The organism is Pseudoalteromonas sp. T1lg24 (assembly GCF_002964745.1).
GTDB lineage: Bacteria > Pseudomonadota > Gammaproteobacteria > Enterobacterales > Alteromonadaceae > Pseudoalteromonas > Pseudoalteromonas spongiae.
Window position 1 is genome coordinate 423121 of the sequence record NZ_PQCB01000016.1, and the last position, 230686, is coordinate 653806.

200 protein-coding genes, 3 tRNA genes and 7 pseudogenes (2 of these 210 running past the window's edge) are annotated in these 230686 nt (G+C 41.2%); 108 read left to right on the forward strand and 102 right to left on the reverse strand.

The window, feature by feature from the left end; translation table 11 throughout:
* The 8 genes and pseudogenes from C2M30_RS09340 to lrp all read right to left on the reverse strand — a co-directional run.
* Window positions 1-166 carry the 5' portion of an ABC transporter ATP-binding protein gene (locus tag C2M30_RS09340; RefSeq protein WP_105171446.1) on the reverse strand. It extends 557 nt beyond the left edge of the window, so only the first 166 of its 723 coding nucleotides appear in the window; its start codon is at window positions 164-166; the stop codon falls past the left edge of the window.
* Between the two features lie 12 nt (window positions 167-178).
* A complete protein-coding gene (locus C2M30_RS09345; protein ID WP_105171447.1) occupies window positions 179-1429 on the reverse strand; it encodes an efflux RND transporter periplasmic adaptor subunit in 1251 nt (416 codons plus the stop codon).
* A 244-nt stretch (window positions 1430-1673) separates the two neighbouring features.
* Window positions 1674-2965 (reverse strand): annotated as a pseudogene (gene serS, locus C2M30_RS09350) (serine--tRNA ligase).
* Between the two features lie 6 nt (window positions 2966-2971).
* Window positions 2972-3358 (reverse strand): fluoride efflux transporter CrcB, encoded by a 387-nt coding sequence (gene crcB / locus C2M30_RS09355; RefSeq protein WP_010560173.1) that lies wholly within the window; start codon window positions 3356-3358, stop codon window positions 2972-2974.
* On the reverse strand, window positions 3345-4688 hold the full coding sequence (locus C2M30_RS09360; RefSeq protein WP_105171448.1) for a replication-associated recombination protein A: 1344 nt from the start codon (window positions 4686-4688) through the stop codon (window positions 3345-3347). Before C2M30_RS09360 ends, crcB begins: the two co-directional genes overlap by 14 nt.
* Entirely contained in the window at window positions 4681-5346 is a 666-nt protein-coding gene (lolA, locus tag C2M30_RS09365; RefSeq protein WP_158683362.1) for an outer membrane lipoprotein chaperone LolA, read from the reverse strand. Before lolA ends, C2M30_RS09360 begins: the two co-directional genes overlap by 8 nt.
* Window position 5347: 1 nt before the next feature.
* Window positions 5348-7954, reverse strand: a complete 2607-nt coding sequence (locus C2M30_RS09370; RefSeq protein WP_105171450.1) for a DNA translocase FtsK — start codon at window positions 7952-7954, stop codon at window positions 5348-5350.
* A gap of 96 nt (window positions 7955-8050) precedes the next feature.
* Entirely contained in the window at window positions 8051-8518 is a 468-nt protein-coding gene (gene lrp, locus C2M30_RS09375) for a leucine-responsive transcriptional regulator Lrp (RefSeq protein ID WP_010560177.1), read from the reverse strand.
* Window positions 8519-8664: 146 nt separating this feature from the next.
* On the opposite strand from lrp, the gene ald reads away from it, so the two are divergent.
* Window positions 8665-9783 carry an alanine dehydrogenase gene (ald, locus tag C2M30_RS09380; protein ID WP_100913306.1) on the forward strand — a complete coding sequence of 373 codons (1119 nt, stop codon included), beginning with the start codon at window positions 8665-8667 and terminating at the stop codon, window positions 9781-9783.
* Between the two features lie 76 nt (window positions 9784-9859).
* On the opposite strand, the gene pssA is transcribed toward ald, so the two are convergent.
* Window positions 9860-11185 carry a CDP-diacylglycerol--serine O-phosphatidyltransferase gene (gene pssA / locus C2M30_RS09385; RefSeq protein WP_105171652.1) on the reverse strand — a complete coding sequence of 442 codons (1326 nt, stop codon included), beginning with the start codon at window positions 11183-11185 and terminating at the stop codon, window positions 9860-9862.
* A gap of 245 nt (window positions 11186-11430) precedes the next feature.
* Here pssA and trxB point away from each other — a divergent pair, with 245 nt between their 5' ends.
* From trxB to infA, 4 genes are all read left to right on the forward strand, one after another.
* Window positions 11431-12384 carry a thioredoxin-disulfide reductase gene (gene trxB / locus C2M30_RS09390; RefSeq protein ID WP_010560180.1) on the forward strand — a complete coding sequence of 318 codons (954 nt, stop codon included), beginning with the start codon at window positions 11431-11433 and terminating at the stop codon, window positions 12382-12384.
* Window positions 12385-12425: 41 nt separating this feature from the next.
* On the forward strand, window positions 12426-13145 hold the full coding sequence (gene aat / locus C2M30_RS09395) for a leucyl/phenylalanyl-tRNA--protein transferase (RefSeq protein WP_105171451.1): 720 nt from the start codon (window positions 12426-12428) through the stop codon (window positions 13143-13145).
* Window positions 13138-13842, forward strand: a complete 705-nt coding sequence (locus C2M30_RS09400; protein WP_105171452.1) for an arginyltransferase — start codon at window positions 13138-13140, stop codon at window positions 13840-13842. Before aat ends, C2M30_RS09400 begins: the two co-directional genes overlap by 8 nt.
* A gap of 97 nt (window positions 13843-13939) precedes the next feature.
* Complete coding sequence (gene infA, locus C2M30_RS09405) at window positions 13940-14158, forward strand: translation initiation factor IF-1 (protein ID WP_010560183.1); 219 nt, start codon at window positions 13940-13942, stop codon at window positions 14156-14158.
* A gap of 65 nt (window positions 14159-14223) precedes the next feature.
* Here infA and clpA read toward each other — a convergent pair whose 3' ends face one another.
* Both clpA and clpS read right to left on the reverse strand, forming a co-directional pair.
* Window positions 14224-16494 (reverse strand): ATP-dependent Clp protease ATP-binding subunit ClpA, encoded by a 2271-nt coding sequence (gene clpA, locus C2M30_RS09410; RefSeq protein WP_105171453.1) that lies wholly within the window; start codon window positions 16492-16494, stop codon window positions 14224-14226.
* A gap of 23 nt (window positions 16495-16517) precedes the next feature.
* On the reverse strand, window positions 16518-16835 hold the full coding sequence (clpS, locus tag C2M30_RS09415) for an ATP-dependent Clp protease adapter ClpS (RefSeq protein ID WP_010560185.1): 318 nt from the start codon (window positions 16833-16835) through the stop codon (window positions 16518-16520).
* A 257-nt stretch (window positions 16836-17092) separates the two neighbouring features.
* Between clpS and cspD the strand changes: the two genes are divergently transcribed.
* From cspD to C2M30_RS09455, 8 genes are all read left to right on the forward strand, one after another.
* Window positions 17093-17308 carry a cold shock domain-containing protein CspD gene (gene cspD, locus C2M30_RS09420; protein ID WP_010560186.1) on the forward strand — a complete coding sequence of 72 codons (216 nt, stop codon included), beginning with the start codon at window positions 17093-17095 and terminating at the stop codon, window positions 17306-17308.
* A 274-nt stretch (window positions 17309-17582) separates the two neighbouring features.
* Window positions 17583-19811, forward strand: a complete 2229-nt coding sequence (locus C2M30_RS09425; RefSeq protein WP_158683364.1) for an NADP-dependent isocitrate dehydrogenase — start codon at window positions 17583-17585, stop codon at window positions 19809-19811.
* Window positions 19812-19900: 89 nt separating this feature from the next.
* Window positions 19901-20569, forward strand: a complete 669-nt coding sequence (locus C2M30_RS09430) for an rRNA large subunit pseudouridine synthase E (RefSeq protein WP_105171455.1) — start codon at window positions 19901-19903, stop codon at window positions 20567-20569.
* Window positions 20570-20656: 87 nt separating this feature from the next.
* Window positions 20657-21757, forward strand: a complete 1101-nt coding sequence (gene mnmA, locus C2M30_RS09435) for a tRNA 2-thiouridine(34) synthase MnmA (protein WP_010560189.1) — start codon at window positions 20657-20659, stop codon at window positions 21755-21757.
* Window positions 21757-22356 carry a high frequency lysogenization protein HflD gene (hflD, locus tag C2M30_RS09440; RefSeq protein WP_100913301.1) on the forward strand — a complete coding sequence of 200 codons (600 nt, stop codon included), beginning with the start codon at window positions 21757-21759 and terminating at the stop codon, window positions 22354-22356. The genes mnmA and hflD overlap by 1 nt, the downstream gene beginning before the upstream one ends.
* Before the next feature lie 28 nt (window positions 22357-22384).
* Window positions 22385-23755 carry an adenylosuccinate lyase gene (purB, locus tag C2M30_RS09445; protein WP_105171456.1) on the forward strand — a complete coding sequence of 457 codons (1371 nt, stop codon included), beginning with the start codon at window positions 22385-22387 and terminating at the stop codon, window positions 23753-23755.
* Between the two features lie 81 nt (window positions 23756-23836).
* A complete protein-coding gene (locus C2M30_RS09450) occupies window positions 23837-25006 on the forward strand; it encodes a cupin domain-containing protein (RefSeq protein WP_105171457.1) in 1170 nt (389 codons plus the stop codon).
* Between the two features lie 8 nt (window positions 25007-25014).
* Window positions 25015-25476, forward strand: coding sequence for a GNAT family N-acetyltransferase (locus C2M30_RS09455; RefSeq protein WP_084616533.1), 462 nt, complete (start codon window positions 25015-25017; stop codon window positions 25474-25476).
* On the opposite strand, the gene C2M30_RS09460 is transcribed toward C2M30_RS09455, so the two are convergent.
* The 6 genes from C2M30_RS09460 to C2M30_RS09485 all read right to left on the reverse strand — a co-directional run bounded on the left by C2M30_RS09460 (window position 25460) and on the right by C2M30_RS09485 (window position 30802).
* Window positions 25460-25900, reverse strand: a complete 441-nt coding sequence (locus C2M30_RS09460) for a DUF4826 family protein (protein WP_010560194.1) — start codon at window positions 25898-25900, stop codon at window positions 25460-25462. The genes C2M30_RS09455 and C2M30_RS09460 overlap by 17 nt on opposite strands.
* 68 nt (window positions 25901-25968) lie before the next feature.
* Window positions 25969-26499 (reverse strand): DUF924 family protein, encoded by a 531-nt coding sequence (locus C2M30_RS09465; RefSeq protein WP_105171458.1) that lies wholly within the window; start codon window positions 26497-26499, stop codon window positions 25969-25971.
* Window position 26500: 1 nt separating this feature from the next.
* A complete protein-coding gene (gltS, locus tag C2M30_RS09470; RefSeq protein ID WP_010560196.1) occupies window positions 26501-27706 on the reverse strand; it encodes a sodium/glutamate symporter in 1206 nt (401 codons plus the stop codon).
* Entirely contained in the window at window positions 27707-28933 is a 1227-nt protein-coding gene (locus C2M30_RS09475) for an FtsX-like permease family protein (protein ID WP_105171459.1), read from the reverse strand. It lies immediately after the preceding gene.
* Window positions 28930-29613: a lipoprotein-releasing ABC transporter ATP-binding protein LolD gene (gene lolD / locus C2M30_RS09480; RefSeq protein WP_105171460.1), complete on the reverse strand. Its 684-nt coding sequence runs from the start codon at window positions 29611-29613 to the stop codon at window positions 28930-28932. Before lolD ends, C2M30_RS09475 begins: the two co-directional genes overlap by 4 nt.
* Entirely contained in the window at window positions 29606-30802 is a 1197-nt protein-coding gene (locus C2M30_RS09485) for a lipoprotein-releasing ABC transporter permease subunit (RefSeq protein WP_105171461.1), read from the reverse strand. Before C2M30_RS09485 ends, lolD begins: the two co-directional genes overlap by 8 nt.
* 193 nt (window positions 30803-30995) lie before the next feature.
* Here C2M30_RS09485 and C2M30_RS09490 point away from each other — a divergent pair, with 193 nt between their 5' ends.
* The 9 genes and pseudogenes from C2M30_RS09490 (at window position 30996) to C2M30_RS09530 (ending at window position 41900) form a co-directional block, all read left to right on the forward strand.
* On the forward strand, window positions 30996-32657 hold the full coding sequence (locus C2M30_RS09490; protein WP_199775877.1) for a SulP family inorganic anion transporter: 1662 nt from the start codon (window positions 30996-30998) through the stop codon (window positions 32655-32657).
* 73 nt (window positions 32658-32730) lie between these two features.
* A complete protein-coding gene (locus tag C2M30_RS09495) occupies window positions 32731-33318 on the forward strand; it encodes a PilZ domain-containing protein (RefSeq protein ID WP_325050750.1) in 588 nt (195 codons plus the stop codon).
* A gap of 60 nt (window positions 33319-33378) precedes the next feature.
* On the forward strand, window positions 33379-34416 hold the full coding sequence (locus C2M30_RS09500; RefSeq protein ID WP_105171464.1) for an agmatine deiminase family protein: 1038 nt from the start codon (window positions 33379-33381) through the stop codon (window positions 34414-34416).
* 2 nt (window positions 34417-34418) lie between these two features.
* A complete protein-coding gene (locus tag C2M30_RS09505) occupies window positions 34419-35306 on the forward strand; it encodes a carbon-nitrogen hydrolase (protein WP_199775878.1) in 888 nt (295 codons plus the stop codon).
* Window positions 35307-35321: 15 nt separating this feature from the next.
* Window positions 35322-38788, forward strand: a pseudogene (gene mfd / locus C2M30_RS09510) (transcription-repair coupling factor).
* Entirely contained in the window at window positions 38788-39867 is a 1080-nt protein-coding gene (locus tag C2M30_RS09515) for a CsiV family protein (protein ID WP_105171466.1), read from the forward strand. The pseudogene mfd and the gene C2M30_RS09515 overlap by 1 nt, the downstream one beginning before the upstream one ends.
* A 12-nt stretch (window positions 39868-39879) precedes the next feature.
* A complete protein-coding gene (locus C2M30_RS09520) occupies window positions 39880-40128 on the forward strand; it encodes a hypothetical protein (protein ID WP_010560206.1) in 249 nt (82 codons plus the stop codon).
* A 237-nt stretch (window positions 40129-40365) separates the two neighbouring features.
* Window positions 40366-41310, forward strand: coding sequence for a LysR family transcriptional regulator (locus tag C2M30_RS09525; protein ID WP_105171467.1), 945 nt, complete (start codon window positions 40366-40368; stop codon window positions 41308-41310).
* 137 nt (window positions 41311-41447) lie between these two features.
* Window positions 41448-41900: a hypothetical protein gene (locus C2M30_RS09530; protein ID WP_105171468.1), complete on the forward strand. Its 453-nt coding sequence runs from the start codon at window positions 41448-41450 to the stop codon at window positions 41898-41900.
* Here C2M30_RS09530 and C2M30_RS09535 read toward each other — a convergent pair.
* From C2M30_RS09535 to C2M30_RS09550, 4 genes are all read right to left on the reverse strand, one after another.
* Window positions 41892-42998 carry an isocitrate/isopropylmalate family dehydrogenase gene (locus tag C2M30_RS09535; RefSeq protein ID WP_105171469.1) on the reverse strand — a complete coding sequence of 369 codons (1107 nt, stop codon included), beginning with the start codon at window positions 42996-42998 and terminating at the stop codon, window positions 41892-41894. The two genes, C2M30_RS09530 and C2M30_RS09535, sit on opposite strands and share 9 nt — an antisense overlap.
* 54 nt (window positions 42999-43052) lie before the next feature.
* Complete coding sequence (locus C2M30_RS09540) at window positions 43053-44162, reverse strand: DUF3083 family protein (protein ID WP_105171470.1); 1110 nt, start codon at window positions 44160-44162, stop codon at window positions 43053-43055.
* A 239-nt stretch (window positions 44163-44401) separates the two neighbouring features.
* Window positions 44402-46996, reverse strand: coding sequence for a TonB-dependent receptor (locus tag C2M30_RS09545; RefSeq protein ID WP_105171471.1), 2595 nt, complete (start codon window positions 46994-46996; stop codon window positions 44402-44404).
* 395 nt (window positions 46997-47391) lie between these two features.
* Window positions 47392-47787, reverse strand: coding sequence for a hypothetical protein (locus tag C2M30_RS09550; RefSeq protein WP_105171472.1), 396 nt, complete (start codon window positions 47785-47787; stop codon window positions 47392-47394).
* Window positions 47788-48122: 335 nt separating this feature from the next.
* On the opposite strand from C2M30_RS09550, the gene ccoN reads away from it, so the two are divergent.
* The 12 genes from ccoN (at window position 48123) to C2M30_RS09610 (ending at window position 59090) form a co-directional block, all read left to right on the forward strand.
* On the forward strand, window positions 48123-49553 hold the full coding sequence (gene ccoN / locus C2M30_RS09555; protein ID WP_054980100.1) for a cytochrome-c oxidase, cbb3-type subunit I: 1431 nt from the start codon (window positions 48123-48125) through the stop codon (window positions 49551-49553).
* Window positions 49554-49563: 10 nt separating this feature from the next.
* Entirely contained in the window at window positions 49564-50214 is a 651-nt protein-coding gene (gene ccoO / locus C2M30_RS09560) for a cytochrome-c oxidase, cbb3-type subunit II (RefSeq protein WP_100913281.1), read from the forward strand.
* A 6-nt stretch (window positions 50215-50220) separates the two neighbouring features.
* Window positions 50221-50409 (forward strand): cbb3-type cytochrome oxidase subunit 3, encoded by a 189-nt coding sequence (locus tag C2M30_RS09565; protein WP_010560215.1) that lies wholly within the window; start codon window positions 50221-50223, stop codon window positions 50407-50409.
* Complete coding sequence (gene ccoP, locus C2M30_RS09570) at window positions 50406-51353, forward strand: cytochrome-c oxidase, cbb3-type subunit III (RefSeq protein ID WP_100913280.1); 948 nt, start codon at window positions 50406-50408, stop codon at window positions 51351-51353. Before C2M30_RS09565 ends, ccoP begins: the two co-directional genes overlap by 4 nt.
* A 158-nt stretch (window positions 51354-51511) precedes the next feature.
* Window positions 51512-52003: a FixH family protein gene (locus tag C2M30_RS09575; RefSeq protein WP_100913279.1), complete on the forward strand. Its 492-nt coding sequence runs from the start codon at window positions 51512-51514 to the stop codon at window positions 52001-52003.
* A 3-nt stretch (window positions 52004-52006) separates the two neighbouring features.
* Window positions 52007-54376: a heavy metal translocating P-type ATPase gene (locus C2M30_RS09580; protein ID WP_105171473.1), complete on the forward strand. Its 2370-nt coding sequence runs from the start codon at window positions 52007-52009 to the stop codon at window positions 54374-54376.
* A gap of 14 nt (window positions 54377-54390) precedes the next feature.
* Window positions 54391-54561 carry a cbb3-type cytochrome oxidase assembly protein CcoS gene (gene ccoS, locus C2M30_RS09585; RefSeq protein WP_010560219.1) on the forward strand — a complete coding sequence of 57 codons (171 nt, stop codon included), beginning with the start codon at window positions 54391-54393 and terminating at the stop codon, window positions 54559-54561.
* The gene (locus C2M30_RS09590) at window positions 54551-55213 is read left to right on the forward strand and encodes a sulfite exporter TauE/SafE family protein (protein ID WP_105171474.1); all 663 of its coding nucleotides are present in this window, start codon (window positions 54551-54553) and stop codon (window positions 55211-55213) included. The genes ccoS and C2M30_RS09590 overlap by 11 nt, the downstream gene beginning before the upstream one ends.
* A 47-nt stretch (window positions 55214-55260) precedes the next feature.
* On the forward strand, window positions 55261-55992 hold the full coding sequence (locus C2M30_RS09595; RefSeq protein WP_105171475.1) for an FNR family transcription factor: 732 nt from the start codon (window positions 55261-55263) through the stop codon (window positions 55990-55992).
* An 80-nt stretch (window positions 55993-56072) separates the two neighbouring features.
* Complete coding sequence (uspE, locus tag C2M30_RS09600) at window positions 56073-57002, forward strand: universal stress protein UspE (RefSeq protein WP_105171476.1); 930 nt, start codon at window positions 56073-56075, stop codon at window positions 57000-57002.
* A 58-nt stretch (window positions 57003-57060) separates the two neighbouring features.
* Window positions 57061-57963 (forward strand): tRNA 2-thiocytidine(32) synthetase TtcA, encoded by a 903-nt coding sequence (gene ttcA / locus C2M30_RS09605; RefSeq protein ID WP_100913276.1) that lies wholly within the window; start codon window positions 57061-57063, stop codon window positions 57961-57963.
* Window positions 57964-58097: 134 nt separating this feature from the next.
* Window positions 58098-59090 (forward strand): ATP-dependent 6-phosphofructokinase, encoded by a 993-nt coding sequence (locus C2M30_RS09610; protein ID WP_105171653.1) that lies wholly within the window; start codon window positions 58098-58100, stop codon window positions 59088-59090.
* A gap of 79 nt (window positions 59091-59169) precedes the next feature.
* Here C2M30_RS09610 and C2M30_RS09615 read toward each other — a convergent pair whose 3' ends face one another.
* Window positions 59170-59730: a TetR/AcrR family transcriptional regulator gene (locus C2M30_RS09615; protein WP_105171477.1), complete on the reverse strand. Its 561-nt coding sequence runs from the start codon at window positions 59728-59730 to the stop codon at window positions 59170-59172.
* 113 nt (window positions 59731-59843) lie between these two features.
* Between C2M30_RS09615 and C2M30_RS09620 the strand changes: the two genes are divergently transcribed.
* On the forward strand, window positions 59844-60779 hold the full coding sequence (locus tag C2M30_RS09620) for an NAD(P)-dependent alcohol dehydrogenase (protein WP_105171478.1): 936 nt from the start codon (window positions 59844-59846) through the stop codon (window positions 60777-60779).
* Between the two features lie 139 nt (window positions 60780-60918).
* Here the strand turns inward: C2M30_RS09620 and C2M30_RS09625 are convergent, their stop codons facing one another.
* From C2M30_RS09625 to C2M30_RS09650, 6 genes and pseudogenes are all read right to left on the reverse strand, one after another.
* Window positions 60919-61743, reverse strand: a complete 825-nt coding sequence (locus tag C2M30_RS09625) for a LytR/AlgR family response regulator transcription factor (protein ID WP_010560227.1) — start codon at window positions 61741-61743, stop codon at window positions 60919-60921.
* Between the two features lie 2 nt (window positions 61744-61745).
* Window positions 61746-62809, reverse strand: a pseudogene (locus C2M30_RS09630) (sensor histidine kinase).
* A gap of 163 nt (window positions 62810-62972) precedes the next feature.
* Window positions 62973-64529 (reverse strand): SulP family inorganic anion transporter, encoded by a 1557-nt coding sequence (locus C2M30_RS09635; RefSeq protein ID WP_105171479.1) that lies wholly within the window; start codon window positions 64527-64529, stop codon window positions 62973-62975.
* Between the two features lie 198 nt (window positions 64530-64727).
* Entirely contained in the window at window positions 64728-65186 is a 459-nt protein-coding gene (locus C2M30_RS09640) for an Lrp/AsnC family transcriptional regulator (RefSeq protein ID WP_010560230.1), read from the reverse strand.
* 78 nt (window positions 65187-65264) lie between these two features.
* Window positions 65265-65909: an MBL fold metallo-hydrolase gene (locus C2M30_RS09645; RefSeq protein WP_105171654.1), complete on the reverse strand. Its 645-nt coding sequence runs from the start codon at window positions 65907-65909 to the stop codon at window positions 65265-65267.
* Window positions 65910-65911: 2 nt separating this feature from the next.
* Window positions 65912-67669: a M14 family metallopeptidase gene (locus C2M30_RS09650; protein ID WP_105171655.1), complete on the reverse strand. Its 1758-nt coding sequence runs from the start codon at window positions 67667-67669 to the stop codon at window positions 65912-65914.
* Window positions 67670-67775: 106 nt separating this feature from the next.
* On the opposite strand from C2M30_RS09650, the pseudogene C2M30_RS09655 reads away from it, so the two are divergent.
* Window positions 67776-68602: pseudogene (locus C2M30_RS09655) on the forward strand (SDR family oxidoreductase).
* Window positions 68603-68764: 162 nt separating this feature from the next.
* On the opposite strand, the gene rplT reads toward C2M30_RS09655, so the two are convergent.
* From rplT to thrS, 4 genes are all read right to left on the reverse strand, one after another.
* Window positions 68765-69124 carry a 50S ribosomal protein L20 gene (gene rplT, locus C2M30_RS09660; RefSeq protein ID WP_010387194.1) on the reverse strand — a complete coding sequence of 120 codons (360 nt, stop codon included), beginning with the start codon at window positions 69122-69124 and terminating at the stop codon, window positions 68765-68767.
* A 15-nt stretch (window positions 69125-69139) separates the two neighbouring features.
* Entirely contained in the window at window positions 69140-69340 is a 201-nt protein-coding gene (gene rpmI / locus C2M30_RS09665; protein WP_010560234.1) for a 50S ribosomal protein L35, read from the reverse strand.
* Window positions 69341-69510: 170 nt separating this feature from the next.
* Entirely contained in the window at window positions 69511-70068 is a 558-nt protein-coding gene (gene infC, locus C2M30_RS09670) for a translation initiation factor IF-3 (RefSeq protein ID WP_010560235.1), read from the reverse strand.
* Between the two features lie 62 nt (window positions 70069-70130).
* Entirely contained in the window at window positions 70131-72041 is a 1911-nt protein-coding gene (thrS, locus tag C2M30_RS09675; RefSeq protein WP_105171480.1) for a threonine--tRNA ligase, read from the reverse strand.
* 232 nt (window positions 72042-72273) lie between these two features.
* Between thrS and C2M30_RS09680 the strand changes: the two genes are divergently transcribed.
* Together C2M30_RS09680 and C2M30_RS09685 are read left to right on the forward strand one after the other, a co-directional pair.
* Window positions 72274-73194 (forward strand): endonuclease/exonuclease/phosphatase family protein, encoded by a 921-nt coding sequence (locus C2M30_RS09680; RefSeq protein WP_105171481.1) that lies wholly within the window; start codon window positions 72274-72276, stop codon window positions 73192-73194.
* Window positions 73195-73289: 95 nt separating this feature from the next.
* The gene (locus C2M30_RS09685; protein WP_105171482.1) at window positions 73290-73730 is read left to right on the forward strand and encodes a DUF3010 family protein; all 441 of its coding nucleotides are present in this window, start codon (window positions 73290-73292) and stop codon (window positions 73728-73730) included.
* A gap of 64 nt (window positions 73731-73794) precedes the next feature.
* On the opposite strand, the gene C2M30_RS09690 is transcribed toward C2M30_RS09685, so the two are convergent.
* The 4 genes from C2M30_RS09690 to cobU all read right to left on the reverse strand — a co-directional run bounded on the left by C2M30_RS09690 (window position 73795) and on the right by cobU (window position 77647).
* Window positions 73795-75042, reverse strand: coding sequence for an amidohydrolase family protein (locus C2M30_RS09690; protein WP_105171483.1), 1248 nt, complete (start codon window positions 75040-75042; stop codon window positions 73795-73797).
* 11 nt (window positions 75043-75053) lie between these two features.
* Window positions 75054-76436, reverse strand: a complete 1383-nt coding sequence (locus C2M30_RS09695; protein WP_105171484.1) for an amidohydrolase — start codon at window positions 76434-76436, stop codon at window positions 75054-75056.
* A gap of 106 nt (window positions 76437-76542) precedes the next feature.
* Window positions 76543-77142, reverse strand: a complete 600-nt coding sequence (locus tag C2M30_RS09700; protein WP_158683365.1) for a histidine phosphatase family protein — start codon at window positions 77140-77142, stop codon at window positions 76543-76545.
* Entirely contained in the window at window positions 77123-77647 is a 525-nt protein-coding gene (gene cobU / locus C2M30_RS09705) for a bifunctional adenosylcobinamide kinase/adenosylcobinamide-phosphate guanylyltransferase (RefSeq protein WP_105171486.1), read from the reverse strand. The genes C2M30_RS09700 and cobU overlap by 20 nt, the downstream gene beginning before the upstream one ends.
* A gap of 69 nt (window positions 77648-77716) precedes the next feature.
* On the opposite strand from cobU, the gene cobT reads away from it, so the two are divergent.
* The 4 genes from cobT (at window position 77717) to C2M30_RS09725 (ending at window position 80703) form a co-directional block, all read left to right on the forward strand.
* Window positions 77717-78730, forward strand: a complete 1014-nt coding sequence (gene cobT / locus C2M30_RS09710) for a nicotinate-nucleotide--dimethylbenzimidazole phosphoribosyltransferase (protein ID WP_105171487.1) — start codon at window positions 77717-77719, stop codon at window positions 78728-78730.
* Window positions 78730-79497 (forward strand): adenosylcobinamide-GDP ribazoletransferase, encoded by a 768-nt coding sequence (gene cobS, locus C2M30_RS09715; RefSeq protein ID WP_105171488.1) that lies wholly within the window; start codon window positions 78730-78732, stop codon window positions 79495-79497. The genes cobT and cobS overlap by 1 nt, the downstream gene beginning before the upstream one ends.
* 2 nt (window positions 79498-79499) lie before the next feature.
* A complete protein-coding gene (cobO, locus tag C2M30_RS09720) occupies window positions 79500-80096 on the forward strand; it encodes a cob(I)yrinic acid a,c-diamide adenosyltransferase (protein ID WP_054980124.1) in 597 nt (198 codons plus the stop codon).
* Window positions 80097-80352: 256 nt separating this feature from the next.
* Entirely contained in the window at window positions 80353-80703 is a 351-nt protein-coding gene (locus tag C2M30_RS09725; RefSeq protein ID WP_100913264.1) for a DUF3718 domain-containing protein, read from the forward strand.
* A 95-nt stretch (window positions 80704-80798) separates the two neighbouring features.
* On the opposite strand, the gene C2M30_RS09730 is transcribed toward C2M30_RS09725, so the two are convergent.
* Window positions 80799-81503 (reverse strand): DUF445 domain-containing protein, encoded by a 705-nt coding sequence (locus tag C2M30_RS09730; protein ID WP_105171489.1) that lies wholly within the window; start codon window positions 81501-81503, stop codon window positions 80799-80801.
* A gap of 211 nt (window positions 81504-81714) precedes the next feature.
* Between C2M30_RS09730 and C2M30_RS09735 the strand changes: the two genes are divergently transcribed.
* Window positions 81715-82590: a fructosamine kinase family protein gene (locus C2M30_RS09735; RefSeq protein WP_105171490.1), complete on the forward strand. Its 876-nt coding sequence runs from the start codon at window positions 81715-81717 to the stop codon at window positions 82588-82590.
* A gap of 60 nt (window positions 82591-82650) precedes the next feature.
* Window positions 82651-82854 (forward strand): CPXCG motif-containing cysteine-rich protein, encoded by a 204-nt coding sequence (locus tag C2M30_RS09740; RefSeq protein ID WP_054980128.1) that lies wholly within the window; start codon window positions 82651-82653, stop codon window positions 82852-82854.
* Between the two features lie 15 nt (window positions 82855-82869).
* On the opposite strand, the gene C2M30_RS09745 is transcribed toward C2M30_RS09740, so the two are convergent.
* On the reverse strand, window positions 82870-83499 hold the full coding sequence (locus tag C2M30_RS09745) for a riboflavin synthase subunit alpha (RefSeq protein ID WP_105171491.1): 630 nt from the start codon (window positions 83497-83499) through the stop codon (window positions 82870-82872).
* Window positions 83500-83565: 66 nt separating this feature from the next.
* On the opposite strand from C2M30_RS09745, the gene C2M30_RS09750 reads away from it, so the two are divergent.
* From C2M30_RS09750 to C2M30_RS09780, 7 genes are all read left to right on the forward strand, one after another.
* Window positions 83566-84921, forward strand: a complete 1356-nt coding sequence (locus tag C2M30_RS09750) for an MATE family efflux transporter (protein WP_105171492.1) — start codon at window positions 83566-83568, stop codon at window positions 84919-84921.
* A complete protein-coding gene (locus C2M30_RS09755) occupies window positions 84893-85906 on the forward strand; it encodes a DUF3080 family protein (RefSeq protein WP_105171493.1) in 1014 nt (337 codons plus the stop codon). Before C2M30_RS09750 ends, C2M30_RS09755 begins: the two co-directional genes overlap by 29 nt.
* 182 nt (window positions 85907-86088) lie before the next feature.
* Window positions 86089-86165: transfer RNA gene (locus C2M30_RS09760), tRNA-Val, on the forward strand.
* Window positions 86166-86329: 164 nt separating this feature from the next.
* Window positions 86330-87442 (forward strand): MltA domain-containing protein, encoded by a 1113-nt coding sequence (locus tag C2M30_RS09765; RefSeq protein ID WP_105171494.1) that lies wholly within the window; start codon window positions 86330-86332, stop codon window positions 87440-87442.
* A complete protein-coding gene (locus tag C2M30_RS09770) occupies window positions 87439-88080 on the forward strand; it encodes a TIGR00730 family Rossman fold protein (RefSeq protein ID WP_105171495.1) in 642 nt (213 codons plus the stop codon). The genes C2M30_RS09765 and C2M30_RS09770 overlap by 4 nt, the downstream gene beginning before the upstream one ends.
* 21 nt (window positions 88081-88101) lie before the next feature.
* Window positions 88102-89808 carry a bifunctional isocitrate dehydrogenase kinase/phosphatase gene (gene aceK / locus C2M30_RS09775; protein ID WP_010560255.1) on the forward strand — a complete coding sequence of 569 codons (1707 nt, stop codon included), beginning with the start codon at window positions 88102-88104 and terminating at the stop codon, window positions 89806-89808.
* A gap of 65 nt (window positions 89809-89873) precedes the next feature.
* Window positions 89874-90815 (forward strand): LysR family transcriptional regulator, encoded by a 942-nt coding sequence (locus tag C2M30_RS09780; RefSeq protein WP_010560256.1) that lies wholly within the window; start codon window positions 89874-89876, stop codon window positions 90813-90815.
* Between the two features lie 229 nt (window positions 90816-91044).
* On the opposite strand, the gene C2M30_RS09785 is transcribed toward C2M30_RS09780, so the two are convergent.
* From C2M30_RS09785 to glk, 7 genes are all read right to left on the reverse strand, one after another.
* Window positions 91045-91377 carry a membrane lipoprotein lipid attachment site-containing protein gene (locus C2M30_RS09785; RefSeq protein ID WP_105171496.1) on the reverse strand — a complete coding sequence of 111 codons (333 nt, stop codon included), beginning with the start codon at window positions 91375-91377 and terminating at the stop codon, window positions 91045-91047.
* A gap of 91 nt (window positions 91378-91468) precedes the next feature.
* The gene (locus C2M30_RS09790) at window positions 91469-91747 is read right to left on the reverse strand and encodes a hypothetical protein (protein WP_105171497.1); all 279 of its coding nucleotides are present in this window, start codon (window positions 91745-91747) and stop codon (window positions 91469-91471) included.
* A gap of 79 nt (window positions 91748-91826) precedes the next feature.
* On the reverse strand, window positions 91827-92831 hold the full coding sequence (gene gap, locus C2M30_RS09795) for a type I glyceraldehyde-3-phosphate dehydrogenase (RefSeq protein ID WP_105171498.1): 1005 nt from the start codon (window positions 92829-92831) through the stop codon (window positions 91827-91829).
* Between the two features lies 1 nt (window position 92832).
* Window positions 92833-93462, reverse strand: a complete 630-nt coding sequence (locus tag C2M30_RS09800; protein WP_105171499.1) for a bifunctional 4-hydroxy-2-oxoglutarate aldolase/2-dehydro-3-deoxy-phosphogluconate aldolase — start codon at window positions 93460-93462, stop codon at window positions 92833-92835.
* Window positions 93463-93474: 12 nt separating this feature from the next.
* A complete protein-coding gene (gene edd, locus C2M30_RS09805) occupies window positions 93475-95337 on the reverse strand; it encodes a phosphogluconate dehydratase (protein ID WP_010560261.1) in 1863 nt (620 codons plus the stop codon).
* Window positions 95338-95795: 458 nt separating this feature from the next.
* Complete coding sequence (locus tag C2M30_RS09810) at window positions 95796-96812, reverse strand: LacI family DNA-binding transcriptional regulator (protein WP_105171500.1); 1017 nt, start codon at window positions 96810-96812, stop codon at window positions 95796-95798.
* A 15-nt stretch (window positions 96813-96827) separates the two neighbouring features.
* Complete coding sequence (glk, locus tag C2M30_RS09815; RefSeq protein ID WP_105171501.1) at window positions 96828-97793, reverse strand: glucokinase; 966 nt, start codon at window positions 97791-97793, stop codon at window positions 96828-96830.
* Window positions 97794-98042: 249 nt separating this feature from the next.
* Between glk and C2M30_RS09820 the strand changes: the two genes are divergently transcribed.
* Entirely contained in the window at window positions 98043-99062 is a 1020-nt protein-coding gene (locus C2M30_RS09820) for a LacI family DNA-binding transcriptional regulator (protein WP_105171502.1), read from the forward strand.
* A gap of 23 nt (window positions 99063-99085) precedes the next feature.
* On the opposite strand, the pseudogene C2M30_RS09825 reads toward C2M30_RS09820, so the two are convergent.
* The 5 genes and pseudogenes from C2M30_RS09825 to C2M30_RS09845 all read right to left on the reverse strand — a co-directional run bounded on the left by C2M30_RS09825 (window position 99086) and on the right by C2M30_RS09845 (window position 109162).
* A pseudogene (locus C2M30_RS09825) lies at window positions 99086-101490 on the reverse strand (glycoside hydrolase family 15 protein).
* Window positions 101491-101514: 24 nt separating this feature from the next.
* Window positions 101515-103008, reverse strand: a complete 1494-nt coding sequence (locus C2M30_RS09830) for an MFS transporter (RefSeq protein ID WP_105171503.1) — start codon at window positions 103006-103008, stop codon at window positions 101515-101517.
* A 4-nt stretch (window positions 103009-103012) separates the two neighbouring features.
* Window positions 103013-104815, reverse strand: a complete 1803-nt coding sequence (locus tag C2M30_RS09835) for an alpha-amylase family glycosyl hydrolase (protein ID WP_105171504.1) — start codon at window positions 104813-104815, stop codon at window positions 103013-103015.
* Window positions 104816-106312 carry a tryptophan halogenase family protein gene (locus C2M30_RS09840; protein WP_105171505.1) on the reverse strand — a complete coding sequence of 499 codons (1497 nt, stop codon included), beginning with the start codon at window positions 106310-106312 and terminating at the stop codon, window positions 104816-104818.
* 54 nt (window positions 106313-106366) lie between these two features.
* On the reverse strand, window positions 106367-109162 hold the full coding sequence (locus tag C2M30_RS09845; protein WP_105171506.1) for a TonB-dependent receptor: 2796 nt from the start codon (window positions 109160-109162) through the stop codon (window positions 106367-106369).
* Between the two features lie 646 nt (window positions 109163-109808).
* Between C2M30_RS09845 and C2M30_RS09850 the strand changes: the two genes are divergently transcribed.
* Window positions 109809-111419: an alpha-glucosidase gene (locus tag C2M30_RS09850; RefSeq protein WP_105171507.1), complete on the forward strand. Its 1611-nt coding sequence runs from the start codon at window positions 109809-109811 to the stop codon at window positions 111417-111419.
* A 114-nt stretch (window positions 111420-111533) separates the two neighbouring features.
* Here C2M30_RS09850 and C2M30_RS09855 read toward each other — a convergent pair whose 3' ends face one another.
* The 5 genes from C2M30_RS09855 to C2M30_RS09875 all read right to left on the reverse strand — a co-directional run bounded on the left by C2M30_RS09855 (window position 111534) and on the right by C2M30_RS09875 (window position 116120).
* Window positions 111534-112154: an SDR family oxidoreductase gene (locus C2M30_RS09855; protein ID WP_105171508.1), complete on the reverse strand. Its 621-nt coding sequence runs from the start codon at window positions 112152-112154 to the stop codon at window positions 111534-111536.
* The gene (locus C2M30_RS09860) at window positions 112132-112575 is read right to left on the reverse strand and encodes an adenylyltransferase/cytidyltransferase family protein (RefSeq protein ID WP_105171509.1); all 444 of its coding nucleotides are present in this window, start codon (window positions 112573-112575) and stop codon (window positions 112132-112134) included. The genes C2M30_RS09855 and C2M30_RS09860 overlap by 23 nt, the downstream gene beginning before the upstream one ends.
* 21 nt (window positions 112576-112596) lie before the next feature.
* Entirely contained in the window at window positions 112597-113667 is a 1071-nt protein-coding gene (locus C2M30_RS09865; RefSeq protein WP_105171510.1) for a CDP-glycerol glycerophosphotransferase family protein, read from the reverse strand.
* 68 nt (window positions 113668-113735) lie between these two features.
* A complete protein-coding gene (locus tag C2M30_RS09870) occupies window positions 113736-114785 on the reverse strand; it encodes a CDP-glycerol glycerophosphotransferase family protein (protein ID WP_105171511.1) in 1050 nt (349 codons plus the stop codon).
* Window positions 114786-114830: 45 nt separating this feature from the next.
* Entirely contained in the window at window positions 114831-116120 is a 1290-nt protein-coding gene (locus C2M30_RS09875; RefSeq protein ID WP_199775879.1) for an NCS2 family permease, read from the reverse strand.
* Window positions 116121-116376: 256 nt separating this feature from the next.
* Here C2M30_RS09875 and C2M30_RS09880 point away from each other — a divergent pair, with 256 nt between their 5' ends.
* From C2M30_RS09880 to C2M30_RS09890, 3 genes are all read left to right on the forward strand, one after another.
* The gene (locus C2M30_RS09880) at window positions 116377-116847 is read left to right on the forward strand and encodes a tetratricopeptide repeat protein (RefSeq protein ID WP_105171512.1); all 471 of its coding nucleotides are present in this window, start codon (window positions 116377-116379) and stop codon (window positions 116845-116847) included.
* 83 nt (window positions 116848-116930) lie between these two features.
* Window positions 116931-117368, forward strand: coding sequence for a SulA-like leucine-rich domain-containing protein (locus tag C2M30_RS09885; protein ID WP_105171513.1), 438 nt, complete (start codon window positions 116931-116933; stop codon window positions 117366-117368).
* Between the two features lie 30 nt (window positions 117369-117398).
* On the forward strand, window positions 117399-117857 hold the full coding sequence (locus C2M30_RS09890) for a YchJ family protein (protein WP_105171514.1): 459 nt from the start codon (window positions 117399-117401) through the stop codon (window positions 117855-117857).
* Between the two features lie 483 nt (window positions 117858-118340).
* Here the strand turns inward: C2M30_RS09890 and C2M30_RS09895 are convergent, their stop codons facing one another.
* Window positions 118341-118850: a VC2046/SO_2500 family protein gene (locus C2M30_RS09895; RefSeq protein ID WP_105171515.1), complete on the reverse strand. Its 510-nt coding sequence runs from the start codon at window positions 118848-118850 to the stop codon at window positions 118341-118343.
* A 112-nt stretch (window positions 118851-118962) separates the two neighbouring features.
* Between C2M30_RS09895 and C2M30_RS09900 the strand changes: the two genes are divergently transcribed.
* Window positions 118963-119047 (forward strand) — tRNA-Tyr (locus C2M30_RS09900).
* Window positions 119048-119555: 508 nt separating this feature from the next.
* Window positions 119556-119640 (forward strand) — tRNA-Tyr (locus C2M30_RS09910).
* Between the two features lie 25 nt (window positions 119641-119665).
* Here C2M30_RS09910 and C2M30_RS09915 read toward each other — a convergent pair.
* On the reverse strand, window positions 119666-120358 hold the full coding sequence (locus tag C2M30_RS09915; RefSeq protein ID WP_105171516.1) for a M48 family metallopeptidase: 693 nt from the start codon (window positions 120356-120358) through the stop codon (window positions 119666-119668).
* Between the two features lie 60 nt (window positions 120359-120418).
* On the opposite strand from C2M30_RS09915, the gene C2M30_RS09920 reads away from it, so the two are divergent.
* Together C2M30_RS09920 and C2M30_RS09925 are read left to right on the forward strand one after the other, a co-directional pair.
* Window positions 120419-122065, forward strand: a complete 1647-nt coding sequence (locus tag C2M30_RS09920; protein ID WP_105171517.1) for a response regulator — start codon at window positions 120419-120421, stop codon at window positions 122063-122065.
* Between the two features lie 56 nt (window positions 122066-122121).
* Window positions 122122-123099, forward strand: a complete 978-nt coding sequence (locus tag C2M30_RS09925; protein WP_105171518.1) for a pentapeptide repeat-containing protein — start codon at window positions 122122-122124, stop codon at window positions 123097-123099.
* A 473-nt stretch (window positions 123100-123572) separates the two neighbouring features.
* On the opposite strand, the gene recD is transcribed toward C2M30_RS09925, so the two are convergent.
* From recD to recC, 3 genes are read right to left on the reverse strand one after another with little or no spacing between them, the layout of a single operon-like run.
* Window positions 123573-125387, reverse strand: coding sequence for an exodeoxyribonuclease V subunit alpha (gene recD / locus C2M30_RS09930; RefSeq protein WP_105171519.1), 1815 nt, complete (start codon window positions 125385-125387; stop codon window positions 123573-123575).
* Window positions 125380-128949, reverse strand: a complete 3570-nt coding sequence (gene recB, locus C2M30_RS09935) for an exodeoxyribonuclease V subunit beta (protein WP_105171520.1) — start codon at window positions 128947-128949, stop codon at window positions 125380-125382. Before recB ends, recD begins: the two co-directional genes overlap by 8 nt.
* Window positions 128936-132217 carry an exodeoxyribonuclease V subunit gamma gene (recC, locus tag C2M30_RS09940; protein ID WP_105171521.1) on the reverse strand — a complete coding sequence of 1094 codons (3282 nt, stop codon included), beginning with the start codon at window positions 132215-132217 and terminating at the stop codon, window positions 128936-128938. The genes recB and recC overlap by 14 nt, the downstream gene beginning before the upstream one ends.
* A gap of 146 nt (window positions 132218-132363) precedes the next feature.
* Here recC and xthA point away from each other — a divergent pair, with 146 nt between their 5' ends.
* The 3 genes from xthA to rlmA all read left to right on the forward strand — a co-directional run bounded on the left by xthA (window position 132364) and on the right by rlmA (window position 134754).
* On the forward strand, window positions 132364-133170 hold the full coding sequence (xthA, locus tag C2M30_RS09945) for an exodeoxyribonuclease III (RefSeq protein WP_105171522.1): 807 nt from the start codon (window positions 132364-132366) through the stop codon (window positions 133168-133170).
* 24 nt (window positions 133171-133194) lie between these two features.
* On the forward strand, window positions 133195-133806 hold the full coding sequence (locus C2M30_RS09950) for a hypothetical protein (RefSeq protein ID WP_234004709.1): 612 nt from the start codon (window positions 133195-133197) through the stop codon (window positions 133804-133806).
* 138 nt (window positions 133807-133944) lie between these two features.
* Window positions 133945-134754, forward strand: coding sequence for a 23S rRNA (guanine(745)-N(1))-methyltransferase (gene rlmA, locus C2M30_RS09955; RefSeq protein ID WP_105171523.1), 810 nt, complete (start codon window positions 133945-133947; stop codon window positions 134752-134754).
* A 71-nt stretch (window positions 134755-134825) separates the two neighbouring features.
* On the opposite strand, the gene yfbV is transcribed toward rlmA, so the two are convergent.
* Window positions 134826-135272, reverse strand: a complete 447-nt coding sequence (gene yfbV / locus C2M30_RS09960) for a terminus macrodomain insulation protein YfbV (protein WP_054979437.1) — start codon at window positions 135270-135272, stop codon at window positions 134826-134828.
* A 139-nt stretch (window positions 135273-135411) separates the two neighbouring features.
* On the opposite strand from yfbV, the gene C2M30_RS09965 reads away from it, so the two are divergent.
* The 7 genes from C2M30_RS09965 to C2M30_RS09995 all read left to right on the forward strand — a co-directional run bounded on the left by C2M30_RS09965 (window position 135412) and on the right by C2M30_RS09995 (window position 141871).
* Window positions 135412-136608, forward strand: a complete 1197-nt coding sequence (locus tag C2M30_RS09965; RefSeq protein WP_105171524.1) for an acetate kinase — start codon at window positions 135412-135414, stop codon at window positions 136606-136608.
* On the forward strand, window positions 136608-138755 hold the full coding sequence (gene pta, locus C2M30_RS09970) for a phosphate acetyltransferase (RefSeq protein ID WP_010560291.1): 2148 nt from the start codon (window positions 136608-136610) through the stop codon (window positions 138753-138755). The genes C2M30_RS09965 and pta overlap by 1 nt, the downstream gene beginning before the upstream one ends.
* Window positions 138756-138834: 79 nt before the next feature.
* Window positions 138835-139221: an ACT domain-containing protein gene (locus C2M30_RS09975; RefSeq protein ID WP_010560292.1), complete on the forward strand. Its 387-nt coding sequence runs from the start codon at window positions 138835-138837 to the stop codon at window positions 139219-139221.
* Complete coding sequence (locus C2M30_RS09980; protein ID WP_105171525.1) at window positions 139221-139733, forward strand: PTS glucose transporter subunit IIA; 513 nt, start codon at window positions 139221-139223, stop codon at window positions 139731-139733. The genes C2M30_RS09975 and C2M30_RS09980 overlap by 1 nt, the downstream gene beginning before the upstream one ends.
* A complete protein-coding gene (locus tag C2M30_RS09985; protein ID WP_105171526.1) occupies window positions 139726-140070 on the forward strand; it encodes an ArsC family reductase in 345 nt (114 codons plus the stop codon). The genes C2M30_RS09980 and C2M30_RS09985 overlap by 8 nt, the downstream gene beginning before the upstream one ends.
* Window positions 140067-141200, forward strand: coding sequence for a succinyl-diaminopimelate desuccinylase (gene dapE, locus C2M30_RS09990; protein ID WP_105171527.1), 1134 nt, complete (start codon window positions 140067-140069; stop codon window positions 141198-141200). Before C2M30_RS09985 ends, dapE begins: the two co-directional genes overlap by 4 nt.
* Window positions 141188-141871, forward strand: a complete 684-nt coding sequence (locus C2M30_RS09995; RefSeq protein WP_105171528.1) for a M15 family metallopeptidase — start codon at window positions 141188-141190, stop codon at window positions 141869-141871. The genes dapE and C2M30_RS09995 overlap by 13 nt, the downstream gene beginning before the upstream one ends.
* Here C2M30_RS09995 and C2M30_RS10000 read toward each other — a convergent pair.
* Window positions 141852-143069 carry a pyridoxal phosphate-dependent aminotransferase gene (locus C2M30_RS10000; RefSeq protein ID WP_199775880.1) on the reverse strand — a complete coding sequence of 406 codons (1218 nt, stop codon included), beginning with the start codon at window positions 143067-143069 and terminating at the stop codon, window positions 141852-141854. The genes C2M30_RS09995 and C2M30_RS10000 overlap by 20 nt on opposite strands.
* Before the next feature lie 194 nt (window positions 143070-143263).
* Entirely contained in the window at window positions 143264-143605 is a 342-nt protein-coding gene (locus C2M30_RS10005; protein ID WP_010560298.1) for an Hpt domain-containing protein, read from the reverse strand.
* A 196-nt stretch (window positions 143606-143801) separates the two neighbouring features.
* On the opposite strand from C2M30_RS10005, the gene C2M30_RS10010 reads away from it, so the two are divergent.
* Complete coding sequence (locus tag C2M30_RS10010; RefSeq protein ID WP_105171529.1) at window positions 143802-144395, forward strand: tRNA-uridine aminocarboxypropyltransferase; 594 nt, start codon at window positions 143802-143804, stop codon at window positions 144393-144395.
* Here C2M30_RS10010 and dcd read toward each other — a convergent pair.
* Entirely contained in the window at window positions 144392-144982 is a 591-nt protein-coding gene (dcd, locus tag C2M30_RS10015) for a dCTP deaminase (RefSeq protein ID WP_010560300.1), read from the reverse strand. The genes C2M30_RS10010 and dcd overlap by 4 nt on opposite strands.
* Window positions 144983-144984: 2 nt before the next feature.
* On the reverse strand, window positions 144985-146097 hold the full coding sequence (apbC, locus tag C2M30_RS10020) for an iron-sulfur cluster carrier protein ApbC (RefSeq protein ID WP_105171658.1): 1113 nt from the start codon (window positions 146095-146097) through the stop codon (window positions 144985-144987).
* A gap of 173 nt (window positions 146098-146270) precedes the next feature.
* Here apbC and metG point away from each other — a divergent pair, with 173 nt between their 5' ends.
* The gene (gene metG / locus C2M30_RS10025; RefSeq protein WP_105171530.1) at window positions 146271-148298 is read left to right on the forward strand and encodes a methionine--tRNA ligase; all 2028 of its coding nucleotides are present in this window, start codon (window positions 146271-146273) and stop codon (window positions 148296-148298) included.
* Between the two features lie 238 nt (window positions 148299-148536).
* Here metG and C2M30_RS10030 read toward each other — a convergent pair whose 3' ends face one another.
* From C2M30_RS10030 to C2M30_RS10045, 4 genes are all read right to left on the reverse strand, one after another.
* The gene (locus C2M30_RS10030; protein WP_105171531.1) at window positions 148537-151188 is read right to left on the reverse strand and encodes an ATP-binding protein; all 2652 of its coding nucleotides are present in this window, start codon (window positions 151186-151188) and stop codon (window positions 148537-148539) included.
* Between the two features lie 21 nt (window positions 151189-151209).
* The gene (locus C2M30_RS10035) at window positions 151210-153441 is read right to left on the reverse strand and encodes a TonB-dependent receptor (protein ID WP_105171659.1); all 2232 of its coding nucleotides are present in this window, start codon (window positions 153439-153441) and stop codon (window positions 151210-151212) included.
* A gap of 72 nt (window positions 153442-153513) precedes the next feature.
* On the reverse strand, window positions 153514-153786 hold the full coding sequence (locus tag C2M30_RS10040; RefSeq protein WP_010560305.1) for an acylphosphatase: 273 nt from the start codon (window positions 153784-153786) through the stop codon (window positions 153514-153516).
* 36 nt (window positions 153787-153822) lie between these two features.
* Window positions 153823-154434 carry a dienelactone hydrolase family protein gene (locus C2M30_RS10045; protein ID WP_105171532.1) on the reverse strand — a complete coding sequence of 204 codons (612 nt, stop codon included), beginning with the start codon at window positions 154432-154434 and terminating at the stop codon, window positions 153823-153825.
* Window positions 154435-154530: 96 nt separating this feature from the next.
* Between C2M30_RS10045 and C2M30_RS10050 the strand changes: the two genes are divergently transcribed.
* Window positions 154531-155721, forward strand: a complete 1191-nt coding sequence (locus tag C2M30_RS10050; protein WP_105171533.1) for a class I SAM-dependent methyltransferase — start codon at window positions 154531-154533, stop codon at window positions 155719-155721.
* 58 nt (window positions 155722-155779) lie between these two features.
* On the opposite strand, the gene C2M30_RS21485 is transcribed toward C2M30_RS10050, so the two are convergent.
* From C2M30_RS21485 to C2M30_RS10070, 4 genes are all read right to left on the reverse strand, one after another.
* Window positions 155780-156049 carry a hypothetical protein gene (locus C2M30_RS21485; RefSeq protein WP_158683366.1) on the reverse strand — a complete coding sequence of 90 codons (270 nt, stop codon included), beginning with the start codon at window positions 156047-156049 and terminating at the stop codon, window positions 155780-155782.
* Window positions 156050-156212: 163 nt separating this feature from the next.
* A complete protein-coding gene (locus tag C2M30_RS10055; protein WP_010560309.1) occupies window positions 156213-156509 on the reverse strand; it encodes a PilZ domain-containing protein in 297 nt (98 codons plus the stop codon).
* Between the two features lie 92 nt (window positions 156510-156601).
* The gene (gene hrpA, locus C2M30_RS10060; RefSeq protein WP_105171660.1) at window positions 156602-160495 is read right to left on the reverse strand and encodes an ATP-dependent RNA helicase HrpA; all 3894 of its coding nucleotides are present in this window, start codon (window positions 160493-160495) and stop codon (window positions 156602-156604) included.
* 377 nt (window positions 160496-160872) lie between these two features.
* On the reverse strand, window positions 160873-161889 hold the full coding sequence (locus C2M30_RS10070) for an isoaspartyl peptidase/L-asparaginase family protein (protein ID WP_105171534.1): 1017 nt from the start codon (window positions 161887-161889) through the stop codon (window positions 160873-160875).
* 418 nt (window positions 161890-162307) lie between these two features.
* Between C2M30_RS10070 and C2M30_RS10080 the strand changes: the two genes are divergently transcribed.
* Window positions 162308-162622: a TraR/DksA family transcriptional regulator gene (locus C2M30_RS10080; protein WP_105171536.1), complete on the forward strand. Its 315-nt coding sequence runs from the start codon at window positions 162308-162310 to the stop codon at window positions 162620-162622.
* Between the two features lie 12 nt (window positions 162623-162634).
* Window positions 162635-162883, forward strand: a complete 249-nt coding sequence (locus C2M30_RS10085) for a YdcH family protein (protein ID WP_010560313.1) — start codon at window positions 162635-162637, stop codon at window positions 162881-162883.
* 64 nt (window positions 162884-162947) lie between these two features.
* On the opposite strand, the gene C2M30_RS10090 is transcribed toward C2M30_RS10085, so the two are convergent.
* Window positions 162948-163658: a SapC family protein gene (locus tag C2M30_RS10090; protein ID WP_105171537.1), complete on the reverse strand. Its 711-nt coding sequence runs from the start codon at window positions 163656-163658 to the stop codon at window positions 162948-162950.
* Between the two features lie 249 nt (window positions 163659-163907).
* Here C2M30_RS10090 and C2M30_RS10095 point away from each other — a divergent pair, with 249 nt between their 5' ends.
* The 3 genes and pseudogenes from C2M30_RS10095 (at window position 163908) to C2M30_RS10110 (ending at window position 167701) form a co-directional block, all read left to right on the forward strand.
* Window positions 163908-165452 carry a tryptophan halogenase family protein gene (locus C2M30_RS10095; protein ID WP_105171538.1) on the forward strand — a complete coding sequence of 515 codons (1545 nt, stop codon included), beginning with the start codon at window positions 163908-163910 and terminating at the stop codon, window positions 165450-165452.
* A 58-nt stretch (window positions 165453-165510) separates the two neighbouring features.
* Window positions 165511-166958: pseudogene (locus C2M30_RS10100) on the forward strand (tryptophan halogenase family protein).
* Between the two features lie 59 nt (window positions 166959-167017).
* Complete coding sequence (locus tag C2M30_RS10110) at window positions 167018-167701, forward strand: DUF6445 family protein (RefSeq protein WP_105171541.1); 684 nt, start codon at window positions 167018-167020, stop codon at window positions 167699-167701.
* A gap of 102 nt (window positions 167702-167803) precedes the next feature.
* On the opposite strand, the gene C2M30_RS10115 is transcribed toward C2M30_RS10110, so the two are convergent.
* Complete coding sequence (locus C2M30_RS10115; protein WP_105171542.1) at window positions 167804-170404, reverse strand: TonB-dependent receptor; 2601 nt, start codon at window positions 170402-170404, stop codon at window positions 167804-167806.
* Between the two features lie 1162 nt (window positions 170405-171566).
* A complete protein-coding gene (locus tag C2M30_RS10120; protein WP_158683370.1) occupies window positions 171567-173948 on the reverse strand; it encodes a winged helix-turn-helix domain-containing protein in 2382 nt (793 codons plus the stop codon).
* Between the two features lie 206 nt (window positions 173949-174154).
* Between C2M30_RS10120 and C2M30_RS10125 the strand changes: the two genes are divergently transcribed.
* From C2M30_RS10125 to C2M30_RS10135, 3 genes are read left to right on the forward strand one after another with little or no spacing between them, the layout of a single operon-like run.
* Window positions 174155-174838: a cytochrome c biogenesis protein CcdA gene (locus C2M30_RS10125; protein WP_105171544.1), complete on the forward strand. Its 684-nt coding sequence runs from the start codon at window positions 174155-174157 to the stop codon at window positions 174836-174838.
* 10 nt (window positions 174839-174848) lie between these two features.
* Complete coding sequence (locus C2M30_RS10130) at window positions 174849-175334, forward strand: TlpA family protein disulfide reductase (protein ID WP_105171545.1); 486 nt, start codon at window positions 174849-174851, stop codon at window positions 175332-175334.
* 5 nt (window positions 175335-175339) lie between these two features.
* Window positions 175340-176233: a peroxiredoxin family protein gene (locus C2M30_RS10135; RefSeq protein WP_105171546.1), complete on the forward strand. Its 894-nt coding sequence runs from the start codon at window positions 175340-175342 to the stop codon at window positions 176231-176233.
* Between the two features lie 50 nt (window positions 176234-176283).
* Here C2M30_RS10135 and pgl read toward each other — a convergent pair whose 3' ends face one another.
* The 3 genes from pgl to pgi form a co-directional block, all read right to left on the reverse strand.
* Window positions 176284-176997 (reverse strand): 6-phosphogluconolactonase, encoded by a 714-nt coding sequence (gene pgl, locus C2M30_RS10140; RefSeq protein WP_105171547.1) that lies wholly within the window; start codon window positions 176995-176997, stop codon window positions 176284-176286.
* Window positions 176997-178466, reverse strand: a complete 1470-nt coding sequence (gene zwf, locus C2M30_RS10145) for a glucose-6-phosphate dehydrogenase (RefSeq protein WP_105171548.1) — start codon at window positions 178464-178466, stop codon at window positions 176997-176999. The genes pgl and zwf overlap by 1 nt, the downstream gene beginning before the upstream one ends.
* A 540-nt stretch (window positions 178467-179006) precedes the next feature.
* Complete coding sequence (pgi, locus tag C2M30_RS10150) at window positions 179007-180650, reverse strand: glucose-6-phosphate isomerase (protein WP_105171549.1); 1644 nt, start codon at window positions 180648-180650, stop codon at window positions 179007-179009.
* A 286-nt stretch (window positions 180651-180936) separates the two neighbouring features.
* Here pgi and C2M30_RS10155 point away from each other — a divergent pair, with 286 nt between their 5' ends.
* The gene (locus C2M30_RS10155) at window positions 180937-181965 is read left to right on the forward strand and encodes a LacI family DNA-binding transcriptional regulator (RefSeq protein WP_010560325.1); all 1029 of its coding nucleotides are present in this window, start codon (window positions 180937-180939) and stop codon (window positions 181963-181965) included.
* Between the two features lie 225 nt (window positions 181966-182190).
* Here the strand turns inward: C2M30_RS10155 and C2M30_RS10160 are convergent, their stop codons facing one another.
* Both C2M30_RS10160 and C2M30_RS10165 read right to left on the reverse strand, forming a co-directional pair.
* Window positions 182191-184038 (reverse strand): aminotransferase class V-fold PLP-dependent enzyme, encoded by a 1848-nt coding sequence (locus C2M30_RS10160; RefSeq protein ID WP_105171550.1) that lies wholly within the window; start codon window positions 184036-184038, stop codon window positions 182191-182193.
* 164 nt (window positions 184039-184202) lie between these two features.
* Complete coding sequence (locus tag C2M30_RS10165) at window positions 184203-185540, reverse strand: ankyrin repeat domain-containing protein (RefSeq protein WP_105171551.1); 1338 nt, start codon at window positions 185538-185540, stop codon at window positions 184203-184205.
* Window positions 185541-185674: 134 nt separating this feature from the next.
* Between C2M30_RS10165 and C2M30_RS10170 the strand changes: the two genes are divergently transcribed.
* Complete coding sequence (locus C2M30_RS10170; RefSeq protein ID WP_010560328.1) at window positions 185675-185854, forward strand: DUF2897 family protein; 180 nt, start codon at window positions 185675-185677, stop codon at window positions 185852-185854.
* Here the strand turns inward: C2M30_RS10170 and C2M30_RS10175 are convergent.
* Window positions 185851-187251 carry a YjiH family protein gene (locus C2M30_RS10175; protein WP_010560329.1) on the reverse strand — a complete coding sequence of 467 codons (1401 nt, stop codon included), beginning with the start codon at window positions 187249-187251 and terminating at the stop codon, window positions 185851-185853. The genes C2M30_RS10170 and C2M30_RS10175 overlap by 4 nt on opposite strands.
* A gap of 158 nt (window positions 187252-187409) precedes the next feature.
* Window positions 187410-188540 carry an outer membrane protein assembly factor BamC gene (gene bamC / locus C2M30_RS10180; protein WP_105171552.1) on the reverse strand — a complete coding sequence of 377 codons (1131 nt, stop codon included), beginning with the start codon at window positions 188538-188540 and terminating at the stop codon, window positions 187410-187412.
* 187 nt (window positions 188541-188727) lie between these two features.
* Here bamC and C2M30_RS10185 point away from each other — a divergent pair, with 187 nt between their 5' ends.
* Both C2M30_RS10185 and bcp read left to right on the forward strand, forming a co-directional pair.
* Entirely contained in the window at window positions 188728-189261 is a 534-nt protein-coding gene (locus C2M30_RS10185; RefSeq protein ID WP_010560331.1) for a glycine cleavage system protein R, read from the forward strand.
* An 11-nt stretch (window positions 189262-189272) separates the two neighbouring features.
* Window positions 189273-189746: a thioredoxin-dependent thiol peroxidase gene (bcp, locus tag C2M30_RS10190; protein ID WP_105171553.1), complete on the forward strand. Its 474-nt coding sequence runs from the start codon at window positions 189273-189275 to the stop codon at window positions 189744-189746.
* A gap of 75 nt (window positions 189747-189821) precedes the next feature.
* On the opposite strand, the gene rluB is transcribed toward bcp, so the two are convergent.
* Genes rluB through rnm form a run of 5 tightly spaced genes read right to left on the reverse strand, consistent with a single transcriptional unit; the run spans window position 189822 to window position 193650 of the window.
* Window positions 189822-190697: a 23S rRNA pseudouridine(2605) synthase RluB gene (gene rluB, locus C2M30_RS10195; protein WP_105171554.1), complete on the reverse strand. Its 876-nt coding sequence runs from the start codon at window positions 190695-190697 to the stop codon at window positions 189822-189824.
* A 53-nt stretch (window positions 190698-190750) separates the two neighbouring features.
* Window positions 190751-191329 carry an SMC-Scp complex subunit ScpB gene (gene scpB, locus C2M30_RS10200; RefSeq protein ID WP_442792805.1) on the reverse strand — a complete coding sequence of 193 codons (579 nt, stop codon included), beginning with the start codon at window positions 191327-191329 and terminating at the stop codon, window positions 190751-190753.
* Between the two features lie 17 nt (window positions 191330-191346).
* The gene (locus tag C2M30_RS10205) at window positions 191347-192141 is read right to left on the reverse strand and encodes a segregation and condensation protein A (protein WP_105171556.1); all 795 of its coding nucleotides are present in this window, start codon (window positions 192139-192141) and stop codon (window positions 191347-191349) included.
* Window positions 192142-192165: 24 nt separating this feature from the next.
* On the reverse strand, window positions 192166-192786 hold the full coding sequence (locus tag C2M30_RS10210; protein ID WP_010560336.1) for an L-threonylcarbamoyladenylate synthase: 621 nt from the start codon (window positions 192784-192786) through the stop codon (window positions 192166-192168).
* Window positions 192787-192795: 9 nt separating this feature from the next.
* Entirely contained in the window at window positions 192796-193650 is an 855-nt protein-coding gene (gene rnm / locus C2M30_RS10215; RefSeq protein WP_105171557.1) for an RNase RNM, read from the reverse strand.
* Window positions 193651-193806: 156 nt separating this feature from the next.
* Here rnm and C2M30_RS10220 point away from each other — a divergent pair, with 156 nt between their 5' ends.
* The 9 genes and pseudogenes from C2M30_RS10220 to C2M30_RS10260 all read left to right on the forward strand — a co-directional run bounded on the left by C2M30_RS10220 (window position 193807) and on the right by C2M30_RS10260 (window position 202933).
* Window positions 193807-194652, forward strand: a complete 846-nt coding sequence (locus C2M30_RS10220; RefSeq protein ID WP_105171558.1) for a DMT family transporter — start codon at window positions 193807-193809, stop codon at window positions 194650-194652.
* Between the two features lie 393 nt (window positions 194653-195045).
* Window positions 195046-196629: an anthranilate synthase component 1 gene (locus tag C2M30_RS10225; protein WP_105171559.1), complete on the forward strand. Its 1584-nt coding sequence runs from the start codon at window positions 195046-195048 to the stop codon at window positions 196627-196629.
* Window positions 196629-197228 carry an aminodeoxychorismate/anthranilate synthase component II gene (locus tag C2M30_RS10230; protein ID WP_105171560.1) on the forward strand — a complete coding sequence of 200 codons (600 nt, stop codon included), beginning with the start codon at window positions 196629-196631 and terminating at the stop codon, window positions 197226-197228. The genes C2M30_RS10225 and C2M30_RS10230 overlap by 1 nt, the downstream gene beginning before the upstream one ends.
* Complete coding sequence (gene trpD / locus C2M30_RS10235; RefSeq protein WP_105171561.1) at window positions 197228-198235, forward strand: anthranilate phosphoribosyltransferase; 1008 nt, start codon at window positions 197228-197230, stop codon at window positions 198233-198235. Before C2M30_RS10230 ends, trpD begins: the two co-directional genes overlap by 1 nt.
* A pseudogene (gene trpCF / locus C2M30_RS10240) lies at window positions 198228-199588 on the forward strand (bifunctional indole-3-glycerol-phosphate synthase TrpC/phosphoribosylanthranilate isomerase TrpF). Before trpD ends, trpCF begins: the two are co-directional and overlap by 8 nt.
* A gap of 1 nt (window position 199589) precedes the next feature.
* Window positions 199590-200780: a tryptophan synthase subunit beta gene (trpB, locus tag C2M30_RS10245; protein ID WP_105171562.1), complete on the forward strand. Its 1191-nt coding sequence runs from the start codon at window positions 199590-199592 to the stop codon at window positions 200778-200780.
* A complete protein-coding gene (trpA, locus tag C2M30_RS10250) occupies window positions 200777-201583 on the forward strand; it encodes a tryptophan synthase subunit alpha (RefSeq protein ID WP_105171563.1) in 807 nt (268 codons plus the stop codon). The genes trpB and trpA overlap by 4 nt, the downstream gene beginning before the upstream one ends.
* A 114-nt stretch (window positions 201584-201697) precedes the next feature.
* The gene (locus C2M30_RS10255; RefSeq protein WP_105171564.1) at window positions 201698-202276 is read left to right on the forward strand and encodes an inner membrane-spanning protein YciB; all 579 of its coding nucleotides are present in this window, start codon (window positions 201698-201700) and stop codon (window positions 202274-202276) included.
* Window positions 202277-202693: 417 nt separating this feature from the next.
* Window positions 202694-202933, forward strand: coding sequence for a hypothetical protein (locus tag C2M30_RS10260; RefSeq protein WP_105171565.1), 240 nt, complete (start codon window positions 202694-202696; stop codon window positions 202931-202933).
* 227 nt (window positions 202934-203160) lie between these two features.
* Here C2M30_RS10260 and C2M30_RS10265 read toward each other — a convergent pair whose 3' ends face one another.
* Together C2M30_RS10265 and C2M30_RS10270 are read right to left on the reverse strand one after the other, a co-directional pair.
* Window positions 203161-203718 (reverse strand): hypothetical protein, encoded by a 558-nt coding sequence (locus C2M30_RS10265; RefSeq protein ID WP_105171566.1) that lies wholly within the window; start codon window positions 203716-203718, stop codon window positions 203161-203163.
* 150 nt (window positions 203719-203868) lie between these two features.
* Entirely contained in the window at window positions 203869-205305 is a 1437-nt protein-coding gene (locus C2M30_RS10270; protein WP_105171567.1) for a sodium-dependent transporter, read from the reverse strand.
* Window positions 205306-205454: 149 nt separating this feature from the next.
* On the opposite strand from C2M30_RS10270, the gene C2M30_RS10275 reads away from it, so the two are divergent.
* The 5 genes from C2M30_RS10275 (at window position 205455) to C2M30_RS10295 (ending at window position 208509) form a co-directional block, all read left to right on the forward strand.
* Complete coding sequence (locus C2M30_RS10275) at window positions 205455-205754, forward strand: YciI family protein (RefSeq protein ID WP_054979493.1); 300 nt, start codon at window positions 205455-205457, stop codon at window positions 205752-205754.
* Between the two features lie 68 nt (window positions 205755-205822).
* Window positions 205823-206131: a PepSY domain-containing protein gene (locus C2M30_RS10280; protein WP_100913182.1), complete on the forward strand. Its 309-nt coding sequence runs from the start codon at window positions 205823-205825 to the stop codon at window positions 206129-206131.
* Between the two features lie 2 nt (window positions 206132-206133).
* Entirely contained in the window at window positions 206134-206808 is a 675-nt protein-coding gene (locus C2M30_RS10285; protein ID WP_010560353.1) for a response regulator transcription factor, read from the forward strand.
* 47 nt (window positions 206809-206855) lie between these two features.
* A complete protein-coding gene (locus C2M30_RS10290) occupies window positions 206856-208127 on the forward strand; it encodes an ATP-binding protein (RefSeq protein WP_100914507.1) in 1272 nt (423 codons plus the stop codon).
* Window positions 208120-208509, forward strand: a complete 390-nt coding sequence (locus tag C2M30_RS10295; RefSeq protein WP_105171568.1) for a hypothetical protein — start codon at window positions 208120-208122, stop codon at window positions 208507-208509. The genes C2M30_RS10290 and C2M30_RS10295 overlap by 8 nt, the downstream gene beginning before the upstream one ends.
* Window positions 208510-208597: 88 nt before the next feature.
* Here the strand turns inward: C2M30_RS10295 and C2M30_RS10300 are convergent, their stop codons facing one another.
* A complete protein-coding gene (locus C2M30_RS10300) occupies window positions 208598-209353 on the reverse strand; it encodes a Nif3-like dinuclear metal center hexameric protein (protein WP_105171569.1) in 756 nt (251 codons plus the stop codon).
* A gap of 152 nt (window positions 209354-209505) precedes the next feature.
* On the opposite strand from C2M30_RS10300, the gene C2M30_RS10305 reads away from it, so the two are divergent.
* On the forward strand, window positions 209506-209898 hold the full coding sequence (locus C2M30_RS10305; RefSeq protein WP_010560357.1) for a hypothetical protein: 393 nt from the start codon (window positions 209506-209508) through the stop codon (window positions 209896-209898).
* 76 nt (window positions 209899-209974) lie between these two features.
* On the opposite strand, the gene C2M30_RS10310 is transcribed toward C2M30_RS10305, so the two are convergent.
* Genes C2M30_RS10310 through C2M30_RS10320 form a run of 3 tightly spaced genes read right to left on the reverse strand, consistent with a single transcriptional unit; the run spans window position 209975 to window position 212130 of the window.
* Window positions 209975-210952, reverse strand: a complete 978-nt coding sequence (locus C2M30_RS10310) for a glutathione S-transferase family protein (RefSeq protein WP_105171570.1) — start codon at window positions 210950-210952, stop codon at window positions 209975-209977.
* Between the two features lie 10 nt (window positions 210953-210962).
* Window positions 210963-211661 (reverse strand): pirin family protein, encoded by a 699-nt coding sequence (locus C2M30_RS10315; protein WP_105171571.1) that lies wholly within the window; start codon window positions 211659-211661, stop codon window positions 210963-210965.
* A gap of 16 nt (window positions 211662-211677) precedes the next feature.
* On the reverse strand, window positions 211678-212130 hold the full coding sequence (locus tag C2M30_RS10320) for a DoxX family protein (protein WP_105171572.1): 453 nt from the start codon (window positions 212128-212130) through the stop codon (window positions 211678-211680).
* A 142-nt stretch (window positions 212131-212272) separates the two neighbouring features.
* Here C2M30_RS10320 and C2M30_RS10325 point away from each other — a divergent pair, with 142 nt between their 5' ends.
* Window positions 212273-213184: a LysR substrate-binding domain-containing protein gene (locus C2M30_RS10325; protein WP_105171573.1), complete on the forward strand. Its 912-nt coding sequence runs from the start codon at window positions 212273-212275 to the stop codon at window positions 213182-213184.
* Between the two features lie 141 nt (window positions 213185-213325).
* Here the strand turns inward: C2M30_RS10325 and C2M30_RS10330 are convergent, their stop codons facing one another.
* Together C2M30_RS10330 and C2M30_RS10335 are read right to left on the reverse strand one after the other, a co-directional pair.
* Window positions 213326-214147, reverse strand: a complete 822-nt coding sequence (locus C2M30_RS10330; RefSeq protein ID WP_105171574.1) for a M90 family metallopeptidase — start codon at window positions 214145-214147, stop codon at window positions 213326-213328.
* Between the two features lie 63 nt (window positions 214148-214210).
* The gene (locus tag C2M30_RS10335) at window positions 214211-215158 is read right to left on the reverse strand and encodes a TRM11 family SAM-dependent methyltransferase (protein ID WP_100913172.1); all 948 of its coding nucleotides are present in this window, start codon (window positions 215156-215158) and stop codon (window positions 214211-214213) included.
* A gap of 65 nt (window positions 215159-215223) precedes the next feature.
* On the opposite strand from C2M30_RS10335, the gene C2M30_RS10340 reads away from it, so the two are divergent.
* Window positions 215224-217590, forward strand: a complete 2367-nt coding sequence (locus C2M30_RS10340; protein ID WP_105171575.1) for a helicase-related protein — start codon at window positions 215224-215226, stop codon at window positions 217588-217590.
* Between the two features lies 1 nt (window position 217591).
* Here C2M30_RS10340 and C2M30_RS10345 read toward each other — a convergent pair whose 3' ends face one another.
* From C2M30_RS10345 to C2M30_RS10355, 3 genes are all read right to left on the reverse strand, one after another.
* A complete protein-coding gene (locus tag C2M30_RS10345; protein WP_105171576.1) occupies window positions 217592-218239 on the reverse strand; it encodes a CatA-like O-acetyltransferase in 648 nt (215 codons plus the stop codon).
* A 106-nt stretch (window positions 218240-218345) separates the two neighbouring features.
* On the reverse strand, window positions 218346-219386 hold the full coding sequence (locus C2M30_RS10350; RefSeq protein WP_105171577.1) for a Leu/Phe/Val dehydrogenase: 1041 nt from the start codon (window positions 219384-219386) through the stop codon (window positions 218346-218348).
* A 502-nt stretch (window positions 219387-219888) separates the two neighbouring features.
* Window positions 219889-221415, reverse strand: a complete 1527-nt coding sequence (locus C2M30_RS10355; RefSeq protein WP_105171578.1) for a fumarate hydratase — start codon at window positions 221413-221415, stop codon at window positions 219889-219891.
* 156 nt (window positions 221416-221571) lie between these two features.
* On the opposite strand from C2M30_RS10355, the gene pabB reads away from it, so the two are divergent.
* The 3 genes from pabB to C2M30_RS10370 all read left to right on the forward strand — a co-directional run bounded on the left by pabB (window position 221572) and on the right by C2M30_RS10370 (window position 224992).
* A complete protein-coding gene (gene pabB / locus C2M30_RS10360; protein ID WP_105171579.1) occupies window positions 221572-222927 on the forward strand; it encodes an aminodeoxychorismate synthase component I in 1356 nt (451 codons plus the stop codon).
* Between the two features lie 20 nt (window positions 222928-222947).
* Window positions 222948-223520, forward strand: a complete 573-nt coding sequence (locus tag C2M30_RS10365; RefSeq protein WP_105171580.1) for an NUDIX hydrolase — start codon at window positions 222948-222950, stop codon at window positions 223518-223520.
* Between the two features lie 95 nt (window positions 223521-223615).
* Complete coding sequence (locus C2M30_RS10370) at window positions 223616-224992, forward strand: L-serine ammonia-lyase (RefSeq protein WP_105171581.1); 1377 nt, start codon at window positions 223616-223618, stop codon at window positions 224990-224992.
* Window positions 224993-225055: 63 nt separating this feature from the next.
* Here the strand turns inward: C2M30_RS10370 and cysB are convergent, their stop codons facing one another.
* A complete protein-coding gene (cysB, locus tag C2M30_RS10375; protein WP_100913165.1) occupies window positions 225056-226033 on the reverse strand; it encodes an HTH-type transcriptional regulator CysB in 978 nt (325 codons plus the stop codon).
* Between the two features lie 177 nt (window positions 226034-226210).
* Between cysB and C2M30_RS10380 the strand changes: the two genes are divergently transcribed.
* The 3 genes from C2M30_RS10380 (at window position 226211) to C2M30_RS10390 (ending at window position 229357) form a co-directional block, all read left to right on the forward strand.
* Window positions 226211-227800 (forward strand): response regulator, encoded by a 1590-nt coding sequence (locus C2M30_RS10380; RefSeq protein WP_105171582.1) that lies wholly within the window; start codon window positions 226211-226213, stop codon window positions 227798-227800.
* A 2-nt stretch (window positions 227801-227802) separates the two neighbouring features.
* Entirely contained in the window at window positions 227803-228486 is a 684-nt protein-coding gene (locus C2M30_RS10385) for a sensor histidine kinase (RefSeq protein WP_105171583.1), read from the forward strand.
* A 109-nt stretch (window positions 228487-228595) separates the two neighbouring features.
* Window positions 228596-229357, forward strand: a complete 762-nt coding sequence (locus C2M30_RS10390) for a hypothetical protein (protein ID WP_100913162.1) — start codon at window positions 228596-228598, stop codon at window positions 229355-229357.
* Window positions 229358-229406: 49 nt separating this feature from the next.
* Here C2M30_RS10390 and C2M30_RS10395 read toward each other — a convergent pair whose 3' ends face one another.
* Entirely contained in the window at window positions 229407-230003 is a 597-nt protein-coding gene (locus C2M30_RS10395) for a CBS domain-containing protein (protein ID WP_100913161.1), read from the reverse strand.
* 88 nt (window positions 230004-230091) lie between these two features.
* A protein-coding gene (locus tag C2M30_RS10400) for a response regulator (protein ID WP_158683372.1) crosses the window boundary here: on the reverse strand, window positions 230092-230686 show its final stretch. Its footprint extends 1262 nt past the window's final position; 595 of the gene's 1857 nt are visible here — the last part of the coding sequence; its start codon lies off the right edge, out of view; it ends in the stop codon at window positions 230092-230094.

Here is a 230686-nt window from a genome sequence, read left to right on the forward strand (position 1 = left end):
GCCCTAACACAGAAAGTAACGTCGACTTACCGCAACCAGAAGGCCCTGTTATAGCCACAAACTCCCCAGGATTAACCACTAGATTAATGCCATTAAGTGCTTGCGTTGCAATTTCTTCGGTTTTGAATAATTTTTCTATGTTTTTTAAAGTAATAACTGGGTTCATTGTAATTCCCTTCTAGCGTACAAGCACTTGCGTGTCGTTGGTGTATTTTTCCATATCTGAAATAATAATTTCTTGGTCGATTGTTAGCCCTGCTACAACCTCAATATAATTCACGGAGCGTTTACCAAATGTTACCGCTTGTTTGGTTGCAAGATGCTTTTCCAACACAAATACATTGTTTGTGCTTTCGGCAATGGCGTTACGCGGTAGCGCAACAAATAGTGTGTGAGTTTTAAAGCTAGTGTTAATAATGCCTTCAATATTGAGTTTATCGCGCGCTTCTGACGGAATTGCATCAATTAATGAAAGCTCAACTTCAACATGGCCGTTGTTCACTTTTGGCGATACGCGAGTAACTTGTGCATCTAAGCGAGACGTATAGGTATCAATTGTAGCCTGCTGGCCTACTTTAACGTTGGGTGCATCAAGTTCTGCTACATTTATTTTGGCAATTAGTTTGGTTTGATCTGCAACTTCGGCAACTGAGCCAGTACTTGCCAGCTGCGTGCCTAGCTCAACAAACACATCTTGGATTTGGCCAGTAATTGGCGATTTCACATCTAACTGTGAAATATGTTGGCTAAGCAAATTGATTTCTGATTTTAGGCTTTGCTGCTCTGCTTGTTGCGCGTTTTGTTTTGCGGTGAGTATTTCTTTTTGCGTCGCCACTTTCGCTTTTTGTAACGCAAGTTGCTTTAAACTGCGCTTTACTGTGAATTCGCTGCGCTGATGTTCAAGTTTCGAAATGGTGCTATTGCCCTGTGCGATTAAGGTTGCCTGCGCTTGCCACTCCATTGTATTGGCTTTGTGCGCAAGGTCGGCATCATGGTAGGCGGTTTCAGCTTCTTGAAGATATGCTTTTTGCTGTGCCAACTCCGCTTTATGTTGCGCAACCATTTTAAGTAAAAGGCTATTTTTTTGAATGAGTGTCTCTTTGATTTGCGGGTTGTCTAAGCGCGCTATAATGTCGCCTCGCTCAACATATTCGCCCGGCTTTACCAACACTTCAACAACTTTTCCACCTGCATTAGTCGTTATCAAATGGCGTTTTTCAAGTGCTAGACTGCCTAGCCCTTTTACGTCTATCGCAAAATCGCCCTGTTTAACTTTTGCGACCAAGATTTCGTCTCGTTTAACTAAGTTTGACGCACCTTGGGTATAATGACGAATAAACATAACAGCGCTTATTAACAGACACGCAAAAATTGCGTAAGCTAATGGTCTTTTAAGCTTATTTGATTTTTTCTCTATTTTTATGTCCATACAGCATAATCCAATAATTGCATTACATGGTTAATTACAATTATCAGGCCAAGATAATTTTATATGTTTTTCAATCACTTATGAATTTCACATTAGAATGAATCCAGATAACTGTGCCACTTTCGATACAGTTTCTAACTTTAATGTGTGTCGATAGCGAAACACTATTTATCTACGTGATAGACAGGCTATTTAACAGGCATAAAAAAACCGGCATATCGCCGGTTTTTAATATTATTAACTATTATGCAGTAATAACTTCTAGGCCACCCATGTATGGACGAAGTACTTCTGGTACAACTACCGAGCCATCTGCTTGCTGGTAGTTCTCTAGAATCGCTACAAGTGTACGACCCACAGCTAAACCAGAACCATTTAGTGTGTGCAGTAACTCAGGCTTTTTCTCACCTTGACGACGAAAACGTGCTTGCATACGGCGTGCTTGGAAATCTTGCATATTTGAGCAGCTTGAAATTTCACGGTAGGTGTCTTGCGCCGGAAGCCATACTTCTAAGTCGTATGTTTTGCTTGCGCCAAAGCCCATATCACCAGTACATAAAATTACTTTACGGTACGGTAGTTCAAGTGCCTGTAAAATACCTTCGGCGTGGTTAGTCAGATCTTCTAACGCTTGCATTGAGTCTTCAGGCTTCACTAGCTGTACTAATTCAACTTTGTCGAACTGGTGCTGACGAATAAGACCACGCGTGTCACGGCCATAACTACCTGCTTCACTGCGGAAACACGGTGTATGTGCAGTCATTTTTAATGGTAATTCAGCTTCATCAAAAATAACATCGCGGCCAAGGTTAGTTAATGGTACTTCTGCGGTTGGAATTAGGCTAAACCCTTCATTGTGCTCGCTGATTGCTTCTGTGTGGAATAAATCTTCTGCGAACTTAGGTAACTGACCTGTGCCGTATAAACTGTCTTTGTTTACTAAATACGGTACATACATTTCGGTGTAACCGTTTGTGTCTGTGTGCGTATCAAGCATAAATTGCACAAGGGCACGGTGCATACGTGCTACTTTACCGCGCATTACAGTAAAGCGTGCGCCTGAAAGTTTAACACCCGCTTCAAAATCTAAGCCTTTTGATAAACCTTCACCTAAATCAACGTGATCTTTTACTTCAAAGTCATATTGCTTTGGCTCGCCCCATTTAACCACTTCAACGTTATCGTCTTCGTCGTTACCAAATGGTACTTCGCTATCTGGTAAGTTAGGGATGGTTGCAGCAATGGCATTTAATTCAGCAAGGATTTCGTCTTGTTCTTTTTTAGCAGAATCCAGCTCATCACCTAATGAACCTACAGCGCCAATAGAGGTGCAATGTCTTCACCTTTGGCTTTTGCTTGACCAATTGCTTTGGAGCGTGTGTTACGCTCATTTTGTAATTCTTGTGTTTTAACTTGTAGCGCTTTACGCTTTTCTTCAAGCGCTTGAATTTCTGCTACGTTTAATTCAAAACCTCGGCCTTTTAGGCGCTCTGCGGCTTCTTCGATATCCTGACGTAAAAATCGTGGGTCTAACATTCTTTTTTAACCTTTTTGCATTGCTAGCTGCATACCTAAATAGGCAACAAAAACACAACCAATTACATTTAAAAATACATTGAGTGTTGCTTTCAACCAGTGCCCTTGCTGTAACAGCAATAGCGTATCTATCGAGAAGGTTGAAAACGTTGTTAACGCCCCTAAAAAGCCAATTCCGATAAGTGATTTGGTGGGGTTAACAACAATTAATTCTTTTTCTAGTAGGCCGTATAAAACGCCTAACATTAATGAACCGAGAATATTAACTGTCAGGGTAGCAAAAGGGAATCCCTTTCCCAAAAGTTTTATCATTGATTCACTAATAAAATAACGAAGACACGCACCTGTTGCACCACCAAGAGCAACGTAAAAATAGAGCTTAATCCCTGTCATAACGTTTCCTAGTGGCTAAATTGTCTTGCTCGGTTAAATAATCGAGCTTTGCTTTTATCTTTTGCTCAAGACCGCGCTCTGTTGGTTGATAGTATTTTCTATCTGCGATTTCTTCCGGCAGATATTTCTCACCTGCAGCATAAGCACCTGGTTCGTCATGGGCATAGCGATACTCTGCTCCATACCCAAGGTCTTTCATTAAATTGGTTGGTGCATTACGCAGATGATGCGGCACTTCAAAACTTGGCTCATTGGCAATATCGTGTTTTGCTTGCTTAAACGCTGTGTAAACTGCGTTACTCTTTGGTGCGCTGGCTAAATATATCGCGGCTTGGGCGAGCGCCCTTTCACCTTCTGCAGGCCCTACACGATGATAAATATCCCAAGCATTAAGTGCGACTTGCATCGCACGAGGATCGGCATTGCCGATATCTTCGGTAGCAATCGCTAATAATCGTCTACCAACGTAAAGCGGGTCACCGCCACCTGCTAAAATACGGCAAAGCCAATAAAGCGCACCATCGGGACTAGAGCCGCGAACTGACTTATGAAACGCTGAAATAAGATCGTAAAATAAATCGCCGCCTTTATCGTATTTTGCAATATGTGCAGGCAGAACATTCGCCAACACATTTTCGCTCACAATCAGTTTATCATTTTGTTGATCGGCCATATCAATAGCTTGCTCAAGTAAATTAAGCGTGCGTCTAGCATCGCCATCTCCTGCAAGTGCTAGCTTTTCAATTGCAGCATTATCAATTTCAATATGTTTTTGCTGTAGCTGCTCATCGTTATTAAGCGCACTGTGTATGGCTTGCATTAAGTCCTGCTGTTCAAGCGCTTTTAATTGATACACGCGTGCACGCGATAAAATTGCATTATTCAGTGAAAACGAGGGATTCTCCGTTGTTGCACCAATAAAGATAAAAGTACCATCTTCGATATGGGGTAAAAACGCATCTTGCTGCGACTTGTTAAAGCGGTGCACTTCGTCAATAAATAACAGTGTACGCTGCCCTTGCATTGCTAAATGATCTTTTGCCGATGCAACGCTTTCTCGTATTTCTTTCACACCTGAGGTAACTGCTGATAAGCGGATCACGTTTGCATCTGCATGATGGGCGATGACTTCAGCTAACGTTGTTTTACCAACGCCAGGCGGTCCCCATAAAATTAAACTATGGCAACGACCGGCTAAAATAGCGTTATACAGTGGCGAACCTTCACTAAGCAGATGTTTTTGCCCTATGTATTGGCTTAAATTAGTTGGCCGCATGCGTGCTGCAAGCGGCCTAATTTCTGGGGCAAATGAAAAGCTTAAATTACTCACCTTGACTTTGATCGTCCACTAATACGTCAGCTGGAATGGTGAATTGAAAATACGCATCATCAATGGTTTGATTAACTTGCTGTTTTGAGAACACATAAACGGAAGTTTGACCTGTGTTATCAAACACTGTCATTGAGCGTAATGCATCTGCATCAAATTTAAGCTCTAAGCGCTCTACTTGGCTTTGACCTTGTTTGGTCGGTGTAATCACAAACGCATTATCTGAATGCGTTACTGCATAATTTTGCCATAAGCTTTCATCCGCTGATGTTAACAACGCAAACGGCGTATTATCGATTAGTTTTTTGCTATCTAAAATAGTGACTTGTTCCGCAAACTCATCGTAATAAAAAGTTTTAGTGCCATCAGAAACCAGCACCGTTTCATCTGGTGATGTTTGCTTCCAATAAAGCTTTTCTGGGCGTTTAATTTTTAATAAACCCGTACCTTGCATAATTTCGCTACCGGTATTGTCGATTACGGTTTGAGAAAAATCTGCTTGTAAGTTGTTTAGCTGCGTTAAACGCGTTTTTAATTCACTTTGCGCTTTGCTGTCTACAAGGTGTTGCGCTGTTTCTGTTTGCGCGCGCACGGCTGTTACACTTACCGTGCTGATCGCTAATACGCTCGCAACAATTAATGTGATTTTTTTTGTCATATTATCCTGCATTATTCGGAACAATTACTTCACGAGTGCCATTATGCCCCGGCGCTGATACGATACCGGACATTTCCATCTGCTCGACTAAGCGTGCTGCACGGTTGTAACCAACCCGCAATTTACGCTGAACACTCGATACAGACGCGCGACGACTTTCAATTACAAACGCAACCGCTTCATCGTAAAGCGGATCGCTTTCTTCGTCGCTTTCGGCAGTCTCACCTGGAAGTAAGACATCTTCAACGGCTTCTCCGTTCAATATCTCGTCGACATAATTTGGTTTACCGCGCGCTTTCCAATCATTTACCACCGCGTGAACTTCGTGGTCATCAACAAATGCGCCATGCACACGAATTGGTACGCTAGTACCTGGCGGTAAGTAAAGCATGTCACCCATGCCTAATAAATGCTCTGCGCCTTGCTGATCTAAGATCGTGCGCGAGTCAATTTTACTTGATACTTGGAATGCCATACGCGTGGGAATGTTCGCTTTAATCAAACCCGTAATTACATCTACTGACGGACGCTGAGTTGCTAGCACTAAATGAATACCCGCAGCACGTGCTTTTTGAGCAATACGGGCAATGAGCTCTTCAACTTTTTTACCAACAATCATCATCATGTCGGCAAATTCATCAATAACCACAACGATGGCTGGTAACTTGCCCAAATCAGGCGCTTGTGTTTCCATACCGTCAGTATCTTTCCAAAGCGGGTCTTTAATTGGGTCGCCTGCTTCAATGGCATCTAACACTTTTTGGTTGTAGCCCTTTAAGTTACGTACACCCAATGCAGACATGAGTTTGTATCGGCGTTCCATTTCACCAACACACCAACGCAGCGCATTAGCTGCTTCTTTCATATCTGTTACAACTTCACACAACAGGTGTGGAATGCCTTCATAAACCGATAATTCAAGCATTTTCGGGTCAATCATGATCATGCGAACATCATCAGGAGTCGACTTAAACAGTAACGATAAAATCATCACGTTTACACCCACAGATTTACCCGAGCCTGTGGTACCAGCAACTAGAAGGTGTGGCATTTTTGCAAGGTCAGCAACTACAGGTACGCCTGCAATGTCTTTACCTAACACCATTGCTAAGTCAGATGGGTTGTTAGCAAATTTTTTCGCACCAATAACTTCAGAGAGGCGCACAATTTCACGGTGCTGATTTGGAAGTTCTAAGCCAACATAGGTTTTGCCAGGGATCACTTCCACAACACGTACGCTTACTGCTGAAAGTGAACGCGCTAAATCTTTCGCGAGACCACTAATTTTCGCGACTTTAATACCCGGTGCTAAGTCCAGCTCAAAACGTGTAACGACAGGGCCTGGGTAAACTCCTACTACCTGCGCTTGCACACCAAAATCTAATAACTTGGTTTCAACTAAGCGAGAAACCGCATCCAGCTCTTCTTGTGTAATTGGGTTTTCTTTTTTATCCGGTCTATCGAGCAAATCTAACGTTGGCATTGGTGTTGCCGGCGGTGTCGCCTCAAGTAAGTCTTCAAACTGCTCTTTGGCTGTTTTTGGCTTAACATAAGTAGATTTACGCACTGGTTCTGTTGGGGTTTGATTTTCGCTTGGCTGCACAACGGGTGCCAACGTAGACTCTGCATCTGATTGTGGTTCTAGCGTGCTTAAAAAATCTTCCGAAACAGCCTTTGGCGCATTCGTTTGTTTATCGTCATCAAACGGAATATCGTCAAGCGCTGAAAAACTTAAATCATCACTAATTATCTCGTCGAATTCTTGTAGTGCCGGGTGCATTTCGCCTTTGCTGTTTGACTCAGGCTGTTTTGGTGTTTCAATGTCAGTATTTGCAATATCATCACCAAAAGTTGGTTCGATTGTGGTTTCAGGCTGAATATCGATTGTCGGCTCTTGTGGCTCAGCGCTTACTTCTTGCTCTGGTAATTCGTCAACATGATAAGTTACTTGTTTTGGTGCTTGAGTAACCGACTCATTAGTTACGGTTTTAATCGGTGCGTTATTCGCTACTTTTCGTTCAGCTAATCGCTGTGGTAACGCTTTTAACCATAGAAAAGCATGCATCGCAAAACGGCCAATTTGGTCGACAAACTGTACCCAAGAAACCCCTGTTAGCAAGGTTAAGCTTGAAAAGAAAAAACACAGTAAAATGATACTTGTGCCAGTAAAGTTAAAGGTAGGTAACATGGCGTTGGCAAACACATCGCCAATCACACCACCAGAAGAAAACTCATAGAAGTCATCAAAATTAATGCTGCTAATTGCCGTTGATGACACGACAAACAGCACCAAACCAACAACGCGTAATGACAAAGTGAGGTAGTCTAACTTAAATACTTGGTGTGTTTTTTTAAACAGTAAATAACCGATGACTTGAATAATAACGGGAACAAGTAACGCCAACCAACCAAAACTAAAGTACAGTAAATCGGCAGTCCACGCCCCTGCTGTACCTGTCATGTTTTTTACTTTGATATAGTCACCCGTTTGAGACCAAGACGGATCGATTGGGTCAAATGTTAATAAAGCAACTAACACAAACGCTGCAAATGCAGTCGTTAAAATAAGGCCTGCTTCTAATAATCTTTGAACACCATTAAGGCGCATTACAACTCCCCTTTTTATTATTCTTTACTTCCGACTACATCAGCGCAAATAACACTTTCTAAGATACAAATAGTATGTAGTGTGCTTATTCTATTACTATGGTGCTACTTTTAGAAGCGAAACATCATCACTTTTCACTTCTTCCATGACAACATAAGTACGACTTTCTGATACTGCCGGTAAACGCAGTAATATATCACCTAATAAGTCACGATACGCAGACATATCTGCTACACGGGTTTTTAATAGAAAGTCAAAGTTACCAGAAACAAGATGACATTCTAAAATCTCATCATGGGTTTTTACTGCGCTACTGAATTCTTCAAATACATCAGGTGAGGTTTTTGTAAGCGTAATTTCAACGTAAACTAATAATGCTGCGCCTACTTTTTTTGGGTCGATAATGGCTTTATAGCCTTTTATATACCCTTCCCTCTCGAGTTTTTTTACCCGTTCCAAACAAGGTGTTGCACTTAAACCTATACGGCGCGCAAGTTCCACATTCGAAATTCTGCCATCTTTTTGTAATTCGACTATTATCTTTTTATCAATGCGATCTAACACTAGCTAACCAAATTAGAATATTACTCTTTGTTTTTTGATTATATGGTTTTATTAACCAACATTTCAATTAAATAAAGTTACATCGACTAATTAAAGCTAGATAAAATAGTATTATCTATTACCACAGTTCAAAGTAAGGTGAATTTATGATTATCGGTGTACCTAAAGAGATTAAAAACCACGAATATCGTGTAGGTATGGTTCCGGCAAGTGTTCGTGAGTTAATCAACCACGGTCACAGTGTGTTTGTAGAAACGAATGCGGGTATTGGCATTGGTTTTACAAACGAAGATTATGAAGCCGCAGGTGCTGAAATTCTAAATACTGCTGAAGAAGTTTTCGCTAAAGCAGACATGATTGTTAAAGTGAAAGAGCCTCAAGCAGTTGAGCGTGCAATGCTACGCGAAGACCAAATTCTATTCACTTACTTACACTTAGCACCAGATCTTCCACAAACTGAAGACCTAATTAAGTCTAAGTCTATCTGTATCGCTTACGAAACAGTAACAGACGCACGCGGTGGTTTACCACTTCTTGCGCCTATGTCTGAAGTAGCGGGCCGTATGTCAATTCAAGCAGGCGCACAAGCACTTGAGAAATCAAATGCAGGTCGCGGTATGCTACTTGGTGGTGTGCCAGGTGTTGAGCCAGCAAAAGTTGTTGTTATTGGTGCAGGTATGGTTGGTAACAACGCAGCACAAATGGCGGTTGGCATGGGCGCTGATGTTGTTGTTCTTGATCGTAACGTTGATGTTTTACGTCGTATTGATGCACAATTCGGTAACCGCGTTAAAGCTGTTTATTCAACTGCTGATGCATTAGAAAAGCACGTACTAGAAGCTGATCTTGTAATTGGTGGCGTACTTATTCCAGGTGCTGCAGCACCAAAACTAGTAACAGCAGATCACATCAAACGTATGAAGCCAGGCGCAGCTATTGTTGACGTTGCAATCGACCAAGGTGGTTGTATTGAAACTTCTAAAGCAACAACGCACGCAGAGCCAACTTATATTGTTGATGACGTTGTTCACTACTGTGTTGCAAACATGCCAGGTGCAGTTCCTCGTACGTCAACGTTTGCACTTAACAATGCAACACTACCGTACATTATTAAGCTTGCTAACAAAGGCTACAAAGCTGCATTACTTGAAGACTCACACTTCATGAATGGCTTAAATGTATTTAAAGGCAAAGTAACATGTAAAGAAGTTGCTGAAGGCTTCAACATGGAATACGTAGCGCCAGCAGATGCTTTAAATAGCTAATCATTCTGCAAAGCATAAAAAAAAGCAGCGAAAGCTGCTTTTTTTATGTGTGTTTTTTAGTTTCAAACATTATTAATTAAATAAAGCGCTTAATAATAAAATCAACTTTAACACGCTTCGCTTGCCCTAAAAGTTTAGCAACCGGTTCTGGGTAATCATGCATTGTTTGCAGCTCTTTGTAGCTGTTTAACTTAGTACAATGCGTTAATATTTGTTGCTTTTCTTGCTCAAGTACGTCAGTTAATAAACCTTGGCTGTCATCAAATAAAATACCGTTTTCGATATCTAAACCCCACGCTCGAGGGTTTAAGTTGTGCCCTGTCATCATTTGATAACGGTTATCGACACTAATCCCCTTTAAGTGAAATGAGTTGCTGTCATGACGCCAAAGATGCACATTTAAAAGGCCATCTTGCACAAACTTATCATTAAGTTTTAAAAACTTAGCCAATATGGTTTCGTACAAATACGGCAACGCACCAATTTTACTAAACGGCTTATCGGGCGAAATATAAAAATCGTTCGCGGTTTTATCACCCACAACAATAGTCACTTTTAGCCCTTGCTTTAATTTCTTTCTAAGTACACGCAATAGTGGCGCCGGAAAATTAAAGTAAGGGGTATAAAGAACCAACTCTTTTTCACCGAGTTCAAACAGATTTTTAATCGCTCGGTTAAGCATATTGCCGCGACGACCAAAACCTAAAAATAAAAAGCTATCAATTGAGCCTTCGTCTGACGATGTAACATACGGATACTTCGCACGTTTTAGCGACTTCATCAGGGCTTTATGGTCAGATTTGCACTCTGCTAATTTTTTAATCGGACGTACATCAAGACGAATTACCGCACTTGACGCAATCAGGTAGTCATCAACAAACTGTGTGAAGGAGTCTGCTAGTGCTTGATTAGCAATTGTGAAATAACGGTCAAGGCGATAACGCTGTTCATATTGTAAATAAACATTGTTTAAGCTCGCGCCGCTGTAAAGCACGGTATCATCAATCACCATACCTTTTAGGTGCAACACACCAAATACTTCTTTACCTTTTACAGGAACACCAAAAACACGCACACGATTTTGATGGGCTTGTTGCAGTTTTAAGTATAGTGCCGCATTACCTTCACTTTGGGCTTCACCAATTAAGCCGCGCTGGGCACGGTGATAATCAACCAAAATGTCGACGCGTAGTTCAGGGTTCGCATTTGACGCTTGATGAAGTGCCTCTAAAATTTCACGGCCCGCTTCATCATCCTGTAAATAGAGCGCGGTAATAACAATGCGCTGTTTAGCATTTTTAATTAACGATAATAATTTTGCTCGATAAGACGACGCATCAAGCAATATTGATATTTGCTCGCTATCAAGTTTAAAACTTGGCTCTTTTTGCCAAAAATCCAAACGCACGCTGTTATCCTATAGCATCAGTTTTGTATAAAAGCGTCAACATAACAAATTATTAGATTAAACGCACAATTTTTGAGAGAAAGATTTGCTAAGTGGCTAAATTTACGACGGGTGTTACGTTAAATTGACGCTTACGCCAAGTTGGTAATATCAAATTCCGTAAAATAATTTACATCTGCCTTGTTTTTAATAGAATCAACCGCATTAATTAGCAAAAGCAGTATTAATTAGGAAATGCGATGAGCGCAAGCAAACACAGTAAATTACTTATTTTAGGCTCAGGCCCTGCAGGTTACACAGCTGCAGTATACGCAGCACGAGCAAACTTAAACCCTGTATTAATCACAGGTATGCAACAAGGTGGTCAGCTAACAACGACAACTGAAGTTGAAAACTGGCCTGGTGATGCGCACGGGTTAACCGGCCCTGCTCTTATGGAACGTATGAAAGAGCACGCTGAACGTTTTGAGACTGAGATCATTTTTGATCACATTCACACTGTTGATGTAAATAACCGTCCATTCACCCTAACAGGCGATTCAGGCACGTATACATGTGATGCACTTATTATTGCAACAGGTGCGTCTGCTCGTTACTTAGGCTTAGATTCAGAAGAAGCATTCAAAGGCCGTGGCGTTTCGGCATGTGCAACATGTGACGGTTTCTTCTACCGCAATCAAAAAGTAGCGGTTGTAGGTGGCGGTAACACAGCTGTTGAAGAAGCACTTTACCTATCTAACATCGCGTCTGAAGTACATTTAGTACACCGTCGTGACACTTTCCGCAGTGAAAAGATCTTAACCGATCGTTTAATGGATAAAGTTGAGAACGGTAACATTACCCTGCACCTTAACCAAACGCTTGATGAAGTACTTGGTGACGATATGGGTGTAACAGGTCTTCGTACTAAATCAACCACAGACGAAAGCACTAATGAGCTTGACGTTGCGGGTGTATTTATTGCTATCGGTCACTCGCCAAATACAGGTATGTTTGAAGGCCAGCTTGAAATGAAAGACGGCTACCTAGTTGTTGAGTCGGGCTTAAACGGCAATGCAACTCAAACCAGTGTTAAGGGTGTATTTGCAGCAGGTGACGTAAGCGACCACATTTATCGCCAAGCAATTACCTCAGCGGGTACAGGTTGTATGGCAGCACTTGATGCCGAGCGCTACCTAGACAATCTCAAGTAAAATTCGCTAAACTGAAGGCTGCAACTAACGCAGCCTTTTTTATGACAGCACAACTTACACTACTCGATTCATTATCAACTCAATTTCCTCCCGCAGATCTTGCTTTATCCGAGCCTGATGGTTTGCTTGCAATTGGTGGCGACTTATCAACGCCACGATTAATAACCGCCTATCAAAATGGTATTTTTCCTTGGTTTAATCAAGGTGAGCCAATTATGTGGTGGTGTCCAAGCAGCAGAGCGGTATTAAATATCGGCGACATCAACATCAGCCGCAGTTTGCGTAAACTAGCTCGCCAAGCTAAGTACACCATTACCGTTAATACTGATTTTTGTGGTGTTATAAATAATTGTATTAAGCAGCGAGAACAACTTGAAGGTACGTGGATAACCGATGATATGAAGGCAGCGTATATCGCACTTCACAATCAAGGATATGCGCATAGTATCGAAGTGTATAATCAAGACAACACTTTGGTTGGTGGACTGTATGGCATTATGGTTAACTATGTGTTTTGTGGTGAGTCGATGTTTCATTTTGAAAGTAACTGTTCAAAACTAGCATTTTGGGCACTACATAATCACTTGCGAAACCATAATATTAACTTGATTGATTGCCAAATCGAAAACCCGCATTTATCGTCATTAGGTGCTACTTGCATTACACGTGAAGAATTTTTGGCTAAACTTACTGTAAGAGATGATCAACCAATTCACCACACTATGTGGAATAAGGCACAATTGACGGATATTTATGACTGAGCATATGCCGGTAAAATTGGGGATAAGCCAACAATTCCCATGCAGTTATATCGATAAAGAGCAAGAGCGCTTACTGGTGGTGCTAGACCACGATTTTTATACCCAACAGCGTTTTGAACACCTTCTTGCACTTGGTTTTCGTCGTTCTAGCGACCAGATTTATCGTCCACATTGTGCTAACTGTGCTGCCTGTGAAGCTATCCGTCTTGATGTGCCACAGTTTTCACCAAGTAAATCACAAAAGCGCATCATTAATAAAAGTAAGCAGTTCGAACTTAAAGTAAGTAGTGTCAGCAAAGATATTTATTACACACTGTACGAAAAATACATCACGCTAAGACACCAAGATGGTGCTATGTTTCCACCATCTGTTGAACAATACGAAAGCTTTTTGACCTGTAGTTGGTTACCAATTAACTACCTTGAACTTTGGCACAACAACACCTTGATTGCAGTTGCGGTCACAGACACATTAAGTAATGCGCTTTCTGCTATTTACACTTTCTTCGACCCTGATTTTGAAGATTACAGTCTTGGCACCATGATGATTTTGAAACAAATCGAATTTGCTAATAGCATCAACAAGCAATATTTGTATTTGGGTTACCAAATCGATGAATGTCGCAAAATGAATTACAAAACTAAATTTAAACCTTACCAAAAGCTCAATAATAATGTTTGGCATCTGGAATTGTAAAAAGATGACTGTAAATGCCAATCATAGCTTTACATATGCATGGGTTTTCGGCAAAATCTGCAGCTTTAAAGAATACAACTGAGGTTATACGCTCAATATGGCGAAAGAAGACGTAATTGAAATGCAAGGCACTGTCCTTGACACACTCCCTAACACTATGTTCCGCGTTGAATTAGAAAACGGTCACGTGGTTGTTGCACACATTTCTGGTAAAATGCGCAAAAACTATATTCGTATTTTAACAGGCGACAAGGTTACGGTTGAGTTAACGCCATATGACCTTTCGAAAGGTCGCATTGTATTCCGTGCTCGCTAATTTTTAAGTAGTATCGAATATAAAAAAAAGCCCGCTAATTGCGGGCTTTTTTATTGACGTTTTGTTTATGCTTCAACGCTTTCATTTTCGTAACTAAAGGTGAGCTGCTTATCTTTCATGCTTACTTTTACGTTACCACCATCACTGAGTTCACCAAATAGAATTTCATTGGCTAATGGTTTTTTCAGCTTTTCTTGGATCAGGCGAGCCATTGGACGAGCGCCCATCGCTTTATCGTAGCCTTCTTTTGCAAGCCATTTACGTGCAGGCTCGGTCACTTCCAGTGACACTGATTTAGCATCGAGTTGCGATTCCAGCTCAACAATGAACTTATCAACCACTTGCAAGATCACTTTTTCATCTAAGTGATTAAACCAAATCGTGTTATCTAAGCGGTTTCTAAATTCAGGCGTAAACGTTTTATTAATCTCACTCATCGCATCGTGACTGTGATCTTGTTGCTTAAAGCCAATTGATTTACGAATTGTTTCTTGCACACCCGCATTCGTCGTCATCACAAGTACAACGTTTCTGAAATCTGCCTTGCGGCCGTTGTTATCCGTGAGCGTGCCGTGATCCATTACTTGTAATAATACATTGTAAATATCAGGATGCGCTTTTTCGATTTCATCGAGTAATACCACGCAATGAGGCTGTTTAATCACTGCATCGGTTAATAAGCCACCTTGTTCATAACCCACATAACCAGGAGGTGCACCAATTAAGCGACTTACCGCATGTTTTTCCATGTATTCAGACATATCAAAACGCACAAGTTCAACGCCTAAACATTTTGCAAGTTGCTTGGTGATCTCGGTTTTACCCACACCCGTTGGCCCTGCAAACAAGAACGAACCAATCGGTTTATCTTCGCTAGACAGACCTGAACGCGATAATCGAATTGCTGCACTAAGTGCATCAATGGCATCATCTTGACCGAACACCACCATTTTCAGATTACGATCAAGTAATTGCAGAACTTGCTTATCTGAGTTTGATACATTTTGCTCTGGAATGCGCGCGATTTTCGCAATAATGTGTTCAATATCCGATACCGTTACTGTTTTCTTACGACGCGATGCGGGTAACAAACGCTGACTTGCACCCGCTTCATCAATTACGTCTATCGCTTTATCTGGTAAGTGACGTTCATTGATATACTTAGCCGATAGCTCAGCAGCAGCTTTCAGTGCTGTTTGCGTATAGCGAATGCCATGGTGCTCTTCATAACGTTCTTTTAAGCCCATTAAAATCTTAGTAGTGTCGGCAACTGACGGCTCAACAATATCGATTTTTTGGAAACGACGTACTAAAGCGCGGTCTTTTTCAAAAATATTTTTAAATTCGTTGTACGTGGTCGAACCCATACAACGAAGCTTACCGCTTGATAGTAACGGTTTGATTAGGTTTGATGCATCCATCACACCACCAGAGGCTGCACCCGCGCCAATAATTGTGTGGATTTCATCAATAAACAAAATTGCGTTTTTGTGTTGCTGAAGTTGTTTTAGCAACGCCTTAAAACGTTTTTCAAAATCGCCGCGGTATTTTGTACCAGCAAGCAACGCGCCCATATCGAGTGAAAATACTGTCGCATCTGAAATAACTTCTGGCACTTGCTCGTTAACGATACGATAAGCAAGACCTTCTGCGATAGCCGTTTTACCAACGCCCGCCTCACCCACAAGCAATGGATTGTTCTTTTTACGACGGCATAACACCTGAATCGTGCGCTCAATTTCACTGTCGCGCCCAATCAGCGGGTCGATTAAACCAAGCTCTGCTTGCGTATTAAGGTTTGTGGTAAAGTTTTCTAGCTTAGATTTCTCATCTGCGCCCTGCTCGGCACTGTTTTCAATCTCTTGCTCTTCTTCACTTGGGTGGTGACTTTCTTCCTCGTCTAAACGCGAAATACCGTGTGAAATATAATTAACGATATCGAGGCGAGTAATGTCGCATTTTTTAAGTAAATAAACAGCTTGGCTTTCTTGCTCGCTAAAAATTGCAACAAGTACATTAGCACCGTTCACTTCACTTTTACCCGACGACTGCACATGAAATACAGCGCGTTGCAATACGCGTTGAAAACCAAGCGTTGGCTGTGTTTCGCGCTCTTCTTCTAAGTCGGGGATTATTGGTGTGGTTTCATCGATAAAATCTGACAACGCGATTTTAAGTGATTGTAAATCGGTGCCACAGCTCGACAACGCATCAATTGCCGATGGGTTATCTAATAGCGCTAACAGTAAGTGCTCCACAGTCATAAATTCATGCCTGCGACTACGCGCTTCTCTGAATGCGGAGTTTAAGGTAATTTCTAAGTCTTTATTAAGCATAATAAACTCCTCTAAATACTTCTTTATTCGGGCTCAAAACTACATAACAGTGGATGTTCATTATCACGCGCGTATTGGTTCACTTGCGCTACCTTGGTTTCAGCGACTTCCGCACTGTAAACGCCACAGACAGCCTTGCCGTCATAATGGACCTTTAACATAATTTCAGTCGCCCTGTCTGAATCCATATTAAAAAAACGTGCTAAAACCTCAACAACAAAGTCCATTGGCGTGTAATCGTCATTATTTAAAATGACTTTATACTTGCGCGGCGGCTTAATACTTTGTCGCTGTTTTTCCTTTTGGCTATCTACTAAATCTGAAAATTGTGTCCCACTCATAATTTAATATAGTCATCTCTTGTAAACTCAAGCAACTTTGAGTCTTAAAAATTAAAAAATTATTTAAATTGTTAAAAACAATTAAAAAAAACTTGACTGTTTGGTCAATTAAACTACAGTCAATATGTGATTATTTACTAAGCAATTTACGAACAAAAGCTTGTGTAATCCGCAGCACTGGTTCGTTTTAAGCTTGTTAAGTAATTTACCATGTAGAATAACATGATTTTAGTCAACTTATAGAAGGATGTTGAGGTATGGCTTGCGGAAAAGTCAAATGGTTCAATAACGCAAAAGGGTTTGGGTTTATCGTAGAAGAAGGCAGCACGGAGGATATCTTTGCGCATTTTTCAACCATTCAAATGGATGGATACAAAACACTTAAAGCCGGCCAAGATGTAACATTTGAGTTGCAACAAGGTCCGAAAGGCCTACACGCGACCAATATTGCGCCAACTGAAGGCGAAGTCTAAGTAGTACTGCTTAAGACATATTATAATAATAAAGAAGCGGATCGCCCGCTTTTTTTATGCCTAAAATTTACCCTCCCATGTCAATTGAACATTTTGTGATTGCTAATTCTTTTTATTTAAACTAGCCCTGCTATACTATCGGCCAATTGTCAGCACTATAAATAACGCTAGACTAAGTCAATTACATTCAGTTTTTGTGATTTTGCAAAATCACACCCCTTTCAATGTAAGTATTGAACGCCATAGTAACGGCATTTAAAAGTTAGGAATAATAATGACTAGTAAATCTAAGATAATTTATACAAAAACGGATGAAGCACCGGCACTTGCCACGTACTCGTTTTTACCAATCGTTAAAGCCTTCAGCGCTGTATCTGACGTAAACGTTGAAACACGTGACATCTCTCTTGCAGGTCGCGTTATCGCAAACTTCCCAGAGTACTTAACCGAAGAACAACGTATCGGTGACGCACTAGCTGAATTAGGTGAACTAGCAAAAACACCTGACGCAAACATCATTAAACTACCAAACATCAGTGCATCTATTCCTCAGCTACAAGCAGTAATCAAAGAATTACAAGCTCAAGGTTACGCACTTCCTGAGTACCCAGAAGAACCGAAAAACGAAGAAGAAGCGAAAGTTAAAGCAACTTACGACAAAATTAAAGGCAGTGCTGTAAACCCAGTACTACGTGAAGGTAACTCTGACCGTCGCGCACCTGGTTCTGTTAAAAACTATGCGAAAAATAACCCGCATTCAATGGGCGCATGGGCAAGCGATTCTAAATCACACGTTGCATCAATGAATGAAGGCGACTTCTTTGCATCTGAGCAATCAGTAACGGTTGATTCAGCTGATGATGTGCGTATTGAATTCGTAAACGAAAATGGCGATGTTGAAGTATTAAAAGCATCAGTTCCATTACTTGCAGGCGAAATCATCGACAGCTCTGTAATGAATGTTGCAGCGTTAAATTCATACTTAGAGCGTGAAATCAACGCAGCAAAAGACGAAGACGTATTACTTTCATTACATATGAAAGCAACCATGATGAAAGTTTCTGATCCAATCATCTTCGGTCACGCTGTAAAAGTATTCTACAAAGACGTATTTGCAAAACACGCAGCAACCTTTGAAAAGCTAGGTGTAGATGCTAACAACGGTATTGGCGATGTTTACGCTAAAATCGCGCAGTTAGATGACGCAACACGCGCTGAAATTGAAGCTGATTTACAAGCTGTTTATGCAAACCGCCCTGCACTTGCAATGGTTGATTCTGACCGTGGCATTACAAACTTACATGTACCAAGTGACATCATCATTGATGCTTCAATGCCAGCATGTATTCGTTCATCAGGCCAAATGTGGGGTCCAGATGGCAAACTAAAAGACACCAAAGCACTTATTCCAGACCGTTGTTATGCAAGTGTTTACCAAGCAACGATTGATTTCTGTAAAGAAAATGGCGCATTTGATCCAACAACTATGGGTAGCGTACCAAACGTTGGCCTTATGGCTCAAAAAGCGGAAGAATACGGTTCACACGACAAGACATTTGAAATTAAAGCAAAAGGTCAAGTTCGCGTAGTTAACCAAGCAGGTGTTGCTGTAATGTCTCACGACGTTGACGCGGGCGATATCTTCCGTATGTGTCAAGTTAAAGACTTACCAATCCAAGATTGGGTTAAGCTTGCAGTGAATCGTGCTCGTGCAACTGGCACGCCAGCGGTATTCTGGTTAGACGAAAACCGTGCTCACGATGCGCAGTTAATTAAGAAAGTTAACCAATACCTACAAGACCACGATACTAACGGCCTTGATATTCGCATTCTTGCACCATTTGAAGCAACGCAATTCTCATTAGCGCGCATCAAAGAAGGTCAAGATACTATTTCAGTAACAGGTAACGTACTACGTGACTACCTAACTGACTTATTCCCAATTCTTGAGCTTGGTACAAGTGCTAAAATGCTATCAATCGTTCCATTAATGAACGGTGGTGGTTTATTTGAAACAGGCGCTGGTGGTTCAGCACCTAAGCACGTTCAGCAGTTCGAAAAAGAAAACCACTTACGTTGGGATTCACTTGGTGAATTCTTAGCGTTAGCGGCTTCTTACGAGCACCTTGCAGTAAACGCAGGTAACACTAAGGCACAAGTATTAGCAGATACGCTTGACGCAGCAACAGCTAAATTCTTACTTGAGAACAAATCACCTTCTCGTAAGGTAAACGAATTAGATAACCGTGGTAGCCACTTCTATCTAACGATGTTCTGGGCACAAGAACTTGCTGCACAAGACAAAGACGCTGAACTTAAAGCGAAGTTTGCGCCTATTGCAGAGCAATTAACAGCAAATGAAGCGGTTATCGTTAAAGAGCTTAACGATGCACAAGGCGTTGCAGTTGACATTAAGGGCTACTTCCAGCCTAGCGAAGAGCTTGCATACAAAGCAATGCGTCCAAGCGAAACATTCAACAACATTATCGCGCAAATCGCATAATCGTACTGTTTGAATAAGAAAAAGGGCAACATGTTGTTGCCCTTTTTTATTTGCTACAATACCTACCTTGCTTGTAATTAATCAAAGTCATGACTCGATTATCTAAACCTAAATCTGCACAACTTACTAAAAAACCAACACGACCAAATAAACAACGTGTCGCCGCAGCTAAAAAACACATCAAAACGCGCGATGTAAAGCCACACCAAGGACCAACTCATATCGTGCTATTTAACAAGCCTTTTGATGTGCTAAGCCAATTTACCGATGAAGGTAATCGCAAAACACTGGCTGATTTTATCGACATTAAAGATGTGTATGCCGCAGGTCGTCTCGATAGAGACAGCGAGGGATTATTACTGCTTACCAACAACGGTAAGCTGCAACATAAAATTGCTTCACCTAAACATAAATCACCGAAAACCTACTGGGTGCAAGTAGAAGGTGATGTAACACAAGATGCCATAAACGCCCTATCGCAAGGCGTTGTGCTGAAAGATGGTAAAACCCTACCGGCAGACGTTAAGCGCATCAATGAGCCCAAAGTTTGGCCACGTAACCCACCTATTCGTGAACGCAAAGCAATTCCTACAACTTGGCTGTCAATCACCATCACCGAGGGTAAAAATCGCCAAGTAAGACGGATGACAGCACATGTTGGCTTTCCGACGTTACGCTTAATTCGTTACGCCATTGGTAAATACACCTTGGACGGTATTGAAAATGGCGAATATAGACTTATAACAGAGAATAAATAAGCGCCTTACTCGCGCATTTTAGAACATGTTTTATTAAAACAGCTATGATATAATTCGCGCCTCAAATTTTCGGAGTAATTCAATACCATGAGTGATAACAGTAACATCAAAGTCATCGTTGGCATGTCTGGCGGTGTAGACTCTTCCGTTTCAGCTTATTTACTTAAGCAACAAGGCTATCAGGTAGAAGGCTTGTTTATGAAAAACTGGGAAGAAGATGATACTGATGAATACTGTGCAGCTGCAGAAGATTTAAAAGATGCACAAGCTGTATGCGAAAAACTGGGTATTGAGTTACACACGGTAAACTTTGCCGCAGAATATTGGGATAACGTGTTTGAGTATTTCCTTGCTGAATACAAAGCAGGCCGTACGCCGAACCCCGATATTATGTGCAACAAAGAAATCAAGTTTAAAGCGTTTCTTGAATTTGCTGCTGAAGCGCTCGGTGCAGATTATATTGCAACTGGTCATTATGTTCGCCGCGCTGAAAAAGACGGTAAAGCAACCCTAGTACGTGGCCTTGATGACAATAAAGACCAAAGCTATTTCCTATACACCCTTGGTCATGAGCATGTTGCGCAAACCTTATTCCCAGTAGGCGAAATTGAAAAGCCAGAAGTACGCCGTATCGCGGAAGAACAAGGCCTGATTACCCATGATAAGAAAGACAGCACAGGTATTTGCTTTATTGGTGAACGCAAATTTAAAGACTTCTTACAAAAATTCTTACCAGCTCAACCTGGCAAAATTGAAGATTGCGAAGGCAACGATGTTGGCGAGCATGAAGGCTTGATGTATCACACTTTAGGTCAACGCAAAGGCCTACTCATTGGTGGTATGAAGGAAGGTTCGGGTGAGCCTTGGTATGTTGTAGATAAAGATATTGCGCGTAACGTACTTGTTGTTGGTCAAGGCAAAGATCACCCTCGCCTATATTCAAACGGCCTAATGGCAAATCAGCTGCACTGGGTTGACCGCGTAGGTCCGCAATCAACGCTACGTTGCACAGTGAAAACCCGTTATCGCCAAACTGATATTCCATGCACTTTACTGGTTGGTGAAGACGGTGTTGCACGCGTATTATTTGATGAGCCGCAAAAAGCCGTTACCCCAGGTCAATCTGCGGTATTTTACCTAGATGAAACATGTTTAGGTGGCGGTATTATTGATTCGGTGATCCGCTAATGGATAAAAATCAGGTTATGGCGCTTGCCGCCATGTGCCAAATTACCAAAGCAGTGCAAAAAGTTGCGCAAACCGGTTCAATTACCGATTATGAAATGCAGCAACTACTTTCGGGTATTTTAGTAACCAATCCAGATGCACCGTCAGATGTATTTCGTGATATGGATTTACGCCAAGGTTATCAATTAGTTGTTGAACAACTCGAATCAGGCCAAAATAAAAGCATTGAGCTTGTAAAGTACGTTGGCGGTTTAATTCAGTTAGAACGTGCTTTAAACGCAAACCCCAAAGCATTAAATGAACTTGGCTCGCGCATTAATTCAATCGACGCACGATTGGCACATTTATCAATTTCAGATGACGCCATTATTGCAAGCCTTGCGGATATTTATGCCGACGTAATTAGTCCGCTTGGACAACGTATTCAAGTATTTGGTAAACCAGCATTGCTACAACAAAAATCAGTGCAACATCGTATTCGCGCCCTGTTGTTAGCTGGTATACGCGCCGCAGTATTATGGCGCCAAGTTGGTGGTAAACGCCGCCACTTTTTCTTTGGCAAAGGTAAAATTGTCAAAATTGCAAAACAGTATTGTTAATCTCTAGTACAAATATTTAGGAGTGATTATGGAGCTTTCAGCGTTAACTGCTATTTCACCTGTTGATGGTCGTTACGGCAGCAAAACAACTGAGCTTAGAGAAATCTTTAGTGAGTATGGCCTAATTAAATACCGCGTTACTGTAGAAGTTCGCTGGTTACAAGCACTTGCTGCTGCCGAGGGTATCGACGAAGTACCATCACTAAGCGCTGAAGCAAATCAAATCTTAGATAACATCGTTGCAAACTTTAATGAAGAAGATGCAATGCGTGTTAAAGACATTGAGCGCACCACAAACCACGACGTGAAAGCGGTTGAATACCTACTAAAAGAAAAAGTAGCTGACAACGCCGAGCTTAATGCAATTAACGAATTTATTCACTTTGCATGTACCTCAGAAGACATCAATAACCTATCACACGGTTTAATGTTAAAAGAAGCACGTGAAAACGTTCTTTTACCATACTGCGATAAGCTACTTGATGCTGTTCACGCACTTGCAAAAGAATACCAAACAATTCCGATGATGTGTCGTACACACGGTCAGCCAGCTTCACCTTCAACTATGGGTAAAGAAATGGCAAACGTGTACATGCGCTTAAAGCGTCAACGCGACCAAATCGCTAATGTAGAATTACTTGGTAAAATCAACGGTGCAGTTGGTAACTACAACGCACACATTAGCGCTTACCCTAACTACGACTGGCATGCACATGCTGAAAAGTTTGTAACAAGTCTTGGTCTTGAGTGGAATGCGTTTACAACACAAATCGAGCCACACGATTACATCGCAGAACTTTACGATGCAATTGCACGTTTCAATACTATCTTAATTGACTTTGACCGTGACGTTTGGGGCTACATTGCGCTTAATCACTTCAAGCAAAAAACAATTGCAGGTGAAATTGGTTCATCAACTATGCCACACAAAGTTAACCCAATTGATTTTGAAAACTCTGAAGGTAACTTAGGTATTGCGAACGCTATTTTTGCTCACTTAGCACAAAAACTACCAGTATCTCGCTGGCAGCGTGACCTTACGGATTCAACCGTGTTACGTAACCTAGGTGTAGGTATGGGTTATGCGTTAATCGCTTACCAAGCAACACTTAAAGGTATTAGCAAATTAGAAGTTAACCAAGAGAAGCTACTTGCTGAACTTGACCAGAACTGGGAACTACTTGCTGAGCCAATCCAAACTGTAATGCGTAAATATGGCATTGAAAAGCCATATGAAAAACTTAAAGAGTTAACACGTGGTAAGCGCGTTAACAAAGAGATCATGGCTGATTTCATCGATAATCTTGATTTACCAGAAGCGGTAAAAGAAGAATTAAAACAACTTACACCGGCTAATTATATTGGCCGTGCAGTTCAATTTATCGACGACATCAAATAACCAGCAGTTTTAGCTTGAATAAAAAGCGAAAGGTATTTCTAATATCTTTCGCTTTTTTATTATCAATTTTTAGAGACGCCTATGTATCAACTCAGTTTCAATATCAAAACACCAGATGGTGTTAAAACCCTCTCTCAACAAGAATTTATTAATGAGTATTGGCAAAAAAAACCGGCGTTAATCAAGTCGGGGTTTGCTGACTTTGTTGATCCAATTTGTCCAGATGAACTTGCAGGCCTTGCGATGGAGGAATGCATTGAGTCGCGTCTTATTTCTAATCACAACAATGAATGGCAAGCACACCACGGCCCGTTTGAAGATTTCGAATTATTAACACCAAAAAACAGCACACTTCTTGTGCAAGCCGTTGACCACTGGCATCCTGAGGCTGCCGAGTTAATCGAACCGTTTCGCTTTATTCCAAACTGGCGTATTGATGATTTGATGATCAGCTTCTCAACGCCCGATGGCGGCGTTGGGCCTCACTTAGATCAATACGATGTATTTATTATTCAAGGCCAAGGTAAACGACATTGGCGCGTTGGCGAATCTAAGCAAAGCTTCAATGAAGTGATTCCGTGTAAAGATCTGCTGCAAATTGACGGGTTTGATGCCAGTATTGATGAAGTACTTGAACCAGGCGATATTTTATATATTCCACCTGGCTGCCCTCACGAAGGTTACGCAGTCGAAAACGCCATGAACTATTCAGTTGGCTTTAGAGCGCCAAATCAGCGCGAATTATTGTCGTCATTTTCAGATTATCTCATTGATAACGATTTGGGTAATACACGTTACAGCGATCCAACGCTTCAATTACGTAATAACCCCGGTGAGTTTTTAGCAAATGAAGTCGCAGATGTTAAACAACAAATGCTAGATGCACTTAATAACAATCAAGATTTTAATTTATGGTTGTTACAAAGTCTGAGTGAAGCAAAACACGATCTCGATTTAGCGCCGCTTGAAGATGAATACGAGCCAAGTTATGTACTTGAATTACTAAACCAAGATATCGAAATTCATCGCCTAGGAGGCCTTCGCTGCTTTTATTTATCAATAGAAAGCAACGTGTTGTTTGCGGTAAACGGTGATGTACTTACCCTACCACTCTCGTGCCTTTCATGGGTGGAAACACTTTGCCAAAACGTAACAGTGACATCCGATCAGATTAAAAGTTCCACAACTTGTTCACACTTTATGCAAAACTTTACTAATCTTTTAAATGAGGGCTATTGGTATTTCGATTAGTAGAGGAAATGATGAGCTTCACATTTAAACAGGTCACATGGCGAGAAAAGCGTAACGAACTCAAACAAGTGAGGGAAAAAGTATTTGTTTATGAATACCATATCCCAAAGGACGTTGAATTTGATAAGTGCGATTTAAGTTGTCAGCATCTGCTTGGGTTTGACCATCAAGGTAACAGCATAGCAACCGCAAGAATAACGCAACAAGGTGAAATTGGCCGCGTTGCTGTGCTGCAAGCTTACCGAACGCATGAGTTTTATAATTTAATGTTTGAGCAAATTGCGTTATGTGCGAAAGAATTAGGTGCCGAAGAACTAAGTTTCAATTGTAATATTGTTGAGAAAGAAAAGTTTAAGCGCTGCGGTTATGCCGAACAAGGCAATGTGTTTATGGAGGCTGGAATAGCGCGACAACGATTATCGTGTCCGTTATCGCGTTTTGACCCTAAACCCTTTACTTTGGTTCATTAGTCCAAAGTTTTTCATTGCTGTATAAGTCATACAGACCTTCAGCACGGTTCACAAGCAAGTTAGCAAAATCGATTTGAGCTTTGTCACCTGCACTGTTTTTAGCAAGCTGGTCTGCTTTTAATTGCCATTGAAACGAAAAATGGCGAAGTGCGTCACGGGCATTGGTTGCCGCAGTTACTTCAACGTGATCTGTCGGTAAATTGCCAGACACAACCCAATAAGTTTTGCCTTGTTGACTTTTGATTTTCCAAATTGCACACATAGGCGCAATATAACGGCTTTCTTTATCTAGAATCGTCTTTGGAATAACGCCTTTTTCTGCTAAATGTTTATTAGCGCGATCAAGTGTAGAGCGGATCCATTGATTTTGAGCAGCTTGAATTTCTGCTTGAGTTGGTTGTGGTTTTTGTTCTTGGTTTTCCATAATACATCTTTAGAAAATTTCAATTTTATCACTGTACTGTGTCACCCTTTGCAAAGCAAGATGTAACGTTAAAAAGATGAATTTGGTTGTGTCAAAAATGTTAACTCTTGCTCAGTCGATTTGCGCCCTAATATAGCATTACGGTGTGGATAACGCCCAAACTGGTCGATTATTGCCTTATGCGCCGCTTCAAATTCATAACTAGGATGATCTTTATACAGCATCATCGCCAATTCATGAATTTTCGCGCTTTCGCTGTGCATAAATGGTAAGTACATAAACCCGACTTCAGTTTCATTAAGTTGCTTATCAAAGCGCTTATCAATTGCTGTTTGTGCCAAAGATAGCGCCAACGGATCTTGGCGAAACGCCTGAGCTTGGCCTCGATAAATATTCCGTGAAAACTGATCGAGCACTATTATCTCACACAGCGAACCCATCGCAGTGTGTCGCCAATGATGTAATTCGCCTGCAATCGCTGCATCAAGAATAACCTTAAATTTATTGTTGATTGTTTTATCTAGCGCGTCATTAACAGAAAACCAATCATTAGGTGTTAATTCCGTAAACCAAAAGTCGTATATATCTTGATAATTCATATTATCCCAGCCAGCTAATAAATTGATTAATCACCAACGCATTTACAATATCAATAAAAAATGCGCCCACCAAAGGTACAACAATAAATGCTTTAGCTGATGGCGAATAATGTTGCGTTACCGCCGTCATATTAGCAATTGCTGTTGGTGTAGCGCCTAAGGTCAACCCAGCGTAGCCAGAGGCCATTACCGCTGCATCGTAATTCTTACCTAGACTAGGAAACACTACATAGGTGCTATAAAGTATTGTCGCCAAGACTTGAAAAACAAGTAACACAACAAATGGCATTGCTAAACTCGTCAAGGTCCAAATCTTAATACTCATTAACGACATTGCTAAAAATAGCCCTAAGCAAACATCAGAAATAAACGACAACGACGCGCTATTGGTAGGCCAAAGCTTAACTGATATTAAGCGTGGTACCGTGTTACTAATAATAATGCCGGCAAACAGACAACATACAAAAAATGGTAATTCAAAATCAAAATAAACTAATGCGGCTTCAATACGATTACCTAGTCCAATTGCCAGTAAAATAACAAAGATACTGATCAGAAACTGATCTATGTTAACACTTGCAAATTTCGCATTGTCATGGGAAACCCCAACTTTGAGTGGCTTAGCAGAATAAACCGTTTGTTTTAACTGGTGCTTCTCTATTATGAACTTGGCGATAGGACCACCAAGCACACCACCAAAAATTAAGCCAAATGTCGCGCACGCCAAAGCGAGTTCCAACGCCCCTTCAATCTGATACTGCTCACTAAAAAATGGCGACCAGGCGATTGCCGTGCCATGCCCACCGCTTAATGAAATCGAGCCACCTAGCAATCCGCTCACCGGTGGCATGCCAAACGAGGTAAATACACCAATCCCAACAAGGTTTTGTAAGATTAAAAAGCCGACTGCCAGTAGTAATAGAATCATTAAGCTTTTACCGCCTTTTATTAGGCTATCTAACTGTGCATTTAAGCCAATCGTGGTAAAGAAAATGATGAGTAGCACATCGCGCTGTTGAAGTGAGAAAGTGATTTCAGTATTGAAAACATAAAACGACAAAGCCGCTAAACTTGAGGCAACAATGCCGCCGGTAACGGCTTCTGGAATATTAAAACTTTGTAACGGCTTATAACGACGGTTTAACCATTTACCTAAAAAGTAAACCAGTATTGCCGCCATTAAGGTAAGCCGTTCATCTATCAGCATCTAATGTCCTAGTATTTTTGCAGGGTCCGTTTTGCTGGCTTTAACTGCTGGATAAATGCACGCAATTATCGCCATTGTAAACGTAATCACCGTGGTGATCAGTAAATCGTTTACGTTAAGCTGACTTGGTAGATAGTCTATAAAGTAAACTCCAGACAACACATTTTTGCCTAGCAATTCACTTATTAATAAATAAATATCGCTTACCGTCAGCGATAAAATAATGCCTAGAATCAAGCCAATACCTAACCCTATTGCCGCCTGATGAATACCTTGCAGTAAAAAGCAGCGCACAATTGTGCCATCGGTTGCACCCATGGTTTTTAAAATCGCAATACTCGCGCTCTTTTCTTTCACTTCCATAATCAAGGTAGAGACAATATTAAAGCTAGCAACAGCGACAATTAAAAACACCGTGATGTAAACAATTAAGCGCACCATTTGTATATCTTGATACAAATTACCCTGACTACGGTACCAGGTTTCGATATACACCAATTCATCTAATTTTTGACCTATCGCAAGGGCACTATTTCGCACATTAAATACATCACGTATCTTAACTTGCAGCCCATCAAACTGGGTATTGCTCACGTTTTTTAGCTGTTGCGCTTGGCTTAATGCAATTTGGCCAAAATTCATATCAAGTTGACCACCTAAATTAATGGTGCCAACTAAGCTTAAATTAATTCGCTTAATACTCGCGAGCGATTGAGTTCCCGGCTCTGGCAGTAACACAGACACCGTATCACCAATTTCCAGTTGTAACTTATTTGCCAGAGCCTTACCGAGAATAAGCTCACCTTTTTCAAGATTCACGCTGCTTTTAGGGGAAATGTACTTAGCGCTGTCTGACACGGTCGCGTCTAACTGAGGTTCAACGCCTTTTAATAGCACGCCATGCATTTTACCTTTGTGCGACACCATTGCATTTAGCTTAATATAAGGGGCAACTGCGACCGCTTCTGGGTGACTGAGTAGTTTTTCTTGATGAGAAGCGAAATTATCCAGCGGTTTTGCTGGCGCATAATACTCAATATGTGGAATAACGCTTAATAAGCGCTCTTTTAGTGCAACTTCAAAGCCGTTAATCACCGATAGCGCCAAAATAAGCACCGCCACACCAAGTGAAATACCAATTGTTGATGACTTACTAAAAAAGCCACTAACCGTGGTATCGCCTTTGCCGCGTCGAAAACCTTTAACTAAATAAACACTTAAACTCATTGGCTAACCAACTTTCCCTGTTTAATAAACATAGTTTTATCAAGCTTTGCGGCTAACTCTAAATCATGGGTCACCACAATAAACGCAGTATTGTGGGTAGTTTTTAACTGGTTAATCAGTTCGTATATGTTCTCGCCATTGTCTTTATCAAGGTTACCTGTCGGTTCATCAGCAAGCACTAATGCAGGTTTGGTGATAAGCGCACGGGCAATGGCAACACGCTGACGTTCACCACCCGAGAGTTGATCCGGTTTATGCGTAATTCGATGACTTAATCCCACGTTTTCGAGCATTTCACTTGCTTGAATTTTGGCGTCTGATTTTGCCATTCCCCCAATCAATAGCGGCAGCATTACATTTTCAAGCGCACTAAATTCCATCAGTAAATGGTGAAATTGATATATAAAGCCGATGTGCTTATTACGAAAATCGGCTTGCTGCTTGCGATTAAGCGTCGTTGTATCGACACCTTTTATTTCGATTTTACCGCTATTAGGCTTATCTAATGTGCCGAGCAAATGTAGTAGCGTACTTTTACCCGAACCTGAGCTGCCAACAATGGCAAGTGTTGTGCCCGCTTCGAGGGTTAAATTTAAATCATCTAAAATATCAACTTTAACATCGCCATCTTGATAAGACTTAGCGAGGTGTTCACATTTTACTACTAGGTGATTATTCATATCGTAAAACCTGTGCTGGTGCTAATTTCGCAGCGCGTCTAGCGGGATAAAAAGTGGCTAAATAGCTCATCGCAATACTTAACGTAAAGATCACACCTACTTGTAACCAAGATACATCGACCGGTAACTGCATACCTGCAATAATTTGAATGCCAATCAGTGCTAATATTTCATTAATGTTTAGTGCAACAGCTAGACCAAGTAATACCCCAAGTACACTGCCAACTAAGCCATTGTATAAACCTTGTACCATAAATACCTGTAACACACCGTTGGGTGTTAAGCCTAAGGTTTGTAAAATCGCAATTTCAGACTGTTTTTCAGATACCATCATGGTCAAAGCCGAGAGAATATTAAATACCGCAACTAAAATAATCAGTCCAAGTAATAAACTCATAATGCGCTTTTCCATTGCCACTGCAGAAAAGAGCGAACCTTGGGTATCTTTCCAATCTGCTACCTTCAGCGTTTTCAGCTCTGGCATGTCATTAATTAGGTCATCTAATTTAAATGGATCGGTTAAATACAGTGCAAATTCGTTAAAACTCGATGGTTTTATACGATTAAGTCTTAATAAGTTTGATGTACTCGTTAAAATTACCTGACTGTGAAACGCGCTGTTATCAAGCAGTACTGCAACGGTAAATAAACGTTGCGATGGCATACGTCCAACTGGGGTAAAGGTAGTGACACTCGGTAGCATTAAGCGAATTTTATCGCCGACAGAAACATTAAGCTCTGTTGCTAAGCGCCGCGTAATCGCTACCGAATATTTAGTGTTCGCCAATTGTTTAACGGTTTCACTGTTAAGCATGGCTGTCAAAGGCGTGTCTTGGCTATCATCTATGCCATAAATTTTTGCCGCTAATAATTTAGTATTTGACACAACTAACCCTTCACTGCTTTTAAAACGAGATATTGAAGTAACATCTGGATGTGTTGCCAAGGCTTGATATAAGGGGTGGTTTTGCTTGTCAGGTAGTGCAACAGATAAATGCGGCGTAATTTGCAGCATAGATTGCTTAAGTCGGTTCTCAAACCCGTTCATTACACTGGTCACACAAATTAGCGCAATGATACCGAGCGTAATACCCGCGATAGAGAAAAATGAAATAAAAGAGATAAAGCCGTTGCCCTTGGCTAATTTCGCATAGCGCATGCCAATAAACAAACTAACTGGCTGAAACATAGATTACTGATTGTTTAATAAGTGTAATTTTTTGGAAGTTTAACACTTATTAATAAGAAGTGTATTATTTTCTAGGCAATCTCAGAATAACAGATCTGATCAGTGAAATTTTTGCCATAATTCCAGCTAAGCTACTGTAACTATTTAAACAGTCTAGGTAGAATACCGCGTCTGCAATATAGGGGTATGCCTTTTGTTCGAGCGATTTAAGCACTTTCAACTCCGTGGTGACTTATTTGGTGGTGTCACTACTGCAATTATCTCACTACCACTTGCCCTAGCCTTTGGTGTGGCGTCAGGCGCAGGTGCCGAAGCCGGTATCTGGGGCGCTATTTTAGTGGGCTTATTCGCTGCACTGTTTGGTGGTTCAAACTCGCTCATTTCTGAGCCGACCGGTCCGATGACCGTGATAATGACAGCGGTACTCACTGCAATGATGGCCAAACACCCAGAGCAAGGCATGGCAATGGCCTTTACCGTGGTGATGATGGCCGGCGCATTTCAATTTTTACTTGGTTCATTAAAACTGGGGAAATACGTTACCTTAATGCCTTACAGTGTTATCTCCGGTTTTATGTCAGGCATTGGTGTTATTTTAATTATCTTACAATTAGCACCACTTTTAGGCCATCAAACGCCATCTGGTGGCGTAGTCGGCACGCTGACTGAACTCCCCAGTTTAATTTTCAATCTTCACTTTTCAGAATTATTTTTAGGTCTTGCAACGCTCGGTATCTTATTTTACTTCCCAAAGAAATACCGTAAGTATATCCCCGCTCAACTCGTTGCACTTATCGCAATTACGCTTGTTTCCGTTATTTTATTTAGCGATGAATCGATTCGCCGTATCGGTGAAATTCCAACCGGTTTACCTAATCTAGTATTCCCGACATTTACCGCCGACCAATTCGTTACCATGATCATTGAAGCCATGGTACTTGGCACACTTGGTTGTATTGATACCCTTTTAACTGCCGTAATCTCGGATTCATTAACGCGTCAAGAACACGATTCAAATAAAGAACTGAAAGGTCAAGGTATTGCTAACATGATCTCAGGTTTATTTGGCGCACTGCCGGGTGCAGGTGCAACCATGGGCACAGTTGTAAGTATTCAAGTGGGTTCTCGCTCTCCTGCCGCGGCAATTATTCGCGCCGTTATTTTGATGCTTGTGGTATTAGTTGCGGGCAGTTTAATTGAGCCAATTCCAATGGCGGTGCTTGCAGGTATCGCACTGTATGTTGGTATTTCGATTCTCGACTGGAGTTTTTTACAGCGCGCGCACAAAGCCAGCATGCAGCAAACCGCGATTATGTATGCAGTAATGCTATTAACTGTTTTTGTTGACTTACTTATTGCTGTTGGCTTGGGTGTATTTATCTCAAATATCATCGTGATTGAACGATTAAGTCGTGAACAGGCAAAACAAGTCAAAGCTATTAGTGATGCTGATGACGATGATGTACCGTTAAATAAACAAGAGCGCGCTATTTTAGACAAAGCAAAAGGCAATATTCTGTTCTTTTACTTGTCGGGTCCAATGATTTTCAGTGTATCTAAAGCGATTTCTCGTCAGCATTCTTCTGTACATAAGTACAAAGCGATGATCCTAGATTTAAGTGATGTACCAATGATCGATATGACCGTTGGCCTCGCCTTAGAAAATGCCATTAAAGATGCTATAGAAGCACACTGTGAAGTCTTTTTATATTGCCCAAATAATGATGCTAAACATCAACTTGAAAGGCTTGGCATCGATGAATTAATCGGTAAAGAACGTTTTGTAAATACACGACTTGACGCACTAAATCAGTCGTTAGAAGTTATCGAGAACGTGCCGTTCACCGGCAGCTAACTGAAAGTTAAATAAATTCTTTGCCTGAACTCCCCTGTTCGGGCTAAGATTATTTATTATTTAATGATTTACAATGCATATGTCCGACCTCATCGAACAATTTAATCAATACTTTCAAATCGAACACGCAATTAGCGTTAACTTAGAACAGGTTAACGAAGATAAATTGCCTAGCGATGACAGTGACATAGACAAAATAATCCCACCGCTATTTAAACTAGCCAATGAAGTAAACGTGCTAGAGCAAACCGCCCTTCGCCCACTCAGACAACTAGGTGATGTAGCAGATGATTTAGCGCAGTACCTTAAATTACAGTCACGTAAAATTGACCTTATTTTGTCGCATATATTAGCGACGGAAAATGAAGACGAAGCTCAGCTAGAAACGGTAAGTTTTGGTGGCAGCGGCTTTGTACTGCAAACCAGCACTTGCTATACCCCCAACAGTTTTTTTCGGAGCAAACTGTTTTTAGCGGATGAGGCGGCAGCAGTGTTTTGCTTTTCCCAAGTTGTGGATAGTGAACCGCACCAAGATGGATATAAGACACGATTTATATTCAGCCACATTCGAGAACAAGATCAAGAACTTATGGTTAGAGCAAGCCTGCATACACAAGCCAAAGTGTTAAAAAAGAAGCAATCAAAGAAAAACATCAATTAAACACTAATAAATAGTGTCGCCATTTGCTAATATTGGCCAAAATTACCCTTGTTAACTACTATGAACACTGTTTTTCCAGCTGAATGGGCATTGCAAGATGCCGTGCTTTTAACTTGGCCGCATAAAGATACTGATTGGGCCGATATTTTGCCTCAAGTTGAGCTCACCTACCTTGCTATCGCAAAAGAAATTCTGTCGCAGCAAGCACTTGTGATTGTTGCGCATAACGATGCGTTAAAACAACATATTAGTACGCTTTTTCATAACAACGACCTAACACTAGACAAGGTCCATTTTGTTGTATGCCCAACTAATGATACGTGGGCGCGTGATCATGGGCCAATTAGTACATATCGTGGTGACACTCTTCATGCCCTTGATTTTACCTTTAATGGCTGGGGTAATAAGTTTCAATCAGAACTTGATAATGCGATTAATCAGCAGCTATTTAACACAGTATTAGCCAATGGCGCATCATCACAAAAAGTGCCGCTGGCACTCGAAGGTGGTGGTATTGAAAGCGATGGTAACGGCACACTGTTAACAACCAGCGAATGCTTATTAAACGACAATCGTGAAAACAATTTAAACAAAGCACAGCTAGAAGCAAAGCTAACGGAATTATTAGGTGTTAATCACTTTCTTTGGCTTGATCACGGTTACCTTGCAGGAGACGATACCGACAGCCATATCGACACGTTAGTGCGTTTTGCGCCAAATGATGCCTTAGTTTACGTTTCATGCCCTGATCAAAACGATGAGCACTTCCAAGCGTTAGACGCAATGGCTAAGCAGTTACAGACATTCACTACAAAAAGTGGCGAGCCTTATACTTTGCACGCCTTACCTTGGCCACACGCGAAATACGATAACGATGGCGAGCGCCTTCCAGCAACCTATGCCAATTATTTAATTATCAATAACAAGGTATTGGTACCTACTTACCAAGATGCTAATGATCAAGCTGCACTTGATGTAATCGCAGCAGCCTACCCTCAACATCAAGTTGTTGGTATTGACTGTCTGCCATTAATTCACCAATTTGGCAGCTTACACTGTATTACCATGCAATTACCTAACGGTTTTTTACGGAGCTAATTATGTCTCAAACGATTAAAGTTGCGGCAATTCAACATTCAAATAGCGGTGATTTACAGCATAACCAAGACAAAACAGTACTTGGCATAAAAGAGGCCGCAAAAAATGGTGCCAAGTTAATTGTATTGCAAGAACTGCATCGCAGTCTTTACTTTTGCCAAGTAGAAAGTACCAATAACTTTGACTTAGCAGAATCGATTCCAGGCCCAAGTACCGCGCTTTACGGTGCGCTTGCCAAAGAGTTAAATGTCGTTATTGTTACCTCATTATTTGAAAAACGTGCAACGGGCTTGTATCACAATACCGCCGTTGTACTTGATACTGACGGGCAAATCGCGGGCACTTACCGTAAAATGCATATTCCTGATGACCCTGGCTTTTATGAAAAGTTTTACTTCACACCGGGCGATTTAGGTTTTCAACCAATCGAGACCTCAATTGGTAAACTTGGCGTGTTAGTATGCTGGGATCAATGGTTCCCTGAAGCTGCGCGTTTAATGGCAATGGCAGGTGCAGAGTTTTTAATTTACCCAACTGCCATTGGCTGGGATTTAGACGACGACAGTGCTGAACAACAACGTCAACTTGATGCTTGGGTTATTGCCCAGCGTGCTCACGCGGTATCAAATGGACTGCCTGTGATTGCCTGTAACCGCCAAGGCCATGAAGCCGATCCAAGCGAGCAAAGTAAGGGCATTCAGTTCTGGGGCAATAGTTTTATTACTGGTCCACAGGGCGAAATTTTGGCGCACGCGTCAAATAATGACGATGAAATCCTGTATGCCGATATCGATCGTGCACGCAGTGAATCCGTACGTCGTATTTGGCCGTATTTACGTGACCGTCGTATCGACCATTACCAAGATCTAACGAAATTATACCGAGATTAGTAAGGAGTGACATTAATGCAAAGTCAGTGGCTTAACTTACCCTGGATCAAAACCCAAAACGACAAAATTGCGTGGGGCAATTTAGCAGGTTCAGCCTTAAGTTTAGCAATTTCAGATGCGGTAAAAAGCCACGCTGGATTTAAATTAATTGTCACTCAAAACACGCAGCAGGCGCTTAAGCTTGAAGCTGAGCTAAATTACTATTGCCTAATATCCCAGTTAACTTATTTCCAGACTGGGAAACCTTGCCTTACGACCATTTTTCGCCGCACCAAGATATAATTTCCCAGCGCTTAAGCCTATTAAGTCAGCTTAGAAATCAGCATAACGGAGTGTTGATTGTGCCTATTGCGGGGCTTATGTTGCGCACCGCCCCGTGTGAATTTATTTACGGTAAGGCAATCAAATATAAAGTTGGTGACACGCTCGATAGCATGACGTTGCGCACCGCACTCGAGTCGGTTGGCTATATCAACGTACAACAAGTAATGGCCCATGGTGAATTTGCGATTCGTGGTTCCATCATCGATCTATTCCCGATGGGCAGTAATACGCCGCTGCGTATTGATTTATTTGATGATGAAATTGACTCAATTCGCCAATTTGATCCGGAAACCCAACGCTCACGGGACAACATTCAAGAAATTGACTTATTGCCCGCGCACGAATTTGGTACCGACGAAGACGACATAGAGCGTTTTCGTATTAACTATCGTGAAACCTTTGGCATGGCACATGAAAAAGGCTCTGTCTATTCACAAGTCAGCCAAGGTAGTTTGCCCGCAGGTATTGAATATTATTTACCATTGTTTTTTGATGACACCGCAACCCTGTTTGATTATTTACCAAGTGACAACGTTATTTTTACCTTGGGCGATATTGAACACAGCTGCCGTGAAACTTGGCAAGATATTGAAAAACGCTTCGAAAATCGTAAAGTCGATCCATTACGCCCACTGCTCGAACCGTCAAAGCTTTATCTTAATGTAGAAAACTTATTTTCTGCGCTAAATGGTTCCCCGCGCGTTGCGCTCTCTCAAGCAATGCTTGGTACGAAAGCAGGCAATAGCAATATCGCCCTTGATGCTGTACCTGATATCCGTGTAAACCATCAACTTAAGCAGCCGTTTGAACACGTCTTAAACTACATTAGCGCGTTAAAAAGTGATAACACGCGTATTTTATTTTCAGTAGAAAGTGACGGCCGCCGTGAATCATTATTAACCTTGCTGAAACCAACTGGGTTAAAGCTTTCAGAGTTCGAGTCTATTGATCAATTTACTGCAGCAAACAGTGATGTTGGCTTAATTGTTTCACCGCTTGAGCAAAGTATTCACCTTACTACGCAAAACTTATGCATTATCACTGAGCAAGAGCTGCTTGGTGTAAAAATATCTCAAAGACGCCGTCGCAAACATAAATACGAAGTCAGTCAAGATTCAATTATTCGTAACCTTGCTGAACTGCAAATTGGTCAACCCATAGTACATTTAGATCACGGTGTCGGCCGTTACCAAGGGCTAGAAACCATTGACGCCGGAGGTGTCAGTACTGAGTTTGTTACCATTCATTATTTAAACGAAGCAAAGCTTTATGTACCTGTGGCATCACTGCATTTATTATCGCGTTATTCAGGTGGCGACTTAGAAACTGCACCACTCAATAAACTGGGCTCCGAAGCGTGGGAAAAAGCCAAACGTCGTGCCGCCGAAAAAGTCCGCGATGTTGCCGCTGAATTACTTGATATTTATGCCCAGCGCGAAGTTAAGCCAGGTTACGCATTTAATCATGACAGCAGCGCTTATCGCCAATTTGCCGATAGCTTTCCGTTTGAAGAAACCGATGACCAACAAAATGCCATTGGTGCCGTACTGAATGATATGCAAAAAGCACAAGCAATGGATCGTTTGGTGTGCGGTGATGTTGGCTTTGGTAAAACTGAAGTTGCGATGCGCGCCGCGTTTGTCGCAGTAAACGACTCTAAGCAAGTCGCGGTTTTAGTGCCAACTACCCTGCTCGCTCAACAGCATTTTGAAAACTTTAAAGACCGTTTCGCCAACTCTGCCGTTGAAGTCGCCTTATTGTCGCGATTTAAAACGGCAAAAGAGCAAAAACAAACGCTTGAAGGCTTAGCTGAAGGTAAAATTGATATTGTTGTTGGAACACATAAGTTACTGCAGCAAGACATTAAATTTGATGATCTTGGCTTACTGATTGTGGATGAAGAACACCGTTTTGGCGTACGCCAAAAAGAAAAAATTAAGTCGTTACGTGCTGATGTTGATATTTTAACGCTCACCGCAACGCCAATTCCGCGTACGCTGAATATGGCAATGAGTGGCATGCGCGATTTATCAATTATTGCCACGCCACCGGCTAAACGTTTAGCAGTAAAAACCTTCGTTCGTCAAAACGACGATGAACTGATTAAAGAAGCAATTATTCGTGAAATTAAACGCGGTGGTCAGGTTTACTTCTTACATAACAATGTTGAAACCATCGACAGCTTTGCGAGCGATATTGCTGCATTAGTACCTGAAGCAAATGTTCATTACGCCCATGGGCAAATGCGCGAGAAAGAACTCGAATCATTAATGTCGGATTTTTATCACCAAAAGTTTAACGTGTTGGTGTGTACCACGATTATTGAAACTGGTATTGATATTCCAACCGCAAATACCATTTTGATTGATAGAGCCGACCGTTTTGGTCTTGCACAATTACACCAATTACGTGGTCGCGTTGGTCGTAGTCATCACCAAGCCTACGCTTATTTGCTGACACCACATGAAAAACTGATCAGTAAAGATGCGAAGAAACGTTTAGAAGCAATTTCATCACTGGAAGATCTTGGCGCTGGTTTTACCTTAGCAACGCACGATTTAGAAATTCGTGGTGCGGGTGAGCTATTAGGTGATGAGCAAAGCGGTCAGATTGAGAGCATAGGCTTTAGTTTGTATATGGAAATGCTCGACCAAGCTGTTGAAGCGTTAAAACAAGGCAAAGAACCAAGCCTTGAAAACTTGCTACGCAAACAAAGTGACGTTGATTTAAAAATTCCTGCGCTTATTCCAAACGACTACATTCATGATGTAAATACACGCTTAAGCATGTACAAACGTATTGCAAGTTGCACCGATAAAGGTGCAATGGATGAATTGTCTGTTGAATTAATTGACCGATTTGGTTTACTACCAGAAGCGTTGCAAAACCTATTTGCAATTCAACAACTCAAAATTACAGCCTCAAGCCTTGGTATAACTAAGATTGATGCCAATATCAAAGGCGGTTATTTTGAATTTGGCCAAGATACTAAAGTCGATCCAAGCTTTATTATTGGATTACTGCAATCCAATCCGCAATTTTATAAGATGGAAGGCGCCAGTAAATTGCGCTTTATGATTGAAGAAAAGAATAACCAAGAGCGCTTAAAGCTCGTTACTGCAATGCTAAGAGACTTTGCCCAAAAGGTTGTAAAATAATGATAATAAAATATGTTTTGCCGTTAAGCCTGCTTAGCGCAAGTTTTATGGCCAGCGCCAATTTACGTTGGTTTGATATTGAATTGATCTTTTTTGAAAGACCCACCGATAGCGAATTAAAAGAAGATCTTTCAGCCGAAGACTTCCCAGCGATTAACTACACTAACAGTAAAGACATTATCGCTGAAGCCTATCAAGAACTGCAAAATGTGAAATATAAAGAATGCATGGGCATCGAAGTCAATAATGAAAATGGCGACCAGATTGACGGCTTTGACCAGCCTGCCATTAGTAGCAATGACGTTATTGAAGCGTTTGAGACATCATCACAAATTAATAACGATGATGAACTTGATAACTTAGCGCAGCTTGAGTGCCAACGTTATAGCAATGTAGCCGAATTAGACGCGTTACCAGTTACACCTGACGCACTGACGTTCGAACACACAGATTACATTTACTTGTTATCAAAAGAGCAGCTAGAGCTTAACGAAACCGTAAGCCGCTTAAAACGACGTGGCTTAACGCCGTTACTGCACACGGGTTGGCGCCAACCTGAAAGTAATATTCGTAACGCGACACCTATGTATTTGTATGGTGGTAAGAATTTATCGGCAGTTATTAATAAATCAGAAAATGAGCAGTCACTTGAACAAATGCTTAATGAATATACGCAATTTGGACAAAGCGATGCAATTGATTTAAATGGCGTGCCGCAAAGTTCAGACATAGATGCGTTTCCAAGCGATATTGTTAACAACGTTGAACCGTTCGAAAACACGCCTAGTCCGCTTTTAACTGAACAAACATGGCAGCTACAAGGTAAATTTAAAGTATTTATTCGTCGCAATTATCTCAATATTGAAGCCGATTTTGATCTTAACGAGTTAGTGGAACAGACCGTTGACAACATCAACTTTACAGATGGTGACAATGGCTTAGCTTTGCAACAACTCACTGAAACTGTATTAAAAACCGAACGATTTTCACAATTCCGTCGTGTGATAAGCTCCGAAATACATTATTTCGACCATCCAAAGCTCGGCATTATTATGCAAATTCGTCGTTATAACCATTAAGGACTTTGTCTTATGAAAAAATTATTTATTACTGCTGCTGCACTACTTACGTTAACTGCATGTTCAAAAGTGACCTTAGAAAACTACGAAAAAATTAAAGTAGGTCAAGACAAGCAAGAAGTTGAAGCGATCCTTGGCAGCGCATCACAATGTGAAGAAAAAACCATGCACACAGACTGTACTTGGGGCAATGACAGCACAAACATTAAAGTAACCTTTGTAGGCGGTAAGGTAACCCTTTACTCAGAGAAAGGCCTTTAATCGCATATTGCCGATACCGTAAAAAAGCCGAGCTATCTCGGCTTTTTTTATTTTTAAAAACGCTAAGTTTAACTAATACTAAACCGTAATTACCGCACAAACATATTTATTATTAAGCTAAGTGCATTCACATCTAACTGTTCTAAATACATATTTTTATGTGCGAGAAGCATCGCATAAATATTCAAATTGGTATAAGTTGTACGTTGATTTAACGCAAAGCTTGTACCGAAAATTATGAATATTCGCAATATTGACCTAAATCTGCTGGTATATTTAAACGTCTTATTAGAAGAACGAAGTGTTTCACGCGCTGCAAACAAGCTTGCTTTAACACAGCCAACGGTCAGTGCTGCATTAAAACGACTACGTGAATATTTTTCTGATCCTTTATTGGTTCGCACCGCAGGTGGCATGCAACCGACTGAAAAAGCACTAGCACTAAAACCGCAGATCAACGAATTTATTCGCCTCAGTGAATCAATCACCCAATCCGACAGCCAATTTGACCCGGTTACTGCGCAACACACCTTTAAAATTTTAACCAACGATTATATTGAAAGCTGTTTACTGTTTCCGTTTATAGCCAAAACCGCTGACTGTTATCCGAATATTAGCTACAACATTACGTCCCCTGGCGACAGTTCACTTGGTGAATTGCAAGAAGGCAGTGTTGATATCGCAATTAACCGCTTTAAACAAGCGCCGACATCATTTCACCAAAAACGATTATGGCGCGATAATTTTAGGGTGATCTGTCATCAGGATAATCCGTTTGCACAAACGCCAGACCTTGATAGCTATTTAACACAGCCACATATTTGGGTGAGTCGCAGTGGTATTATCAGTGAAAACCGCATTTCAAAAGATAGTCATCCCAGCAAGCTTGGCGAGCTTGACGAAGCCCTTTGGCAAATGGAAAAAAAGCGTAATATTCAAGTCTTTACCCGCCATTTTCAGGCACAAGCGTTAATCAACGGAAGTAAAAGTTTACTGCTAACTATTCCTAACCGCTTGGCATTGGCGAGTTTTCAAAACGAACCATTGGTAACCCTGCCATTGCCATTTCAAATGGTGCCGCAAGAAATCAGCATGGTTTGGAGCCCAATAAAGCACTACGACCCAGCGCACAATTGGCTGCGCCAGCAACTCACAGAGTTTGCATCTACTTTACCGAGTTAAACTTAGATTTAGCACAGCTAATATAGACAACATCTATATCAATAATTGAATTATTCAATTTTTAAATTTTGATTAGGTTAGTTACTCTTTTTGTTAAGGCAAATGCCAATTTATCAACAAAAACGAGGAACATTACAATGAGCTCAGGTCAATTTCATAAACATCAATTCTTATACATTGAAGAAAACTTATTTAACCAGCTAACAACAACTTACCATTTAGATAACGCAGAATGTCAGGCGCAGTTTATCGAGAATTACATCAAACTATTGAAAGAATTTGGTGGCAAAATCAGAAAAGCGATTACTAAGCCGTGCGAACACACGATTAGCAATGAATCACTCTGTGAACTTGCAAGCGTTACAACACCAAGCATTACGGCTCGCCTGTTGGCTGGTGAAACCTTAGAAATTAAAGATAAATACAGCTGCCCCACGCCAACGTTAGTATTTGCAGCTTTTATTGCTGCCGCAGGTAATGCACAAGTCGTTGATGTTAAGAATATTGATGCCGAGCTGCTGTCGGTATATCAGCAATGCGTTGATTACTTGCGACCGCTTTATCAATCACAACTAAAACTATCAGCCTAAAGTAAAGGCTAATGTTTCTTGAAATTGCTTAAAGGATATCATGTTATCCTTTAAGCTTTTTTCCGCCTCAAATAAACCCTTAGTTAGACAGTTAGCCGCTTCTAAACAACCCAAATGATAAAACAGCGAAACAACCGCATTTATCAGTGCAACTGGGGTTATCTCATCACTACCCACTAAACTGTGCAACGGTCCGTGTTTTGGTTCAAAAATACAGATGTCATTGCCAAAATTAGTTTGGCTTACCTTGTTTAGTTGCCCTAAACTACCCGTAAAATATTCATTTAAAATGGTCGCTAAATAGTTCGCTGAAATGTAAATAGTATCGCCCTGCTCTGTGCGGTTTTGAGTGAAAAACTGCAGCAAAGAGCACACATCAATTGCAATATCATCAACATATTTTGGCAATGAATCGTCTGAGTTTTGACTGTAACGCTTGATTGAACTGAGCGCCCAACGCACAACACTGCCCTCAGAAATCGGTAAACTATTGGCATGGTGCACTATAGTGATGTTTTTAATATTGCGCGATTTTGCAAGCTCAATTGCAGAAGATAGCAACATATCTACGCCACTTTCTGAAATATACTTAAGTGCCATTACACTTTTTTCTGCCAGTGGCACCTTATTGACACCTAGCTCTTCTTTTAAAAATGTCGCAAGTAAATTGCCATCAAATGAATTCGTTTGCCATTCAAGCTTTATCGGCAAATCTTCACTGTTATCACGCAGGACATAAAGAGCATTACCGTTATGTGATACATATCGTGTATACGACGCGCGCAGTCCAAGTTCGTGGCGTAGCGCGACATTAAGGGATTTAAAACCATACCCTATCGGTGCGGTAATAGGCCCTATTAATGCGCATTTGTATTGTTCGATTACATTCAGTGTTTCTTCAGGAAACCAATCACCTTGATACTGCGCTGCGGCTTTCTCACCGCAAAGTACAGCTTTCCAAATAATTCTACGCTGCTCGCCATAGCACTTTTTAAGCACCTGCTCAGCTACTGTGCGGGCATAGCTCATTAACTCAGGGCCTACACCATCACCTTCAACGTAAGGTACACAAAATTCTTGATTGGGTTGGATTGTCATAGTGTGGTTGATTGATTTATTTTCCTACACTATGACAAATATGTAAGCTTAGATTCAAGCTTTATAACTAAAGTGTTGATAAAACCTTAGTAGCATGGCTTTGTCGTGTTCAGCTAGGTGCAACTTTTGGCCAAGTTTATCAATCAATTTAATCACCTTGTTAATGTAGGCAGCATACCCTGCTTTCACTACACAGTTTTCAGGCATGTAAAATACTAAATAGGCGTTACTATTGATGTAATCGTCGTCAATTAGTTGGATCACTTCATGTTCTGTGTTGCCAAAATTTAGACTCACTAGTTCACCGTTTTGATTAGCACTGCCTGAGACTAAGTTTGACTTAACAACCGGGTAGCGATTCGATGCAACATAAGCTAAGTGACTTATGCCAGCTTCTTGTGCAAGTTGAATAAGCAAGTGTGATACTTCACCATGCATTTGACTGACATCGTATTCATGATTCAGCACTTTTTCACTAAGCAGTTCACTAAAATTGGCTTTTACCACGATAAAGGCTTTACTGTTGCGCTCTTGCGGCAAGGTTAAACCAGAGCTTTCATAACGTTTTTCAATAACACGAAAACCATGAGCTTTCGATTGGGTAGCCGATGAGTGCTTTTCAAGTCCAAAACTAATGTGTTGGTGATCTTGTAATTTAATTGCATCAACAAAGCTAAACGCCGCTTTAATCTCATTTACCAACATCACAACTTTTTGATGAAATAACGCTGCATTTTCACGTAAATTTTCGCCGGTAGCGAAACACACTAAGCGAAAAGAGTGGATTGCGTTTGCATCGTCTGCACATACACCCACCACGCCTTTACTTTTTTCTGGGTTGTAGTAAACGATGTGCTGCTCATTAGTGGTGTTAATTTCATTATCAACACCATAACGTACTCGGATAAACTTGTTTGACGCAATCAAGGCAACAAAATCTATTTCATGGTTTGCGACAATACGTCTTACCTTGTTAAGCAATAACGAAAGTAATTCTTTTGGCGATGGGTTAAGTGTTTTGTCAGATAATTGTGCAACAAGCGCGTCATTTACCGCGAGCTCTGCAATAACATACTGATTGTCCCTTGAATCAGCCGGTACATAAACGCGATTATCTTGCTGCTTATTACGACTAATTAAACTTCTATTCCTGATGATTCCCATGTGCTTTCAACTCAATTGTGGATTTGCCGAGAGCTTAGGTGGGTTTAATTACAATTAGTTTGCAGTTTAGTGACAGGTAAATTAAATAGGCGAGAAATGCATTCTAGAAGTAGTTTACAACGCGTTTTATTCGATAATTAATGCTAAATATTACATTTGAATGGCATCGCAATGATCGTTTTGTGAATAAAAAAGCCGCAGGTTATTAACCTGCGGCTTTATCGCTAATTATTCTTAAATTAGAACTTAACGTTTACACCAGCGAAGAAACGACGACCAAGTACATCGTACGTGTACGGGTCAGTGTTAGAATCGTTGTTACCTGTGTAGTAAGGCGCTTGCTTATCAAATAAGTTGTTTACGCCAGCTTGTAATGACACAGTGTCATTAAGCATGTAAGAACCGCTGATGTCGTGGTAAACCACAGTACCAACACTTGGTACTAAACATTTTGCGTCTGCTTTTTGACACGAGTAGTCGTCAACACCATCGATCATACGCGCTTCGTACTGTGCATCCCAGTTGTCGCCAGACACTTTAAGGTTTAAGTTAGTTTTTAGCTCTGCGTAGCTACCTAGACCCGACGTGATTAGACCTGCGTAATCTACGCTGCCAGCACCTGCCGATTCAACTGTGTATTCGTCTAGAATTGTTACATCTAGACCTGTACGCCAAGCTAAACCAAGTGCGTCGAATGTATACTTGAAGTTTACATCGTAGCCTTTAGTGTGTTCAGTACCAATGTTTTTAAGTTGGTTGTTAAACGTTACACGACGTGTTTTGTCGTTATATTTAACAGATGCGAACTGACATAGTGCTAAATCGTTATTAACGTTTTGACCTGTCGCATCAAGACATGTTTCAACAATGTATTGCTCGTTTTCACGTGCGATTGCGTTTTCAATTTCGATATCGAAGTAATCAACCGTCATTGAGAAACCGTCTAACCAAGATGGTGCATATACAAAACCAGCGGTTAGTGTGTCAGCTTGTTCTGGTGTTAGGTTTTCGTTACCGCCAACCGTTACTTCAGCTTGCTTTTGAGCATATGGTAAATCAATTTGCTCGAATGACGGACCTTGACCTGCATATAGTTCGTTAACTGTTGGTGCACGGAAAGCGGTTGAGCGTACTGCACGAGCCATAAACTCATCATTTACACGCCATGTTAAACCTAGCTTCCACGTTTCGTCAGAACCGAATGTGCTGTAATCGAATGCACGTACTGCTGCACTTAAATCAACCATTTCTGCAAACGGTGCGTCAGCTAGAAGTGGTACTGCTAATTCAACGTAAGCTTCATTTACGTCAAAACGGCCGCCTGTAGGATCAACACGAGGGTCGTTAGCTAAACCTTGTGATGTAAGTGAATCTGGCACATACCATGCTTTTTCTTCACGGTGCTCGATACCTGCAGCAAAACCTACGTAACCTGCTGGTAATTCCATTACTTCGCCGTTTAAACCAGCTGAAAGAACTAATAACTGGCTACCACCTGAGTTGTTTTCAGTGTAGTTATAAGGCTTTAAGTTCTCTTTTGACCAGTCGCCTTGATCTAATGGGTTGAATTCTTGCTTGCTGATAGCGTCTTGAATTGAGCCCATGTTTAGTAAATTTGTAGCGCGGTCAACTGAGTCGTTACGACCGAATACAACTGACGTATCCCAACCCCAACCGTTATCGAATTCACCGTTTAAGCCAATTACTGCGCGAACTGTATCAACAACTTGCTCGTAACCACGAGGACCAACGTCAGTCATACGACGGCCGTAAGAGATCTCCTCACCATCAATTACACCGTGAGATAATAGTGAATCACCCATTGCGTCAGCATCGTATTTAAAATCAAACCATACTGGCTGTGGTGCCATTTGCTGATCTGACCAACGCTTTGAGTAAGTGAATTCAGTTACTAAACGTGTATCGTCAGTTAGGTCAAAGTTACCAACACCCGTTAGGTTTAAACGACGCATTGGCGTATATAAATAGCTCGCCTGAGAGAAATTATATGCATCGTTTTCAGTTACATAGTCATGCCAGCTGCCGTCTGCGTTACCTTGAAGGTCAGCAGTGTCACCCCATACGCGACCGAACGGTGAGTAAGGAGAACCACCACAGTAGAAGCTACCATTGTCGAAATCTTCTTCGATTGGACAATCAGAGAAATCACGGTCTGCTTGAGACGCATCGCCACGGTCTGTGTATTGTAAGCCAATTACCACGTTACCGCGGTCAAAGCTTGAACCCATTGTGATATCAAATGATGTTTCGTCTGCATCGCCCTCGCCGCTAATCGCGCCGTTAAGGTTCATATCTAGACCTTCGAAATCATCTTTTAAGATAATGTTTACAACACCCGCTACTGCGTCAGTACCGTATACTGCTGAAGCACCATCTTTTAGTACTTCAACCTGTTTGATCATTGACACTGGGATTGTGTTTAAATCAACGGTTGATGCAGCACCTGTACCTGAGTTGATCATACGACGACCATTAACAAGTACTAATGTACGTTGTGCACCTAAACCGCGTAAATCAACACGCGCATTACCACCAGAACCATTGTTTACTGCTGGGTTAGTCATTGCACCGCTTGCAGCAGTCATTTTTTGTAAAACGGCATCAATTGACGCTGCGCCAGAGGCACGAATTTCATCAGCACCAATCACTGTTACCGGGCTTGCTGTTTCCATATCAGTACGTTTGATGCGTGAACCTGTTACTTCGATACGTTCTACAGCACTTGCTGACGTTTCTTCAGCTGCTACAGCATTATGAGCAGAGAATAGTGGAACTGCTGCGGCAATCGCTAAGCCCAATTTAGTTTTATTCATAATAAACCTTTATTAGTTGTCTAACCCTTTAGTTGAAAGCACTTCAACTAAGTGAATAACTTGTTGCATTACCCACTTTCAGATACAGATTGTTGTTCCTAAATTGACGCTAGAAACATGGCTTCGGATATAAAACCAGGGAGAAATCTGAAAACGGATGCAGCAAACTAGGCTTGTGAAAATGAATGAAAACTGAATGCGAGTTCAGCTTTTGTTCAGACATAAAAAACGGCGCTTAGGATGCGCCGTTTGTTACGATTAGATTAACAGAAATAACATCTGTACCGTTTATTTATCAGTATGTTACACACTAATAACGTGCTTTTATTGATACTCGTTTTCGTGCGTTACCAGATGTAATCAATTGTAACCAAGCTACATCTGTAGACGCTCAGTTAAGCATTTGTTACGACAAAGTTGAGAGTTGCTGTTTTTTCACGCTGGCTTGAAACATCACGGTAACGTAGCTGAATTTGCCACACCATTTCGCGCTTACTACATACCCCAACCATGCCCATGGCGTGATAAGTTGAGTCATCTTTTTGCGAAAAAAATAATGGGATTTTTCCCATATACATATTTACCCCTTCAATATGCGCGTCGATGATTTCAATTTTATTACTCGGGGTAAAAACAATCTCAAACTCGGTTTCTGGTTTGACGGTTTGTTCATTAATTTTGAGCTCAGAAGAATTTATGTGCTGCTCTTTGCTCGATGCTTTTTGTGAACGACTAAACTCACCACAGCTTGTTAAAATTAGTGCTGTAAAAATGATGGTTAAAATGCGCATTAATTTCTCTTCAATAACGGGCGTTTGTAAGATGGCCGCGAATTTAGACTAAATTTGCACAAAAATAAATCACCCTCACCGAGAATATTTGATTGAGGTCATAATTTTGGGCAAATGCGCTATCTTTTTAAAAGCAAAAATTTTATTATTTCTCATGCAAAAAAAGAGTTTTACTGGGTTTGTTTTCTTGCCAGCTTAATCTTTGACTTTAGTCGTACAAAAAAGTTCGAGTTAGTAAGGTAACGAATTTGGTAAATATTTTAGAGGCCCCATTTCTTTAATTAGAACTGGGAAATTCATTTCTTATTGCAATTTATTGCAGCGGAAACCGGAAAATGAGCCAAACAACAGTAGCATCACAAACAGAATACAACTATAAAGTTGTACGCCAATTCGCCATTATGACGGTGATTTGGGGCATTGTTGGCATGGGTGCCGGGGTTTTCATCGCAGCTCAGCTAGTATGGCCTGCGTTAAACTTTGACATTCCATGGTTAACTTACTCTCGACTTCGTCCGTTACATACGAACGCAGTTATTTTCGCATTTGGTACAAGTGCACTATTTGCAACGTCTTACTACGTTGTACAACGTACCTGTCAAACGCGTTTATTCTCAGACAAGCTTGCATCATTTACCTTTTGGGGTTGGCAACTTGTTATTGTATTAGCAGCAATTACACTGCCTCTTGGTTTCACAAGTGGTAAAGAGTACGCTGAGCTAGAGTGGCCAATCGACATCCTAATTACGGTTGTTTGGGTTGCTTATGCGGTTGTATTCTTTGGTACTTTAATCAAGCGTAAAGTGTCGCATATTTATGTTGCTAACTGGTTCTATGGTGGTTTCATTATCACTGTTGCTGTTTTACACATTGTAAACAGCATGGCAATTCCAGTTTCTCTGACTAAGTCGTACTCAATCTACGCGGGCGCAGTAGATGCCATGGTGCAATGGTGGTACGGTCACAACGCAGTAGGTTTCCTACTGACAGCTGGTTTCCTAGGTATGATGTACTACTTCGTTCCTAAGCAAGCTGGTCGTCCAGTTTACTCTTACCGTTTATCGGTAGTTCACTTCTGGGCACTAATTTCTCTTTATATTTGGGCGGGTCCTCACCACCTACACTACACTGCTCTACCTGACTGGACTCAGTCTTTAGGTATGGTAATGTCAGTAATTCTATTTGTACCATCATGGGGTGGTATGATTAACGGTATCATGACGCTATCTGGCGCATGGCATAAACTTCGCCACGATCCAATTCTTCGTTTCTTAGTTGTTTCACTATCGTTCTACGGTATGTCAACGTTCGAAGGCCCAATGATGGCAATCAAATCTGTAAATGCACTATCTCACTACACTGACTGGACTGTTGGTCACGTACACTCAGGTGCATTAGGTTGGGTTGCAATGGTATCAATCGGTGCGGTTTATCACTTAATCCCTAACCTATTTGGTCAAGCTCGCATGTACAGCACTAAGCTTATCAATACACACTTCTGGTTACACACTGTAGGTGTTGTTCTGTACATCGTTGCAATGTGGATTTCAGGTGTAATGCAAGGTCTAATGTGGCGTGCGGTTAACTCTGACGGTACATTAATGTATAGCTTTGTTCAGTCACTTGAAGCATCGTATCCATTCTACTTCATGCGCTTTGTAGGCGGTGTATTCATCGTTGTTGGTATGCTAATCATGTTATACAACGTTGTTAAAACTGTTGCAGCTGAAAAAGGTGCATTGCAAGCTGAAGCTCAGCCTGCTTAAGGAGTAATGTATGAGCCAGAATAATTCACAAAACAAACACGAGATTGTTGAAAAGAACGTTGGCCTAATGGCTATCCTAACGGTTTTCGCAATCAGCTTTGGTGCACTTGTGGAAATTACACCACTAATGTTCCAAGAAGATACGACAAAACCTGTAGATGGCTTACGTCCGCTAACAGCGTTAGAAATGGAAGGTCGTGATATCTACGTGCGTGAAGGTTGTTACAACTGTCACTCACAAATGATCCGCCCATTCCGTGACGAAGTTGAGCGTTACGGCCACTACTCGGTAGCGGGTGAAAGCGTTTGGGATCACCCATTCCAGTGGGGTTCTAAGCGTACTGGTCCAGATCTAGCTCGCGTAGGTGGTCGTTACTCAGACGATTGGCACTATGCTCACTTGGTAAACCCACGTGATGTAGTTCCAGAGTCAAACATGCCAGGTTACCCTTGGTTAGCGACAAACAAAGTTGACACAACGCATACACTTAAGAAATTACAAGTGTTCCGTGACAACTTTGGTATTAACCAAGAAGCGTATCCAGGTCGTGGTTACGGCAGTGATGAAGAATTACAAGCTGATGTTAAATCTATTGAAGGTAAAACTGAAATGGAAGCGCTTATTGCGTATCTACAGCAGCTTGGTACTCACTTAAAGTAAACCACTATGGATTACGGCACATTCAGAGGCATATTTACTCTGGTATTATTAGTACTTTTTATTGCCATTGTATGGTGGGCTTACAGCAAACGTTCTAAAAAGAACTTTGATGAAGCAGCAAACGCGATTTTCGAAGACGAAAACGTACATAACAATACAGTTGGCGAAAAGGAAAAAAAGGAGTCTGAGAAATGACTACGTTTTGGAGCATTTGGGTTATTGTATTAACCATAGCATGCTTAGCAATCTGCTTCGGACTACTAGTTTGGAACTTAAAGAACTACGTAGGCGTTGAAGAAAATGAAACATGTGGCCACGAATTCGATGGTATCGAAGAGATAAACAACCCACTACCTAAGTGGTGGACAATTATGTTCTTCGCAACCTTCGTATGGGGCGTTGTATACCTTATCCTTTATCCGGGTATGGGTAACTTTAAAGGTGTTTTAGACTGGACGAGTTCAAACCAAGGTGTTTTGAACATCCAAGAGTCAAAAGACGCTGTAATAGCTAACGCAGACAAACGCGTACAGCTAGATAAAGAAATGGAAGCTGCAGAAGAACGTTTTGGTCCGGTATTCCAGCAATTCGCAAAACAAGATATTAAAGATCTTGCGACTAACGAAGAAGCACTAGAAATCGGTCAACGTTTATTCTCGCAAAACTGTGCACAGTGTCACGGCTCTGATGCACGTGGCGGCCAAGGCTTCCCTAACCTAACGGATAACGATTGGTTATACGGTGGTTCACCTGAAGCTATCAAACAAACACTTCTTCACGGTCGTGTTGCTGCAATGCCAGCGTGGATTGATGCACTTGGTGAAGATGGCGTTAAAGAAGTTACAGCCTATGTACTAAGCCTTTCAGGTCGTACTGTTAACCAAAAAGATGCAGCTGCAGGTCAAACTAAATTTGCAATGTGTGCTGCGTGTCACGGTATGGACGGTAAAGGTAACTACGCGTTTGGTGCACCTAACCTAACAGATAATGTTTGGTTATACGGTGGTTCACAACGTGCGGTTGAAGAAACGCTTCGCAATGGCCGTGCCGGTGTAATGCCAGCGTGGAAAGATATCCTAGGCGAAGATAAAGTACATATCTTAACAGCGTACGTATACAGCTTATCTCAAGATAAGTAATTGATTAGTTAAACTTAACGCGTTATTTAAACTAATTTTAAAATTGCGTTAAGAGTACGAACCTAGATCAAAAAAGCTCCCAATCGGGAGCTTTTTTTTACCCTTTTCACACCACATCAAGTAGAATAACGCCACATTTGATTTAACGATTATTCACTATGTCTACAACCCCTTGGTATAAACAATTTTGGCCTTGGTTTATCATCTTTGTACCAGCGAGTGCCGTTATCGCATGTATTACCCTGCTTTTTTATATGTCTGACAAAGGGCCTTCAATGGTTGTTGACGACTATTACAAAAAAGGCAAAGCAATTAACTTAGAACTCTCTAAGTTTGACCGTGCTAAAGCACTTTACTTGCACGCAGACCTAACCGTTAGTAACGGTGTTGTTACCGTTAATTTCACAAAGGGCGACTCACTTAAGCCTGCTGCACTAAAAGTATCGTTTTATCACACCACATTAAAAGATAAAGACGTTGACTTAATGCTAGCACCTAACGCCAACGGTGCGTATTCAGGCGTTAGCGAAAAATTGCTTGATGCACGCTACACGGTATTTATTGAACCGATTGGCGGCGAATGGAAATTAAAAGAAAACATAAAACTACCTTACGACAGCGCATTTAAGATTAAGCCAGAATATAAGTAACCTATGTCTAAAAACTGTTTTCATTGCTTAGAGCCTATTCCAGCAGGTATTTCATTAAGCATTACCTTTGAAAATGACGAAAAGCCGATGTGTTGTTTGGGCTGCCAAGCAGTTGCCGAGGCGATTATTGAACAAGGTATGTCGGATTATTACAAATACCGCACCGACAGCGCAGGTAAAGTTCAAGAACTTGTGCCGGAACAGATTAAAATGTTCCAAAGCTACGATGATGAAGATATTCAGTCAGAATTTCTCACCAAGCAAGGTGATATCGCAGAAATCTTGCTGAGTGTCGAAGGCATTAGTTGCGCGGCATGTGCTTGGCTTATTGAAAAACAGTTACTTAATCTAGGTCACGTGATGCGTGTTGATGTAAATACATCAACCTATCGCGCCATGGTAAAATGGGATCAGTCCAAACTAAAACTCAGTACCATTATTGAGTCATTGGCACGCATTGGTTACCGTGCCTACCCCTTTCAACAAGATCACGAAGAGCAACAAAAGCGACAAACAGCGCAATCCTATGTGCGCAGGTTAGGTGTTGCTGGCCTGATGACCATGCAAGTCATGATGTTCGCTTTTGCCATGTACTTTGGTATGTTCTCAGGCATGGATGAAGGCTTTGAGCAATACTTCCGTTGGATCAGCTTAGTACTTGCCACACCGGTTATTCTCTACTCTGCCCTGCCATTTCTTACGTCTGCGATTCGTGGTTTAAAAGCCAAGCAACTGAATATGGACTTACCGGTATCACTTGCTATTTTTGGCGCGTATGGTGCAAGTTGCTGGGCAACCGTGTTTGAAACCGGCGAAGTGTATTTTGAATCTATCTGCATGTTTACCTTCTTATTATTGTTAGGTAAATATTTAGAATTCCGCGCTCGTTTAAAGGCTTCTGAATTTACTGCCAACTTGCAAAAACTGTTACCGCTTACCGCCCGTTTAGTAAATGATGAAGAAGAAATCATTGCGGCAAAACGTCTTAAATTAAACGACAAAGTGATGATCAAAGCAGGTGAAACAATCCCTGCGGATGGTATTCTAATCGACGGTAAAACGTCTGTTGACGAAGCAATGATGACAGGCGAACACGCCGCCGTTGCTAAAACAGTTGGCGACCAAGTTTATGCCGGCACGGTCAATCACGATGGCGTTATTAGCATTGAAGTTAACCAAATTGGTCAAGACACACTTATTAATCAGATAGTCCGCCTGCAACATCAAGCGCTCACTTCGCGTCCTAAAATCGCAGAAATTACCGATAAAGTGGCGCAATGGTTTGTGGCATGTTTACTTGTATTTGCATCGATTACCGCTTTTTCGTGGTACCACATCGAACCAGAACATGCGTTTTGGGTGACCATCGCAGTACTTGTAGCTACCTGTCCATGTGCTCTGAGTTTAGCTATCCCCACGGCGCTGACTTGTGCTGTTGCCAAACTCACCCAGCAAGGGGTACTAATTAAACGCTCCCACGTGCTCGAAACCTTAACTAAGGTTACTGATATTGCGTTTGATAAAACGGGTACGTTAACCGAAGGTAAATTCACCTTACTTGATACCAAATTGTTTGATGACAGCGTGTCATTAGAACAGGTTTACGCGCTAGCAAAAACCTTGGAAACCTATTCAGAGCACCCTATTAGTAAAGCTTTTACCGAATTAGATGTGTCACCTGTCGCAATTAGTGATGTTGAAATTGAAACAGGAAAAGGTATCTCTGCAGTATTCCAACAGCAAACTGTTGCTATCGGTAAAGCAAACTGGCATTGCCAAGTAGCAGATACAACGCACGACGTGTTTTTATACCTAAACGAGCGCGTGATCGCGGGCTTTAAATTACAGGATAAAATTCGCGACCATGCGGCAGATACCTTAAGTGCACTTAAAGCTAATAATTTGCAGCTGCAAGTTTTAACGGGCGACCCTTCGCTTGCAGGTAAACAACTAGTATCAAGCTTAGGCATTGATCATGTAAAAACAGGTTGTAGCCCAAGCGATAAACAAAAAGAGGTTGAGCAACTTTCGCATCAAGGCAAAATTGTTGCTATGGTCGGTGATGGCGTGAATGACAGCCCGGTATTTAATAGCGCGCATTTATCAATTGCGATGGCATCGGGTGCAGATATATCAAAAAACACCGCCGATGTTGTTTTGCTAAACAGCGAACTTAATGGCATCAGTCGATTATTTAATACAGCTAAATTGACTCGCCGAGTGATAAAGCAAAACCTTGCTATTTCGCTATGTTACAATGGCTCTATATTACCACTTGCGGCAATGGGCATGGTACCGCCATGGGTTGCTGTTATCGGTATGTCGGCAAGTTCACTAATCGTAATCGGTAATTCATTACGTTTACTTAAATAAAGGGGCACGTAACAGTGAGCATTATTTATGTATTAATTCCCATCGCTATTTTGTTGGTAATTGTCGCAATTGGCGTGTTCTTTTGGGCTGTTCGCAGTGAGCAGTTTAATAATCTTGATAAACAAGCACACAGCATATTATTCGAAGACGATAAAGAGCAGCACAACAAAAGTAATGACAACTAGTCACTTAATATCAGCGCTTGTTATGGGGTTGTTAGGCAGCGGACACTGCTTAGCAATGTGTGGCGGTGTCGCGTCATCATTAACGCTCGCCGTTAAAGACAAAGCACAAATTAAGCGCTATACCCTACTCTATAATTTAGGCCGCGTACTAAGCTATTGCATCGCCGGTGCTCTGGCCGCAGGCATTAGTCAGCAGTTTGCTTCGCAATCAACCACATTTTCACATGCTTTATCAATATTAAGCGGTGTGTTTATGATTTTGGTTGGACTTTATATTATGCGCCTTACGTTTTCGCTTAATTGGATTGAAAGTGTTGGTAAAGTCGCTATCTGGCAACATTTAGTTAAGCTCAACAAACGCTTATTACCGGTTAACACAAAATCAAAAGCACTTGCGTATGGTATGTTGTGGGGCTGGTTGCCTTGTGGCTTAGTCTATTCTGCCCTGCTTTTTGCTATATCAACCCAATCAGCAGTGCAAGGTGCAGCCTTTATGTTGTTGTTTGCCATTGGCACGTTACCCGCCATGGTTGGACTGGCATTTGCGGCAGAAAAATTTAAGCAAATACTTAATCATACGATGATGCGTATGGTGTTTGGTAACATCTTCATTTTCTACGGTTTATACCTTTTGATAATTGCGTTACTATAAGGTTTTAGTATAAATTATTCTGGTATTTCCTTTTCTCTAGGTGTGTCATGGAATTGAACAAAAAATCAGTATCGAAAAACTGCGCGATTAAGTGTCAGGATTGTAGTATCAGTCAGCTGTGTATTCCGGTTTCTCTTAACGCGGAAGAAATGGGCAAGTTAGATGACATCATCGAGCGAAAGAAACCGCTTCATAAAGGTGATTACTTATTTGAAGCCGGACAACCACTTCGTTCTATTTACGCTGTGCGTTCAGGCTCGTTTAAATCATATACCTTAACTGAAAGTGGCGAAGAGCAAATCACTGGCTTTCATTTAGCGGGCGACATTGTTGGCTTTGATGGCATTAGCACGATGAGCCATAAAAGCTACGCACAAGCGATGGAAACAGCCATGGTATGTGAAATTCCATTCACTACATTAGATGACCTTTCAGGGAAATTGCCTAAATTACGTCACCAAGTGATGCGTATGATGAGCAATGAGATCAATTACGACCAAGAAATGTTACTGATGCTCAACAAAAAGACAGCTGAAGAGCGCCTAGCTGCGTTTTTAGCGAATCTTTCTACCCGTTTTGGTGAGCGTGGTTTTAGTAAAAAAGAATTCCGTTTAACCATGACCCGTGGTGAAATTGGTAATTACCTTGGCCTAACCGTTGAAACAATCAGCCGTTTATTAAGCCGCTTCCAAAAAGCCGATATCATCAAAGTTGAAGGTAAGTTCATTACCATTTTAGATGCTGACGAATTATTCAAAGTCGCTTCTATTAAGTCTTGATCTAAAACAAAATAATCTATTAGAAACCTTTCAAATTAGTATAGATCCAGTACACTGAATTTATAATTTGGGAGGTTTTTATGAATACCATCAAAAAAATTCTTGCGGTTATCGACCCAAGTAAAGATAAGCAAATCGCGCTAAACCGCTCATTCGAGTTGGCAAGGAAGTCCGGCGCTCAAATTACTGCCTTTTTATCTATTTACGACTTTTCATATGAAATGACAACGATGCTCAGTCGTGAAGAGCGCGATGCCATGCGCGACGCGGTTATCAACGATAGAAAAGAATGGATCACATCTTTAATTAACCAGCATGGCGGTGACATAAACGTGGATTGCCAAGTGGTTTGGCATAACCGTCCTTTCGAATCCATTATTGAAGCGGTGCTTGAGCAAAACTACGACATGGTTGTAAAAGGCACGCATCAGCATGATACGCTTAAATCCGTTATTTTCACGCCTACCGACTGGCACCTAATTCGAAAATGCCCAGTGCCTTTGTTACTGGTAAAAGAGCATGATTGGCCAGCAGGCGGACAAATTTTAGCTGCAGTTAATGCATCAAGCGAAGAAGAAACCCATCAAGCGCTTAACCATACAATTATGAAAGAAGCCGCTTATCTGGCTGATTTAATTGACGGTAATCTTAACTTAGTCAATGCCTATCCAGGTACGCCGGTTAATATTGCAATTGAAATTCCAGAATTCGACGCAGGTCAATACGCAGAGTCAGTAAAAGCACATCATGTTGCAACTACCCATAAGCTTGCAGAGCAATATCAAGTCGAGCCAAGTCATTGCTATATTAACGAAGGCTTACCTGAAGATGTATTGCCACAAGTAGCAAACCAATTAGATGCAGAACTGGTTGTAATGGTCACCGTTGGGCGCACTGGCATTAGCGCAGCACTTATTGGTAACACCGCTGAACATGTAATTGATAGTTTAAATTGCGATGTATTAGCCTTAAAACCACAAGGTTATAAAAGCCCTTTAGATAAGTCTTAACCTCGTTAATATTTTCACCTATAATACGCCCCTTTATTTGTTCTAGGGGCGTATTTGTATGTCGCATTCAGCAGAAGCTAAAGCGAAATATAACCTTAATAAGTTACAGAAACGACTTCGTCGTTTTACTGGTCAAGCAATTGCAGACTTCAATATGATTGAAGAAGGCGACCGCATAATGGTGTGCTTATCAGGCGGTAAAGACAGCTATACGCTGCTTGATATTTTGCAAAACTTGCAACGCTCTGCGCCGGTTAACTTTGAGCTTTTTGCAATCAACCTAGATCAAAAGCAACCCGGTTTCCCTGAGCATATTTTACCTGAATACCTGGAGTCTCTGGGCATTGAGTATAAAATCGTCGAAGAAGATACCTACAGCATCGTAAAAGATAAAATTCCTGAAGGTAAAACCACCTGCTCACTGTGTTCACGCTTACGTCGCGGTATTTTATACCGTACAGCAAAAGAAATGGGCGCAACTAAAATCGCACTCGGTCACCACCGTGATGACATGATTGAAACCATGTTCTTAAATATGTTTTATGGTGGCAAATTGAAAGGTATGCCAGCAAAGCTATTAAGCGATGATGGTCAGCACATGGTTATTCGTCCACTTGCCTACTGTAAAGAAAAAGATATTGTAAAATACGCTGAAGCAAGAGAATTTCCAATTATTCCGTGTAACTTATGTGGTTCGCAAGAGAACTTGCAACGTAAGCACATAAAAGCAATGCTCAATGAATGGGATAAAACCCACCCAGGCCGTGTAGAAACTATTTTTACATCAATGCAAAACGTGGTGCCATCGCATTTAGCGGACCCATCAATCTTTAATTTTGCTGAGTTAAATAAAGATTCGCAGATTGATGAAGGTGATATCGCCCTTGATAAACCTGATGTACCTGCGGTACCCGTTGGGTTAGAAATTGACGAACAAGACGTGAACGTTATACAACTCTAATCAATTTGCTACTTATCTCTTTATAAAAGGAAGCGTCGGCTTCCTTTTTTCTTTTTCATATCAAACAACTGTTTAATTTAATACTGTTTTTTAATAGTATTGGCTTATCAGCCCTCAATATGGCTCGCGTTACTATGTCTAAAAAAATTGCGTTAATTACTTCTGGCGGCGATGCACCCGGCATGAATGCCGCAATTCGCGCCGTAACACTGCAAGCTGAGAAATATCAGTATCAGGTACTCGGTTTTATCGGCGGTTATAACGGGTTAATTGACAATCATTTTATTACCCTTGATTGCCATAAAGTCGACGATATTATTCGTAAAGGCGGTACCATTTTAAAGTCAGCACGCTGCCCTGAAATGCTTGACAGTAGTGGTCCCAAACGCGTGGTTGAGACATTAGACAGCAATAACATCGACTCATTAATCGTGATTGGTGGTGATGGCAGTTTTAAAGGCTGTTTAGCTATTAGCGAACTGTGGCAAGGTAATATCATTGGTATTCCAGGCACCATAGATAACGATATTAACGGCACAGATCAAACAATCGGGTTTTGGACCGCGGTAGAAACCGCGCTCGACAGCATAGATAAAATTCGCGATACCGCTAACGCGTTTGAGCGTATTTTTATCGTCGAAGTAATGGGCCGAAACTGTGGCTTTTTAGCGGTTGAGTCCGCCATAGGTTCTGGTGCGGAACATATTGTTTGCAAAGAAATTATTGAAGATGAAGTCCAGTTTATTGATAACCTACTCGTCAACATCAATAAAGCCATTCGCAATCATCGCACCGACAGCTACATTATTGTTATGGCGGAAAATTCGCTAAGCTTTAGCGCTCATGACTTGAGTAAGAAAATCGAACGCTATACCGGTGTAGACAGTAAAGCGGCAATTTTAGGGTATATTCAACGCGGCGGCAGTCCGGTTGCGCCTGACAGAGTACTCGCAACTCAGTTAGGTGTCGCGGCGGTTGAAGCGATAAAAGCGAATAAAAGCAATATTATGGTTGGCATGCTAAATAACACCGCCACCGAAACTGCCTTTAGCGCCACCAGTTACAGCAATACGTATAATCAGAAAATTATCAGACGTCTTAACCAGTTGAACTTTAATTTAGATTAAAACCGATTAGCTTTGGCCTACCAAGCCCCTTTTACCGCGCCCAGCAAACACGTTAATTGCTGCTGGGTGACAAGGCTTATTACTTAGTTAAACTGCCACGCACTGCCTCTAGTAAGGTACTTGCCATACGCTCACTCTCAACAGGCATAAATTTACCTGCTACTGAGTAACCTTCAACAAAAGACACAAGCAGTGCTGCTGATGTTTTAAGCGTGCAATCATCGTGACTTAACGGCCTTAACACATCGCATATAACCGTAAACACAGTTTCATAGTAGCGGCGTAAATATTCATTTATATCGTCATTTCGTGTTGAAATCGCCCAATACTCTCTGAATATTCGACACATATCCGATACTTCTCGAGCATAATTAAGCTGAGATGTAATTAACAAATGTAACTGCTCAAAGCTCTCAAGCGGAGTTTGTTGCTTTAACTGTGTTACGCAATCATCAAAATATTGATCTGCTATCGCCTGAAGCAAGGCATTTTTGTTGGTGTAATAATATTGCACGTTACTAAGCGACATACCTGCTGAGGTTGCCACTTTGCGCATCGTCAAGCCCATGTCACCTTCACTTTTTAATAGCTGAGTTGCTACCTGCAATATCTTTTTATTTTTATCGTTTTGTTTAGTCATTACGGGATATCTACCAACTATAAAATTTTAAATACACCAACTATTGACATTTTAGGTCGACTGACCAAATATAACAATAGGTCGAGTGACCTAATAATTATATAAGGTGAAATATGAAAGGACTTGTCGCTGAAAATAGGCAATTAGTGATTAAACGCGATTTGAACATGCCACAGGTTGGTGAAGGTGAAGTACTAGTTCAAGTTAAAAGCACAACGATTAATTTAATCGATTTAGAGTTTGCGAAAGGTAAGTATGATTTGTTTCTTAAATTGGCAAGAAACAACTACACAGTTAAGACGGGTATCGAGTTTTCAGGTTTAGTGGCAACGGATGGTCACACATTTAAAAAAGGCGACAGGGTTTTTGGTTACGTCAATCTGCTAAAAAGCGATAAAACTCACCAAGAATTTGTTAGCGTAAACGAGCAATACATTGCAAAAATACCCGCGAACTTGTCGTTTTCACACGCAGCTGCCCTACCGCTTGGTGCACTAACAAGTTATGTTGCGCTTAACGAATTAGTTAATCTCACGAGTAACAGCAAAGTGCTTATAATCGGTGCATCAGGCGGACTTGGTGTATATGCAATTCAAATTGCTAAGCGCGCTGGCGCACACGTCACAGCGCTTACAGGTGATGAACATCTGCAATTTTTAAAATCACTTGGCGCCGATGATGTAATCGACTATCACGCGAGCCCTTTAGAATCTTTAAAAGACAAGTACGACGTTGTTTTAGACTTATCCAATACAAAATTATATAAACAAGTTAAACACCTGCTAGTGAGTGATGGGGTCTTTATACCTGCTGAGCCTAACAAACACTTTTTAAGTTTTGTCATGAATGCATTTAGAAAGCGAAAAACCAAATACTTGTACGTGGATAAAGGTGATAGCGCAAAATTAACACAGATCGCAAATTGGGTCGCGCAAGGAGAAATCCAAACCTGTATTGATAGTGAGTTTCTATTCGAAGACTACCAAAGTGCTATTTCACGATTTTTACAAAAAGGGCGACGTGGTCGTGTTGTGCTCAATTTCGAATAATTTGGCATTTAGCAGTTGAGAAATGAAATATAAGAAGCGCGATTAAATTGCCACAGTGAAAATGTGGCAACACGCCGTGAATAAAGTATCTGTTGCTCGATATGCGCAACAGATACTTTATGCTAGCGGATTTTTCAACTTAGCTCGCTAAGGCAGCTTTTACTTTATCGCGGTAGCTGCGGCTTACTTTTAATTCTTGACCGTTTTCTAGTACCAGTAAGTATTCGCCACTTACCTGCGTGACTAGCTTGTTGATTTGCTTGCTATTTACAATAGCGCTACGGTGTACGCGCACGAACTCTTTTGGATCAAGTTCGGCTTCCAGCTCTTTCATGGTTTTGCGTAAAATATGTGTTTTACCATCAGCACAGTGTAAACACATGTAGTCGCCTGCGGCGTCAACCCATTGAATACTGCTCACCTGCACACGAACAATTTCACCCTGCTCTTTTACCGCAATGGACTCTGGGAAACGGGTTTCTTCTAGTTTATCGCCAGCAGCAAGCTTTTTAAGAATTTCTTCACAGTTGTTACCCGTAATACCCGCTACAAAGCTAGCAAGTTTACGTTTATGGCTTGTATCTTCTTGTGATTTTAAATATGTTTGCACTTTTTCTACCGCCTTCTTCAATCTGTTGTCGTCTACTGGTTTAAGAAGGTAGTCTAATGCGTGAATTTCAAATGCTTTCACTGCGTATTGATCAAATGCAGTAACAAATACAATTGCAGGGATCCCTAACGCCGATTCAGACAGTTGTTTTACAACTTCTAACCCCGACAACCCTGGCATTTGTATATCTAAAAACATTAGATCTACTTGCTGACGTTTACATTCCGCCAACGCTTCCTCACCGTTTTTACAAAGGCCCACTACTTCAATTTGTGGGAAATCTCTTAACCTTATTGATAACCCCTTTCGTGCGAGAGGTTCGTCATCAACAATAAGTGTTTTTATTGTGTTCATGGTTATCCTTTTTCAAACGGTATACGTATATTTACAACAAGACCTTGCGGCTGATTGTTAGATAATACAAATGAATAGTTATGTTCGTAAAGCGTCTTTAAGCGATCTTGCGTATTTGCAAGCCCGACGCCTGAACTTTTCACTAATTCACCCTCACTGATATCCGTACCAGGACCGTTATCGGATACTTCTAATAATAATTCGTTAGCAAACACCTGTGCCTTGATTGCTATCGCACCGCCACTTTCTAAATTGGCAATGGCGTACTTAATTGAGTTTTCAATCAAGGGCTGCAAAATCATACTGGGTACCAGCGCATGTTTTGCTTCTTCGCTTACATCAATTTCTATGCTTAAGCGATCGTCAAAGCGTACTTTTTCGATATCAAGGTATAACCCCAAAACATGTAGTTCTTGTTCAAACGGCACGCGTTTGATGGGATCGGTGTTTAAGGTATAACGTAAAAACTCACTTAACTTAGAGACCATTTGGTTAGCGTTTTTATTTTCTTCTACCAAAATCAGCGTCAAATTGCGTTAAGCGTATTAAATAAGAAATGTGGATTAAGTTGATAACGCAACATTTTTAATTGCGCTTCATGTGCCATGGTATTGGCTTTTAACGCCTTTTGCTTTTCGCCTTGCAGTAGTTGATAGTATTTAATACCAAAATACAAACCACTCCAACACAGCACAATGTAAACTGAATCTAAGCCTTGTTTGAAATAATAAAACCATTCATCAGGGCGATAGCCGTGACGATAAATTTCCCACAAGTTAAATTTTTGAATAACTGACCAAGATGTACCGACAATATACGAGGCGACAAATACCACAAAAATTAAAAATAGCGGCTTGGCATTCCAAATCTTACGATATAAATAACGCAGAGGGATCGTTAACAAGCATCCTGCATAGGCATTTAGCACGATAACAAATACGTAGATGTCGCGCATTTCGAAAACGCGTGAGCCAATATAGTTTACTAGGGCATAACCAACCCAGCCGGCTATTTGTAATACCCAAAAAAACTTTTGTCTGTCTTCTACTAGTCTTTGCCAGTTCAAAATTCTTAAATTCATGTATCCTTGGTATCTCTTATTATAAGAATGTGGGCCAGAAAGGCACTGACAGCTACCTTGCTTTCCATGCAACTCATCGCAAGGCAGTTGCAATTTGCCATAAAAAAAGCTGGCAGAAGCCAGCTTTCAATTGTTAAGTGATTATAAATTAACCTAATTTATCAGACGCAACTTTATAGGTTGGATCTTCAATTACGTTAACTTCGACTAAGTCTTTTGCGCGAGACAATAACTTCTGGCAGTCTTTAGAAACATGACGCAAGTGTAGTTTTTTACCTTGTTTAGAATAGCGCTCGGCTAAGCTGTCGATTGCTTCAATGGCGCTGTGATCGGCAACACGACTGTGTTTAAACTCAACAATCACATCCGCTGGGTCATTTTTAACATCAAATAGCTCTAAGAAGTTTTTAACTGAGCCAAAGAATACCGGACCGTGTAATTCATATACTTTTGAGCCGTTTTCATCGATGTAAGACGTCGTGTAAATATGTTTCGCGTGCTCCCAAGCAAACACTAACGCAGACACAATAACACCAACACATACCGCTACAGCAAGATCGGTTACTACCGTAACACCCGATACTAACACAATCACAAACGCGTCTGTCTTAGGCACCTTTTTCATAATACGGAAGCTTGACCACTCAAATGTGCCAAGTACTACCATAAACATTACGCCTACAAGCGCTGCAAGCGGGATCATTTCAATTAGGCTGGCTGCAAACAAAATAAACATCAGCAGCATAACTGCTGCTGTAATACCTGAAAGACGTGAGCGACCGCCTGAGTTAATGTTGATCATTGACTGACCAATCATCGCACAGCCCCCCATCGCACCAAAGAAACCACATGTTACGTTTGCAGCACCTTGGCCAATACATTCTTGGTTACCGTTACCACGTGTTTCAGTAATTTCGTCAATTAAGGTCAGTGTTAATAACGACTCAATTAGACCAATTGCCGCAAGTACTAAGGCATACGGTAAAATAATCCACAGGGTTTCAAGTGTCATAGGTACGTTCGGAATATGAAATTCAGGTAAGCCGCCTGCCATCGTCGCGTTTACGTCACCTGTCATATCTTTTAAGAAATCAACAACTGTACGTGCTTCTAAATCTAAACCAATCACCAAACCAGTTACTACAACAATTGCCGCAAGCGAAGAAGGAATTGCAGATGTGAGTTTTGGTAAGAAATGAATAATCGCCATGGTTAACGCAACAAGGCCAGCCATGATAAACATTGGCTCGCCTGTCATCCATTGCATTTCACCATTTGCATCAGGCGCTTTAAATTGCCCTAGCTGCGCTAAGAAAATAACAATAGCCAAACCATTAACAAACCCGAGCATTACTGGGTGCGGTACCATACGGATAAATTTACCAAGCTTTAGCACACCCGCTAAGATCTGCAAAATACCCATCAAGAGTACGGTTGCAAATAAATACTCTACACCGTGGGTGACAACTAGACTCACCATAACAACCGCTAACGCACCTGTTGCACCTGAAATCATACCTGGGCGACCACCAAATACAGCAGTAATTAGACCAACAATAAATGCTGCATACAAGCCAACCAAAGGTTCTACGTGCGCAACAAATGCGAAAGCCACCGCTTCTGGCACAAGGGCTAGTGCGACGGTTAAACCAGACAGAATATCGTTCTTTGCCGATTTAGGGGCTCTAGATAATAAGTTAAACATGGATCTCCCATTGAGTAGCACAACATTGAGCAAAACTTGCTGTAATGCGTTTATTTTAGTCTATTTTGAGGGCGCGAAGTTTAGCAGAATCGACGATTTATAACAATTTATTAAATTTCACAAAAAAACCGCCTAAAGGCGGTTTAAATATAAATATTGTTATCTGTGTGCCCCGTTGGAGTGCTCAATAACTCGAAATTATAGCGGCAACGAAGTTGAGCGTTTTACGCAGGTCATGGTTACGTTCGAGTGTACTTCTTGAACGTAATCTAAACTTAGTAATTTATCACGCACAAACTGCTCATAGCCTTCAATGCCTTTTGAAATAATACGAAGCATAAAGTCCATAGTGCCTGCCATGGTGTAACACTCAGTTACTTCATCATAACTTTGAATAAGTTCTTCAAATTCAGCTAGCTGCGCGCGGCCATGGCTAGACAGGCGCACATGCGCGTAAACCAACATATCAAAACCGAGTTTTTTCGGCTCTAAAATCGCTACCTTGCCTTTGATATATCCTTCTTGTTCTAAACGAGAAATACGACGCCAACAAGGAGACTGTGATAGCCCTACTTTGTCGGCAATCTCTGCCGTTGATAAGCTCGCGTCTTTTTGAATCAATGCGAGTATTTGACGATCTACTTGGTTTAATGACATAGCTTATTCTTAAATTTACTCATTAATGGTTAAATAATACTATACAATAGTCTTTGCGTCTGCTGATTTATTAATAATTTAGCCAAAGCGACCACTGGTAAATGGGTTGGTGCGTTTTTCATGACCTACAGTTGTGGTTGGCCCATGACCTGGGTAAACCGTATAATCCTCTGGCAGCGAATAAATCTGTGATTCAATCGACTGCTTTAGCTGCTGTGCATTGCCACCTGGAAAATCAGTGCGCCCTACCGAACCGTTAAACAAAACATCACCAACGAATATCCGTTTAGAGTCATGTTCAATAAAAATAACGTGGCCTGGCGTATGCCCCGGGGTAAAACGCACTTCTAGGGTGATTTCACCAAATGAAAAGGTATCACCGTCCGCTAGCCAGGTGTTAGGGGTAAATACCTCGGCAAGCGGAAAGTTAAACATTTCACTTTGTCGTGGCAATGCATCTAACCAAAACTTATCGCCTAAATGAGGACCAACAATATCCACATCGTAGGTTTCGGCCAATTGCTTCGCAGCACCAACATGATCTAAATGACCATGTGTTAATAAAATCGCTTTTAGTGAGGCATTTGTACTGTTAATTGCCGCGATTAACTTTTCAATATCCCCACCGGGATCAATAATCGCAGCGTGTTTAGTTGTTTGACACACTAATAAATTAGCATTTTGTGCAAACGGCGTAACAGGATTTGTAAAAACGTCTAACATAATCACTCATACTCAATTAAAACGGGGTAATTTAAGTACCCGCCATCGTAAAATGGGGTTTTGCTGTACAGCCACGCTAAACGTTTTTGCGCACTGTTTTTAAACTCACTATCGCTGTCTAGCTTTTCGTCAAACGCACGCTTCAACGCTGGGTCATTTGCTAGCATTTTTTCTGCAAACGGCAATAACGCATAGTTTTCTGAATATTCAGTGCGTTGAAAGATACTATTAAAAAAGCCCCACTTAAAGAACGAGTCTTCCGCTTCCGGTTGCAGTAAATGCACCGCCAATTTACCATTTGGTTGCGCAGTGCTTATTTTGTAATACGTACTTAAATCAACTTTAGCGGCATTTGAATACTCAAATTGGCCAGATACCTGCAATCGGCTTTCAAATGGTGTTGATGCAAAAGTGTGATCGGTAACCGTAATTGCTTTTAAGTTATTTACAACACCATAGGCACGCTCAAGCTTAATACCATGTTGCTGTAATTTTGCTGCGATATTACTCCACGCTTTTGGTAAATAATATGCGGCAGGCACTTTCACTTTTTCAACCACCTCTTTGCGCCAAAAAACCGGTAACCCTTTGTACGTTTTTGCCTTACCGGTGTAACGCACTTCTTGTTGCGCGCTTAATTCGCTGAAGTACTTTTCATATTCAATACCCAAAAAGTCAATATATACCGGTACCTTGCTATAACTACGGGCAACGACTAATTCACGCGGCATAAAGTCTTTTTCAATTTTTACAGTGCGGCGTAACTTGCTCAAATTATTTGAAACGGCATCAATAACACCATCTAAAAACACATAAGTGCCAAGTACACGTTGTTTGTATGGTTTTAATGAATGATTTTCTAATAAAATGGTTGGCAAATTAGTAATATCACCCCAGCCATTAGAATAGCGCGGCGTGGCAACCCAACCTGCTAGACCTTCGCTCATTTCACGCTTATTCATAACAAACACCAGTGGACCTGGGATATGGCCAAAACGTGACAGCTTAGCGTCAATTACCGGATTGATCTTTTCTGCAATAAATTGCGCAATTTTTGGTGAGTCCGAAGCGAAACTAGGCGTTGAGCCATAGGTAATATCATACTGATAATCCGCACCGTCGGTTACATGCATATCAACATATATATCTGGTTGATATTGATTAATCACGCGCATCACCGCCTGAACGCCAGGGGTTTCAAGCTTAGTGTAATCTCGGTTTAAGTTTAAATTGCGACCATTAGTACGAAACCCCATGACCTCAGGGCCACGCTGATTAATACGGTTAAAGCGGCTCGCATTTTCATGTCCATCGACATTTAAAATCGGAATAAATAGTAAATTTACGCGTTTTAAAATATCATTTCGCTGCCCTTGAGCAATATCGCGAAGCAACATAAAGGTGGCATCTTTGCCATCTATTTCACCAGAGTGAATACCCGCTTGTAGCAAAATAGTCGCTTTATTGTTATCGATTTGACCTGTTTCACTAGCGATAAGCATTTTTATGGGCCGACCCGCGTCACTGGTACCAATTGACTCGATTTTAAACTGCTTACTATTTGCCTCAACCAGTTTATCGAGATACTCCATGGTATCGTGATAGTTTGGGGATTCCATACCACCTGAACGTTCAAATTGTGTTGCCAGTGGATTAGTCGGTTGTAATAGGCGTTCACTTTGCCCTTGCCACGCTTTAAGTGGCGGTAAGTGGTCAACTGCAGAAAGGCTCGCAGTCAGTAATAAAGCGTTTAAAAACATGCGTGTTATTTCTTTATAATAATTTGGCTTTACGGTAATCAAATTAACTTGAATTTGCAATTGAACGCGTTAAGGTAGGGCCAATTATTCTTTAAAATCAGAACATATGACTAAAACAGTACTAATAACAGGTAGTTCAAGCGGCATTGGCTATTACTGTGCAAAAGCGCTCGTTGAACGTGGCTATAAGGTCGTCGCAAGTTGCCGTAAATTAGAAGACGTTGCACGCCTACAACAAGAAGGTATTCACAGTGTCCAACTCGACCTTGCAAGTGAAGCCAGTATTGAAAGTGGGTATCGCCAAGCGCTCGATATTCTTGGTCATATTGATGTGCTATTTAATAACGGTGCATATGGTCAGCCGGGCGCAGTAGAAGACTTACCAACACATGCACTAAGAACGCAATTTGAAACCAATTTATTCGGTTGGCACCATTTAACCTGCCTTGCGATAAAGCATATGCGTGAGCGTGGCCAAGGCCGCATTATTCAAAACTCGTCTGTGTTAGGTTTAGTCACTTTACCTTATCGTGGTGCCTATAATGCCAGTAAATTTGCACTAGAAGGCTTAACTGACACTCTGCGCCAAGAGCTGTAGATACCAATATTCAGGTGAGTTTAATTGAGCCTGGCCCAATTGAATCGAAATTCCGTGATAATGCGTTAGCTGCATTTTTTAGTGCTGAGATTGACGCTGAAAACAGTGCCCACTATGAAAACTATTTAAAACAACAAGCGCGCCTTGAAGTTAAAGGTAAAGCACAGCCATTTACACTTGGCCCAGAAGCCGTTTATAAAAAGTTATTACATGCAATCGAAGCTAAACGTGCAAAGCCTCGCTACTACGTAACCTTCCCTACCTATTTATTTGGCTACTTAAAACGTATTTTATCAACCCGCTTAATGGACAGTATTTTAACCAAGTCGAGATAGGGTTTAGGGTTTAGGATTCAGGATTTAGCTGTATTCTGAAATCTGAAAACTTATTTCTCAACACTAAGTATTCTGAAATCTTCAATCTGAACACTCAATACTTAGAAATTAAAAAAGGGAGCATAAGCTCCCTTTAAATCTGTAAAGCGTTTTAATCAAAGATTAAGCAGCTAGACCTTCTTTTGCTTTAGCAACTAGTGCTGCGAAAGCTACTTGGTCGTATACAGCGATATCTGCAAGGATCTTACGATCGATTTCAACAGATGACTTCTTAAGACCGTTAATGAAACGGCTGTAAGATAGACCGTTCTGACGTGCTGCCGCGTTGATACGTGCAATCCATAATTGACGGAAAGTACGTTTCTTAGCGCGACGGTCGCGGTAAGCGTATTGACCTGCTTTAGTTACTGCTTGGAACGCTACGCGATAAACACGTGAACGTGCTCCGTAGTAACCTTTAGCTTGCTTTAAAACTTTCTTGTGACGTGCACGTGCGATAACACCGCGTTTAACTCTTGCCATGACTAAAAACCCCTATTAAGCGAATGGTAACATACGGTTGATAAGGCCGATATCGTTCTTATGAACCATAGCCTTAGGACGTAAGTGAAGCTTACGCTTAGAAGATTTCTTAGTCAGAATGTGACGTAAGTGCGCTTGTTTACGCTTGAAACCGCCTGAAGCAGTCTTTTTGAAGCGCTTTGCAGCACCTCTGTGGCTTTTTAATTTATAGCCCATTGCAATAACTCCAATTGATATTGCTTTAATATTCAGCAAGTAGGCGGAATTTACATTCACTTTGCAGGCCTAACTTACTACCAATTACCGGTGGAACAAAGTTCACTTTAACCGGCTAAACAAGGTGGAGGCTATAAGCCTCACTTTATACCTAGTTTATCTTCTCACCATTACTTTTTAGCAATTGGTGATAACATCATAATCATTTGACGGCCTTCCACTTTTTTAGGGAAAGACTCAACTTGAGCGATGTCTTGTAAATCGTCTTTAATGCGGTTTAATAAATCAATACCGATTTCTTGGTGCGCCATTTCACGACCACGGAAACGAATAGTAACTTTTGCTTTATCGCCCGCTTCTAAGAACTTAGTTAAATTGCGTAATTTAACTTGATAATCGCCGATATCAGTACCTGGACGGAATTTGATTTCCTTAATCTGGATCTGCTTCTGCTTTTTCTTTTGCTCTTTTTGTGCTTTGCTTTTTTCAAAGATGAACTTACCGAAATCCATCACTTTACAAACAGGTGGCTCTGCATTTGGGCTAATTTCAACTAAATCAACACCGGCAGCATCTGCTTTATCAAATGCTTCTTGCAGGCTAACTACGCCTAATGGCTCACCTTCAAAGCCGACTAAACGGACTTCTTTTGCTGTAATTTCTTCGTTGATACGATTTTTTTGAGCCGCTGGGCCCTTTTTTCCGCCTCTAATGGTTCGTTCCTCCACGAAATACCAAGATTAAAAACAAGGTGCGTAATGTACATTATTTATACACACCTTGCACTATTTTATTTTCTATTTTTAACTTCTTCAGCAAGCTTAGCAATAAAGTCATCAACTGATAACTTGCCAAGGTCTTCACCAGTACGTGTTCTAACTGCTAGTTCTTGTTGTTCTACTTCTTTATCACCAACAACTAGTAAATACGGAATACGTTTTAAAGTATGCTCGCGAATTTTAAAGCCTATCTTCTCATTTCTCAAGTCAGCACAGGCTCTAAATCCAAGATTATTCAATTTTTCTACAACTTCTGTCACATATTCAGACTGTTTATCGGTAATATTCATTACCACAACCTGTTTTGGTGCCAACCAAGTTGGGAATAATCCCGCATATTCTTCAGTTAAAATACCGATGAAACGCTCAATTGAACCTAAAATCGCACGGTGGATCATCACTGGCGTTTTACGTTCGTTATTTTCGGCAACATAAGTTGCACCTAAACGACCAGGTAATGCAAAGTCTAACTGAACCGTACCACATTGCCACGCACGCTCTAAACAGTCGTATAATGTGAATTCAATTTTCGGACCGTAGAATGCACCTTCACCTGGTAGGTATTCAAATTCAATACCATTTGCATCCAGTGCATCAGCCAGTGCTTTTTCTGACTTGTCCCACATTTCGTCTTCACCAATGCGCTTTTCCGGACGCGTTGATAGTTTTACCACGATTTTTTCGAAGCCGAATGTTTCGTATGTGTCGTATACCATTTTGATACACGATGATACTTCTTCCATTACCTGCTCTTCAGTACAGAATACGTGCGCATCGTCTTGTGTAAAGCCACGTACACGCATTAGGCCGTGTAGTGCACCCGATGGTTCGTTACGGTGACAACAACCAAATTCAGCCATACGAAGAGGTAAATCACGGTATGATTTTAAACCTTGGTTAAAGATTTGAACGTGGCCTGGACAGTTCATTGGCTTAATCGCATATTCGCGCTTTTCAGATTCAGTGGTAAACATCGCATCGCCATATTTATCCCAGTGACCTGATTTTTCCCAAAGTACACGGTCCATCATTAATGGGCCTTTTACTTCTTCGTACTTATATTCGCGCAGTTTCTCACGGACAAAGTCTTCTAGCTCGCGGTAAATGCTCCAGCCGTCATTGTGCCAAAACACCATGCCTGGCGCTTCTTCTTGCCAGTGCCATAAGTCAAGTGCTTTACCAATTTTACGGTGATCACGTTTTTCTGCTTCTTCAAGACGCTTTAAATACGCTTTTAATTGCTTTTTATCTGCCCACGCTGTGCCATAAACACGTTGTAGCATTTTGTTGTCTGAATCTCCGCGCCAGTAAGCACCAGCCACTTTCATAATTTTAAAGTGCTGACAGAACTTCATATTAGGTACGTGTGGACCACGACACATATCAATGTATTCTTCGTGGTGGTATAAACCCGGTGTGTCATCACGGCTGATGTTTTCGTCTAAGATTTCCATCTTGTACGTTTCGCCACGCGCTTCAAATGTATCGCGCGCTTCTTGCCAAGTAACAACTTTTTTAACAACGTCGTAATTTGTTTTCGCAAGTTCTAACATACGCTTTTCTAGTTTTTCTAGATCTTCCGCTGTTAATGAGTGCTCCATATCGATGTCGTAGTAAAAACCGTTGTCGATTGTTGGACCAATCGCCATTTTAACATCAGGGTAAAGCTGCTTAATTGCATGACCTAAAAGGTGAGCACATGAGTGACGGATAATTTCTAAACCATCGTCATCTTTTGCGGTAATGATTTCCAGCTGGCTATCTTCGGTGATTAACTGGCATGCGTCTACACGCTCGCCGTTGATACGACCAGCAATGGTTGCTTTAGCTAAACCAGGGCCGATGTCTAGTGCAACATCTAATACAGAAACAGGATTATCAAATGCTCGTTGTGAGCCATCTGGAAGAGTAATAATTGGCATGTTTTGTCCTTGCTACAGTGGTGATGCCTACAATGCATCACATGCAGTTAATAAAGTGAGTCCAGCATTCAAAACACTTTTACAATAAGTGTGGTTACTTAAATACTCGGCTCATGAAAGTAAAACAGTTATTTTAACTAGCAAATTATGAATTACAAGGAGAAACCGATCCGATTGACTAATTTTCCAAATCACACATACTTAGGGGTAATCAGCAAGCGAAGTAAAGACAATGTCACTGACCATAGCCTCTCTAAATTTATGCAATTACTGCAAGCCACCTTACAGCTTTTATGACTTCGAATCGACCTACACTAAAGCGCAATGGCAGCAAAAAGAAGCGTGGCTGAGTCAATTGTTATTAACCACCCGCCCCGATGTCATTTGTTTTCAAGAAGTATTCTCAGTATGCGCATTAACTGAACTAATCGCCCAATGCGGGCTTCCCCACTTTGCTATTTGCGATGAACCTGCGCTCGATGAACACAATCCTTATTTATATAAACGTCCAATTGTTTTAATTGCATCGCGGTTTCCAATTACCAATGTCAGGCGCATTGATGTGCCGCCATTTTTAAAAATGTCGGCGCTATCGCGTGAAATTATTAATTGTGAAATCACTCACCCTGAATATGGCCATATACGGTTGTACGGCACACATTTAAAATCAAAACGCGCAACTGACATTGCCGACGAACTGCCTAACGCAGACGAAATCTCGCCTGTCGCGATTGCCCATATTGGCCGAATACTATCTGATAAACAACGTGCCGATGAAGCCATGGCTCTGTATTTTGATTTTATTAGTCAGCAACTTAAACACCCGCTTCCCAGTTTTATTATGGGAGATTTTAATCAACAAGCGGTGCAATCAAACTTAGCATTTTTTACCGAAGAAACTGAATTTAAACAAGACCTTGATGGCGATTTAAAACTACTCGACAGCTTTTATTTAAGCCAATTACAAACTCGAAAGCCGACTCACTATTATTATGGTAAAGGCAGTGTGCTCGACTATATCGTTTGCCCTGAATCTATTTTAAGTGAATTAAATTTGAGTACACTTGATTTCAAGGTGCAGGGTGAGCATATCAGCCAAGACGAAATCAACGTAACAACTGATCATGCAATGGTCTGTATTACCCTTTCCTAACAGCGCCATTAATCATGGTAATTTATCTGAACACACTAATGTTATTTATAAGGCCTGTGGTAAACTAGCGAAAATTTTTAGTTAGGAATGCCCCAATGAGAACATGTGGTGTTGAAATTAAAGGCTCTGAAGCCTTAATTTGTGTATTAGCAAAAGACAACGACGTATTTGATATTCGTGATGTGCGCCAAACCCGTTTTGTATTACCAAAAAGTGATGATGCTGAAGAAATCCGTAAATTCCAGTTCGACTTTGCAAAACTAATGCAAGATTACCAAGTTGATAGCATTGCTATCAAAGAGCGCCAACAAAAAGGTAAATTTGCGGGCAGCCCACAAGGCTTTAAAATTGAAGCGGCACTGCAATTGATTGACGATATGCGTGTAGTATTACTTAATCCAACGGCAATGAAAGAACAGCTGAAGAAAAACCCGCTGCCAATTGATTTTGAAGATACCGGCCTTAAAAAGTTCCAAGAAACGGCATTTGTTACAGCCTACATAGACTTAACACACCGTACTTACAATAAAGCTTAAGTAAAAAAGGCGCCAATTGGCGCCTTTTTTGTATTTACTGAGTATTACTAAACAATAAATTTAGTTACTTAGTGTAAGCACGTGGCATATTGGTTTCAGCCATATAGCGGTCACGTAATTTATCGTGACGCGACTCAGTCGATACTTCAACACCATTAATCATCACTTTTTCAAGTGTAGTGCTGAATTCAAATGGGTCTGCCGACCATACAGCTAAATCTGCAGCCTTGCCAACTTCAATGCTACCTGCATCTTCAATATTAAAGATGTCAGCAACATTACTCGTAATCGCTTTCAGTGCACCTTCTCGGCTCATACCATTGGCAATTGCATTACCCGCGTCATAACGCAGTTGATACACATTGTGGCTGCTATCGCCTGCAATAGTAAGTGCCACCAGCACGCCGGCTTTTTCTAACTCGCCTGCAGTTTCAAGTGACGCATTTAACGAATCAAAATCACCCGGTAAATTTGCCATCGCACTTAAAATAACAGGTACCTTAGCTGCCGCCAGTTCCGCTTTGATTGGCAATGCATCTTCCGCGCCTGAAATCACCAAATCGATACCAAAGCGCTCTTTTACTTTAATTAGCTCAAGCATGTCTTGTGCACGTGATACACGCACAACAACAGGTTTTTCACCGTTTAATACCGCTGTTAATAGCTTTTCTTTTTTAGAAGGCTCAGCTTTATCATCTTTTTTGTCAGACTTTTTTGCTTTCGCAATTTTCGTTTGCTGCTCTTCTAGCGTATCGATAAATTCGCTTAAAGATGCTGCACGTGAACCGTCTTTAGTACCGCCTAAATTAACAATAATCGCATTTTGGCTATCAACCACACTTGTACCAAACTCGCCGCTTAAATTAACCGTTGAGCTTAAGCCAACAAATGGACTTTCACCCCAACTTGGCGCAATAACATCACGGGTGATCCCGCCTTTACGTGCATACGCAATGAGTGTTGATTTTGGGTTAAATGCAAGTGATGGGTCAAAGGTAATACCACCTTTTTTCTCGTTGCCATCACGCGATGAAGCCACCGCGCCCACTTCCACTAAACCAAGTTGGTTCATGCTGCCAATAAAACCAGGCGTTACAATTTTACCCTGTGCATCAATAATCACATCTGCGGTTGCCGCCTCAGTAGTAACGGCTTTAATTTTACCGTCTTCAATGATCACACTACCGTTTTTAATAACACCTTGCTCAGATGCAGTATGGATTTGTGCATTAATAATTGCAGTTGTTTGCGCCATTGCGCCTGCTGAACTTAACACCGCTGCAGCAAGTAAGGTCTGTTTAAATAATTTCATCACTGTATTCCTTATTGCTGGCCTAACATAAAGTCGCTTTTCGCTTGGTATTTATCATCGTTGCGGTCATATACTTTTGCGCCGTCAATAAATACTTGCTCTGCCTGTGCGTAAACACTAAATGGACTTTGATTCCAAATAACAACATCTGCTTGCTTGCCCGCTTCTAGGCTACCCACTTTATCTTCAACACCCAGCGATTTCGCTGCGTTTTGCGTGATCCAACGAATTGCATGCTCTTCTTTAATATCAAAACCGTTTTCATTAGCACGGTACATTACTTTTGCCGCTTCTTGGTTTAGACGCTGAATTGTTGTGTCTGAATCTGAGTGAACAATGGCACATGAATTTTTAACCGCATCAACAATGGCAATGTTTTCTTGCACCATGTCGTACGCTTCCATCTTAAAGCCCCACCAATCAGGCCACAGTGCCGCACAGCTGCCGTTATCTGCTAGTAAGTCTGCAATTTTGTATGCTTCAATACCGTGGTGGAACGTACCTGCGTGGTAACCAAATTCTTTCGATAGGTCAATCATCATCGCCATTTCTTCTGCTTTGTAGCAGTGGTTATGGATCATAATCTCGCCATCTAAAACGCCACGTAGTGTATCTAGTTTAATATCACGCTCTGGTGCATCAACGGTTAAACCTAACTTGTGCTCGCGATCGTATTTTTCCCACGCAAGTTTGTATTCTGTTGCCTCAGCCCATGCGCTGCGGTAGCCAGCCATGTTACCCATACGTGTTGCTGGTGATTCTTTACGGCTACCGTATACACGTTTCGGGTTCTCACCACATGCCATTTTTAAACCATAAGGTGCATCTGGGAATTTCATTGCTTGCATGGTGTGAGCTGGCACGTTTTTAAGCGTTACACCGCGACCACCAAATAAATTAGCTGAGCCTGGTAAAATTTGCAGTGATGTAATACCACCAGCACGGGCAGTATTAAAACCAGGATCTTGTGGCCAGATTGAGTGTTCAACCCATACGTAAGCGGTATTCGGGCTAGTCATTTCATTGCCGTCTTGGTGCGATTCAACCGACGGGCTTGGGTAGGCACCTAAATGCGAATGTACATCAATAATACCCGGAGTAACCCACTTGCCATTGGCGTCAATTACGCGTGCACTTGCATGACTTAAGTTTTCGCCTACTTTTGAAATTTGGCCATTTAAAATCAATACATCTGCATTATCAAGACGTTCGCCAGTACCTGTTAATACGGTAGCATTCTTAATCAGTAATTCTGTACTTTCATAAGGTTGATAAGTACTCGGGTATGGATTTTTGTTAATTGAAACGTGCTCACCTTGTGGTGCTTGTTTATTACAAGCTGCCAGCCCCAGTGACATAGCAACAACTAACGCAGAAGGGATAAATCTTTGCATTATTGTTATTCTCCGAAAAAATACTGCTCAAATGTAGCGAATAAAAGCCGCAATTGCACATTTTTACGGTAAACACCCGCTTATTTGCTATAAACAAATGTAAACGCTACAAATGTAATCGGTAAAAATAGTCGCCCTTGTCATTTATCACGCTAATCTTTAACAAACTAGCGTAGGCTAAATCAATGGATTGCTGAAACTGCCCATCGGATTGTTGTACCCCGAGTACTAACTGAAGAATTTCGCGCATCACGCCAGCATGACTTACCAGTAACAGATTCTTTCCTTGATACTGCTGACAGACAAATTTAAACGCTGTGGTTACCCGTTGATTAAACGCCGCCATGGTTTCGCCATTAGGAGGCGATACCGAATACGGCGATTTAAAAAATGCCATAATTTGGCCGTTATGGTGCTCAAATAATTCGCTAAATGGTTTGCCATCCCAATCGCCAAAATTCATTTCAGCAAAATCACTCATTGTTTCAAAACTGAGCTTTTTGTCATCGGCGTAGGTTTTTGCAAAATGGCAACAACGCTTAAGTGGCGAACTAATAACGGCATCGATAGTTAGCCCATCGCTTGCCTGCTGCATTTGTGAAAGCCCGTGTTCGGTGATCGCAAAATCCGTCAATCCACGTAAGCATTTATCACCCTCTGGTAATCCATGCCGGAGTAAGTAAATATTAGTCGTGTTTGAGCTCATGGGGGATCCCTGCAATGGTAAACGTAACCGTGCTTGCAATACGCGCAACATCTTGATTTAACCACCCTTGCTCATCGGCAAATTGGCGCGCTAGTGCATTATCGGGGGTTATAGAAAAACCCACTTCATTACTTACCATAATCACAGTATGTTTAGTTCGCGTTAACCAATCAAGAAAGCGTTGCTTTTCTTCTTGCCAATCAATTTGTTGATAATACAAACAGTTATTTAGCCAAACCGTTAAGCAATCAATCAATATAATGCAAGGTTCTTCAACTGCATTCAATGAGTCAACAAGTTTGGGACCGCTTTCAATGGTTTGCCACTGCTTAGGGCGCGTGTGTTTGTGGCGCTCGATACGGCTTTTCATTTCATCGTCAAACGCTTCAGCGGTTGCAATATAAACAACCGGAAGTGCGAGCTGTCTTTCGTATTCTTGCGCTGTTTGTTCGGCATAACGGGATTTACCAGAACGCACACCACCAATTACTAAATTTTTCTTCATTAAAAGCAAAAGCCCTTGTTACTGCTGGGTTTGTCACGCACAATAACTAAAAAATATTTGGAAATCCAGATGTCTACCAGTAACAATATTGCCGACACAATTCAAAACACCATTAACGGTAAGATTAAACCGTTAGGCTCGCTTGGTAAAATAGAACAACTTGCAGCGCAAATCGCAACGCTACAACTTACCCCACATAGTGCAAATTCATTATCTATTCAAAACCCTACGTTACTTGTGTTTGCTGGCGACCATGGTATTGCTAAACACAATATTAGCATTGCCCCAAGTGACGTTACCACGTTGATGGTGAGTTGCTTTTTAAACGGACAAGCTGCGATCAATAGCTTTATAAAGTCAACAAATTGGCAATTAAAGGTAGTCGATTGCGGTATTCAGACCCAATTACCAGAGCATAATAATTTAATAAACGCGCGCTTAGGTAATGTTTGTGGTGATATAAGCGTAGAACCCGCTTTAACTGAAACACAGTTCGATGAAGCACGCTTGCATAGTGAAAAGCTGCTACAACAGCTAGATACTAATCTAATAGCCTTTGGCGAAATGGGGATCGGTAATACCAGTCCAGCAAGTGCTATATTTGCAAAACTATTTAAGCTACCTGTAGAAAATGTGGTTGGACATGGCACTGGCATTGACCAGCAACAATTTAACAACAAACGTTCGCTTATAAGTAAGGCGGTTAACCGTGTAGACAGCGACCAGCCGCTCGAAATTTTGCGCCAGCTAGGTAGTTTTGAGATTGCTACCATGACCTTTACCATGCTGGAAGCTTCTAAACACAACAAATTAATATTGGTTGATGGATTTATTGTTACAAGCGCTGCGGCCATTGCTCTGGCAATTAAACCAAGTATTAGAACTAATTTAGTATTTGCCCATAAATCAAACGAATCCGCACATGGCCAAATGTTAGACAAATTAGCGGTAGAGCCATTGCTTGATCTTTCTTTAAGGCTAGGAGAAGGCACTGGCGCCGCACTTTGCCTAGGGTTAATTGAGGCAGCCGTTAACTTTTATAATGAGATGGCCAGTTTTGAAGATTTGGGAATTTCCTTGTAATGACGCTACAACATGAAATCGCGTTATTTAAATTAGCGCTCAGCTTTTTAACGCGTATTCCCATTCATATAGACGACTACAGTGATGACAAACTCAACAAGGCGTCTGGTTATTTTCCACTAGTTGGCGTATTTATTGGGTGTTTACTCGGGTTATGTGTTTACCTTTTACAACTCGTGTTGCCAATTAGCGTATCGGTTGTGCTTGTAATAATAATTGGTTTATTACTTACGGGCGGTTTTCATGAAGATGGCCTAGCAGATGTTGCCGATGGCTTTGGCGGTGCATTCGATGCCCATAGAAAACTGGAAATAATGAAAGACTCACGCCTTGGCACCTATGGTACACTTGCTCTGATTTCGCTTTTTGCAATCAAGTATCAAACACTCGTTGCAACAAGTCATATTGTCATGGCATTAATCGCAGCACATGGTATTAGCCGTGCATTTGCCACCAGTATTATTGGCACATGCCCCTATGTCACAGAAGACACCATAAGCAAAGTAAAACCAATTGCCAAACACTTGCCAAGCTGCGCTCGGAACCGTTTATGGCTTACCTTTTGTGTACTATGTGCTGTGTTATTTTTGTATGGCATAAGTTTACTACAGCTTATAGCACTCATTGTGACCTGTTTCGCGGTTCGCAGCGTACTTATCGCTTGGTTTAAAAAACACATTAATGGCTATACCGGAGATTGTTTGGGCGCGGCTCAGCAAATTTTCGAAGTATTGATATATTGCTTAGTTTTATTATTTTTGGAATAACAATGTCAGATAAATTTGAACAACATCAAAAGCGTCAAGAAAAAATCAAAAAAGCGGTCGATGAGAAAGTTGCCAAAGCAACCATAGAAAAAGGACTATTTCTCGTTATCACTGGTAATGGCAAAGGAAAGTCGACCAGTGCATTTGGCACGGTTGCACGTGCTGTAGGTCATGGGCAAAAAGCAGCTGTAGCACAATTTGTTAAAGGCGGCTGGGAGTGTGGTGAGCGCAACTTACTTGAAAATGCCGGCGCCACTTTTTTTGTTATGTCAACAGGATTCACTTGGGAAACGCAAAACCGAGAATCAGATACACAAGCCGCGCAAGCTGTGTGGCAAGACATCAAACAGTGTTTATCAGATGACACCATAGATTTGGTCGTACTTGATGAAATCACTTATATGATTAATTACGACTATATTGACCTTGATGACGTACTTATGGCAATTGCCAACCGCCCAAAAGAGCAATCCGTGATTGTGACCGGTCGCGCAGCACACCGTAAGTTAGAAGAGCTCGCTGACACTGTCTCTGAAGTACGTAATGTTAAACATGCCTTTGACAACGGCGTTAAAGCGCGTAAAGGCATCGATTGGTAAATTCACACAAAGCGACGTGTAATTACTTCAGCAATGAAAAAAGTTAAAAAATAATTTCAGCTATTTATTGCAAATGTCACATATTAACGCCATGAAAAGTGGCGTTTTTTATGCGCTAATGACACATTTGAAATACTCTTTTACACCCTGTCACGTTAGGTTAACAGCATTTTTTCGAATTTCAGCGACTATATAAGTACGTTCAATTGAAAACGTGAACACTTACTTTAATTAATGTTGGAATGAGGAATTTAACATGAAAGTTTTAGCAGCAGCACTTATTAGCACCACCCTTTTCGCTTCAGTAAACGCATCTGCAGATACACAATTTGTCGCAGCAGATAATTCGCCGGGTACTGCGCTTTGTATGGCAATGACAACAAACAAACCGCTTAAACTACATCGTGAACTTAAAGAAACTTATCTTAAAAAGCATTCACTGGCGGATAAACTAACTTGTAATGATATGTCGCTGGCGAAATTTGCAAATACATATGGCCTTAACCGCACTGGCAAATATTTAAATTTAGAAGTTAAAACATCAACCAGTATTCAAGACTTAGCGATGGCGAAAAAACAAATCATCTATGTTTCAGGCAGCAAGTAACCTTAACATGGTGTTTGAATAATGACGGGAATAAGACAAGAAAACGGAGGCTCAGCCTCCGTTTTTACGTAATTCTTTTAAATTGATAATCGGCTTTAAATAAAATGAGCAAGTAAGCCAAATAAACCACCGAATACCCCACCCCAAACAACCAACCAGCCTAGGTGCTCTTTAATAAGGTTTTGAATAAGCTCTTTTACAAGTTCAGGCGTTAACTCGGTTAAACGTGCCTCAATAATCGCTTCAATTTTCGACTGGAGCTTTTCTGCACTGGTGTTAGATGTTAGCTGAGCTTGCACAGTTTTATGGAATACTTCAGAACTACTGATCTCAATAAGCGATGACTGCATTTTTTCAATAAATGGCTGTTTCATTGGTTCAAGTACAGCTGTACCACCAAACATACCAAGCATCGCGCCAAATTGCGAGTTTTCAACCACGTCAACCAAAGAGTCAAACGCTGGGTTTAAATCGGTATTTTCAATGATCGGCGTGAAATCGATGCCGTTCTCACTATTATCCAGCTCTGCTGACATTAGCTTATTAATATTTTCTTGAGTAAAGAACTGCGACATAAACAAGCGCTTAATGGCTAATTTAATCTGTTCAAACTGATTTGGAATAACACCCGAACCGTAAAGACCGGGTACTTTTTCAAATAACATGTGCACAGCAAGCCAGTTTGTTAGCGCACCTGATAACGCAAATAAACCAATGCTTAGTAACCACGGTAAAGACAATACAAAACCCGCCACTGTTAACACCACAGCGACAAGATTGGTGATAGCGTGCTTGTTCAACTAACCCTCCAAATTCCAGCTAAACCCAAATCGCCGCTATTTTAAAGTTTGGGTTTGGCTAGAAGCAAGGGCAAAAAGCCGAATTTCTTCTTATTTTATGTGCTTTTTTGTAAACGGTGCTCAAAAATAATGAGCCTTGACTATAGTTAGTTTGTTGCTCAACTGTGTGCTTGCGCCACTAGCAAACTAAATCGCTGCGAAGGACTTAATTATGTGGAATGCCCTAATCACCGAACTGTCAAAAACCCTACATTGTAACCTCGCTATATCGAACAAAATTCAACTGTCGAACTCTGGAGATGATCTACTTTATAAACTTTCAGATGATAAACAGAGTTTTTTTGTTAAAGTCGCAAGCAAAGACAAACTCGATAACTTTGAACAAGAACGCATTTGTTTAAACACCCTTACCAAAGAAAGCACTTTTTACGTTGCCGATTCGTTGCTTGTCGGTCAAAGTAATGAGTTTGCCTACCATGTAATTGAATGGCTTGATTTAGATGACGGCAGCGAAACTGATTGGTATCACTTTGGTGTGACATTAGCTGAACTTCATAAAAAACATCAACAACAAATGTTTGGCTTTGATTTAGATAACTACATAGGTTTAACTGCTCAGCCCAATGAGTGGCATAAAAAATGGGATACTTTTTTTGCCGAACAGCGAATTGGTTTTCAACTGCAACTGCTAGCAGAAAAGCGCGTTCATTTGGTGGATATTGACCGCTTTGTCGATTTAATAAAGCAAATACTGCATACCCATCATTGTCAGCCATCATTACTGCATGGTGATTTATGGCGAGGCAATGTAGGCTTTTGCCAACACAAACCGAGCGTGTTTGACCCAGCATGCTATTATGGCGACCGCGAAGCCGATATTGCCATGACCGAGCTGTTTGGCAAATTTCACCATGATTTTTATGTTGGCTATCAAGATACCTATCCACTGCCCGAAACTTACCAACAACGAAAGCATATTTATAGCTTGTACCACGTGCTTAATCATGGAAATATTTTTGGTAATCAATATATTGAAGATGCACATATGCAAGTTGTTAAAATCCAGCAACAATATGGTCTAGACTAGCGGGTAAAATTAAGGTTTTCGACTACACTTTAACAAGTGTCTTTATTGTTGGAAACTGATATGAGAGACCATAAATTTCAACGGATCACTTGCCCGCATTGTGGCAATCATGTCGATGTAGAACTTGATACAACACTCGGCGACCAAGAATACTACGAAGACTGTGCAGCCTGTTGCAATCCTATCCATTTAAATATGCACATAGATAGGATTTACAACAAAGTGGAACTCAGTGTCGACAGTGATGACGAACAGGTTTTTTAAACCTTTCGGCAGCAATTAGAGACCTTTCGCTTTCATATAACGTTCGATGGTTTCAACAATAGTATAGGTTTGTTGGTCCACCTCGATATTAAATTCGCTACCAATGTGTGCAAGGCCCAAATTGGTTACTTCTAGCGTTTCTGGAATTAGGTGTAGGTAAAATCCGTTGTGAGTAACTTCGCCAACCGTTAAGCTGCAGCCGTTTACACTGATAAAACCTTTATAGTTAATGTATTTGAGCCATTTTTCCGGTAACGACAGAAACATTGCGCAGTTATCTTGCTCACGTTCAATACGCGTTAGCTTTGCAACGGTGTGGATATGCCCAGAGACGATATGTCCGCCCAACTCAGTCCCAAAGGTAACCGAGCGTTCAAAGTTTACTTTTTCGCCTTGTTTTAATTTACCTAAGTTGGTGAGCTTCAAGGTTTCGTCGATCACATCAAAATGCACTTGGCCAACTACGTCTTTATAACCGAGCTCGTATTCCACTACAGTAAGACAACAACCATTGATTGAAATGCTCGCACCAATGTCCAAATGATTTAAATATGCGTTGGGAGTAGACAAAACTAGGCGCATAATTTCACCACTTTTGGAAACAGATACCACCGACGCCTTTGTTTGTACAATACCAGTAAACATTTAATTCCTATCTATCTCTACATTCAGTAAACTACGATTTTCCTTATTTTGCTAGAATGCGCAAGTATGACCTTTAATGTTTTTGAAGCGAGATTTATTCTTCGCTTGGCTATCCCTGTTTTTATTGCCCAAGTTACCATGATTCTAATGGGCGTTGTGGATACCGTAATGGCGGGACAAGTAAGTGCCTATGATTTAGCAGCGCTTGCCATTGCGTTGGGTATTTGGAACCCAGTTCTACTGACACTACTAGGTGTCTTATTAGCTTTAACGGGTATGGTGGCGCAAAACTTTGGGGCAAAGAAGCTATTTGCAATTCGCCATGATATGTATCAAGGGTTTTACTTAGCTTTGGTGCTTGCTGCACTTGGTTTAGCACTCATATACTTTGTTGATGTTCCACTTTCTTATATCAAAATGGAACTGGAAGTAGCAGGTCTTGCTCTTGGTTATATTAGCTATGTTAAATGGGGCTTACTGGGCTTTTTAATTTACAATGTACTTCGCTGTGTCTGTGAAGGTATGGCATACACCAAGCCTGCGGTATACATTGCCGCAATTGGCTTAGCAATTAATATTCCCGCCAACTATATTTTCATTCACGGTAAATTCGGTATCGACGCGTACGGCAGTGCTGGCTGCGGAATCGCCACGGCTATTGTGTATTGGTCAATGGCGTTCAGTTTGTTTATTTATATGCTGTACTCAAAACGCCTAAAAGGTCGTTTTCTATTTTCTCGCGCAATTAAACCACACTTTGCTACACAACTGACGATTACCAAGCTTGGCACACCCATTGCGCTTGCACACTTTTTTGAAGTAACGCTATTTGCCTGTATTCCACTCTTTATTGCACCGCTTGGGGCTATTGCGGTGTCAGGTCACCAAGTGGCAGCAAGTGTATCAACGGTATTATTTATGATCCCATTAAGCCTTGCGCTCGCCATTTGCATCCGAGTTGGTAATCTTACCGGACAAAAAAACTATGCCGCAGTAAAAAATACCGTATCAACTAGTTTGTTATTAGCATTGATGATTTCAACACTAGTGGCGCTTATTACGTTCTTGTCACGCAGCGTGATCGGTAGTGTGTACAGTGATAATAGCGAAGTAATCGCTCTCGCCAGCGCGATTTTAATTTTGGCGTGTTTTTATCAATTACCCGATGCGCTGCAAGTCGCTGCAACAGGTATTTTACGTGGCTTAAAGTACACCGCGCCTATTTCGTATATTACGTTTATATCGTACTGGTTAATCGGTTTTAGTTTAGGTTACGTATTAGCATTAACTGATTTAATTGTTGAGCCTATGGGACCAGAAGGCTTTTGGCTCGGCATTATTGTTGGGTTATCAACCGCAGCCGTTTTATTAATTTATACCGTGAGGAAACGCCTTGCTAACGCGCCATTTAATAACGCTTAGTACCAAAACCTTAATTATTTTAATACTAGCTGGGTGCTCAAAGGCACCTAGCGAGATTAATTTAGATTATCACGCACGCTTAAATACGCAGCTCACGTTACCCGAGCTTACCCCCTATCAAGACAGTAAAAAGTTGGTCATGCCATCCTTTTCCAATATCGATGCCAGCACTATTGGCATTCTACAACTCAATAAGTTACAGCACTGCCAATTAGGTCAATTGATTGCTGAGCGCAATTCACAGCTGGGGAAAGTCAGCGGTCCAAGCAGCGAGTTTATATATAATGTGCGTTTTATTCAGATGGTACCTAATTGTGTTGCGACACTTAACGACGCTGAGCTTACAAAGCAGCTCAGCGAAGTAAAACAACAAAAAGCCAACTTGCTGTTTACTTATTGGGAAAAAATGCTGTTTTTAGACAAGCAACTTGCCTCGCTTTACTTACCTGTATCTTATTCACTGCTCGATGTTAACCAAACGCAAAAGCAACACACCCTTAATACCTTAAATTATTTAGCAAACGTTAAAAGCGCGTTGGTAAATCAAGAATTTAACCAAATAAACAGCGCTGAATTAGAAGCGCATTTAGCAACACTATTCAAAAATAGCTATTTGCCAAGTTTGTTACGAGCTTTGTACGAACAGGTTTTTATACTACAGCAGCAAAATAAAGCGCTCGAATCTGTATCATTTAGCGACATTTGTAAAACCGGACACAACAATCAAAGCGCCACCGTACTCACAAATATTTTTAGCAAATTTTATGGCGGTAAAATTCAAGGCTATCACAACGATCTATTGCAGGAATATATGCAAGTAAAGCCTGCATTACTTGGCCTTTGGCAAAATCAGTACCATCAGCCTTATGAAAGTGATTTAAACATTCATCCGCTTTCGCTCGATACCAGCCTAAAGCAGTATTCAGTTACGCATGTTACTTGGTGGCAACAACTGTATAAACGCTGCAACATTCAACCAGGCTAAGCCCGATGTTCTTTTGTGGTTGAGTTGGCGTCGTCTTAGACTTACGCTCAATATCTACATCCGTCTAACATGAATATAAAAGAACACAGCAAACTGCATATAAATCCATCAGTTAAACGCGTTTGGTGAAAATTCTGCTTGTGCAACAAAAAATTCTATGTAGAATGCGAACCATAAATAGAGGGTCTGTAGCTCAGTTGGTTAGAGCGCCACGTTGACATCGTGGAGGTCGGTGATTCGAATTCACTCAGACCCACCATTTACTTCCAAAATATCTTCCCCCTTAAATATTCGTTGTTTCTAATTTAATTTTACGTTCATAAGTTTCTTCTATTAGCTTCAGCATCTGTGCGTTTTTCTAGCTTCTCACTTTTGAAATTAGTAAACTGGCATCTATCACTTAGGTTACTTATTGATGTTTAAATGAAGTTTAATGTTCTACTTTCTTTTCTAGTGTGCGCTATATACTCAACTCACCTGTTCGCGAATGCTTTTTCAATTAGCAAACAAACACTGCCAACAAGCCTTAAAATTAATACTGACAGCGATAAGCTTTGTCAGGTTGCAGATAATACCCTTGCCTATCGTGCACTGGGTAACGCATACGATCCCGCGGTGATCCATGCAAATAAACTTTCGCAATTTGGGATTACTGAAAAAGACATCGAACGAACGCTTAAATCACTGTGTGAATTTGCCAAACACGATGATATGAATAATACCCATCAGCTAACAAATTTTGAGTTTCTAACGAAACATTATGATTTCTATCGTATTAGTTCAGACACAAAACATGCGAAAAAACTAAGTAACAAAAAGCCATTACTTAAAAACCTCACCGCCGATAAAGTGTTAATGACAAAATACTATGTGCATTTAGCGAGCGGCAGTGACAGCAAAACAACCGAAACACCGTTTCCACTCTATGCGCTGCCGTTTGATGAACACCATTTATCACTAGAAGAAGCAAATACACAAAAACACCTAACGCGATTCAAATACGGTAAACAAGCTATTTTAGGTGGTGTGATTGACGCCAAAAAGCTAGCAAAACCGCTTGTTTATTTGTCACGAGAAGATTTAGAGTCAGCACTGTTACAAGGTACTATAGTTGTTGATATTAAGGGACAGCAGCGTGTTTACAATGTGCATCGCAATAACGGCATTGCCTACGACCGTGCAATTAAGCCATATTTACAAAATCGTTACTGGTACTTTAAACAAGTGGATGGCATTTTAGGCTATGGCAAAGACGCAGACCATAAAATTGAAGTATTACCTGAAGTAACGTTTGCGGGAGATATTTATCAACTCGGGCTGGGCGCATTAGTTTTTGCGCAATTTGATTTTAAAAGTCATAGCGAATACCGAATGGCGGTGATGGCCGATACCGGTGGCGCGTTTGAAAATAACTTGTATCAGCTAGACTATTTAGCAGGCAGTTACCCAGGCATTAACGCCTATTACGATGCAAACCGACATATGCCGGATTATATTGACGCGTGGTTTATGGTGTTAAAAGGAGATGCACAATGATCGATGATTTAAAGGGTGACGAATCATGGCGCATGTTTCGTATTATCAGTGAGTTTGCCGATGGATTTGATAAATTATCAGATACAGGCCCTGCCATCTCTATTTTTGGCTCAGCACGCTTAGAGCCAAGCGATGCGTACTATCAAGCAACCGTCGATATTGCCAAACGCTTTGTAGAAGAAGGGTTTGCGGTAATTTCTGGCGGTGGTCCTGGGATCATGGAAGCAGCCAATCGCGGTGCAACAAACGGCAAAAGCATTGGCCTAAACATTGAACTGCCACACGAACAAGTGCCTAACCCATATCAAAATCAACCTCTTGATTTTCGCTATTTTTTTACCCGTAAAGTGATGTTTTTAAAATACTCTATGGGCTATATTTGTATGCCTGGTGGCTTTGGTACACTCGATGAAACATTTGAATCGCTTACGCTACTACAAACCGGCCGCATTTCAAAAATGCCAATCGTGCTATTTGGCTCAGAATTTTGGCAAGGGCTGGTTGATTGGATGCAAGCACAGCTAGTTAAAAAAGGATTGATTGACCAAAGTGACTTTTCGTTGTTCACTGTAACCGATGACATCGAAGAAGCGGTGGCGATTATTGTTAAACACGCTCGGGGTCGTCAACAACCATAATAACAATAAAGGGATATAAAAATGCAGTTGAGCCAGGTTATTGCTAACTTAATTTTAAAAGGGTTTAGCCATCACTATTCATTGTTTCAAGGATTAACCTCGCAAGCTCAAGTGCATTTTGCCAATGCCGATTGGCAATCAATGCAGCGTATTAGCGCTGAGCGCATTAGTTACTACGACAAGCGCGTAAATGAATGTATTGAAAAGTTAAAGCGCCGCATTGATGCCTCACATATCGATACCGAATTATGGCTTGCCACGAAAGCCGAGTATACCGATTTACTGAGTTTTCACCCACAGGCCGAGCTGGCTGAAACCTTTTTTAACTCGGTATTTTGCCGCTTATACCACCGCAAATATTTTAATAACGACTTTATTTTTGTTGAAAGTACCTTAACCGCACCACTGGTACCGGTTGAAGAAGAATACAAAAGCTTTTTTCCTGTCGTCGATGGCCTTTTACCCACAATTAAACAAATATTCGCCCAATTCGATTTAAAAGCACCATTTATCGACCTTGAATCAGATATAAAAAATATTGTTAAAGCCTTTGTTAAGCAAGCGCCTAATGTAAACTCGCGCAACCACCAAATGCGCTTTGATATATTGAAAGCACCGTTTTATCGCAACAAAGCAGCTTACATTGTCGGCCGTATTGTTAGTAAAAATGGCGTACAGCCGTTTATTATTCCTATTTTGCACAAAAAAAATAAAGGGCTGTATATTGATGCCGTGCTAACAAATTCAATCCAAATGCGGGTGGTGTTTGGCTTTGCACGGGCGTACTTTATGGTCAATACTCGCTCGCCATCTGGTGTTGTAAGCTTTTTAAATCAGCTTATGCCGAACCGCACACCCGCTGAGCTATACAACGCCATTGGTTTTCACAAACAAGGTAAAAGTGAGTTTTATCGCGAGTTTTTAAACCATTTAGCTTCATGTAAGGAAGACTTCGAAGTAGCCGCAGGTACTCCAGGCATGGTTATGGAAGTATTTACCCACCCTACTTTTCCGTATGTATTTAAAGTTATTCGCGATAAATTTGGTGATGGTAAACCCTTTGGCAGGCGCACGGTACTTGAGCGATATCAATTGGTAAAACAACACGATAAAGTCGGACGCATGGCCGATACCATTGAATTTTCAGATGTTGCCTTTCCAATTTCACGCTTTCCAGAGCCTTTGTTAAATCGGCTTAAGAAATCAATTGCCGGTTCACTCGAATTTGACGGTGACTTATTAATCATTAAGCATCTTTACATTGAAAGGCGTATGACACCGCTTAATTTGTTTTTACAAGATGCCAACGAGCAAGATAAACGCCATGTAATGGGGGAATATGGCCAAGCACTTAAAGAGATGATGTCGGCCAACATTTTTCCAGGCGATATGCTGTTAAAGAACTTTGGTGTAACTAAGCACAAACGCGTTATTTTCTATGATTATGACGAAGTGCAGTATTTAACCGATATGAATTTCCGCGATTTACCTAAATCCGACGGTTATTTTGATTACCCCGATGCCTATTCAGTTGCGCCACAAGATGTCTTTATTGAACAACTCACCACGTTTGTTACCACAGATCCACATATTAAAGCTTTGCTCCTCGACCAACACCCTGAGCTCAGTACTGCAAGTTTCTGGCGTGATGAACAACAAAAAATTAAACAAGGCATAAGTACAGATATTTACCCTTACCCCGAAAGTCTAAGATTTAAATTACGATAACATCTTGTTATTTATTCATTCGTTTATTAAAGTCTTTTATAAAATACTTTAGCCACATAAATAAAATGAATATTAGTAAAGTCGATTTAAACCTTTTGGTGTATTTAGATACCCTGCTAAGAGAATGTAATGTGACGCGTGCAGCGAATCAGTTAAACATTACACAACCCGCTATGAGTAACGGTTTAAAACGCCTGCGAGCACTGTTAAACGACCCAATCTTGGTGAGAACCAGTGATGGTATGGTGCCGACTGAACGCGCTAAAGAATTACAACCTGTGATCCGCGGGGTATTATTAACCCTTGAAGAAACACTGCAGCCTAACCGCGATTTCGAACCAGCAAGCAGTAATCGCGTGTTTCGTATCATGGCCAGCGACTACGCTGCAAGCACCCTCGCGCCTATGTTATTAAACCGCTTACAATCCTTAGCCCCTGATACAACGCTCGATATTGTTACACCAAGCGATGTAACCTTTCACGATGTAGAAAATGGCAAAGTGGATATGGCGATTAACCGGTTTGATAATTTACCGCAATCTTTCCACCAAAAGCGTATATGGAAAGACAGTTTTTCGTGCGTAGTGAACGCCAACAATCCCGTATTAGAAAACTACAGCTTAGATGCATACTTAAAAGCCCGTCATATTTGGGTAAGTAAAACAGGTTTTGGTGTGGGTGTGGGCATGGATCCTGCCGATGTACAAAAACTTGGCTGGGTTGACGAAGCGCTTGCTCATTTTGGTAAACACCGCAATATTGCATCATTTACCCGTAATTACCATGTGGCTATCCACCTTGCTAAAGCACAAAACCTAATCGCCACGCTACCAACCAAAGTAGCTAAAATTTATGAAAGTGATAACGCGCTAAAAATAGTCGAGCCACCATTCCCAATTCCACCGTTTGAACTCGATATGATTTGGAGTCCATTATTACACCGCGATGCAAGCCATATTTGGCTGCGCCAACAAATTGCCGATGTAGCAGAAACGCTTTCAAGCTAACTGAAGCCGTTTATAACGTATAAAAAAGCCGACAAACAGTGTCGGCTTTTTTAATCAGAGCTGGGATTATACCAATTCACTTAAATAGCAGCTCATCCTAGCGGACTAAATATCATGCTAACTGCGTTAGAATGTATCAATGTAGAACAACTACATAAGAACAATTCTGCCTTGTTACCATTTCATTTATCCAGCGCTATCCCTGCTCTCATACTTAACAGAATTGGTATTATTCTTCACGTTTAGTGAGCTTAACACCATCGACTGTCATGACCCACTGATCGTTTTCAATCGAAGGTGGCTCTGTTACATCGAAGGTAGTCGTTAAAAATCCTATACCTACAATAAAATCATCACCTTGAAATTCTTTAAGTGGCCCATTAACCTCGGTGCTACCGCCGCCCTTAAGGCGCTTATAAGATACTGTGCCGTCAGGTAAGATTAGCAAATACATTTCTTTACTCACCCACTCACCCGCATACGATAACCTATCGTCTGGTAACGGTTCGCTACATGCACTTAAAAATAATAAAGCAAAAATAACCAATAATGATTTTTTCATATTCCCTCACAAAAACTAAAACAAAATAAACGTAAATAAAATTAGGTGATAATGCGCATTTTATAACAAGCTTACAGTGACCATAAGACTTTTATAACTTAGAGTCTGACGCATTCGTTTCAAGTAAACGATAAATGGTATACAGATAGAAACACGGATAAAACCCGCCAATAAACAACACTAAGCTGCTCGAGCTAAGTAAATCAGTAAACGTAAGTGCCTTAATATCCTGCTTAAGGGACATTTGGTCAAACAGCAGCCAAAGGGCAAAAAACAGTAAAGCGAAATGAAGAAGCGAAAATGCCATAACGCGCAATTTAGACTTGGCAATTGAGTGCGACCATGTCGCGGGGTGTGATGCTAAACTCATAAACAATCCTTTGTTTTTTAGCATTGTAAAACAAAAACGGCTGCAGATGCAGCCGTTTTTACTTAGTCGGTAGAGTAAATTATAAAAACTTACCTAATGCTGTTACTTGGTCGAGCATGCGGTTTGAGAAACCCCATTCGTTATCGTACCAAGCCATTACTTTAACTAATTTACCATCAACCTTAGTCTGTGTTGCATCGAATACTGATGATGCTGGGTTGTGGTTAAAATCAATTGATACAAGCGGTGCTTCGTTGTACTCAAGTACTTCTGCCATTGCACCTTCAGCTGCTGCTTTAACCGCTGCGTTTACTTCTTCAGCTGTTGTTTCACGCTTGGCAACAAAGGTTAAATCCACAAGTGATACATTGATAGTTGGTACACGTACCGCCATACCGTCTAGCTTACCAGCAAGCTCGGGTAGTACTAAGCCTACTGCTTTTGCTGCGCCCGTTTTAGTTGGGATCATGCTTTGTGTTGCACTACGTGCACGGTATAAATCGCTGTGGTACACATCCGATAAGTTTTGGTCGTTAGTGTAAGCATGAATTGTTGTCATGCTGCCTTGCTCAATACCAATTGTATCGTTAAGCGCTTTAGCAACAGGCGCTAAACAGTTAGTTGTACACGACGCATTTGAAATAATAATGCTATCAGCGTTTAACACATCTGAGTTAACACCGTGCACAACCGTTGCGTCCATATCTGTACCTGGTGCAGATACGATTACACGTTTTGCACCCGCTTCAATGTGTTTTGCTGCCGCGTCACGTGATGTGAAAAGACCAGTACATTCAAGCACGATGTCCACAGCTAAATCAGTCCAAGGCAAGTTTGCAGGATCGCGTTCTTGTACTAATGCAATTTCGTCGTTATCGATAACCAGTGTGTTTTCAGCAAGCGTTACTTTTTTACCAAATGTACCATGCACTGAATCGTATTGTGTAAGGTGTGCATTTACGTTAGCTGGTGCTAAGTCGTTAATTGCAACAATTTTAATTTCTTGTTCGCGATTTGACTCATAAAGCGCGCGTAATACGTTGCGTCCAATACGGCCATAACCGTTAATAGCTACTCTGATCATCTTATTCACCCTCATTCACTTTACTTGCTTGGCGCGCTAACTCTTCGATTGCTTGCCAGTCTTTATTTGCGATTAATTCTTTATCTAACATCCAAGTACCACCCACACACACTACATTTGGCAGTGCTAAATAGTTAGGCGCACTGGCAAGGCTTACACCGCCAGTTGGGCAAAACTTAACATGTGGTAGTGGACCAAAAATTGACTTCAACATTGGCACACCACCGGCGGCTTCTGCTGGGAAAAACTTTAAAAAGCCGAAGCCTTTTGCTGCCATCTGCATCACTTCACTTGGTGTTGCAGCGCCTGGTAAAAATGGCACATCAGTTTCACTGGCAAGCGCTAACAACTCATCGTTAACACCAGGGCTCACCATAAAATCAGCGCCCGCTTCAATTGATGCATTAAACGTTGCTTTATCTATTACAGTGCCAGTACCAACGTACGCTTCTGGCAATGCTTGTTTAATTTGTTTAATTGCTTCTACCGCTACCGGTGTACGCAGAGTAATCTCTAATGCGCGCAAACCACCGTTGTACAATGCCTTTGCAAGTGGCACTGCATCTTCAAGGTTATTAATAACAACAACAGGGACTACCGGTGCTGCTTGAAGAATTTTTTCAATACTCATTTTTACTTCCTGTTATTGGTTTGTATTTGGGTAGATAAGACCAAATGCACTGGCACCTAAATCTGCGCTAGATACCGTTTGGCGAATACCTTCAAACAACTCACGGCCTGTACCAAATGTTTGAACTTGTTCGCTAATTTCAATTTCACGCTGTGCGAATTCATCATCAGCAACATGAACTTTTAATACGCCATTTGGTGCATCAAGTGTTACCACGTCACCTTCGCGGATTTTTGCGATAAAGCCACCCTCTACCGCTTCAGGCGCAAGGTGAATAGCCGCTGGCACTTTACCTGACGCGCCCGACATACGGCCATCAGTAACAATCGCTACTTTAAAGCCTTTGTCTTGCAGCGTTGCCATAATCGGCGTTAGCTTGTGTAGCTCTGGCATACCTTTCGCTTTAGGGCCTTGCTCTTTTATTACGGCGATAAAGTCAGTTTCAAGTTCGCCGCGAGCAAAGGCATCTTGCAATCCTGCTTGCGAATTAAATACTTTTGCAGGCGCTGTCACTGTTTGATGCTGCTCTTGTACCGCAGATACTTTAATTACCGCATGGCCCAAGTTACCCGTTAATAGCTGCAGGCCACCTTGCGGGTTAAATGGATTTGTAACTGGACGAAGTACTTCTTCATCGTGCGAATTTTCTGGGCAATCTTGCCATTTCACTTTCGCTGCTATTTGGTTGTCGGTAGCAATTACTGAAGTATCGATTACTGGCTCTTTGGTGTAATCGTTTAGGCTATTACCTACAATGGTCTTCACATCTTCGTGTAAGAAACCGCCTTTTAATAGCTCTTTCACTAAGAACGGTAAACCACCTGCTGCGTGGAAGTGGTTAACATCAGCCGAACCATTTGGATAAACACGTGCAAGTAATGGCACTACTTCAGAAATATCTGACATGTCTTTCCACGTAATTTCTACGCCTGCTGCTTTTGCCATTGCAACTAAGTGAATTGCATGGTTAGTTGAACCACCCGTCGCAAGTAAGCCAACTAAACCATTCACAATCGTTTTTTCACTGACAATTTCACCAATTGGATTGGCATCTTGGCTGGTGATAAGCTGGTTAAGCATCATTTCTACTGCGTTAACCGTTAAACCATCACGTAATTCTGTGTATGGATTTACAAACGAGCTGCCCGGCAAGTGCAGACCCATAATTTCCATCAACATTTGGTTAGAATTAGCAGTACCGTAGAAAGTACATGTACCTGCACTGTGATAAGACGCGCTTTCTGCTGCAAGTAATTCATCACGACCGATTAAACCTTGCGCAAATTTTTGGCGTACACGCGCTTTTTCTTTATTTGGAATACCTGAAGGCATTGGGCCTGCTGGTAAAAAGTAAATTGGCAAGTGACCAAACGACAATGAGCCAATTACAAGGCCTGGGACAATTTTGTCACACAGACCTAAACAAAATACGCCATCAAAAACGTCGTGCGACAGTGAAACAGCCGTAGACATTGCAATCACATCACGGGAAAAAAGCGAAAGCTCCATGCCATCGCGGCCTTGCGTTACACCATCACACATAGCAGGTACACCACCGGCAACTTGTGCAGTGGCATTAAATTTGGTTGCAACCTTTTTAATTAAATCTGGGTATTCTTTGTAAGGCACATGCGCTGAAAGCATGTCGTTGTAAGAATTGATAATACCAAGATTAGGTTGTTCGTCTTTAGTTAATAATGCTTTGTCTGAGCTTGAACAGGCTGCCATTACGTGTGCAAGGTTACCGCAACCTAAGCCAGCACGTACGCGTTTTTTAGATTTTGCTGCTGTCATACGCGCTAAATACGCTTGACGCGTTGCTTTACTGCGTTCAATGATTCGTTCGGTTACTTCTTGGATTCTTGGGTGTAGCATTTTCGCACTCATTCATAAAGATTTGGGAAAAAGGCTCAGTACTTAAATTAGAGACTCCTGCTAGTCTAAGTACCGAGCGACTTTGTCTACCCGTTCAAAGGTCCGATATCGAGCGTCTCTCACAACCACTCTATGACACCGGTGTCACATTATTAAAACCGATCCATGACACCGGTGTCAACCCTAATTTTAGTGCTTTTCTTGTGAACTGCCCAATTTATCTACAATAAAAAGCATGAATTGAGTTCAACAAGTGACAATGACATTAAAATGACAGAAAAAATAATTTACGAGGAACGCTTAAGATATAAGGCGATAAAGAAAAAACGCGGCAAAGGAACCGCGTATTGTTAAGGTATAAATGAAATGTTTAGCGCCTCTTAAATAAAAGAAACGCTTTGTTTTAACTGGGAATTATCAACCGTTATTTCGTAAGGCGTGAAGTCTTACGTGACAAATTATTTTTGCACAGGCGCGGTCGATTCACGCTCAATTAATTTGCCAGCGAACACTTCTTCGATGTCTTCGCTTTCAGGCGCATTGATCTTATCGATTAATAAGTTTACCGCACGAAATGTCATATCTTCTACCGGTTGCGCAATCGTTGTTAGTCCTGGCCAAATATGGCGCGCAATCGGGGCATTATCAAAGCCTGCAATTGACAGCTCATCAGGCACTTTCAGTGACATTTGCGAGGCAACTTTTAATACCGCTGCCGCCATGTAATCATTCGACGCAAATACAGCACTTGGTCGAGCTGGTGATTCAAGGATTTGTCGCGCACTGTCTTCACCAGAATGATAACTAAAGTTACCCTCGGCAACTAACTCACTTTTAAGAGTTATGCCCTCTTCGTTCAAGGCATCAACATAGCCGGCGAAACGCGCTTCGGTAGCACTGTGATCTGGGTGACCTTTAATAAACGCAATATCTTTGTGGCCGAGTTTTAGCAATAACTTGGTAATATCGTAAGCCGCTTGCGTATCGTTACTTTTAATCGAGATTGATTGGTCGTCTAAGGTCACTGGTGCGACGCGCGCATATGGGATATTGCGTAGCTTTAAATGGTCAACTAACTCTTGGTTATCTGAAAATGGTGGCGTTAATACAATACCATCTAAGCGCGATGTGCTAATAAGTGTTTCAATATTGTCAATAAGTGGCTCGCCGCGCAGTTCACATGGGTGAATTAGCAAGTTGTAGTTGCGCTCTTGGCAGGCTTCTAACGCGCCTGACTGTACACGGGTGATATAACTTTTAGACGGGTTGTCATACAAACAACCAATGATAAAGCTGCGGTTATGCGCAAGGCCTCGGGCAATCGGATTAGGACGATAATTTAGCTCTTTAAACGCTTGTTGAACCTTCTCTCGGGTCGCATCAGACACGTTTGGCTCGTTATTAAGCACGCGAGATACCGTCTTTTTTGATACCCCAGCGTGTTTGGCCACACTATTTATCGTCACTTTTTCCATATAAATCTCTAATTATTATTTCGTATCTAAACTGGCAGCCGCACCCAACAACGGAATATTGTCTTGAGTGATTAAAATTACCGGAATATCGTTAACAATGTGCTGCATTTTTCCTTTTGCAACAAAACGTTTTACAAACTCACTCGCCAGTAGCTTATCTTGAAAACGGGGCAAAATACCGCCGCCAATATACACACCACCGGTCGCGTTAAAGGTCAGGCTCAAATCACCTGCTACAGCGCCAATCCAATCGCAGAATTGGTTTAGTGTTTTTACACAAATGTCGTCATCATTTGCGAGCGCCAGTTGTGTAATTGTTGGCGCATCAAAGTTATTTGCTTTTTGCCCATGGACTTTCGCCATCGCACGGTACAAGTTTTCAATGCCCTGACCGGAAAATACATGTTCAACCGAAACATGTTCAAATTCTTCGCTTAATGCAGTAATTAAGTTGCGTTCAAGTTCGTTACATGCCGCTAGGCTAATATGGCCTGCTTCACAGCTCAATACCACATTCTGCTCTTCGCCTTTCACAAGTGCGGCAGCGCCAAACCCTGTACCTGGACCAATCACCGCAATATTACCATCGCTGTGACTATGCCCGTCTTTAATAACTAAGTTTGCAGTGTTATCAATATAAGGAGATGCGTGTGCAAATGCAGCAAAGTCATTGATCACTTTAAAATTAGCGAAGCCGAATTGCTGTTTAATATCGCTTACATTAAATTGCCAACCTAAGTTAGTTAAAAAGACCGTGTCTTTTTTACGTGGGCCCGCTACGGCAAAACACGCATTGTTGGGCACACTTTCTAGCGTATCAATGTAGGCTGCAACAACATCAGCAAAGCTATCGAAGTCTAAACTTGAAAACTTTTGAATGTTGTTAAATACAATTTCTTTTGTCGTTTTATCAAATGCTGTAACGAGTGCAAAGCGTGCATTTGTACCGCCAACATCCGCAACTAATATAGGCTCAAACATATTAATTCTCTCAATTGAATTAGCTAATTTTTAAGTGCAGCAATTGCAACTCGTAAGTAGTTATATCTTGCCCTGCTACAGACAATCAACTAAATGGCAACAAACCCAATTGACTTCGGTTAAGTTGACTAATTATGACACCGGTGTCAGATTAAATTCAATATCTCATCACATAAAGTTAGTTTTTTTATTAAGTTTATGGCTAAAATACCGTCTAAATTAGCGTGTTTATCATAAAAAGGTGCACAGTTGAGTAAATCCAAAGCCACATCGTTCGATATTGCCCACTATGCAGGCGTATCACAATCTACGGTTTCGCGCGCATTGCGCAACAGCCCGTTAGTGAACGAGGAAACCAAAAAGAAAGTCTTTGAGATTGCTAAAAAACTTAATTACAAAGTCGATAAAAACGCCAGTAACCTGCGCACGCAACAAAGCAACACCATTGCACTGTTACTATTTGAAGATCCCACCAGCGATGAATCTATGATCAATCCGTTTTTTCTATCAATGTTGGGCTCAATCACGCGTGCCTGTGCTAATCAAGGCTATGATTTACTCGTGTCATTTCAGCAAATGGATCAAGATTGGCAAGCGCAATACGAAGACAGTCACCGCGCTGATGGCTTAATTTTGTTGGGCTACGGCGATTACATCGATTACCAAGCGCGACTTGCCACACTATTACAAAACAACACTAAGTTTGTATGTTGGGGCGCTCGCGTTGATTCGCGCCCAGAGCTTTCCATTTCCTGTGATAACTATTTTGGCGGTGAGCAAGTTGCAGAGTTTTTAGTTGCGAAAAAACGTACTCAATGTGCATTTATAGGTGATGCATCAGAACACAGCCCTGAATTTTTCGCCCGTTTTAATGGCTTTAAAGATACGCTTAATAAGCATGGCTTAGATGTTGATGCGCGCCAGATTATTAATGCCATTTCAACCGATGAGTCAGGCTATAACGCCACCAAGACTTTGCTTAGCTTAAAACGCCCTATTAATGCTATTTTTGCTGCCAGTGACTTAATTGCAATTGGCGCTATTCGCGCAATCAAAGAAGCGGGATTAAATGTACCTGAAGATATTAGCGTGATTGGTTTTGATGATATTCCTGTTGCGAGCTTTACTGAGCCCGCGCTCACCACAGTTAATCAAAGTACGTCTGTTGCGGGAGAAATGCTTGTAGCGAATTTGCTAGCACAATTAAAAGACGAGCCACCAGCACAAACCCAGCTAAAGCCCACCTTGGTTGTAAGGCATTCGGCATAAAAAAGGCGCTTAACGCGCCTTTTTTAGTTCAGTTTTGCTTTGACTACTGGGTAGTAATCCCAAACTTGTTTGTCTGACATTGAGCGCAATAATTTAATGTATTCGGCGTGCGTCCATGCAAGTGGCGTCGCTGAATTTGTGCCTTCGCCAAATGTGTAATTATGCGGGTTAACACCAACACCATCCCACACTTGCTCTGGTAACATTAAGCCTTCGTTGGCGAATTGTTCCATGCCTTTAACATAGGTTTGCGTCAACACGGCTTGCTGTTTCGCATCGAACGAATCAGATTGCGCGAGTTTTGCAATTTCATAGTGACCTCGTTCACCAGTAAAGAATGGCCAAACACGTCCACGTTGCCCTGGGGTATTATTGCCGCCTTCAGCGTAGTTGGTGCCAGTAACTTCGTCTTCACCATAACCGTCATTACCGTAACGACGCCAGCCTGGGAATTGCCCCTCCACCCCCTCAAAAGTAAAGTTATATTTTACTTTAAGGTTTTCAGGTAAATTTTGTGCATCATATTCATCAAGCGTATCAATAATATGCTTATCTTCAGCGCTTCTTACACCATAACGCACAAGTTCCAAAAAGCCGCCATCCAAAATGCTTTGTTTGACTAAACCTTTTCGGCCATTGTTATCGCCTAAAACAGTTGTTGAGTTTGCATCGTCATCTTGGCTAATGCGCACATAATGCTGGCCGTTTGATGCATCGCTCGGTAACGTACTTTTAGTGGTATACATGCGCGATTCAACTTTGGCGTTGTAATCCTTTGCAACATTGAAGTACTTAGCAGCCAAGACATCATCGCCTGCCAGCTTTGCAATTTCACTTGCGGTAATCAATCCAGCAATCACCGCTGCTGTTGTTGATGGCGAATGCCCAGCTTGCTCTTCCCAACGTTCTTGCTGAGTAAATGGCGGTTTGATTTCGGTGTCATTCCATAAAATTTTAGCAAGACCACCTTCCACTAAAAAATCTGCCGCAGGTTTAAGCATTTTGTTAAACCAGAAAATCAGTTCTTCTTTGCTAAGCACATCAGCAAGGTATAACTTCCAGCCAAGCATAATTGGCATAGCTGTTTGATCAAGTTGAACACCTACCCACTCTAGCTCACCATCTACGTGAGTCTTTTGTAAAAACCAACCTGTATCGCCTTGGTTACCTGGTGTTTTATCGGTTACTTGTACTTTTTCTAAGTATTCAAATGCGGTTTTAGCTGTTGCAGTATCACCCATAGCTAAGAATGCCATTGCTACTTGATAAAAGTCGCGTACCCAAACCGCTTTGTAACCTGTGTGACCTTCAATTGCAGGTACTGTGTCGCCCCAAGGGTTTGACAATGATGCAATCAAGGCGCCTGCATGTGTTTTATCTTCTTGCGCTTTTAACACGAGAGCACTGGCGTAGGCTAAGCGACCACTATCAGCAGATTGTGAGCTCAAGCTTTGAAGATCAAGCGATGCTAAATAACTCTGCCAATCAGCACCAAATTCAGTTAGCAACGCTTGATAGCCTTTTTGTTGGCTTGAGGTTGCTGCTGCAATACTTTCATCCAAGGTTTTACCAAATGAAAGTGTTAAATCAAATTCTGCTTTGCTTGATGTGCTGCCAAGTAAGGCATCTAGCGACACGTTACCAGTTTTATCACCGGTTGTTGAATAGCTGGTAAACGTTTCGCCCGATTTCATTTGTGATATCAGATCAGATGTACCAACAAAACCCACACTTGCCTGTTCAAATGTTGTGTTACTTGCAAGTGTCAGATAATTATCGCCATCAACCGCAACGAGTTTGCCCTCTTTCACCATGGCTTTATCACCAACACCGTTATTATCTACATACGGATTGGCATGAACATAAAGTGAGAGAGGCTCGCCTTTAAGCGACTCTAATGCCACTTTTACAAATAGCGTTTGGTTGTTGCTATCTGTGAAGATATGCTTTTCGATTTTAAAGGGCCTTGCTTGTCAGTATTTGTTAGCTTGTAAGCAAGTGATAACGGTCTGCCTAGTTCGTCTTTTTGTAGATAGTCAATTTGCCAGTTGGTATCGTCTAGCTCTGTAGCAACAAAGTTGTTGCCTTTCACTAGAAATTGCATTTCTTTTAACTGTGCTTGGTGGATTAAACCAAACATGGTTTCAGTAATAATACCCTGCGCTAATGAGAACCACACTTTTGAAACGGCACCTGTTGCCGCTTTATCGCTGTAGCTGCCATCTAAGTAAGCTTCGTAGCTGGAACCAATACCTGTTTTACCTGAATAAGCCCAATATGGTTTGCTACCAGGCGCCCCTGGTGCAGTTAAATTGTTTTGCACTGTACTTGCTGAGTTAGTTTTTGCCACTTCAGCACCACAGCCTGAAATTGCAAGTGCTACAGCACTTGCTAGCAATGATTGTTTAACAAATTTAGTTTTAAACATGGTTAATTTTTCACTTGTTGTCATTTACTTGTTATAGGTCACACGCGTTACCGCAATGGCGGCAATCAAGTATGAAACGCCACCGAGAGAAAGTGCATAAATTGCCTCACCATCAAATACAAAGCGTACTAATGCGCCCAAAATAGTTGCTGCTAACATTTGCGGAATAACGATAAAAAAGTTGAAGATGCCCATATATACGCCCATCTTATTGCTCGGTAAGGCGTTACTGAGCATGGCATATGGCAGAGATAAAACAGACGCCCAAACAAAGCCGATGGCTATCATGGCATAAATAAGATGATCGCTATTCGAAACAAAGGCAAAACTCAACATGCCGCCAGCGCCAAGCAATAAGTTGATCATATGACTCACTTTTAAGCCAAGCTTTTTCACCATTAGCGGTATAACAACCGCAGCAATTACCGAAAAGCCGTTATAAGCAGCAAATAATACCCCTACCCAATCAGCACCATCGTTATACGCTTTCGTCGCAACATCGCTGCTGCCAAAGTGGAAACTGGTTACAGCGGGTGTGGTATAAATCCACATAGCAAAAAGCGCAAACCAGCTAAAAAACTGCACAACGGCCAATTGTTTCATGGTTTTTGGCATACTCATCATGTCAGACATTACTGTGTAAAAGCCGTTATCTGTCTTGCCTTTAGATTGCATGCTGTTTGAAAGTAAAAAGAGCCCACCAAATACGCTAAGTGCGCCACCTAAGAAAACGATGTCTTTACCAAGTGATAACACATAGACCGCTGCTAAAACTACCAAACCTAAGCTTAATAACGCAGCACCAATGCGTGCAAACGGCAAATGCCCTTTATTTGAGTAAGCCAGCGTTACTTCTGGGTCTTCATACTTCGCCAGCTCTTCAGGGCTATATTCTTTGGTAGTTACAATGGTCCAAAGCACTGCAATTAGTAATACCACAGCGCCAAAATAGAATGAGAAAGTCACTGAATCAGGAATAACACCAGCTTCTGCTGTGTTGCTAATGCCAAACCAATTGGTCATCATCCAAGGTAATGCAGATGCAACAACAGCCCCAACACCAATAAAAAAGCTTTGCATGGCATAACCCATTCCACGTTGTTTTTTAGGAAGGTTATCACCTACTAGTGCACGAAACGGTTCCATCGTCACGTTTATAGCGGCATCCATAATCCACAACATGCCTGCCGCAATCCATAAACTCGGCGAGTTTGGCATAATACACAGTGCTAATGTCGTTGCCAGTGCACCGTATAAAAAGAAAGGTCTACGGCGGCCTAATTTCCCCCAAGTGCGGTCACTAAAATAACCCACTATCGGCTGGACAATTAAACCTGTAAGCGGCGCGGCAATCCATAAAATAGGGATCTCATCGATATTTGCACCTAAGGTTTGGAAAATACGGCTCACGTTGCCATTTTGCAGGGCAAAACCAAATTGAATGCCCATAAAACCAAAACACATATTCCATATTTGCCAAAACGACAGTGTTGGTTTGTCTTGCACGGATGTTGTCATAAAGTTACTCCACAGCCACTACAACTGCACCCTGAGGTGCGAGCGTGAATTGCGTGTTTTTGTTATTAGTTTTAATTTGGTTATCGCCTGCAAACTTAAGTAAATTTTGATGCTTTACTTGGTATGGCAGCGAGAGTATTTGAGGCTTATCTGCAAAATTTGCAAGCACTAATAAGGTTTGGTTATTTGTATGGCGTTTAAAACCAATAACTTTGTCGTTTACAGCACCTAATTGTTGGGTGACATCTGTAAACTCGCCCCATTTGATGGCATCTTGTTTTGCAAGGTTTAATAGCGAGACATAAAAACTGCGCAGTTCTTTTTGCGTTTTAGATAACAACGCACCATCAAAGTTACCATGATTCATCCATTTTTGATGCTCAGGGACCCCAACATAATCAAAAATACTGGTGCGTGTTGCGCTGCCAAATCCTGCGTTTTCTGCACCAGGCTCACCCACTTCTTGACCAAAATAAATAAGCGTAGGTGACGTACTGATTAAATGTGACACCACCATAGCCGGTTTGCCTTTATTCATATCGCCAACAAAATCAGGGCTGGCAATACGCTGCTCGTCATGGTTTTCTAAAAAGTTAAGCATATGCGGGGCAATGTCTTTCACTTCATTATGCACAGGTATTAATGTGGTAGCTGACTGTTTACCCTGCATAATCCATTTTAAGGTGTCATAAAAACCCACTTTGTCGTAAAGGTAATCCATTTTGCCTAACTGAATATAATCACGATAAAGCTTAGGGTTATATACTTCAGCAATTAATGTGGCCTCTGGATTTTTAGTTTTAATATGCGCATTTAAATAGCTCCAAAACTCTACTGGTACCATTTCGGCCATATCATAGCGAAAGCCATCCACCCCTTTATCTAACCAATAGAAAGCAATATCGCGCATTTTATGCCAACTGCTTGGCAATTCCTTGTCTTGCCAAAACGTCACAACATCATGATAGTTTTTAGCAGCATACTCACTTGGTAATTTGGCAAAATCAAAGCTGCCATCGGGTTTTACGCCATAATTTACTTTTACGGTTTCGTACCAATCATTAAAATCGGGTTGTGCTTCGCGTGAGCCATTACCTGTCCATTTCGCAGGGTTTTCGTCAAACTTGCCATCGACTAATGGATGCGCTTCACCGCCTAAAGGTGAATAATCTTCAGGAAATTTAGGCAGTGAAAACGCTGCTCCAGGAATATAATAAAAATCATTAAACTTGGAATAAGTAACGCTGGTATCGTCATTTTCACCTAAGCCAATCACACCTTTAGGTTTCGCAATAGACTCATAGCGGCGCGCAACGTGATTTGGCACAATATCAATAATTACTTTTAGACCCGCAGCATGGCTTCGTTTAATCAGTGCTTCAAACTCTTCAATGCGCTTGGCCGGATTATTTGCAAGATCTGGGTTAACTGAATAGTAATCTTTAATGGCATAAGGGGAGCCTGCGCGTCCTTTTATCACATCGGGATCATCTAAACTGATGCCAAACTGTGTGTAATCTTCAGCCATTGCATGATGAAGTACACCGGTATACCAAATATGACTCACACCCATATCTTTTATTTCATTAAGCGCTTTCGGGGTAAAATCTGCAAATTTTCCAACACCATTTTCAGCCTTGCTACCCCAGGGTTTATTGGTGTTATTTGTGTTTCCGAACAAACGTGTAAACACCTGATAGACCACAGGCTTTTGCTCTGCATTTTTTTCTTCAACTAGTTTTGATTGGGCACTGCCATTATGCGACACCATTAAAAGTGCAAATAAGGCATACATCTTCTTTTTCATTTAATTACCAAATCGTTTTAAAAATTCGTTATGGGACGGTAGTTGGTCGCTAGTATGGCGCATCAATACTTTTAAATTAGCCAGCATTTCGGTTAATTGCTGATCGGTCAGGTTATCTGCCAATGGGTGATATTGTTTTGGCGTAGCACCTTGTCCTAGCATCACTTGCTGCCATGCAATTTCACTAAAAAGTTCATCGTCTTGTCTAAAAAACAAGGCATTTTCAATAAACAACTGCATTTTATGAGCAAGGCTTGGAGGTATTTCCATATGTTTACATTGGCGCCAAAATGCACTGTCTTCGCGTTTCGTTAATTTGTAATGCAGAATAATAAAGTCACGAATACGCTCAAATTCAATTTGGCTTTGACGATTGTATTCGGTCACTACCTCATCAGTTATGCCCTTCAGCGGGAAATGTTTCAGTAAACGAGTAGCTGCCGTCTGGATGAGGTGAATACTAGTAGATTCAAGTGGCTCTAAAAAGCCGCTTGAGAGCCCTATCGCTACCACATTTTTATGCCATTGCTTTAAACGACGGCCAGTGCGAAAGCGAATAAGCTTAGGCTCTGCAAGTGCTTTGCCCGGTAAATTATTAAGTAATAACGCTTTGGCATTGTCATCTGAAAGGTGTTTACATGCATACACTAGGCCATTACCAATGCGATTAGTAAGTGGAATTTGCCATTGCCACCCTGCAGAATGGGCAATTGAGCGTGTATAGGGTTTGATTTCATTGTCACCATGTTCACATGGCACAGCCAGAGCACTATCGCATGGCAACCAATGGCGCCAATCTTCAAAGCCAACATTAAGGGTTTTATCAAGCAATAAACCATGTAAACCTGAGCAATCGATAAATAAATCGCCATTAATATGTTGCTGATTATCTAGCAGTAGCTCAGTGACAAAACCGTTTGTAACATCCGTTTTAACCTCAATTACTTTTCCTTCAATGCGCTTAACGCCGAGCTTTTCTGAATGACCTCGTAAGAACTTCGCATACAGGTTGGCATCAAAGTGATAAGCGTAAGTAATTCCGGGTAATTGGGTATTGGGTATAGCCGTTAATTTATTAAAGCGGTTGCGACGGGCTGCTTGGTAGTTTATTGAATAATCCCAAAAACAGCTGTCATCACCTAGTTTTTTTGCTTTAAGCCAGTAATTTAAGAAATTACAAAATGGAAAGTCTTTACCAAAACTGCCAAACGCATGCATATAATGCTCGCCTTTTTGCCCCCAGTTTTCAAACTGAATGCCAAGCTTAATAGTTGCGTTAGTTGCTTTGATAAAGGCTTTTTCATCAATGCCAATGGCGGCATTAAAAGGAATGATAGGAGGAATGGTTGCCTCGCCAACGCCAATTGTGGCGATGTCTTTTGACTCAACTAGCGTAATAGAAATCTGCTTGCCAAGTACTTTTGCAAGTAAGCTTGCAGTAAGCCAGCCAGCAGTACCTCCGCCGACGATGACAACATTGTTGATTTGATTTGTCATGGTAACCTCAGATAAAAACAAAGCCCTTTTCAGGGCTTTGTTGCAACATTCAGGTTAGAACTGGTAGTTCACACCTAGCAAGAAAGTGCGACCATAATCTTGGTAATCACGTACTTGCAATGCGTTATCACCTGATAACGAGATAAACGGTTCTTCAGTAATGTTTTGCACCTGGAAAGTTACCGTCATGCCCTCTAGGCTCTTTAAGCCACTTTCAGAGAAGTCATAACCAATTTGTGCATCCCAAATCGTCTCGCCTTGAATATCAACTTGCTGTGAGTCAAAACCGCGGCCATAAACGTCACCTTTAAAGTCATCACGTTTACGCATGCTAGCACGCGCTTGGAAACCGTAATTTTCATAATAGAAAGTTAGGTTTTGAATGCTCTTAGATAAACCTGGAATTTCGTAATCATTGCCATCTTGGTCAACCATGTCTGAGCTATTAACAGTATGACTTGCAATTAAACCAAAACCATCCAGTGCATCAGTAAAGTAGTTAAACGGTAATGTGACTGAGAACTCTGCACCTTTAACTGTGCCGTCGCCACCGTTTACTTTACCATTACCTGTACCATCTGGGTTAGCAGGTACTAGGCCTGTTGATGGATCTGCAACACCTGTCATATCAATTGAATAGCTACCATCAAAGATCCAGTCTTTTAAATCTTTGTGATAAAGCGCGATAGCAAAATAACCTTCTGGGCTAAAGTAGTTTTCATAGCTTAGGTCAAAATTAATTGCTTGGTACGGTTCAAGTGACGGGTTGCCACCATTCACTACCCAGTTACTGCCATTTTCATCTGGCTGCTGATTGTAAGTAGCATTAACTGACGCATTCATTTCATCCATACGTGCACGTGAAATCGTCTTCGCAGCGCCAAAGCGTACCGACTGATCATCATCAATCGATAATGATAGGTTTAAGCTTGGTAATAGATGTGCATAATCGTGTTCAATATGCGTTGGCGATGTAATAACTTTGCCGTCTTGTGTATTGAAAGCATTACCTTGCGATTCTTGCTCAGTTTTAACATAGCGAAGACCTGCATTACCAGTTAACGGCATGCCTGCAACTTCAGTATCAATGTTTGCTTTAACAAACGCACTGGTTAATTGCTCTTTAACCGTCCACGATTTAGTTGCGTGGCTTGGATCGGTTAAGCTTTCTGCCAGTAAATCGTAGTAACCATCTTCAACCATTGCGCGTGAGTTAAACGCAATCATGTCGCCCATACCGATGAAATCAAGGTTTGCAGTACCTAAACGGTACTCTTCTGGCACCATCATCATACCTGGGTTATCTAACGAGAAGCTTGATACTGTTAAGAAGTAACCTTCAGAGCGCTTGGTTTTCTCACGTTCACTGTAAGACAAACCAAATTCAACAGACGTTACATAATCGTTTTCAATTACTTTGGTAGCAGCAAGGCGAAGTGCATTTAGCTCATCGTCAACTTCAGGGGTATTTAAAAAGCCGTCTTGCAATTGGTTTTCATATTCAGTACCAACAACGCCGTATTTTTCATTAAGTGCAGAACTCCAACCCCAAGAAAGTGGGCCGCCAAGTTGAATTAAATTATAATCACTATAATCCAGCTCATGGCTAAAGGTTGCGCCTGTATTGCCAGAGTTAAATGCGTAACCTAGGTTATCTGCAACACCACGTGCATCGCCACGACCTGTTCCGGCATAACTTTCCATACTCCAGATTTCACGCTCAACACTTGAGTGACTTGCATCAAACTCAAGTGACCAAGAGTCACTTAAGTCATATTCTAAATTAAAACCAAATGATGTAAGTTCAGCGCTGCGATCTTCGTAGTCGTTACGTACTACAACACGCTGCCCTTCAGTAATCGCTGATGTAACAAAGCCTGTTGCTGGGTCTACCACTGCGTTATCCGCACTGATTGAACCTTGACCCCAAGCAAATGGCACTTCGATACCACGGAGAATTTTTTCATCTACGAAATCTACATATAAGCTATCAAATACCATACGTAGATTTTCGCTTGGTGCATATTCAATCACCGCCATAACTGAATCACGTTCTAAGGTAGATGAACGTACAAACGGCTTTGCACCACCTAAAATTGAATAGGTATTACCATCATCACCCGTGAATTCAGGGTAGCCCCAAGAGTTCCAACGCTTTTCTTGGTTTGGTGATGACATTGTATTAAATGCAACTGCCACACCTAGAGTGTTATCGGCAAATTGGTCGATGTAAGACAGTGTACCGCGAAAGCCATTATCGTCAGCATCTGGATTTAATTTTTCAAAGCCCGTTTGCTCATACATGGCGTTAACTTTGATAACGCGCTCATCCATTGATAGCGGTTTAATTGTTTGCAAATCAATAACGCCAGCAAGGCCCGATGCTTCTAAATCGGCACTCGGCGTTTTATAAACCGTTACCGCGCTCATGATTTCTGATGGGTATAAATCTAATTCTGCACCGCGGTTATCGGTTATCGATACTTGTTCACGACCATTAAATGTTGTGCCAACATGGTCTTCACCAAAACCACGAATAGTAACGCGACTTGCGCGACCGTCTAAGCGCTGAGCGGCCAGACCAGGTAAGCGTGCAATTGATTCTGCAATTGAAGAGTCTGGTAATTTACCGATGTCTTCTGCTGATACTGATTCAACCACTTCTGGTGAAAAGCGCTTGGTGTTAATGGCTTTAACTAAACTTGCGCGAAAGCCTGTAACCTCAATAACCTCAACTTCTTTTTCTTGTTCTTTATCGTTGTTTTGGTTGTCTGCAGCATATAAGTTTGCAGAGCCTACACCTGCTGCGACCATTGCCAGCGTCAGCATACTTGGTTTGAAAATAGACATAAATTTTGTTCCCGATTGACTATTGCTAGTGCAAATCATGGTGCGAAATAACATCACTAAACGAATATAGCTTACTGACAGTATTTGTAGCAGTTGCACCAAATGAGTTCGCGTTTGTTGCCGACAGTGATAGTAACGCTATAAATTTAGCAACGACAACAAACTGCATACGTATTCAAATTTATGCAACGGCGCTTTTGGTTACAAATATTTTACATTTATTTTTTGTTACACATTGATTAATAAGTCTTTTTTAAAAATAGCGTTAAACAAAACGTTAACTTAAAGAAAATGACATAAAATCATCACAAATACGGGCCAATTCAGTGCAAATTCAGCACAAAGTGAATATAACCTGCACTTAAAAGGTGCAACACAAAACCAATGATAAATTGGTATTACCAATTTGAACCTTTATTTTAGTACATTTTAATAATAAATATTAAAATTGGTTATTTAGTGTGACCAATAAACATCGTTCCAAAGATTTCTCTTCTTACAACTATTTTCACTGCATACGTATGTAGGCTTTTTACTCGCAGCCGCTATATGACGTAAGCTGACCGTTATTCGCAGTAAACAGATACTGTGAAATGGCAACGCAAACGTAAAAAAGCATTTAGCATCAGATAGTAATGAGAAAACGATGTCGAAACTAACAGCGCAACTAAATTGGTGGAAAGGCGCGGTAATTTACCAAATCTACCCACGCAGCTTTCAAGACACTACGAATAATGGTGTTGGCGATTTACAGGGAATAATAAAGCGACTGGATTATATTAAAGCGCTTGGTGTTGACGCTGTATGGATTTCGCCGTTTTTTAAGTCGCCAATGAAAGATTTTGGTTACGACATAAGCGACTATCGCGATATCGACCCATTATTTGGCTCACTTGCTGATTTTGACGAACTCATCGCGCAAGCTCATCAGCGCGATATTAAAATTGTGATTGACCAAGTATTGAGTCATACCTCAGATCAACACCCTTGGTTTATTGAAAGTCGTGAAAACAAAACAAACGATAAAGCCGACTGGTATGTGTGGGCTGATGCCAATGAAGATGGTTCACCGCCAAATAACTGGTTATCTATTTTCGGCGGGTGCGCTTGGCAATGGGAGCCGCGTCGCTGCCAATACTATTTGCATAACTTTTTAACCCAGCAGCCCGATTTAAACTTCCACAATGAAGATGTGCGCAATGCTGTATTAGATAACGTTGAGTTTTGGTTAGCTCGCGGTGTAGATGGCTTCCGTTTAGATGCTATTAACTTTTGTTATCACGACGCGCAACTGCGTGATAACCCTGCAAAGCCAAAGCATTTAAGGCAAGGCCGTGGGTTTAGTGAAGATAATCCATACGCATTTCAGTATCACTATTACAACAACACCCAGCCTGAAAACCTGGCATTTATGCAGGCTATTCGCACGCTAATGAACAAATACCCTGGCGCTGTGACCCTTGGTGAAATTTCATCTGAAGATTCACTTGCCACCATGAATGAGTACACAGCAGGTGGCGACAAACTGCACATGGGTTACAGTTTTGAGCTATTAACAAAAGACTACAGCCCAAGTTACATTCGAAACACAGTTGAAACCCTTGAGTCGCAAATGACTGAAGGCTGGCCGTGTTGGGCATTTAGCAATCACGATGTAGAACGCGTTGCGTCGCGCTGGAACAAGAACGGTATTGTTAATCATGAGCAAGTAAAAATGCTACATGCGTTACTTGCAAGTTTGCGTGGCAGTGTGTGTTTGTACCAAGGTGAAGAATTAGGTTTAGGTGAAGCTGAAATCACCTTTGAGCAATTACAAGACCCTTACGGCATTACCTTCTGGCCAAACTTTAAAGGTCGTGATGGCTGTCGTACGCCATTACCTTGGCAGCGTGAAAATGAATTCGGTGGTTTCTCAACTGTTGAACCTTGGTTACCGGTAGTTGACGCGCATAAAGATGTCGCGATTGACGCACAGCAAGCTGACGATACTTCAGCGCTAGTGCATTGCCAACAATTTTTAGCTTGGCGCAAGCAATATGATGCGCTGCTTTTTGGTGATATTAAATTTACGCAAAGCGACGAACATATTTTAGGCTTTGAGCGCAGCTATAACGGCAAAACTTTAGTCTGTTATTTCAACCTAGGCGACCAAAGCCAAGCGGTTGACGTACAAGGTAAAGTAATTAAATCACACCATTATGATAGCGCGACATTAAGTGGCTTTGGCTATGTGATATTTGCAAAACAGGACGTGTAAAAATTACTAACGCAGGGTAAATGGAATTACCATTTTAACTAATTGAAAGAATTACGTATTGTTCTTCCCATGTGAACGTAAGGCTAACCCATCTGGGTTAGCCTTTTTTTTGAATTATGGATTAAGTACAAACTCATTTTTACGAATAAACAGTACATCACCACTTTGGTATTGGCCGTTCAGAACATCAACAACATGTTTGCTAAACTCGCTACACGTCATGATATTGTTGTTAGGAATATTAAACTTATCCCTAAACTTAGTTTCAATTGCACCGGGCGCCATGCAGATCACCTCGAAACCATCATTTGCCATGCTTTTGCTTAACGTAATCACACCTGCTTTTGAGCTGCAATACGATGACCAATCTTTATAAGCGTTAAACCCAGCAGTTGATGAAATATTAATGATCAACGTATTTTGATTATTTTTCAGCGCGTATTTACTTACCAAATAAGTGCCAATTAAATTCACTGAAATATCTTGGATCCACTCAGCTGAATCGGATTCAAGTAATCGATTTGGGTGAATGCAGCCAGCATTATTAATAACAACGTCGAACGCTTTACCTTCTAAATAAGAGGCTACTTCGCTATCTTGCGTTACATCCAATTGTTGGCGTGACACTAAGGTAATATCAAAGGCATCGCTAAATTCGTTAGCAAAGCTTTGTGCCCAATCACCACCACCGCCAGTAATTAAAATTGATTTTTTAGACGATATCTGGGTTTTCATGTTTATCCGACTTATCTATTAGGTTTCTGTATTGGTCGTAAATACGCTCTTTTAAGTTTGAGCTACTTACACCTGCACCATACGGGAAATAAAATACTTTTACACCAAGTTCGCGAAGGTAATCATATTTACCACGCCAATCATCGCCTACCACAAAAATATCGATATTCAGATCTTTTATGCGCTGTGTATGCTCTAACGAGCGCTGTGGAATAACCACATCAGGGTGTTTTAGCGCTTCAACAATCGCAATACGTTCTTCAAAAGGTACCGCAGGTGGGTTTTTATAGCTACACACAAGCTCGTCAGTGCTTACCCCAACAATTAAGGTTTCGCCAAGTCCTCTGCCATATTCAATCATTTTCAAATGATTGCGGTGAAACAGATCAAAGGTGCCTGATACGTAAACAATTTTACTCATAATATATTCTTTTAACTCGTGTTAATGTGAGATTAAATAATCACAAATACGCTCTGCCGATTTACCATCGAGCTTGCCCACGTATTCATCACATATTTGCTTTCTTATTGACTGTTTGATTTGCGGGTTTTTAACCGCATTTGCAACTACTTCGCTAAGAGCTTGATAACTCGCCGCCCTATCACAGAGTTCGTGAAACACTGTAATACTTTCATCTATGCGCTTTTTAAAACGGAACGAAAATATACCGCGATAACCCCAACGTAATTTGTAGAAGTCACACCAGATAACGGGTTTATCTAACGCTGCAAATTCAAAGATAGCAGACGATGCATCCGACAGCATGACATCTGAAATAGCCATAAACTCCAACAAATTATACTCATCAACGCCAGCTAAATAGACATTATCACTGACCGCCCACGATTCTAATATGGCTTTTTGTTTAGTGTAACGCGGCTTAGTTAGCGAGAAAAAGTGTGGCTTTAAAATAATGTTGTAGTCTGCAAAATCGTTGGCAAAATTCGCAGAAAATAGTTCTATTGAACTTGGATAAAATGTTGGCGCGTAGAGAATTGTCGGCTTATTTTCATCTAAACCAAGCGCGCTTAATGAGAGCTTAAGTGATGTGCGATTAATCGCAGGATCGAGCTTGGCATAACCGCTATCTACAAAATTGCCGTTTGGAAACATGGCTTGAAGATTAGCTCGGCGCTTTTCACCTTCAACAAAGCGCACTGTGGTTGGGTTTTTCGATACATCGTAATAACAGCTTTTAGGGCCAACGCCGTGTTGCATCAATACCGTTTTGCTTGCGTTATGGAGTTGCTCTAAATCAGATACGGCGTTACCAAACACAATCCAATCGGCTTTTTGTGCGAGATAATGTGCTAACGCGTCTTGCCAATTGCCTACAATTTTGTAAGTTAACTGGGTGTCGTTTAAAGCGTTTTCAACTATGCGGTTTAAGTCATTATCATCTGTTTTGTAAGCGACTAACTCAATATCTGTTTTATGCTGTTTTAATGCATCAATTACCGGTAAATACTGCGGTAAATAATACAGATGTTGAATATCAAAAATAACCTTCATTGAACTGCCTAAACGATTTATGTGACATTTTTATGATCTCACAAAAACTTAACATCAGGCAAAGTTTTTTAATTGAATTTCCAGTATTTGAGCTTTTTTCTTAGCTTAAAATTGCGAATAAAGTTAAGTGGCTTAGTTTTTTCAACAGTAAGTTCACCAAGTAATACTTTCTCAACCGCATCCAGTACTCGGCCACTCGATTGCCCATCGCGATACGGATGCAATTGCTTTATATACTCGCCAATCTGCTGAGTAAGGTCGTGTGGAGATTGCAATGCATATGACAGCTTTTCTTCAAGTAAATTAGGCTCAGTGAAATTAACCATATACGGTTTAGGATCAATATTGTTAAACGTTACGACCGGTTTATTTTGCACTAAAAACATTTGAATCACTGACGATGTATCGCACAACATCACATCTGCCTGTTTAAGCAGCGGTAATACGTTATCGGTTTCAACAAACTGTAAATGTTCGCTTTCAAGGGATTTATATTGCTCAACAATATGTTTTGGCATTTTAGGATGAAATTGCACTAGCCATTGCCACTTTCCCGTTGTGCTGAGTTTTTTAACTTGCTCGAACAAATGCGGTGCGCACGTTAAATTGCGAGAAAACGTCGAGCACATTAACACCGTTTTCTTACTCTTATTGGCTGTCGGCTCGGTTAGCGTGTCAGTAAATAATGGATCAAGCGTAGGCCAGCCTGTTTCGACCACATTAAAATAGCCATGTTGCTTGGCAAGCTGCTTGAACGGTTCTGTAGTATCTGGTCCTTGGGTGCAATATAAATCAAAGCATTGACGAATATTGAAATGGTCATTGTTACCGCGTCGATTTAACTTACCTGCGTTAAAACCATGGAACACCGCCACTTTAACGCCTGGGAAAAAGCGCGGTACCGTATTACCAGGAACAAATACCGCATCTGGATTAAATGCTTTTACCACATCAACTGATTTAAGTACCTGCTCATCTTCTTTTAAATAGTTCGCATTAACTTCATTACCCCACAAAAACCAAGCAACCTCGCCACCGCGGCGCCAAATTTCTTGCTGTAACGGGCGTAAAATCGCATAACTGTAATTTTGAGAGATAAAGAAAAGGTACTTACGCATAAATAATCCGTTGTGTTAAAGGCGCAAACAGCGCCCCGTTTATTTTTATAGTAGAGCGAACTTAACCACAAAGAGAATAGATAACACCCAAACGCTAATGCTCACTTCTTCAGCGCGATTGCACATTACTTTTACTGCTGTGTAAGCAATGAAACCTAATGCAATACCGTGCGCTATCGAAAACGTAAGCGGTGTCATTAATAATACAACGGCCACAGGCACGGCTTCTGTCATATCATCCCAATCAATCAGTTTTAAGTTTTGTAACATTAATACAGCAACATATAAAATTGCGCCAGCTGTGGCGTAAGCCGGCACCATCGCCGCAAGCGGTGCAAAGAACAGCATTAATAAAAAGCAGATACCAACAACAACGGCGGTTAAACCTGTTTTGCCGCCAACCGATACCCCAGCAACAGACTCAATATAAGAAGTCGTTGTTGATGTACCTAACGTTGCGCCCGCGATCGTTGCGCAACTATCTGCACTAAGAGCGCGGCCCATACGTGGAATATTGCCTTTTTCATCAGCAATACCGGCTTTTTGTGACACCGCAACAAGTGTGCCTGAGGTATCAAATAAGTCGACAAAAAGGAAAGCAAAAATCACACTAAGCATTGAAAGCTCTAGTGCGCTGGCAAAGTCCAGTTCCATCCAGGTCGGTGCAAGTGATGGTGGCATTGAAACAATGCCGTTATATTCAACTAAGCCAAATGCTAACGCGATAGTGGTGACACCTAAAATACTAAACAGCACGCCACTTTTAATATCTCGGTATAAAAGCGCTGCGATAAAAAAGAAACTAATAATTGCAAGTAACGGGCCCGCTTGGGTTATATCACCAAGCTGTACCAAGGTTTCAGGGCTTGCCACAATAATACCCGAGTTTTTAAGGGCGATTAACGCTAAGAATGCACCAATACCGGTGGCAATTGCGCGCTTTAAAACAAGAGGAATGGCATTAATAATCCACTCACGCACTTTAAATAAACTTAAAAGTAAAAAGATAATGCCAGAGAAAAACACCGCGGCAAGTGCGCTTTGCCAGCTGTAGCCCATACCTAGCACAACACCATATGTGAAAAATGCGTTAAGCCCCATGCCTGGTGCCAGTGCGATTGGGTAATTGGCCCAAAACCCCATAATAAAACAACCAATTGCTGCGGCTAAACAGGTGGCTACAAATGCTGCGCCTTGGTCTATGCCTGCTTCGGTTAACATTGCAGGGTTTACAAATACTATGTACACCATAGTGACAAATGTGGTGATGCCAGCGATCACTTCACGTTTAACCGTACTGCCCTGTTGGTTAATTTTAAAAAGTTGCTCAAACATGATTTCGTTACTGTGTCTTAAGGGGGCGATGATCATACCAGTGACACAGCAAAAATTAAATTTTTAAGTCATTTCGAAATGAAATTAAGTGAAAAAAACAAAAGCTTCTAAACTTAGGGTAATTCATCACGCTTAAATTAAGATAAACGTTCACCACGCATACTTTTTTAAAACACATTTTAATCGGAACGTTTCTAACAATCACCGTAAAAAAGTTATTAACCTTGTCTTAGGTTGATTAGCAATAAGGAAGCATATGTCCGACGAACATAAATCCATTGAAGTAGATTCATTAACAATAGAGGAAGTAGAACGCCTCATTCTTTCTACATTACTTGCGATCAAAAAAGAACTGACACAAAAAGCCCACACCATTGTAGAGCAAGATGCCGAACGTTTGTTTGCAACCTCAGTCACTATGTCAAAAGCCAAAAATGATGTTGGTGCTGCCAAATATATGCGTTTCGCTGCCCTGCAAGGTCATGTAAAAGCGCAGTTTTATTTAGGTATGATGTTCGCAAAAGGCGCCGGATTACCGCAAAGCGTGTATCACGCATATACCTGGTTATACCTAGCTGAAAGCCAAGGCTCGATAGAAGCCGTAGAGGCAATTGGTAAGCTACAGCCGCTACTCCAAGCAAAACAAATCACCGATGCCAAAAAGCAAGCTGCTGATTTATATGAGAATATTAATAACGCAATAATCCAATCTGAAAAAATTGTGTAAAAAATAACAAAAAGTGCTTGAAACAAAATACTGTATAAACTACTGTATAGATAATTCCACTGTATATTTAAACAGGTATCGTTATGTTACAAGCTCAACACCTTTCATCACAGCACGCAGTAAAGGTTTCAACACAAGATACAGACAAGCTGAAAGTTATTAATGTGCAAGATGACATTCAAGAAACATTGGCACTTATTGAAATACTGCAAAAGCATACCTGCGAAAATAAATGGACATTGCTGCTTGCACCCGATGCAGTACCAAGTAAAACCCTGTTAGAAAGTTTATCTATCGACCACAGCAAACTGCTTATTATTCGCCAGCGCCATCTTATTAATATTGAATACGTGGTTAATTCGGCGCTAAAAAATGGCAATTTTGGTGCAGTTGTATCGTGGACAAATATGCTTGATGAAGTAACGCTTAGTTCACTCTATGCAAACCAAACAGAGTTTAATGGCTATTTTTACCACTTTGCAGCTAGCAAAGGTGTGACGGCAAACCCTACTCTCTGCTAAAATGCTGGTTTTGAAAAACGAAATCTATTTATGTGTTACTGTGGAACAGCACAAACATTTGAGCAATGTTGTGCACCCATCATCAATGGTGAAAAAAAAGCAGATAATGCAGAGCAGCTAATGCGCTCTCGCTATTCTGCATACTGTGTAAATAACAGTGAATATATTCATAACACCTATGCACTAGCTAAACGTGCCGAAAACAGTGTTAGAGAAATAAAGTTATTTGCTGAACTTGCTGATTTCATAAAACTTACGGTGAATAGTTTTAATGAGCAAGGCGATTCAGCCCAAGTGCATTTTAAAGCAGAGTATATTTGCGACGGCTACTACTGCCAGCTAGAAGAAGTATCAAACTTTATTATTGAAGAAGATCAATGGCGCTATTTAGATGGCACCCTTACCCCTCATAACGAAACTAAGCTAGGCAGAAACGATACCTGTCCATGTGGTAGTGGTAAAAAGTTTAAAAAGTGTCATGGTAACTAAGTAGGTCTTAATCACTTTTTAAATGTATATAGTCTTAGCCTAAGCAACATTATCTTAGCCTATCACCAAAATTAAGACGTTGACTGAAAGTTTTAATAGGGTGGCCCAATTAGATAGCGCCCCCTATTTCTCAAAACCCATCTACAAATACCAAAATACCCATTCTTTTAGATATATTCAGATAATGCAACTGGATGATAATAATTGAGTTTCGCGATAAGCTTTTTATGCAATTTTTTCCGCTTAACTTTTCCTTTTGGTTAAATTACGAACGAAAAGCAAAGTATTTAGCCCACAAAATAAGCCACTCCCCGACCAACGACCAATCACGTAACGCATTTTGAAAAAAGACATAAACCCGTCAAATATATATTTAATGGCAAGCACGCTATTAACTGCCGCTATTTATACAAAGATTAACGTTACGAAAGATTCAGTAAGTATTTAACAAAAGAGCCCTTTGAACCGCTACGGCCAGCTTTACTAAGCGACAGAAGCGAAGCTGTACTCTTGGCTCTTTTCAATACTTTGATAGAAATTGTCGATATCCATTTCGTTATTCTTAAGCCCCACTTGTTTAGCACTGTGCAACTTCTTTTGCACCGCAGGCGGGCAATTATCAACAACTAGGGGCGGAATGTAGTTTTTATCATTCTTACAAGTGAAAGGTTCAGGCTTTAAACATTCATTAAATTGAATCGCGATTAATCCTTGGTTTTCTAACAATGTACGATTGTGTTCGCCAAGCAAGCCGTTAAACGGTTCACTTGCTAATGGCTTTTTCGGGCCTGCTGCGACCTTAGCGTATGAAAGAACCGGATCAACAGTCGGTGACTTTTCGCTTTTTATTAGCTGAAATTGCGAAAACTCCGTCGCATCATTGCTTAATAAAGAAAGTAAAAGTGCAAAATCAGAATGGCGCTGCTCTTTAACACTGTGAGAAAGTTGCTCTCCAAGTTGCGCTTCATGTGTGATGATTTGTTCGATTTGCATCTTTAATAGTCAATCTGATTAATAACAAAGCTGTTATCGACAAAATTCAAAAAAACTTTAGCTTAAACCTTTACTTAATTTTTTAGTTTGTTAATATTCGCCTCGTTCTCGTGGAGGGGTTCCCGAGCGGCCAAAGGGATCAGACTGTAAATCTGACGGCATTGCCTTCGATGGTTCGAATCCGTCCCCCTCCACCACTTCTCTTTCATTCCAAATTCCAAATTCCAAATTCCAAATTCCAAATTCCAAATTCCAAATTCCAAATTCCAAATTCCAAATTCCAAATTCCAAATTCCAAAAAGTGAAATGCTATCTGGTGCTAAGTCAACTAATTTAGCTTATTGATATTCACTTAGCGATTAATTACACACGTATAATTTAAATTTCAACACGCAAAATACACTGACCTACTCGTTATCAAAAATGCGTGTATTCACAGCACGTAATTTAGCGCTTGATTACGTTAACAAATAATCGAGCGTCACTGCCTAACATAAATTATTCTTTTCCAAACAAACAAATTAACTTGTGTCCCTATGTGTCACGAACATCAAATATGAATAACAAAAGTTCTTTTGGCGGTTACTTTGAGTGGTTTTGTATGAAATTTAGCTGTTATGATTGCATTTTGAGCGGTTGGCCACTTTTTTATAAAAAGTGCTTTACAGTAAGATAAAGCTTCACTAATATTGCGCCTACTTCAGTGGAGGGGTTCCCGAGCGGCCAAAGGGATCAGACTGTAAATCTGACGGCATTGCCTTCGATGGTTCGAATCCGTCCCCCTCCACCACTTTCTCTCTGAAGCTCATCTAAATCTATTCAAGCTTAAATATATCCAATTTATATCCGTTTTCTTTAAGCCAGCTTTCAGCTTTTCGATAATCTGGATAGATGCTCTCAACCGTTTGCCAAAACCTACGGCTATGATCCATCACTTTTAAATGCGCTACCTCATGTGCAACAACATATTCAATTACCCATAATGGCGCACTTACTAGCTGCAAATTAAATTGTAATCGTCGTTTCGAATCACATGCGCCCCAACGACTGCGCACATGTTTAATACTTACACTGTGAAATGACTTCTTGATTTGCGTTGCCAATCGCTGCGCATTAGCGCTGCAATAATCAGTAAGTTTACTTTTTGCAAAATCAGCGATTAACGCCAGCTGCTTATCACTTACATTTTTTACCCGTCGCGATGTATTAATAGACAGTACCCCGTCAACTAATTCAACGTTACTTTTTACCTGCCCTTCAACAAATGCTAAATTAACCTCTTCACCTAAAATAGTGAAAGTCTTTTGCGTTAATACCGACGCTGCATCAACACGTTTAATCTGCTTTTCTAAGTGTTTATTAATCCAATCTTGTTTTTGCATTAACCATTGTTCAATAAAGTCGTGTTTTAAATGCATAGGGGCATAAACAAACACTTCTTTTGCTTTAATTTTTATGGCGAGTGTTTTACGATTTTTACTGCGTTTTAACTGATATTTGATCGACATTATTTTCTATTGTGGTTAACTTGCTATAGTTATAAGAATCTAGCGCTAATCTGTATATAAATGAGTCAAAACAGCGAAAATCCACTCAAAGATAAGTCCATTTTAATTATTGATGACCAGAAATCGTTCCAACAACTGCTTAAAGGTATGTTGATACAACTGGGTGCCAATAATGTCTCATTTTACGATTCCGGCGAAGCCGCGCTTAATAAAATTGACAAAGATTCTGTTGATATTGTGTTTATCGATTATAACCTTGGACAAGGCCGAAATGGTAAACAGTTTTTAGAAGAGCTTAAGTATTTAAACAAATTATCTCGCCACAGTATTTCCATTTTAGTTACAGGGGAAAGTACTCGCTCAGTTGTTTTGTCGGTACTTGAAATTGAGCCTGACGATTATTTAATTAAGCCGTTTTCAAGTGGTATGTTAAAAACACGCTTAAGTAAGCTCTCCAATAAAAAGAAGTTATTTTTTGACGCGAATCAGGCAATCGAAGACGGTCAACTAGAAGCCGCAGTGCAAATTTACTTAAAAATAGCCAAAGATAGGCCGCGTAATGCCCAATTTTGTTATAAACGTGTCTGTCAGATCTACTTTGATTTAGGGCAATACCAAAATGCCTTTGAATTACTTGGTAATATTTTAGCAACAGCACGGCCCACTTGGGCGCTAACTTATATGGCGCAAACTTGCATGTTTTTGGCGCAATACGACAAAGCAATTCGTATTTGTGACGAATTACTCGGGCAAAACCGCTTTAATATCGACGCCTTAGACATTAAAGCCTTATGTTTAAACCATATTGATCAAGGGAAAGAATCACTTTTCCTTATCGAACAAAGTTGTAATATTTCACCGCATTCATTTGCAAGGCAAAAAACCTTCGCTGAAATCGCACAAGCTAACAACGATCTTGAGGCGCTTATTAAAGCACACGGCACCCTACTTGCCATGTCTAAAGGCACCGCATTTGCCCATATTGATTATCAGTTTAACTACATTCGTGCCATGTTCAGCCAACTCCATTTGGCTAACTCAAAAGAAGAAAAAGCTGACCTAAGTAATCAAATTAAAGGGAGTTTACGTCAAGCACAAAACGACCCTACCGTTACGGAGCAACATGCATTGTTTAAAGAGTTTAATACTTTTTGCGAAGCGCGATTAAGTGTCAGTGAAGGCGACTTTTTAGATGCGAAAAAAATGATAGCGCCTTATATTGCTGAACAATCATTAAGTAGCTCGGTATTGCCTGATTCTGTTATGGCACTGTTTGATTTAGGTGAATTCGACGATGCCAACGCGCAGCTTGAAAAGTACAAAGGGCTGAACGAATGCGATGGGCAAACCCTTAAACAATTACAAGAGCGTAACGAGTCGCTTGCAAATCATCAGACCGAGTTTGAGCAGCATAATGTCCGTGGCATTGAGCTGTATAAACAAGGCGATTTTCAAAACGCTATTGAGCAATTTGAAATGGCACTTAAATACGCACCTATGAATACGGGGAGCGCACTTAACTTACTGCAAGCCCTATTACAGCTTTTGCCTCGTGCAAATCAAGCAGCCGATGTTATTTTGGAAAAATGTCGCAGTAATTTCCGCTTGGTTGAAGGCATGGCACTACCTCGTCAACATGCTAAACGACTTGAAGATCTTAAGTTTGAATACAACAAGTTAGCTAAACTTTATTCACAATCAAATTAGCAAAACCTTAGCTAAGTGCTAGGCTTAAAGAATTCAATATCTGATATTTTTGATTTATGAGCAATGCACCAAAATGTAAATATGTATCGCCTGAAAACGAGCAATGTCGTGAGCTTGATATGGGTGGCGGCTATTGTTTTTGGCACGATCAAAAATACGATAAAAGTGGCTTAGCGTTAACAGAAAAATTAGAGCGCTATGCCAAACGCGGCGGTTTATTAAAAGGCTTACAGCTAAAACGAGCTGACCTTACCGGGCTTAACCTAGTCAATCACCACGGTGAAGATTTCGACCTATCGTACAGCAACTTTTATCGCGCAAATATGCAAAACGCGCATCTTTACAATACCTGTATTCGTGATGCCTCACTGATGAAAGCCGATTTACGTGACGCCAATTTGCATTGCGCCAAATTAGAGGGAACAAACCTGCTTGGCATCAAACTAGTCGGCGCACGTATCGATAATATGAAGTTGGGCAACACCTTATTGCAAGAAAATCTTGCGCGAAAAGCTGAAAAACAAAACGACAGTGACATAGCACTAGATTATTTTGAACAATCTGAAGAGATCTATCGCGATCTTCGAAATGCCGCAGAGAATCAAGGACTGTTAGAGCTATCAGGCAAATTTAATCACAAAGTACTGATTATGCGCAGGCATCAATATCCCAAATTTTCAAGACATCGCATTGCCTCTAAGTTTTTCGATATCTTGTGCGGCTATGGCGAGCGCCCTGTAAACGTTATTTTCTTTTCGATGATGCTGATTCTGCTTTGCGCACTTGGTTACTTTACGTTTGGCGTAAGCTTTAATGGCGACACAATTCAGTTCAGTTCAACGCAAAACACGCAAGAAAATTTAATGGCGCTGGTTAACAGCCTCTACTTTAGTGTAGTGACCTTTACAACCTTAGGATACGGTGACATAACGCCTCTTGGCTATTCCCGATTTATTGCCGCTGTCGAAGCTTTTTGCGGTAGCTTCTCTCTAGCCCTGTTTGTGGTAGTTTTCGTTAAGAAAATGACGCGTTAGCGTGAACACCCTTAACGAAAACTCAAACCATTAACCCGAGTATTAATGTCATATTCGTTTTGCTAATTAATGTTGCCAATAATAAACAACATCATGAATACCATTGAAAGTAATCGAAAAAAGAACAATTGCCCTTTTAAACTGCGTACCTGTTTAGACGTTTTAAAAACTTTTAACTCTAATGCTTTACAATATTCACGACTAATCATAATAGAACCCCCATAGTAGTATCGGTGTTATACCAACATACCTGTTTGGCACACTTAGTTAGATTATGCATAATCGTTACCAAGTTTTAATGTGCCTTCGCGTTCCTTTTTACCCTCGCTCCTAACTTGCTATCGACCTATCAGATAAAACTTTAAACGATATTTACCGCTAACCTTGCTGTTAGCGACTTACTATCAAAAAAGTTAGATCATAAGTCGCCAGTTCGAGTTAAAGCCTAGTTATCTTTTGTGCGCTTTTTCTATCTAGCGTTCATTACGTTGAAAACGCGCATACAGACCAGAGTATCGCGATACGGTGCGTGCCATGGCGCGCTCTAAGCCTCCCGCTAACGATACCAATTCAAACGATTCTTTCGCACGCGTAATGCCGGTGTATACCAACTGTCGATTAAGTACCGGTGAATTAACCGGTAGTAACATAGCAACATGTTTAAATTCAGAGCCTTGCGATTTATGAATTGTCATTGCATAAACAGTATCGAATTGTGGTAAACGAGTTGTTGAAATCACGCGTTCAGCACCTTGATCGTCAATAAAGCTCGCCATTAATCGACCGTTTTCGTCTTCGATGATAATGCCAATATCACCGTTAAATAAATTGAGCTGGTAATTGTTTTCATTGATCATAATTGGCATACCAATATAAAAATTACCGGTGCGTTTAATTAACTGCTGCTGGCCAAGCTGTTTTTCGATTTTCATATTGAGCTCGTTGGTACCATACGGCCCAACACGCGTTGCACACAGGATTTGGTAGTTTGCAAACGCTAAATGAACATCGCGAATGCTATCGCCATTGCGTATTGCTTTAAGGTAAACACTGTAGTGGCCGGCTGCGCGGTCAATAAATCCCTTAAAATCAGTTTCAAGCGAACTAAACATCAAATCTGCGCTGTTTGAGTGATATACCTCATTCAGGGCATTCAAATCATTGCTATTAACCGCTTTTGCCAATCGCCCTATGCCGCTGTCGGTTTTAAAACGGTGGCTAACTTGCAAATAAGCAAGGTTATCATTGAGCTCATAAGAGGTTGGTTTTGCCGCATTCATTGGCATATTAAGTAGCTGCGCAAGGGCTTTTGCCGTCTCTGGTGTGTAATTATGATCGACACCTAACGTTAATGGGCGACATAAATCTGACAGTACATTACCCGTATCAACCGATGATAATTGGTCTTTATCACCTAATAAAATAACCCGCGCATGACTTGGTAATGCATCAAATAGTTTAGCTAACATGGCTAAATCAACCATCGAGGCTTCATCTAAAATCACTAAGTCCACGTCGAGCGGGTTTTGTCGATTGTGGCGAAACTTGTTAGATAAATGGATCACGCCCAACAAACGGTGCAAGGTTTGCGCTGTGTCTGGAATATGCTTTGCAATTTGCGAATCAATATTCAAGTGTTGCTTTGCACCGGCAATCGATTCACTCAATCTCGCCGCTGCTTTGCCCGTTGGTGCAACAAGTTGCACTTTTAGCGGCACCTTGCTGTAGAGCGACTGTAGAATTGCCAACAATTTAGTCACTGTGGTGGTTTTACCAGTGCCCGGTCCACCAGAAATAATACAAAAACGTTTTAAGCAGGCTACGGCGCAGGCCACTTTTTGCCAATCAAGGGCCCCTGAGTCTTTAAAATAATGCGACAGCAAATTACCCAACTCAGTTAAATCGAGGTTAGTGGAAAGTGCATTTCTCGTCTTTACCGCCTCTACAAATTCACGCTCATAATCATCATAGCGAGCAAAATACAGGTGTTTTGCAAACAAACGAAGTGGCTGTTGCTCCCCTACGCTGTGGTGTGCCTGCAAAAGCGCACTAAAGTCATCATCACTTGTAAATGGCGACTGCTTTTTACCATATTCAGTAAGAGCAAGATTAAACGGGTCGTCTTTATCAATGCTTTCAAGCGGTAAACATGAGTGCTGAGAGCGCACTGCACGGCTTAATAACAAGACTAGGTAAAATACTTTAGAATCGCTATCTGGTACTAATATGCTCGCCAGATTAATGTCAAACTGATCGATTTTGTCATATTCAATAAGTAGTTCACGCATTGAATGTCCCCTTATCAAATAAGCTATCTAATGCAAGCACTTGCTCAACATCGGGTGCTTTGTAATACACGCCATTACCCGTTGGCATACCGCGCATAAATAAGTAAAGGCTGCCCCCTAAATGGGTGTGAATGTCGTAATTAGCAATACGTTGTTTTAACAAACGGTGTAACGCTACCGTGTAGAGTAAATATTGCAAATGGTAGTGATGTGAACTCATCACCGTTTCCATATTGTCTTGATTGTAGTCCTCACCGCTATCACCTAAATAATTCGACTTATAATCGAGCACATAGTAACGGCCATCAAAACAAAAGATTAAATCGATAAACCCTTTCAGCATGCCGCTTATGGTAGCGCTTGTAAGCGGTGTAAAATGATCGCGACTCTGTGTTAACAAAATATCGTTAAGTTTCCGGGTCACTAATTCGTTTACTGGCAGCATAAACTCCATTTCGATTAGGCACTGAGTCATATCTAGCTGTTCCATCGATATGGCAAGTGGCGCTAATGGCTTAGCTAATAACTGTTTAATCCAGTTTTCAACAACCTCCTGCCAACCATCATCTATTTGGTATGCGAGTAACTGCTTTTCCACCACATCTGCAAGCGGTTCTTTTTGCTCAAAAACTGGCTGTTCAGCAGCGTTAAAATCAATTTCTTCCATAATGGCGTGTAAGCAACTACCGGCATTGGCGCCTTTTGGAAAACTAAACTCATTTTGTACGATTGCAGTAGTGCTCTCCTGCCAATCGAGTAAATGCATTTCATCATTGGCACCTTGTTTGTAATCAAATGAGCTGCTATCGCCATGAGAAGACTTAGTTAACGATGAAAAGCTCGAAAGTCGCCATTTATTTGGTACGCTTTTCGTTTTTTGCTTAACCAATAATTGATCAAACGTGGTGGCTGCTTGAGGTAACACTACCGGCGATTCTGGTGCACTATAAAGTGACGCGCTTAAACCACTATGGCTATCGCAAAATCCGCGCAATTGGTTATACCAGTCATGTCCCGTATCAATATCATCTTTATCAAGTAGCAAATGCCCTAAAGGCGTTTTTGCAATACCTGGTGTTTTACTGCGACCATCTTTACAGTTGTATAAGCCCACCACTAAATAATGTACCGCGCGCGTTAGGGCAACATATAAAAGGCGTAAGTCCTCAGCAAGACTTTCTTTACTTGCCAGCGCTTTCGCGTCATCGTCGGGCGCTAAATCATAAATAAGTGTGCCATCGTCTTTATGATAAACCGCATCGTTATTTTCTCTAAAGCTTGCAACAAACGGCATATACACAACAGGATATTCCAGTCCTTTTGAGCCATGCATGGTTACAATGTTCACCAGTTGTTGATCGGTTTCTAGACGCAGTTGCGAACCTTCTGCCGCGAATTTAGTAATTTGGTCATAGAGCCAGTGCAGCAAACGATGATAACTGTTCAGCGCCAGTTGTTTTTGCTGTAATAATTCACCCAAATGCCGAATATCCGTTAGCAAGCGTGGTACATCCCAGCCTTTTTGCTGCCAACGACTCGGAAGCGCATTTAACTCGACCAGTGATTCAATTACCGCCATTACACCTTTTTGTTGTAGCAACAATTTTAGCTCGGCAAAGTGTTCTAAGGTTTCTTCCCATGCATTGGTATTTTGCGTTAATTCATGCACTTGTGAATAATTTAGCGCAAACAGCGGCCCCACTAAAACGCCGCGAAAAATCGCTTCATTGTAGGGGGTAATAAGCGCAGAAAGAAAGGTCAATAAATGACTCGCGAGTGGCGTTTCAAACACACTATCGCGCGATAAAAACACACTGGCAACGCCACATTTATAAAGAGCGCTTTTAATTGAATTTGCTTGGTTGCGATCCCTGACGAGTACCGCAATATCGTTTGCTTTTAACGCGTCACCTTCCAATTTGGCACGTCCCGCCGCGGCATCAATTAATAGCTCGGCAATTTGCGAGGCGCAAATGTTGGCAAGGTGATTATCCCCTTGTCCTTTTGCCACAGTGTCATCAAGTTCATCGAATACTAAAAAATGAATACCTGACTTACTTTCTTCATTAACAAATAATCCCGACTCGCTGCTTTTACCAAACGCCTTTACTTTGCCAAATGGAATGTCTTTATTAAAAATAAAACTATCGTCTTTGTTAGCGAAAATACTGTTTACACCATCAACAATTTGCTGCGATGAGCGATAGTTAGTATCCAGAGTGTAATGACTTTCTAACGGTACTTGGCGCTTGGCGTCAATGTAGGTAAAAATATCAGCGCCGCGAAACCCATAAATAGCTTGCTTAGGATCGCCAATCATAATCAATGCGTTGTCGTTATGTGATACGCTTTTATTGTTTAAATAAATATTGGCGAATATACCGTATTGAATAGGATCGGTATCTTGGAATTCATCGATTAGTGCAACCGGGTACTGACTTAAAATTGCATTCGCCAGCTCACCACTTGTGTTAGTTTCAAGCGCTAAACTTAAATTTTGTAATAAATCATCCGGATTAATCAGCTGATGCTTTTGTTTTTCACTGAGTAACCAATCAACAAGGTAGTGATACGCACTAATTAAAATCGACACTGGCAATGCTGCTTCGGCCTGTGCTTTTAGCGTTGCCGCTTCATCAAATAAGGTTGCAAGTTGATGGCTAACCGGAGGTTTATCTTTTAAATAATTGCCTTTATCTGCAAATGCTTGCTCACCCCAGATCTCAAACGAACGTTTTGATGCGCCTTCAAAAATGACCTCATCACTTTGGCAATAGGCATTTAATAATCCTAAGTTTTTGCTGCTCGCGATGGGCTTTGATTTTTTAAACGGCGTGTTTTCAATAAAGCCGATAAACTCTTGCGCTAAGATCTGCTGTTTAAGCGTACTTGTAGTCTCATAAAGGGCATTTTGTAACGAAAGCGCTTGCTCAAAGGTATAATGCGGCGTAATTTCAACGCCTGTGCGGCTCAATAATCCAAATAAATTTTTAAGCAATACATCCGGTGATGAAAAACAGCTGGTTACCGCCGCGTAGCTTTGCTTTTCAAGTGGAAAAACGAACTGACGCCAAAAATCTTTAATCGCGGTCTCAAGCAGTTCACTCTGATCCATAATAAATTGCAAATTAAACGCCATTCCTGATTCAAACGCATGTTGTTTAAGCATACGTTGACAAAAACCATGAATCGTAAAAATGGCGGCATCATCGAGCGATTTAACTGCACTGTCGATTTGATAAAACGCACTGTGGCTATCATCTATTTGGCTTACTAACTCGTTAACTACCTGATCATTGGTTTCTTTACCCAGCAGTGTGTCACGCAAGGTAATTAAACGCTGCCTTACCCTGTCTTTAATTTCCGCGGTGGCCGCTTCGGTAAACGTTACAACTAAAATCTGTTCAATACTGAGCGGCGTTGTACGTTTGCCCTCTTGAGTAAAGCCAAGTAGTAACCGTAAATATAGTGCTGTGATGGTATACGTTTTACCGGTACCCGCGCTTGCCTCAATTAAGTTTACGCCGCACAGCGGCATCGCCATAGGTTTAAGATTTTGCATATTTATGCTCCGTAATAATGGCGTCTATCGGTGCAAGATAGGTTTCAGTTAATTCAATAAACTCGTCAGCGACACTTTCTAGGGAGGTAAAATCAAGTGCAATATACGGGTCGCTCAATTCGTTTTGACCAACAAACGAAGCACCTGAGAATGTGTTTTCTGCCGCGGCAAAATCGCGTTTTTGTAAATAGCTAAATCCAGTCGTCGCAAACAATGGCAACGGCCGAGTAAACATACAGAGGTACAGCTCGCCCCATTTTTCAAGCTGACTTAATGCCTCGTCTTGGTTCAGTTGCTGGTATTCAATATAGCCATCAAGGGATAAAAACACGGTGCTATTTACATCACCACAGGCTGAGCCCGCTAGGTGATATAAATACCCGGCAATTTTATCTTTTGCTTTTAATTTAGCTGTAGGACGATACAAATATTGCGTCGCCAACGATACTGGCTTTAATGCACCACTTATTTTCAGCATTGATAGTGACAAATCTACACGTTTTGGCTCAATAGGTGTTTCATCACCTGTAATAATCTGATGGCGTTTTAACTCCATCAACAAAGGCTCTGCAGTATTCACCATGTTATCGAACGCGAGTTCGGCACCCGCTCCTTGCGGTAAATCGCCCCTTGCAATAATTGCCGCTAAATTAGGGGCATTACTTAGATAATCGCGCTCGATAATTTCTTGCAAATAGCGGTAACGCGTTAAACCGTCTAAGGCAAAAGTTTCGTCATCTTGATTATTAAATTGATAGTCACCTAATCGTGCACCAATGGTGGAGCGATAAAACGATTGCTGTGGTGCAAGTAATTGCTGAATAAACAGCGATAAATCAACCTGTGTGTCGATATCTGCAACTAACGGTTCGTTTTGACCCGTTGCTGGCGTTGGTTTTGGTAACCAAATCGGGTTATAGCTTTGCAGGTGCGATTGTTGATAATACGCAGGATTAAACGGCTGCAAGTAATGGCTAACCGTTAACGATTCAATTAGTTTACCTTTATCGTGCTCAAACACACGGGATAAATAGTCTGTTAGTTCACTGACTAAAACACTCGGTAAACGCTCCGAATTATCCACACACGAATTACCGATATAGCTTAAATACACATGTTCACGGGCACTTAAAATTGCTTCTAAAAACAAGTAACGGTCGTCCATTTTACGTGAACGGTCACCTTTTTGTGGTTTGCTGTGCTGAAGTAAATCAAATCCCAGAGGCTGCACAGTGCGCGGATAATCACCATCATTTAAGCCTAAAATACAAACCACTTTAAAGGGCACTGCACGCATAGGCATTAAAGTACAAAAATTTACCTGGCCCATAAAAAAGCGCTGGCCAACCCCTTTTTGCATCAGTTGCTGCTTGAGAATATGCACCATTAGCACTTGTGATACCGCGCCAGTATGATCATTGTTTTCAAAGTGCTGTAAAACGTGTTCGAGTGCCTTTTGTACAAAGCCTAAGTCGTTATTTTGGCTTATATCACTTGCGTAAAAGCGCATTGTAAGTTGTTGCAACTGCTTTACTTTTTCAGCTAAGTTGCCACTGGATTTTAACTCTTTTTGTGTTTGTTCAAGTGCATCAAAAAAGCGAATTAATTTAGCCAGCGTTTCAACCGCCATACCTTCAACCTGATCGGCTGCAAATAACTGGTTAAATTCGGTGTTTTCGTCTTTGCTGGCAAACCCCAGTATTAAGCGCGATAACCCCTGTCGCCAACTGTTAATGGCAATTTTCGGTTGGTTAAATTCGCCTTTATGTTCGCCATCAATGCCCCAGCGAATATTAACCTGCTCTAACCAATAACCAATTTGATTGAGTTCTTCGCTCGAAATTTCAAACTTTGCTGAGATTTCGTCAACTTGTAATAAGTCCAGAATATCAGATACATAAAAACGGCAAGCGCCTAAATCGGCAAGTTTAATAAAGCTGTTTACGATTGGTTTTTCTTGCTCAACACCTAAGTCAGAAATCGCAAATGGAATGTAACGGTTGTCTTTTGCACTGCCAAATACCGCTTCAATATATGGGCTGTACTGGCCGGAATCGGGCATCATCACGATAATATCGCGCGGTGATAAGCTATCGTCAGCACTAAATAAGTTCAACAAATGGTCGTGCAGCGCTTCTACTTCTCTAAGTGCATTATGGCAGCGCGCAAACTGAAACGACGAATAGCCTTTGTTTTCACTATAAGTTAACTTGCCCTCATCTGATACAAACCAAGTTGGGTCACTAGCAAGCGGCACGCCTTTAAACGCTAATTCAAAAATTTCCTGTTGTAATTGACCCAGTAAATTCTCATCAAACGCTTCAATAAATATATCGGTCCACTGTGCATCTAATTCCACCAGCTGCTCTAAATATTCGCGCCCTAGTTTACCCCATGATGCCAAAAGTGGATTACCTACAATGTAATAATCCTCGCCTTCGGCATCAATATTTGGTTTAACGTCATAATTGGCAATAATTTTCGCTTTGGTTTTTTCATCAACTACATCGCCCCAGTAATGTTTACTCGGGTTACATAAATAAATGTACACATCAATGTGCTCGGCTAATGCCTGAAACACTTCAAGTTGCTGACTGGGAATGGCTGACAAGCCAAATATGTATAAATTTTGATGAAATAAATTAATTGCATTTTGGTTTAGAGATGCAATTAAATCTTGATGCAGATTCGCACGGTGATATGGGTTTTGCCCAAGTGTTTGCGTATGCTCAACTAGTTTTCGCCATAATATGGGCTGCCACGGTGCAATTGATATATCGACATCGGCAAGTTCGTCGTCACCCTGCTGCCAGCTCTCTAGCCAAGCTGGTCGATACATTAAATATTGGTCAAACGCATCGGCAATTTTTTCGCACAAACTAAATAATCGCGTATCGTTATCGAGCGCAGTTTGCGTATCCACCAAGTACTGTTTTAACAGTGCAAATTCCGCTTGTTCTAAACAATTAGGCAAAATATTAAATAGCTTCCACGCCATATTATTTTTGTTAAATGAGGATTCTTGTGGCACATCTGACAATAAGTTTTGATACAAACGCCAAATATAACTTGAAGGCAACACATAATCGATTTGCCCTGTGACACCATGTTGCTCGGCAATCAACACCTTTAGCCACTGCGCCATACCGGGTGATTGCACCAACACTTGTTCTTTATTAAAAATGCTCGGATTGGGGCTGTGCATCAGCGACTGAGATAAGTGAAGCTGAAGCGCTTCCATACGGTTTGATTGAATAATATGCAGCATTTTAAGAACAAACTAACTAATTGGTTTACCTTATATTAATTTAAATAAAAGCGGCTGACTATGAAAGAGTAAAAAGCTAACGTGACACGCTTGTTTTTTGTTAGACTAGTGCGCACTAATCTCAGATGTGGATAACAAGGTGAACAATGAAAGTTATCAGTTTTAATATAAACGGCTTACGTGCTCGTTTGCATCAACTACAAGCGGTTATCGACAAGCATCAGCCTGACGTAATTGGCCTTCAAGAAATTAAAGTACATGATGAAGCTTTCCCTATCGAAGATGTTGAAGCGATGGGATATCACGTTGCATTTCATGGTCAAAAAGCCCATTACGGCGTGGCGGTTCTTACTAAACAAGCGCCAATCGCAATTGAAAAAGGCTTTCCGACCGATACTGAAGAATCGCAAAAACGCATGATTATTGCGACAGTAGCAGATAAAAACGGTAATCCGGTTAAAATTTTAAACGGCTACTTCCCGCAGGGTGACAACATTGCCCACGAAACTAAATTCCCATACAAACGTCAGTTCTATGTCGATTTAATGACTTATTTGGCAAGTCATGATCCTGAAGAGCAAATTATCGTAATGGGTGATATTAATATTTCACCGCTCGATTTAGACATCGGTATTGGTGAGCCTAATCGTAAACGCTGGCTAAAAACCGGTAAATGTTCATTCCAACCAGAAGAACGTGAATGGCTTGCTCGCCTACTCGATTGGGGATTTGTTGATACCTTCAGAGCATTAACGCCAGACGCCACAGAAAAGTACTCGTGGTTTGACTACCGTTCTAAAGGGTTTGATGATAACCGCGGTCTGCGTATTGATGTTGTACTAGCAACCAAAGCGCTTGCTGCAAAGTGCATCGAATCAGATATTGATTACGAGCTGCGCGGCATTGAAAAGCCATCAGATCACGCGCCAATTTGGGCAACATTTGATATTTAACCGAGTCAATTGGTAGGTAACCCTGTGCAATTTGATTTAGCTGAATTAACCTGTTTGTTGTTATTTACAATTGCAGTGATTAAATCACTGAATGCGACCACGCGTCATATTCTATTATCAAATCAAGTTGTGCAGCGAAGCGTGCTCGCCATCAGCCTAATGTTAGTTGGCTTTTGGTCGCTCAAGGCTGGGCTTTATCCCGGTCTTGATATTCACGTTTTAGCGCTGACTGGTGTAACGTTAACGCTTGGTCCTCGCCTTGCAATTCTCACTGCAGCGCTTAGCCATAGTTTACAGTTAGGCCTTGGTTTAGTACCGTTTGAGCAAATTGGCAGCTATGTCCTATTTACCTCGCTTTTGCCTATTTTGTTTAGCTACGCACTGTTTTTATTGTGCTACCAATACATTACTCGCCATTTATTTGTTTATATCTTTGTTAATAGCTTTTTAGGCGCTGGCCTTACCGCCGTGTTTCATATTGGCTTAATGACAGGCTATCATTATTTTTCTGGCCACTATGATTGGCAAACATTACTTGATAATTACACTTTTTTAGCAAGCCTTATCTGGTTTCCAGAAGCCACCATCAACGGCATGGCAATGACGGTGTTAATATTTATCGCCCTCATTGGGTAAGAACCTTTTACGACAACGAGTATTTAGCGCGCTAAACCACATATTTTGAAAGAGCCGAGTTTATGGTGCACTAATCTCGTATCTGCTGGTGGTTTAAGGTTATAATCATGCGATTATTTATCGTGTAACCAGATTTAAATGTCTCAACTTTATTTTTGCCCTATGTGCCAGACGCCACTTACCGATGACACACATCGTTTAATTTGCGCCAATAACCACAGTTTTGATAAAGCCAAAGAAGGTTATATCAACCTGCTGCCCGTGCAAAACAAAAAAAGTAAAGATCCGGGCGATAACAAAGAAATGGTTATGGCACGACGCGCGTTTTTAGCCCGTGGTCACTATAATTTTTTACGCGACGCAATTTGCCAGCAGATTGAAACACTGGCGAGTAACAGCACGTTGCTAGATGTTGGTTGTGGCGAAGGTTTTTATACCCACAAATTTGATGAATGTGAGAATGTCGCAACGACTTATGGGCTCGACATTTCAAAACCTGCGGTTAAATATGCTGCTAAGCGCTTTAAAAACTGCCATTTTAGTGTTGCTTCATCGTCGAATGCACCATTTAACGACGCGGCGTTTGATATTGTAACCAGTGTATTTTCACCACTGTTTAGCGATGAATTAAATCGCCTTGTAAACGACAACGGCACACTAATTGTTGCAAGCCCAGGTGATAACCACTTAACTGAGTTAAAATCGATTATTTATAACGAAGTAAGGCCACATCAAGCAGTTGAAGCGCCGGCTGGCTTTAGCCTTCAAAGCCATACATTACATACCGAAGTAGTTAGTTTAGAGCTCGATGCGTTAACTGAATTAATTAAAATGACACCATTTGCGTGGAAATTCCGCCCGGAGCATTGGCACTCTCTCAGCGAGAAAACACCTTTTACAGTGACTCTGTCGTTTTATGTAAGTGTGTTTAACAAAGGCAATGCTTAATCTTACAAGGCATTTCTCGAAAGCAAAAAGTATCAGCTAAAGCCCTGATACTTTTTGTTTTCATAGGGTATTTAAAAAAGATCGCGTTTAAACGCATTATCCATTTTGTCGTACACCTCTTTAAGCAGATATGCCAAATCGCCGTAACGCGGTTTGGTAATTGATACTGGCGGCTCGACCCCGTGCTCAGTCATTTTGCCGTAAACCTCGCGAAACCACACCGCTTCTTGAGGCGGTAGCAACGTATTGGCACGCTTGCCTAACCAATACAAACCTTGCACTGGCATTGACAACAAAAATAAAGAAAAGGTTAACGCTTGCGGTAAATATTCAAGACTTAAAAAGTTTACCTGCACAAACACGCTTAACACCGCAAGCAAAGGCACAACTTTAATGGCAAGCTTAGTTGCCTTTATGACACGAAACTCCAAAAATACAGCGCCTAATTTAGGCTCCAACGGCCATGTTTTGCTGTAGTGATGCCCATCAGAAATTTGCGCTAACATCGATTTTTGCATTACCACCTCGAAATTGCATTGAGTTTCTAGAATTACCTAACGAAAAAGTAAATTTTAGGGTAAAATTGCAACTAATAAAGTCAAGTATACCATAGTCTGAAATGACTGCCGAAAAATCTATTTAAGGAAACCATTAACTATGTCGCACAATGTGCTCGTATTAAATTGTGGAAGTTCAAGTTTAAAATTTGCCATTATCGATGCCACAACTGGCGCAGCAAGCCTAACGGGTTTAGCCGAGTGTTTATCACTTGATAATGCATCGCTAAGTTACAAACTTAACGGTGAAAAGCATAAAATCGAATTACCAAAAGGGGCACAGCACGACACTGCCATTGCAGAAATCGTTAATCTAATTAAACAGCAAAACTTAAGTAGCAGCTTAATTGCGGTAGGACACCGTGTCGTTCATGGCGGTGAAGCATTTACCGGCTCTGTTATCATTGATAGCGCTGTATTAAATAGCATCGAAAGTAATGTTGCCCTCGCACCACTTCACAATCCAGCTAATTTAATGGGTATTCGCGCAGCACAATCGGCATTTGCAAACTTACCGCAAGTTGCAGTATTTGATACGGCATTCCACCAAACAATGGAAAAGCAAGCGTACTTATATGCGCTACCGCTTTCGCTATACAAAGAGCACGGGGTACGCCGTTACGGTTTCCACGGCACGAGCCACTTCTTTGTTGCTAATGAAGCTGCTAAATTAATTAATAAGCCAATAGAACAAAGTGCGATTATTACTGCGCACTTAGGCAATGGCTGCTCTGTTACAGCGGTTAAAAACGGCAAAAGCGTTGATACCAGTATGGGTTTAACACCGCTTGAAGGCCTTGTCATGGGTACGCGTTCAGGCGATTTAGACGCAGGTCTTTACAACTATCTATCAACCACACTTGACTATTCAAACAGCCAAATCGACGCATTACTAAATAAACAAAGTGGCTTACTTGGCTTAAGCGAACTTTCGAGCGATTGCCGAGAAATTGAAGAAGCAGCCGAACAAAATCACGTACAAGCTAAGCTTGCTCTTGATGTGTTTTGTTACCGCCTTGCTAAGTACATCGCGTCATACGTTGTACCATTAGGTCAGCTTGATGCCATTGCTTTTACCGGTGGCATTGGCGAAAACTCATCGCTTATTCGTGAAAAAGTCATTCAATTACTGGCTTATTTTGCCTTTGAACTTGATAACGATGCCAACCTTGCAGCACGCTTTGGTAACAGCGGCATAATCGCGTCAAACCCATTAGGTGCAAAAGTGCTTGTTGTGCCAACCAACGAAGAATGGGTTATCGCGATGGATGCGCATAAGCTTGTGGAGGCACGCTAATGTCACATCGTATTATGCTTATTCCCGTATCAACGGGCGTTGGCCTTACCTCGGTTTCTGTGGGCTTAGTACGTGCCCTTGAAAAAAAATCGGTAAAAGTTAACTTTTTTAAACCTATTTCTCAGCCTCGCGGAAAAAAAACCGGGCCAGAGTTATCTACCGAAATCGTTAAAATTGGCTCAACCATTAACCCTGCGAAATCAATCGATTTACATACCGCAGAGCAAATGATTGGCGACGGTAAAACTGAAGTTTTACTTGAAGAAATTGTCGGCCGTTTTGAAAAACATGTTGGCAAAGATGATGTTGCGATTATTGAAGGTATGGTACCGACACGCAAGCAACCTTATGTTGGCCGCGTAAACCGTGAAATTGCACAAACCCTTGGTGCGCACATTGTATTCGTTTTAACGCCAAGTAACGATGACGTAGACGAAATTGAAGACCGTATTGAGCTTGCAGCAAGTTTATACGGTGGCGTTGAACACCCTCGCGTACTAGGTTGTATTTTCAATAAAGTAAATGCACCACTCGATGAAGAAGGTAATATTCGCACTGACTTTATCGAGCCAAGTAATGATGAAAGCTTGCAAATTGAGCTTAATCGCATTGCATCGCTGCCACTATTTCGTAAAAAACCGTTTAAGCTATTGGGTTCGGTACCTTGGTACCAAGATTTAGTTGCGCCGCGCGTAATGGACTTAGCCAAGCACCTCAACGCCGAAATTTTAAATTACGGTGATATCGAGCATCGTCGTTTAAGAAGCGTTACATTCTGTGCACGTACCGTATCAAATATTCTTAACCACTTTTCACCGGGTGCATTATTAGTAACGCCGGGTGATCGCTCGGATGTGTTAGTTGCAGCTTGTTTGTCCGCAATGAATGGTACAAAAATTGGGGCGGTACTGCTAACCGGTGGCTTTAAACCTGAAGAACGCATTTTAAAACTCTGCGAACAAGCGTTTGATACTGGCCTGCCAATTATTTGTACAGAAAATGACACTTGGCGCACCTCGATTCTACTACAAAGCTTTAATCTTGAAGTACCAGTAGACGATGAACAACGTATCGAAAAAGTAAAAGACCATAATGCACGCCATATCGATAAAGACTGGTTAGAATCACTGACGCAGGGCGTTGCGCTAAATCGTAAAATGTCTCCACCAGCGTTTCGTCATTTGCTGTCATCTACTGCACGCTCAGCGCAAAAAACCATTGTCTTACCTGAAGGCAACGAACCGCGCACAATTAAAGCTGCGGCAATTTGCGGCGAGCGTAACATTGCCCGTACCGTTTTACTTGGTGACCGTGAAGAAATTGAACGTATTGCTGAGCAACAAGGTGTACAGCTAAACGATAACGTTGAAATTCAAGATCCGAGCATTGTACGACAAAACTACATTGCGCCTATGGTTGAGCTACGTAAACACAAAGGCTTAACGGAAGTTATTGCCGAAGAACAACTGCAAGATAACGTCGTGTTAGGCACTATGATGCTTGCAGAGAATAAAGTGGATGGCCTTGTTTCGGGCGCGGTACACACCACAGCCAATACAATTCGTCCGCCGCTACAGTTGATTAAAACAGCGCCAAATAGCTCACTGGTATCATCCGTGTTCTTCATGCTTTTACCTGATCAAGTATTGGTTTACGGCGACTGTGCAATTAACCCTGATCCAACAGCAGAGCAATTAGCCGATATCGCCATTCAATCGGCTGATAGCGCAGCCGCATTTGGCATTGAACCACGCGTTGCGATGATTAGCTACAGCACAGGTACATCAGGTACCGGTGATGACGTTGAAAAAGTACGTTTAGCTACCGAACTTGCTCAGGCAAAGCGCCCTGATCTATTAATTGATGGTCCACTGCAATACGACGCTGCAATTATGGAAAGCGTAGCGAAGAAAAAAGCACCGGACAGTAAAGTTGCCGGTAAAGCAACGGTGTTTGTATTCCCAGACCTCAACACAGGTAATACAACATACAAAGCTGTACAACGAAGCGCTGACCTGATTTCTATCGGTCCAATGCTGCAAGGTATGCGCAAGCCGGTAAACGATCTATCGCGTGGCGCCTTGGTAGACGACATTGTTTACACCATTGCATTAACTGCGATACAAGCAACGCAAGAAAGCCGCTGATCAGGTTGAAAATAGCCTTACAGATGATATTTTTTTTGATATTGTAAGGCTATAAACCACAAGGATTTTTGGGAGTAATATGTCTCAACAAACGTTAGCCGTAATGCAAGAAACCTTTACGATTCACAGTTTTGACGTAGACACACCTATTCCACCTGCCGTTTATCAAAGCAAGGTGTTTTTTATTGCGCGCACCTATGATGAGCTCTCGGTTGTATGCCCGTCTCATGTAAAGCTTGATTCAAACGAGCAAGAAGAAGATTGGGCAGCGCTTGAGGTTTTAGGCCCTCTTGGGTTTTCTATGACTGGTATTCTTTCTAATATTTCGGGCGTACTGGCAAGTGCAAAGATTTCCATTTTCGCAATCTCAACATTTGATACCGATTATATTTTGGTGAAGAAATCATTAATTAATGACGCCGCAACTCACTTATCAAAAGCAGGCTATAAAGTGGTTGATAGCTAATGCGCGTGTTAAAACAAGATTTTTACAGCGTTAAACATGCAGCCCTCGCTATTCACGCACCATTTTCCGGTCGGGTGATAAGCCAAAGCAACGCCGCAAACCCATTAGTACGCAATCAATTGTTGGGATTAGGGGTTGAACTAGAAATCAGCAATTATCAGCTTTTCGCGCCGTTTTCAGGCACTCTGCTCTCAGTCAATCAAGGTGGTTTAGAGTTTGTCTTTAAATCAAAGCAAGGCCTTAAATTGCTAGTGCTCGTCAATCTAGATGAACAATCTCTACCAATGACAGGCTTCAAACAACACCTAAAGGTTGGCGATTTGGTTTCTGCTGGGCAACTTGTCGCTAGCTTTGATTTTCGTAAACAACATCACAGTGTTTTCGCGAGTATTTTACTGCTTGAACCCGATCGCTTAAGCAAGGTGCTTGATAAATGTTATTATCAAGCGAGCCGCGTAACCGCCGCAAACGATATTTTATTTAAACTAACAAAACGAATTAATCATGATTAAACTTTTTGGCATTCCAAACTGCGACACAATTAAAAAAGCAAAAAAGTGGCTTGAACAAAACAACATTGAATACACTTTTCACGACTACCGCAAAGACGGTGTAAGCTCAGAGATGGTAAATAACTTTTGCCAACAGCTAGATTGGCAACAAGTATTGAATAAGCGTGGCACGACCTACCGCCAGCTCGATGATGCAACTAAAGAGAATCTTAACGCCGAGTCCGCGGTAGCACTATTAGTCGAGCAACCAGCCATGATTAAGCGCCCTATTTTAGAAAAAAATGGCGAATTCCATTTAGGCTTTAAAGCAGATCAATACCAAAGTATTTTCTCATGAGTGATTACAATGTAGTAAGCCTTACCCAAGCGCTTATTCAAAAGCCCTCAGTGACACCCGATGATGCTGGCTGCCAAGATTTAATGGCCGAGCTGCTAACGCCGCTCGGGTTTAATATTGAGTCTTTATTTTTTACCGACACATTAAACATGTGGGCGCGCAAAGGCACTGAGGCCCCGTTATTCTGTTTTGCAGGTCACACCGACGTGGTACCAACTGGGCCAACAGATGCATGGCATCAACCACCATTTTCGGGTAATTTACTCGACGGCTATATTCACGGTCGCGGCGCCGCTGATATGAAAGGCTCGCTTGCCGCTATGCTGCTTGCCACTGAGCGTTTTGTTAAAAAGCACCCAAATCATAAAGGAAGTATCGCCTTTTTAATTACCTCAGACGAAGAAGGCCCGTTTATTAATGGCACGACTAAGGTGATTGACGTATTAGAAGCCCGTAACGAAAAAATTGATATGTGCTTAGTGGGCGAACCTTCATCTAGCCATACCTTAGGCGATGTAGTTAAAAATGGTCGTCGCGGTTCATTGACTGGGTTTGTTACTGTCAAAGGTGTGCAAGGCCATGTCGCCTACCCGCATCTTGCAAAAAATCCAATTCATTTAGCTGCCCCCGCATTGGACGAACTGGCAAATACGCAATGGGATAACGGCAACGAGTACTTCCCAGCCACCAGTTTTCAAATCTCAAATATAAACGGTGGTACTGGTGCAGGTAATGTGATCCCTGGCAGCGTTGAAGTGCAGTTTAACTTTCGTTACAGCACTGAAGTAACCGCTGATGAGCTCACTGCGCGTACAGTCGCGATTTTAGACCATCACGGACTTGAATATGATATTCGCTGGGTTTACAACGGACTGCCTTTTTTAACCGATGAAGGTCCACTACTTGAAGCAACCGTAGCAGCCATTAAAGATGTACAGCATATTGATACATCGGTTGAAACCACAGGTGGTACATCTGACGGGCGTTTTATTGCACAAACAGGCGCACAAGTGGTTGAACTGGGTCCTATCAATGCAACCATTCATAAAGTTAATGAATGTGTAAACGCACGCGATCTTGAGATCCTTGCTGATGTGTATGAGGCCATTTTAGTTAAATGTTTAACCTAGATGAACAGGCAGCGCTTGGTCTTACGCAAGCGCATTTATGCGATTATCACGGTCGCTTAGTTGAGCAATCGATTGTACGCGACCTTAAGCAAATGCAAGTTGCAGCAAGCAAATGCAATATTACTCTTTCTCTTGCCTCTAGCTTTCGTGATTTTGAAAGGCAAAGCCTTATTTGGAACAATAAGTTTAACCAAATCAGACCTGTGTTTGATATCAACGACCAGCCAGTAGATTTAACTCACTTAAACGAGCAAGACAAATGCCAAGCAATCATGGTGTTTAGTGCGATTCCTGGGGCAAGTCGACATCACTTTGGCACCGACCTGGACGTGTTTGACGCAAATAAGGTAGATGATGATTATCAATTGGCGCTTAGCCAACAAGAGTATGCGTCGGGTGGACCGTTTTTTGAACTTGCAAAGTGGCTTGAACAACACGCTGAAACGTATGGATTTTTCTTACCCTATAAGCAGTTTAATGGGGGCGTTGCAAAGGAACCGTGGCATATTAGTCATATCAGCCGCGCGCAATATTACAGCAATATCCACTCTAAAGAATTGCTTGAAAAGCTACTGATAAACTCAAATGTGGCAGGTTGGCCAAGTTTAGTTGACCAACTCGATACAATTTACCCTCAGTATGTCAGCAATATTAGCACTGCTGGTAATTAGCAAAGAAGCGCTGTATTCCCTCTATCGCAGGAGTTAATTGGTCTGGATGTGGCAAAAACACAAGCCTGAAGTGATCTGGATCCGGCCAATTAAACGCGCGTCCATGCACTAATAAAGTGCGCTCTTGCTTAAGTAAGTCTAAGATCAGCTTTTCGTCATCATCGACATTAAAGCGCTTACGATCAAACTTAGCAAACGCATACAGTGCGCCCTTTGGTTTTACACACGAAACGCCATCAATGGCGTTTAAGCCTTCATATGTCATATTACGCTGCTGATACAATCTGCCGCCTGGCAAAATCAGATCGTCGATTGATTGCACACCACCTAATGCTTGTTGAATGGCATATTGTGCAGGTACGTTTGCACACAAACGCATTGATGCAAGCATTTCGAGCCCTTGCATATACTCATCTAACAATGAAACTTTACCACTCAGTACCATCCAACCCATGCGAAGACCCGCTGCGCGATAGGTTTTTGCTAACCCATTAAAGGTAATAATTGGTACATCGTCACACAGGCTTGCAATCGAGGTGTATGGCGTATTGTCGTAGATGATTTTTTCGTAAATCTCGTCACTAAATACCAGTAAATTGTGCTCTCTTGCTAAACCTAACAGATCATTAAGCAATGCTTTGTCGTAAACAGCGCCCGTTGGGTTATTTGGGTTAATCAGCACTATTGCTTTGGTATTTGACGTAATTTTACTTTTAATATCATTGATATCAGGAAACCAGTCTTGCTCTTCATCACACAAATAGTGCACTGGGTTACCACCAGCTAGCTTAACCGATGCCGTCCAAAGTGGATAATCAGGCGCTGGGATCAGTACTTCATCTTGGCTGTTAAGCAAAGCTTGAGTTGCCATTTGAATAAGCTCACTAACGCCATTACCAATGAAAATATTATCGATTGATAAATTAGAAAACTGTTTATTTTGGTAGTATTGATAAATAGAAACGCGGGCCGAATATAAGCCTTTTGAGTCACAATAACCCTGTGCGGCGCTCATATTTCGAATAATGTCTTTTAACATATCTTCTGGCATGTCAAAGCCAAAGGCGGCAGGGTTACCAATATTTAACTTTAATACCTGTTCCCCTTGATCTTCCATTTCGCGTGCCATTTTTAAAACTGGCCCACGAATGTCGTAACAAACCCCTTGTAACTTATCGCTTTTTTTAAACACTGCCAAACGTCCCCAAATACAATTTTTTGCGTTTACCTTAAACGCTCTATTTTTATAACAACCAAACGCGCAACGGACTTATGTCGTTACATAAGTCCGATAAAAGCATATATCAATTGAAAGCTAACGCGTGCTCAAGCCACAGGCTATCGCATTTGCATTAAAAGCGAAAGGATAAACACACTAATGGAATAAAATAATTAAACCAGTCTATTTATTGCGTCTTTAGTAGCAGAAATATGCGCGGGCAAAGTCGTTTTTAATTCGCTGGCCAGAGCCATATTTGACTCGTTAAGCGCGTGTTCGAGTTGTCTCGCGATTTGCGCAAGCGAGTCTGCACCAAATTGCGCCGCATTTGATTTTAAACTATGGGCATGTCGTGTTGCCTCAGTTAAATTACTGTCAAAATCGTTTTCAAGATCTTGATAAAGGCGGTCAAATTCTGTCAGACAGAATTCTAAGGTAGGTAAGAATTGATCTTGCAACAGATCTTGCATAGCAAACAGTGCATCTGAATTAATGTTTACGTCTATTTCACTCATAGTAAGCTATTAAAGTATTTAACTTACTTTAACATTAAACCAAGATGCGCCACTTTTCTATTCCGATTTAAAAATTAACTGTTAGTTCCTATATTTAGCACAATATATAGTTTTTATTTAACGCATCAATCGGCGTGCTTGAATGAAGTAACACGGACTATTAAACTACTCATTTTAACGACGAAACTACACATCTATGGCCCGCCCCACTTGTAATACATGCCACTTTGTTAAAACTGATTGCATATGTGCACACGTTAAAACCCTTTCTAATCGCACTAACATCATTGTGTTGCAACATAAAGGCGAAGAGAAAAACGCAAAGAATACAGTGCGATTGGCCGAGTTAATTTATTCAAATATTACGGTTTTAGTCGGTGAAACACCTGAAGATTTTGACGCACTTAAAGAACTGCCACAAAATTCCAGTGCCCTTTTGTACCCGACAGAAGATGCTGAGCCACTCGAAGACAACAATACCGCTTCACACCTTACCCATTTAATCGTGCTTGATGGTACCTGGAAAAAAGCGAATAAACTGTTTTTTAGTCTGGATATTTTGAGTCAGTTTAAACAGGTGAGTTTTAGCCAGCTACCGGAAAATCGGTATCATATTCGTAAAGCCAACCGTATGGATAGCTTATCGAGCTTAGAGGCAATTGCTTACGCGCTTAACTTAACGGAAAAACTAGCGATGGAACCCGCTTACACGGCTTTAGAGGCGATGATGGAAAATCAATTTAAGCACATGCCCGCAGAAGTACGGGCACGCTACAAACAAAACGATTAAGACTGGCTGTCGTCACTAATACGGCTAGCCACAGCGCCTGATTGGCCTTTGTATTTTGCGTCTTTACGGCGGTTATAAGGGTTCTCTGCCGGACCAGACATGGTTTCAAAACTCAGCGCCCCTATTTTCATATACGGACGAAGGGCTAATGGCAATTTGCCTGAGTTATAAAACTCAAGAACGATATTACCCGACCAACCTGGATCAATTCGGTGAGCGGTTACGTGAACCATTAAGCCTAAGCGCGCAAGTGACGAACGGCCATCTAACCAACCTACGATATCGTCAGGCAAAGTGACACTTTCATATGTAATAGCAAGGGCAAGTTCACCTGGGTGTAGGAAGAATGCTTCTCCCTCTTCTAGCACAATTTCATCGCTCATAATCGATTCCATTGCCGCAGACACCAACTCTTTTGGACCACTTAAATCAACATAGGGTGCTTTATGATCCTGAAATACACGAAATTTGTTGCCTAATCGTAAATCGACCGTCACACCGGAAATCATGTCATCTTTTGGTGCAGGATCAATGCTAATTTTACCCGCGTTTAGATACTCTTTTATATGGGTATCGCATAATCGCATAGTTAATCGTCCGTTATAATAATTTCGACGGGATTGCTGCCACTTCCTTGATAAAACAAATGACTAGCAATAAGTTTTGCCGCTCGATTATAAATGGCAACGAGCGCCTTGTCAGCATTATGTGAAATAAACTCACCTGCTTCGCCACTTTCGCGAATGGCATGGGCCAGCGGCACTTGGCCAAGTAATGGTACATCAATACGCTGGGCAAGTGCTTTACCACCGTCTTCACCAAATACGTGGTTGATACCATTACAATGTTGACAGTGAAAGTAACTCATATTTTCAAGCAAACCTAAAATCGGCACTTTAACTTTATTAAACATGTCGATGCCTTTATTGGCATCAGCAAGCGCTAAATCTTGTGGTGTCGTAACAATCACAGCGCCACTTGCGGGAATTTTTTGCGACATGGTGAGCTGAATATCTCCCGTACCCGGTGGCATATCCACAATTAAATAATCAAGTTCAGGCCACGCGGTTTCGTTTAGTAACTGCATCAGCGCTGTGGATGCCATAGGACCCCGCCACACCGTCGCATCCTCTTTGCCTAGCAAAAAGCCTATTGATTGTGCTGCAAGCCCATTTTTACTCATAGGTAGTAAAGTCTTATCGTCTTTCGCTTGCGGTTTTTGGTCTGCAAGGCCAAGCAATAACGGAATAGATGGGCCATAAATATCGGCATCTAGCACCCCGACCGCTGCACCATTTTGCTTTAACGCGTGGGCCAAATTAACGGCACTGGTTGATTTACCGACACCACCTTTGCCACTGGCAACTAAAATAATATGTTTAATCGTGCTATGGCGAAAAGGCTCGAGCAATTGCACCTGCACACTCACGTGCACCGGTTTTTGCAGTTGTTCTGAAAGAAACGCGGCGATTGCAGGCTGCTCTGTCGTGGCAGCAAAATGAAGCGTTAGAGCAACTTTAACACCGTCAACATCATCCACCGAGACTAAACTACACGCTTGTTGTAACCCCACAGGAAAGACGTCCGAGCGATAATCGCCGAGCAAACTGTTTATTTGCTCAAATAAGTCGGAATTTTGTGGTTTTTTCAGCGCTTTTTCGGCTGCTTTGGACCCTCGGAAAAGATTTTTAATATTAAACATGTAAATCTTCATTTGGCTAATGAAATACGCGCTGGAATTATGTAATATTCCTGACCTTAACTCCAGTTTTAAACTTAGCTTGTTGTACTGTTTAATATTCGCTTTCACAAGTTAGGTGTTACCCGTTGGGTATTTTAATGGTGTTGTCACCACACTAGTTTACGGTAAACGATATGTCGCAAAGAAAAATCTTAATTACAAGTGCATTGCCTTATGCAAATGGCCCGACTCACTTAGGCCATTTACTTGAGTATATTCAAACGGATATCTGGTCGCGCTTCCAGAAATTACGTGGTCACGAAACGTATTATGTATGTGCCGATGATGCGCACGGTACGCCGATCATGCTAAACGCGCAAAAACAAGGTATTACACCAGAAGAAATGGTGGCGAATGTAAGTGTTGAGCGCCAGCGCGACTTTGCTGACTTTCATATTAAATTTGATAATTACCACAGCACCCACTCAGAGGAAAACAAGCAGTTTTCTGAATTAATTTATAACCGTCTAAATGATGGCGGCTATATTAAAAAGCGTACTATTTCGCAGCTATTTGACGAAGAAAAAGGTATTTTCTTACCAGATCGTTTCGTAACAGGCACGTGCCCTCGCTGTAAAGCAGAAGACCAAAATGGCGACAGCTGTGACGCATGTGGCGCAACTTACAGCCCAACTGAATTGGAAGCACCAAAGTCTGTGATGTCTGGTTCAACACCAGTATTAAAGGATTCTGAGCATTACTTCTTCGATTTACCAGCATTTGAAGACATGTTGAAATCGTGGTTAACCTCAGGCGCAATTCAAGGCGAAATGGCAAACAAACTAAACGAGTGGTTTGAAGATGGCCTACAACAGTGGGATATCAGCCGTGATGCACCGTATTTTGGTTTCGAAATTCCTGGTGCACCAGGTAAATACTTCTACGTATGGTTAGATGCGCCAATTGGTTACATGGCAAGCTTTAAAAACTTATGTGATAAATCTGGTCTAGATTTCGACGCATTTTGGTCAACCGATTCAGATGCCGAGCTATATCACTTTATTGGTAAAGACATTGTCTATTTCCACAGCCTGTTTTGGCCTGCGATGTTAGAAGGTGCAGGTTTTAGAAAGCCAAATAATGTATTTGCTCACGGCTTTGTAACGGTAAATGGCGCTAAAATGTCTAAATCAAAAGGCACCTTTATTAAAGCGCGTACATACCTAGATCACATTAACAACCCTGAGTACTTACGTTACTACTTCGCGGCGAAGCTAAATTCGGGTATTACTGATTTAGATTTAAACCTTGAAGATTTTGCTCAGCGCGTTAACTCTGACTTGGTCGGTAAAGTAGTGAATATTGCGAGCCGTTGCGCTGGCTTTATCACCAAGAAATTTGATGGCAAGTTAAGCACTGATATTGCAGAGCCTGAATTACTTGCTGAGTTTGTAAACGCACAAGAAAGCATTGCAGCTTCGTTTGAAAACCGTGAGTACAGCCGTGCCATTCGTGAGATTATGGCGTTAGCGGATAAAGCAAACCAATATATTGATGCTAAAGCACCGTGGGTGTTAATTAAGAACGAAGAGACCCAAAACGAAGCGCACCTTGTGTGTTCAATGGGTATTAACTTATTCAAGTTATTAATGACTTACTTAAAGCCTGTGCTTCCAGCAATGGCCGAGCAAGTAGAAACGTTCTTGAACACAGAACTGACATGGCAGAGCATTAATACAGCACTAACTGGTCATGAAATTAGTAAGTTTAAAGCGCTTATGCAACGTGTAGAAATGGATAAAGTTAACGCTATGCTTGAAGAATCAAAAGAAAGCCTTGCACCAACAAAACCAGCAATTGACCCAAATAGCCCACTGGCAAAAGAGCCAATTGCTGACGAAATTGAGTTTAACGACTTTGCGAAGGTTGACCTACGCGTTGCTAAAATTGCAAAAGCAGAGCACGTCGAAGGCGCAGATAAATTATTAAAGCTTACACTTGATTTAGGTGGTGAAACACGCCAAGTATTTGCAGGCATTAAGTCAGCTTATCAACCTGAAGATATTGAAGGTAAGCTTACAGTTATGGTTGCAAACCTTAAACCACGTAAGATGCGCTTTGGTATGTCTGAAGGTATGGTGCTTGCTGCAGGCCCTGGTGGTAAAGAGATTTACATCTTAAACCCAGATGACGGTTCAGAGCCGGGTATGCGTGTAATGTAATAGCAATTGTGTTGAGTATGTGTTCAGAAATAGCGCTGAATAAATTCAAACGCTGTTAGCAAAATATTTACGCGCTAGCATGAACAGCTATTCAAGTAAATTGGTAGAAAATACACACATAAAAAAACCGCCGACTGGCGGTTTTTTTGTATCTCAACAATTTAATAGGTAAAACTCCTAAAACGGTCATTACATACCTAAATTAAAGCTTAACGGGTTAAGCATAAATCGGGAAAATTTAACTCACCTGTTTAATCGAGCGCATAAATGATTGATACGACGAACTAATATCTTTTTGTGATTGTGATTTCAAGGCGCCTTCTAAGCCTTTAGCCATTTGACCCAACTCATCAAAGCCAAACATACCAGCCGCGCCATAAATTGCATGGCACAGTTTAGCCAACTCTTTATTATCACCTAAACAAAATAGGTGCTCAGCGAGGGCTTTTTGTTCCATTAAGTTATTAATAAATTGCAAACGCATAATTTTTAAGTCTTGCTCTGGAATGGCCGCGACTTCAAGTGGAATACCGGTATACTTGCTCAGCTTTTCATAAAACTCGGTTTGATCAATGGGTTTGGCGATATGATCATCAAATCCTACTGATAAATAGTGTTTAATTTCATCTGTCATAGCATTAGCGGTAAGCGCCAAAATCGGGCACGATACACCGGTTGAGCGCATTAATTCATGGGCTTCAATACCATCCATCACTGGCATTTGAATATCTAACAAAATAATATCAAACTCATCGGTAAAGGTAGCATCAACTGCCAGTGCACCATTTTCAACACACATAACCTGAAATCCTAAATTTTCAAGCATTCGGGATATGAACAAACGATTATCAGGATGATCTTCTGCCAGCAAAATACTGCCTTCGAGCTTTTTAACCTCGCCAGTTTGTTTTTTCTTGGTATTCGCTTCTTGCGTAACTTGGTATGAATCAAGCCACTTGGTTTCTGTGGTTGTATAACATGGCAGAGTAAAACTAAATTTTGATCCTTTACCTGGTTTGCTCGAAACATTAATTAAACCACCCAAGCGCTCAATTAAGTTTTTGGAAATATGTAAACCTAAACCAGTGCCACCATATTGCCGTGTGGTCGATATATCGCCCTGATGAAATGGCGTAAATAACTTTTTAACGGCTTGTTCATCCATGCCAATGCCCGTATCAACAATGGTAATTTTCAGGTCGTCTTCTTCCATTTCAACTTTAATACTAACACTGCCTTTTTTGGTAAATTTAACTGAGTTACTGGCTAAGTTCAGTAAAATTTGGCGCAACCTAACGGGATCTGACATGATGGTGTTAGGCAGCGGAAAATGGTAATCAATGTTAAATTCAAGGCCTTTATCGCGCACTTGGCGCCCCAAAATTGAACCTACCTCGGAAAGTAGCTGGAAGATATTTGTTGGTACTTGCTCAATGGTAAGTTTGTTTGCTTCAATCTTAGAAACATCCAGAATGTCATTTATTAGACTTAGTAAGTGTCGGCTGTTCTTTTGGATGACTTTAAGCGCATGACGCTGCTCGTTTGGCGTTAACGTATTATCACTGTTTAAGGTATCCACATAGCCTAAAATAGAAGTCATCGGCGTACGAATTTCATGACTCATATTGGCTAAGAAGCGTGATTTTGCCTGATTTGCGTCTTTAAGTTCATCAGTCAATACTTCAAGGGCGATAGTACGTTCTCGTACTTTTAGCTCTAAGTTTTGACTTAAATCGATATTTTGCTGATTGATTAAACGCAATTTATCAGCCACCGCAAACGCCAATAACAAGGCATCTAACGTGGTGCCAATTAAACCGTACAAGTAAAAGTTTGCGTTAACATCGCCCAATAACCCCAAGTTATTTAAATTGCCCACCATATTCGGCAGCAGCATTGCAATGTAAGCCAAAATAAAATAACGGGCTGGTTTAAAACCATGTTGCCAACTAAGTAACCCAGACGCCATGCCAATCACCATCATGGTTCCGGTAACGAGCGTGGCCCAGATAAAGCCGAACCCCGGCATAAACAAACTTATGGGAATGCCGGCGAGCGCGCCATAACCAATCCATAAAGCGACTTTTGCCAATTGGGGAAAGCGTTCATCCAGTCGTAAAAACGGAATAAAAAACAGTGCATTGGTAAGCGGCAGCAAAATAAAGCCCAACCAATGAACAGACGCCGTATTAACATTAAATAGCTGCTGTGGAATTAAAAAGAAATGACTCCACGCGAATACCCACGACGCGGTAAACAATGCATAGTACAAATGCATTTTTTCTCGCGACACAAAGTAAATTAGTAAATTATATAACCCAAGCGCTAAACCAATGCCAAAACAAAGCAGCATAATGGTTGAATTTACAGTTGCTTGCTGTTCAAACTTGGAGGTGTGACTAACCGTTACTTTTGGCGCAGTGTAAAAATAGTTACTGGTGATGCGCATAATCACCATATATTGCTCACCTTGTTTTAAGTGAACACGATTGGCGAAATGAAATGGCACATTTAATGGGTAATTAGCGCCCGAATACGTCGTTTGTACGCCATCTTTGGTAAAAACCCGTACCTCAATGTCATCAGCCATAAAATTTGACGGCGCAAATACATAATCACCAGTCGCGAGTTGATTATCAATTGAAAGCGCATACCACACTTCATCGCCAAATATATTAGGTCGTTTTACGGCTTGTGCTTTGTGTTGCCAAGTGAGGGATTCTTGAAAGCTCAGCGGAAAGCTTAGAGGCTGTGAGTTATCAATTTGCACCGCGTAGGTTAATACATTAGCGCCGAGTTGTTCTTCAGACAGGACAGTTGCAGAGGCCAAAATTGGACTCAGCAAACACCAACAAATCAGTAAAAAGTATATCCCACGTGTTCTGATCATCTACTGCTTTCCGAACAAGAATTAAAATTGATAACGCAGATTTACGCCATATTGACGGCCTTCGGCTTTAAAGTCTTCGAGCATGCCTAAAAATGAGCTCAGGTCGAACTTTAAGTGACTGTACTCTTCATCTGTTAAGTTTTTACCCCACAGATTAACATGCCAATTTGCAATGCGATACGATACGTTTGCATGCCATAACAATACATCATCCTGCATCGCAAACTCATTCATGTTCTGGTCAAAGTAGTATTCCGACTGGTAATCGTTACCAATGCCAAACGTAAGTTCGCTTTTATCAAAATTAATGCGGTAATTTACGTTGCTTGAAATATTCCATTCAGATGTAAATGGTAAACGGTTATCGGTAAGCTGATTACCAAGTGGATCGGTATATTCGTCAAATTCTGCATGAGGTAAGTAGCCAATATTAAGCACGATATCTAAATCGCTGCCGACAAACCACGTATTTTCAACTTCCACACCATAAATTGTTGATGAAGCGACATTTTCTAATAGCTGTAACGGCGGCGCATTAGGTGTAGCGCTTGCCTGATTCATAAACACTTGCTGATCTTGATAATCATAATGGAACGCTGCTGCTGAGATTTTCCACGCATTATCAAATAACTCTGTACGCAGGCCCAATTCATTCGCAATCAAATATTCAGGGCCATACGCAGCTAGCTTTGCCTGCTCTTCGGTGGCAATAAAGCCACCATAGTAACCGCCACTTTTATAACCATTGGAAAGTGAATAATAAAATTGCGTGCCATTTAATGTTTGATAATTAAGCGCTAACTTTCCTGATAGCTGCTCATCGCTTTCATCACCAGACACGCTGTAGTAATCAATTGTTTGTCCAAGCAAATCACTTGGGTCGAGCACAAGGTTTAAATCGCTATCGGATTCATATTTAACCGTTTCATCGGTATAGCGCGTGCCAAGCACCACGGTAAATTGCGAATTGACTTGCCAATCAAACTGGGCAAACAAGGCTGCAGATTCAACGTTAATGGTATTATCATAAAAGAAGGTCGTCGTTAAACTAGGATCAAGCACGCCACGTAAGTCACGCAGAATGTCGTTGAAGTTGTTTTGTTTAATATCTTCATGTAAGTAAAACAAGCCCGCCATTAAATGCCCAACATCGAACTTTGACGATACACGAATTTCCTGACTAAACGCATCGTCTTTAGTACCCAAATGGCCTTCACATAACTGGGCTGGACTGCCGTCACAATTAAAACCATGATCGCGGTTAAGTGAGTTGTATGCTGTAATGCTAGTAAGCTGAGTTACATCGTTAAATTGATAATTAAGTTTTAGCGACGCACCAACATTTTCCGTATCGTGTTCTTGCTCATTATTCACCATAACATCGAAAAAGTTTTCACTGCCATCGTTAAAGCCAAACGCATCAAAACAGCTATTTGAGCCAAGTTCATCTTTATTGCATAAAGAACCATCGGAAGGGTTTTTAAATATGCCAATAGAGCCAACTGGATTTACTCGGCCATCCCAGTCATTGCCATTGATTTTGAATAGCATATCGAAATTATCCCATTGCCCATAAACAGCAATACGATAGTCGGTTTGCACCATATTCGCTTGTTCTGAATCAGCAAGTAAATTATTGGTAGAATAATCATATTCTTTTGAGCTCACCGCTACTCGCGCCGCGATTGAATCGCTCAACGGAAGATTCGCCACACCTTCAAGCAAACCAAAGTTTAAATTACCTCGCCCTACTTTTATGTAGCCATCTAAATTATTTAGCTCGGGCAACTTGTTACGAACTAATATTGCCCCACCGGTACTATTGCGTCCAAATAAGGTGCCTTGCGGTCCGCGCAGCACTTCGACGCTTTCGATATCAAACAAGTTAACTAATTGATTATTGGCAGCACCAACAGATACATCATCTTGATAAATCGCAATAGGCGATGTATTTGATGTGTTGTAATCAATTAAGCCAACGCCACGGATATTAACTGCGGGGGTTGTCCCCTCTGCTGCATTTTGGGAAATTTTAACGTTTGGAATTAAATGACCGATGGCGGTGATATCTTTTAACTGCTCCGCGTTAATCTGCTCACCATCTATTCTCGATAAGGTTACGCTTACTTGTTTAATCGGTTGTGCACGTTTTGTGGCATAGACCTCAATCACCTCCATATCACTTTTAGTTGATTGAGCAAACGAAGGAGCGCAAGCAAGCGCACAGGCAACATAAAGTAAGCGTAGTTTCATACGTGAAAGCATTCTTTTGTTAGTTATAAATGTAAGTATAATCAGTGAATTGCAAAGGTACTAATTTTTTCGCTATTGTACCTCAAAGCCATTAAACTGTTTTGTTTGAATATAATCCCACGACACCTTTTCCACTTCAGCTTTACTTGGCCCTTGCTCTAAAAACTCAGTGAACTTAATGAGCTTTAAGTCTTGGCCAGTCGCTTCAACTTCTACTTCACCATTAGCAAGATTTTTTGCATAGCCACTAATACCTAATTGCTCTGCAACTTGCTTGACTGACGCGCGATAAAAAACCCCTTGTACGCGCCCAGCGACAATAGCTTTTAAGGTTCGCTCTGACATATCCACACCAATTTAATAGCAACTGTTTAAACAAACTTAGTCGGTCACTCTAGTATTGCCAAATTTTTCATAATAATTCGCAAAACTGTCACCTTCAACAGCGTCAATACTTTGTAAAAGACAGGCTATCGCCTGCTCTCTTGCCGTGAGATTAAACTGCTTCGAATCTGGATTTACAAAGCCATGGCGATATGGCGCACGATAAAGAGAAAGCGCAGTTTTTGGCAACAACGCGTCAATTACTTGGTTTTGGTCAAAATGCGCTTCGTAATGTGCAAACACAATATGCCAAGGTGCAACAGGCTGCACTTCTAGATAGTGTCGGATCTGCCCGGGGTAAAAAGCAATCGCTTTTTTAAGTGACGGCAGCAAGTGTTGTCCCGCCCAAACTGCCGCGCCGCCAGCACTAAAGCCAAGGACGATGTCAATTTCACCCGCATTTTTCAAACTTTTTAAGCGTAACAGATAGTTATCCATACCACCTGATTGTAAAAAATACTGATAGGCGTCTGATTCATTCGCAAATGCTGGGGGGTTATGCTCGTACGGGGAAAGAGACGTAACTGAATGATGTGACGTTAAGCGTTCACAAAGTGCCAAATGTGATGGGGTTTCACCAAAAATATCTGTGGCAATAAGAATCTTCATAGCAATTGTCCGACTGCAAAAGCGTATTCTACTTGTAAGCACCTACGAGGTTAACTAAAATAACGACCTTTTTTACCTGCAACAACCGGAGCCATTATGTCTGGGGTTATTTATCTTCAACCAGGGCGTGAAAAGTCGTTAAAGCGCAAACACCCTTGGATTTTTTCTAAAGCCATTAAAAAAGTTAAGGGCAACCCGGGCTTAGGTGACACCGTTAGCGTTTACGATGCAGATGGTAAATTTTTAGCAATTGCTGCTTACAGTCCGCAATCACAAATTCGCGCACGTGTTTGGTCGTTTGATGAAAATACCATTGTTGATACAGACTTTTTCTATAACCGATTAAAGCAAGCCCTTAGTTTACGCGATTATGTTATTGAAGAAGGCGGGCTAACCGGTTTTAGATTGTGTGCAGCAGAATCAGACGGCCTACCGGGCATCACCATTGACAAGTTTGATAACTACTTAGTGTGCCAGTTACTAAGTGCCGGTGCCGAACGCCATAAAGGCGAATTAGTACAAGCACTAATTAAATTATTCCCAGGTTGCAATGTATATGAACGTTCTGACGTTGATGTACGCAAAAAAGAAGGCTTGGAGCCAATTACTGGCGTATTACACGGCAGTGCACCAACCGAGCCGGTTAAAATAATGGAAAATGGCTTGGCGTTGGAGGTTGATATTTTAGGCGGCCACAAAACCGGTTTTTACTTAGACCAACGCGATAGTCGTAATGCGCTGAGTCGTTTCTCTAAAGATAAAAACGTACTTAACTGCTTTAGCTATACAGGCACATTTAGTCTGTACGCATTAAAAGCAGGCTGCGAAAAAGTGACTAATGTCGATGTATCTGAAAGCGCATTAGCCATTGCCAAACGCAATGTCGAGCATAACAACCTTGATCTATCGAAAGTAGACTTTATCAAACAGGACGTTTTCAAATTACTGCGTGAATATCGTGAAAACGGCGTGAAATTCGACACGATTGTGATGGATCCACCTAAGTTTGCAGACAGCAAAGCACAATTGACCGGTGCATGCCGTGGTTATAAAGATATCAATATGATTGCCATGCAAATTTTAAAACCAGGTGGCACGTTATTAACCTTCTCATGCTCTGGTTTAATGGAACAGAATTTATTCCAAAAAGTGGTTGCCGATGCGGCATTAGATGCGGGCCGAGAGCTGCGTATTATGGAACGATTAAATCAAGCACCAGATCACCCAATTGCGGGGGAATACCCTGAAGGATTCTACCTTAAAGGCCTTATCTGTAAGGTATTATAAAGACTTAAACTGTCAGATTCAGGTTATTGCATCTGACAGTTCTTTTTAAGTTTCAAATTTAACAGTCACCGCCCCCGCCAGAACAATCGCCACCGTTTGAACCACTATCACCACTGAGAAATCCACCGTCACTAAAGCTAGTTCCATTGGTTCCGCTTCTAGAGTTACTAAGACCAGATGAAAGAAGTGATGCTTTAATTAAAGTAGTAATAATCAGTATCACAAAAATAATCGGGCACACTATTGCTTGCAAGTTCGATTCAGATTGCACACCGGTAAAATACCCAGATGCGACTAGGCCTAGTACTATAATTATCCATGACCACATACACATATCCTTTTTGCTAAAATCAAAACTACGTTGCCGCCCTTAGCGCGTTATGTCAACACTAAATTCTTTATATTCAATAAAGTAAAGCTTAGGTCTAGTATATAGTCAGTTTAATCTCAGGTAGATTTTGTCATTAAAAAAGGAGCATCATGCTCCTTTTTTAATTTATTTCCAGTACTTCTAAACCCAGCAAATATTCTTGATCTTCTATTTCGCTGCAGCGCACCACAGTCGCTAGTGCATCAAGTGCCGGTACACTGTTATTGGTGGCATCGATACGCACTTTTACTTGTGTGCTTACCTCTAATGGCTCATCGATTTCAATTGCCATTCCCGTTGCACTTAAATCTCGGCATACACCATCAATTTTACGGCCAGCTTCTGAGTCTAAAATTACTAGCTGTGCTTCAGCATTTACTAACATGCGAAAAAAATTACGCTTGTCTTCATACAACATTAGATTTCCCCTAAACTTCCTGTCGCAGGTTTATTATTACCACAGCAAATGCCGATTTCCAATAACAAAAAATTTACATTTGCTTGTGATATTTATTCGCCACTACTCTCTTTAATTGCATTTTGTATGCGCTTCAACGAGATAGGATACGCTGTACCTAAATTCTGTGCAAACATTGAAATGCGCAGTTCTTCAATCATCCAGCGTACTTCTTCAAGTTTCTGTTTTTCACTGTTTGAGCGCGCTTTACCAAGTGCATCGCTAAGTAGCTTTTGCGCTTTTTCCACATCTAACATTTTGAGTTTATCTTGATGCGGATCAATCGGCAGTTTTTCTAATCGTCGCTCAATGCCTTTTAAATAGCGGATCACATCTTTGATGCGCTTGGCGCCGTGACGAGTGACAAAGCCTTTAAAAATAAGCTGTGATAACTGTTCCTTGATATCGCCTTGCGCCAAGATCATAGTGAGATCGGTTTTACCTTTAAGCTTTTTATTTAAGCCACTAACAAGGCTAAGTGCCGCTTCAACATCGAGTGCAATAGCAACAACTGCATCACCCAACTCACCGCGAATGGTTTCTTTAATCTCGGTAAACGATTGCTCGTCGCGGACAGCACTGCTCGCAGCCAAAATGTCATCAACTGCGGCGGCAATACAATCGTCAATCAGCTCGTTAATTTTACCAAACGGATTAAAATAAAGGCCTAACTTCGCCTTATTTGGCAGTTTTTGCTGTAAATACTTAATCGGCGATGGAATATTTAATAACACTAAACGACGTAAGCCTTTTAAGTGTGCACTATCTGCTTTGTCTTTAGCATCAAACAATTTAATGCTTGTGGACTTTCCTTCATCGACTAGAGCTGGATACGCCTTAACCTCGTACTGACCTTGTTTTTGTACGTAAGATGCAGGTAATTCACCAAATGACCATTCAATTAAGTCACTTTGTTCTATGCCTTTTTCAGCCACTTTGGCAAGATTGTCACTTACTTTACCTTTCAGTTTTTCTTTAAGTTCAGTTAAGTCGAAACCACTTGCAAGCAATTTATTTTTATCATCTCTAATAGCAAACTGAAGTTTCAAATGACTTGGCAACGCAGAATAATCCCACTCTTGTGCTTTAATCGTGATACCAGACATACGCAATAATTGCTTACTGATTGCTTCAATAAAACTGCCCTGCATTGGCTCAAGCGACGCCATTACGGCATCAGCGTAATTAGGCGCTGGCACAAAATTACGGCGCGTTGTTTTAGGTAACGATTTGATTAAGGCGGTGATAAGCTCATGACGAAACGCCGGAATATGCCAATCAAAACCTGTATCTTCCACTTGGTTTAACAGCGCTAAAGGCACCTGCACCACTACACCATCCAATGCTTGCCCAGGTTCAAAATGATACTCTAACGGGAAGAACAAATTACCTTGCTGCCAAACGTCCGGGTAATTGTCTTTACTAATATGAGCCGCATCATGTTGCATTAACGCCGCTTTATCCATATAAAGGTATTTTGGCTCGGTTTTCTTTTTACTCTTCCACCAAGTATTAAACTCAACGCGACTGGTTATGTTATCTGGCAATCGTTGATGGTAAAAGTCCATCAAGGTTTCTTCATCGACTAAAATATCGCGACGACGTGCTTTGTGCTCAAGATCTTGGACTTCATCAATCAGCTTTTGATTAAAGTTTAAAAAACTTTCACTTTGGCCAAGCTGTTGTTCAACCAACGCACTGCGAATAAAAATTTCACGGCTTAACTTGGCGTCTATTTTATTAAATTGCACGCTTTTACGTGACACAATGGTTAAGCCATAAAGGGTTTGCTGTTCAAACGCCATTACCGCGCCCGCTTTCTTTTGCCAGTGCGGTTCACTGTAACTGCGATTCACCAAATGCTGTGCAAGTGGCGCTACCCATGCAAGATCTATCTTGGCATTAATACGGGCAAAGAGTTTACTGGTTTCAACGAGCTCTGCGGCCACTAACCATTTCGGTGACTTTTTGAAAAGACCTGAGCCTGGAAATACAAAGAACTTACTTTGACGCGCCCCTGTGTATTGCTGATTTTCATCTTTCATACCAATGTGGCTGAGCATACCTGCCAAAATTGATTTATGAATTGCTTCATAGTCGCTCGGGTTTTGGTTAATTTTAAAACCCATTTCTTCGCATGTTGATACCAGTTGATAAACAATATCTTGCCATTCACGCACACGCATATAAGCAAAGAATTCGTTTTGGCAAAGCTTTCTAAATTGGCTGCGCGACAACGCTTGTTGTTGCTCTTCTAAATAACGCCATAAGTTTAAAAAGCCGATAAAATCAGAATCTTTGTCCGCAAAGCGGCTATGGCTTTCTTGTGCTTTGGCTTTTTTATCTTGCGGGAATTCTCGTGGGTCTTGAATCGATAACGCCGCCACAATCACAATCGCTTCGAACATGGTGTCGAAATCTTTCGCTGCGTGCACAATTTTTGCTAACCGTGGGTCTACTGGTAAGCGGCTTAATTCGCGCCCTGCTTTTGTAAGCTTATAATCTTTCTTTCGTGTAACCGGTGTAATTGCCTGAATTTCTTCGAGTAAGCGAAGACCATCGGTAATATTTCGGTTATCAGGTGCTTGCACAAATGGGAATTTCGCAATATCGCCTAAGCCAAGTGCCAACATTTGCAAAATAACTGACGCTAAATTTGTTCTTAAAATTTCTGGGTCGGTAAATTCAGGGCGGCCCAAAAAATCTTCTTCTGAATAAAGGCGAATACAAATACCTTCAGCCACACGACCACATCGCCCTTTACGCTGATTGGCACTGGCCTGCGAAATGGCTTCAATTGGTAAGCGTTGAACCTTAGTACGGTAGCTATATCGGCTAATGCGTGCTGTACCTGGGTCAATAACATAACGAATGCCCGGAACCGTAAGTGACGTTTCAGCAACGTTAGTAGACAATACAATACGACGGCCAGAGTGCGAGGCAAAAATACGGTTTTGTTCAGCATTTGAAAGGCGTGCATATAGTGGCAGCACTTCGGTATTTGCAAGGCCACGTTTCGCGAGCGCATCGGCCGTGTCGCGAATTTCACGCTCACCATTCATAAAAATAAGAATATCGCCCGGCCCAGCTTGCATTAGCTCATCAACCGCATCAAAAATACCTTGCAGTTGATCGCCCTCTGCTTCCATCTCTGTTTTGTCGATTTCCGTTAACGGACGATAACGCACCTCAACAGGGTAAGTGCGGCCCGATACTTCAATAATCGGCGCATTGTTAAAATGCTTCGAAAATCGCTCGGGATCGATGGTTGCCGAGGTGATAATCAGTTTTAAATCGGGGCGTTTGGGTAACAGGTTTTTCAAATAACCTAAAATAAAGTCGATATTTAAACTGCGTTCGTGCGCTTCATCGATAATGATGGTGTCGTACTGGTTTAAAAATCTATCTTGTTGAATTTCCGCGAGCAACACACCATCAGTCATCAGCTTCAAATAGCTTGAGTTAGAAACTTGATCACTAAAGCGAATTTTAAAACCCACTTTATCACCTATGGTAGTGCCAATTTCTTCAGCAACACGCGCTGCAACACTGCGCGCCGCTAATCGGCGTGGTTGGGTGTGGCCAATTAAACCTGCAACACCTCGGCCAAGCTCTAAACAAATCTTTGGTAACTGAGTGGTTTTACCTGAACCAGTTTCACCCGCGACAATCACCACCTGATTTTCGCTAATGGCTTTTTTAATATCGTCTTTTTTCTGACTAACTGGTAGGTTTTCTGGATAACTCACCTGTGGCAGTTGCTTTAAACGTAACTCCCTCAGCTCGATGCTTTTTTCAATGTCTTTTGTAATTGTGGTAAGCACCTTCACCTGTTTTGCTTCATCATTTATTTTTTTCACACCATCGAGGCGACGTTTGAAGAAAAACTGATCTTTCTTAAGACAATTTTTTAAGAGTGAATAGAGCTGCTGTTGTGGATTAGCCATAGATAGAATAAAGCGGAATTTCAAAAGGCCAATAATAACAAATTGATTGTCATAAAATAAGGGAAGCATTGCGCTTCCCTTATTTTAATTTTATTCAACTAGGGTCTGTTGATCTTTGCTGTTCTATTTTTGTTCTGTTTGAGCGAGCTTTTATCGCGTCGCTCGATGTGTGGCCTAGCAATCTAAGCGAATATCGAGCAACAATGAGAAAAGTGCGATCAAAAGAACCGTTCGGCAGCGCTTGATTGGCTTTTCTACTGTGTTATCGGCTGACTCACATAGAATAACTATGCCACGCAGCCTCTGCCTTGTATAAAACCCAATCAAACTGCTGCAAAAACGAACTTGAAAGGTCAACAGACCCTAAAAAATCGCCGTTATTCGTCTTTAAAAATTGCCACATAGGTAGGCTGATTTGCCTGTTTTGACGCGCGATACATGCCTTTAGTATTAAATGGCAGACTAATATTACCTTTACTATCAACAATAATTACGCCACCTGTGCCCCCTATTGGTTTAAGTACATCATGAATTACTTCATCACCGGCTTGCTGAATGGTTTTGCCTTGATACTGCACACGAGCACAAATATCAGACGCCACACTGTAACGGATGAAATATTCACCATGGCCTGTAGCAGACACCGCACATGAACGGTTATCAGCAAAGGTACCCGCCCCAATCACAGGCGAATCACCAATACGACCAAAGCGTTTTGCCGTCATACCACCGGTTGACGTACCAGCTGCCAAGTTACCGTGTTTATCTAACGCCACAGCGCCGACCGTGCCCATTTTATATTGCTCAGGCAGTGCACGATGATTTGCTTGGTAGTTCTCTGTTTTATTGAGTTTCTTTTTGGCACGCTCTAGCGCTTTATAACGGTGCTCGGTGTCGAACACACTGTTATTAACTAAGCTCATTCCATTTTTCTTAGCAAATTGTTCTGCGCCATTACCGCTTAGCATTACGTGTACAGATTCTTCCATTACTAAACGTGCTAAATCAATTGGGTTTTTAATGTGCTTTACACCTGCTACGGCGCCCGCTTGACGGTCGCGTCCATCCATAATTGATGCGTCAAGTTCATGGTGCCCATCATAAGTGTAAACAGCACCAATGCCAGCATTAAAAAACGGCGAATTTTCTAAGATATTAATGGCTGTAGTGACCGCGGTTAAGCTCTCACCACCGTTTTCAAGCACTTTATAACCTGCTTCTACCGCTTCTTGCAGTTTAGCGCGATACGCCGCTTCCTTTTCAGGGGTAAATTTACTTTTATCTATCGTGCCTGCTCCACCGTGAATGGCAATTGAGAAAGGCGGTTCACTTGATGCAAACACGCTAGTAGATAAAAACGCTGTTAAAAACGCAGTTGCGAGTCGTTTGTTCATTATTGTTTTCCTTTTGTTTTTAGAGCGTATTGATCTTTGTGGTCTAAATTCTGTTCAAATCCAAAGCTTTTTGACCGCGGCGTTGCTTTGTAGTCCTAGTGGGCTAAGTCAAGAAGCAACAACAAAGAACAAAACGCTTTGGGTTAAACCTGTTAGGCGGCGCTTGTTTGACGTTTATACTGTGTTATCGCTCATTTATGTAAATAACTACACTACAATCGCTCTGCCTCGTCTAAATGCCAAACAAACTGCTGCAGAAATAGACAGCAAAGGTCAACACGCTCTATTCAATTTGCAAGGCAAACGCGTCAATTTCAAGCATTTTCGATGAACAGCACAAAGGCGTTATTTTTTTGCGCTAGATCAACGCAATCCCATCAAAGCGGCGTAGATTAATAATTAAAGAATAGGAGGCGTTATGAACAAAAACGCAATTTTAATCGAGCTTAAAGAAAAACAAATCGAACTCAATAAACGCATCAATGCGATTGGTTCAGATTTTAAAAAAGGTCGCTCGCAAGACTTTGCAGAACAAGCAACAGAGAGTGAAAACGACCAAGTGCTCGATGGCATTCGCCATGAGGCAAAATTGGAATTACAACAAGTAAATGCCGCTATTTCGCGCTTAGAAAACAATAATTATGGCGTTTGTAGCCAATGTGAGAGCGAAATATCACGCGAGCGTTTACATGCATTACCCTATGTTCAAACTTGTATCAACTGTGCACAATAAGGAATAACACCCATGTTTATTGAAAAACACGACATGCATCATGAGTTTCCAGAGTTTAATGAAGAAATTCGCGAATTAAAAATGACTAATGCGCACTTTTCTAAATTATTTAAGGAATACCACGATCTTGATCACGAAGTGATCCGCATTGAAGAAGGCGTTGAAAATACTTCTGACGCATACCTAGAAAAACAAAAAATGCGTCGTTTACACCTAAAAGACGAGCTATACGCGATGCTGAAAACACATAAAGAAAATTAACAAACAGCAAACACAAAAAAAAGCGCCAATTGGCGCTTTTTTTACTTAACGTTTAGTCGTTAAATTAAGCATCTTGCTCTGCTTTTAAACGTGCAAGACGATTTACTTGAGGCATTGACGTTAAGAACGAGTAGATTGGTGGTAAGTAACCACGCTTACGAAGTTCTAAGAACTCGTCATCAGCCATCTCGTTTAGCTTTTTCTCGTCGATTAGGTAGATACCATTGATATCACGCTTCTCGCCTTTAATTTCAAGCGTTAGTGTTTGCGGAATAAGTAGTTCTTTATCAGCTAAGAACTTAGTGAACGCAGCAGTAACTTGTGAAAATTCAACAAAGGCAATTAAGCCTTCTTTACGACGCTTAAGGTAATCTGTTTCTTCGCCCTTCTCATCGAAAAGTGCATTGCCCTCTTCTTTGTTTACAAGATCGCTAGATTCGTTGATTCCAACAAATAGCTGGTCTTCATTTTCAGGGTTTTTGCTCAGTACTAACGGGTAACGTGTAAGTGCGTGTGGAAGGTAAGCACCCTGCCATTTGTCATCTTTAACAAATAGGTTCTCACCAGGCTCAAGACCTAACATTGCAACTGGCTGGAATTCACCTGTTTCGTTATTTTTTACAAATACAATTGGGTATTCGTTAGCTACACGTGCAAATTCGTGCGCTACAACTGGTACTAAGTGTTGATCTTTAACTAGGTCTGTGTTGAAACCGTTTTTAATTTTAACATCTTTGTGTTCAACATTATGAAGAGGCTTTACTACGTCCGTCATCTTACTGCTCCAATGGGATTCTAATTATTTATAATAGTGCTGCTAGGCTAGCGGTTTTAATTGTAAAAAGAAAGTAAAAACCTCGTTTCTTTTTAATGTATGTAAACGTCTATTCTTTACCTAACATTTCATTACAAAATGATATAAGGACGAACAATTATTTTTCAAGGGAACGGGTGACAAAAAGCGACAATTTGTGTCTAATTGATAACAACAAAACAGCGCTGTCATTTATTAAGTAGTGTCAAAATGGAAATAAAGCCGATTCAATCAATTATTATTTTAGGTGGTGGTACAGCCGGTTGGCTGGCTGCAAATCATCTCGCAATTAATCTAAAACCCAAAGAACAACAAGGTGTTAAGATTACTGTGATTGAGTCTCCCGACACCCCAACCATTGGCGTGGGCGAAGGTACTGTGCCTTTGATGCGAAATACACTAAAAGAATTTGGTATCAGTGAAGAAAAATTTATTAAAGAGTGCGATGTTTCCTTTAAACAAGGCATTCAATTTGATAACTGGATGAAGCCTGTCGATGGCAAAATGCACTCATACTACCACCCTTTCGACTACCCTATTTTAGATAACGACAGTGTTGCTTCTTGGTTACAAAACCCTGTTATGCCATTTGCTCATGCCATGAGTCGCCAAGCACTGTTGTGTGATAATCATAAATCTCCTAAGGCCATTACCGACCCAGAGTTTGCTGGGCAAGCAGCTTATGGTTACCACTTAGACGCCTATAAATTTTCTGATTTGCTGAAACACCATGCGGTTGAGAATCTCGGCGTAGAACATCTTGTGTCACATATTGAAGGTGTGACACTTTCCGATAGCGGCGAAATTAACAGCCTAATTAGTTTGCAAGGTGACGTATTTAACGCTGATTTTTACCTTGATTGTTCAGGCTTTTGCAGCCGATTATTGGGGCAAGCGTTAAATATTCCGTTTATTGAAAAAAGTGATGTGCTTTTTGTCGATAAGGCACTTGCGATACAAGTCCCTTACGACAGCGAAGTACCGCAACTCCCTTCATCGACCATTGCAACGGCTTGTGATGCAGGCTGGATATGGGATATTGCCCTGCCAACCAGACGCGGCATAGGTCATGTATTTTCATCAAAGCATTGCTCTTTAGATGAGGCAAAAGCCACGCTTGCCAACTATTTAAACACATCTGTAGATGAAATAAATCCACGCTTAATCGATATGAAAATCGGTCATCGTGAAAAGTTTTGGCATAAAAACTGTGTTGCCATTGGACTATCTCAAGGGTTTGTTGAGCCACTTGAAGCCACTGGATTGCTCGCTTTTGATGCTACCACTAAATTACTTGCTAAATCGTTCCCTACCAATACATCACAATTAGCACTGGCTGAAAAACGCTATAACACCTATGTAAATGGTTTATGGCAAGGCGTAATTAACTTTATAAAAATGCATTATGCCGTATCGGACAGAGACGATACCGCATTTTGGCGTGATAATCGTGATACAGCTAGTTGGCCCTTAGAATTACAAGAAAAGCTTGAGCATTGGCGCACACATATTCCAAGCTTATATGATTTTGAACGCGGTTTTGATGCGTTTCGCTTAGAAAATTATTTATATGTTTTATACGGGATGAATTTCCCGACCGAGATCGGTGATACCGCTTATCGTTATCAAGCACCTGATAACGCTTTAAAACAATTTGAGTTAATCCAAAGGCAAGCAACTCAGGTTGCTGACTATTTAGAAGATAATTTAACGGTTATAAATAAAATCAAGCAATTTGGCTTAAGCAAGGTGTAAATACGGTATGGCAATTCCAAAGAAAATAGTAGTACTTGGCGGTGGCTCAGCTGGTTGGATGGCTGCAAGTCTTTTACATCACAGCTGGGCAAATAAAGGCGCTGAAATCACCCTGATTGAATCCGACATGATTGGCGTTGTTGGCGTTGGTGAAGGCTCTACTCCCTCATTAAAATATTTTTTTGAAAAGCTACAAATTGCCGAAAATGAATGGATGCCATTTTGTAATGCGACCTATAAGTGTGGCATAAGCTTCCCAAATTGGACTTCACACTTAGAAGAAAACGAATATTTTCATCCCTTTTACTCTGATCACGATTGGAAAACAGGCCAAGCGTTTATCCATAACTGTAACGTAAGACGCCAAGGGTTTGATATTCAAACAAGGCCAAATCACTATTGGCTACAAGCAAAATTAGCAAAGAATAAGCTCAGCCCTAAACTCAAACAACCACAAAATAAAGAGCTAGATTATGGCTATCATTTTGATTCGCAAAAGCTAGGCGAGTTTTTAAAAAATCGCGCTATTAAGCTAGGTATAAAGCACATTATTGGTACCGTAGATGTTGTTAATAATGATGATAAAGGCGTACACAGCCTAACTTTAAGCTGTGGTAAAACTATCAACGGCGAATTATTTGTTGATGCAACAGGCTTTGCCAGTTTATTGCTACAAAAAACGCTTAAAGTGCCTTTTATTTCATACAAGGATTACTTACTGAATGACAGTGCTATTGCCATTCCAACCGAAACGTTAACAGATGACGATATTTCTCCACAAACGGTGTCTCGCGCATTAAGCGCCGGTTGGGCATGGACAATTCCGCTTAGAAACCGAAACGGCAATGGTTATGTATATAGCAGTAAATATATTACACCTGAAGATGCTGAAGCTGAGCTGCGAACTTATTTAGGGATTAGTGAGCGCACAGATATTAAGGCGCGCCACATAAAAATGCGTTTAGGGCGTGTTGCAAAGCATTGGCATTTAAATGTACTCGGTGTCGGTTTATCACAAGGGTTTATTGAACCACTAGAAGCCACTGCATTAAGCTGTATTCAATACACTGTTGAACATTTTATTGAAACATTGAGCAAGATAGCAATGATGCAACTACCCAAAAGCAATTTAATCAAGAGATCAATACTGTTTATGATGCTATTCGGGACTACATTAGTGCCCATTATCGATTAAACACCCGAGATGACAGCGCTTATTGGCGAGACAACCGAAGTGCAGCATCGCCAGAAAAATTATCAAAAATACTCATGTCTTGGGATAACCCAGACAACCAGTTCGAAAGTACATTACAACAGTTAAATGCGGAAGTAATGTATTTTTCACCGAGTTGGTATTGTTTGCTTGCAGGTAAGGGGCGATTTAGTGAAGCAACTCACGCTCTACCCCAGCCAGTTAAAGTTGCTAATGTGGCTGATATCGATAATTACTGCGAACAACAAGCCTTACATTTTAAGCCGCACCATCAAGCACTAAGTAATGAATAACCCAATGCTTGTGAAATTTTAGTCAATTCATCTGAGCATTTAATTAACAAAGGACTATTTTGTTTTCCATAAATAAAAATTTTACCGTATCTGAGTCATATATTTCAGGGTCAGAGCATAAAATCATAATTATTGACAATGCGTTCAATGATTTGGATAAAATCATTAACTATGCAAATAACACTGCTTATTTTCAACCTCCTGGTAAAGACGGCACCTTATACCCTGGTAGTCGCGATGAAATGCCAGCTCCCTACTACGAAGCGTTTACGACACTCTTAGGTTGCGTATTCCCATCAAGTATCAAACATCAAATTGCACGTTGTTGGTTATCAAAAATTACTGTTAAACCTGATCAACTTTCACCCATGCAAACTATGCCCCATTATGATTCATTGTTAAATGAAGATATGGCTGCAGTACATTATTTATCAGGGAATGAACTGGGGGGAACAAATTTTTATCGCTATCGTGAATGTGAAAATATCACGCTATCACAAAGCGATGAACCGCTTATTATTAATATGCTAAAGCAACATCAAGCATCGAAATCAACTGGTTATATTGAACAGTCTAACGAGGTATTTGAAAAAGTTCATAGTGTTGAAGCTAAGCCTAACCGTATTGTTATTTATTCAGGCAATATTTTACATAGTCCATCAGTAACAAAGTATGTGGATTTTGATAAAAAAAGCCCTAATAGCCGAACCTCAATTAATAGTTTCTTTAAACGATTAAATTAACCTCAAGTTTTTTATTAGGCTGAATAGACTCAGCCAATAACTTACGATTTAAAATAAAAAAAGCCTCGCAATTGCGAGGCTTTTTTACAGGTTAACTTTTGCTTAGAAGCGGAAAGCTACACCCACTTTATAGCGTGCTTCACCTTCGAAGCTCCACGCTGGGTATCCATTACGAAGGTCAGCTTTAACTTCAGCATCACCAGTTGCAGTACCAATTTGGATACTGTCTTCTTCTGTGATGTTAACAGCTTCGAATGTAAGGTCTAGGTAGTCTGTTACAGAGTACTTAGCCGTTAGATCAAGTGTACCGTAGTCTTGGTGCTCGCGGTTACCATAGAAACCAGGTAATTCACGAACCATGTACTCAGAACGCCAGTTATATGCTAAACGTACGCTGTAAGTTTCAGTCTCATAATAACCAACCAAGTTAACAGTATGCTCCGAAGAATCAGAGAATAACTCGATACGGTCTGGGAAGTTTTCCGCAGGCGCTTCTGAATCTACATAAGTATAGTTAGCTTGGTAACCAAAACCATTGTCAAAACCATCTTGGATTTGTAGCTCTAGACCTTGGATTTCACCACCAGAACCAGTTCCTTTAGAAGCAACAGTCCAATTATCTAAACCTGTATCAGGGTCAATAATACCAACGCTTTGGTTAAGTTTTTGGTCAACTTTAGTGAATGATGAAATATCTTTGATGAAGTAAGTAGCGCTGATCATGCCATCACCATCAAAGTAGTATTCAACACCTAAGTCTGCTTGAGTTGCTTTGAAAGGCTCAAGACCGATATTACCAGTAGTGATAACTTCGTTGCCTAGCGTACCATCTTCATAACCAGCTAATGTTGATGCTGCAAACATATCAGTGTAGTTAGCACGTGACATTACCTGAGCTGCAGAGAAACGTAAGATTACGTCTTGTGTTAAGTCAAATGCAACGTTAACGCTTGGCAATACTTCACTGTAATCAGCTGTGTCTGTTGTTAAATCGTTAGCATAGTTACCATTTGCATCAAGTGCGTAGTAATCAGATGATGCATCAGTAGATACATAACGCAGACCAACGTTACCACGCACGCCTTCAGCTGAAAAATCAGCCATAGCATATAGTGAGAAGTTTTCTTCGTTTACAGTACCGTAACCTGACTTATAAGCAATTGAAGTATTATCGAAGCTTGTAATTGCCGCGTAACCATCTGCAAGCATCTGGTCAAGATTTGGCGCAGGAAGTGTAAAACCAGCACCTGAACTCATAGTACCTGAGTAGTAACGCGACGCATCATATGAACCGATTTCATCAACTAAGTTAGCAGTCCACGTTTCTTGTTTAACGTCGTGATCAGCCCAACGGAAGCCCGTTTTGATTGCAGTAATAGCACCGAAATCTACTGGGAATTTTAAATCAAACTGTGCATACGTTTCTTCGTCAGAGTTAGGTTGCTTCTTAAGAGCCCAACCTGCCGATGATAATTCACCTTGGAAGTCATCTGCAGTGAAATCTTTATTAGCAATATCAATTTTGATTACATCACCAGTAGCATCATAAGTACCTGCATAATCTGCTGGAGTGCCTAACCAGAAACCATAGTTCGAAGTTAGATCTGTACCACCGTCAGATTGTGTATTACCAATGCGACCTTCAAGCTCAAAGTTTTCACCAACATATTTAAAGTCGAAGTCAACAGTGTCTGATGTCATAGAACCTGCACGGCCCCATGTCTGTGCCCAACCTGGGTTAGTGCCAGTGCCTGTGCGACGGTAGAAAGTACATGTACCATCAGCATTTACTGATTCACACGCTGCTTCTTTGTCATCTGGGAAAATAGCAAATAATGACGTGTTTGCATTGTTTGCTGATAGCTCAAGGCTCATGATGTTTAAGCCAAGTTCTAAGTTGTCAGTTGGGCGATATTGGAATGCTGCATTAATCGCTGTACGCTCACGCTCTTGTTGGAACGTAGTAGGAACGATGTCACCCCAACCAACTAATGATTCGATACCGTTACGTTGGTAATTAGTTTCGGAGTATGCTGCTGCAACTAATGCACCAAATGTTTCGTCATCATTTTTCCAACTGTATAAACCAGAAACTTCAGGATCTGTCTCTTCAGAGATTGTGCCGTAATCAGCTTTAACGCTACCGAAGATAGTGTTTGCATCTAAATCTAGTGGCTTACGGGTGTTAACAATAACTGTACCACCGATACCGCCTTCTACAACGTCAGCTTGTGACGATTTGTATACTTCGATACCGCCAACCATTTCAGGTGGAAGAAGTGTATAGTTGAAGCTACGGTCGATAGCTTGTTGGTCGTACCAACCAGTTGAAGCAACTGAATGACCGTTAAGAAGTGTACGTGTTAATTGTGCAGACGCACCACGGATTGAAACTTGCTGACCTTGACCGAATGCACGGTTAACAGCGATACCAGAAATACGACCTAGGGCTTCACCCACATCGCTATCTGGAAATTTACCAACGTCTTCTGCTGAAACTGCATCTACTACAGAGTCAGAGAAACGTTTTGTATTAAGAGAAGCTTCTAGAGAGCGACGAATACCACGTACCTCAATTACTTCCACATCTTCTTTTGCTTGTACTTCTGAATCAGCTGCAACAGCTACGCCTGAAAAACCAGCGCCCATTGCTAAACCGATGTTAACTGCTAATAAGCTTTTTTTGAAATTTTTAGCTAACACAGGATTCCCCTTGAATCATTTTGTTTTGGTTTAATTCACTTTCTGCCCAGTGAAGATGACAGCGTTGTCATCTGATAACAAACCTTACACGTAAAATTACAATATCGCTACAATTATTTTTGCATTTTTTAAACAATCGCGTTCATTTATATATAACAAATAAGAACAATTTATTTACATTTGCAATAATAAATTTTCATAACACCCGCTAAATACGGGGGCTAGCGACCTTTTTACTATAACACACGGCAAATATTATCTGTAAAGCTTAATCTGTAAGAAAAGTTTAATCAGGTGGAGGTCGGATCAGGTGCTTGGAGCGATTTTAGAAAAATGTCAGGCAATTATTACATTGCCTGATAAAGCGCTTTGCTTAACGTTACGTTGGTTAACTCTGTGTTAGCTAATTGAGGGCCCCTATCACTGGGCAGAATGATAGAAGTGGAGCCCTCAAATCTTAATTCACATTACTTACAAGGGGAAATAATGACAGCGCTGTCATTTGTTAACAAGGATAATAAAGACACCGGTGTCATTTGTCTAGTCATATTTCGATCTTTTCGTAAAATTAGCCATGATTATGTTTTTAAAAACACATTAGGTTACAAAGTAAGCGTTTGAGTCGCTGTAAACGAGCCTGTCGTATAGTCAAAAAATAACCACGCCACGCATATCGAATTGTTGTGTACACAGATAAAGTGAATTCTGCTCCATAATCAGATAAGGCGGTGATTGATATGTAAGGCAGCGATGCGGGTTAGCTGTTTTTTACATGAAAGCCTATTAAGCTTTCATGCTTATTTTCACGATATTCAAACAATGCCGAGAACGCAATGGGGTTAGTCAGCATAAATAAGCGATAACGCAGTAGAAAATCAACAAGCGCAGGCGAACAGTTCTCTTACGCAAACTTTTATCATTGTTGTGAACAAAATCCAGGTAAGGGATGTGGGCTGAGCGTGCAAGCTTTGCTTTGTATTCATTTAGATCGCTAGGCAACATATCAAGCACCGCGATAAAGACACGCAAAATGAGGGCTGTAAAGAAAAACAGCCCTTGTTATTCATCGAACTTTTGACCCTTTTACATGAAGCAAGCAATAACCACCCAGCTTGCATAAAGGCACAAAATGACTGGAAAAACGATAGTGATTAGAGCACTGTTAGTTAGCATGTTTGCTGATATCAATCGACCAATCTGTTTCACAATAAACGGAATGTGCTTTAGGCAGAGTTTGCTCGAGCATGGTACTGCCTGCCCTATTTTGTCTGCGATAAGCTTCAAGCAGGTCATTATCTTGTGTTGTGAAATACCCCGGCATTACTTCTTTTAATTCATTAAGCGTGTTGGCCGCCTTATTATATTGCGCTAATGCTGCATACGCTTTGGCGACATAAACCGCTTGTAATCTTGTACGCCACGGGCGTTTTTCTATTTCCAGCACTTTTTGCGCTTGGTCTTGCAGTAGGTAAATATACATTAACGAATAACGCGCATATTCATTTGTTAAGGTTAACGCAGGGTCGCTGGAATGGGTTAACGCTAACTTAAGTGCGTGCTTCGCCTTATCAAACTGTTGTAAGTCGGTGTATGCCCATGCAACAAATACATAACTGCTTGCTTTTATCACATCCGATTGCGTATTCGGTAATAGTGTCTGAAACGCATTAATCGCTCGCTTAAGCATTTCTGGGTTTTGTCCATGGCGGCCCAGTTCACTTTGATCTAGCCCTTGATCAAGGTAGGAAAACGCTATGTAAAAATTAGCCCACGGCAACGCCGATTTGGCACCTAGCTTTTCAAACCCATGCTTTGCTTGCTTAAAATACTGCTCAGCAAGTTGTCCTTGGTGCAATTGCATATGATAAAAACCCGCATAAAGTTCTGCCATCGCTAAATCATACGGTAAGTTAAGCTCGGTAAAACGCGCTAACGCATCTTGCAAAGCGATTTCACGTTTTCCTTGGTCAAAATAATAGTTTTGTGCGATCGCCAGCTGTGTTGCGGCGATTTTTTCTAGATTGCCTAGGGTTTGGTAAAAACTCAGCGCCTTGGTAAGTCGCTCTTTATTTTTGACTAAATCGTTATACGGGCTTTTTTCTAGCCCCACATTATTTGGTTGTCCCAAATAAAATAGTGAATCTGCCGTCGCGGCTAACTCAGTATAATTATCAGTTAACTTCGCTGCTTTTTTCAGTAATTCATCATGTTGCTGCCATTTCATTGCTTGCCAAGCCAATGACGCTTGTAAACGATAACTTTCTGCGATTAATTGTGGGTCTTGGCTGTTGATACTGGCGTGAATGCTTTTCTCAATCAAAGCGTGTTGCTCGCTACTGCCTTGACGTGTCGCAATAATTGCCTGCCAATACGCGATAAAGGCATTAAGTAGTAGATCGTAATTTAGGTCGTTTTGCTCAATTTTACTAAATTCGATGCGAGCCTGTGACCATTTTCCCACAGCAACATAGCTTCTTGCCAAATAAGCGCTTGCCCAATTCGTTTGCGATATGGTGTTTGCTGCTTGAAAATACTTTATCGCCTCTGCAGCACCCGTGGTTTGCAACGCCTGCATGCCTTGTGCAATCGCCATAGCTGAAATATCAGGTCGCGCTTTTTTGGTGTTTTGTTTATGAGCATTTATCATTGCCAGAATCTGCTGCGAGATAACTTCAATATGCGATGCTAACTCGTCATAGCTCAAACTGCCCTGTTTGATGCGTCCATCAGAATAAATTGCCTGAAAGTCGATAACTTGTTTTTGCTGATGCATGCGCACACTTGCGAAAATAGCGACATTTGCCCCAAGTTTATCGAGTAAGTTACGTATTTGTACTGGCATTGCGGGCCACGGCAACTCATTTTTCAACAACGATAAATGTGCCTCAGAAGGCGAAATCACATCAACCCGTTGAGAGCGCTTTAAATCGACAGCCAACATATCTGACAGGCCATGTTCAAGCCATGCCATGCTTGGCTGTTGTGTATCGTTAATAAACGGCAGCACCATTACTCGTATACGCGATGAAACTTGGTTTTGTTGTTCGCTATGATTAGCTGCATTACCGCTATTAGGTTGCCAAATTCCAACAGCCAATATTAACCCGGCTAACATTAAAACGCACACAACAAACCATAAACGTAAGGATTTATTTAACGTGTTTCCTGTCTGTATTGTTTTTGCTGTTGGCTGTTCAGAATGCGTTGATTTTGCCTGGTTTACTTCACGTGTTATTGGGCAAATCCACTGATAACCACGTTGTGGAATTGTTTTAATGTAGCGCGGCGATTTAGCATCATCGTTTAGGGCCAAACGTAACTCACGAATACTTTGCGTTAATGCTGATTCGCGATAGTCACCATGCTGCCATAAATGTGTAAGTAGGGTTTCTTTCGCTATTAGTTCATTTGGATGCTGCAAAAAATAAGTCAGTAAATTTGCGACCTTGTTTCGCAGTAACACCGGCTGCCGAGTTTGGGCATCGTTCAGCCGCGTTAGGTAACCTGTTTCTGGTTCAAATTCATAATCACTAAAACGAAACAACAGCGCATCCATCCACAAATCAAAATATGCCTAAATAATAAATCAAAGCACAGCAAAACAAAACCTTTAACAAACTCCTAGATAAAACTTAATACATTGAAAAATATATAAATATATTTATTTTAGATGGATTTTATATCGATTTAATAGGGTTTGGGGCAAATAACAGCAACACTGATGCAAGCCAATTTTAAAGTGAGCTCAGTATGGAAATGTTTATTCAAGAAGCCCTCGTCAGCGATAAAGCTTCGCTGTATGTGGTGCTGGTAATATTTGTGACAGGCGTACTAACCAGCCTAACACCCTGTGTTTACCCAATGCTGCCAATTACCGTTGCAGTGGTACGCCAGCATGCAAACAATGTTTACCAGTCAACAGCATACACTTGTTTATATGTACTAGGGCTTGCGCTTAGCTACAGTTTATTAGGTTATTTTGCTGCCAAACTGGGGTACTTGTTTGGCAGTGTCGCCACCCACCCTGCAATGTTATTTATTGCCGGTAGTTTTTGCTTAGTCATGGCTGTATGGATGCTTGGCTGGATAAACATGCCGCAGCTTTCTTTCACCAAAAATACATTCAGTTCGTATGCGCCACTCAATGTATTTGTCAGTGGTGCTTTGTCCGGCTTGGTAATGGCGCCCTGTACTTCACCGGTACTTGGTATGTTACTGATGTACGTTTCAACTGAACAAGCACCACTCGTTGGCCCCATTTATTTGTTCGCATTTGCACTTGGATTAAGTGCCTTACTGTTCATTGCAGGCATTTTTTCCAACGTTTTAAACGTCCTGCCAAAAAGCGGCCCTTGGCTTAACGGCTTCAAATACATATTGGCGGCCTTGCTGGTTGGCGTGGCCCTTTACTTCTATTTTCAAATCACGTTTTAAGGATATTTATATGAAAAATATACTGGCTATTGTGTTATTTACTCTTGCCATCCCTTTGTTTGCATCACCGCTTAAGGTTGGCGACAAAGCGCCTAATTTAGTTAGCCATACCCTAAAAGGTAAGGCTATTAATTTAAAAGAGTTACTAAAGGAAAAACCCGTTTACCTCAAGTTTTGGGCAACATGGTGCCAATACTGCCAAGCTGAAATGCCACATCTAGCAGAGTTAAATAAAAACCATAGCGACAAAATCGCCATCATTACGGTGAACGTTGGCATTAATGATTCAGTTAACAATATTAACGCCTACTTTAATCGTAATAACCTGTCGCTAGATACAGTGTTTGATACAAACGGCGAAATCACGCAAAACTTTGGCGTATTAGGTACGCCTTATCATATTTTAATCGAGCAAAGCGGCAAAGTTGCACTAACGAGCTTTTTACACTCAGACAAAATTGACGTATATATCGCTGCGTTACCTGAAAAGGAATAGTAACTATGTTTAATCAACTCAAAGCATTGCACATCCTAGTTGTAACTTTAGGCTTATTATTTTTTGCTAACCCTGCGTATACAAAAACACAAGAGCCAACTAAACATACGGTGTTTATGGATATTTGGGCACATTATGATGGCGCAAACTCCGTGTTTATTGACTGGCTAAATCAACAAAGCTATAGCGTCAGCTATAAACAACAAGATCTCAATGTAACACCCAGTCAAATAGCTGAATTTAAAAGCTACTACCCGCAATTTGCATCCATTGAGATCGATAAAGGGTTTAAGTTAATGCGGCAATATGACGTTTGGCAAACACCGTTTCATATTATTGAGCACGATGACAAAGTTTTATTTAAAGGTGATGATGCTGCGCTATTGGCATATCTAAAATTAAACCAACACATTTCCCAAGCCCAGTTTGCACACTATAAAAGCAAATTATTAGAAAAAGCGTCTTCACCACGTTTTAAAAAACAACCGCCGGTAAATCATATTGCCGTTGGTGAACAATTTTCAGATTTTGTTCGTGAAAGTTTATCGGGGCAAACGGTATCGTTAGGTAATACCATTAAAATGCTCAAGCCCAGTAATACACTTGAATTGGTATTTCTTGATAGTTTATGCCCAATGCCACACTTTCCAAATTGTGAGGCAAGCATAAAGCAATTAGCTGAAAATCAACTTAAACAAGGTAAATTGTATCTGGCTGTGATCAGTGGCTACTACGTTAACGAAGCCCATGTACGTAGTTTTATTGAAACCCATCAATTACAAATGCCGGTAATTTGGGACAGCGAAAATGCGATTTTTAAACGTTATGGTGTCTCTCAAACGCCTTATAAAATTGCCATAGATCATCGCGGAACTATTTTGAAACGTCACGCTTTCTAAACAAAAAAGCCCAACTTAAGTTGGGCTTTTTAATCTATTTTAGTCAAACATTAAGCTGTCCAGTACACTTCTACCGGTACCTTTGTTTGCTGTAAAATAGCGCGAAGTGGCATATCTGCAACCTCCCCGCCTGCTTTAGCTTCTTTATAAACTGCCAGTTTTTCTTCACCGCTTATTAAAAGCTTAATCACTTTCGATTGTAAAATAGCAGCACGCGTTAATGTCATACGCTCAGTAATATCACCTGTTACATCACTTTTTATTGCATCAATTGCCGCGACTAAATCAGTAGTTGTTAACGCATTATCAAGACCTTGGGCATGCGGGAAAAGTGATGCGGTATGACCATCTGGTCCCATACCTAAAATCGTCACATCAAAATTTTGTTTAAGTGCTGCATATGCGTTTTGGCACTCAGCTTGACCAAGTTGCGCACTGTCCGCTGGGTTTTTCATGGTTACAAAGTTAGCAGCTGCAGCTTTGTCTTGTAATAGCGTTGATTTAATAAACGCTTCATTACTTTTATCATGGCTTTGCTCAACCCAACGTTCATCAACCATAGCTACGTCGATTTTATCCCATGCTAACTCAAGACCACTTAAATAGCGATATGCTGGTGCCGGTGACGAACCGCCTGATACCATTAATACAGCACGACCATCTTGTTCAATACCTTGTGCTAAACACTTAGCAAGATCTTCACCTAATTCAGCGTTATAGGCATCTTTTGAATCGAAAAACTTTTCAATAATATTGGCTGACATTATTTGTTATTCCCTGCGTTGTACCATGCGTGATTATTTTCAGCGAGTAGCTCGTCTGCATCTTCTGGCCCCCACGTACCTGCACGATAAAGTGCTGGCATACCCGCTGTTTGCCACTGTTCAATAATTGGATCAATCCACGCCCATGCTTGACGTACTTCGTCACGGTGAATAAACAGTGATGCATTACCTGCCGCAGCATCAAGCATTAAGCGCTTGTACGCATCTGAATGGAAGCCATTTTCATAGTTTTTAGACAAATCTAAGTCAAGCGTTACTGGTTCAAGTTGCATTTCTAAATTATCTAAACGCTTAGACATTAGCGTCAGCTGAATGCTTTCTTCCGGCTGTAAGCGGATCACTAATCGGTTTGGCTCAATGCCGCCAACCGTTTCGTCATACACGTTGTGAGATACATTTTTGTATTCTACGATAATCTCAGCACAACGCTGTTTCATGCGTTTACCGGTTCTTAGGTAGAATGGTACGCCAGCCCAACGCCAGTTTTCAATGTGTGCACGGATCGCTACAAAGGTTTCTGTTTCGCTGTTTTCGCCAAGCTCTTCTAAATAGCCAGGTACCAATTTGCCGTCAAGTTGGCCCGGTACGTATTGACCACGTACGGTGTTTGCTTCAACGTCATCACCTACAAGTGGACGCAAAGCTTCAAGTACTTTTAATTTTTCCGTGCGAATGCTTTTAGCCGTTAGCTTATTTGGAGATTCCATCGCTACAAGGCACAATAGTTGTAACAAGTGGTTTTGTACCATATCGCGCAGCGCACCGGCTTTGTCGTAAAAGCCCGCTCGGCTTTCTAGGCCAACAGTTTCAGAAATACTGATCTGAATATTATCAATCGATTTTGCATCCCACATATTTTCAAACATCACATTTGAAAAACGCAGTGCCATTAAGTTTTGAACTGTCTCTTTACCCAGGTAATGATCGATGCGATAAATTTGGCTTTCTTTAAAGTATTCTGCGATTTTCGCGTTAATTTCTTCTGCTGACGCGCCACAGTAACCAATTGGTTTTTCCACCACAACACGTGTTGATTTAGTAATCAGCTGATTATCAGATAAAAGCTCACTACAACGGCCGTATACCGCAGGCGGTAATGAGTAATAGAAAACGCGCGCTTTGTCTTGTTCGTCTGACTCTAAAATTTCTTTTAAACGTGTCCAGTTATCGTCTTGCTCGGTGACATTAACAACAATTGGTTTTAAAAACGCAGAAAACGCTTTCCAGTCTTTCGCGTTATATTCGCCTTTACCTAAAAACGACTTAAGGCTGCTTTGTACTTTATCAACAAATTCTTGTTCATTTGCTAATGCCCTAACGGTTGGCAGAATTCGCGTCCCTTCCGGCAGGTTTCCTTCTTGATAAGCACGGTACATTGCAGGTAGCAGTTTACGCAGTGATAAATCACCACCACCACCAAAAATAACAATATCGAATGGGTTTAGCATAATTGTTCTCTTCGTTTTAGTAACTTGTTGTTAAGTACAATATAGAATGTGTTTTTAGTTCGTTATGTTAGCACTAAATAGCGCTTGGGTAAGCTATTTATGAATGCTAATTTATATTGAATTCGTATGTAACTGCTCACGCAAATGGGGCTATGAAGAAAAGAGTTTTCAGGAGTAACAATGCTCTCACCCACTGTTACCCCTGAATACTCAGCGCTACTCAGTTCGCTTTATAAACGGATATGAGCTTTGGAGGCGTCAACTCTCTCACCAATTGACGCTCCAAATCACTCAGCGCTACCCGTTCAAAGGTATTTTTTACTATTTGATTACGTTCAACTTGCATTTGCCAAGTTGCTATCTGAACCGGTAAATAAGAGTGTTTGGAAGCGTCAACTCTCTCACCAATTGACGTTCCAAATAACTCAGTGCTACCCGTTCAAAGGTATTTGTTGCAGTTTAAAAGCAGCCTAAGGCATTTTGAAAACCGCGCAGTCTAAGCTAATGCCAATCACTTAACCCTGACATTTGACCGCTTTTTTAATTTTTTCGCTTATTTTTATACAGTGCGATTAAGCCCGCTGTTGAGCTATCGTGAGCCAGCGTTTCATCTGTCTCTAATTCTTTTTGAATGGCATTTGCTAAGCCTTTGCCCAATTCCACGCCCCATTGGTCGAATGAACAAATTTCTAGAATAATGCCCTGACAGAAAATCTTATGTTCATAAAGTGCAATTAAACGGCCTAAATGCTTCGCATCAATGGTATCAAGTAAAATTGATGTGGTAGGACGATTGCCTTGATGTACTTTATGCTCAACCAGCTCAGCAATACGCGCTTCGCTTAAGCCTTTGCTTGCTAATTCTTTTTCAACTTGCGCTTTGCTAACGCCTGTCATCATGGCTTCAGTTTGTGCAAAAAAGTTTGCCATTAGAATTTCATGATGATTGTTCACCTCACGCACAGGCTTTATTGAACCAATAAAATCGGCCGGCACAATCGTCGTACCTTGGTGCAAATATTGGTAAAACGCGTGTTGACCATTGATACCTGTCATACCCCAAATAAGTGGTACGCTCGTATAATCAATCGCTTGGCCATCAAACGTGACTGATTTGCCGTTACTTTCCATCTCTGCTTGTTGCAGGTATGCCGGTAACATATGCATGCTTTGATCGTAAGGTAAAATAGCCTGCGCTCGTGCATCCAAAAAGCTAGTATTCCACACGCTTAAAAGCGCCATAAGCACAGGAATGTTATTTTCAAAGTTTGTTTCTACAAAATGCTGATCAACTTCAAATGCACCTTCAAGTAACTCAATAAACGCATCAAAGCCAAGATACAAAGCGATAGGTAAACCAATTGCTGACCACATTGAAAAACGTCCACCAACCCAGTCCCACATGGTAAATACGTTATCTGGATTAATACCGAATTCTGACGTTTTTTCTAAATTGGTGCTCACTGCGGCAAAATGCTTTGCAACCGCATCGTCATTACCAGCAGCCTGTTTCAACCATGCAACAGCTGTTTTCGCGTTTGCCATGGTTTCTGATGTGGTAAAGGTTTTACTTGAGATAATAAATAGCGTGGTTTCCGCATTCACTTTGCTCAGTACATTTGCTATCTGCATACCATCGGCGTTTGATGCATAATGCACTTTAAGCGTTTCATCTGCGTATGCAGCAAGCGCTTCTGTTGCCATTTGCGGGCCAAGGTTTGAGCCGCCAACACCAATGCTCACCACATCAGTAATGCGCTTACCTGTGTAACCTAACCAAGCGCCACTGCGCACTTTTTCGGTAAATGCACTGATTTTATTCAATTCTGCGTTAACGGCATCAACCACATTTTCGCCGTCAACATACACCGCCTGATTATTGCGTTTACGCAAGGCAGTATGCAGCACAGCGCGGTTTTCAGTAATATTAATTTTTTCACCAGAAAACATTTTGTCGCGCCATGATGCCAAATCAACATCATTGGCGAGTGCTAATAACGCATTTTTAACATCTTGAGTGATCAGGTTTTTTGAGTAATCAAAGAAAACGCCATCAATTTGCGTGGAAAAACGCTCAAATCTTTGTGCATCATTAGCAAATAAATCAACTAAGTGCTGTTGCTTTATATCACTTGCAAGGCCTGCCAGTGTTTGCCAACTTGCTAAAGAAGAACGACTACTCATACTCTACCTAACTCTCTTTACCCTAAGCGTGTGTTTGCAACTTGAAACTCGCTAAACACTTGCTAAAGTTACTACTTATTAAAATGTCTAGGTTAACAATAAGTAAAAATGACAACGCTGTCAATTGACAATTTAAACTTTTTGACACCGGTATCACGTCATATTAATTGTATAAATTATGAAACATAGCTACAGACTTGAAAAAAAAACAGTTAGAATAATACGTTGTGTGTTATTAACCCCATGCTTTTATGCAAAGCTCATCAGCAAAAGATATAATAACAATATGAAAGTCACCATAAATGATGTTGCACGCCTAGCCGGCGTATCAATGAAAACAGTATCTCGTGTTATGAACAACGAGCCCTCTGTTAGAAAAAAAACCTCCGATAAGGTTATGGCTGCTGTTAAAGAATTAAACTACAAACCAAACTTAGCGGCGCGTAGTTTAGCAGGCACCAAGTCATTTGCTATCGGCTTCGTTTATAGCAACCCGAATGCTTATTATGTCATTGATATGCAAAATGGTATTTTATCTCGCTGTAAAGAAGAAGGTTACGAACTACTTATTCACCCGTGCAGCAGTACCGACGAAAATGTGCTAGAAGAAATTCAAACCATGATCGAGCGCTCGCGTTTATCTGGATTAGTATTAACGCCACCGCTGTCTGAGCGTCAAGATGTTACAGATTTACTTGATTCTATCGGCATTAACTATGTGCGCATATTATCGGGCCGCGAACCGAGCGAAAAAGAAAGTAAGCCTAACGCTATATTCGTAAATGACCACGATGCTGCATATCAAATTACCGAGCATTTAATTTCGCTCGGTCACAAGCACATTGCATTTATTACCGGTGAAGAAGAACACAAATCAACACTTGAGCGCTTAGCGGGCTACAAAGCCGCATTATCTGCTCATAATATTACGTTAAACGATGCGCTGATATTTCCGGGCAAGTACTCGTTTGAATCCGGTGTTGAAGGCGCTAAAGCATTGATGGCGAATAACGAAAAAGTCACCGCTATTTTTGCCTGTAACGATGAAATCGCGGCGGGTGCATTATTCGCGTCGCGTTTGATGGATATTAAAATTCCTGAGCAACTGTCTATTACTGGATTTGAGGATTCACCCTTCTCAAAACAAACATGGCCAAAATTAACAACGGCTCATCAGTCTAACCAAGATATTGCTACGCAAGCAGCGAAGCTACTATTTGCAAACAGCCGCCCAACTAAAATTAAAGAAGAAAAAATGGCAATTTGTTTTACGCCTGAATTGGTTGTGAGGGACTCAACCGGTAATGCGCTGTAACAACAATTCATTTAAATTATAAAAAAAGCAGCTTTAAGCTGCTTTTTTATACCAATTCTGTTAAGAATGTGGTCAGAGTTTGTGCTGATAAATAAATCATCACGGAGCAAAACTTTTCTTATGCGGTTGTTCTACGTTGATAAATTCAAACACTGTTAGCATTAAACTTAACCCGCTAGGATGACCTGCTATGTAAGCGAATTCTATTCGTGCTGTTATCCACTGCTAAATAAAGGCAACGCCACCAGAGAGATTATTTAACTTAGTAAAGTTAAGGCTAGTAAGTAGCTCACAACAGGCTTTAGAGCGACGACCACTGCGACACACCAACACATAATGATTGTCTTTTACCAGCTGCCCCGAAGCAAACTCATTTAGCAAACGGTGACTTGGAATATTCGTCACCATATCGCGTGGGATCTTTAGATAGTCACTTAGCTCACCTTCTTGATGTTCATAATGCTCGCGAATATCAATGATGCCATCCAATTTATTAGCGGCTAATTGTGCTTTAAGCTCGGTACTGTTTATTTCAGTAACGGCGTTAGGCGCGTTTAATGTTAATGCAAGCTTTAACTGACTACCTTGATGAGTAAATAGAACTGCGCGATCACACAGTTCAACGTTAAACTCAGGCATTACTTTATCTGTTGCTAAATCAACGAATTGACTGTCTAAAAATACGTCTACATAGTCAGATTTATCGCTAATAATATGGGTGATCTTCAACCCTTGCTTAGTTGCTAAACGTTTAACCTTGTTTATCTCAGAAAAGATAGGGTTAATTAGTAAAGTATCAAGTGATTGATTGACAATAAGGTACATAATATTGCCATCGATTACATATTGATTAATACCAACTGCACAAGGTGTTTCTTTAGTATAACTCGTTAACATACATGCATTAGCGAGCTTATCTTTAAGCGCCATAATGCGCTCACACGCACTGTTAATTTCATCTTCACTTGCCATTGGGCCAAACGATAGGCGAATTGCGTTCTCACTTTGCCATGGCGCTAAATTCATCGCATCGAGTACAAAGCTACTCGCTGCGCCTGAGCTACAAGCAGAACCTGCACTCACTCGAATGCCAGCAGCATCAAATAAATTCATTACTTCGCTGCCTGCAATGTTAGCAACACTAAAGTTAATTGTGGTTGGAACCGATACTGAAAAGTCGTTATTAAAAACGATTTCATCAAATGTATGCGACAATGCTTTTGCTAACTTATCACGGTAACTCGCCAACACATCTGCCGATTTAAACGGGCTTGCTTCGCCCTTTTGCATTAATTCAAATAACTTTTTTAAACCTGCTATGCCCGGCAAATTCTCGGTACCTGAACGCGCGCCACTTTCCTGCCCTCCACCTGCAATAAAAGGTGTCAGTGGCGCATCTTCACTTAAATATAAAAAGCCAATACCTTTAGGTGCATACAGCTTGTGACCAGAAAACGGCGCATAATTGATGCTTGTTTGGTCAAGATCCAATTTTTGTTTACCTAAACCTTGTACACAATCCACCATCCAAAACACATTTGGATTGTTATCACGGATCACTTTATCTAATGCAGCAATGTCTTGTGTTGCACCTGTTTCATTGTTTACTATCATGGTACAAATTAGCAGAGCATTTTTGCTGTGCTCTGCAATAAACTGATGATCGAGCAAGCCTTTTTTATCAACTGGAATTGCTAATATTTCAGCGTTAATTTCAAGTAACTCATTCCAATGCTTTAGCGTATTTGGCACGGCTTTGTGCTCAGTTGCACCATAAAGCAATACTGGCTTTTCGATGGTGTGATTTTTTGCAGCAACCAATGCAGATACAACCGACGTTTGGATCCCCTCTGTTGCACCCGAGGTAAATAGCAACCTTCCCTTTTCAGCACCAATTAATCGTTTGCCTAATTGGCGTGTGTCTTCCATTAAACGCTTGGCTTTTAACCCGGTAATGTGAGATGACGACGGGTTACCAAACTCCACTTCCATACAGTGCATCACTTCCTGAGCGATTTCACTGTAAACCGGTGTTGTTGCATTGGCGTCTAAATAAATTAAAGATTGGCTCATGGTTACTGCTTTATTACTTTATGGAATATCTTATAACATTGTTTCAAATATCCATCAGAAAGGCTAATAACATTTCGTTTTGACCTAACGGGTTTTTATAAAGCTTTTACCACAAACAAAAAAGGCCACTGTATAAGTGGCCTTTTATAATTTTTAGAAACAGCTTAGCTGAGCACAGTTGTTAAGATAACCAATAGCAGTAATAACGCTAATATGAGTGATATTGGCGACAATATGCGAATAAGCGTTAATGCAAACGGATGCTTAATATTTGGGTATAAATTGCTGCGCTTTAATGACAAAGCAAAAGCAAATGCACCGAGTGACACTAGCGTTGTCGCAATGCTGATTTCTGTTTTTATAGTAATTGAGTCTGAAAAGATCAGAAAAATCTGTAACGGCAAAATAAAACACACTAATGCATGTAACAAATGCACATGCTGGATCAGTTTTAATTGCCCTTCTTCACTCAATTCTTTAATACCAAACTTGTGTTCGAAGTGCTTTATCACTTCAGGCAGCTCTAATTCAACCGCTAAGCGATATGGTGTAAGGCCATCGCTGTCTTTTTGATGATAATTTACGCCACCGTTAAGCGCTTTACTAATAATATCCAAACTGCGAGCTCGCACCGCAAAATGCAGCAAGTTATTACCTTTTAAGTCGCATTCACTTGCACGTTCTTTGCTTAGCAAAGCATCAAATACATTTGCAAAGCCTTGCTTAGCTGACCAAATTAAGGCAGTTAAACCATCTTCATCAGTGATCTGCCCTTTTGCCCCCTGCTCGATAAAGCGCATACATAAGCTTTGTTTAGCATCAGGCTGTGAAATATGAGATAGCAGCGCACGCTCTAACAAACGGTTATCAACTTCACCATCAGAGAGTGCAAGCAACAAATCAAAAAAGTCTTCGCCTTGACGCAATCTATCGGCGATTTCTTCTGCCAATACATTGGTATCACCAGTTACATTACTTTTAATAAAGGGTAAGGCAGCTTCACGAAAATCATCATCCGCCCAAATCGCTAACACATCGTCGTGTGATAACGGCATGCCGAGGTTTAAAAACTGCTGAAACAGCTTAAAGAAACGCAAATGCATACACAGTGAGGTAAGTGTTAGCTCACTTTGCATTGCAACCTGATTACCAATCGCCGCGTATTGGTCGATTCGTGATAACAAGAGTTCACTTATTGCTTCTTTGCTGTTGAGTTGCTGATGTAAATGCGCAATAGCCGATTCAATATACTGCTGAGCATTATCATCGTATTCAAATATATGCTGATAGAAACATTGCTCAAATGGCTCTGCCGGCTTTAACCACAATAAATAATACAGTGGTGGTAGCACGCTGCTGCTGATCCCTTGCGCGTCTTTGGTCTCTTCGCATTTCGGCCAAGCTTCAAGGGCATCCAAAATAAATGCGCCATTTTGCTCTAACAAACCTTTTAATAAAAGTGGATAAGCCTCAGGCCAAACTAATACTCGCTCAAGTGACAACGCAGTGCTCCAGAATAAAATGTAATTACGCGAAACGCGCTAATAGTAACAACTATTTAATTGATGAAAAAGAACTTATTAAGTTCCATTTACTGGGTTAAAATTAAAGAAATTCACAACTTTTAGGCAAATCTATGAGCATCTGGGCCACAATCTTAATAATCGCAATTGTGCTTGGCGTGATTTGGAGCAATATCGCGTTACTAAAGCATTCCGCAAAAATGGATATGAAAAACTTTAATCAAGATCCGATAGAAAAAGCTCGCCGCTCATTAGAAGAAAAACAGCGAGCCGAAAAAGATCAAGAAAATTAGCCTACTAACCAATGTCCCATTAAGGCAATTACCGGTAGCGTTACTAATGTACGCAAAATAAAAATCATAAATAACTCAAAGATATTTACTGGAATTTTGCTACCTAGTAACAGTGCACCCACTTCAGACATGTAAATCAACTGGGTTACACTCATTGCCGCAACCACAAAACGCGTAAGTTCACTGTTAATATTTTGCGCCGCCAAAATTGATGGAATAAACATATCGGCAAAGCCCACAACCACAGTTTGCGCAGCCTTTTCAGCTTCCGGAATTTGCATCAGTTCAAACAGTGGAATAAACGGTGTGCCTAACCATTGAAATACTGGCGTATATTCAGCAATCACAAGAGCAATCGTACCGATCGCCATAACTACTGGCAGTACCGCAAACACCATATCAACGGCATTTTTTAAACCATCGATAAGCGTTTCTTTAATTGTTTGCGCATGACGTGCTTTATCAAGTGCCACATCTAGTGAATGTTTAAACAAGGTTTTCCCTTCAGGTAATGCCTCTGGGTTACCTTTTACTTCTTCACCATCAATGTATATGTCTTTTTTGAATCTAAGTGGAGGCAAGCGCGGAACAATCAGTGCAGCGGCAATACCCGCCATACAAACAGTAAGGTAAAACGGTGCAAATAAATGCGCCAATTTTACTTGACCAATAACCACCAAACAAAAGGTAATTGAAACCGCCGAGAAAGTTGTACCAATAATCGCCGCTTCACGCTGTGTATAATGTTTTTCTTCATACTGCTTCGCAGTCATTAAAATACCCACACTGCCGTCACCTAACCAAGAGGCAACACAGTTAACGGCACTGCGACCCGGTACACCAAAAAGTGGACGCATTACTTTAGTCAGTAACGTACCGACTAATTCAAGCAAACCGAAATTAAGCAATAAAGGCAGTAATAAACCAGCTAAAATAAATACCGAAAATAGAATTGGCATCAACTCGTGCAGGACCAAGCCACCAACTGCGTCTGAGTGAATCTCAATTTTGGTGTCACCAATCGAAAACGTACCGACTTTTAAGTACGCCATTAGCACAAAAATAGCGCCTAACGTACGTGCCACAAGCCAAATCGGGCTCACAATCAGTAAGTGACGGACAAAGCTACCCGCTTTTAAAAACTTTGGTTTAAATAGCGTAGCTAAGCCCGATATTACTGCCATTGACACAATCACCGATGTCACAATAAGCGTAATTGAGTGTGCTAACGCGCCTTTTAATTCCTTAGCCAATATCGCTATGGGGATAGTGAATTCGCCACCATAGTTAATCGGTGTCATAAATAAAAACACGCCTATTAATGACGGAATAAGGAAAATCATTATGGTCGCAAAATTACTGCGTGGCGCAGTCGATTGATTAGCTTCCAAACTCATACTTGTTACCTTTAAAGTGATAGCGGTAAATTGATTTGCATATCTTTGCCAACAAAATGCATAACCATTTACTTATTTGCTATTTTAATCGCTACTTTTCTATCGTTTAAAAGCAAAAAAGAGCCGAGGGCTCTTTTTTGCTAATCCAATTTTATAAATTATTGAACGGTTACACCGCGCTCTTTTAGCATGGCTAAAATAACTTGTAGTGTATCGCTTAACGTGCCCGGCTCTAATGTTTCACCCTCAGCATCAAGCCAAGTAATTGATGTGCCACCGGTGTTCGTTTCAGCAACCAATAATTGATACTGACCTGCTTCAAGTGGCAGTTTACGAACGTCATCACCCCAAATTGAATCCCAAACGCTTTCGTCTGGTGTTTCGTACGTGGCGAAAATTAAGTTACGAGATTGTTCGATTTCATCAATATTGAAACCAACGCGCTCTAAGAAGCTTGGGAAGCGCTCAAAAATATCACGTGCTTTTTGCTCAGTTACAAACGCCGCGTTACCTTTGTCATCAAAGCCCATTTGCAGCGATACAATGCCGCGTGCTTTATTTAATTCAACCATTAACTGTCGGTAGTTAAAGTCGAACTGACCAATAAACTCATTTAGCGCCGCCACTTCTAAACGCTGCTGCAGTACCGCTGTTAACTCGTCGTATTTTGATTCAAAATCAACTAATTCAACCTTTACCGATGCGGTGCGTTTATGCTCTTCAGTTTCAACAATAAACTTAAATTTTTGACGGCTTAATTCGCGCTCTTCTTGCCACCACCAAACATCAATTGGCTCTTCAATTGTATGCCAGTTAGTCACTACGTAATTGTCAGCTTTATTTTCTGTGGTTACTTGGCGCTCAACAAATAAATCGTCAATCGCTTGCCAAATAAAACTTTCTAAATCTTGAATGCCTTCGTTTTTATCGAAGAAAATGCGCGACTCTTTATCGCCTTCGTTAATCCATGAACCTTGTGCGAAAGTAAGCACTTGAGCCGGTGCTTTTACCAGATATAACGCACTTTCTTCAGCTGATGTATATTGTGCCGAGTCAAGATCGTAGGCAGGATCTTTGTATGGTTTTGTCAGGTTACCTGGCACTTTAAGTTCATCATTAACACGGTAATTGCGTTTATGATGCGAATCATTGGTGAAAACAGAACAAGCAGTAATCGCCATTGAGATAGCGACAACCAATGAATTTCGGATCCAATACTGCACAAATTTCTCCTTGGTGTGCTCTTTATTATTTGCTTGATTTGACGCAGCACACACTGTTTGGTTCATAATATTATTCTCAAAATTGCCGCCTATGTTACTTTTACTAAGGGCCAAACACAAGAAACCACCACCCTATCTTTAATTTATTCTTAACAATTCGCTATAATTTTCACCACATCATATATTTACATGGTTGAACCCATTTAAATTTGCTAAAATTCGCGGCCACGTTATTAACCCATTGAGACTAAAAATGACGTTAAACACTGGAAATCAACTTGTTGTTACTGCCATCGGTGAAGATCGCCCCGGCATAGTGAGTGAGCTTACTAAGCTAGTAAGTGAAACTAATTGCAATATTATTGATAGCCGCATTGCCATTTTAGGTAATGAATTCACCTTTATAATGTTGCTTGAAGGCGATATTTCTGCCATTAGTCGTGTTGAATATAATATTCCAACAAAAAGCGTTGAGCTTGGTTTATTAACCATGATGAAACGCACCAGCCAACATCAAGAAAAACAGTATAAAGCAGGTTATAAACTAACCTACCACGGCCCTGATACGCCAGGCACACTAAGCAAAGTGACGCAATTGATGGCTGACTACCAAGTAAATATTGCAGCACTTAAATCTGATAGTGTTGAACAAGATGGTGATGTGGTAATGCGCTCGGAAATTGACATTAATTTCTCGCGTGACGTGGATGAAGCTGAATTTAAACATCAACTTGAGATCATTTTTTCAAAGTCTAACGTAGAACACATTTTAAAACGGATTCGATAGGAAATTATAATATGAATACGCTTCAAGCTGGCGATAAAGCACCGCTATTCTCACTTGCCGATCAAAACGGTCACACAGTAGAACTTGCAGAATTATTAAAAGAAAACAAAGTACTTGTTTATTTTTACCCAAAAGCATCCACACCGGGCTGTACAGTGCAAGCTGAAAATCTGCGCGATCATAAAGCTGAACTTGCAGCGTTTAATACCGTTGCGGTTGGCATTAGCCCAGATCCGGTAAAACGCCTTAAAAACTTCGAAACCAAAAAAGAGCTTAACTTCCCGCTGTTATCTGACGAAGACCACGCCATTGCCGATGCATTTGGTGTGTGGGGTTTAAAAAAGTTTATGGGTAAAGAGTATGACGGCATTCACCGTTTATCTTTCCTTGTTGGCCAAGATGGTACAATTGAACATTTCTTTAATAAATTTAAAACCAAAGATCACCACCAAGTGGTTATTGATTACTTAAAAGAAAATGCTTAATTAAGAAAAACATTCTTAATTAAAAAAGCGCCAATTGGCGCTTTTTTAATATCTACAATTCAGTTACGCACCGAGTTACTTTTTTGGTGCACGGCGTTTATTGCCCGGCGTCACACGTTGATTATGCTTTTTAACCGCTTTACGGATCTTATTAATCTTAGCGCGGCGATCTTTACGCTTCTCTGGCATTACCGATAGTTTTGTTTCGGTTTCGCGGCGCATTCCAACCGTTTGACGTAAATAGTTTACATCTTTTAGGTTAAGTTCTTCCCAACCACCTTGTGGTAAACGTTTATTCAGTAGTAAGTCACCATAGCGAACACGAATTAGGCGTGACACTTCTACTTCCTGTGATTGCCATAAACGGCGTACTTCTCGGTTACGACCTTCGGTTAAGGTAACGTTAAACCAATTGTTTAAACCGCTTCCGCCTTGCGGTACTACTGATAAGAATTTGGCAAAGCCATCGTCTAGTTCAACACCATTGGTCACGTTATTAAGTGTTTGCTGTGTCACTTCACCAAACACGCGCACTGCGTATTCACGTTCCACTTCATAACTTGGGTGCATTAAACGGTTGGCAAGTTCACCATCATTGGTAAATAGGAGTAAGCCTGAGGTATTGATATCTAAACGACCAATGGCAATCCAGCGGTCATTTTCAAGCGGTGGTAAACGGTCAAATACGGTGCGACGACCTTCAGGATCTTTACGTGTACACAGCTCGCCTTCTGGCTTATGGTACATTAATACACGGCAAACACGTTCGTTTGACGCTTCAATTTTAACAACGTGTCCATCAAGGCGAATGCGTTGTGTTGGCTCGACACGATCACCTAATCGGGCAACCTTGCCATCGATACTAACACGGCCCGATTCAATAAATTTTTCACATTCACGACGTGAACCTTTACCCGCACGTGCTAATACTTTTTGTAACTTTTCGCTCATTATTTTCTCATGTAACTTCGCAGCTAGGAATTGATGGCTATTCTAGCACAGAGCTAATCAAGTTGCGCAGGCTCACTGAGGATTTGTGAGATTTTTTCGTCTTGCACCGCAGGCAGTGGCGGTAATTCATTCAATGATGACAACGAGAAATGATCTAAGAATTGTTTAGTGGTGCCATAAAGTACCGGTTTGCCCGGTACTTCTTTATAACCAACCACTTTGACCCAATTGTGCTCAAGCATGGTTTTAATAGTTTGACTGCTTACGGTAACGCCGCGCACTTGCTCTATTTCACCACGGGTAATTGGCTGACGATACGCAATTAAACTTAATGTTTCTAAAAATGCACGGGAATATTTAGGGGCTTTTTCTTGCCATAGTTTATTAAGCCATGGCGATAAACTGCTACATGCTTGAAACCGATAACCTGATCCCACTTTTACTAACCGCACACCGCGCGTCGCGTAATGCGCCATAATGGCATCGATAGCGCTTTGAATACGCTTTAGGGATATAGAAAAGTCACTTAATACGGTGTCTCGCAGCTTGTCTTTGGTTAATGGCGTATTCGCAACAAAAATTGCCGCTTCAATCAATTCAATTAACTGCTCATCAGAAAGTCGCTTCGCCATAATACCTATTTCGTTATTTATTTTAGTTTAAGGTAGATGAGCGAGTTTATATCGCTTTGCTGAACCACAATCAAGCTTTCCTTCACCAGCTCTAAAATGGCGATAAAACTTACCACTACAGCCGCTTTGCCTTCAACGTGTTCAAACGCCTGAGAGAATGGCAAAAAGCCATCATTTTCTGTTAAAAGCGATAAAATATGTGACATCCGCGCACGAGTTGAAAGCACTTCGGCACTAACTTGATGATGGGTTAACGTTTGCGCTCGCGCCATTACATCACTAAGTGCCAGCAATAACTCTTTCACACAGAGGTCAGGCAGTTCAACATCTTGCGACTGTGTTTCATCTAACAGTGCATGGGCAATATGAATATCGCGTTCTACTCGTGGTAACGCATCGAGGTTTTCGGCTGCTTTTCTAAATTGTTCGTATTCTTGTAAGCGCTTAATCAGCAGTGCCCGAGGATCATCTTCTTCTTCTTCCAGCTCTTTATGTACCGGTAATAATAAGCGAGATTTAATTTGAGCAAGTAACGCCGCCATCACTAAGTATTCAGCAGCAAGCTCAAGCTTAAACTCTTTCATCATCTCAACATATTGCATATATTGCCCAGTGATTTTGGCAATCGAAACATCAAGAATATCGAGTTTGTGCTTTTTAATTAGATACAGCAATAAATCAAGCGGACCTTCAAATGCTTCCAGTGCTACTTCAAGTGCATCGGGCGGAATATAAAGATCTTCAGGTTTATCAGTTACCGCTTTGCCATGTAAAAAGCCAAGCGGTAATTTTTGCTGCTGCATTTCGCTCATGGGCGCTGTTTAAACTCTGGATACTTATTCAAATGGTGCTGGGTCGCCTGCACCCACACGAATAATCTCTACCGTGTCTTCCGAAAAATCCACAACGGTTGTTGGCTGCTCAGACAAATAGCCACCGTGAATAATCAAATCCACTTGTTTTTCTAATTGAAAGCGAATTTCTTCAGGATCCGCCTCAGCAAATTGTTCACCCGGTAAAATTAACGAACATGACATTAACGGTTCGCCCAATTCCGCCAAAATCGCTTGAGTAATAATGTGATCAGGCACGCGAATACCAATGGTTTTCTTTTTCTCGTTGAGCAAGCGACGTGGCACTTCTTTAGTACCTTTAAAGATAAAAGTATATTGCCCTGGCGTATTATTTTTAATTAATCGAAACAAACTGTTATCTACACGGGCGTAAGTGGCAAGTTCCGATAAATCACGGCAAACAAGAGTAAAGTTATGGTGTTTTTCTAAACCACGAATACGCGCTATTCGCTCCATTGCATTTTTATTACCTATGCTACAGCCGATTGCATAACCGGAATCCGTTGGAAACACAATTACCTTGCCTTGCTGAATCATATCAACCGCTTGACGCACTAAACGCGCCTGTGGGTTTTCTGGGTGAATATGAAAAAATTGACTCATTGGATATCCTTAATTTAATTCTTGTTCTTTGGCAATCGCCCAATCCTGCCAAATTGGCACACTGGCTTTAGGTAAGTATAAGTTCTTTCCAAGTTCTAACCAGTTGGTTGCAAAATGAAAATCTGAACCTTGCGACGAAAGCAGCTGATATTCTTCAGCAAGCTGCGCTAAAAACTGACGATCACTCGGTGCTTGTTGTGGCAGCGCCACTTCAATGCCATCGCCACCAGCATGTTTAAATTCTTCAAGTAAACGGCGTAACCATTTATTAGAGAGCTTATAACGACTTGGATGCGCCAATACCGCTTGACCACCCGCCGCTTTAATTGCCTTCACCGCAGTTGCAATATCACACCATTCGCTGGTTACATAACCCGGTTTACCGCGCACTAAAAATTTTTTAAACACCCCTTGTAAGGTGTTTGCTGCCCCTTGCGCTTGAATTACTTGGGCAAAATGGGCACGGGTAAGCTGGCCTTTATTGGCTAACGCTTTTGCTCGTTCTAATACGTTTTCAAACCCGCGTTTTTCAAGCTTTTCAGCCATTTTTTCAGCGCGGGTTGCGCGTTTTTCTGTTTGCTCAGCAATCAAACCTGCCAAAGTGCTATTTTCAACATCAATGTTTAAACCAACAATATGAATTTCAAAGCTTTCCCATTTGGTTGAAAACTCGATACCCTTAATAAGTGTTAGCGGTAACGCATTTTTGTCGATATGCTGCTGTGCAATTGGCAGCGCCTTAACGGTATCGTGGTCGGTAATCGCTAATATATCAACGCCCTTTTCAACGGCGCGTTCAACTAAGTCTTCTGGGGATAGCTTGCCATCGGAATAATACGTATGGCTGTGTAGGTCAAATTTCATAAATATGGTTTTCGTTTGTATTGCGTGTAATCATACCAAATTCAGTGGCTAATTACTCTTGCTGATTTGTTTGCTTTCATTTGGGAAATTAAAATTTGCCAACAAAGGTCTTTATCTGTTTAAACTGAATTAATAATAAATAGCGCACTTTACTTTATGAGAATACTGTTAATAACTGTTTTGTCACTTATCGCCTTTGCGGGAAACTCTATTCTTTGCCGAATAGCTCTTGGGCAAGGGCAAGTTGACGCAGCAAGCTTCACCTCAATTCGTTTATTCTCAGGTGCGATAACGCTTTTTATTCTTTACGCCCTATTTCATAAAAATCAACAAACAGCGAGCAAAGGGTCTTGGTTTGGCGCCGTTTATTTGTTTATTTACGCCGTGACATTTTCTTATGCCTATATTTCACTTGAAACCGCCATTGGGGCACTTGTGCTTTTTTCATCGGTGCAATTTAGCATGCTTGCTTATACCTTTTTTTCAGTTACCAAAATTTATCCTATCGAATGGTGCGGCGCGCTAATTGCGTTTATTGGTTTTAGCTACTTAGTGCTGCCTGATATTTCATCACCTTCACTGATTGGTTTTGTGCTTATGATGATTTCGGGTATGGCGTGGGCGGGCTATACCTTAGCTGGCAAAAACTCATCTAATCCCCTTGCCGATACCGCCTTTAATTTTATGCGCACCTTACCTTTTATAACGTTACTAAGCTTGATGACACTCAACTCAACTAATGCCTCAACCACAGGGATTTTACTCGCTGTGATAGCTGGCAGTGTGACATCAGGTATTGGTTACGCCATTTGGTATGTTGCACTAAAACACTTAACCTCAGTGCAAGCAGCTGTATCGCAGCTCTCAGTACCTATTATTGCCGGTATTGGTGGCTTTTTATTTTTATCCGAGCCTATCAGTGAACGCCTCGCGATTTCTGGAGCTATTATTCTAATCGGGATTTTGCTGGTTGTACTTGGTAAAAAGCCACTAAAGCCCTGATTTTATAACTGTTTAAACACTGCTTATAACCAATAAACACTAACAAATCCGATTAGTTATAAAAAATGGCGGTTTTGTGTTGACTCATGTATACAATCTGGGGTTTACTATGGCTGAAACATTTTAGGAATCGTTTAAATGCAATTAGTAACTTCACAAATCAAAACAGTATGGTGGTGGCACTCGTAATCGCGGGTGGGAATAATTGTATCTAAACTATTCTTAAAACCCGCACAATGTGCGGGTTTTTTTATGTCTAATTTGAGGTGAATAATGAGTAATAACAAACAACTAATCCAATGGTGGTGGTTCCTGTAATTAACGCGGGAGGATTCTGTTTGTCTATTATTCAGCCCGCCTTCTAAGCGGGCTTTTTTGTATAAGGAATGAGGCGTGATATTTAGTCATATATCAACCGAGGTCGGTAAAGTTACCAGCATTTCGCTGGCGCGGGACTACATTGAAAGTCCACTGGCACTTTACAGCGCGGTATGTAACAACCCGACTAACTTTAATAGCTTATTGTTAGAATCAGCGGAAATTGATTCAAAAGATAATGTAAAAAGTTTAATTTTAGCCGATGCTGCTATTCGTATTGAATGTAATGGTGACACGGTAACGTTTGACGCAAAAAGCAATAATGGCAAACAACTACTCCCCCATTTAGCTGGCTTTTTTAAAGATCACAAAGTTGAACTTGCAAACTCAAGCCTAAGCATTGTGTTTGAACGCGATACCAGTTTAATGGATGAAGCGAGTCGCTTAGTGGCTGACAATGCATTTACCGCATTAAGACAATGTATCAATAATATTGAAAGCACCACAGAATCTCATTTTGCAGTATTTTTAGGCGGCACCTTTGCCTACGATATGGTTGCCAACTTTGAGTCGCTGCCAGACGTACCAAACGGCGATAACACAACCCCTGATTTTGTTTTTTATCTTGCAGAAACACTGATTGTTATTGACCATCAAGCAAATACCACAGAACTTATTGGCAATGTATTTAGCGGCCCCGACGCACACGCCAACTGTTTTGAAGTAGGCCAAAAGCTTGAAGCGCTTAATAAGCTGTGTGACGATTTACCAACTTACAATGCCCCAACCTTTCCAGGCGCTGTAAGCGAAAGTGTAGATATTGACGACACCACCTTTTGTCAGCAAGTCGAAACCCTTAAAAAGCACATTGTTGATGGCGACATTTTCCAAGTAGTGCCATCTCGCTGTTTTTCATTACCCTGTGCTGACTCGCTTGCAGCATATCATCAACTTAAAACACAAAACCCAAGCCCTTACATGTTTTACATGAAGGACGAAAACTTTGTGTTATTTGGTGCATCACCAGAATCTGCGCTTAAATATTGCCAAAGCACAAATCAAGTAGAGGTGTATCCAATTGCTGGTACGCGTGCCCGTGGTAAAAATGCTGATGGCAGCATTAACTTTGACCTTGATAGCAAAATTGAACTCGATTTGCGCGATGATAAAAAAGAGCGCGCCGAACACATTATGCTAGTTGATTTAGCACGTAACGACATTGCCCGTATTTCAACGCCGGGTTCGCGTTATGTAAAAGAGTTATTGAAAGTTGACCGCTACTCGCAAGTAATGCATTTAGTATCGCGTGTGGTAGGTCAATTAAAACCTGAGCTGGATGCACTGCATGCCTACCAAGCGTGTATGAATATGGGCACCTTAGTTGGCTCGCCAAAAGTAAAAGCGGCCGAGCTAGTGCGCATAACCGAAGGTAAACGCCGCGGCAGCTACGGTGGTGCTGTGGGTTACTTAACTGGTGATGGTGCAATGGACAGCTGTATTGTTATTCGTAGTGCCTTCGTTAAAGATAATATGGCTTACGTGCAAGCAGGTGCAGGCGTAGTATATGACTCAATGCCGCAACTAGAAGCAAATGAAACTCGCCAAAAAGCACAAGCGGTTATTCGTGCAATTAAGTCTATCTACCAAGGAGAAGCCTAATGGCGCAGGCAAAAATTTATTTTATCGATAATTTTGATTCGTTTAGCTACAACTTGGTTGATGAATTTGAGCAATTAGGCTTTGAACTGGTGGTTTATCGCAATCATGTTCCGGCCGACACCATTTTAAGCAAAATGGCAGAGGAAACCTGCCCTGTAACGTTAGTGCTTTCACCTGGCCCTGGCACCCCAAAACAAGCGGGCAATTTAATTGAGCTGATCAACAAAGCTAAAGGCCACTACCCAATGCTGGGTATTTGTTTAGGCCACCAAGCAATTGTGGAGTGTTACGGTGGTGTGGTTGGTCACGCAGGTGAAACAGTGCATGGCAAATCATCTCTTATTGAACTTAAAGCGCACGCAGTATTTAGTGGCTTACATTCGCAAATTCCAGTGGCGCGTTACCATTCACTCATGGCAACCGAAGTACCAGATAGCCTTGATGTCATTGCCAGCTACGACACAATTCCTATGGCAATTATTCAAGAGCAAGATAAAGTAATTGGGTTTCAGTTTCACCCAGAATCTATTTTAACGCCAAATGGCTCACAGCTGTTAAAGCAAAGCCTAGCTTATTTAGCCAATGTGGAGGGCGCATAATGCAACCACTTGTTAATCTCTTAATCGAACAACAAGATTTAACGTTTGAGCAAAGCAGCGAATTTTTTAATCTTGTTATGACAGGCCAAGTAAACGAAATCGAGCTTGCAGCAGCGTTAACTGCGCTTAAAATTAAAGGCGAAACCGACAACGAAATTGCAGGTGCTGCAAAAGCCATGCGCGATAATGCGGTAACATTTACTAACCCAAGTGCCATTAGCTTTGATTCATGTGGCACCGGTGGTGATGGTGCCAATTCAATTAACGTATCAACCACCGCCGCCATTGTTGCCGCGAGCATGGGCGTCAATATGGTAAAACACGGCAACCGCAGTGTTTCAAGTAAATCGGGCTCGTCTGACTTACTTAATGCCCTTGGCATCAATATTAATATGAGTGTGGCACAAGCAGAAAACTGCCTCGCAAAAACCCATTTTACCTTTTTATTTGCTCCGCTTTACCATGCTGGTGTGAAATATGCGATGCCAGTGCGTACCGCACTTAAAACACGCACCTTATTTAATATTTTGGGGCCTTTGGCAAACCCAGCAAAACCAAGCCATCAGCTGCTTGGTGTTTATACCCCTGAATTACTTCGCCCGATGGCGCAAACGCTTAAACTACTTGGCTGTGAGCGTGTTATGGTAGTCCACGGCGCAGGTACCGATGAAATTGCCCTGCACGGTGAAACACAAGTTGCCGAGCTAAAAGACGGCGAAATTACAGAGTACACTTTACAGCCACAAGATTTTGGCCTTGATAACTATGCCCTTTCTGATATTGAAGGTGGCGAGCCTGAATATAATGCAGCGGCCAGCCTTGCGATTTTAAAAGGTGAAGGCAAGCCTGCGCACAATGCAGCGATTGCCGCGAATGTTGCAGCGGTGTTGGTAATGCAAGGCGACTACAATAATTTTAAAGACGCAACACAAGCGGTACAAAACCACTTAGCAAGTGGCGCGGCGTTTTCACACTTATCACGCATTATCGAGGTGTCTCATGGCTAATGTATTAGAAAAAATTGTTGCCGATAAACGAATTGAGCTTGAATCGCGTAAAGCAAATAAGCCACTTGAAAGCTTTATTCATGAGGTGGTACCAACCGAGCGTGATTTTTATGGCGAGCTGGCAAAACCCGGCACTAACTTTATTTTAGAATGTAAAAAAGCCTCGCCATCAAAAGGGCTTATTCGTGATGATTTTAACCTTGACGAAATTACTGGTGCTTACAAGCATTACGCTGCGTGCATTAGTGTACTGACTGACGAGAAATACTTTCAAGGCAGTTTTGATTACTTAACTAAAGTACGTTCATTGGTGAATCAACCGCTTATTTGTAAAGATTTTTTCATCGATGAGTACCAAGTATATTTAGCACGCCTGCACGGTGGAGATGCAATTTTACTGATGCTAAGTGTGCTAAATGATGACCAGTACTGCGCGCTTGCTAATGTGGCAAAATCGCTCAATATGGCAATTTTGACCGAAGTGAGTAATGAAGAAGAAGTACACCGCGCATTAGCACTCGACGCTGAGATTATTGGTATTAATAACCGTAATCTGCGTGATTTAAGTACCGATCTTGCCACTACAGAAACCCTTCGTGCGTTAATCCCTGCAGGGAAGGTGGTTATTTCAGAGTCAGGCATTTACACTCACGCTGATGTAAAACGCTTAAAATCACTGTGTAACGGCTTTTTAGTTGGCAGCTCACTGATGGCTGAACAGAACCTTGACTTAGCTTGTCGTAAGCTGATTTTAGGTGAAAATAAAATTTGCGGCTTAACGCGCTCGCAAGATGCGATTGCCGCATATAATGCGGGCGCGGTATTTGGTGGCCTAATTTTTTATGCAAAATCGCCCCGTTATGTTGATATTGACTGCGCAAAACCAATTGCCGATAGCTGCGATTTAGGCTTTGTTGGCGTATTTGTAAACGAAACCATCGACACCATCGTACATATTGCCGTTGAGCTAAAACTAGTTGCAGTACAGTTACATGGCGATGAAGACGAAGCGTACATTGCTGCGCTTAAAAAGGCGCTGCCAGCAAGCGTGCAAGTATGGAAAGCCTTGCGGTAAGCGATGTGATTGAACATAAGAGCCAAGGTGCCGACCGCTATTTATTTGATACCAAAGTGGGTAACCAAAGCGGTGGTACGGGGCAAACCTTTAATTGGGATGTGCTGATTAAAGAGCGCAACTACATGCTTGCAGGCGGTTTAAATAACGACAATATTCAAGACGCACTTGCAACCCAAGCTATTGGCCTTGATTTAAATTCGGGCATTGAAACAAGCCCAGGTAAAAAATGTCATCAACAAATTAATTCTGTGTTTTCTAAGATAAAGGAATCTTGAGGTGGAAAATAAAAACCCAGCCTATTTCGGCGATTTTGGCGGCATGTACGTACCAGAACTTCTGGTACCCGCCTTAAAACAACTTGAAAGTGAATTTAATAAAGCAAAGAACGACCCAAGCTTTCATGCAGAGTTTGAAAAGCTGCTTAATGAATATGCCGGTCGCCCTACACCACTGACGCTTACGCGCAACTTAGTGAAAAACCCTAAGGTAAAACTTTACCTAAAACGTGAAGATTTATTGCACGGTGGCGCACATAAAACCAACCAAGTGTTAGGTCAGGCATTACTAACAAAACGTATGGGCAAAAAAGAAGTCATTGCTGAAACCGGTGCTGGTCAGCACGGTGTAGCAACAGCCCTAGCTTGCGCACTACTTGGCTTAAAATGCCGTGTTTATATGGGTGCAAAAGACGTAGAACGTCAGCAACCAAACGTATTTAGAATGAAACTAATGGGCGCAGAAGTCATTCCTGTTACCGCAGGTTCTGGCACATTAAAAGATGCGGTTAACGAAGCAATGCGTGACTGGTCAGCAAACTACGACACGGCTCACTACTTACTTGGTACAGCAGCAGGCCCGCACCCATTCCCAACACTTGTACGCGACTTCCAAAAAATGATTGGTGAAGAAGCAAAACAGCAAGTGCTTGATACAGAAGGCCGCTTGCCAGATTACGTGATTGCCTGTGTTGGTGGTGGCTCTAACGCAATTGGTATGTTTAATGACTTTATCAAGGAAGAAAGTGTAAAGCTGGTTGGTGTAGAGCCCGCAGGTAAAGGCCTTGATACTGACGAGCATGGCGCAGCAATTTGTAAAGGCACAAAAGGCATTTTACACGGCGCATACACCTTTATTATGCAAGACAGCAACGGCCAAATCGAAGAGTCTTACTCGGTATCTGCAGGCCTTGATTACCCTGCGGTTGGCCCTCAGCATGCATACCTTGCTGAAACAGGCCGTGCTCAATACGTTGGCATCACCGATGATGAAGCGTTAGAAGCATTCCAGCTACTTGCGAAAAACGAAGGGATTATTCCAGCGCTTGAATCAAGCCACGCGCTTGCTTACGCATTAAAGCTGGCTGAAGAGCAAAGTGAAGAAACCATTATTGTAGTTAATTTAAGTGGCCGTGGTGACAAAGATTTAGCACACGTGCATACCGTGTTAAATCAAGGAGGCAAACTATGAGCCGCTATCAACAAGCATTTCACGCATTAAATGAAGTTAACCAAGGCGCATTTGTGCCGTTTGTTACCATTGGCGACCCAAACAAAGAGTTAAGCTTTGAGATTATTAAAAGTTTAATTGACGGCGGTGCTGATGCGCTCGAGCTAGGCATTGCATTCTCTGATCCAATCGCTGATGGTCCAGTGATTCAGGCGGCAAATATTCGCGCCCTTGAAAATCACATCACTACAGCTGAGAGCTTTGAAATCATTCGCAAAGTACGTGAGTACAACGCAGATATTCCAATTGGTTTACTGCTTTATTCAAACCTAGTGTTAGCGCAAGGCATTGATAACTTTTATCGCACAGCAAAAGAAGTGGGCGTTGATTCAATTTTAGTTGCTGATGTGCCGCTACATGAGTCAAAAATGTTTAGACAAGCGGCTATGCAAGCTGAGATTGAACCTATTTTTATTGCTACGCCAAATGCCGATGACGATACACTTCGCCAATGCGCATCTTACGGCCGTGGTTATACTTATTTGCTATCGCGCGCAGGTGTTACGGGCACCGAAACCAAAGCACAAATGCCAGCAGATTCAATGATCAAAAAGTTATTAAACTTTAACGCAGCACCTGCGCTTCTGGGTTTTGGTATTTCAACACCTGAAGATGTAAAAGCAGCAATTGCCTCAGGTGCTGCAGGTGCCATTTCAGGCTCTGCTGTGGTTAAGATCATCGAGAATAATCTTGAATCACCTGAAACTATGCTAAGCGAGCTTGAAAGCTTTGTACACAATATGAAAGCTGCAACGCAAAAATAATTGTATATAAACAATACAAAGGGCGCCAAGCGCCCTTTTTTTAAACCCAAACTCTGGTGTTTCATATTAACTCTGGTGTAAGGTAAATATTCAGCATAATTTAAGAGGTAAACAATGCTCGCATTATTTGAATATGCTCCCCTGATCTTATTTTTCATTCTTTATAAAACCATGGATATTTTTTGGGCAACGTCGGTACTTATTGGTGCGTCAGTTCTGCAAATAGCCTACTACTTCTTTATCGAGAAAAAAGTCGCTACCAAACATTGGGTACTCTTTGCTTTAGCGGTCGGTCTTGGCTCACTCACTATTCTTTTCCAAGATGAGCAGTTTATTAAGTGGAAAGCAACCGTGGTTTATGCAGGCTTTGCGACCATTTTATTAGCATCGCGCTATTTCTTTAAAAAGAACCTAATGGCGAAAATGTTAGGCTCAATCTTGGCCTCAACTAATGATACAGGCCAGAAAATTGAAGTGCCTGAGCCACTTTGGGATAAAATAAACTTATTTTGGAGCGCGTTTTTATACCTAATCGCAGCTGTTAATATTTATGTTGCCTATGCTTTTTCACTGGATTTTTGGGTTAACTTCAAAGTGTTCGGCATTACAGCCGCCACCTTCGTTGCGCTAATTGTAACTATCGCCATGCTTTATCAATATTTGCCTGACGATGAAGACCCAAAAAGCGAATAACGGTAACAAGCCTTAACGTGATTTAAATATAAAAAGGAGCGATTACCGCTCCTTTTTAGTAAATCGGTGCTTTACAACCCAAAAAAGTCAAAACATTCGCGCTTAAATTTCCTTGTTGCACTCTCCCTCGCTCATTTAATTTTATGCTGAAATACTCACAATTTACTTACCTATATTTTTGCGCCGACAAAGCTTAATCGACGTTTCTAGTTAGTAGCTGACACACTGCAAAACCACAAATATAACTCTTTGAACTTTGATAATTAGGAAAATTTATTAAATCGATCTAGTATTGAATTGAACATTTAATGACCTGTTGCGTTTTTCTCAAGGAGCTATATCGAGATAAACAGGCCGAAGAAAACTAAAATCCAGCCACTCAAAGTGGTTACAACAATAATATTAGTCGAGGCTTAAATGGAAACAGATAACCAACAAGAACCTGAATACGAAATCAAAAACGAGAACCTATTTAAAACACTGCTGTGTTTACCGATTGGTATTGGCTTTGCCGTATTTATGATGAGTGCATTTAATAATTCAGGCTTAAATGTAGGCACCTTTTTACTTTTTGTACTCACCATGTACTTCACCCTAAGCGGCATCGCCTACGCCGCTTTTTACACCAATGAAAAGTTTGATTGCACACCGCATTAAACGATTGTCACTTTCTGCAATATTTTTAAAGGGCGCTTATAAGCGCCTTTTTTATAGCGAAAAAATTTCCCCAATCGACTATCCGTACATAACCAGTTTATTTATATTGCTATCTGATTCAAAATGAATTTTTACAAAACGAAATCAAAAGTTTAGAGCAGCTTTATATAGCTAAATACTTCTAACCTAACTCACTACTAAAACTGGTACAAATTCAGTAAACGCCCCTACAACATCCTTACTTTCGGATCTCGCACATTCAAACGGTAAGTACGCTTCACTTCCTGCATATTCTCAACATAACTTATTGTTAAGTAACAACGCGTGCCTGAATGAAGCTTAATTTGTGTGGGTAGCGTAAAGGTAAAATCAAGCAAAGTGGTATCACCGTCCAACTCAAATTTTAATGGCAAAGTATCAGACCAAATCTCATTTAAAGCGCTTTCATAACCTGGAGCGAGTATTTGAAGTGTCGCTTGATTAAACTTCTTAAAATGCTGCTGATTAATGACTACCTGCCCTTTTGTTTCAACGCCTAACATCACAATCTTACTATCTAACATTAAAGGCGCTTTGCCCAACACCAAAAAGCGATTATTTGCTGATTGTGAGGCTATTAAAAGGCCAACAATACAGAAAGAACCAATCACAATAAATGGCCAATTTAGTGCCACTTGCATGCTCGTTGCAATCAAGCATCCGGCAATCAAAATTACAGAAGTAGCGTATGCAATAAACTTAAACTGCGCGCTGCGCTTACTTTGTTCACTGTTAATTTTGACCATCTTCTAACCTAGTTTAACTATCTAATTCTATTAACTATTCTACCTTTTAAGATGATTAAAGTTCGCCCTTCCATCACCTTATATTGCCATTAAACACAAAAAAGCGGAGCAATTGCTCCGCTTTTAACTTAAGTCTTTATTTTAATCGTATTAGAAGCCTAATAAATTGTAAGCAAAGAACTTATTAGCAACTGTATTAATAAAAATCAGCGCCAAAATAAATGGAATAAAGGTTGATAGAGAGAAGTTTACATACTTCTCGGTAAAGCTACCCGCGTACTCAGGCGCGCCTTGGCTGAGCTCTTCTGTTAGCTTCGCTTTCTTCCAACGGTACATTACGAATAAACACACCATTAAGCCATTTAGCGGCAAGATGGTGTCGTAAAACACATCGTAAATGAAATCAAACAGGCTCTTTTTAGTTGCAGGATCGTGATCACCATAGTTAAACAGAGTGCTTAACCACTCGCTCATACCAAACGACATGGTACATAAAATGGTTAAAATACCCATGCTACCTGCAAGTAATAGCAATGCTTTAAAACGCGATACGCCTTTTTCCTCAATTAAGGTCGCTGTTGGTACTTCAATAATTGAAACCAGTGAGGTAATTGCTGCAAAAAATACTAACAGGAAGAAAATAACTGCAATCGCACTTGCGCCTACATAACCAATATCTTGCTGCATCGCTAAGAAGATTTTTGGTAAATAAACAAAAATCATTGATACCGATGAGTCCGATAACTCAGCAGGGTTGGTATTTGGGTTAAAGCTGAAAATCGCTGGCAGAACCATTAAACCCGCAATAAATGCGACTAATGAGTCAGTTACTGCAACCATTTTTGCACTGCCTACAATATTTTCTTTCTTAGAAATATATGAGGCATAAGTCATTAAAATACCCATACCGAGCGACAGTGAGAAAAACGCTTGCGACAGTGCACCATTTAAAACGCTAGCATTCACTTTGCTAAAATCAGGCACAACGTAATAACGAAGGCCAGCAATCGCATTATCTAATGTCAGTACGTAAGCAACAAGGCCAACTAGTAGCACAAATAGCGCTGGCATAAGCAGTTTTGCTGCTTTTTCAATGCCCTGCTTTACACCGCCAAGTAGAATTAGATTAACCAGCACACCAACGCCTACCATGTAATAAAACACACTGGTTTGGTTTATAAACTGACCAAAATTGCTGGGATCGGCAAGTGCATCTAAGTTGCCAATGGCTGCCTGAACAAGGTAACCAAAAATCCACACAGTGATCACCATGTAAAACACGCCAATCATAAATGGCGTAAGTACCGCTAAAAATCCAGGATATCGCCACTTACTGCTGTTACCCGATAATTTATTATACGCGCCAAGCGGGTCTTTTTGCGCGCTACGACCCATAGCCATTTCGGCCATCATTACTGGTAAGCAAACAAAAATTACAAACAATGCATAAACAACTAAAAATGCACCACCGCCATTTTTGGTTGCCGATACAGGGAAACCAACGAGGTTTCCAATGCCTACTGCACTGCCTGCAGCGGCCAAAATAAATCCGAGTTTGGAGCTAAAATGCTCTCGCGATGCACTCATGCTGAACCTTAGTATTATTGTTTTCAACCTTGGATGCTATCAGTGTTAAACCTACTGTTTCAAGTTTTCGCGAAAAATGATTTTTAGTTTTATCCTTTCTGTTGATAGAATTATTTTTATATTCAATAAAATAACCAAACAGGTGCTGTATGTGGTACATGATTTATTCAATAGATGTTGAAAACAGCTTAGCGATGCGAAAAGAAGCGCGTCCCGCTCACTTAGCACGCTTAGAAGCGTTAAAAGCAGAAGAACGTTTGTTATCTGCCGGGCCACTACCAGCAATCGACAGCGACGATCCGGGCGAAGCAGGTTTCACTGGTTCATTAGTGATTGCTAAATTCGATTCGTTAGAAGATGCGCGCAGCTGGGCTGCAAACGATCCCTATATCGAAGCGGGTATTTACAAAGAATCAATTGTTAAACCGTTTAAACTAGTTTTACCGTAACTGATTCAGAGTAAGTTCAGTGAACTTTTTGTACATTTAACTTACTCCATAACGTGGCGAGCTAACGTATGAAATATTTGATTAGTCTGATCAGTTGCTTAGTGCTATTTAATGCCAATGCAAGTAATGAAAATGACTCAAACGTCAAAACATCTTCACAAAATGCGGCAGCGAATAAAGCGCTTAAAAATGTTAACACTCTGGGTTTAACCAAGCGCAGAGCGGCCAAAAAAGTGTCGCAATCCTACCCTGGTAAGATTTTAAGCGTAAAAGAGAACACCCATTACTACAAAGTAAGAATGTTACAACCAAAAGGTAAGGTTGTTGATTTTAAAGTAAATAAATCAAATGGCCAGGTTAAAAAAGGAAAGCAATAACAATGCGCATTCTAATAATAGAAGACGATCTGCAACTGGCAGACAATCTAAAACATGCACTTGAAAAAGCCCGTTACAGCGTTGATATGTGCCACGATGGCGAAGCTGGTTTATTTCACCTTACTGAATACCCGTTAGATTTAGCCGTTGTTGATTTAGGCCTACCTAAAATGGATGGCATTGACGTGATCAGCAATGCGCGAAAGCAAGGCATTGATATTCCGATTTTAATCTTAACTGCCCGCGATCGCTGGCAAGATAAAGTGGAAGGGTTAGATGCCGGTGCTGATGACTACTTAACTAAACCATTTCATAACGAAGAATTAATTGCCCGTTGTAATGCGCTTATTAGACGCAGCGCCGGTAAAGCAGACCCAACAATTACTGCGGGTCCAATTCGCATTCATACCCGCTCTCAGCAAGTATGGGTTAACGACAATGAATTAATGCTCACTGCATACGAATACAAAGTACTTGAGTACTTAATGGTTAACCCAGAAAAAGTCGTGTCTAAGTCTGAGCTAACAGAGCACATTTATGACCAAGACTTCGATTTAGACTCAAACGTAATTGAAGTATTTGTATTACGCCTGCGTAAAAAGCTCGACCCAGACGGTTCAATCGCACCAATTGAAACACTCCGTGGCCGCGGCTACCGTTTAAGCGGCAAACTGTGATCCACCGTATATCGTTAAAAATTAGACAAGGATTTATCCTTGTCTTTTTGCTTTTAGTACTTATGCCTGCCATGTTCTTTTCAATTGGTAAGGCACTTTACGCAAGCTTAGTTGACAACACCGAGCGCACACTCGAAGCGCATTTGTACTCACTGATGGCAAAAGTAGAAATTGAGCAAGGCGAACTGGCGCCGATTACCCTAATTGCCCCTGAACTCACTCGTCCTGTATCCGATACCTTTGCCTATATTTATCTTAACAAAGAAATTGCTTGGCAATCTGAATCAACGCTCGGCTATCAATATATTCCAAAACACGCAGCAACTGCGCCCGGTATTATGGACTTTTCGAAAATTGAAGAGCTTGATAAGTACTTTCGACAACTTAGCTTTGTGTTTTACATGGATGCCGATGGCATTGAATATCAAGTAACCGTATTAGTATTAAAAGACGAAGAAGCCATTTTATCGCAAATGCAAGACTTCCAAGAAACCTTGAGGCACTGGCTGATTATTATCGCCATAGTGATGGGTTTATTGATTATGCTGGGCTTTTTATGGAGTAGTCACCCACTTAAACGCCTTGATAAAGAAATTGTCGCAATCGAAAGTGGCAATGCCGACCAAATTACTGGTGAATACCCAGAAGAGCTAGAAAAAATTCAGCAAGATCTTAATTTATTGTTGGCTACGCAACAAAGGCAAAAAGATAAATATCGCGCATCATTAAGCGACCTTGCCCATGCTTTAAAAACCCCGTTGGCTGTTTTAAAATCAAGTGATCTAGCCAGTAATGGCGATAGTCAAGAACAGCTCGACCGCATCAGTAATATGATTGAACACCAGCTTAAAAAAGCGGCCTCGGGCGGTACTGATACATGGAAAAAACAAACTAAAGTTAAGCCAATACTCGATTCAATTATCAATGCAATGGGTAAAGTGTATCGCGACAAAGGCATTCAATTTATTCAAGCGATTGATGAAAAAAGTACCTTTTTAGGTGATAAAACTGATTTAATGGAATTGTTAGGCAATATACTCGATAATGCCTGCAAAGCATGTGACGCTTTAATTGAAATAAAAGTGAAGCAGTTAGGACAACAACTCATTATCGAAGTTGGTGATGATGGCCCAGGCGTACCCGCAGATAAAATAGAAGAACTTACAATTCGCGGAAAACGCTTAGATACCTACGAACACGGCCACGGTGTTGGCATGGCGATTGTAGGCGATCTGATGGATGCCTATAACGGCAAAATGACCATTGCCACAAGCCAGCTCGGTGGCGCCCTATTTACCTTGGTTTTTAATTATGAATAAATACTCTCTTTTTTACACCGTATTAATGCTGCTGAGCATTAATGCATTTGCCCAAAACGATGAGAAGCCCTGTAGCAAAGGCAAAGTCGTATTGCAGCTACAATGCTTAGATCAAGCCATTATTGATCATAAGCGTACACGCCAAACTTGGCTCACCAAATTAGAAAAAGAAGTGGAAATAAAGCAAAATAACACGGGCAATACCCAATTATTTTTAAGTTTTCAACGCAGTAAAAACAGTTTTGATAGCTATATTTCCGATAACTGCCAATGGCGTTATCTCAATGAGTTACCTAACTCTCAACAAGCCGCATTAAAATATAAGCGATGCGAACTCGCTGTAATTGACCAGCAAATTGCCATTTTAAAAGGTGGTTACTAACCCATACACTGCATTCTCAGAAGTACATGGGGTCAGTAAATAGATCCAAATAAAAAAGCAGCGTAATCGCTGCTTTTTTATTTGTTGTTTAGACTGGATTATCTATATCAATAAACTCAACGTCTAGCCCAAATTGCTCAGCTAAGTATTCGCCAACGGCTTTTACACCATAGCGCTCAGTGGCATGATGCCCCGCGGCAAAAAAGTCGATATTTTGCTCTCGCGCACTGTGAATAGTTTGCTCTGACGCTTCACCGGTAAGGTATGCATCAATGTCTTGGCTTGCGGCTAAATCAATATAACCTTGACCACCACCCGTGCACCAAGCAATGGTTTCTATTTTTTTGCCACGCACACTTTCAACTAACGGTTTGCGATTGAGTGCACTTTCTATTTTTTCAGCAAACTCTTCTGCACTAAGTGGTGTTTTTAAGCGACCTTTAACAGCAATACTTGGCTCGCTGTATGGATCAAGCCCTGCTTCGTACTCAATATCTAATAGTTCTGCCAATTTGGCGTTATTGCCAAGGGTTGGATGCACATCAATTGGCAAATGATAACCAATTAAGCTGATATCATTTTTAATTAACGCGCCAATACGGCGTTTTTTCATACCCGTAATTGGATACGCTTCGCCTTTCCAAAAATAGCCGTGGTGAACCAATATCGCATCAGCATTTTTTTCGATAGCGGCATCTATCAGCGCTTGGCTTGCCGTTACACCCGTTATAATTTTATTAACGGTGTCTTTTCCTTCGACCTGAAGGCCGTTTGGACTAAAGTCTTTAACCTTATGGGGGGCGAGTAAACTATCTAATTCTTGGAGCAATTTAGAAAGTTGCATTATGCTTACCTATAAGTTGTTTTTGATCATTGAATTGTCCTTAACCTACCGTCAAAAATAAAGAAAATTCTCAAAAAATTGAAAAATGACGTGAAACTAGGTATAAATGTATTTTTAACAGTAATCTTCGTATCAAATAAACGGGATATACGATGAGTAAACTCGATAAAACTGAAGTGCTAGCTGCGTTTGAAAAAGCGTATGAAGCAGCAAATGGTAAAAAACCTGAGATCACAGCTAAAAGTGGTTGGTACAGTGTAGATGGCGGTAAAAACGTTCGCCTTGCTGATTTAGTAACGCTTGCAGAGGAACTTTCATCTGGCTCTGCTCCTGCAGCAAAAGAAGAAGCACCAGCTAAGCCTGCTGCTAAAAAAGCACCGGCTAAGAAAGCCGCTACTAAAAAAGCAGCGCCAGTAACTGCAACTAAAGAAAAAGAATACACAGTTACTAAGCCAAACCCAGAAGGCTTTACTGCTGAAGAATTCTGGATTAAAGAGCTTGCTGAGCGTGAGCACGACACACGTCTTCCGCGCGGTGTTGTTTAATAACAAATTCGTTATTAATTAAAAAAGGCAGCTTTCGCTGCCTTTTTTATTGCCTGAAATTTAATAACATTATTTTTTAAAATGACGAACGATTATGCGCGCTGCTGTAATCCACTTTTGGTCCAACGGGTACCACTTGCGTTGGGTTAATCATGGTATGGCTAAAATAGTAATGGCGTTTAATATGATAAAAATCGACCGTTTCAGCCACGCCCGTCACTTGATAAAGCTCGCGAATATAATTTGCTATGTTCGGATACGACTCAAGCTGACGTTGATTACATTTAAAGTGTGAAAAATAAACCGCATCAAATCGAATTAAGGTAGTGAATAAACGCCAGTCTGCTTCGGTAATTTGTGTACCTAGCAAGTAGCGCTGTTTAGCCAAAATAGCTTCAACTTTATCAAGGGCATTAAAAAGCGCATTATACGCCCCTTCATATGCGTCTTGTGTGGTAGCAAAACCCGCTTTGTATACCCCGTTATTAATATTGTGATAAACAAATTCGTTAATTTCATCAATTTCAGCACGTAAGTGTTCAGGGTAATAGTCATGCTCGTTGCCTGTAAAATGATTAAAGGCGGTATTAAACATGCGAATAATCTCTGATGACTCATTGCTGACGATACAGTTTTGTTTTTTATCCCACAGCACTGGCACAGTAACACGGCCGCTGTAGTTTGCGTTATTACGCGTATATATTTGATGCATATAATCAAAATCAAATAATGCATCGCCCGTGCTGTGCTGTGTTTTATCAAATGTCCAACCATGCTCTAACATGTCTGGGCTTACAACTGATACAGTAATATGCTGCTCTAGCCCTTTTAATGCGCGAAAAATAAGGGTGCGGTGCGCCCACGGGCACGCCAGTGATACATATAAATGGTATCGGCCAGATTCTGCGACAAACCCACTTGTACCTGAAGGACCCGCTTCACCGTCTTTTGTTACCCAGTTACGCAATTGCGCAGCTTCACGTTCAAACTTACCTTTGCTGTTTTTGGTGTCGTACCACTTATCGTGCCATTTACCTTCAACTAATAATCCCATGTTCTGCTCCTTAAACCTTTGGTAATTCAAAAATAATTAATGTTGCTGGGGTGTTAGATACGTTTTCAAATACTAATTCAGTTTCATCTAACACTTTTGCACCATCACCACTTTCAATTTGAATAGCATTCACTAGACTGCTGCCTGAAACCTGATGTACATACACAGGTGCATTATTTGATTCAAATAGATACTGCTGTTTTGGCTCAAGGATCAGTTGATGTAGCTTTGCATCCTGTTTTATCGCAAGCGTGCCATTTTCGCCATTTGGCGTCACAATCGTCGTTAAACCAACGTCTTTACCAAAATCTTTTTGTTGATAACCGGGTTTGTCACCAAAACTATTCGGCTCAATCCAGATTTGTAAAAATCTAAGCTCTTCTTCATTTGATGCATTGTATTCACTGTGAAAAATACCTTTGCCTGCCGACATTAACTGAAATTCACCCGCTGGAAGCGTTTTGATATTGCCCGCACTGTCTTTATGTTCAATGATGCCTGACAATACATAGCTAATAATTTCCATATCGCGGTGGCCATGGGTATCAAACCCAGCGCCCGGTGCCACAACATCATCATTGATAACACGAAGGGCTGAAAAGCCCATGTGTTTTGGGTCGTAGTAATTTGCAAAAGAGAAAGTATGTTTGCTCTTAAGCCAGCCATAGTCAACGCCGCCGCGCTCATTTGCTTTTCTAAGTGTGATCATCGTACTTTCCCCCTAATTAAGCGTGTTGTGTCAATTTAGCTGAAATAAGCGTATCCAGTGAGGCTTTACCCGCACCCGAGAACACCAAAGAAATACTTGCCGCCAATAATGCTAAGCCAAACTCATAGCCATTGTTAGACATAAACAGTCCGTTTTCAAAGTGCACAGTAAAGATTGCAACAATCATAGTGCCTGCAAGTGCCAATGCCGCAGGGCGAGTTAATAAGCCAAGTAAAATAAATAAACCGCCAAAAAACTCGGCACTGCCTGCCATTAGCGCCATTAAATAGCCCGGCGCTAAACCAATAGATTCCATCCATGCACCCGTGCCCTCAAGGCCATAACCACCAAACCAAGCAAATAATTTTTGCGCGCCATGTGCCATAAAAATAATGCCGATAGGTAATCTTAACGCCAGTGCTGCGTAACCAGCTTGGCTTGAAGTAAGTGTTGTTAATAGTGTTTTCATAATTTATTCCTCAAAAATTTTAAACTTATCTAATTTGTTAAAGCATCTGCTTAACTGATGAAATTAAGTATAAGCATGCTAAACTCAATAAAAAATCGGAACATTTTGAACCCTTAGTTCAAATTTTTTGAATAAAAGAAATATGTATCAAGCCATCACTATTGACGCCTTAAAAGCACTCGATGCCATCGATAAAAAAGGCAGTTTTGCCGCGGCAGCTGAGTCACTTTATAAAGTGCCTTCGGCGCTAAGCTATACCATCAAAAAACTTGAAGAAGACATTGGCACACCACTGTTTGACCGTTCAAAGCAGCGTGCTGTACTTACCCCTGCGGGTAAGCTGGTGTTAGAACATGGCAGGCAAATTTTGCATTCCACCAGCAAAATGCTCGACGCCGTAAGCCAATTAGAATCAGGCTGGGAAAAACGGCTGCGCATCGCCCGTGATACCGTGATACCAGAAGACATCATTTTTGAGCTGTTAAAAGAGTTCACCCAACGGCCTGAGCAAGTTGATATTCAACTAAGCGTAGAGGCCTTAGGTGGCGGCTGGGATGCCTTACATAGTCGGCGTGCCGATATTGTTATTGGTGCAACAGGCGAACTGCCAAAAGGCGTGTATCGCACCCACAAAATCGCAGAATTAAGCTTTATCTTTGCTGTGGCAGCATCGCACCCCTTGGCAAAAGTTACTACGCCACTGGACGACGATGATTTAAAACACTACCCAGCGATTGTTGTATCAGACACTTCCACTTTGCTGCCAGAGCGAAGTACCGGGCTATTTAGTGCCAAGCAAGTAATCAATGTTAATTCAATGCAGGCAAAACTCGCAGCCCAACTTGCCGGCATTGGTGTGGGATTTTTGCCAAGTCATATTGCTAAACCGTATCTTGCAAATGGCGAGCTAGTGCCAAAAGAGTGCACCATTCCAAGACCAAAACAAGACTTATACATTGCGTGGCATAAAGATAATCAAGGCAAAGCCTTTCAATGGTTTATTGAACGGCTATGCCAAGCTAACTGGCAGATTGATACCAATTGCATTAATTAGCTGGTCATTTATTGCGACAGAGAAATGGCTCAGAAACAAGGCTTATAATTCGACATGTAGTTGTTCTACTTAAGAATTTTAAAACGCAGTTTATGGGTCATTTAACGCGCTAGAATGATCAAAGGATTAATAAAATTGGTATTAGTTCCAGCGCCTTGGGTCAAAGCCAAAGTAGTTCAGTAATAGATCAAAAATGACCGGATCATATGCTTTTAATTCACTGGGTTTTTCAATAAAGGTTTCGGTAAGCACCGCAAAGAACTCCGCTTCATTGGTAGCGCCATAACTGTGAATAACGTGGGGCATGCCATACGCCACATGCGCTTTTAACACATTGTATGCACGAGAGAATTCGCGTCCCCAACTTTCATAGGTGAGTTTGTCTTTTAACAGCGGCGTACCTGTTGTTGCACCAGTTTCTTGATCGAGTTGATGGGCAAACTCATGAAATACTAAATTATGGCCATCGTTAGGTAAACGGTTACCGTTAAGTACATCATGCCATGAAAGCACCAAAGTACCGCCCGGCCACGACTCCCCTTGCCTAACCGTTTGGTGAAAACTAACAAGCCCAGCGCCATCACGGCTTTCTGAATTTGCATAATAGGCACTTGGGTAAAGCAAAATTTGCTTCACATTTTTATAAAGCGGCCACGGTTTATTTAGCACCAAGACACAGGCATCGGCCGCTACAATTAACTTCATTGCGTGGTTTACCACTAGGCCATCGCGCCCTAAAAAGTCTTTGGTCGCTAAAAACCAGATGATGTGTTTTTCTAATCGTGCGCGTTCGCTATCTGTCATTCGGCGATAAATCGGCATGTACTTGAGTAATACATTGCGATCGTTGTCGCTTAATGTGCGATCTTTTAGTTTATGTTCCCAGTAAATATTGCGTAGCGCATCAAAATGCCAATAAGCTGCGATAAATACTAAGGTTAGTATTATTAATATGAAGTCCATGCTTCCCCCTTCTCTATTTAATTGGGTGAAGCATGGTCTTGTTCAAGGTAGGAAATATATTTTTTAGTTCTTTCTTAAAACAACAACGTCACGGAAAATTGATTCGCTCATGCGATGTGGCGCTTCAAACTCAAGTGCGCTCAGGCCTGCCGCTTCAAAAACCGCAATCAGTTCTTTGCGTTTTGGAATGTATTTATTAAACGCAATAACGCAAATACCGTCTTTATGCAGTAAATCGGCCCACTGCGGCGCACATTCTTCTAACACAGCAATTGGGTTACGGGTTTTTTCAGTCGTAAAATGCTGCACACCGTAAGGAATATCACTAATGATTAAATGCTGCTTTTCACGCTTTAATAAATCACATGCGGTCGTCGCATTGCCATTAATAATGCGGGTATTAACGCCCTCGGCGGTAAAGTCAATAAACTTACCCTTGTTTTGTTTATTGGCTTTACCAATAAAACCTTCTTTTAGCTCATGCTTTTGGCGGTGAAGCTTAGTCCATTTTTTGGCAAAGGTTCTAAAGTCCAAAACTGCATTCGGGTCTTGCTCAATGCCTTTTGATTTAATGCCATAACGCATTGCCCACATTAAAGTGGTGCCGCGCCCGCACATAGGGTCGAGCAATTTAATCTTGCTGACGTCTTTTTCTTTACAGAAACTTAAACCCACATTGAGCAGCAACTGGGTTAAAATTTCATTAGTTTTGCCTTTGTACTTGCTACCAAAGACAAAATCACTGTGTAAGTTAAAATCAGTATTTAGCGATAACGGCGTTAATGTGCCCGAATCATGACTAAAAATACCTTGTACAAACGACAAACGAGCTAGCGCCTCAAGTTTTTGCTCTGGCAATTGAGTTTGCAGAAATTGCATGCCGCCAATCTCGTTTAGTGTAAGGTCATATTCGCCAATACACTGTTTAAACTCTTTTTGTGCAATATCGATGGTTTCGTTAAAATAAGCACCGTTTGCAACAGGTGATATCAAAATCGCAATGTCTTTCAAAACATTATCCTAATAGACAAATAATACCGTCAATTATATCGCGACTCGGACAAAGAAATAAACGCATGCTACCAATCAACCAGATTAAAACCGATTTTTTAGCCCATATTGGCAACAACAATAGCTATCAACCGATTATTGTGAGCGCCAACACGGGTACGGGTAAATCAACCCAATTGCCACAGTGGTGCACACACACTGGCAAGGTACTGGTCATTGAGCCAAGGCGTATTGCATGTACTAGCCTTGCCGAGCGCGTCGCTGACGAAATGCAAACACCCCTTGGCGAAAAAGTAGGTTATGCCATTCGCTTTGAAATACAAGCAAACGAAAACAGCGAAATAGTGTTTGTTACCCCTGGTGTGGCACTGCGCTGGTTAAATGAAGGGTTATTAAACGATTTCAATACCATAATGCTCGATGAGTTTCATGAGCGCCGCTGGGATACCGATTTACTGCTGGCTTTACTACTTGAGCATAATAAAACCCGCAACCAGCCCTATCAGCTGGTGATAACCTCTGCCACATTAAACGCTGAGCAACTCATTAACTATTGCCAAGGCATACATTTACACGCCGAAGGTAAAGTGTTCCCAGTAAATGAGCATTACCTTGCCCCCGCTATGCGTGATATGCCACATAAAGACAACCTCACTGAGCGAATGGCATTTGCCGCCGAAAAAGCGTATCAACTTGGCAGCCAAGATGTATTGGCATTTTTGCCCGGCAAAGGGGAAACTCAACTTTGCGCCAGTTATTTACGCGCGCGATTGAACGACCAATTCGATATAATCACCTTGCATGGTGCAAGCCCCATCAGCGAGCAAAAACGCGCTTTGCAACCAGGGGAAAAACGTCGCCTTATTTTAGCGACTAACGTGGCAGAAACATCTTTAACCATTCCCGGTGTTGATGTGGTGATTGATTCGGGGCTTGAGCGCCGCACGCATATTCGTAACGGCCAAAGTGTGCTGGATTTAACTGCGATCGCCAATGATTCCAAACTACAACGCCGCGGCCGCGCTGGGCGCATTAAACAAGGTGTTTACTTAGCCTTGTTTGGTCAACATGCACCACTTGAAGCCCATACTCCACCTGAAATCCAACGTGAAAATTTAACAGATATGATGTTGGCGGCCGCGGCAAATAATAATGCTCTTGGCAATTTACGCTTTATCAACCCACTATCACAACAAGCCCATGATTTAGCGTTTTCAACGCTTAAATCCATCAATGCCATTAACGATGCAGGTATTGCAACTGACTATGGTAAAGCCCTTGCGCCATTACCCATTGACGTTTCGCTTTCCCATTTAGTGGCAAGCATGCCGAATAACCGCTTAAAGCAGGCAATGGCCGACCTTGCAGGTGCCCTAAGCGTGCCAGCCAAACTGTACACTCTAGATAAGAATGTAGAAAAGTTCCTGCAATTAGAAAATGACTTTCCGAACCTCTGTGACTTTAGCTTGCTCATTGGCTTAGTGCGCGGCCAGTTTTTAGAGTATATCAGCGCAGAAGAAAACGCCCTGATTGAGGCAAAGCAATTTGCCAGCCAGCTGCGCAGCCATTTCGACTTACCCGAGCTTAGTAAATACGCCAGTTACAACATCACTGAATTGCAACACGCCATTGCCGCATTACTGCCAAGCTGCGTGTATATTAAAAAGCAAAATCGCCGTGGCAGTTACAACAATGGTCAGCAAGAAGTAGTGATAGCTAAAGACAGCTACTTAAGTAACGAGCCCGACGCCCTACTGGTACTTAAAACCTACAGCCTCGCTGGGCGTGCAGTAAAAGATCGCAAAACACTGGCAACCAAAGTAAGCCCCATAACAACCAGCGTTATTATTGAAAATGACTTGGGTGAGGCAAAGCTATGCTCCTCAGAGATTACTGAGCAGAATGAATTAATTGGCAATTACCACTACCAATACGCAGGCACATCTTTAAAATCGTTTAGCGCCTTAATTAAAAGCCATGAATTTATTGCCGCCACCGTTAACCTAATTGAAACTGGCGCACTTTGTGAATCGCTTTTTGAAAAATTAACACAGGAATACCAGCAACTTAGTCTTTACCAAAACGTACACAGCACCGACTGGCAGTTATTGTCGCCACGAGAACATATCGCACGAATATTAAGTGATTTAGAAATAAGCTCGCTTGATGAGCTGGCACTTCTTGATAACAGTGATTTTGCCTATGGCTTAGTTGATGACTACATATGGCAGCAATTTTGTGAGCTGTACCCGCTAACAGTGGTGTTGCCACAGCAACAACTTAGGGTCGAATACTTTATTAGCGCAAAACGCGTGGTGCTTCATTACATGAGTGGCAAACGGGTTGAAGCACCAAAAAAGTGGGAGCTACCTAACTTTAATGGCGCAAAAATACAATATCGCCGCGCCAGTAAATTGGTGGATATTAAGTAGGTTAATCTAGGCTCTTTGCAAGTGCTGCCATTTCTTGCTGCAGCATATTAACAAACTGCGCAACATGAAAGCCGTCCATTAAGCCGTGGTGTACATCAATATTGAGTGGCATGGTGCCAAGTTGTTTATCGAATTTACCAAACACATATTTGGGAATGCCATTTTGCTCACCAAACGGTGTCGCGTGGGAAAAGCCCGTAAAATCAAGCCAAGGTAACACCGACACATGAATACAGTTAAGTCGCCCTTCTATCGAGTTAAATTGCTCTGAGAAAAATGGCTGACTTATTGCTGTTTCGAATGCAATTTTGCCTTTTTCACTAAATTCAGCAAAGTCTTCGGCATAAGGTAAATACGAAATTTTAAAGAGGTTTTGCTCATCTAATTGCACCGCGTTGATTTCAATTTTATCGCACAACCATACTTGGTTGTTATCAATACGATGACAAACGGGTTGATAACTATTATTGGCACGCAGCAAGGCGTAAAGGCACGCTAAGTAAAAAGACTGACCACTTTGCTTACATGCAGCAAACAATGCACCCGCATCTATACGCACACAGACCGAAAAATACGGGTTTGCTAAGTCTTTAAAAAATGAGAAGTGTTCGGCGCGTTGCCAAGTAGAGAGGTCGATTTGAGTTGCCATAATCTTAAAATAAAAATGCCCGCAATTGCGGGCACCTTACCGAGCATAGCATGAACTTTCAAGCTCATTCTTTTACGCTCGCTTTTACAAGCAAAAAACGGCTACATTACAAACCGTTTTCGATGATTTCTTGTGCTAGTTCGTCTGCAATAATGTGCGTTGACTTTTGCTCATCTTCCGAACGTTTGAAGATTTCGCTAAGTGTATCGAAAATACCTTCAACGTGCTTAGTTGCAGCTTCTGCACTGTAACCTTCTGGCGCTGTTTCGTAGTAAACGTTGATGATACCACCTGCGTTAATTACGTAATCTGGCGCGTATAAGATGCCTTTTTCACGTAAAATTTCACCATGGCGTGGCTCTGCTAGCTGGTTATTCGCACACCCTGCGATAATGCCTGCTTTAATGCGCGAAATTGTATCATCATTGATTGTTGCACCAAGTGCACATGGCGCGTATACATCAACATCTAGGTCGTAGATTTCGTCAATGTTAACCGCAGTTGCGTTAAAGTCGTTAACTACACGGCTAACACGCTCTTCGTTGATATCTGTTACAAACAGCTCAGCACCTGCTTCGTGTAGGTATTTACATAGTGTGTAAGAAACCGCGCCAAGACCTTGTACTGACACTTTTACACCTGCTAAGTCTTGATGACCGTGCTTGTGCTGGTAAGCCGCTTTAATACCTAAGAACGTGCCTAGTGCAGTAAATGGTGATGGGTTACCGCTTTTACCTTCAAGGCCAAGTACATAGTTTGTTTCAGTATTCATTACTGCTACGTCATCACAGGTGATGTTTACGTCTTCTGCTGAGTAGTAGCTACCACCTAAACGCTCTAAATGACGACCAAATGCTTTAAATAGTGCATCTGATTTGATTTCTTTTGCGTTACCGATGATTACTGATTTACCGCCACCGAATGGTAAGCGCGCAACTGCATTCTTATATGTCATGCCTTTAGATAAACGCAGTACATCGTATACTGCATCTTCGTCACTTGCGTAATCCCATAAACGACAACCACCCACTGCTGGGCCTAATTTAGTGCTGTGTACAGCAATAATTGCTTTTAAGCCAGTTTCTTTGTCTGCACAAAAAACAACATTTTCGTGGTTATCAAATTCAGTACGATTAAAAACAGTCACACGACTCTCCAACTTGTAAATGTTTAACGCGTATAATAAGTATGGCGTTAAATGAACGGGTTATTCTTGGTTTGCACCGACTCTAACATTATCCTTTCATCAAGACTACAATTTTAGATGAACAACCCAGTTAAACTTACAATTAAACATATTCAATTCCACTTAAGTTTCATTTAATAATAAACAATGCAATTACAGCGCTATTCCAAGCAAAATATCGCAAAGATCCGCTAATATTTAAATTGTAGATTGACGTTTACGTAAGCGATAAGCCAGCAGGATGGGAGAGCGTAAAGAAGAAGTTACAGGGTTTAGGGTTTAGGGTTTAGGGTTTAGGGTTTAGGGTTTAGGGTTTAGGGTTTAGGGTTTAGGGTTCAGAGCCTAATGAATGTGCGAATATACCTCAAGCACAATTTTATGTATTTGATTTCTTTAATCTGGCAATAAAAAAGAGCGCATAAGCGCCCTTTTACTTTTTAAACTTTTTGCTCAACCAAAAATTTTATTTTAGTTTTGCGTCTAGCTCTTCAATTTTTGCTTTCCAGATTGCAGGGCCTGCGCTGTGCGCGTTGTTACCTTCGCTATCTACCGCAACAGTTACTGGCATATCTTCTACTTCAAATTCGTAGATTGCTTCCATACCTAAGTCTTCAAACGCAACCACTTTTGCTTTCTTAATTGCTTTTGATACTAAGTAAGCTGCACCGCCCACAGCCATTAGGTAGATAGACTTGTTGTTTTTGATTGACTCAACTGTTGCAGGGCCGCGCTCTGCTTTACCAATCATGCCGACAATGCCGGTGTTCTCTAGCATTAAGTCAGTAAATTTATCCATACGCGTTGCTGTTGTTGGGCCCGCAGGACCTACCGCTTCGTCGCCAACTGCATCTACCGGGCCTACGTAGTAGATAAACTTGTTTGTGAAATCAACACCTTCAGGTAAACCTTCACCTGAATTAATCATGTCTTGTAAACGCTTATGCGCAGCATCACGACCAGTTAAGATTTTACCACTTAACAGAACTGTTTCGCCCATTTTCCAATCGGCTGTGTCTTCTTTTGTTAAGGTATCAAGGTTTACACGGCGTGTATCTTCACCTACTTCAAATGTTACTTCTGGCCAATCTTCTAGCTTCGGCGCTTTAAGATCAGCAGGGCCTGAACCGTCTAATGTGAAGTGAACGTGACGCGTTGCCGCACAGTTAGGGATCATCACAACAGGCTTAGATGCAGCGTGTGTTGGTGCTGTTTTGATTTTAATATCAACAACGGTAGTTAAACCACCAAGGCCTTGTGCGCCAATACCGGTTTTGTTTGCGCGCTCAAAAATCTCTAAACGTAGCTTTTCTTCCGCTGTTTCTGCGCCGCGCTCCATTAACTCATGAATATCTACCGGATCCATCAGTGATTCTTTTGCAAGTACCGCTGCTTTTTCAGCTGTTCCACCAATACCTATACCTAACATGCCAGGTGGACACCAGCCCGCACCCATAGTTGGTAGCGTTTTTTCAACCCAAGCAGCAACATCATCAGATGGGTTAAGCATAACCATTTTAGTTTTGTTTTCAGAGCCGCCGCCCTTCGCTGCAATCATTACTTCAACTTCAGCGCCTGGCACCATGTCGATATGCACAACTGATGGCGTGTTATCTTTGGTGTTTTTACGGCTGCCTGCTGGGTCTGCAACAATTGAAGCACGCAGTGGGTTATCTGGGTTAAGGTATGCGCGGCGTGTGCCTTCATCAACCATTTGCTGAACCGTCATATCGGTTTTATCCCATTTAACGTCCATACCCACTTTAACGAAACACGTCACAATACCCGTATCTTGACACAGTGGGCGCTTACCTTCTGCCGACATACGAGAGTTAATTAAGATTTGGGCAATCGCATCTTTAGCCGCTTTGCTTTCTTCTTTTTGGTACGCTTTATCAAGCGCTTGTACGAAATCTAGTGGGTGATAAAACGAAATGTATTGCAATGCATCTTCGATGCTGTCAATAAAGTCTTGCTGACGGATAGTGCTCATTATGTATCCTTATTATATGCCGTGACGGTGGCAAATGTTTACAGTGTGAATAGTGTCAAACACAGCTTACTCATGCAATCTGTGCAGTAATTCGTTAAACTATGCATGTATAATAACCTCCCAACTCGTTTGCGACCAGTCTGGTAGTTAAAGTTAATGATAAATGAACAATTAATATGCAAAAAATTAGACTTAGCGCTAACTAGCGAGCACGTTTTTAGTTTTTTTGCAGATTTGCAGTATGCCATTTTCCTAGATTCGGCAAACCCAGCACACCCAAATAACCGCTTTGACATTATTGTGATTGACCCAATTTCACTGATTGAAGTAAAAAACAATGTGACTTTTGTTGATAATCACCAAAGCGAATGTAATGGATTTAGTGCAATACACCACGCAATAAGCCCATTCATAAAAGACAAAGCCCCGTTTGATTTACCGTTTTCTGGCGGCGCTTTAGGTTTGTTCAGTTACGATTTAGGCCGCTCAATTGAAGTGATGCCAGAAATTGCGAAAAACGATATCGATTTAGGCCAAATGTTGGTGGGTATTTACCCCGATGCCCTGATATTCGATCATCACGAAAACCAGTGGTTTTATATCGCACAGCCATGTTGTGATAGCGAAACACGGCTTAATAATTACCTTTCACCGCTTACGGGCGCTGAAAGCGAGCGTAAACCATTTGCCTTAACAACTAAATGGCAATCAAACCTGAGTAAAGAAGGTTATGGTGAGCGCTTTAATAAAGTGCAAGAATATTTAAAAAGCGGCGATTGCTACCAAATCAATTTAGCACAGCGCTTTGATGCTAGCTTTACAGGTAACCCTTGGCTTGCCTATTGTAAGTTGCGAAGTGCAAACCAAGCGCCATTTTCGGCTTATATTAATACTGGAGAGCAACAAATACTCTCACTTTCACCTGAGCGTTTTATTCAGGTAAAAGAGCGTCAGGTTGAAACCAAGCCAATTAAAGGCACTGTGCCGCGAAGCCAAGATGCAAGAATTGATAACGCCAACAAAGCACGCCTTGCAAATTCAACCAAAGATCGCGCTGAAAACGTGATGATTGTTGATTTACTGAGAAACGATTTAGGCAAAGTAGCTAAACCTGGCACCGTAGAAGTACCTAAGCTCTTTGATATTGAAAGCTTCAATGCAGTGCATCATTTGGTATCAACGGTTACATCTACCCTTGCCGACGGTTACAACGCGATTGATCAATTAAAAGCAGCATTTCCCGGTGGCTCAATTACTGGCGCGCCAAAAATCCGTGCAATGGAAATTATTGAAGAGTTAGAACCTTACCGCCGCTCAATTTATTGTGGCTCAATTGGCTATATTTCGGCCTGTGGCACCATGGATACCAGCATAACCATTCGCACCCTAGTTTGTGAAAAAGGTAAAATTTATTGCTGGGCTGGCGGTGGCGTGGTTGCCGATTCAACCCTTGAGTCTGAGCTACAAGAAACATACGATAAGGTAAATCGTATTTTACCTGTACTTGAATAAATGCTCGCTTAGGACGTGTTATGCAGTTAAGTGAATTTCTAGCCCGTTTTCATATTAAGCAGCCAAGCAATGACGTTGGCTTTCCAATACAAATGCGCAATATTGCTAAGCAAAGCGCTGTATTGGTGCCGCTGGTTAATGTAAGCGGTGAAATTCACCTGTTGCTGTGTAAACGTCCTGACTATTTAAAGCATCACCCAGGGCAAATTTGCTTTCCCGGTGGTAAATTTGAAGATTCTGACGCCAACTTACTTGCCACAGCGTTGCGTGAAACCTTTGAGGAAATCGGCATTGAGGTGAGCGATAACCATGTAATTGGTGATATGGACAGTTATTGGACGCTCACCGGATTTGAAATAAAACCCTACATTGCCCTACTTCCCGAAAAACCCAATTTGCTACTAGCAACCAATGAAGTCGCCAGTGCATTTTATCTGCCGCTGTCACAGCTTATAGATCAAAAAAATTGGCAAGATATTCAATTCACACGTCAGTTTTCTGCCTATACTCTAACTGGGTTTCAAACTGAATACGGCTTGCTTTGGGGTGCCACCGCGCAAATCATTCGCAATTTGATTAAACATCTAAATTAAGCACATAAGCATTAATCATACTAATTAAAGTTAACATGATTATAAATTAGAGTTATGATATCCGGCCGTTCAAAGATTAAGTAAGAGATATTCGTATGATAAGTGCATTCGATATGTTTAGTATCGGCATTGGTCCTTCCTCATCACATACTGTGGGCCCGATGCGCGCTTCAAGACTGTTTGTAAAGTCATTACAAGAGCAAGCGCTATTAGAGCAAGTAACCAGTGTTCGCTGTGAATTGTTTGGCTCACTCGGACAAACGGGTATTGGTCATGGTTCGGGTAAAGCGGTTATTTTAGGCCTTGCTGGTTACGATCCAGAAACCATTGATGCCGATCTGGTGCCAAGCATTTTAGATAAAATCGAAAAAGAAGAAACTATCTATCTTGATCAAAGCCATGCTGCGGCATTTCCAAAAAAAGACGCCATTGTATTCCACCGTCGTAAAACCTTGCCAAAGCATTCAAATGCAATGGAACTACAAGCATTTAACGGCGAACAATGTGTCTTCCGTGAGGTTTTTTATTCTATTGGTGGCGGCTTTATTGTTCGCGACGCTGACTTTGAACAAGAAAAGCAAGCTGCACTAACAATTCGCGAAGAAAACCCTGCACCATACCCATTTGATACGGGCGCAGAGTTAATGGCGCAGTGTAAAGAGCACGGTTTAAGTGTGCCAGCCCTAATGATGGCAAACGAAAAAACCCTTAAAACAGAAAGCGAAATCACTGACGAGCTATACAATATTTGGCTGGTGATGAAAGCGTGCGTTGAGCGCGGTATGCGCACTGAAGGTATTTTACCGGGCGGTTTAAAAGTAAAACGTCGTGCACCGAGCCTACACCGTCAACTGAACATTGAAACACATAACGATCCGCTACGTGCAATGGAATGGGTTGATTTATTTGCCCTTGCTGTAAATGAAGAAAATGCTGCTGGCGGTCGTGTTGTTACCGCACCGACAAACGGTGCAGCAGGCATACTTCCAGCGGTGCTAATGTACTACCACACATTCATTAAAGAAGTAGATAAAGACATTGCAACGCGTTACCTGCTAACCGCTGCTGCGATTGGTATTCTTTACAAAAAGAACGCATCAATTTCAGGTGCAGAAGTAGGCTGCCAAGGTGAAGTGGGCGTTGCTTGCTCAATGGCTGCAGGTGCACTCACTGAAATTTTAGGTGGCAATGTTGAGAAAGTTGAAAATGCCGCTGAAATTGGTATGGAACATAACTTAGGTTTAACTTGCGACCCTGTTGGTGGCCTTGTACAAGTACCGTGTATTGAACGAAATGCAATGGGTGCAGTAAAAGCAATTAACGCATCACGCCTTGCAATGCGTGGCTCAGGTGAGCAAAAAGTATCGCTTGATAAAGTTATCAAAACCATGTGGGATACAGGTAATGATATGAAAACCAAGTACAAAGAGACGGCTCGAGGCGGACTCGCTGTAAATATCATTGAGTGTTAATCACAGTTAACAGATACAAAAAACGCCACATTATGTGGCGTTTTTTTTGAGTCAAAATTCGCATTAACGAACCGGTAACTCAATATCCTTAAATAGATGGTCGACATCATCTTGATTGCGTAACATGCACGCACGCTCAACAATGGTTTTATCCAAGTGTGGCGCAAAACGCTCAATGAAATCGTACATGTAACTGCGTAGGAACGTGCCTTTTCTGAAGCCAATTTTAGTGGTACTTGCTTCAAATAAGTGACTTGCATCAATTACCACGAGATCTTTATCGTTCATTTCATCAATGGCCATTGATGCCACAACACCTACACCTAAGCCTAAACGCACGTAAGTTTTAATTACGTCAGCGTCGGTTGCGGTAAACACGATTTGCGGCTCTAAGCCATGCTTAGTAAATGCTTTATCAAGTTCTGAACGCCCAGTAAAACCAAACACATAAGTGATTAATGGGAACGCAGCAACGTCTTGTATCGTGAGATTATTTGCTTTAGCAGCAAGTGGGTGATCTTTTGCTACTACAATACTGCGATTCCAGTGATAACACGGCAACATAATTAAATCGGTGTACAAGTGCAGCGCTTCTGTTGCTATTGCAAAATCTGCGTCACCACGCGCGGCAGCATCAGAGATTTGCTGCGGTGTACCTTGATGCATATGCAGTGATACTTTCGGGTATTTGTTCATAAACCCTTGAATGACGTTTGGCAAAGCGTAACGCGCTTGGGTATGCGTAGTGGCGATATTTAACTTACCTTGATCTGGTAAGGTATGCTCGTTGGCAACCGCTTTAATGCTTTCAACTTTCGCCAAAATCTCACGCGAGATATTGATAATGTCTTTGCCCGCCGGCGTAACATGCGTTAAATGTTTACCGCTACGACCGAAGATTTGCACACCTAGCTCATCTTCGAGCATACGCACTTGTTTAGAAATACCAGGTTGCGAGGTATATAAGTTTTCAGCGGTGGCTGAAACATTAAGATTGTGATTGAGTACTTCAACAATGTACTTTAGCTGCTGTAATTTCATAGCGAGTATTTTGTATTTATTATTACCTTTATTTATATACTTTTGTCTCTTTTATGCCAAGCATAAATTCAAAACTTACGTATTTATTCCATTTTTAACTACAAACTACCTTAGTATTTTGTAAAAGTCAGAAAAAAGCGTCTAAATTATTAGTATCAAAAATAATTTTCGGTTTTTATGGTTAATCCTCTTCAACGATACAAATCTATCTCGGTGCTTATTTTGGATGATTTTTCCGAATTTCGCCTATCACTAAAACAAATGGTAGAAAGTTTTGGTGTTCACCATGTGGATGTGTGTACCAATGCCGAAGATGCCCTTTCCTGCTACAGCGAACATCAACATGATATTTTGCTAGTCGATTACAACTTAGGTGATGGCTTAAATGGGCTGCAGCTGCTTGCCGAGCTTAATCATCGCAACTTGCTAAAATACGGCACAAACTATGTACTGATCACAGGTGAAACCGCTTCAGACTTAGTGATGGGGGCACTTGAATACCGCCCCGACGATTACCTTGCAAAACCATTTACCAAAACAACTCTGAAATCTCGCTTAGATAAGCTTGTTGAGAAAAGTCTCGCATTTAAGCCTATTTATACGGCATTAAATCAAGATAAGCCAAAAACAGCCCTTGAGCTTTGTGACCAGCTAATGGCAAAAAGCAAGCGCGTCGGTATCGAATGTTTGCGTCTTAAAGCTGAGATTTATTTAAAACAACTTAAGTATGTGCAAGCGCTCAGCATTTATAATTCAATTTTGCATAAGCGCGAGCTTAGTTGGGCACAAATGGGCGCAGCGATTTGTCATTTGGCACTATCACAAAGCGATCAGGCATTAAGTCTTTGCAAACTGATTGCCACTAAAAATCCACAAGCCGTTGAAGCATACGATCTTGCCTGTGAGTGCTTTATTCAACAGCACGATTTCGAAGCGGCATACGCAATTACACAAAAAGCCATTGCCGCATCGCCTAATTCAATTGTTAGGCAGCGCCAGTTAGCCTTGTTAGCAACCCGCTACAATGAGCTGGAAATTGCCTTTAACGCTTACAAACGCGTTATGCAATTAGCCAAGTATTCATGCTTAGCGCAACTCGATGACTATATAAATCAGTTATGTGTTTGCACACAAATACAATTAACGGATCAAACACACTTTGCACGACGTGCAAAAAAAGAGTACCCCGCAATTTATCGTACAATTACAAAGCTCTACCCGGGTGTGCAAAGTCAGCTAGCAATTGAAGTGCATCAAGTATTTGTTGAGTACTTGGTTAATAAAGACGGCGCAAAAGGTGAAAAACTGATTTTAGTGGTAGATAAAATTGTTGATTACCCAGACGCGCTCAACTCGGCATTTATTAACCTGCTCGAAATCATTATGAAGCACGCCGATATTGAAATGGTTACCGCCAAGCTCGACCCAATTATTACGCGCGGTAAAGCGAAGATTATTTCTCACGAAGACCACGAAAAATCAGAGAACTTTAATCAACAAGGTATGGTCAAATACAAAGAGAAAGCATTTGAAAGCGCTCAAGGCGCATTTGCAACTGCCCTAGCCAATGCCCCTAACAACCCAAATATTGCATTAAACCTGTTACAAGCAGCGTACCAATTGCATAAACAAAATCAAAAGTTCACATTAACAAAGCGCCAGTTTGCTTTGTCACTGAATGCGTTAAAAACGTTAGCGCCTCACGACCATCGTCACAAGCAAAGTCAAAGTCTGTTAAACTTTGCTAAAGCTAAATTAACGGGATAATTATGGACCATAATAAGCTCGACTTTTCCGTTGTCCTTGGCGCAAGTATGCATGATATGAAAAACTCTTTGTGTATGCTGCTTCAATCGATGGAAACAATTAGTCAAAGTATTGAGCAAACGCCACAAGCACAATCTGAATTCGCCAAGATTCATTACGAAGTTGCCCGCGTCAATTCCAACTTATTGCAAGTACTTGCCCTTTATCGCGAACACAACGCACAACTGCCGCTCAATATTGAAGAGCATTTTTTAGATGATTTAGTAGACGAACTGCTTGCTAAAAATGAGCTCTATATCACCAACAAAAATATCGATGTCAGTTGTGATATTGAACAAGATCTGGCGTGGTTTTTTGACGCTGACCTAATTGCCAACTTACTTAATGACATTCTTATTAACGCACTCAAATACACAGCATCGAAAATTCTCATTAGCGCACATCAACAAAACGATAAGCTGGTTATTGAAATTCACGATAATGGCGAAGGCTACCCCGAAAGCATGCTAGAGAAAGCCAATAATGAAATGTCTGCCGCCCTTATTAGCCAAGGGCGTACTGGGCTGGGTATCTATTTCGCCAATTTAATTGCATCTGCACATGTAAATAAAGAAACCAAGGGACATATCGCGCTTGCCAATGACGGGCGATTAGGTGGCAGCAAATTTACCCTTGTTTTGCCGTAAAAAAAGCTGGTAATAAAGTGCTATTATTAGAACTTTCCTTTTAACAACACTACACTAAGTAATTAGAATTAGTTAAGATTAGGGCAATTATAAGAATGAGAAAAACTCCATGGTAGTTTATATTATCATCACGCTAATAGTGGCACTAATTGTTATTGGCGTTTGGGTCAACGCGGTACAGCAGCATAAAGAAAAACAAAATGCTGAGCGACGTCAGGAGCTTACAAAGCAGAAAAAGATCATTGAAGAGACTGAAGAAGTGTTAATGAATTCTGCTAATATTCCAATGTCAAAAGCGCTCTTTTCCGTACTATATCGACGCATTTACAGTGCATTAGCAGTAATGGCTGAACTTTCTCCCAATTCTAAAGAAATCAGAAACCGATTAACGGAAGCAAAAGAGCGTATCGAAAATTCGTCAAGCCAAGACTCATCAGCCGAACGCATTGCACTACCTGATAATGAAAAACAAGTCATTGCATTATTACAAGGTGTTAAAAAGCTACGCAGCATAGTTCGCTCTGAGCATTCAAAAGGCAAGATTGATACACAAGTGTTCTTAAACGAAGACAAACGTTTAGAAAAAATGCAATTACAAGTAAATATCGACAGCCAATTAAAACGCGGCAAAGCAGCGCGCAGTGCTAATATGCTTGGCTCTGCACGACAGTATTTTGAAAAAGCGCTTGCGGTAATTAATTCGCTCAACTTTTCAGACGAGTATGTTGCGTCACGCAAACAAGAAATAGAAGATATGCTTGAAGAAATAATGAGCGAGTTAAAAGCAACCAACGCAAGTGATGCAAAGAAAAAGCTTGATAACGAAAAAGATGACTTAGATGAGCTCTTTGCACCGAAGAAAAAGTGGTAAGTTAATTCATTTCATATAAAAAAGGGCGTACATTACGCCCTTTTTTATATTATGTAGTTTTGTTTTTCTCTAGTTGCGCAAACACCACATCGAAAATTTCTTTAAAGGTGTGTGCCTTCTCATTAATATTAATTGGGATATGTAATGCCCTTGCGATATCGCTCGCAGAAATAAGCCCGCGTAAAGTATGCTCTTTATCGATCAATAATACGTGCTGCTGACCGAGATTTTTTAGCGTTGCCAATACATCACCAATGGTATAATTATTAATTTTTGCAAAATCAATAGCGCGCATTTCGTCTTTCTTTAGCATTAAGTTCTCAACTGACAAATCACCTCGAGAGACATTTCTAAGCTGCGCAATATGCAGTACTTTATACGATGACAAATCACTTGAACTTATCACCCCCATAAAGTTCTCGTCGTGATCGATTACGATTTTTGAGCGCACATGGCCCATTTTCATCATATATAACGCTTGATCAACTAAAACGTCCTTTTCGATAAGCTGCGGCCGTTTTTGACTAAAGTCAGTTACAATATGAGAGGCGTTACTTGAAATATCGAGGGCTTGATTACCACATAGATTCGAGATCGACTGCACATTATTTAAAGGGATTGTCTCAATCACCCTAAAGTTTGCCATAAATCCTCCTCATAAATGAGAAAAAGAATGCGAAGTGTCACGCGACACTTCAATTGAAGCAGTTACTTTTAACTATGGTGAACAGTGGCTAATTTTTCAAATTATTGAACGCTTTATGTTCTTCGATGTGTAGTTTAAATTGCGACAATACATCCAGCAGCTCAACAGGTAGAAACGGTTTAAACAGCACTTCATCAATACCAAACGTCTTACAATAGTTGTACTCATCTTCACGATCACTCGACGTAACCGCAATTATCGGTACGCCTATTTTATCGCCGGACTCTTGCATGCGTATTGTTTGAGCGGCTTCATAGCCACTCATTTTCGGCATAGCACAGTCCATTAAAATAATATCTATTTCATGCTGATGCTGCTGCCACAGTGCCACCGCCTCTTCACCATCAGCTGCGACAATCACATTATCGCCACGGTTCATTAAAATCGCGCTAAGAACGCGTTGGCTAATCGGTGCGTCATCAGCTATTAACACGGTTAACGGCACGGTTTCTTGTGGTGTAACCACATCGTTACTCTGCTTAATGTTATTGACCAAGGCCGATTTAATATCACTTGGGTGCTTTGGTAGTTGCCATACTTGGTTATAGCCGATGTTCGTCACTCTGCTGACATCTACATCCGCAATTTCATCACCAAATACGATTAAATTTGCTGGTCGGTTG

Excerpts from the sequence above, each read along its gene's own strand:
- C2M30_RS09345 (WP_105171447.1), bottom strand. The coding sequence starts at position 1,429 with ATGGACATAAAAATAGAGAAAAAATCAAATAAGCTTAAAAGACCATTA.
- crcB (WP_010560173.1), bottom strand. The coding sequence starts at position 3,358 with ATGACAGGGATTAAGCTCTATTTTTACGTTGCTCTTGGTGGTGCAACA.
- lolA (WP_158683362.1), bottom strand. The coding sequence starts at position 5,346 with ATGACAAAAAAAATCACATTAATTGTTGCGAGCGTATTAGCGATCAGC.
- C2M30_RS09370 (WP_105171450.1), bottom strand. The coding sequence starts at position 7,954 with ATGCGCCTTAATGGTGTTCAAAGATTATTAGAAGCAGGCCTTATTTTA.
- ald (WP_100913306.1), top strand. The coding sequence starts at position 8,665 with ATGATTATCGGTGTACCTAAAGAGATTAAAAACCACGAATATCGTGTA.
- trxB (WP_010560180.1), top strand. The coding sequence starts at position 11,431 with ATGAGCGCAAGCAAACACAGTAAATTACTTATTTTAGGCTCAGGCCCT.
- aat (WP_105171451.1), top strand. The coding sequence starts at position 12,426 with ATGACAGCACAACTTACACTACTCGATTCATTATCAACTCAATTTCCT.
- C2M30_RS09400 (WP_105171452.1), top strand. The coding sequence starts at position 13,138 with ATGACTGAGCATATGCCGGTAAAATTGGGGATAAGCCAACAATTCCCA.
- infA (WP_010560183.1), top strand. The coding sequence starts at position 13,940 with ATGGCGAAAGAAGACGTAATTGAAATGCAAGGCACTGTCCTTGACACA.
- clpA (WP_105171453.1), bottom strand. The coding sequence starts at position 16,494 with ATGCTTAATAAAGACTTAGAAATTACCTTAAACTCCGCATTCAGAGAA.
- clpS (WP_010560185.1), bottom strand. The coding sequence starts at position 16,835 with ATGAGTGGGACACAATTTTCAGATTTAGTAGATAGCCAAAAGGAAAAA.
- cspD (WP_010560186.1), top strand. The coding sequence starts at position 17,093 with ATGGCTTGCGGAAAAGTCAAATGGTTCAATAACGCAAAAGGGTTTGGG.
- C2M30_RS09425 (WP_158683364.1), top strand. The coding sequence starts at position 17,583 with ATGACTAGTAAATCTAAGATAATTTATACAAAAACGGATGAAGCACCG.
- C2M30_RS09430 (WP_105171455.1), top strand. The coding sequence starts at position 19,901 with ATGACTCGATTATCTAAACCTAAATCTGCACAACTTACTAAAAAACCA.
- mnmA (WP_010560189.1), top strand. The coding sequence starts at position 20,657 with ATGAGTGATAACAGTAACATCAAAGTCATCGTTGGCATGTCTGGCGGT.
- hflD (WP_100913301.1), top strand. The coding sequence starts at position 21,757 with ATGGATAAAAATCAGGTTATGGCGCTTGCCGCCATGTGCCAAATTACC.
- purB (WP_105171456.1), top strand. The coding sequence starts at position 22,385 with ATGGAGCTTTCAGCGTTAACTGCTATTTCACCTGTTGATGGTCGTTAC.
- C2M30_RS09450 (WP_105171457.1), top strand. The coding sequence starts at position 23,837 with ATGTATCAACTCAGTTTCAATATCAAAACACCAGATGGTGTTAAAACC.
- C2M30_RS09455 (WP_084616533.1), top strand. The coding sequence starts at position 25,015 with ATGATGAGCTTCACATTTAAACAGGTCACATGGCGAGAAAAGCGTAAC.
- C2M30_RS09460 (WP_010560194.1), bottom strand. The coding sequence starts at position 25,900 with ATGGAAAACCAAGAACAAAAACCACAACCAACTCAAGCAGAAATTCAA.
- C2M30_RS09465 (WP_105171458.1), bottom strand. The coding sequence starts at position 26,499 with ATGAATTATCAAGATATATACGACTTTTGGTTTACGGAATTAACACCT.
- gltS (WP_010560196.1), bottom strand. The coding sequence starts at position 27,706 with ATGCTGATAGATGAACGGCTTACCTTAATGGCGGCAATACTGGTTTAC.
- C2M30_RS09475 (WP_105171459.1), bottom strand. The coding sequence starts at position 28,933 with ATGAGTTTAAGTGTTTATTTAGTTAAAGGTTTTCGACGCGGCAAAGGC.
- lolD (WP_105171460.1), bottom strand. The coding sequence starts at position 29,613 with ATGAATAATCACCTAGTAGTAAAATGTGAACACCTCGCTAAGTCTTAT.
- C2M30_RS09485 (WP_105171461.1), bottom strand. The coding sequence starts at position 30,802 with ATGTTTCAGCCAGTTAGTTTGTTTATTGGCATGCGCTATGCGAAATTA.
- C2M30_RS09495 (WP_325050750.1), top strand. The coding sequence starts at position 32,731 with ATGCATATGTCCGACCTCATCGAACAATTTAATCAATACTTTCAAATC.
- C2M30_RS09500 (WP_105171464.1), top strand. The coding sequence starts at position 33,379 with ATGAACACTGTTTTTCCAGCTGAATGGGCATTGCAAGATGCCGTGCTT.
- C2M30_RS09505 (WP_199775878.1), top strand. The coding sequence starts at position 34,419 with ATGTCTCAAACGATTAAAGTTGCGGCAATTCAACATTCAAATAGCGGT.
- C2M30_RS09515 (WP_105171466.1), top strand. The coding sequence starts at position 38,788 with ATGATAATAAAATATGTTTTGCCGTTAAGCCTGCTTAGCGCAAGTTTT.
- C2M30_RS09520 (WP_010560206.1), top strand. The coding sequence starts at position 39,880 with ATGAAAAAATTATTTATTACTGCTGCTGCACTACTTACGTTAACTGCA.
- C2M30_RS09525 (WP_105171467.1), top strand. The coding sequence starts at position 40,366 with ATGAATATTCGCAATATTGACCTAAATCTGCTGGTATATTTAAACGTC.
- C2M30_RS09530 (WP_105171468.1), top strand. The coding sequence starts at position 41,448 with ATGAGCTCAGGTCAATTTCATAAACATCAATTCTTATACATTGAAGAA.
- C2M30_RS09535 (WP_105171469.1), bottom strand. The coding sequence starts at position 42,998 with ATGACAATCCAACCCAATCAAGAATTTTGTGTACCTTACGTTGAAGGT.
- C2M30_RS09540 (WP_105171470.1), bottom strand. The coding sequence starts at position 44,162 with ATGGGAATCATCAGGAATAGAAGTTTAATTAGTCGTAATAAGCAGCAA.
- C2M30_RS09545 (WP_105171471.1), bottom strand. The coding sequence starts at position 46,996 with ATGAATAAAACTAAATTGGGCTTAGCGATTGCCGCAGCAGTTCCACTA.
- C2M30_RS09550 (WP_105171472.1), bottom strand. The coding sequence starts at position 47,787 with ATGCGCATTTTAACCATCATTTTTACAGCACTAATTTTAACAAGCTGT.
- ccoN (WP_054980100.1), top strand. The coding sequence starts at position 48,123 with ATGAGCCAAACAACAGTAGCATCACAAACAGAATACAACTATAAAGTT.
- ccoO (WP_100913281.1), top strand. The coding sequence starts at position 49,564 with ATGAGCCAGAATAATTCACAAAACAAACACGAGATTGTTGAAAAGAAC.
- C2M30_RS09565 (WP_010560215.1), top strand. The coding sequence starts at position 50,221 with ATGGATTACGGCACATTCAGAGGCATATTTACTCTGGTATTATTAGTA.
- ccoP (WP_100913280.1), top strand. The coding sequence starts at position 50,406 with ATGACTACGTTTTGGAGCATTTGGGTTATTGTATTAACCATAGCATGC.
- C2M30_RS09575 (WP_100913279.1), top strand. The coding sequence starts at position 51,512 with ATGTCTACAACCCCTTGGTATAAACAATTTTGGCCTTGGTTTATCATC.
- C2M30_RS09580 (WP_105171473.1), top strand. The coding sequence starts at position 52,007 with ATGTCTAAAAACTGTTTTCATTGCTTAGAGCCTATTCCAGCAGGTATT.
- C2M30_RS09590 (WP_105171474.1), top strand. The coding sequence starts at position 54,551 with ATGACAACTAGTCACTTAATATCAGCGCTTGTTATGGGGTTGTTAGGC.
- C2M30_RS09595 (WP_105171475.1), top strand. The coding sequence starts at position 55,261 with ATGGAATTGAACAAAAAATCAGTATCGAAAAACTGCGCGATTAAGTGT.
- uspE (WP_105171476.1), top strand. The coding sequence starts at position 56,073 with ATGAATACCATCAAAAAAATTCTTGCGGTTATCGACCCAAGTAAAGAT.
- ttcA (WP_100913276.1), top strand. The coding sequence starts at position 57,061 with ATGTCGCATTCAGCAGAAGCTAAAGCGAAATATAACCTTAATAAGTTA.
- C2M30_RS09610 (WP_105171653.1), top strand. The coding sequence starts at position 58,098 with ATGTCTAAAAAAATTGCGTTAATTACTTCTGGCGGCGATGCACCCGGC.
- C2M30_RS09615 (WP_105171477.1), bottom strand. The coding sequence starts at position 59,730 with ATGACTAAACAAAACGATAAAAATAAAAAGATATTGCAGGTAGCAACT.
- C2M30_RS09620 (WP_105171478.1), top strand. The coding sequence starts at position 59,844 with ATGAAAGGACTTGTCGCTGAAAATAGGCAATTAGTGATTAAACGCGAT.
- C2M30_RS09625 (WP_010560227.1), bottom strand. The coding sequence starts at position 61,743 with ATGAACACAATAAAAACACTTATTGTTGATGACGAACCTCTCGCACGA.
- C2M30_RS09635 (WP_105171479.1), bottom strand. The coding sequence starts at position 64,529 with ATGTTTAACTTATTATCTAGAGCCCCTAAATCGGCAAAGAACGATATT.
- C2M30_RS09640 (WP_010560230.1), bottom strand. The coding sequence starts at position 65,186 with ATGTCATTAAACCAAGTAGATCGTCAAATACTCGCATTGATTCAAAAA.
- C2M30_RS09645 (WP_105171654.1), bottom strand. The coding sequence starts at position 65,909 with ATGTTAGACGTTTTTACAAATCCTGTTACGCCGTTTGCACAAAATGCT.
- C2M30_RS09650 (WP_105171655.1), bottom strand. The coding sequence starts at position 67,669 with ATGTTTTTAAACGCTTTATTACTGACTGCGAGCCTTTCTGCAGTTGAC.
- rplT (WP_010387194.1), bottom strand. The coding sequence starts at position 69,124 with ATGGCAAGAGTTAAACGCGGTGTTATCGCACGTGCACGTCACAAGAAA.
- rpmI (WP_010560234.1), bottom strand. The coding sequence starts at position 69,340 with ATGGGCTATAAATTAAAAAGCCACAGAGGTGCTGCAAAGCGCTTCAAA.
- thrS (WP_105171480.1), bottom strand. The coding sequence starts at position 72,041 with ATGCCAATTATTACTCTTCCAGATGGCTCACAACGAGCATTTGATAAT.
- C2M30_RS09680 (WP_105171481.1), top strand. The coding sequence starts at position 72,274 with ATGTCACTGACCATAGCCTCTCTAAATTTATGCAATTACTGCAAGCCA.
- C2M30_RS09685 (WP_105171482.1), top strand. The coding sequence starts at position 73,290 with ATGAGAACATGTGGTGTTGAAATTAAAGGCTCTGAAGCCTTAATTTGT.
- C2M30_RS09690 (WP_105171483.1), bottom strand. The coding sequence starts at position 75,042 with ATGAAATTATTTAAACAGACCTTACTTGCTGCAGCGGTGTTAAGTTCA.
- C2M30_RS09695 (WP_105171484.1), bottom strand. The coding sequence starts at position 76,436 with ATGCAAAGATTTATCCCTTCTGCGTTAGTTGTTGCTATGTCACTGGGG.
- C2M30_RS09700 (WP_158683365.1), bottom strand. The coding sequence starts at position 77,142 with ATGAGCTCAAACACGACTAATATTTACTTACTCCGGCATGGATTACCA.
- cobU (WP_105171486.1), bottom strand. The coding sequence starts at position 77,647 with ATGAAGAAAAATTTAGTAATTGGTGGTGTGCGTTCTGGTAAATCCCGT.
- cobT (WP_105171487.1), top strand. The coding sequence starts at position 77,717 with ATGTCTACCAGTAACAATATTGCCGACACAATTCAAAACACCATTAAC.
- cobS (WP_105171488.1), top strand. The coding sequence starts at position 78,730 with ATGACGCTACAACATGAAATCGCGTTATTTAAATTAGCGCTCAGCTTT.
- cobO (WP_054980124.1), top strand. The coding sequence starts at position 79,500 with ATGTCAGATAAATTTGAACAACATCAAAAGCGTCAAGAAAAAATCAAA.
- C2M30_RS09725 (WP_100913264.1), top strand. The coding sequence starts at position 80,353 with ATGAAAGTTTTAGCAGCAGCACTTATTAGCACCACCCTTTTCGCTTCA.
- C2M30_RS09735 (WP_105171490.1), top strand. The coding sequence starts at position 81,715 with ATGTGGAATGCCCTAATCACCGAACTGTCAAAAACCCTACATTGTAAC.
- C2M30_RS09740 (WP_054980128.1), top strand. The coding sequence starts at position 82,651 with ATGAGAGACCATAAATTTCAACGGATCACTTGCCCGCATTGTGGCAAT.
- C2M30_RS09745 (WP_105171491.1), bottom strand. The coding sequence starts at position 83,499 with ATGTTTACTGGTATTGTACAAACAAAGGCGTCGGTGGTATCTGTTTCC.
- C2M30_RS09750 (WP_105171492.1), top strand. The coding sequence starts at position 83,566 with ATGACCTTTAATGTTTTTGAAGCGAGATTTATTCTTCGCTTGGCTATC.
- C2M30_RS09765 (WP_105171494.1), top strand. The coding sequence starts at position 86,330 with ATGAAGTTTAATGTTCTACTTTCTTTTCTAGTGTGCGCTATATACTCA.
- C2M30_RS09770 (WP_105171495.1), top strand. The coding sequence starts at position 87,439 with ATGATCGATGATTTAAAGGGTGACGAATCATGGCGCATGTTTCGTATT.
- aceK (WP_010560255.1), top strand. The coding sequence starts at position 88,102 with ATGCAGTTGAGCCAGGTTATTGCTAACTTAATTTTAAAAGGGTTTAGC.
- C2M30_RS09780 (WP_010560256.1), top strand. The coding sequence starts at position 89,874 with ATGAATATTAGTAAAGTCGATTTAAACCTTTTGGTGTATTTAGATACC.
- C2M30_RS09785 (WP_105171496.1), bottom strand. The coding sequence starts at position 91,377 with ATGAAAAAATCATTATTGGTTATTTTTGCTTTATTATTTTTAAGTGCA.
- C2M30_RS09790 (WP_105171497.1), bottom strand. The coding sequence starts at position 91,747 with ATGAGTTTAGCATCACACCCCGCGACATGGTCGCACTCAATTGCCAAG.
- gap (WP_105171498.1), bottom strand. The coding sequence starts at position 92,831 with ATGATCAGAGTAGCTATTAACGGTTATGGCCGTATTGGACGCAACGTA.
- C2M30_RS09800 (WP_105171499.1), bottom strand. The coding sequence starts at position 93,462 with ATGAGTATTGAAAAAATTCTTCAAGCAGCACCGGTAGTCCCTGTTGTT.
- edd (WP_010560261.1), bottom strand. The coding sequence starts at position 95,337 with ATGCTACACCCAAGAATCCAAGAAGTAACCGAACGAATCATTGAACGC.
- C2M30_RS09810 (WP_105171500.1), bottom strand. The coding sequence starts at position 96,812 with ATGGAAAAAGTGACGATAAATAGTGTGGCCAAACACGCTGGGGTATCA.
- glk (WP_105171501.1), bottom strand. The coding sequence starts at position 97,793 with ATGTTTGAGCCTATATTAGTTGCGGATGTTGGCGGTACAAATGCACGC.
- C2M30_RS09830 (WP_105171503.1), bottom strand. The coding sequence starts at position 103,008 with ATGACAACATCCGTGCAAGACAAACCAACACTGTCGTTTTGGCAAATA.
- C2M30_RS09835 (WP_105171504.1), bottom strand. The coding sequence starts at position 104,815 with ATGAAAAAGAAGATGTATGCCTTATTTGCACTTTTAATGGTGTCGCAT.
- C2M30_RS09840 (WP_105171505.1), bottom strand. The coding sequence starts at position 106,312 with ATGACAAATCAAATCAACAATGTTGTCATCGTCGGCGGAGGTACTGCT.
- C2M30_RS09845 (WP_105171506.1), bottom strand. The coding sequence starts at position 109,162 with ATGTCTATTTTCAAACCAAGTATGCTGACGCTGGCAATGGTCGCAGCA.
- C2M30_RS09850 (WP_105171507.1), top strand. The coding sequence starts at position 109,809 with ATGTCGAAACTAACAGCGCAACTAAATTGGTGGAAAGGCGCGGTAATT.
- C2M30_RS09855 (WP_105171508.1), bottom strand. The coding sequence starts at position 112,154 with ATGAAAACCCAGATATCGTCTAAAAAATCAATTTTAATTACTGGCGGT.
- C2M30_RS09860 (WP_105171509.1), bottom strand. The coding sequence starts at position 112,575 with ATGAGTAAAATTGTTTACGTATCAGGCACCTTTGATCTGTTTCACCGC.
- C2M30_RS09865 (WP_105171510.1), bottom strand. The coding sequence starts at position 113,667 with ATGAAGGTTATTTTTGATATTCAACATCTGTATTATTTACCGCAGTAT.
- C2M30_RS09870 (WP_105171511.1), bottom strand. The coding sequence starts at position 114,785 with ATGCGTAAGTACCTTTTCTTTATCTCTCAAAATTACAGTTATGCGATT.
- C2M30_RS09875 (WP_199775879.1), bottom strand. The coding sequence starts at position 116,120 with ATGTTTGAGCAACTTTTTAAAATTAACCAACAGGGCAGTACGGTTAAA.
- C2M30_RS09880 (WP_105171512.1), top strand. The coding sequence starts at position 116,377 with ATGTCCGACGAACATAAATCCATTGAAGTAGATTCATTAACAATAGAG.
- C2M30_RS09885 (WP_105171513.1), top strand. The coding sequence starts at position 116,931 with ATGTTACAAGCTCAACACCTTTCATCACAGCACGCAGTAAAGGTTTCA.
- C2M30_RS09890 (WP_105171514.1), top strand. The coding sequence starts at position 117,399 with ATGTGTTACTGTGGAACAGCACAAACATTTGAGCAATGTTGTGCACCC.
- C2M30_RS09895 (WP_105171515.1), bottom strand. The coding sequence starts at position 118,850 with ATGCAAATCGAACAAATCATCACACATGAAGCGCAACTTGGAGAGCAA.
- C2M30_RS09915 (WP_105171516.1), bottom strand. The coding sequence starts at position 120,358 with ATGTCGATCAAATATCAGTTAAAACGCAGTAAAAATCGTAAAACACTC.
- C2M30_RS09920 (WP_105171517.1), top strand. The coding sequence starts at position 120,419 with ATGAGTCAAAACAGCGAAAATCCACTCAAAGATAAGTCCATTTTAATT.
- C2M30_RS09925 (WP_105171518.1), top strand. The coding sequence starts at position 122,122 with ATGAGCAATGCACCAAAATGTAAATATGTATCGCCTGAAAACGAGCAA.
- recD (WP_105171519.1), bottom strand. The coding sequence starts at position 125,387 with ATGCGTGAACTACTTATTGAATATGACAAAATCGATCAGTTTGACATT.
- recB (WP_105171520.1), bottom strand. The coding sequence starts at position 128,949 with ATGCAAAATCTTAAACCTATGGCGATGCCGCTGTGCGGCGTAAACTTA.
- recC (WP_105171521.1), bottom strand. The coding sequence starts at position 132,217 with ATGCTGCATATTATTCAATCAAACCGTATGGAAGCGCTTCAGCTTCAC.
- xthA (WP_105171522.1), top strand. The coding sequence starts at position 132,364 with ATGAAAGTTATCAGTTTTAATATAAACGGCTTACGTGCTCGTTTGCAT.
- rlmA (WP_105171523.1), top strand. The coding sequence starts at position 133,945 with ATGTCTCAACTTTATTTTTGCCCTATGTGCCAGACGCCACTTACCGAT.
- yfbV (WP_054979437.1), bottom strand. The coding sequence starts at position 135,272 with ATGCAAAAATCGATGTTAGCGCAAATTTCTGATGGGCATCACTACAGC.
- C2M30_RS09965 (WP_105171524.1), top strand. The coding sequence starts at position 135,412 with ATGTCGCACAATGTGCTCGTATTAAATTGTGGAAGTTCAAGTTTAAAA.
- pta (WP_010560291.1), top strand. The coding sequence starts at position 136,608 with ATGTCACATCGTATTATGCTTATTCCCGTATCAACGGGCGTTGGCCTT.
- C2M30_RS09975 (WP_010560292.1), top strand. The coding sequence starts at position 138,835 with ATGTCTCAACAAACGTTAGCCGTAATGCAAGAAACCTTTACGATTCAC.
- C2M30_RS09980 (WP_105171525.1), top strand. The coding sequence starts at position 139,221 with ATGCGCGTGTTAAAACAAGATTTTTACAGCGTTAAACATGCAGCCCTC.
- C2M30_RS09985 (WP_105171526.1), top strand. The coding sequence starts at position 139,726 with ATGATTAAACTTTTTGGCATTCCAAACTGCGACACAATTAAAAAAGCA.
- dapE (WP_105171527.1), top strand. The coding sequence starts at position 140,067 with ATGAGTGATTACAATGTAGTAAGCCTTACCCAAGCGCTTATTCAAAAG.
- C2M30_RS09995 (WP_105171528.1), top strand. The coding sequence starts at position 141,188 with ATGTTTAACCTAGATGAACAGGCAGCGCTTGGTCTTACGCAAGCGCAT.
- C2M30_RS10005 (WP_010560298.1), bottom strand. The coding sequence starts at position 143,605 with ATGAGTGAAATAGACGTAAACATTAATTCAGATGCACTGTTTGCTATG.
- C2M30_RS10010 (WP_105171529.1), top strand. The coding sequence starts at position 143,802 with ATGGCCCGCCCCACTTGTAATACATGCCACTTTGTTAAAACTGATTGC.
- dcd (WP_010560300.1), bottom strand. The coding sequence starts at position 144,982 with ATGCGATTATGCGATACCCATATAAAAGAGTATCTAAACGCGGGTAAA.
- apbC (WP_105171658.1), bottom strand. The coding sequence starts at position 146,097 with ATGTTTAATATTAAAAATCTTTTCCGAGGGTCCAAAGCAGCCGAAAAA.
- metG (WP_105171530.1), top strand. The coding sequence starts at position 146,271 with ATGTCGCAAAGAAAAATCTTAATTACAAGTGCATTGCCTTATGCAAAT.
- C2M30_RS10030 (WP_105171531.1), bottom strand. The coding sequence starts at position 151,188 with ATGATCAGAACACGTGGGATATACTTTTTACTGATTTGTTGGTGTTTG.
- C2M30_RS10035 (WP_105171659.1), bottom strand. The coding sequence starts at position 153,441 with ATGAAACTACGCTTACTTTATGTTGCCTGTGCGCTTGCTTGCGCTCCT.
- C2M30_RS10040 (WP_010560305.1), bottom strand. The coding sequence starts at position 153,786 with ATGTCAGAGCGAACCTTAAAAGCTATTGTCGCTGGGCGCGTACAAGGG.
- C2M30_RS10045 (WP_105171532.1), bottom strand. The coding sequence starts at position 154,434 with ATGAAGATTCTTATTGCCACAGATATTTTTGGTGAAACCCCATCACAT.
- C2M30_RS10050 (WP_105171533.1), top strand. The coding sequence starts at position 154,531 with ATGTCTGGGGTTATTTATCTTCAACCAGGGCGTGAAAAGTCGTTAAAG.
- C2M30_RS21485 (WP_158683366.1), bottom strand. The coding sequence starts at position 156,049 with ATGTGGTCATGGATAATTATAGTACTAGGCCTAGTCGCATCTGGGTAT.
- C2M30_RS10055 (WP_010560309.1), bottom strand. The coding sequence starts at position 156,509 with ATGTTGTATGAAGACAAGCGTAATTTTTTTCGCATGTTAGTAAATGCT.
- hrpA (WP_105171660.1), bottom strand. The coding sequence starts at position 160,495 with ATGGCTAATCCACAACAGCAGCTCTATTCACTCTTAAAAAATTGTCTT.
- C2M30_RS10070 (WP_105171534.1), bottom strand. The coding sequence starts at position 161,889 with ATGAACAAACGACTCGCAACTGCGTTTTTAACAGCGTTTTTATCTACT.
- C2M30_RS10080 (WP_105171536.1), top strand. The coding sequence starts at position 162,308 with ATGAACAAAAACGCAATTTTAATCGAGCTTAAAGAAAAACAAATCGAA.
- C2M30_RS10085 (WP_010560313.1), top strand. The coding sequence starts at position 162,635 with ATGTTTATTGAAAAACACGACATGCATCATGAGTTTCCAGAGTTTAAT.
- C2M30_RS10090 (WP_105171537.1), bottom strand. The coding sequence starts at position 163,658 with ATGACGGACGTAGTAAAGCCTCTTCATAATGTTGAACACAAAGATGTT.
- C2M30_RS10095 (WP_105171538.1), top strand. The coding sequence starts at position 163,908 with ATGGAAATAAAGCCGATTCAATCAATTATTATTTTAGGTGGTGGTACA.
- C2M30_RS10125 (WP_105171544.1), top strand. The coding sequence starts at position 174,155 with ATGGAAATGTTTATTCAAGAAGCCCTCGTCAGCGATAAAGCTTCGCTG.
- C2M30_RS10130 (WP_105171545.1), top strand. The coding sequence starts at position 174,849 with ATGAAAAATATACTGGCTATTGTGTTATTTACTCTTGCCATCCCTTTG.
- C2M30_RS10135 (WP_105171546.1), top strand. The coding sequence starts at position 175,340 with ATGTTTAATCAACTCAAAGCATTGCACATCCTAGTTGTAACTTTAGGC.
- pgl (WP_105171547.1), bottom strand. The coding sequence starts at position 176,997 with ATGTCAGCCAATATTATTGAAAAGTTTTTCGATTCAAAAGATGCCTAT.
- zwf (WP_105171548.1), bottom strand. The coding sequence starts at position 178,466 with ATGCTAAACCCATTCGATATTGTTATTTTTGGTGGTGGTGGTGATTTA.
- pgi (WP_105171549.1), bottom strand. The coding sequence starts at position 180,650 with ATGAGTAGTCGTTCTTCTTTAGCAAGTTGGCAAACACTGGCAGGCCTT.
- C2M30_RS10155 (WP_010560325.1), top strand. The coding sequence starts at position 180,937 with ATGAAAGTCACCATAAATGATGTTGCACGCCTAGCCGGCGTATCAATG.
- C2M30_RS10160 (WP_105171550.1), bottom strand. The coding sequence starts at position 184,038 with ATGAGCCAATCTTTAATTTATTTAGACGCCAATGCAACAACACCGGTT.
- C2M30_RS10170 (WP_010560328.1), top strand. The coding sequence starts at position 185,675 with ATGAGCATCTGGGCCACAATCTTAATAATCGCAATTGTGCTTGGCGTG.
- C2M30_RS10175 (WP_010560329.1), bottom strand. The coding sequence starts at position 187,251 with ATGAGTTTGGAAGCTAATCAATCGACTGCGCCACGCAGTAATTTTGCG.
- bamC (WP_105171552.1), bottom strand. The coding sequence starts at position 188,540 with ATGAACCAAACAGTGTGTGCTGCGTCAAATCAAGCAAATAATAAAGAG.
- C2M30_RS10185 (WP_010560331.1), top strand. The coding sequence starts at position 188,728 with ATGACGTTAAACACTGGAAATCAACTTGTTGTTACTGCCATCGGTGAA.
- bcp (WP_105171553.1), top strand. The coding sequence starts at position 189,273 with ATGAATACGCTTCAAGCTGGCGATAAAGCACCGCTATTCTCACTTGCC.
- rluB (WP_105171554.1), bottom strand. The coding sequence starts at position 190,697 with ATGAGCGAAAAGTTACAAAAAGTATTAGCACGTGCGGGTAAAGGTTCA.
- scpB (WP_442792805.1), bottom strand. The coding sequence starts at position 191,329 with ATGGCGAAGCGACTTTCTGATGAGCAGTTAATTGAATTGATTGAAGCG.
- C2M30_RS10205 (WP_105171556.1), bottom strand. The coding sequence starts at position 192,141 with ATGAGCGAAATGCAGCAGCAAAAATTACCGCTTGGCTTTTTACATGGC.
- C2M30_RS10210 (WP_010560336.1), bottom strand. The coding sequence starts at position 192,786 with ATGAGTCAATTTTTTCATATTCACCCAGAAAACCCACAGGCGCGTTTA.
- rnm (WP_105171557.1), bottom strand. The coding sequence starts at position 193,650 with ATGAAATTTGACCTACACAGCCATACGTATTATTCCGATGGCAAGCTA.
- C2M30_RS10220 (WP_105171558.1), top strand. The coding sequence starts at position 193,807 with ATGAGAATACTGTTAATAACTGTTTTGTCACTTATCGCCTTTGCGGGA.
- C2M30_RS10230 (WP_105171560.1), top strand. The coding sequence starts at position 196,629 with ATGGCGCAGGCAAAAATTTATTTTATCGATAATTTTGATTCGTTTAGC.
- trpD (WP_105171561.1), top strand. The coding sequence starts at position 197,228 with ATGCAACCACTTGTTAATCTCTTAATCGAACAACAAGATTTAACGTTT.
- trpA (WP_105171563.1), top strand. The coding sequence starts at position 200,777 with ATGAGCCGCTATCAACAAGCATTTCACGCATTAAATGAAGTTAACCAA.
- C2M30_RS10255 (WP_105171564.1), top strand. The coding sequence starts at position 201,698 with ATGCTCGCATTATTTGAATATGCTCCCCTGATCTTATTTTTCATTCTT.
- C2M30_RS10260 (WP_105171565.1), top strand. The coding sequence starts at position 202,694 with ATGGAAACAGATAACCAACAAGAACCTGAATACGAAATCAAAAACGAG.
- C2M30_RS10265 (WP_105171566.1), bottom strand. The coding sequence starts at position 203,718 with ATGGTCAAAATTAACAGTGAACAAAGTAAGCGCAGCGCGCAGTTTAAG.
- C2M30_RS10270 (WP_105171567.1), bottom strand. The coding sequence starts at position 205,305 with ATGAGTGCATCGCGAGAGCATTTTAGCTCCAAACTCGGATTTATTTTG.
- C2M30_RS10275 (WP_054979493.1), top strand. The coding sequence starts at position 205,455 with ATGTGGTACATGATTTATTCAATAGATGTTGAAAACAGCTTAGCGATG.
- C2M30_RS10280 (WP_100913182.1), top strand. The coding sequence starts at position 205,823 with ATGAAATATTTGATTAGTCTGATCAGTTGCTTAGTGCTATTTAATGCC.
- C2M30_RS10285 (WP_010560353.1), top strand. The coding sequence starts at position 206,134 with ATGCGCATTCTAATAATAGAAGACGATCTGCAACTGGCAGACAATCTA.
- C2M30_RS10295 (WP_105171568.1), top strand. The coding sequence starts at position 208,120 with ATGAATAAATACTCTCTTTTTTACACCGTATTAATGCTGCTGAGCATT.
- C2M30_RS10300 (WP_105171569.1), bottom strand. The coding sequence starts at position 209,353 with ATGCAACTTTCTAAATTGCTCCAAGAATTAGATAGTTTACTCGCCCCC.
- C2M30_RS10305 (WP_010560357.1), top strand. The coding sequence starts at position 209,506 with ATGAGTAAACTCGATAAAACTGAAGTGCTAGCTGCGTTTGAAAAAGCG.
- C2M30_RS10310 (WP_105171570.1), bottom strand. The coding sequence starts at position 210,952 with ATGGGATTATTAGTTGAAGGTAAATGGCACGATAAGTGGTACGACACC.
- C2M30_RS10315 (WP_105171571.1), bottom strand. The coding sequence starts at position 211,661 with ATGATCACACTTAGAAAAGCAAATGAGCGCGGCGGCGTTGACTATGGC.
- C2M30_RS10320 (WP_105171572.1), bottom strand. The coding sequence starts at position 212,130 with ATGAAAACACTATTAACAACACTTACTTCAAGCCAAGCTGGTTACGCA.
- C2M30_RS10325 (WP_105171573.1), top strand. The coding sequence starts at position 212,273 with ATGTATCAAGCCATCACTATTGACGCCTTAAAAGCACTCGATGCCATC.
- C2M30_RS10330 (WP_105171574.1), bottom strand. The coding sequence starts at position 214,147 with ATGGACTTCATATTAATAATACTAACCTTAGTATTTATCGCAGCTTAT.
- C2M30_RS10340 (WP_105171575.1), top strand. The coding sequence starts at position 215,224 with ATGCTACCAATCAACCAGATTAAAACCGATTTTTTAGCCCATATTGGC.
- C2M30_RS10345 (WP_105171576.1), bottom strand. The coding sequence starts at position 218,239 with ATGGCAACTCAAATCGACCTCTCTACTTGGCAACGCGCCGAACACTTC.
- C2M30_RS10355 (WP_105171578.1), bottom strand. The coding sequence starts at position 221,415 with ATGAGCACTATCCGTCAGCAAGACTTTATTGACAGCATCGAAGATGCA.
- pabB (WP_105171579.1), top strand. The coding sequence starts at position 221,572 with ATGATAAATGAACAATTAATATGCAAAAAATTAGACTTAGCGCTAACT.
- C2M30_RS10365 (WP_105171580.1), top strand. The coding sequence starts at position 222,948 with ATGCAGTTAAGTGAATTTCTAGCCCGTTTTCATATTAAGCAGCCAAGC.
- C2M30_RS10370 (WP_105171581.1), top strand. The coding sequence starts at position 223,616 with ATGATAAGTGCATTCGATATGTTTAGTATCGGCATTGGTCCTTCCTCA.
- cysB (WP_100913165.1), bottom strand. The coding sequence starts at position 226,033 with ATGAAATTACAGCAGCTAAAGTACATTGTTGAAGTACTCAATCACAAT.
- C2M30_RS10380 (WP_105171582.1), top strand. The coding sequence starts at position 226,211 with ATGGTTAATCCTCTTCAACGATACAAATCTATCTCGGTGCTTATTTTG.
- C2M30_RS10385 (WP_105171583.1), top strand. The coding sequence starts at position 227,803 with ATGGACCATAATAAGCTCGACTTTTCCGTTGTCCTTGGCGCAAGTATG.
- C2M30_RS10390 (WP_100913162.1), top strand. The coding sequence starts at position 228,596 with ATGGTAGTTTATATTATCATCACGCTAATAGTGGCACTAATTGTTATT.
- C2M30_RS10395 (WP_100913161.1), bottom strand. The coding sequence starts at position 230,003 with ATGGCAAACTTTAGGGTGATTGAGACAATCCCTTTAAATAATGTGCAG.